This window comes from Pseudoalteromonas distincta (assembly GCF_005877035.1).
Taxonomy (GTDB): domain Bacteria; phylum Pseudomonadota; class Gammaproteobacteria; order Enterobacterales; family Alteromonadaceae; genus Pseudoalteromonas; species Pseudoalteromonas distincta.
On record NZ_CP040558.1, the window covers coordinates 865,074 to 1,095,759 of the forward strand.

Genomic DNA, 230,686 nt, shown 5'->3' on the forward strand with positions numbered 1-230,686 from the left:
GTTGAAGTACGTTCTACATCAGCTAAAACATTGGCTGAGAAAAAAGAAATTGTACGCCGCTTAGATACGCTTAAAGCACAAGTAAGCGATTGGCAAGATAAAGCCGAACTGGCTTTAAGTAAAGACCGAGACGATTTAGCGCGTTCAGCCCTACTTGAAAAGCAAAAGTCGGCAGATGCCGTTGCTTCAGTCGCTAGTGAACTTGAACATGTAGAGTCTCATATTGAGAAACTACAGCAAGAAGTAACGACACTACAAGAAAAGCTAGCAGATGCGAAATCTCGTCAAAAGGCAATTATACTTCGCCAACGTTCGGCTGAGTCGCGCCTTGAAGTGAAAAAGACACTTGATAGCTCAAAAGTAGAAGACGCACTTAATCGCTTTGAACGTTACGAAACTAAAATTGATGGACTAGAATCTCAAATTGAGTCTTACGATTTAGGTAAAAAGACGTTAGCGGACGAAATTGCTAATCTACAAAAAAATGAAAAGATAGATGATGAGCTAGCCGAACTTAAAAAGAAGTTAGCTGATAAATAATTTATAAAGGGGCACTTAAAGTGCCCCACTGCTTAAAAACATCAAAACGGATTGTCAGGAGAGGATTATGTTTGATTCAGACGTAATAATTGTACCATTTGTTATATTTATGATTTTTGTTGCCCCGCTGTGGTTAATTTTACATTACCGTAGCAAAAAACAAGTAAGCCAAGGTTTAAGTGAACACGAACATCGCCAGTTACTTGAGCTTGCACATAAAGCCGAAAAAATGGCAGACAGGGTTGAAACACTTGAAGCATTACTTGATCAAGAGTCACCACAATGGAGACGCAAAGTATGAGTGCCAAACGCGAATTATTAAGAGACCCACAACGCGGTAAAATAGCCGGAGTATGTGCGGGATTAAGTGACTACTTTAATATGGAGTTATGGTTAGTTCGCATTATATTTGTTAGTGCGGTACTGCTAACGGGTGGCCCATTATTTGTGGTAGCGTATATTGCAGCCTGGTTCATTTTAGATAAAAAAGAGCCCGCAACAGTGCAAACTAAAAGCTCAACTAAAACTGACGATCCGCTAGAAGTAAAATTTAAAGTATGGCAAAAGGGCGAGCCACCGCGCCGCGCATTGCAAGATTTAAAAGAGCGTTTAACGCGTGTAGATACTCGCCTTCAAGATATGGAGCGCCATGTAACTTCAAGCGAGTTTACGGTGAGCCGTGAAATTAACAAACTTTAAAGGATTTAATAGCACCTTATTTGCAGCGTGATAAATTACGGCAAATTAGGTGCAAGACACTTTATGAGCCAATCATTTGCAAAAAAGACCTTTAAAAGCATTAAAGGCAAAGCACAAAAAGCCCTTCATCGCAGTTTAGACCAACACGTAAAACTTGCCGTAACTGGCCTAAGTGGTAGTGGTAAAACTGCCTTTATTACCGCGCTTGTTAAACACTTAACAACCCAAGCGGACGATAAAAACTTACCTTTTTTTGATGTAATGCGCGAGCACCGCCATGTGGCCACTAAAGTTGTGCCGCAAGAGGCGTTAAAAGTCCCTACGTTTAATTATACGCGCGCACTCAATGCTTTATTACCCAGCGATGGGGTGCCTACATGGCCTGCATCTACCGAGCGTATTAATACGCTACGCTTAGCAATAAAGTATCAAAGTAATGCAGGGCTGCGTGGGCACTTTTCGCCGCAATCAACGCTTTATTTAGATATTATTGACTACCCGGGTGAATGGCTCCTTGATTTACCTATGCTTGAGCAAAGCTATTCTCAATGGTGCGAGCAGCAATATCCGTTATTAACTCAGCCTTCGCGCGTAAACACATCAAGTGATTTTTTAATGGCCGTTGAGCAACTTGACTTAAACGCTCCCGTTGATGAAAACGCACTTGCTCATATTGCTCAGCTTTATCAAAGCATGTTAGTCGGGCTTAAAAAAGACACCAAACTTGCCATGTTGCAACCTGGGCGCATGCTTATGCCAGGTGATTTACAAGGCGCGCCATTGTTATTGTTTTTTCCGGTATCGGGTGAAATAAACAGTGACGATGTCGTTGCGGGTTCTAATTTAGCGCATTTAATTAAGCGTTTTAACGCCTATATAAAAGAAGTCGTAAAACCATTTTATAATGAGCATTTTAGGCACTTCGATCGCCAAATTGTACTTGTAGATGTACTTAGTGCATTAAACGAAGGGCACGAAACACTCCAAGAGCAAAGCAGTGTAATAAACCAATTACTCGCACACTTTAACTATGGCGAGTCGGGCTTTTTTAAACGTTTATTTAAGCCCAACATAGACAAAATATTATTTGCAGCTAATAAATCAGATCACATAAGTGCAAAACACCATAAAGATTTAGCACTACTACTTGATTCGCTCGTGCATGAGCAAAGTAATCATTTAAAGTTTGATGGTGTAAAAATAGAAACCATGGCTATGTCGTCAATTACAGCAACGCAACCGCGCCAAATTACCGACAAAGGCCAAACGCTTGACTGTATTTATGGTAAACCGCTAAACGAGCCAGATTGGCTTACGTATTTACCGCCGCAGCCTCCCTCGCGGATGCTTAATAAAAATGAGTGGCCAGAACAGGGATTTGAGTTTTTATCGTTCTCTCCAATGCCGAGCCCCGATAAACAACTAAAACATATTCGATTAGATCATGTCATGCAGTACCTGCTAGGAGACAAATTAACATGAGTGAGTCAAACCAACCATTTCAAGCAGGGCGTCGTATAGATACGCAAAGCATTGAGCAAAACGAACCCGTTTTAGCACCTGCAAAAATTATTCAGCACGGGCAAAGTGATTACGAAGAACTTGAAGATGAAGCACTAGAGCCAGAAATAGATCTAGAACCTGTATACAAAAAGTCAAAGTGGCAAACACTTAAAGGTGTTTTTGCTATTAGTTTTATAGTACTAGTGCTTTTAGAGTTTGCATACTCGTTAGTATTTGCTTTCGAGCAGTCAATTATTTTAGGCAGTGTTTATTTAACTGCGGTTGTAAGTGGCGTACTGCTAATAGGGCGCTTATTGTGGCGAGAGTACCGAATGCTGCGCAGTTTAAAGCGTAACCAGCTGCACCGAGTTGAAGCCGACAGGCTTTTAAACAGCGAGCAAGTAGGCGGTGCATTACCTTGGCTCGAAAAGCTCAATAAACACCAGGAGCTTGATAACTTTGAAACCTTTAAAAACCAAGTAGCGACGCATCACAGCGACAAAGAAATAATGACGCTGTACGCCAACAGTTTATTAATAACCCAAGACACCAAAGCTAAAAAGCTTATAAATCGTTTTGCGACTGAATCTGCACTGCTAGTTGCCCTAAGCCCACTTGCGCTGGTGGATATGATGGCTGTGCTTTGGCGCGGTACTAAGTTAATAGAACAAATTGGTAAAATTTATGGCATTGGTTTTGGCTACGCGAGCCGTATAAAGCTGTACCGTATGCTGATAAAACAAGTAATGTTTGTAGGTAGTGCTGAGCTTGTATCTGACCTTGCTGCAACTGCATTGAGTGCTGAGCTTTTAGGTAAGCTTTCGGGGCGGGCAGCGCAAGGTGTCAGCGCCGGTATTTTTACAGCGCGTATTGGTTACAAAGCAATGGAGCTTAGTCGCCCATTACCACGGCTTGAAAACAAGCGCAGCTTACTAAAAGGCACTGTGCAAAGCATCGCAGGTAAAATTATGAGCCGTAAAAAGGCGGAACCAACGCAGTAAAATACGAGGGCGTGTTGATCTTTGATGGTTGAATTTGCAGCAGTGTGTTTGGTATTTAGGCAAGGCAGAGCCTATGAAGTGTGGTTATTCCCCATAAATAGGCGATAACGCAGCATAAATGCCAAACATGCGCTGCCCGTTGGGTTCTTTCTAGGGACGATAAACTCTTTGTTGCTCGGTTTTTACTTAGCCCACTAGGTTACAAACCTCGCGCCGCGATTTAATCTTCCTTGGATTGAACAAATTTCAATCCGCAAAGGTCAACACGCCCTGGTGGCAATATTTGTGTACAAACGTGCGCTGCACGGTTTTTGCACAAATAGCCATCTGAGCATCCGGCATGCTTGCTGTTTGTAAGTGCATACGTTTTGATTGTTGAATCGCAAAAACATAATAATCAAAAAATGAGCCTACAATGAGCAAGCATCATATAAACACCCAGTGTATTCACGGACCACAAAAAGCAAACGACCCGCACGGCGCACTCACTTCTCCTTTGTATCAAACCTCTACCTTTCATTTTGAAAATGCCGCACAAGGTGCTGCGCGTTTTGCAGGCGACGAACCTGGCTATATTTATACGCGTTTAGGAAACCCTACAACCACAGAGCTTGAGCAAAAAGTTGCTCAACTAGAGAGCTGTGAAGCAGCTGCTGCAACCGCAACAGGTATGGGGGCTGTATCAGCCTCAGTACTGAGCTTTTTATCGCAAGGAGATCACCTTGTTGCCTCAAGTGCTTTGTATGGTTGTACCTTTGCGTTTTTCTCGCATATGTTGCCGCGCTGGGGGATCGAAGTCACTTTTGTTGATATGACCAACGAGGACGAACTACGCGCTGCCATAAAACCTAATTCAAAAATGATATTTGTAGAAACGCCAATTAATCCCACTATGGCGGTTATTGATTTGGCACTGATTGGCGCAGTTGCTAAAGAACACAATTTAATTAGTGTGGTCGACAACACCTTTTTAACGCCGCTACTGCAATCGCCTAAAAAATACGGCATCGACATTATAATGCACAGTGCGACCAAGTACTTAAACGGCCACGGAGACGTAGTAGCGGGTATTGTATGTGGATCGCTTGAGCACATAACACACATTAAAATGACCGTATTAAAAGATATTGGTGCAACCATAAGCCCACACGATGCATGGCTAATTAATCGAGGCCTAAAAACACTCGCTATTAGAATAGAACGCCATTGTCAAAGCGCACAAACAATAGCGCAATATCTAGAAGCTCACCCACAAGTAAGCACCGTATATTACCCGGGGCTTAAATCGCACCCAGGTTATAAGTTTATTGGTAATCAAATGAAAGCCGCTGGTGGTGTTATTGCGTTTGAAATAAAAGGCACGCTACAAGATGGCGCTCAATTTATTGATAGTATGAAACTTTGTACACTTGCAGTAAGCCTCGGCGACGCTGAAACACTAATTCAGCATCCTGCATCTATGACTCACTCGCCTTATACGCCAGAGGAGCGGGCCGCCGCTGGAATAAGTGATGGGCTGATCAGGCTCTCGGTTGGGCTTGAAGATGTTAACGATATTATTAGTGATTTAGACCAAGCTTTTACTAAAATTGGTTAGGTGTATTTAATTGTATACACGTAAAATTGGGTTGTAGGCCTTTATTTAAAGGCTTGTATTTTTAATGTGCCATAAGTGTAATTTTAAATTTACAATCCAAGTGATCGCGCTAAATACTGATGTTAGCCTATCTATTAAACTTTTCTTCACTTTTGCATAGTATGGGGTCATTCGATATTCATTAGGTTTGAGTATCACACTGACACCGATTTAGGGCTCACACCCAAGAAGGTACTTATGGCTAAAGCAAGTAAATACACATCCAAAACACCAGACGAAAATGGTGTTATACATTGGAGTGATGAAGAAAATAAAATTTGGTCTGAGCTTGTAGCGCGCCAACTTGCGTGCATTGAAGGCAAAGCCTGCGATGAGTACATGCAAGGGTTAAAAAAGATTAACCTGCCGCACGACCGTATTCCGCAGTTAAGCGAACTAAACGAAGTGTTGCTGGCCACTACCGGTTGGCAAGTTGCGCCAGTACCTGCGCTTATCGACTTTGATGAGTTTTTTAGATTATTGGCAAACAAGCAGTTTCCGGTAGCTACATTTATTCGTAGCCGCGAAGAGTTTGATTACCTACAAGAGCCAGATATTTTTCATGAAATATTTGGCCATTGCGCCATGCTAACTAATCCTGACTTTGCCGAGTTTACGCATAAGTACGGGCAATTAGGTTACGCAGCGCAGAAAAAAGACCGTGTATACCTTGCGCGTATATACTGGTTTACAGTCGAATTTGGTTTAATGCAAACCGAAGACGGCCTGCGTATTTACGGCGGCGGTATTTTATCAAGCCCAGGGGAGACTCAGTATGTATACTCAAATACGCCAGAAATTAGCCCAATGAACGTGCTTGATGTACTGCGTACGCCGTACCGTATTGATATTATGCAACCACAGTACTACACCATAAATTCGATTCATGATCTGTTTGATATATCGCAAATGGATATTATGACTTTGGTTGAGCGAGCTAAAGAGCTTGGTTTGCACGACCCAAAATTTCCACCAAAAGAAAAATTAGCCAGTTAAACATTAATGCTAAAAAAGCTAAAAGTAAGGATTTAGAATGTCTTCATTAAGTGCACAAAAATGCGAAGCCTGTCATGTAGATGCGCCAAAAGTATCTGACGAAGAGTTAGCGCAATTAATTACTAAAATCCCAGACTGGGTACCAGAAGTACGAGACGGTATTATGCAGCTTGAACGTGTTTATAAATTTAAAAACTTTAAGCAAGCTATCGCGTTTACTAACAAAGTAGGCGACATGGCAGAAGACGAAGGCCATCACCCAGGTTTATTAACCGAGTGGGGCAAAGTAACGGTTACATGGTGGAGCCATTCAATTAAAGGCCTACACAAAAACGACTTTATTTGCGCAGCTAAAACAGACGACGTATTTAACGCGCTGTAATTAAAAATTAATTGAGCAAACTAAAAAGGCACTTTTCAGTGCCTTTTTTATTGCATTAATTGTGTATTAAATACGATGCTTATTTAAGATTTATCGCTATTTAACATGTCATCGTGCTCGGCCATATCCCAAGGTAGCTCACCTGGGCTGTTATCTAAAAAGTGTAAGTAACTCTCAAATTGATCAAGAATATCCTTCACAATATCATCTTCACTGTAACCATACACATCGTAAGATTGTCCACCACGACGTAAGAAAACATCAGCCTTGTAATGCATTTCGGTGTTATCAATATTGGGCTTTAGCTCTGAATAGGCAAAGCTTGGCATTGGGTGTTCGGTTAGACGAATGTCATATACAAAATCAACATGCTCATTGCGTAGCACAGTTAAATGAGCACGGCCTAAGTCGGTATCAAAATCAACCTCTGCATGCCATTGTCGAGCTTTTAATTCAGCCTGAACGGCTTGCATTGCTTGTACCACCACACTACTAATGAAGGTGTGTACTTTTTCTTTATTGGGGTAATTAACCATGGCGGCTAAACGGCGCTTCCAATGAGATAAGTTGATATTACGGCCATTGAGCGCATGTGCTTGTAAACTAGTATCGCGATGGCCTTCAATAATGAGTGCTCGCCAAAGCCCAGCGGTTGCAATAAGCATAATAATCGCAAAGGGTAAGGCACTGGCTATAGTCATAGTTTGTAGCGCACTTAACCCTCCTGCCACTAATAAAACAGCAGCCACAGCGCCCTCTAGCACAGCCCAAAACACGCGTTGCCATGCGGGCGTATTAATATTACCGCCGCCAGAGGCGAGGGAATCAATAACTAATGATCCTGAGTCAGACGAGGTTACAAAAAAGGTAATGATTAGAATAACGGTGAGTAGCGAAATAATAAATGATAGCGGTAGCACCTCAAATAACTGAAACAATGCAACAGCTTGGTTGGCTTGAACATCAGTAATTAAAGTATTGAACCCTTCATTCATTATTAGATTTAACGCGGTATCACCAAACACAGAAAACCACAAAAAGGTAAAAATAGTCGGAACTAACATCACTCCTACAACAAATTGCCTGATGGTTCTGCCGCGGCTAATTTTGGCGATAAACATGCCAACAAATGGCGCCCAAGCAATAGTCCAGCCAAATATAAATAGTGTCCAGTTACCAATCCAATCACTACGGCTATATGCTTGTAAATTAAAAGTACGCTCAACAATACCGCTTAGGTAGCTGCCGGTATTTTGTAAAAACGATTCAAGGATATGAATAGTAGGGCCAATAAAAAATACAAAGGCCATTAATGACACTGCAAGTGTCATGTTTACAATAGATAAGCGCTTTACACCTTTATCCATACCAGCCACTACAGAGAAAGTAGCCGCTGCGGTAATAATGGCAATAGCAGTAATTTGTACAGTGGTATTAATAGGAATACTTGGCCATAAATAATGCAGCCCTGCATTAATTTGGGTAACGGAAAGTCCTAGTGTTGTAGCAATACCAAAGAGCGTGCCTAATATGGCAAACACATCAACAGTGTGACCAATAGGGCCATATATTTTATCACCAATAAGTGGATACAACGCTGAGCGAATCGACAGTGGAAGGCCATGGCGAAATGCAAAATAAGCAAGGACTAAGCCGACAATCCCATAGATTGCCCATATGTGAAAACCCCAATGAAAAAATGCAATTTGCATAGCTTGCTTGGCAGCATCGACGGTTTCTGCTGCGCCCGCGGGCGGAGATGCATAATGGAGTACGGGCTCTGCTACACCAAAATATAGTAATGCGACTCCGTAGCCGGCCGAAAATAGCATGGCAAACCATTCGGCGAAGCTGTATTGTGGCTGCGCATGATCAGGGCCCAGCTTAATATTTCCCCAACTTGAGACTGCAACACAAACGATGAAAACTAAGAAAATCGCGACTGATAACATATAAAACCAGCCAAAGGTTTCTGTTATCCACTTGAGGGTGATACTAAATGCTTGCCCTGCAAGTTCAGGATTGCTACTTGTACCAATTACCAAGAGCAGAATAATAAACACTGCAGGCAAAAATACAGGTAGTAAAATAGTTGAGCGTAAAGCAGTTTTTGTCATATTAATCCTTAATATTGATTGCTAACTTTCAATTATGCTTTACTACCTTATTATATCTTGGGTGCGTTGGCTAATTCAGTCTCTTGTTTAAGATTATCAAATTTTATTGTTGCTACTTATCAAGGTTAAACTAAAGATTAACATTACTTGGGATTTTAAATATGGAATACGTTTATCACTACACTTCTGCAGATGGTTTAAAGGGGATTTTAGAGAGCAAAAGTTTATGGGCTACTAACGCAGAATATCTAAATGATTTTAGAGAAATAAAGCAAGGTATTGATAGAATAAAATCACTCAGAGGGAGTTTGTCTGAGTTTTCACAAATCAAACTCGAAGAAATTTATGCCAAACACAAAAATATACCTTTAGATGTTACCCAAAAAGAAATGCGAAGTAAGGACGTGCATCTCGCAAATCGTTTTTTAAATTTTCTATGGAATATAATTGATAATAATACCATTGATGAAATTTATACCACTTCATTTACAACTAAGCGTGATAGCCTAAACCACTGGCTAACTTACGGGTCAGAGCAAACTTCATATTGCATAAAGTTTAATAAAGAAAATCTATTTGATGATGAGTACTTTAGGCAAAGAAAACTTTTGAGTGGCTATGATGATGTTGATTACCAACCAACTGAGGAAATGCTTCATTCTTTAATTGAAGAACACTATCTGCCTGAGGTTTTAAGTTATGTGTTAGATCCAAATTTAAATGGAAATGATCTAAATGAAAAATGTGCTATTGCTGCAATTGAAATTTTTAATGAAGCGATTTTTAAGATTGCTAGCATAAAAGATCAAGCGTTCGAATATGAAGAAGAGTATCGTTTTACTCTTTTTTACCCTGGTTTAGTCTCATTAAATGAAAATACTGAAAAGGGTTATTTTGATTTTATAGACTCCTCTAATATTGATTTTATAAAGCTTGAAAATGGAGTGAAAGAGTTTTTTCCTTTATGCTACAGAACCCTAAAGTCTGGCATTATAGCCCCATATAGAGCGATACCTTTTCCTAAAAATTCAATTGAAGAAATTATAATAGGACCATCAGAAAATAATGAGTTAGCTGTTAAAGGCTTAAAGTCTTTTTTGAGTTCATTGAATTTTAATGTAGAGGTGTCCAGGACTCAAACTTCATTTAGAAGAATTTAAAAAGCTCTAGACCCAAAGGGCTTAGAGCTTTTCTATATACAATTAAAGTTTAACTAAAATACTTAACTTCAACGTATCGTTGGGTTTCGTTTCTCTCAACCCAACCTACGTATTACTCATCAATTGAGCGTAGTAGGGCGTTGATGCCTACTTTTTCACGTGTTTGCTTATCTACTTTCTTCACGATAATTGCAGCGTAAAGGCTGTGAGTACCATCTTTTGACGGTAGTGCGCCTGGTACAACTACTGCGCCTGCTGGTACGCGGCCGTAGTGAATTTCGCCGGTTTCACGGTCGTAAATACGGGTGCTTTGGCTGATGTAAACGCCCATTGAAATTACTGCGCCTTCTTCAACAATTACGCCTTCAACAATTTCAGAACGTGCGCCAATAAAACAGTTGTCTTCGATGATAGTTGGGTTAGCTTGTAGAGGCTCTAAAACGCCGCCTATGCCTACGCCACCTGATAAATGTACGTTCTTACCTATTTGTGCACACGAGCCTACAGTTGCCCATGTATCAACCATGGTGCCGTCGTCAACGTATGCGCCAATGTTTACGTACGATGGCATGAGTACGACGTTTTTACCTACAAAGCTGCCTTTACGCGCTACTGCGTTTGGTACTACGCGCATACCGCCTTGTTGAAATTGCTCTGGCGTGTAGTCGCTAAATTTAAGCGGTACTTTGTCATAAAACTGGTTTACGCCGTCGTTCATTGGCTGGTTGTCGCGAATACGAAACGACAGTAAAACGGCTTTTTTAAGCCACTGGTGTACAACCCATTCACCCGATATTTTTTCAGCAACGCGTGCTGCGCCGCTATCAAGTAAATCAAGTGCGTCAATAATGGCTTGCTTTACGTCGCTTGATACTGTGCTTGGGCTAATGCTATCGCGGTTGTCCCATGCGTTTTCGATCATCGTTTTTAAATCTGACATGTGTGTCCTCTATTCTGTTTCGGCGTTGAATTTTTTACGTAATGCCTGATGAATTTTTGCTTGCTCTTCATCAGTCAGCGCTTGGTATTCGTTATTAGATACGACAAAGAAATCCTCTGCACGTTCACCCACCGTGGTAATACGGGCAGCGTGAATGTGTAGTAAATGCGCTTGGAAAACTTCGGCTATTTTGGTTAGTAAACCTTGTATATCGACGGCTTGAATTTCTATTAAGCTACGGTCTTTGCGTGCATGTGGGCGCAACACAATTTTAGGTTTAATATTAAAATCTTTAAAGCGTTGAGAACGGCTCTTTTTAAAGCGAATTTTTTTACGCGGATCGCTAAGTGCTTGCTCAAGCCCGCGTTTAATTGATTGCGCTCGACCGCTCGCTATAGGGTCGCCACTTACTTCAAGTATTACAAAGCTAAACAGGACGTAACCGTCTTTGGTGGTCAGTACTTGCGCGTGCTGTATTTGTGCTTTTTTAGAGCCGATTACACTCACTAATCTCGCAAATAGTGCACCAGAGTAAGGGCTGTATACAAATACTTGTGTACCACCATGCATGGCTTTGTTAGATACAATTACACTGGGTTGGCTTAAATCGGTGCTAGTTAATAAATGCTCACTTTGCCACGATATTTGCTGTTCGCTAAAGGCGGTAAAGTAATTGGCTTTAAAGCGACTCCAAATTAAATCAATTTTATTCTCAGGGTAACCTAAGTTGAGTAGACGTTGTTTAGCTTGGTGCTTTTTATCGCGAATTTGGTCGCGCTGATCCATTGGGTTTTCAAGCCCTAAGCGTAATGCGCGTTGCGTGTGCAAGTACAACTCACGCAGTAGGGTGTTTTTCCAATCGTTCCATAAGTTATCGTTGGTTGCACGGATGTCAGCAACGGTTAAACAATATAAATAGTCGAGTTGGCGCTCTGTTTTAATACGTGTTGCAAAGTCTTTTATTACTGCAGGGTCGTTAATATCTTTACGCTGCGCGGTAACCGACATAAGTAAATGGTTACTTACAAGCCATGCTACTAATTTTGCATCAGAGGATGAAAAACCATGTAATTTAGCAAAGGCTATAGCATCAACAGCGCCAAGTTCTGAGTGATCTCCCCCTCGGCCTTTAGCAATGTCGTGAAATATACCGGCTAAATAAAGTAGCTCAGGTTTGTCCATTCGAGTGACTATTTCACTACAAATAGGAAACTCGCTAATGCCTGTTTTATCAAAGTATTCGTAAATATTTTTGATTAATTTGTGAGTATGCTCATCTACGGTGTAGGCGTGAAATAAATCGAACTGCATTTGCCCAAATATGTTACGCCACTGCGGTAAGTAGGCGGCAAGCATGCCGTGCTTGTGCATAAGCGTAAATGCGCGGCCCATACCATTAGGGTGTTTAACTAAGCGTAAAAAGGCTTCACGACAGGCTGCATAATCTTGTAAATCCCCCAATAAACGGCGGCGTACTTGGCGGATTGTACGAATAGTGCTTGGGTAAATATGCGTTATTGCAGGGTTGTCTGCTATGTGCTCAAACAATACAAAAAGTTGGTCACGTCTAAAAAATACGGATGGATCTTTTACGCGTATTTGATGGCCCACTTGCTCAAAGTTTCTGTCGAGTACTATCACCGTTTTTTCACTACTTTCGGGCATGATACTTTGCTCAAAGTATGAAAGTAGCATTTGGTTAAGTTCGCGAACGCGGCTCATTATTCTAAATAAGCGCTTCATCATACGCTCAACAGAGGCTTTACCGTCGCTACCAAAACCTAAAATTTCGGCGGCTTGTGGTTGATGATCAAACAATAAGCGGTTTTCAGCCCGACCTGCGGCTAGATGCAGTGCAAAGCGAATATTCCATAAGTTTTCTAGGCACTCTGAAAGCTCTTGAAACTCTTCATGGGTTAAGTAGCCGTGACTTATTAACTCTTGCAGGGTTTCGGTTCTAAAGTGCTTTTTTGCAACCCAAATAATGGTTTGCAAGTCGCGCAGGCCACCGGGGTTTTCTTTAATGTTTGGCTCAAGATTATACGCGGTGCCGTGGCACTTTTTGTGACGTAAGTTTTGTTCTTGAACTTTGGCAGTAAAAAACTCACCGGAGCGCCATACGGGTGTTTCTAGAATATGCGTTTTGAGTTTTTCAAACTCAATATGATTACCAAAAATAAGGCGGCTTTCGAGTAAACTGGTGGCAAAAGTAACGTCTTCACGTTTTTGCTCAATGGCTTGTTCTATCGTGCGCACGCTGTGGCCAATCTCTAAGTTGAGATCCCATAGCATGGTGACAAACTGGCCTATTTTTTCGCATATTTCTTCGCTTGGCGGTTTAGTTACAAGCAATAAAAAGTCGATGTCGGAGTAGGGATGTAGCTCGCCACGTCCGTATCCTCCTACTGCTATTAATGCTAAATCAGGTTCGCGCGCTAAGTCGTAAACATGAAAAAGCTTAATTAGTAGGCGGTCAATAAACTCAGCCCGGGCATTAATTAAATTCCCAACCGGTTGTTTAGAAAATTCGTTATGTAACCATTTATAAAAATAGCTAGAACAATCGCGATAATCACTAAGTTGCTCTGCATCGCTGAGCAACTTTTTTACTTTGTTGGGTAATGCCACGTGGGCTGGCTCCTAATTTCTTATTTATTATTAGTGTTCTATGATCCTGTCGATAGTATCATCTGATCGTAGCGTTAAAATTTCAACACCATTTTCAGTCACTAATAAAGTATGTTCCCACTGTGCAGACAAGCTGCGGTCGCGAGTTACTACAGTCCAATCATCTTTAAGTAGCTTACATTGGCGTTTACCCGCATTAACCATTGGTTCAATTGTTAAGCACATGCCCGCTTTTAAAGTTTCGCCAGTACCCGCTTTACCGTAGTGCATTACTTGTGGTTCTTCATGAAATCCTGCGCCAATACCGTGGCCACAATATTCACGAACAATAGAGTAATTAAAACTTTCTGCATATTTTTGAATAGCAGAACCAATATCACCTAAGCGCACACCAGGTTTTACCATTTTAATAGCAAGGTATAAGCTTTCTTGTGTTACTTCTGCAAGACGCTTAGCTTGGATGTTTGGTGTACCAACGTGGAACATTTTAGAAGTATCGCCGTGGTAGCCATCTTTAATGACAGTGACGTCAATATTTACGCTGTCGCCTTCTTTTAATGCTTTGTCATTTGGAATTCCGTGACAAATAACATGATTAACTGACGTACAAACTGATTTTGGAAAGCCATGATAATTTAACGGAGCAGGGATTGCTTGTTGCACATTAACAATATAATCATGACAAAGTGTATTTAGCTCATCGGTGGTAACTCCCGGCACTACATGAGGGCCGATCATTTCAAGTACATCGGCCGCTAAGCGCCCAGCTACGCGCATTTTCTCTATTTCTTCAGGGGTCTTGATAATAGCGCTCATTGAGGCTCCAAAGTTGAGTTTCTAACATTTATCGCCGAACAAATTTTGCACGCGACGTTGAGTATTTAATTTTAATATGGTATAAAGCGCGCCGTCTTTTTACAAATAAATTCTTAAATGATTTTTTGTATTTAAGGCAAACACAATTTTATTTTAACACACACACGTATCGTCACATACACTTGGGTGCATTTGAAGTTTAATTACTTCGGTGTTGGTGCTATGGGATATGTGGAGGCCTAACCCTAAACAACTATAGAGGATCTATAAAATGGCAAACGTTTCAATGCGCGATATGCTTCAAGCTGGTGTTCACTTTGGTCACCAAGCACGTTACTGGAACCCTAAGATGAAGCCTTTCATCTTCGGCACACGTAACCGTGTACATATCATCAACCTTGAGCAAACTGTACCAATGTTCAACGACGCACTTAAGTTTTTATCAAGTGCTGCAGCAAACAAAGGTAAAGTTCTTTTCGTTGGTACTAAGCGCGCAGCAAGCGACGCAGTTAAAGCAGCTGCTTTAGAAAGCGATCAGTTCTTCGTAAATCACCGTTGGTTAGGTGGTATGTTGACTAACTGGAAAACTGTACGTCAATCAATCAAGCGTCTTAAAGACCTTGAAGCACAAAGCCAAGACGGTACTTTCGAGAAATTAACTAAGAAAGAAACGTTAATGCTTAACCGCGAAATGGAAAAGCTTGAAAAGAGCCTTGGTGGTATCAAAAACATGGGCGGTCTTCCAGACGCGCTTTTCGTTATCGATGCTGACCACGAGCACATTGCTATCCGTGAAGCAAACAACCTAGGTATCCCTGTTGTTGCAATCGTTGATACTAACTCTAACCCAGACGGCGTTGATTACATCGTTCCTGGTAACGATGATGCTATCCGTGCTGTAAGCCTTTACACTAGCGCTGTTGCAGCTGCTATCACTGAAGGTCGCGAGAATAACATCGTTGCTCAAGCTGAGAAAGACGATTTCGTTGAAGCTGAGTAATTAGCTATCATCAAGTCTTCATCTTTTTAAGGTGAAGACTTGTTATTCTTGTAGAGCGGGTAACCCGCTTATCTAAACCAGATTTCAGATTTGAGGATTTACTAATGGCTGTAACTACTGCCCTAGTTAAAGAATTACGCGAGCGCACAGGCGCTGGCATGATGGATTGTAAAAAAGCGTTAACTGAGACTGATGGCGACATCGAGTTAGCGATTGAAAACATGCGTAAAAGTGGCGCTGCTAAAGCTGCTAAAAAAGCAGGTAACATTGCTGCTGAAGGTACTATCATCATCAAGCAAAACGCTGGTGTTGCAGTACTAGTAGAAGTTAACTGTCAAACAGACTTCGTTGCAAAAGACGTAAGCTTTTTAGCATTTGCTGATAAAGTTGCTGAAGCTGCAATTGCTGACACTCTTACTATCGAAGACTTACAAGCTAAGTTTGAAGAAGACCGTGTTGAGCTAGTAACTAAAATTGGCGAAAACATCAACGTACGTCGTCTGCAGTACATCGCTGGTGAAAACCTAGTTGAGTACCGTCATGGCGACCGTATCGGTGTTGTTGTTGCAGGTGTTGCTGATGAAGAAACACTTAAGCACGTTGCAATGCACGTTGCTGCTTCACGTCCAGAGTACTTAACTCCTTCAGACGTACCAGCTGACGTTGTAGAAAAAGAAAAGCAAGTACAAATCGAAATCGCGATGAATGAAGGCAAGCCTGCTGAAATCGCTGAGAAGATGGTTGTTGGTCGCATGAAAAAATTCACTGGTGAGGTTTCTCTTACTGGTCAAGCTTTCATCATGGAACCTAAAAAATCTGTTGGCGATATTCTTAAAGAGAAAAACGCAACAGTTACTGGCTTTGTACGTGTAGAAGTTGGTGAAGGTATCGAGAAGAAAGAAGAAGATTTTGCTGCTGAAGTTGCTGCTCAAATTGCAGCTGCTAAAGGTCAGTAAGATTAACTATTTGTGATGCAAAAGGAAATTAGATGCAATTAAAGTACTATTTGGTTTTGCTTCACAGCTAGAAATTCTTTAAAATAACCGCGCTTTTATGTTTAACATAAGCGCGGTTATTTTTTATCCATAATTCAATAAAAGTTGGCCCCTATACTATGACTATCAATCGCAAACCTATTTTTAGACGTGTTCTTCTCAAATTAAGTGGTGAAGCTTTAATGGGAGACGAAGGCTTCGGCATCGACCCTAAAGTTTTAGACCGTATGGCACAAGAAATTAAAGAGCTAGTAGAGCTTGACGTAGAAGTGGGTTTAGTTATTGGTGGAGGTAACTTTTTACGCGGTGGTTCACTTGCAGAAGCAGGTATGAACCGCGTAGTAGGCGACCACATGGGTATGCTTGCAACGGTTATGAATGGCCTTGCAATGCGTGATGCGCTACACCGTGCATTTGTAAACTGTCGTTTAATGTCGGCTATTCCGCTAAATGGTGTATGTGACGCTTATAACTGGGCTGAAGCAATTAGTTTATTGAAAACTGGCCGCGTTGTTATTTTTGCAGCGGGCACCGGTAACCCATTTTTTACTACCGATTCTGCAGCGTGTTTACGCGGTATCGAAATTGAAGCGGATACAGTAATTAAAGCAACTAAAGTGGATGGTGTGTACAGTGATGATCCTGTTAAAAACCCAGAAGCGACGCTTTACAGCCACTTAAGCTACAATGAAATCATTGAAAAAGAATTAAAAGTTATGGATTTAGCGGCATTTACTCTAGCCCGCGATCACAATATGCCATTGAGCGTATTTAATATGAATAAATCAGGCGCGCTAAAACGCGTAATTATGGGTGAAGAAGAAGGAACACTTATTTCTTCACAAGCCTCAGATGAAATAATCAAATAATTAGGATTAAACCGTGATTAACGATATTCAAAAAGACGCGCAAGCGCGCATGCAAAAAAGTGTAACTGCACTAGGTAGCCAATTATCTAAAATTCGTACTGGCCGTGCACATCCTGCAATCCTAGATGGCATTATGGTGTCGTACTACGGTGCACCAACGCCTTTAAACCAAGTTGCTAACGTAACAATTGAAGATTCTCGTACACTTGCTATTGGTGTATTTGATAAGTCTTTAGCGCAAGCTGTTGAAAAAGCGATTATGGCGTCTGACTTAGGTTTAAACCCTATGTCGGCAGGTACTGTTATTCGTGTACCACTTCCTCCACTTACAGAAGAGCGTCGTAAAGACCTAATCAAAATTGTACGTGGCGAAGTTGAAGGCGGTCGTGTTGCTATTCGTAACATTCGTCGTGATGCTAATGGCGATGTAAAAGGTTTATTAAAAGATAAAGAAATATCTGAAGATGAAGCGCGTCAATCAGATGATGCGATCCAAAAACTTACAGATAAGTTTATCAAAGAAATGGATACTCTATTAGCTGCTAAAGAAGCAGAGTTAATGGAAATCTAAGTAGGGCCTGTTTATCTTTTGAGGTTGAATTTGCAGTAGTGTGTTTGGTTTTAAGGCAAGGCAGAGCCTACGTAGTGTGGTTATTTCCCATTATTAGGCGATAGCAATGCATAAAATCTAAAAACGCGCTGCCCAAAGGGTTCTGCCTAGATTGAATAAATTACAATCCTGAAAGGTCGACAGGACCTATTAAAATTATTAGTTTTGAAACGCCGTCTAGGGTATACTAGGCGGCGTTTTTTTATGGAATACTCGATATTTATGGTTCTAGATGCTGACACAATTTCACAGCAATGTTTACCCAAACATGTTGCTATCATCATGGATGGGAACGGACGTTGGGCACAAGCTAGAAATAGACCTCGTGTGTATGGGCATAAAAAAGGCGTAGACGCAGTTCGTCAATCTGTTCAGTTTTGTACTAAATTAGGGATACAATCGTTAACCTTATTTGCTTTTAGTAGTGAAAACTGGCGCCGCCCTGAAGACGAAGTAAACACTTTAATGGAGCTTTTCTTATTTGTTTTAACAAAGGAAGTTAAAAAGCTTCATAAAAACAATGTAAAACTGACCATTATTGGAGACTTATCACGATTTTCTGAAGGATTACGTAGCAAGGTAGACGCTGCGCATAAGCTGACTGAAAATAATACCGGATTGCGCTTAAATGTTGCAGCTAATTACGGTGGTCGTTGGGATATGGCTAACGCGGCTAAACAACTTGCTTTGCAAGTTGCGCAAGGCACACTCAACGCAGAAGATATTACAGAAGAGCGCTTAGCACAGCATATGAGCATGGCAGATCAGGCTGAACCTGATTTACTTATTCGCACTGGTGGCGATGTTCGTATTAGTAATTTTTTACTATGGCAAGTTGCTTATGCAGAACTTTACTTTACCGAGACACTTTGGCCTGATTTTAATGAAGCAGCATTTGCTGAGGCTATAGCGTGTTACGTTGCCAGAGAGCGACGTTTTGGTTGTACGGGCGAACAAATAAAACAATTACTCGCTCAAACCTAAATAGAATAAGGGTCACATTTTGTTAAAACAACGAATTTTAACCTCACTTGTGCTTGCACCATCGGCATTAGCTTTGGTTTTTTATACACCGCTTACGTTATTTAGTTACTTTGCCGGTGCAATAGTATTATTAGGCGCATGGGAATGGTCTGCGTTTATGGGTTTATGCGATAAGCTCAAACGTGGTGCTTTTGTTGTATTGATTGCAGCCTTACTTGGCCTGCTTAATTTACATTGGCCTATTGAATCACTATGGGAAAATGGCAAGCTAGTAGGTGATGCAAATTACTTATTTACGCTTTCGTTTGCTTGGTGGATTGTTGCTAGTTATTTAATTTGGCGCTATCCAGAAATGGCTAAAGCGTGGAATGAAGGTTTAGTAATGCGCGGCATTGCAGGTTTATTAACACTTGTGCCGTTATGGCTTGCACTAAATACGCTGCGCAGTGCGCAATATGCTGAATCAACACATTTTGGCTCTGTACTTATTTTAGTCGTATTGGGTATTGTGTGGAGTGCAGACGTAGGCGCTTATTTTTCAGGTAAGAGCTTTGGTAAGCATAAACTTATGCCAAAAGTGAGTCCTAATAAAACAATTGAAGGGTTAGCAGGCGGTGTAGTCGCTTCTATCATTTTTGTTTTAGCATTTTGTCACTTTACCGATGTTGATTTAGGTGTTTGGCCTATCTACGCGATAATGACTGCATTTATTGCATTGTTCTCTGCGGTAGGTGATTTACTGGAAAGCATGTTTAAACGTGAAGCCGGTTTAAAAGATAGCGGCCGTTGTTTACCTGGGCACGGCGGTATTTTAGATCGCATTGACAGCTTAACGGCTGCAGCTCCAATGTTTGTAATGTGCTATGCGTGGACTCTTAGTTTATGAGCCAAAAGCAATTGCTGGTTATTTTAGGCGCAACAGGTTCAATTGGTTTAAGTACACTAGATGTTGTATCGCGCAATAAAGAGTTATTTGATGTTTTTGTTTTAGCTGCAGGGCAAAACGCAAAAAAAATGGCTGAGCTGTGTATTGAACACGAACCACTTTATGCGATTATGGCTACCCAGCAAGCCGCTGAGCAGCTATCTGCTTATTTAGCTAATACACAATGCCAAACGCTTGTTATGCACGGCGAGCAAGCAATGTGCGACTTATGTGCTCACCCAGATGTTGATGTCGTGATGTCGGCAATTGTAGGTGCAGCTGGTTTACTGCCAACATTAAGTGCAGTAGAAGCAGGTAAAAAAGTACTCCTTGCTAATAAAGAATCGTTAGTTATGTCAGGTCAGTTGTTTATTGATAAAGTTAAACAACATAAAGCGACCTTGCTGCCAATTGATAGCGAACATAATGCTATTTTTCAATGCCTACCTTCTTCGTTACAAAATGCCAAAGGCGATCAAAATTTACAGCAACATGGCGTAAGTAAAATTTTGCTTACCGGCTCTGGTGGCCCGTTTTTAACGCGCGATATAAACACACTAAAAGATGTAACTGTAAGTGAAGCCGTGGCGCATCCTAACTGGTCGATGGGTCAAAAAATATCAGTAGACTCGGCCACTATGATGAATAAAGGCTTAGAGTTTATTGAAGCTAAGTGGTTATTCAATTGCGACACCAGTGATATTGATGTGGTTATTCATCCACAAAGTATTATTCACTCAATGGTGCAATACCACGACGGTTCTATTTTAGCGCAAATGGGTAACCCCGATATGCGCACCCCAATTGCCCATGCACTTGCATACCCTGAGCGAATTAATGCAGGCGTTAAACCGTTAAACTTCTCTGATATATGTGATTTCTCATTCACCAAGCCTGACTTTTCTCGCTATCCAAATTTACAATTAGCGATTGATGCGTGTAGTGCAGGGCAGGGCGCGACCACAACGGTTAATGCTGCAAATGAGATAGCAGTAAGTGCATTTTTAAACAGTAAAATTGGTTTTACTGATATATACAAAATAAATGCACAAACGCTTGAAGCTGCAACGTATACCAATGTACAAAGCTTAGATGAAATTTTAGAGTGCGATAAATTAGCGCGTATTAGCGCTTCAGAATTTATAACAAAAGTGGCGCATTAATATGTTTGATTTTTTTTGGAATCTTGGCTCATTTATTTTAGCGCTTGGTATTTTAGTGGCCATACATGAATATGGCCATTTTTGGGTTGCACGAAAAATGGGCGTTAAAGTGCTGCGTTTTTCAATTGGTTTTGGTAAGCCACTGTTAAAATGGCACGATAAATATAATACCGAATACGTGATTGCGGCTATTCCATTAGGCGGTTATGTAAAAATGCTTGATGAGCGTGTTGATGACGTGCCGGCAAACCAACGTCATTTATCTTTTAACGCTAAATCTGTACAAGCACGTATTGCCATAGTTGCAGCGGGTCCAATGGCCAACTTTTTGTTTGCCATTTTTGCTCTTGCTGTAATGTATATGGTGGGTGTGCAGTCGGTAAAGCCTGTGGTAGGTAGCATTACCGAGGGTAGCCGGGCAGAGCAAGCGGGCATTATGCCTTCTCAACATATTATAAAAATTGGCGATGATGATATAACGACATGGCAAGATGCTACGTTTGCGCTTATGTCTAAATTAGGCGAAGAAAGCGTTGAAGTGATAGTGCGCGATAAAAACCTTCAACCACGTGTTAAAACCCTTAATTTAGAGGGATGGAAATTAGATCAGCAAGACGTACCACCACTAAGCTCGATAGGTATTGTGCCATTTAGACCTCAAGCCACTTTAACAATTGCGGCCGTGACTAAAAATTCAGCTGCAGAACACGCTAATTTACAAGTTAATGACACAATTTTGGCTGTAAACGGTGAAACAATAAGCAATTGGCAGCAATTAGTTAATCTTATTACGCAATCAGCTAACAAATCTTTACAATTTAGTGTAAAAAGACAAGATACTATAAAAGCCATTACAGTAACCCCTAAAGGGCGCATTGATAATAACGGTATTGAGCAAGGCTTTTTAGGTGTTGCTCCTGTTGTACAGCAATGGCCTGATGGTTATGTAGAGACTAGACATTACGGCCCGCTCGATAGTATCGTGCGAGGCACAAAAGAAACGTGGCGCTTAATTACACTCAGTTTTGATATGATTGGTAATTTAATTACAGGCCAGGTTTCGGTTAAGAATTTAAGTGGCCCCGTGGGCATTGCAGTAGGCGCTGGAACTAGCGTAAGCTATGGGTTAGTGGCCTTTTTAAGCTTTTTAGCCTTAATAAGCGTTAACTTGGGTGTATTTAATTTATTACCCTTACCAGTGCTTGATGGTGGACACTTAATGTATTACATAATTGAACTTTTTCGTAAAAAGCCGGTCTCTGAAAAGACACAAGAGTTTGGTTTTAAAGTGGGCGCCTTGTTGCTCATTTTTCTAACATGTTTCGCTTTGTTCAATGATGTATCGCGTTTGTAGTTTTACAGCGTGGCAAATTACTAATTAGAACACGATTGTAAAGCACCACTTTAGTAGGGTGTTATGCGGTAATACAGTTGTAAAGGATAAAGATAATAAAATGGCTATAAAAAAACATTTGGCAGTAACAAGTTTATTGGGTGCAAGTTTTGCAGCCCTAGGCCAAAACTCCTTTATTGTTGAAGACCTGAAAGTTGAAGGTTTACAGCGTGTAGCACTTGGTGCAGCGCTAACACATATTCCTATTAACGTAGGCGATAATGTTGATGACTATACGATTTCAAAAACAATAAAGTCACTTTATCGTTCTGGGCACTTTGATAACATAAAAGCACTTCGTGATGGCAACAACGTTATTTTTAAAGTAACGGAACGTCCTACCATCAGCTTCATTGAGTTTGAAGGCAATAAAGACATTAAAGACGAGCAGCTTAATGAGTCTCTTGATCAGCAAGATATTCGCCAAGGTGAGCCACTTGATAAAACCGTTATCGATAGTATCGAAAAAGGCTTAGTTGAGTTTTTCCACAGTATTGGTAAATACAACGCTAAAGTAGATATCAGTATTACTAAGTTGCCTCGTAACCGCGTTAAACTTAAATTAGAGTTTGATGAGGGTGATGCAGCTTCTATCCGCCAAATTAACTTAGTGGGTAATGAACTTTTTTCTAATGAAGAGCTTCTTAAACTTGCTGAATCACAGCAAGATTTACCTTGGTGGCAGTTTATGGGTAGCGATCGCTACCAAAAGCAAACCATTGAAGGCGATTTAGAAAAAATTCGTAGTTATTATTTAGACCGTGGTTACCTACGTTTTAATATCGATTCAACGCAAGTATCAGTGAGCCCTGAACGTGAATCAGTTTACGTTACAGCTAACTTAACTGAAGGCGTAAAATATACCGTTAAAGGCTTTGACTTTATTGGTGACTTGCTTGGCCGTGAAGACTTAATTAAAAGTGTTATCCCACTTAGAGCGGGTGAGCTTTATAACGGTTCTGTAGTTACTTCGTCAGAAGAATTTATTAAAAGCTACTTAGCACGTTTTGGTTACGCTAATGCTGAAGTACGTACAATTCCAGAAATTGACGACGAAAAGCAAGAAGTACAACTAACACTATCGGTTAATCCAGGTAAGCGTGTATATGTTCGTCGTATTATTGTTGGTGGTAACCAAAATACAGCTGATGAAGTACTTCGCCGTGAAATGACACAACTTGAAGGCGCCTGGTTATCTAATCAAAACCTTGAGCGTTCAAAACTACAAATTCAACGTTTGCCTTATATGGAAACTGTTGATTTTAACGTAGTGCCTGTACCAGGTGTGGATGACCAAGTAGATGTAGACTTTACTGTAAAAGAGCAATCAGCGGGTAGCTTTAATGCTGGCCTTGCTTATGGTTCTTACTTAGGTCTGCAGTTTAATATTGGTGTAACAGAATCTAACTTTTTAGGCACAGGTAACCAAATTGGTTTAAACCTTAATACGTCTACAGGTTCTGAAAGCTTAAGCTTATCGTACACAGACCCATACTTTACGCCAGATGGTGTATCGCAAGGCAGTAGCATCTTTTACAGAAACTACGATGCAAGTAAATTCAGTCTTGTTGAGTACAAATCAAAAAGTTATGGTTTAGGCACAAATATTGGTTTTCCAATTGATGCTGTAAATCGTGTTAACTTTGGCGCTCGTTGGATAAAAGAAGAGCTTTCGGATATTGCAGAGTACGAGCAAACGCGTGTACTTCGTGAAACATTCTTAGATCCAGATAACCCAGATGCAGGCTTTGACTTTACTAAGTATGAGCTGAGTGTTGGTTGGTCGCGTATTACAGTTAACCGTGGTTTATTCCCAACAGCGGGTTCGCGTCAAACTCTAAACTTAACAGCAACAACGCCTAACTCAGATCTTCAGTACTTTAAACTGAATTACGATTCGCGTTTTTACTGGCCTATATCAAATGACCACCGTTGGGTATTCTCAACCCGTGCAGCACTTGGTTATGGTAATGGTTATGGCTCTACAAACGGGTATGAGCAAACACTTCCATTCCAAGAATACTTCCGTATAACGGAAATGGAACTTCGTGGCTTTGACCGTAATACAATATTACCACGTGCTGTATCGCGTATACCGCAGTCTATTCCAGGTACGCCAGGTGCAGACGGTACTACAACCGGTAGCATTGGTGGCGCATCAGAATTTGATATTTTAGTGCCACAAGGCCGTATTGGTGGTAATGCTAAAGCAGTGGCAGGTATGGAGCTAATTGTTCCTACGCCATTCTTAGATGAAGAAAATACCAGCTCTGTACGTACTAGCTTCTTTGTTGATGCTGCAAACGTATGGGATACTGAGTTTAACGTAGACCGCTATCAAAACTTAGGCGTTGATGAACGTGCTAAATTAGATGACTATTCAGACCCAATGCGCTTTAGGGTTTCAACCGGTCTTTCATTACAATGGATCTCTCCAATGGGTCCAATGCTGATCAGTTTTGCGTATCCATTGCAAAAAGAAGAAGATGACGATACGAAAACCATCAGCTTTAACATTAGTAACACTTTCTAAAGGAGTTTTTTGTGAAAAAATTATTTAAATCAACAGCTGTAGCAGTTTTAGCAACTTTAATGATGGGTACTTCTGTGAATGCATTTGCACACAAAGTAGGTATTGTTGATATGCAGGAAATCTACAAGCAAATTCCTCAAATGGCTAAAATTGAACAGTCTTTACAAACTGAGTTTGCTGAACGTCGTCAAGAGCTTGAAAAGTTACAAGGCGATATCCGTTTTGAAGCTGAAAAATTTAAACGCGAAAGTACAACTATGAGCCAAGCTCAAAAAGATGCACTACGTGATAAAATCCAAGGCATGCAAAAAAATCTTGCTGAACAAGGTCGTCCTTTAGAGCAAGAAATCAAAGCGCGCCAAAACCAAGAGCTTGCTAAAGTTCAAGGTGTAATCATCAAAACAATTGAAGAAATTGCTAAAGACGGCGACTTCGATGAAGTTAAAGTAAAAGACACAACAATTTACTTTAATCCTAAAGAAGTAACTGATCTTTCGTCTAAAGTTGTAGCTGCAGTTAGTAAGAAATAATCACTCTATGCAAAATTATACGCTTTCGCAAATTGCGGAACTTCTAGGCGCCGAACTTCAGGGTGATGGCGCTTTAGAAATAAAAAAAATAGCGACACTTGCAAATGCCCATTCTGGGCATATTGCATTTTTAGCGAACTCAAAATATCGCTCGCAACTTGAAACTACTCAAGCTAGCGCTGTGATAGTAAGCCAAGCCGATGCTCAGTACTTTAGTGGTAGCAAAGTTATTGTTGCTAATCCGTACGTAAGTTACGCAAAATTAGCGCAATTTATGGATACAACACCACGCTCAGCCTCGACGGGTATACATCCAAGTGCCACTGTTCATTCAACAGCGATTGTTAGTGACAGCGCCGCCATAGGTGCTAATGCAGTCATTGAAGCTGATGCGGTGATAGGTGACAATGCGCAAATTGGTCCGAACAGTTTTATCGGAGAACGTGTTAAAATAGGCTCTGGCACTAAGCTTTGGTCTAGTGTGACTATTTATCACGATGTTGAAATTGGTTCAGATTGTTTGTTTCAAGCAAATAGTGTTGTAGGTAGTGATGGATTTGGCTATGCGAACGAACGCGGGCAATGGGTAAAAATACCTCAGCTTGGCTCTGTGATCATAGGTAACAAAGTTGAAATTGGTGCAAGTACGACAATTGATCGTGGCGCCCTGGACAATACCATTATCCATAGCAATGTTATTATCGATAATCAGTGTCAAATAGCGCACAACGTTGAAGTTAATTCAGGCACCGCAATCGCGGGCTGCACCGTACTTGCAGGAAGCGTTACCATTGGCAAAAACTGTCAAATTGGTGGCATGGTTGCAATTAATGGTCACATGTCTGTATGTGATGGTGTTATAATTACCGGCATGAGTATGGTGACAAAATCAATCACCGAACCAGGTATTTACTCATCTGGTATGCCCCATACAACAAACAAAGAATGGCGTAAATCAATAGCTCACTTGCGTAACCTTTCAGACATGAAATCACGTCTTAAAGCGCTGGAAGCATTGGCTAAGTCATAACGTTGAACACTAATAAGGATGCTATTTTGGCAAACGAATTAAATAGCCTTGATATTCAAGAAATTTTAAGTTTATTACCGCACCGTTACCCGATGCTATTAATTGATCGTGTTATTGATTTTACACCTGGCAAATCTTTACATGCTATTAAAAATGTTTCTATAAACGAACCTATATTTACTGGCCATTTCCCAAATCAGCCAATTTTTCCTGGTGTGCTAATATTAGAATCAATGGCGCAAGCCACGGGTTTATTAGGTTTTAAAACAGTAGAAAATCGTAGTGAAAACGAATTATATTTATTTGCTGCTGTTGATAACGCACGTTTTAAACAGCCAGTGATCCCAGGTGATACAATGCATCTTCATGTTGAGTTTTTAAAAGAACGTCGCAACATTTGGAAGTTTGCAGCAGAAGCTAGAGTCGACGGCAAAGTAGTGTGTAGTGCCGAAATTATGTGTGCGAGAAGAGAGTTTTAATAGTGATCCATTCTACAGCAATAATCGAACCTGGCGCTAAACTAGGCAACAATGTCTCAGTTGGTCCGTATAGTTATATTGGCAATGATGTTGTTATCGGTGATAACTGTATTATTGAGTCTCATGTTGTTGTTAAAGGGCCATCAACTATTGGCTCTGGCAATCATATTTTTCAGTTTGCGTCTGTGGGCGAAGCCTGCCAAGACAAAAAATACAACAACGAGCCAACCACATTAATCATGGGTGATAACAATGTTATCCGTGAATGTGCCACTATTCACCGTGGTACAATTCAAGACCAAGGCGTTACTAAAATTGGTAGTAATAACTTATTTATGGCTTATACACACGTTGCACATGACGCGGTAATTGGCGATAACGTAATTTTTGCTAACAATGCAAGTGTGGCCGGCCATGTACATGTAGGCGACTGGGTTATCTTAGGTGGTAATTCGGGAGTTCATCAGTTTTGTAAAATTGGTGCACATGCCTTTATTGGTATGTATTCAGGTGTTAACAAAGATGTACCACCTTTTGTTACTACCATTGGTATGCCAGCAGGTCCTGCCGCTATCAATAAAGAAGGCATGAAACGTCGTGGTTTCGAAAGTGATGAAATTATGGCTGTACGCCGTGCATACAAAGCGTTTTACCGTAAAAGCTTAGGTGCAGACGAAGCGATTGAATCGCTTAGTGAAGATGCTGCAAAGTACCCTGCTGTGAAATTGATGGTCGACTTTGTTAAAAGCTCAGAGCGCGGGATTGTAAGATAATTCGCGCGTTTTGCTTCAAGCATAAAAAAACCACCCTAGATGATAAATCGAAGGTGGTTTTTTATTGCCCACGGTTTAGACCTAATTCAGTTAATACTCAGCGAGCTCAAGTTAGTATGCATCTAATTTGTATAATAAAAGTCATCCTATGCGTTTACCTAAGTTAGTTGTCACTCTTTTTATTACTTCAGCTTTAGCCGCTTGTAGTAGCCAACCTATTGTTAAATCATCTATTGGAGAGGTTACTCAAGTTGGTAAAGCATCTTTTTATGCTGACAAATATCACGGGAGAACAACTGCCAACGGAGAGCGCTTTAGCCAACAAGCCGCCACAGCAGCCCATTTAAAGTTCGACTTTGGCACTAAGGTCGTTGTTACCAACCTCGCTAATAATAAATCAGTCACGGTAAGAATTAACGATAGAGGCCCGTATGTGCGAGGTCGTATTATTGATTTATCAAAGAGTATGTTTAAAAAGATAGCCGACCCTAAAGTCGGCGTTATTGATGTATCAGTAACGGTTTTAAAACCGTGTAGTTAGCGCAACATAGTCGGGATAAGTGCTACTGAGCTCTTTATGAGAGCCTTGTGCGACTACTTTACCGCCTTCTAACCATACAACATTATCCATTTGAGCAAGTAGAGCAGGATCATGCGTGATTGTCAGCACGCTGGCGTTATTCATAACATGCATTATTGCTTGCATTACCCCTTGCTTAGATTGATTATCAAGACCTTCTGTTGGTTCATCAAGAACTAAAATAGCAGGGTTTTTAAGTAATGCTTGGGCAATGGCTATACGCCTAGATTGGCCTTGCGACACGTTACGCCCGCCAGTGCCTAAACGTGTTTTTAATCCTTCTTTTAGCTCATTAAACCATGGGCTCAATTGAGCTAATGCGAGCGCTTCAATCATTTGCTCTTTAGTTGCATTTGGCGCGGCATAACGTAAGTTTTCACTTAATGTGCCATCAAAAATATGGTGCTGCTGGGCGAGTATATTTATAACATTTGCGCGTATATCATTATTTAACGAATGTAAGTCAACAACGCTATTTTGATTGTTTAGCGTTATGCTGCCTTGTTGCAAAGGCCATAAACCAGTAAGTAAATTTACAAGCGTCGTTTTACCGCTGCCGCTTCTACCTACAATCGCTACTTTTTGCTGAGGCATTAGTTCAAAACTGATATTAGTTAGCGCTGTTTGTTCACCATATTGGTAGCTAATATTGTTAAGTACTAACGTGTGATTTTGCGCGCTAAAGTTTTCATCAACGTCTACATGTTTACTTTCAATTTGCGAACTAGCTGCTTTATCTTCAAGTGTAAACAATCGCTCTGCTGCTTTTAAAACACTTGGAAGCTCTATAAACGCGTTGGGTAGTAGTAATACGCTTTCAAAGCTTGCCAGTACAAACAAACTCAGCATAGCAAGTTCTACATTTACCATACTGCTTGCGTAAACCAGTGGGACAATGGTTACTATGCTAGCAAGCATGGCTAATTGAACAACCAACAAGCTTAATCCATCTGAGTTTGCCAGTGCTTTGTGGCGAATAAATAATTGCTGATTGTACTGCTCGCTTAATTCGTCGCACTTATTAAGCTGCTGCGAACGGGCTTGATAAATACTAAGCTCTCTAAGGCCTGTAAGTGTATCTGAAAGCTCAGAGCGAAGTTGTGCACTCAGTTGTGTTTCTTTATGGCTGTTTTTAGTGAGCTTTGCGCTAAGTAGAGCAGGTATAACCACACCAATAAGTATAATGCCAGTAAAGCAAATAAGGGCGACGTTGCCATTATAGGCCGACATAAACAGCATGATGATTGGCACACTTAAAAGAGCGACCAGCATAGGCAGTAAAACGTTTAAATAAAATTTGTCGAGTGCGTCTACATCGTTTTGTAATCGGTTAACTAAATCAGCGCTGCGGCTCATTGCTAAATCAACATTGTTAAGCTTACTTAACGTTGCAAATACATTGGTACGTATTTCACTTAGTAATAAGAACGTGGCGTTATGAGTAACTAGGCGTTCGCCATAGCGCGATGCAGTTCGCACAATTGCTAAAAAACGAATCGTGCCGGCAGGGGTAAAGTAGTTCATTTGTACGCCCGCAATACCAGCAGCGGCCATTGATGCTAAAAACCAGCCAGATATAGCCAACAGGCCCACATTAGCTAATACCGTAATCGTCGCTAAAAATGTACCCAATAGCATAGCTTTGTAATGAGGAGCACAAAGCTTTAATAAGCGAATAAAATTACGCATGCGCCACCCCTTGTTCAGCCGTTTTTAGTAAGTCAGCAAATGCACCATTTTGCGCTGCAAGTGTTTCAAAGTCACCTTGCTCAGCTATTTTTCCATCATGCATCACAATGATATTGCTGGCATGTTTAACCGTATTTAATCTATGGGCAATAACTAACACTAAGTTGTTTTTAGCATATTCATTAATAGCATCTTGAATAAGCAGCTCTGTTTGGCTATCAAGGTGCGCTGTGGGCTCATCAAGCACTAAAACTGGTGCTTGTTTTATAAATGCGCGAGCCAGTGCAATACGTTGCTTTTGACCGCCAGAAAGCCCTTCGCCTTGCTCACCTATCAGCGTGTTAAAACCACCGGGTAGGGTATTAATAAATTCAAGCACACCAGCTTGCTTTGCCGCGTGTTCAAGCTCTTGCTGTGTGGCAGTGGGTTTGGCCAATTTAATGTTGGCAGCAATGGTGTCGTAAAATAGCGTCGCTTTTTGTGGTATCCATGCAATATTATTTTGCAAGTAAGTAATATCGGTTGTACTTAAACTCTGCCCATTAACAGATAGGTTGTTAATCACTTCAGGGTGAAACCCTAATAGACAATCAAACAACGTACTTTTACCTGAGCCACTACTGCCCACAACTGCAATTAAGCCTTTATTTGGCAATGTTAAATTTATATTTTTAATCCCTTCGTTACTACCAGGGTATATAAAATTAAGGTCGGTAATACTTATTGAATTAATTGTATTTAAAGTTAAATTGTTTTCAGGTGCGCTTGTAATTACTGGCGCATTTACGTCACTTGGCAGTGGTGCATTTAAAATCGCAACCATATCGGCCGCCGCACTAATACCTTGTAAACGTGCATGGTAATGGCTACCTAGCTGGCGCAGTGGTAAATAAAATTCAGGCGCTAAAAGTAGCACCACAAAGCCAGTAGCAAAATCAAGAGTGCCAAAAAATAGTCTAAAACCAATAATTACGGCAACGAGTGCCACGCTAATGGTAGCTAAAAACTCAAGTGCAAATGATGATAAAAACGCGATTTTTAAGACATCGAGTGTCGCGTGCCTAAAGTCGTCTGAAATTTTAGCTATTTGCTTAAGTTCGGTACGTGTTGCATTAAATAGTTTTAGTTGAGTTAAACCTTGCACGCGGTCAAAAAAGTAATTGCCCAGTACAGCAAGTTGCTTCCAGCGTTTTTGGTTTAAAGCTTCGGCTTTAGAGCCTACTAAAATCATGAAAAAAGGAATAAGTGGGGCGGTTAATAAAAATATCAGCCCAGCTTTATAATCTGTCGGAAAAATAACAACCAATATTGCCAGCGGAATAAGCGCGCTGTAAGCAACACCTGGCAAGTATTTAGCATAATAGTCGTGAAGTGCTTCAACGCCATTATGCAGGGTATTTAATGTAGCGCCTTGGCCGTGTTGTTCTATATAACTAGGCCCAAGTAAGCTGAGCTTATGAAGAAGTGTTTGGCGCATAGCCGATTTTATTTTAAGCGCAGCAAATGCACTTAAGCGTTCACTTAACACTAAAAACACCGCGCGCAATAAAATAATGCCTGCTAAGGGCCATAATAAATGAGTGACTTGAGCTAAGTTATTACCTTCAAACATTACATTATGAATAGCTTGAGCCAGTAAATAAGCACCTGCAATCATCAGTAATGCGTTAAAAGTACCCAGTGCAATGCTTAACTTTAACCACACTGCAGCGGGTTTACTTTGACGCTTTAAAAAAGCGCGCAGTGATTGCTGCTGCGCGCGATCTGGTCGGGGGTTAGTCGTCATCTTTTGTGTTGTTAGCATCATTTAATAAATCGTGCATGGCTTGTTCATCATCAGCAATGCTGTTTTTATTTTGATGAAATTCGTACCACATTACATTTATTACACCTAAGGTACAGGCCAAAAGTACACCTAAAATCCAAGCGAAATACCACATTGTTTAGTCTCCTTAGTAGCTACCATGAGTGTTGTTTTCAATTTCTTCTACCGTTACTCTGCGCCACATTTTTACGTAACACCAAGTGGTGTAAGTTAAAATTAGTGGTACAAAAATACACACTGCAACAAACATTATATTGAGCGTTTTATGGCTCGATACCGCATCCCAAATTGTTAAGCTAATATTAGGGTTGTTACTCGATGGCATAATAAATGGGAACAGAGAAACACCGGCCGTCATAATTACGCCAATTAACATTAAGCTTGTTGAAATAAGTCCAAGTGCAGGTTTATTTAATTTTGAAAACACAAGTGCACTTAATGCCATTGCAAAGGCTAAAATAGGGAAGGTCATTGTCCACGGACGGGTGCTGTAATTACTTAACCAAGCACCTTGCGCTGTAGTGACTACTTTAGCTAGAGGGTCTGCATGACTTTGTGTATCAGCCATAGATACAACTTGGTAACCCGTTAAGTTAGCCACCCAAAAACCAGCTGCAGCAAATAACACGATAAACACAATAAGAGAATAGCGACCATATTGACCCGAGCGCTCTGCGACCACACTTGCTGTACGAAGTTGTAACCACATACCCGCATGCGCAACTAACATGGTAATACTCACTAAACCTGCAAGTAATCCAAATGGGTTAAGTAAGCCAAAAAATGAACCTTGGTAGCTAACACGCATTAAGTTATCAATATTAAACGGTACGCCTAAAAATAAATTACCAAACGCAACACCAAATACTAATGCTGGAATTGCGCTGCCTGCAAGCAAGCCCCAATCCCAGTTATTGCGCCAGCGTTTTGAGTCAACTTTACTGCGGTAATCAAATCCAAGTGGTCTAAAAAACAAAGCAAAGAGTACTAGCATCATGGCAAAGTAAAAGCCCGAAAATGCAGCTGCATAAACCATAGGCCACGCCGCAAATAACGCGCCGCCTGCAGTTATAAACCATACTTGGTTACCATCCCAATGCGGGCCAATTGTGTTTATTACTGTGCGGCGCTCTGAATCTGTTTTACCAACGAGGCGAAGCAACATAGCAACGCCCATATCCATACCATCGGTAATAGCAAAACCAATAAGCAGCACACCAATGATCAACCACCAAAGCATTTTTAATGTTTCATAATCAAAAATCATGATTGCTCTCCTTCAGTTTTATCAGCTTTGTTTGGTAATTCAAAATGATACTTACCAGTATGTAGCGAGCTTGGCCCTTGCTTAACAAAGCGGATCATCAGCCAGCCTTCCACAATGGCTAAACCAGTATAGAAAACAATAAACCCAGTTAAGCTAATTAAAATATCGTTTACTGTTAGTGACGACGTGGCTAAAAAGGTCGGCAGTATTTCAGATATAGCCCAAGGTTGGCGACCATACTCGGCAACAATCCAGCCAAATTCAATCGCTATCCAAGGTAGTGGAATACTCAATACGGCAGCCCATAACAACCAGCGTTTTTGCTCAATAACGCGATGTGCGTTGTAGTAAAATGCCAATATAAATACACCTAGCATGGCCACACCACAGGCAACCATAATCCTAAATGACCAAAACATAGGGCCTACTTTAGGAAAAGAGTCTTTAACTGCTTTTTGAATTTGCTCTTCAGTAGCATCTACAACATCTGGTGTGTAGCGCTTAAGTAGCAAGCCATAACCTAAATCATCTTTTAGAGTATTAAATTTGGCAATATTATCTGGCGTATCTTCACCGTTTCTGAGTTTTGTAAGGTATTCATAAGCAATCATACCGTTGCGAATACGTACTTCATGTTGTTTTTCTAGGTCGTTAATACCCGTTACTTGCTCATCTAGTGAGCGCGTAGCAATTAACCCAAGTGCGTAAGGTATTTTAACCGCCGCATGTGTTACTTGCTCTTCTGAATCAGGAAAACCAAATGCGGTAAACGCAGCCGGAGCTTCTTCTGTGTGCCATTCGGCTTCAATTGTGGCAAGTTTTACTTTTTGGACTTCGCCTACTTCGTAGCCTGATTCGTCACCGAGTAAAATTACACATAAAATTGACGCTAAACCAAAGCCTGATGCGACTGAAAAAGAACGTTTAGCAAACGCAAGGTCACGGCCTTTTAATATGTACCAACTGCTTATGCCTAGAACGAACATAGATGCAGCTACATAACCTGCCGATACAGTATGAATAAACTTAACTTGGGCTACAGGGTTAAACACAAGCTCTGCAAAGCTGGTCATTTCCATGCGCATAGTTTGATAGTTAAATTCAGCGCCTACTGGGTTTTGCATCCAACCGTTGGCAATTAAAATCCACAGCGCCGACATGTTAGTACCAATGGCCATTAAAAAGGTTGCACCTAAATGTTGGCGTTTAGAGAGTCTATCCCAGCCCAAAAAGAACATACCTACAAAGGTCGATTCTAAAAAGAATGCCATTAAACCTTCAATAGCTAGGGGAGCCCCAAAAACATCACCTACGTAATGGGAGTAATAAGACCAGTTAGTACCAAACTCAAATTCCATGGTAAGGCCTGTCGCCACACCAATTGCAAAGTTAATACCAAACAATTTTCCCCAAAACTTAGTCATATCGCGATAAATTTCGCGACCGGTCATAACATAAACCGATTCCATAATAACTAAAATCCAGGTCATACCTATCGTTAACGGTACGAATAAGAAATGAAAGAGAGCGGTAACAGCAAACTGTAATCGCGATAGATCCACAAAGGTTTCATCTATCATTATTGGCTCCTTGAGAGTGACGGATTAACAGGGCAACATTTTATTGGCAAAGTTAAGTTTTAATGAACTTTCAGTAATTACTGAAAGTTTGTAATAGTATTTACGTTTGTGCAATCTTTGTCAACATACATATTAGTAAAGCGTAATATATATTTCCTATGCTACATCAGTATTAAAAACAAACAACATAAAGCCTTAACTTAGGTAATAAAAAACCAGTTATTTAAAGCGTTTAACCAAACAGTAAAACACGGTAAACTAACAAGCATGAACGCCTGGTTTACTTGTGAAATAAAATCAAATGAATAAAGATAAAAAACAACTACGTATTGGTATTGTGGCAGGTGAACTGTCGGGCGATATTTTAGGTGAAGGCTTAATTAAAGCCCTTAAAAAACACTTTCCGGACGCTATTTTTGAAGGAATAGCAGGACCTAAAATGCAAGCGCAGGGCTGTAAAACACTTTACGACATGGATGAGCTTTCGGTAATGGGGCTTGTTGAGGTGCTAGGGCGTTTACCGCGTTTGCTTAAAATACGTAAACAACTCGTGCAGCATTTTGTAGATAACCCACCTGATGTATTTATAGGTATTGATGCACCCGATTTTAATTTACGTGTAGAAAAACCACTTAAAGATGCGGGCATTAAAACCGTGCAGTATGTAAGTCCGTCTGTTTGGGCGTGGCGCGAAAAGCGCATTCATACAATAAGTGCAGCCACTAACTTAGTGTTGGCGTTATTACCATTTGAAAAAGAATTTTACGATAAACACCAAGTGCCATGTACATTTGTGGGGCATACCTTGGCTGACGACATAGCACTTGAGCACGACGATACTAAAGCACGTGCAGAACTCGGCTTAAGCCTTGATGACAAAGTACTGGCGCTGCTTCCTGGTAGTCGAGGCTCTGAAGTTGGTTTGCTAAGCGAGACTTACATTAAAACAGCTGCTGAGCTGCAAGCTAAAAACCCTAATCTTAAAGTTGTGGTGCCGTTAGTTAACGAAAAACGCAAAGCGCAGTTTAGTGATATATTAAACGCTACCGCGCCAAACCTTAATGTTAACCTGCTTGATGGGCAATCTAAATTAGCGATGCAAGCTGCTGATGCTATTTTATTAGCGTCGGGCACTGCAACACTCGAAGGCATGCTTTATAAAAAGCCAATGGTTGTGGGCTATAAAATAAAGCCTTTGAGCTATTGGATTTTTAAAACTTTATTTACGTTTAATATTAAGTACTTTTCGCTGCCTAATTTATTAGCCGACGAAGAGCTAGTGCCTGAGTTTTTACAAACCGAGTGTAATGTGACTAACTTAACAAACGCACTTACCCCTATGCTCAACACAGATAACAAAGAGCTAAAAGCACGCTTTTTAGCTATTCACGAAAAAATTAGATTAAATGCCAGTGAACAAGCAGCCAATGCTGTGGCGGAGTTAATAAATGCAAATTGATAGACCCAATGTATCCTTAATTGCTGGTGTAGATGAAGTAGGGCGCGGCCCGCTTGTTGGTGATGTAGTCACTGCCGCCGTTATTTTAGATCCCACTAAACCAATTGCAGGCTTAGCAGATTCTAAAAAGTTAACGGATAAAAAACGCCAAGCACTTGCAATTGAAATAAAAGAAAAAGCATTGTGCTACGCGTATGGACGCTGCAGTCCAACAGAAATTGATGAGTTAAATATTCTGCACGCAACGATGCTTGCCATGTCTCGCGCAGTAGAGGCATTAAGCACACAACCTGAATTTGTATTTATAGATGGTAATCGATTGCCAAAACTCACTATGCCAGCACAAGCTGTTGTTAAAGGTGATAGCTTAGTGGCCGAAATTTCAGCGGCGTCTATTTTAGCTAAAGTAGCGCGCGATGACGAAATGCTTGAACTTGATGCACGCCACCCAGAATATGGTTTTGCAGGGCACAAAGGGTATCCCACTAAAGCGCATTTTGCAGCGCTTGAACAGTACGGTGCGATTGACGAGCATCGTAAAAGCTTTAAACCTGTGCTGCGCGTTTTGGCGCAAGCCAATGGTGAGGGCTAAGCATGGCTGCTCCTGATTTTGTTCATTTAAGAGTTCATTCAGACTTTTCGATGGTTGATGGCCTTGCTAAAACAAAGCCAATAGTCGCAAAAGCGCAAGAGCTGCAAATGCCAGCCATTGCAATTACTGATCAAATGAACTTTTGTGGTTTAGTGCGTTTTTATGGCGCCACGCATAATGCAGGTATTAAACCTATAGTGGGTGCTGACTTTTGGGTTCGTAGCCCAGAGTTTCCTGATGAGCCAAGCCGCTTAACCATATTAGCCAAAGACAACGACGGCTATAAAAATATTACCTTGCTGATATCTAAAGCGTACCAACGAGGGCATGTATTTCATCGCCCTGTGATTGACCGCGAATGGTTAGTTGAGCTAAAAGCAGGCTTAATTATTCTCTCGGGCGCTAAAGACGGTGACTTAGGTAAAGCGTTATTAAAAAATAATCCGACTGTAATTGAATCGGTTGTTAGTTTTTATAAGCAGCATTTTAGCGATAACTACTACCTAGAGCTTGTTCGCACCAATCGTCCGCTTGAAGAAGATTACTTGCACATGGCGGTAGAGCTTGCTGCTAAAGAGCAACTACCGGTTGTAGCCACCAATGAAGTGGTGTTTTTAAAGCCAGAAAACTTTGAAGCGCACGAAATTCGTGTTGCTATTTTTGACGGTTACACGCTCGATGATAAGCGCCGCCCTAAACGATTCTCTGAAGAACAATATCTAAAAACACCTGAGCAAATGGCTGAGTTGTTTAGCGATATTCCAGAAGCCCTACAAAATACCGTAGAAATCGCTAAGCGTTGTAATGTAACTGTGCAATTAGGTACTTACTTTTTACCTGATTACCCAACCGGCTCGCTTAAAATTGAAGACTTTTTAGTTAAAGTGTCACAAGACGGCCTAGAAGAGCGACTACAGTTTTTATTCCCCGACGAAGAAGATAGAAAAGTAAAACGTGTTGAATACGATGAGCGTCTTGCAATTGAGCTCGGTGTAATCAACCAAATGGGATTCCCAGGTTACTTCTTAATCGTAATGGAATTTATTCAGTGGAGTAAAGATAATAATATTCCAGTTGGACCTGGTCGTGGTTCAGGTGCGGGTTCGTTAGTTGCGTACGCGCTTAAAATTACCGACCTTGATCCACTTGAGTTTGACTTACTCTTTGAGCGATTCTTAAACCCTGAACGTGTATCAATGCCGGATTTCGACGTCGATTTTTGTATGGATAGACGAGACGAAGTAATTGATCACGTGTCGGCTTTGTATGGTCGAGATGCGGTTTCGCAAATTATTACCTTTGGGACCATGGCTGCAAAAGCGGTAATACGCGATGTAGGGCGAGTGCTTGGCCATCCTTACGGGTTTGTTGATCGAATTTCAAAATTGATTCCGGGTGACCCCGGTATGACACTTGCCAAAGCGTTTGATGTAGAACCGCGCTTGCAAGAAGCCTACGATGGCGACAATGAAGTAAAAGATTTAATCGACATGTGTCGCATCCTTGAAGGGTGTACACGTAATGCCGGTAAACATGCGGGTGGCGTAGTAATATCGCCAACCACTATTACCGACTTCGCTGCGCTTTATTGCGATGATGAAGGTAAGTTTCCAGTAACACAGTTTGATAAAAACGATGTAGAAACAGCCGGCTTAGTTAAGTTCGATTTCTTGGGTTTACGTACACTGACTATATTGCAGTGGGCGGTCGATATGACCAATGTGCGCATGAAGCGCCAAGGTAAAGACCCCGTTGATATAAACACCATTCCACTGGATGATAAAAAAAGTATTGAGTTGCTACTTCGAGCCGAAACGACTGCTGTATTTCAGCTAGAGTCGCGTGGTATGAAAGACTTAGTACGCCGCCTTAAGCCCGACTGCTTTGAAGATATGATTGCACTTGTGGCCTTGTTCCGCCCAGGTCCGCTGCAATCAGGCATGGTAGATAACTTTATCGACCGAAAACTGGGCCGAGAAGAAATCTCATACCCAGATGCGCAGTATCAGCACGAAAGCTTAAAACCAATACTTGATCCAACCTACGGCATTATTTTGTATCAAGAACAAGTAATGCAAATTGCGCAAGTACTAGCAGGTTACACGCTAGGTGGCGCCGACATGCTGCGTCGTGCAATGGGTAAGAAAAAGCCCGAAGAAATGGCAAAGCAGCGTTCAACATTTGAAGATGGCGCAAGAAATAACGGCATTGACGGCGAGCTTGCGATAAAAATCTTCGACTTGGTAGAAAAGTTCGCAGGTTACGGTTTTAACAAATCTCACTCAGCAGCTTACGCACTCGTATCGTATCAAACATTGTGGATGAAAACTCATCATCCTGCAGAGTTTATGGCTGCGGTAATGTCGGCCGATATGGATAACACCGACAAAATAGTTATTTTGGTGGATGAATGTGAAAACATGAAGCTCACCTTATTACCACCAGACGTAAATGCAGGTGAGTTTAAGTTTACAGTAAACCTTGAAGGTGAAATTGTTTACGGCATTGGCGCGATAAAAGGCGTGGGTGAGGCACCGGTTGAAGCAATCCTAGAAGCGCGTGCAAAAGGCGGCCCATTTAAAGATTTATTTGATTTTTGTGCCCGCGTTGATTTAAAACGCTTAAATAAACGTGTTACTGAAAAATTAATTTACGCAGGTGCTTTGGATCAATTAGGACCAGAGAAAACCCAATCTGGGCGTGCTACATTACTAGCCAGTTTAAAAGATGCTATGCGTGCGGCCGATCAACACAACAAAGCTGAGCAATTAGGACAAAGTGACTTATTTGGTTTATTAGCCACTGAGCCTGATGAAGTTGAACAAGCTTTTATTAAAGCCACAGGGCTTACTGATAACGAGTGGTTAGATGGCGAAAAAGAGACGCTAGGCCTTTATTTAACTGGGCATCCAATAAATCAGTACCGCCGTGAGCTTAGGCATTACACTAGCGGAAAAATAGTTGATTTACAGCCAACGAACCGTGATGTGTTTGCAACGGCAGCTGGTTTAGTTATTGCTTCTAGGGTATTAATTAATAAAAAAGGAAATCGTTGGGCCTTAGTAACTTTAGATGACAAGAGTGCACGGATTGATGTACGCTTGTATTCAGACGAGTTTGAAAAGTACCAAGATATGCTCCAAGTTAACAATATCTTGGTAATATCTGGACAGGTCAGCTTTGATAACTTCTCCGGTGGTATTACAATGACCGCCAGAGAAATAAACACCATTGCTCAAGCGCGTGAAAAGCGTATTAAAGCGATTAAAATGACGCTGAACATGGTGCAAATCGAGGCAGGTTTCTTCGATAAATTACAAAAAGTACTCGAACCCTATAAAATGGGAACGTGTCCGATCAAGGTTTATTACCAACGTCCAGATGCGTTGGCGCAATTAACTCTTGGGATCGAATGGTGTGTTACGCCAAGTGACGACTTAATCCATAAGTTATCACTAATGGCTGCGCAAGATGTAGAACTAGAATTTAACTAATTAGGTAGTTTAGAGCATGAGCCTCAATTATCTTGATTTTGAGCTTCCAATTGCAGAATTAGAAGCAAAAATTGAAGAATTACAAAGTATCAGCCGCGCTGGCGAATTAGACCTTGAGTTAGAAGAGGAAGTCAGCAAATTAAAAGAAAAAAGTGCCAAACAAAAACAGGAGATTTTTTCTAATTTAGGCGCTTGGCAAGTATCACAGTTAGCACGTCATCCGTTGCGTCCTTACACTCGAGATTATATCGAGCGCATTTTCACGGAATTTGACGAGTTTGCTGGCGATCGTACTTTTGCTAACGATCCAGCTATTTTAGGTGGCATTGCGCGTTTAGATGGCGAACCAGTAATGGTTATTGGCCAACAAAAAGGTCGTGATACTGCTGAAAAAATTAAACGCAACTTTGGTATGCCAAAGCCAGAAGGTTACCGTAAAGCATTACGCTTAATGGAAATGGCTGAGCGTTTTAAAATGCCAATCATGACCTTTATTGATACACCAGGTGCATACCCAGGTGTTGGCGCTGAAGAACGTGGTCAATCTGAAGCAATCGCACGTAACTTAAAAGTAATGGCGTCACTTAAAGTGCCGACAATATGTACGGTTATTGGTGAAGGCGGTTCAGGTGGTGCATTAGCAATTGGTGTTGGCGACAGAGTTAACATGTTGCAATACAGCACTTACTCAGTAATTTCGCCTGAAGGTTGTGCGTCTATTCTTTGGAAAAGCGCTGACAAAGCACCGCTTGCAGCAGAAGCAATGGGTGTAACCGCAGAGCGCGTTAAAGAGCTAGACTTAATCAACAACTTAGTTGATGAGCCTCTAGGTGGTGCACATCGTAATTACGATGCTATGGCACGTAACTTAAAAGTACGCCTTAAGCGTGACCTAGCAGACTTACAAGCGCTTACGCTTGAAGAAATGCTTGATCAACGTTACAAACGTTTAATGTCGTTTGGTTATTGCTAAACACATTAATTGTTAAAAAAAAGCCGCTTATGCGGCTTTTTTGCTTTAAAATGTTCAGAGTTTTTATATAAAAGTGCGGCCATATGCATACAACAGCAATTTATCAGCAATTAAAAAAATCATTAAATAGCTATATTGAGCAAGGTAACACTGTTTTTACTGTGGCGCTTTCTGGTGGTGTTGATTCTGTGGTGTTGCTGCATTTAATGCGTGCTTTAAGAGCCGATAACCCTGCAATTGATGTATCGGCTATTTATGTTCACCATGGCTTGAGCCAGTATGCTGATGACTGGCAACGCTTTTGCAAAAGTGTGTGTATTGAGCTTGATGTGCCTTTTAAAGCCGCAAAAGTTGTAATTGAGCAGCAGTCGCGTACGAGCCTTGAAGCCCAAGCTCGCGATGCACGTTACAAAGCACTTGATGAGCTAAGCCCACAAGGCAGCATTGTTTTATTGGGGCAACATTTAAACGACCAAGTAGAAACGTTTTTACTGCGCTTAAAGCGTGGCTCGGGTTTAAAAGGGCTTGGCGCTATGCAGCAAGTGCGTTTGCTGCAAAGTGGCCGTGTATGTTTTAGGCCATTGTTAAACGTAAAGCGAAGCGATATAGAAGTGTTTGCGGCGCGCTTTAGTATTAACCACATAACTGATGACTCAAATACAGATGAAAGTTTTGACCGTAACTTTTTACGCTCAAAAATAGTACCTGTGTTAGCCGAGCGTTTTACTGGGTTTGAACAATGTACAGCACGAAGTATTGAGCTACTACAACAACAGCAAACATTACTTGATGAATATACTCAGCTTGATTTAAATAAGTGTATTAACGAGTACCAAGCACTGTGCATTAGCCAAATAAGCAAATACAGCTCAGCGCGTATTGCAAATATAGTACGTGCGTGGCTTACATTATTTACACAAGTCATGCCATCGCAAAAGCAGCTTGAGCAAATTATTAATCAAGCAATGTGCGCAAAAAACGACGCACAAATGCGTATTGATTTGCTCGATGGGCAAATACGTCGTCATCAAGGTTATTTGTATTTTGTAACACCAAGTGAAGTATTAATAGATATTGAGCTGAATCATTCACAGCTAAAACTTGCAGACGGGCGCTTATTAATTAAAAGCATTGGTTTTGGAGTAAGACCTCCACACTCAAATGAGCAAGTAATAGTGCGCTTTAATTGCAATAGCGCACGTATTAAACCACTTAAAAAGCCTGGTAGTAATACAGTTAAGCATTGGTTTAAAGATGCAAAAATAGCGCCGTGGCTACGCGCCAGTGTGCCGCTTATTTTTTATAATGATGAGTTAGTTCAAGTGGTTGGTTATTTTATAAGTGCTAAGCATGTTGATGAAAATGGTATTTTTTGGGAGTGTAAATAAATGAGTAAACAGCCGCATGTTGGCTTATCGTTAGTAACAAAAGCGCCAATGGGTATGCTAATAACAGCGCTTATTGCTGTTATCGCTAATGTTTTACTTGAGTTAAATATAGTTACGTTAGGTTATGCAGTCGCTGGTGGGATTGCATCTGCAGTACTTTTATTAGCTTATTGGTTAGGTAAAGGTGGATTGTTTTTTATTTTAGGCGTGAGCCTGCCACTGCTTTTAGTATTATTTACACCGCTTGCTACTATTACCGCATTACTTAATTTAATTAGCGGATTCTTTTTTGGTTTTTGTGCTGCGTTGTTTATTTATAAATTGGTAAATGCAAAGCCTAGCGGGGGAAGCTAGGCTTTTTATTTAATGCAGTTAAGTAAAGACTAATATGCTTTTGCGCAGTTTCTACCTGATGCCTTTGCTTTGTATAAACCTTTATCGGCTCGAGCAAATATCTCAGTTTCGCAATCTTGGCTGTTAGCTAAAGTAAAACCAATACTGGTTGTTACTTTATACTTAGACATTAATGGCGATTTTCTTACTAAGCACATTATACGCTCAGCAATTACTTTATTAGTTGTAAACTCAGGGTCTTCAATAAGTAAAGCAAACTCATCACCACCAAATCTAAATACCGAATCAGTGCCGCGTATACTACTACACAGTACTTTTGAAAATTCTTTAAGTGTATCGTCACCAATTTTATGGCCGAAGTTGTCGTTAACTTGTTTAAAGTTATCTAAATCAAGCAACATTAAACTAAATGGACGTTGATAACGGCGACAGTTTTCAAGCTTTTGAAGTAAGAAGTCATTAAATTGACTACGATTATTTAAACCGGTTAACGCATCCTTTGTGGCAAGCTTTAGTACGCGACTATACATCATCGCATTACGAAGTGGATAAACCAGCGCAGTATGTAATGTATGTAATTTTTTCTCAATTGCGTGACCAAGCGGGAATTTACTAAAATAAATTAGCTGCCCTAAGTGGTCTTTATTAATCGCTAAATCAAAAATATAGGGTGTACTATTTGTATCACTTTGTGATGTTTGAGCAGTACCTAAAGTTGATTGAAACTGCAATCCAGAAAAATTGAGCAATTGTTTTGCAAATTTAGCGTAAATAGCCAGAACATCCTCGATCACTAAGCTTGTTTGTAGCTCTGCGACGAGTTCATGCGTTTCAGTTATTTCATTTGTAGGTGAGTGTTCAGCCGAAAACGGCAAAAAATCACCGCGACCAGACACACGCTGCGTCAAAATATGGACGTTTTCCATTAAATTCTCCCCCGAGGGTGTTACTTTGCAATAACTAAGCTATTTTTGTGCCATATTTTAAAATTGCATGAAAAACATATGGTTGTTATATTTACTTACAAGCTACTAGTTTAATTTAAACGCGAGGCTGCATTTGCAAAGTATTAATGCTCAAATTTTTGGCTTATTAGTCGCGGCAGTTCTTTTTGTGTGGTTTTTTAAGCGCATTGGCTTGCCGCCTATTTTAGCGTACCTAGCAACGGGGGTTTTAGCCGGTAGTCATGGTATTGGCTGGCTTGCACAATCTCACGAAATAGAGTTTGTAGCTGAATTGGGTATTGTGTTTTTGTTATTTAGTTTAGGGCTAGAATTTTCTATTTCTCGATTAATGGCAATGCGAAACCTAGTATTTGGTTTGGGCTCATTACAAGTAGGTATAACCAGTTTACTCTTCATTATTATTCTATATTGCTTAAACTTTTCATTACTCACCAGTTTTACCATCGGCACAATTATGGCACTTTCTTCAACCGCTGTGGTTGTTAAGCTATTAAAGGAAACGGGTGAGCTTAATCAGCGCCGTGGGCAATTGGCCGTTGGTGTACTGCTTTTTCAAGATATTGCTGTCGTTCCTCTATTAATAATACTTCCTTTATTTGCATCAAGTGACTCTCAAAGTATTGGCTGGGCTTTAGCATTTGCCCTAAGTAAAGGCGCATTTGTATGTGTGCTTCTTTGGGCAATTGGTAAATGGGTATTGCCCATTGTGTTTAAAGAAATAGCGCAAGTACGAACCGATGAGTTATTTGTACTTACCACCATATTAGTTGCGTTGTTTGCAGGTTTTTTAACGTATATGTTTGGCTTGTCTATGGCATTGGGCGCTTTTTTAGCGGGAATGATGTTAGGTGAGAGCCATTACAGGCATCAGTTAGAGGCCGATATACGCCCATTTCGCGATATTTTAATGGGGCTATTTTTTGTTACTGTAGGTATGCAGCTAGATATTTTATTTGTACTGGGGCATATCGTAATAATTATTGGTGCCTTGCTGGGTTTACTGGTATTAAAAATTGCAGTGGTAGCCTTTAGCGCGCGGCTAATGCATGAGCGAAACCAAGATTCACTCGCCTGTGGCATTATGCTGTGGCAAATGGGGGAGTTTGGCTTTGTACTTATTGCACTTGCTGGCCAGCATCAATTATTAAATTCAGAGCAAGCTTCATTTTTAATTGCCCTTGGTGTGCTTTCAATGGCATTTACCCCATTTTTGATTGATAAAACGCCATTTATTTTAAAGCGTTTAGGCATACTCGATCGCCCAAGTTTGGCGCTCGAGAGTGAGCCACAAAGTAGTACGCTTTATAGCGACCATGTTGTTATTTGTGGTTTTTCACGAGTTGGGCAAACTATAGCGCGTTTTTTAAAGCCCGAAGCAATTGACTATGTTGCGATTGAAAGTAACCCAATTTTAGTACAAGAAGGCAAAGCGGCGGGTGAGCCTGTCATATTTGGCTATGTTAAACAAAAAGATATTTTAAAGTGCGCAGGAGTAGAGCGAGCTCGCTTGGTTATTATTACTTTTACAGAGTTTGATCATGCACAGGTTGTTATTGATGCCATAAAGCAAATAGCACCCAATGTTAAAATACTCATTCGTACCCGTGACGATAGCCAGCTAGATTATTTAAAAGAGCTAGGTGTCACCGAAGTAGTACCTGAGTCGTTAGAGGCAAGCTTAATGCTCGTGTCGCATGTGTTGTCTATGTCGGGCGTACCGATGACGCGTATTGTGAGAAGAGTAAGTAAAGAGCGTCGTAATCGTTATCCGTTAATGCAAAGCTTTTACACAGGCTATTTTAAAGATAACGAAGATACATCAAGTGACCGGTTAGAGTACTTACATGTGGTTGCTCTGCCTGATAGAGCCTATGCAGTTAATAAAACAATCGAAAATCTAAATTTAGAAAAGCGTCGAGTACTGGTAAAAGCACTGCGCAGAGAAGGGGCCGAAATAGACACGCCATCAGCACAAACAATCTTATTGGCTAATGACGTTTTAGTGTTACAAGGTAAACCAAGGCGTGTTGAGCGGGTAGAGCACTACCTGCTCGACGGAATAGAATAACGTTTCTGTTTGGGCTTAATCTAGTTCTAAAAACTTGCGTATCTCCGGTAATTTTTTCATACCGTCTTCATAACCAATTTGCATTAAATGCTGGGTGTAGCGTTTTTCAAACAATAGATAACTGGTTAAGCTCGATTGCGAATGTTTTTTAACACCTATGGTACGTAGCAATACTTTAATAGCCCAAGGCATATCGTCGTAATACTGCGCTGCAATAGCATTAAAGTTTTGCGATGGGTTAATTACAAAGGTATCTATTTGTTTAAGTTCTTGATGTTTGTCACGAGCGGGTAATAGCCCTAATGTTCGGTTAACACGAGCCAAACGCTCTAAATCCGATTGCATAGTGTCGGTAAATACACTGTCTAGCAAATGCCCTGCAACAGCTGAGAGTCCAGGATAATGTGGCGAATAACCCGGCGGGTGTAATTCTTTAGGTTGATCGACCCCAATAATAAATATTTTTTCAGCGCCTAAATGAATCGACGGACTCAACGGAGAAAGTTGATGTATAGAGCCATCCCCAAAGTAATGGTTATAAATATTTACACTTGGAAACACCATAGGAATGGCACTTGATGCCATTAAGTGCTCAACATTAATACGAGTTGCGCGGCCTTCGCGTTTAGCACGTTGCCAAGATGTTTGCGTATTAGATTGAAAAAATGCAACCGAGTCACCCGTTGTATAACTTGAGGCTGTAATAGACAGCGCATCTAAATAATTACGGTGTAAATTGCGCTCAATGCGGTGTAAATCTAAAATCTCGTTTAATAAACTACGCAGAGGGCGGTTATTTAGTAAGCTCGCTGGTGGGTGGTTAATATGCTCTGACTGAAAGCTCGTTAAGATATTGCGAGCAATATGACCAAACACGCTTAAAAAGTCACTTTTATAGACCATAGAGGTTGAAAAGTTTTTCCAAACTGATTCGAGCTTTCGTACAGCCAAATGCGCACAAGAAGCGTAACATGCCAACGCAGCTGAGTTAATAGCGCCAGCGGAGGTGCCATTTATTACTCTAAATGGCAATGGAGCAGTACGAGGCATACTATGAGCTAGCGCTTTTAGCACACCCACTTGATAAGCAGCTCGTGCGCCACCACCTGTAAGTAATAAGGCAGTTTTAGGTTTTTGTGGATCAACTTGCTTGATTTTCATATTGGTGGTTAAACTGTTCTACGTCTTTACTTTATTTATTAACTGTAAGTCTTTAAGCTAGAAGAATCAAAGGATAACTGCCCTAATGCTTATTACATTATTTAATCACCCAATTTAGTAGGTAACTTACTTTGCTATAATTGCCGTATTATAAAATGTCATAGTATTTGTGTAAGAATGAATTTAATCCACTTAGCGTACTCTAAGTGATATCGCATTTTAATTTTTATGGAGTTCGTATGTCAGATAAACCAGAAGCATCAGATGTTCAAAAACGTCCACCTAATAACAATATTCTTTTCGCCGTTATTATTTTAATAGTCGTAGCATGTGCGGCCGCCTTCGTATTGCTCACACCAAGTGACGAGCAAGAAACACGCACTGAGGTAGAGCCCGCAGTTAAAGAGCAACCTATGATGGAGCTTAAACCCGAGAATGACCCAGTGGTAGACGCGCCATCTGTAATGCCAGAAAAACCAGCCGAGCTTGAAGTACCAGCACAAAGCCCGAGTGAGCCGGAGCCTGAAGTAGAGCCACTACCAACACTTAACGAAAGTGATGCAGTTGTGGTTGCTAAAATGGATGAGTACCTAAGCGACTCAGTAATGAGCCTAATGGTGACCGACGATGTAATTCGCCGTGGTGTTGTATTTGTAGATAACCTAGCTAAAGGTAAGGTAGCTAAAAAGCACACGCCTGTTGTACAGCCAGAAGAGAAATTTAGCGTTAATGAAGGGGATATCCTCACAATTAACCCTAACAGCTACGAGCGTTATACCCCGTATGTGAAAATATTTACCAGTATGAGTGCAGCGCAAGCCGTTCGCATGTACGAAGAGTACAAGCCACTTATAAATAATGCATACAGTGAAATTGGTTATGGAGATGATGAGTTTAATCAAACGCTAACCGATGCAATCGATTTATTACTTGATACGCCAGAGCCTGAAGGTGACTTGCCGTTACTTCGCGATTCAGTGACGTATCAGTATGCGTTTTCGGAGTGGGAGCAATTACCTGCTGCGCAAAAACAGCTTTTACGTATGGGTCCAGAAAACATGAAAAAAGTAAAAGCAGCACTTCGTAATATAAAAGCGCAGTTAGAGAGCAATTAATACGCACTAAAACAGCTAAATACGTCGCGATTGTATATGAAGTATGCAATCGCACTTTCTTTTTAGATTATCCCTTGAATAACAGAGCAAAAGTAGAGATAATCCCTCCCGCGCCAACCAAGGCCCTCAATGGTAGTCTTATTGGTCCTCTCGCAACACTAGCAGGCGAACCTGGTCAGGCCCGGAAGGGAGCAGCCACAGTTTGTGACGTGTGTGCCGAGATGTGGCTGGTAAGACTGCCACCCAAATTCCTCATTTGGGTGTTTAAACTAATAAATTTATCTCCTCAAAAATAATTCCTCTTATTTAATAATACGATTTATTTATAGATTATTGTGTTGTTTTTGTAAAATATATTACTAATAACTACATGATAATATTAATTAAAAGTAAATTAACCTCCCTTTTAAACATGTTGCTCATCCTCGATTCGTAAATACGACTTAAGTCTAGATTGTGTAGTACGAAGTTAGGATTAGAATAATGACAAATTTAGAGAGGAGCTCAGTATGCACTTGGAACGTATTCGCAATAGTAACCTGCACGACAAGGTAATGCCGGCAGAGCAAGCAAGCCAATTTATTAAAGATGGAATGACTGTAGGGATGAGTGGTTTCACTCGTGCCGGAGAAGCTAAAGCAGTACCCAGAGCATTAATTGAGCAAGTCAAAAAAAATCCAATCAAAATAAATTTAATGACGGGTGCGTCATTAGGTAATGATCTCGACAAGCTATTAACAGAGGCGGGCATTTTAGCGCGTCGTATGCCTTTTCAAGTAGATAGCACCTTGCGTAAAGCGATTAATAACGGCGAAGTAATGTTTATTGATCAGCATTTATCTGAAACGGTTGAGCATCTACGCAATCATCAATTAACCATGCCTGATGTGGCTGTTATTGAAGCCGTCGCTATTACCGAAGAAGGGCATATTGTGCCTACTACATCGGTTGGTAACTCAGCCAGTTTTGCTATTTTTGCCAAACAAGTCATCGTTGAAATTAATATGCTGCATAATCCGAATCTTGAAGGTTTGCACGACATATATATTCCTTCGTATCGTCCTACTCGCCAACCAATGCCGTTAATCAAAGTAGATGATAGAATTGGTAGTACTGCAATTCCTATCGATCCTGCAAAAATTGTTGGAATTGTTTTTACTAACCAAAGCGATTCGTTTTCTACCGTTACCGACCCTGATGAAGATACCGCATCTATTGCGCGCCATTTAGTTAACTTTTTTAAAGAAGAAGTGGCTCAAAATAAATTGCCAGCTAATTTAGGACCGCTACAAGCAGGTATTGGTAACATTGCAAATGCTGTAATGATGGGACTACTCGACTCTGACTTTAAAGACCTAACAATGTACTCTGAAGTACTACAAGATTCGACGTTTGACCTAATTGATGCAGGTAAGATGAGCTTTGCATCGGGCAGCTCAATTGTGTTGTCTGAGCGTTGTAACGCGCAAGTATTTAATAACTTAGAGCAATACAAAGACAAGCTAGTGCTACGCCCTCAAGAAATTTCGAACCATCCTGAAATAGTGCGCCGTTTAGGTATTATTGCCATTAATACTGCGCTTGAGTTTGATATGTACGGCAATGTAAATTCAACGCATGTGTGTGGTACACGAATGATGAATGGTATTGGCGGCTCGGGTGATTTTGCTCGTAATGCTCATTTAGCAATATTTGTGACTAAATCGATTGCTAAAAATGGGGCTATTTCAAGCGTTGTGCCTATGGCGAGTCACGTTGATCATAACGAGCACGATGTTGATATTTTAGTAACTGAGCAAGGCTTAGCTGATTTACGTGGCTTAGCACCGCGTGAGCGTGCTGTACAAGTTATTAAGCATTGTGCACACCCAGAGTATCGCGAAGCAATGTTAGACTATTACAATCGCGCTTGTGAGCGTGGCGGGCATACTCCTCATTTACTTGAAGAAGCATTTAGTTGGCATATTCGCCTTGAACAACAAGGCAGCATGAAAAAAGTATCTGTAGCAGATGCTCCAGTGCAACTGTCTGCATAAGCATTTTGGTTTATTAAAATTGAATTAGTAAGTTTTATACTTACTTTTAAACCGCACTAGTGTCAGCTCAATCAGCTTTGATTAGTGCGGTTTGGTATAAACTGTAAGTCCAAAATAATTTTATACCTACTCTTTACATACCTTTCTTAATCACCTTCATTACTGTTATTTTATTCACTTAGGTTTAAGTGCTACTACCATTATTAGGTGTGTGATGTGCTTATTAAAAATACAGGTACTAAATGGCGTTTTATAGAGGATTACAAGAGCGACCTTACAGTAAAACCAGTTAAGGGCTTGGTTTATATTTTGCCTGAAGGTTTTGGGTCTGATTCTGATTTAGCATATTGAGTAAATACGCGCGTTAACTTTGTAGAACCTTTACTGCCCAAACCTTTTAAAAAACGACCCGCACTCAAGTAAATTAGCGAAGTATCACCTTAATTAAAATAAGCACTGCAATCAAATTACTGGCGCTATGAGTATGAATACCGCATAATTGAGCGACTGCTCACTTATGCGTTTTTTTACTTATGTATGATTCATACTGTTTCAAAAGACGCTTTAAATTTTTTAGTAAATAAAAGAGAGAATGTAATGATTAAAGTAAGCGTACTATACCCAAATAATGAAAGTGCTACTTTCGATATGGACTACTACTGTAAAACACATTTACCCCTAGTTGCAGAGTTAGTTGGTAAAGCGCTTATATCAAGTAGTGCCGATGCAGGTTTAGCAGGTGGCGCACCTGGCGAAGCGCCAACTTATATTGCTATGGGGCATTTAGTGTTTGAATCGGTAGAATCTTTTCAGCAAGCCTTTGCACCTCATCAAGAGGTAATAGCCGCTGATTTAGTTAACTTTACTAACGTGTCTCCAGTAATTCAAATTAGTAATATTGCGGGATAAATTACACGCTAAATACTAATTTAAGAACTACTTAATAACCCCTACCGCATTTAGTGCAGTAGGGGTTTTATTTTAACTGCAATAAAAGCGCTAGCGCTCTGTTTTAAGTAATATTAGTTCTAATATTTAGATGTATTAAAGGTGCTCCTGTGTTGATTATGAAAATGATAAGAGTTATCATTTAGCTTGTTGGCTATCTACACTTCTCCCAGGAATTATCATGTTTAACCCTAATTATTTGGCATTAAGTATTGCTGCGTCTTTTTCTGCTTTTTCTAATATGGCATTTGCAGAGCAAAATAACGATATTGAAAAAATAGAAGTAACTGGCCGTGCCCAGCAATTTTACCTAGAAACAGAAACTAAAATTGGTACCAAAACTAATTTAGATCTTATTAAGCTTCCGCAATCGGCTCAGGTATTAACCGAGCAACTTATTATTGACCAAGCCGCGCGCGACATTACCGATTTATACCGCTCAATTGCGGGAGTGAGTGAATACAGTTACTCAGGCGTTACTTTTCGTGGTTTTAGAGACGATGCCAATGTATTTTACGATGGCGTACGTGGCGACCCATATTCGGGCTTTGGTGTACCGCAGTTATTTAATGTTGAACGTGTTGAGGTTTTAAAAGGGCCTGCCTCTGCTTTGTATGGCGGTGGCGAACCTGGTGGGATGATTAATTACGTAACCAAAAAGCCAAGCTACACACAAAAACGCGAATTAAAGCTTACTTTGGGTAACTACAACACCCGTGGTGCATCACTCGATATGACGGGTGGTTTAAGCGATACAATGGCTTATAGATTGGGTGGTTATTATGAAGAGCAAGACAGCTTTCGTAACAATGCAGACTCAAAAAACACCGAGCTGACAGGTGGATTGTTATTTGATTTAAGTGATTCAACAACCCTAACCACAAGTGTTGACTACATTAAACAAGACCTAGGCGGAAACCGCTTACGTGGCGTACCGGTAGATGACAACGGTAACTTTTTAGTTGACCCAAGTTATAACGCGAATGAGTCGTTTGATTATCAAAATATGGAAGCTTTGGTGCTTCAAGCAGAACTTAGCCATTACTTTAATGATGATTTTTCGTTAAGTACTACGTTTCGTTACATGGATAACGAGCGAGACCAAGCCTACCATGAGTCGCAAAGCTGGGTAGATGTAAACGGTGATGGCGTTGCCAATATTGACGATGAAACGATTAAGCGTGAATACCGTAAGCAATTTCGTGCCAATAAAGAGGCAAGTGTAACCACCGACTTTGTTTATAACTTTGGACAAGGACAATTAACCCATCAGTTTTTATTTGGTGGTGATTACCACACCGTTGATACCGAATATGACTACTTACGTGCCCGATATGAGGCCGATGGCGTCGCTAATTTAAATATTTTTAATTTAAACTACGGTGAAACCGACCCAAGCACTTATAACCTCACCGACATGAACCGCGATGGCGTTGATACCGACCGATTTGGTGTGTATGCACAAGACGTAATTAGCATAGGCGAGCAGTGGACAATTATTGCAGGTTTGCGCTATGACCATTTTAAAGAGTTTAATCAAGAAACTGGTTTTAGTTACTCAGATAACGACATAACGCCGCGCGTTGCTGTTACTTATCAGCCAGTAGAAAACACATCGGTATATATTAACTACTCAGAGAGCTTTAACCCTACATCGTCAGCCGACCAAGAAGATGTAGAAGGCGAAGGTAATTTAGAACCAGAAACCGGCAAGCAAACCGAGCTGGGTATGAAAAACCAATGGCTCGACGGCAAAATAATGAGCACCTTTGCAATTTACCAAATTAATAAAGAAAACGTGGTAATGAGCAACCCAGACGATACTGGCGCGGGAGATGGCATTGCTGCACTTTTAAATATAGGTGAAGTAGAAAGCCGAGGGTTTGAAACAACTTTAGTCGGCGATTTATCAGCGCACTGGACCGTAACGGCTAACTACGCTTACAACGATACGCAAGTGGTAGACGGCGTAACGGGTGATACGCTTTCAAATACATTTGGAGATGGTTCGCGCTTTGCTAATGCACCACGCCACCAGGCAGGTTTATGGACTCGCTACGCACTGGATTCGATTGATTCATCAATTGCCTTTGGTGCAAATTACGTAAGTGAGCAACTTAGTACAAGTGGTCAAAAAGTAAAACCATTTACCGTATTTGATATGAGCTGGACGAGTCGCTTTGACGACGTATTACTGAGTGTAAATATTAATAACCTGTTTGATAAAGAATACGCGGTTAGTGGATTTAGTGAGCGAAACGGCCACTTTCCTGGCAGCCCTCGTGAAATTATTGGGCAAATAACCTACAAGTTTTAATACTTATTTAGCGCGAGAGTTACTCGCGCTTTTTTTAAGTGTCGCCTTGCACCTTTTTATCACTATTAAATTTAGCGGCTTCTTGAGTAGTGTTAATAGCCGTAATAGGGAAGGGGATTACAATACCTTCTTTTTTATAGCGTTTATGCAGGGCTTTTATAAAAGCAGATTTTACCCAAAAGCGATTAAAGTATTCTTTAGCTCTAAGCATCACCGTAAAGTTAATGCTTGATCTATCAAAGGTATGAAAAACCACAAAGGTATTGTAATCATCAACGCCCCATTCGTGTGAAATAAGTATTTCACGAGCCACCTCAAGTGTTACTTGTTCAACAAATTCTAAATCTGAATCGTAATGCACACTTATATCAACAGGCACGCTTAGCTCTTTTTCAGGGTAAAAGTAATTAATAATACGTGACTTAGATAATTGGCTATTAGGTATAATAATCATATTGTTAGGTAGCATTTTAACCCATGTAGATCGCCAGCCTATATGATCAACAAAGCCTTGCTCCTTAGATTCAAGCTCAATAAAATCACCCACTCTTATGGGTTTATCTATTACTAGCTGCATGCCAGAAAAAAAGTTTTCGAGGGTAGGTTGCAAAGCAAGGGCAACAGCCAGTGATGTAATACCTAACGAGGCAATAATAGGCGTAATAGAAATACCTAACGTGCCCATTAATACCAGCAATCCCACTGACGATAATGTAACGCGTATCACGCCTTTAATTATGCTTTTTGAATTAAAAACCACGGCAGATTGTTTACCATAGTAATTAATAGTGCCAATAATAAAGCGGTCTAAAAACATAATAAGTGCAAGCAGCGCTAATACAATATTAATGCTATTAAAAGGGATCTGCTGAGAAATAGAAGTACTAATAATGAAGGTGTCGTGCTCTAAAATGGTGAGTAGCACAATAATTGTGCACAGTGTAAGCGGCTTAGATATTGACTCTATTAGTAATGTATCGAATATAAACGTGGTTTTTGAAGTCCATTTTTTTAGCCAGTGCATTACAAAAAAACGAATTAAAAACAGTAGTATAGCTATAAGTAAAAGGGAGGACGCTGCGCCTAACCAAGGTGTGCTGTTAGAAAATTCCAGCGCTTTATTTAGCATAACTTAAACCTGTTCAATATAGTTTTATATATATTGCAGCAAGTTATGTACCTTTGTTTGGGTAAAAGTAGCTGCCGAGTTTAGTCGGCAGCAAATATTATACTTTTTTGGCTAACCACATACCGCCTAGCACGGCTGCAAAAAACAATAAAAACTCCATTTTAAGAGATACTAATTGAACCAAGCCCGGGCCTGGGCATATACCACTTAAACCCCAGCCTAAACCAAAAAGTACCGAGCCGATAATTAAGCGCGCATCAATATTTTTTAAATTACTTAAATTAAACGTTCCTGAAATAAGTGGCTTCTCTTTTTTTGCAACCCATAACCATGTAAGCATCATTATTAGCATGGCAACAGCCATCACTATAATTAAGCTTGCGTCCCATTGGTTTCCATAGGTAAGAAAGTTAATCACTTTAGCGGGGTTTGTCATCCCGCTAATAATAAGTCCTAAGCCAAATATAAAGCCTATAACAACCATCATAATTGCTTTCATTATTTATCCTACAAGGTTTGCTGTAATGAAGGCGACAAGCATAAATGTGCATGTTGCAACCCAAGAGCGAGTAGAAAATCGCGACATGCCGCACACACCATGGCCACTTGTGCACCCATTAGCTAAAGTTGTACCAGCGCCAACTAAAAGTCCTGCAACAACAATAAGCCAAGGCGGTAATTGCAATTCGCCTTCTAATAAAGATGGCGCAAATACCCTTACAGCGACTCCTGCCAACAACAACCCTAAAATAAAGTATAACTGCCAGCGAGAGTCTGAATTTGCTTTAGCGAATACAGATTTAACAATGCCTGATATACCCGCAATTTTTCCGTATAAAACCAGTAATAACGTACACGCTATACCTATTAATGCCCCGCCTATTGCAGCCGATACTGGGGTGAATTCTGTTATCATTTTTAAATTTCCCAAACAATAGAAACGCCTAAGCCGGTTTGTTTCATTTCGATTGATAATTGTTGATTAGGCGCTAAGTAGTTAGCACCCGTTACTTTTTTTGCTGGCGAATAAAAAGCCATAGCGTTTAATTGTACCTTGTTGGTAAAAGAATGGCTAAAGCCAGTAGTAAAATGCCACTCTTGAACGCCCGGGGCTAAAATATTAAGCAAAACGTTTGATGAAGGAATAGGTTGCTCGGTGTAAGACACCCCAAAACGAATTTTTTGTTGCGATGTACGCTGCCACTGATAGCCAAGCTTATAAATAGTCATATCGTTCCAGCCAAACCCAGCTCCTGCATCAGCCCCTAAAGGCGCTGACATCAAGTTATTGATTGGATTTGCAATACTTTTTACTTCGCTGTAATTTATTTTTTGCCAATCAAATACAACCTGATTACTTGGGGTAAGCTTATAAGCTGCACCAAGTTGAAACGAACTTGGCAGATCAAATCCGCCTTGCTCTGCAAACAAACCTTTATAGCTATCAAACTCTTGCATAGACACTGATGAGCGGTAACTTGCCCCCCAGCTTAATGACGAATTTATATCTTGGCTAATACCTAGTTGAATGCCTAAGCCTGTGCTTGTATCGGTGCCATTATTTGTAAGCGCTTGGGGTGATTGCGAAAAAGGAGCAAAGTTTCCAAGCCCTTGCGCTTCAAACTGTTGCACCACGTAAATAGGGGATACACCAAGGCGTGTTTGTTCATTCAACTCATAGCTTACTGTTGGGCTAATAAAGAGTTGTTTTAAATCAACGCCCGTCGTACCAGCGTAAAAAGTCCCCTCAGGAGAGGATTCTGCGCCGTACTCGGTATTCATACCGCCGTTGCCATACACTAATAAACCAATATTTACTTTTTCATTTAATTGATGGCCAATAGCAAACTCTGGAATTGCAAATACGGTGTTGTCGCTTTTTTGTGTTTTTGCTTCTAGATAAAATGCGCCAGGGTAAAAAGTATCTACTTTTGATGCAGTATATTTTCGTTCAGGTGAAAAAAGCTCTAAGCCCAGTGATAGCTCTGTTCCATTAGGTAAAAAGGTTGCTGGATTATTAGCGCCAGACATTAACTCTTCTGACAGCGCTACACCTGCGCCAGCCATGCCTTTGTGGGTCATGCCATAGCCGTGAGTAAAATAACCATTAGTAGCAAATGCACTGAACGAACCTAACGCACACGTTAAAGCTAAGCCTGAAATTAACTGTTTTTTCATTTTAGTAAATACATAAAGTTGGAATGGGCGGACAATAGCTAATTTTTGATATTCTAAAAAGGAATTTAAATAGATTAGTTATAATAAAAGGTAATACGGCAATGGTTATAAAGTTAAAATAAATGAGCGTAGATTGCTATTCAGCCTTAACTTAAGTTAAAAGCTTCGCTAACGTATTGAGCTGTAGTGATATTTAAGTATGCAATCGGTAGCTATAAACTTTGGTAGTAAAAGCTTGCTGGTAAAAAGAGTGTTTACGTATCAACAGCAGTTTAAAATATATTTATTAATTAACGTTTAGCTCATCTAAACAATCATTCTTAAATAACGCGAATGTATGTAAAAGCAAAGCGGCGATTAATATCACCGCTTTTAAAAATCACATAGATTCAAGCGTTTTACCGCGTGTTTCTTTTATGTATTTAACGACAAAAAATATGCTTATAAGTGCCGATAACGCATAAAAGCCATAAGCACCGGCAAGGCCAATGTTGGCAAGCATAATAGGGAAGGTCATGGTAATTGCAAAGTTAGCAATCCACTGCGCACTAGCCGCAACAGCAAGCGCTGCACCGCGAATACGGTTATTAAACATTTCGCCTAATAACACCCACACAACGGGGCCCCAACTTAATCCAAAAAATACCACAAATAAGTTAGCCATTATAAGCGCAAACGTACCCATGTTATCGCTAAGGGCAAGCTTGCCTGCTTCATCAAGGCCTGCGCTGCCAAATATATAAGTAAGCGCGCTTAAGCTAATAAACATACCAATACTGCCTACTAAGAGCAGTGGTTTACGGCCAATTTTGTCAACTAGGGCAATGGCAATAAAGGTTGATACAATATTAGTAGTACCTGCGAGTACATTTATAAATAGCGATTGCGACTCGTCAAACCCAGCGGCTTGCCAAAGCTCAGAGCCGTAATAAAACACCACGTTAATACCCACAAATTGCTGAAATACACTCAGCGCAACACCCACCCAAACAATTGGGTGTACTTTTTTACTGTTATCAATAAATAAATCGCGAATACTTGGCTTTGTGTCGCTATGCAATGAGCGTTTAACATCGCTTATTTGCGCATCAACATTGTCGTTCGATATTTTACTAAATACTGCTTTAGCATCGTCTACTTTACCTTGCGCCACTAAATAACGAGGCGACTCCGGAATAAACAAAACACCCACTAAAAATAACACAGCAGGCACAAGCTCTGCCCAAAACATCCAGCGCCAAGCGGCTATATCAAGCATTAAAATATTTTGCGCGCTGCCTGCTGCATCAGCAATTAAATAGTTACTTAAAAAAGCAGCAAATAAACCCAGTACAATAGCGAGTTGTTGTAATGTAGCTAAACGACCACGTAGTGCTGGTGGCGCAACTTCTGCAATATAAGCTGGCGCTAATACTGATGCAGCACCAATACCTAAACCACCAAATAAACGGTAAAAAATAAACTCCGCAGAGCTTTCGCTAATGCCCGAACCAAAAGCGCTAATAGCAAAAATAATCGCGGTGATGATCATAATTGCACGGCGACCAAACTTATCAGCCAGCGGCCCCGCAGCAAGCGCACCTAGGGCACAGCCAAGTAACACAGAGGCAACATTAAAGCCCGTAGCCACACTGCTTGAATTAAATGCATTACCGAGCGCCGACACCGTGCCGTTAATAACGCCCGAGTCAAAACCAAATAAAAAGCCACCAATAGCAGCCACAGCCGATATAAATATTACGTAAAAAAGAGAGGTGTGTTCAACTGTGTTGGCTGAGTGGGAAGGCGGTGTGTGCGTTGTCATTATATGCCCTGAAAGTTAATTTAAATTTAAAAGAGCATGATATCGTAAAGCGCTATGGCTGAATACGCTTGTGCGGGTGTAAATTGAGCCATTTTTAAAGGCTTTAAAATTAAGTAACCGCCTTTTTTGAATAACACCGATTGATTTTCAAAAAAATAATATGTTTTGTATGGGGAGTATTTGTTGGACCAATATTACTGTTCTCACCCATTTGGGTGTGTTTTTGCAATTGCGTAGCCTGTTCTGAAGTTAGGTAATTGTTTACAAGTGATTATTTGGTGGTTAAGGTAAATGCATTGAATATAGGAACATTGTCGGTTTATAAAACGACAAATATCGTCGATTAAGTTGTTATGTTTACTTCAAGCTCAGAGTGTTAATGGAATATTTATGCCAATAAAAAAATGGATTTTTCAATACGCTATAGCTCTACCAATTATTTTTTCTCTGTTGACAGGCGTTCAATACTTAAAAGGCAGAAGTCTAGAATACTCTATTGAATTCGGTATTTTGTGGGCCTTAGTATCGGTAACCATTTTTGCTATTAGGCGTTTCTACAATTATCGCAAAAATATTAATTGTACTGTATGTAATGATATACCTAATAACAATCAAGATTCTGGTGGTAGGTAAACATAATAAGTAACAGTTGGCTACGTTTCGCTTCGCTACACAGTTTAGCCAACCATTACTTAGCCTGTTATCTAAGCGTTAGTTTTCAAATAAACTTATGGAGTCAATTTTGAGGTTATTTTGTCTTATTTTAATCATGTTCGTATCTGGATGTGCAAGTATTTATGGGATTACTGGTGCTGATGAAGGAAAAAGAGTCGGCAACTCCTTTAAGTACAATATTATCCATCCGGGCTTGGGTGTAACAATCATTGAACCATATAGTGAAAAATTAACTCCTATAGAAACTATTGGTAAAAGTTCTCCCTCTCCCTTAAACCATACGATAAAATTTGGGACTTCCGAAAATATGCATACGCTAAAGATCGTTGGGAAGTATGAGAAGGACTTGTATCTTGATGATGCATACTATGGTTCTATCTGGAATGGAGATGTACTTGTAAAAAATGGAGTACTATTTATTAATGGTAAAATTGCCGAAAAAATTGAAAACTAACAAGGCAAGTCATCGGAAAAACACTTGCTGGCTGCGCCAGAGCGCTCGCGTTTCCAGCTGCGTGGGACGTTATAAGCACGGATGGATATGAGAGCACTTTATCTACTTTTAATTTTAGTTTCTATAAATATAAGTGCTGATGCTTACTTTCCCAGCTGCTTTGAGTCCTCTACTTTTGAGAGATATGGGAAAAAGCTATTTATTACACCAGATGATTTGTTAAACCGTCCTAATTGGGACTTAGGTGATGGCGAACCACCAATATCAATTGGTAATGCAACAGAAAAAGTTATGTCATTTCTTCGTGATAAATACAGTGTTGAAGACGTGATATTTGCATTTGTTCACCTAAAGAGCCAAGTTTGTTTAATAGACTAGCAAATGCAAATAGTTTGGTTTTACGTTTTCGCTGCTGACACACCAATTAGTCTTGTTGGTATCTCAATGACTGGACGATTGATTGAGGCCGTAGAATGACATTTAAAAGAATATTTTTAGCACTATTTATAGTGCTAAACCCTCCCCAATTCCTTACTTACACCTCAAAGCTCTCAAAGTACTCTTTTTGCAGATCTATAGTAAGCGCTTTAGGGCGAATGCCTTGTACTAGGCTGTATACTTCTTCTTTTGTGTAACCTGCCGAATTTAAAATAAGCGCAGCGACCAAACCTGTACGTCCTGTGCCGCCTTTACAGTGTATGGCAATGGTTTGTTTGTGTTGTATGGCTTGTAATATATCGGTTTTGTGGGTGTTCCAGCTTGATGTAAAAGGCTGCTTGGGTGCTTCGTCGTCATTTATAGGTAAATGAAACCAGGTTATATCGTGTTTTTTGCACTCGCTATTAATTGTTTGTACGTTGTTTTTTTCAAGTTCCTGTTGCGGCATAAGTGAAAGCAGCATGTGAGTGCCAGCGGCTTTTAATGTATTGATTGAATCCGCTAGGTTTTGTGTTTTTGTGCCAGGGCAGGGCGTAAAAATAATATTTGCGCCGTTATTGAGTGATAAAACATCGTACGGATGCGCGCTCATGGTAAGTCCTTTATTTTTAATGAATTTGCTTTAATAAGCCCACTATAGCGTGTTTTAGTTACAAGTTTAAGATTGAATAATAAGCACAAATGCTAGATACTGTTTTTATATACAGTTGTGGCGATATTATGAAAAAAGAATTACCAGCAAAATACTATTTAGCGCATTTTAGAGAGCTTATTGAGTTTGTAACAAGTAAATGTATGCATTTACTTGAGCCTAAACATAGTGAATTTATTAGTAAAATTAATCAGCTAGATGAGCAAAGCCAATGCATGTTGGCGCGTGTGTACTCGCGAAAGCCTTATTTAGTGCAGGCGCAATCGCTTAATTATGAAGAAATAACCTCGCCGCATCAGGCTATTTATACGCTAAAAAAAGCGGGTATTTTATTTGAGCCAAACGAGCAGCATTACCAGCAGCTTTTAGCGCACTTAACTAAACCTTCTTTGGTTGAGTTGCTAAGTAATTACAGTGAGCAAATAAGCTTTAAAAAAAGCGCCGCTAAAGGCGCGCTGGTGGATATTGCGCGTGAGTTTTTTAAAGCATGCCCACAAGAGCTTGCGCCACTTTATAGCCAGTATGTAATTAATAACCGCAGTGATTACTACGAGTATTTTGAGTTTTTATTTGCAGGTAAACTAAGCAGTGGTGATGTGAATCATCAAAACCGTTTTTTAATGCGAGACTTAGGCTTAACCGCTACGCGCGAAGGACATAGCGAGAGCTTGTCGCGTTTTGAAACACTTGACGAAGCGCAATCAAACTATTTATTAAACCGTTACCGGTTAGCATTTAAAAATATTACAGATGAGAGCGACTATGTTGCTTTAGCGTCGCAGGTTTTAGTGCAAGCTGCACATGGTGCAATTGCCGTTGTATTAAAAAACAAACTATTAGTTAGGCTTTATAGACAGCTAAAAACAGTTGATAGCGAACTTGCTTTTAGTTTACTTGAAGGGTGCGTGGATGATAGCGAAGCACAAGAAATTCAAATAAGAGAGCAATACAGGCTTGGCAATAAAGAGTGGGTAAAAGCTCGATTAGAAGCCATTATCGAAAACCCGCTCACTGATGATTTACTTTATTTTGCTGACGATTTTTTAATGCGTAAGTTTAATAAAAAAACACGTTCGCGTTTAAGTGCCATGCTTGCCGACACTCAGTGCGTGCTAGAAATTGATGAACTGTACCGAGGTGAAGTAGAGCAGGGCGTAAACGATTATTATACTCGCCAAGGTATGCAGGTATTTAATACCGAAAACACGCTTTGGCAAAGTTTGTTTGGTTTAGTATTTTGGCACGAGTTATTTGTGGAGTCGCCTTATCCGCCATGCAATGAGTTTGATATTTATCCGCAAGTATTAAGGCTTGGTAATTTTTATGAAGCGCAGCAAACACAGATAAATGAGCGCTTAGCACAGTGCCAAACGTCGCAAGCATTACTTAATTTAGTATGCAAACATGCAGCGCAATACTTTGATCAACCTAACGGTTTATTTAGATGGCGCAGTAATTTATTAGAGCCACTAGAAGCGCTTATTTTAAACAGCCCTATTAAGGTGCTAATTGCGCACTTAACAGCCATGAGCAAACATTATTTACAGCTAAAAGACGGCTACCCCGACTTAATGATCATTAATAATGGCCAAGTACATTTTGAAGAAGTAAAAGCCCCAGGCGATAAGCTTAGGCGCAACCAACTTACAACTATTGATAATTTAAAAAAAGTGGGCTTTACGGTACATATTGCTGCAGTTAAGTGGTTTGTAGACCCAAACCGTGTTTACAGCGTAGTTGATATAGAAACCACGGGCGGCTTAAAAGGCGGCAACCGAATTACCGAAATTGGCATAGTTAAAGTACAGCACGGTAAAGTAATTGATACTTGGACAAGCTTAGTTAACCCCGAGCGCCATATACCTGGCTTTATTACGTCATTAACCGGCATAAGCGATAGTATGGTTTACAACGCGCCTGTATTTGCCGATATAGTTAAGCCGCTAATAGATAAACTCGCAGGCAGTATTTTTGTAGCCCATAACGTTAATTTTGACTACGGCTTTATTAAAAAAGAGTGCGAGATGGCAGGGCACTTTTTTAAAATGCCAAAAATGTGCACCGTGGTTGAATCACGCAAAGCGTTTAAAGGCTTAAAGTCGTATTCGCTTGGTAACCTTAGTGCGCATTTTAATTTAAATTTAACCAGCCATCACCGCGCATTGGCCGATGCAACGGCTACTGCTGAGCTGTTATTGCTGATACAAAATAGTGGAACGCTAACGCAGTAGGGTATTAACTTACCTTTAAGTAACTGAAATTTAAATAATAAGTAGTTTTATTATAAATTTTTAATTTATTTTGGAATAAAGTGTTTTTGAAAATCGTCTTCTTTATGTCAATCCGACAAACTAGAGGACAAAACAATGATTAAATTAAATAAAATTGTAAGCGTAATGATGTTAAGCGGTGTGTGTACTTTTACAGGTGCAGTGCACGCCGCTGATATTGAAATATCTCAGTCAACGTCGGCGCAGCAACAAACATCTACATCTATTGCGCTTTCACAAAACGGTTTAACAGCCAGTGGTAGCATCGAGTCAAACGCATCTAGCGATACACAAGTAACGGCTGACGATTCGCAAAATACAGATTCAACGGCAAATAACACGCAAACTTCAGCGCAAGAAAGTAGCGAGGCCGCAGAGCCTGCAAATTCATTAGTTGCATCTGCCAGCTCATCTTTAAATAATGCATTAAACGCATCGTCTTTAAATGCCACAGGCAATACCACAGTCAATACAGCACTTGATGCAACCGCGCATTTAACCTCATCGGCGGGTAATTTAACGACTGCAGTGAGCCAATTGTCATTACTTGGACTTACCTTTGAGCAAGCCGCTCAGCCTGATACTACTGATACACCAACAAGTGCCTCTTTACTGTCAAATGTGAGTAGCGCAACCGATTCAGTAACACAAGCTGATGCAACAAATGCGCTTAATGCGGGTGAGCTTAAAAACCAATTAGCAATTACTAATACGGCTGCAAACTCAGTAAGTTCTGCACTGCAAGTAGGTGATGCAATTAATACCAGTAATGAAGTAGTAAGCAGTGTTCAGCAATCTTTAATTGCCAATGTGCAAGACAGTACGGTTAGTAGTTTACAAAGCACGGTACAGCAAAGTGTTAGCGGGCAGGTGAGTGCAGCGGTTACGGATCAAATTAGTAACGATGTAGCACTTAGCACTGCAAGTGAAGTAGTAACCAACATTACTAACGACTTAGACCTAGGCCTTTAATACGCCGCGTGTTTGCACAAATGCCGAATGGGGAAACCTATTCGGCCTGTTGGAGAATAAATATGAAAGCAGTTATAACCGCCACATTGTGTGTTTTTAGTGCCCAAGCGGTGCTTGCACAAACCAACCACGTTAAAACACCTGAGCAAAATAAACCCTTTAAAAGTAGCCTTGAAGTAAATGCAGATGCAGAAGTTGGGGTTTTAAGTAATTCGGCGCTCTCTGTTCAGGAGCTTGACGATATTTCGTCACAAAGCGACAGCGGCATAAAAACCGCAGCAGGTGTTAATGCAAAATGGCAATTAACCAAAGGCGCTAAATTAGCCTCAAGCTATAAGTTTGAGCAACAAGACTACGATGAATTTGATCAATACGATTTAGACCTTCATCAATATGGTTTAGATGGCAGTTATAGCTTTAATAGCCATGAGGTAGGAGTTCGTTACGATGGTGCAAAAGCAAATGTAGATGGCGAACCATTTTTACATTTTAATCAAGCTAGTGCTTACTATGGCCACTTTTTAAACCCGCATACGTATTTGCGTATGAGCATAAAAACCAAAGCTAAACGTTTTGCTACTGCAAAAGCACGTAATGCCGATGGCGTAGGCGGCGATGTAGCGCTTTATCATTTTATAAATAATGGCCAAACCATGCTAATGGCAGCGCTAAGTGCCGATAAAGAAAACGCCGACGACAACCAATACGACTTTAACGGTTACGGTTTTACTACTAAAGTTACGCACAAATTTACGGCCTTTAATGTGGCTAACAAAGTGGGGGCTGGCTGGCGTTATCAAAATAAAGATTACGATGAGCAAACAACGGATGATTTTTTTGAGCAAATACCGTCGCGAGATGAGCACCGAAATGTAGTCAATGCGTTTTATAACCTAGCTGTGTTTGAGCACGTAACGCTAATAGCCGAGGCTGAATATGGCGATTATCAATCAAAGCTTAGTAGTAATACCTATACGCAATCGGTTTTATCGGCGTCAGTTAAAGTGCACTTTTAGGTGGGTAAATGGCGCCATAACCAAAGGTGGTGTCTTTGCCTTGCTCGCCTAAATCGACGGCCAGCGATGTAAGCTCGTTAAGTGCTTTGGTTTTATTATTACCATGCTTTAACAATAAACAACTTAATGCCGCGCTTACATGCGGCGCCGCCATTGACGTACCCGACTCCCTCCCAAATTTTCCATTGCCTTGGCTTGTAACAACATTTACACCAAGGGCTGCAAAGTCTATGTAATCGCCTTTATTTGACCATCTATAAATGTGGTTTTTTGAATCAATAGCACTTACCGCTATCACGCTTTTATACGCGCCTGGGTATAACGGCTGCGACGCTGGCCCTTGGTTACCTGCAGCAGCTACAATTAACACGTTTTGTTTTATTGCAGCAGTAATACTTGCTTCTAAAACTGCGTTATTTGGCCCCGTTAGGCTCATATTTATTACGGGTATTTTATTGCTGACTAGCCAGTTAAGTGCCTCTACTATGGCAAATAATGTAGCCCCATGTGCATATTCAGATTGCCTATAAAACACCTCGGCACTGTAAAGCTTGGCACTGCTTAAAAGCGGGCTGAGCGTTGCTCCTTTACCTGTAATTAACCCCGCTATGGCGGTGCCGTGTAAATTTGGCGAGCTTAACCCTTTAGGTAAAAAGCTTTGCGTGGTGATATTTGCGCCTTTAAAAGCGCTGTGTTTGGTATTAATGGCGCTGTCGATCATGCCAATTTTTACGCTTTGTGTGCAGTAAGGCGCAACAGGCTTATTTTGTGTTACTTTTGCGGTAGGCTCGCCTGTTTGCGCTTGGTATATGTGGTTTCGGTCAAGTATTGCAGACTCATCTAAGTTAAGCGCTTTTAATAACTCACTTTTAGAATTAACACCTTGGGGCACGTTAAAGCGCACTAAGCTCATGTTAAGTGCGTTGTAATTTTTTACCGATACAATGGTTACATTTTGCTGCTTTAGGGTATTAAGCTGTTGGCTATTTGCCATTAATAACCACTGGCGCTCTATTGCTCTAAAGCCGTTTTCTAGCTCTACTTCAACAAATGCGGTGTTTTGGCTATTTATATTAATGTTAAGCACATTGGGTAAGCTGCTAATTGGCTCACTAATTTGCGCTTTGAGTTCATCAATCGATATTTGTGGAACAGGCACCGGAAGCGGCAGGCGTTGTGCTCGCTCTATAGTTTGTTCAATACGCTGCTCTATTGGGTTTAGCTGCCCAAGCACCTGATCGACTTTTACTATATTGGCTGAACTCGTTGCGCTAAATATACAAAGCGAAGCGGCTATTATGTCTTTAACGCGTGTGTTTTTAATATTCATAGTGGGTTACTTCTATTAAATTTATCATGCTGGTTAGTTAACGTTTAACACATAGAAATATTTCATTATTTAAATTATTTTGATTATTTGGGAATAAATGTTTTTTTGAATCGTCTTCTTTATAAAAGGGGTAAAAATCAATGAACGAAACTCTAAAAACCTTATTGCCCATGCTTAGGCGTTTTGCCTATTCGCTAACGGGTAGTAAAGCAGATGCAGACGATGTAGTGCAAATAACAATTGAAAAACTATTAGTAAAAGGCATTCCGGATGACGTTGAGCCTGCTAAATGGGCATTTAAAATTTGCCGTAATGTGTGGATAGACGAATACCGCTCACGCAAGGTAAGGCAAAATAAGGCTCAGGCCGATATTTTACCAGAGCCAATATCAAGTAATGAGCACCAAACACTCGAAAACAAACAAATGCTTAAAAATGTAAATACAGCACTTGGGCAATTACCCGAAGAGCAACGCGCCATAGTATCGCTGGTGGCAGTGCAGGGCATGGCCTATAAAGAGGTAGCACATACGCTAGATATACCTATAGGTAGTGTAATGAGTAAATTATCGCGTGCACGCAGTACACTTTATAACTTAATAAAACCCGACTTTAAAAAGGAGCAAGTATGAACATTAACGACGAAACACTTAGCGCCTTTTTAGACTCAGAACTAAGCGAGCACGAAATGGAGCAAGTGCGCAAAGCCCTTGAAACCGATGATGAGCTAGTAATGCGACTTGCAGAGCTAAGCGAAGTAGACATGCGAGTAAAAGAGCACGCAACAAGTATTGACGACGCACCACTTAGTGACTCATTAGCTAAAACGGTTGCAAAGCTTGATATGGCAACGACAAAAAACACGCAAAACAGTAATGTAGTAACGTTAACGCCTTGGCAAAAGGTTAAGCAATCGGCTAATAAAAGTTTAGCAATAGCAGCAAGCGTTGCTGTGGTATTTGGTATTGCAATGACGAGCTATTTACAACCCAATGAGTCGCAAAATTTAGTAGCCAGTAATATAGCCACAGCACTTAATACGCAGCTAAGTAGTGGTGTGTTTGAGCAAAGTGATGGCTCAGTATTTAGCGCACAGCTTAGTTTTAAGAATCAGCAAGGTGAGCTTTGTAGGCAGTATGCACTAAGCTCAAATAATACAACGCAAACGAGCATTGCTTGTAAAACGCAAAGCGGTTGGCAAATTAAAGCGCAATCAGCCACGCAGCAAAGTAACAATGGCGCGCAATATCAAACGGCGTCTAATAACAGTGACTTAGATGCTGTTATAGATAACATGATCAGCGGCGCACCACTAGATAGAGCGCAAGAGCAGCAAGCAATTAGCGCAAAGTGGCAGTTAAACAAATAATAATGTGTATAAAACGAGGTGAACTATGAAAACATCTATTTTAATTATCAGTATTTTACTTATGGCGGGCTGTGCATCTAAACCTGATTACCGCGCCGCAAATAATGGCTCACAAGGTTACAGCGAGCAAAAAATTAGCGACGATCAATACCGCGTCGAGTTTAAAAGCGTATCAAACAACGTCGCAGATGCCGGTGACTATGCATTATTACGCGCGGCTGAGCTTACACAAGCACAAGGCTACGACTGGTTTTTTGTAACTAATAAAGAAACCTTTGTTGAGTCTAAATCGCAAGCCCCCACGTCATCTATTAGTGCATCACAAAGCCAGCAATATGAGCGAAGCTGCGGTTTATTAACCTGCGAAACACGCGTACGTCCGACAAGCAGCGTAGGCGTACAAGTGAGCAACAATGATAAACGCAAAGAAGTGCACACCTTAATTGATATTAAAATGGGTAAAGGGATAAAACCAAGCGACAACAGCTTTAGCGCCCAAGACTTAATTGAAAATTTAAGCAAAAAGGCGCAAAAGTAAGCGTTTGGTAAAAGCGCTTGATATAAGCACTTAGCTTGTTTTAGCTAAGTGCTTTTTTCGTGGTAAAAAACCAGTAACCAACATAGTACCCACAATAACAAATAATGCGCCGAGTAACGTATTTGGCCCAATTTGCTCATCTAAAATTAAATGCCCCCAAAAAATGCCAAATAGTGGAATTAAAAACGTGACTGTTAACGCTGAGGTAGGGCCTATATCTTCGATTAATTTAAAAAATAAAATATAAGCAAGTGCAGTACACATTACTCCTAATACAAGTACACCTAGCATAACGTTGGTGCTTGGTATTTCACGCATTGGCATAAATAAGATAAGCGGCAATACCATAAAGCTTGAAGCCCACATTGAGCCATGGGCGTTATCGAATGGGGCCAGTTTAGGCGCGTTTTTAGTGTAATGCGATGCAATGGCATAGCAAAGTGATGCGCTTAATGCTGCGACTAAGGCCCAAATTGATTGGCTATTTAACACAAAATGATTTTGCCCAACCAAAATAACTACGCCAATTAAACCCAGCAGTAAACCAATCACCATACTTTTATTGGGCTTTGTTTTTGTCCATAAAATTCCAACAACAACACCCCATATTGGTGTTGTAGAATTTAAAATTGAGAGTGTGGATGCGCTGATAGTTTGGGCTGCGTAAGCAAAAAATAAAAACGGCAGAGCAGAATTAAACGCGCCTATAATAAAAAAGTGTTTTTTATGTTGGACAAACGCTAAGCTGCGCTTTAAGTAAAGCGCCACAATAAAGAGGGTGAGTGCGGCAAAGCCAACTCTAAATTCTATTAACACCGCTGGGCCTAAGCTGTTAGCTGCCATTCGCATAAATAAAAATGACGCGCCCCAAATTGCAGCCAGAAAAAATAACCGAAGTAAACTTGCTAAGCTCATGATAGTATTTTAATTATACAAACAGGATTACACAATAGCAGGCTTTGCAAAGAGTGTAAGCCAGATTCGGTACTCGCATATAAAAAATAATAAAGGACTAGTTATGGCTAAATGTATATCGGTTGCAGCAATTTTGGCTGTAGGTTTATTAGGTGGGTGTGGGTCGACCCCTGTTAGCCTATACAGCGACAATACAATGAAGAAAAAAGAATACAATGGTATTAAAGCGTATAAAAAGGGGCTGTACGAGCAAGCTTTTTATGATTTAAAAGAGCCGGCAGCACTTGGCTATAAAAGTGCACAATATACGTTGGCATTCATGTTTTTAAAAGGCCAATACTTGGAGCAATCTACTAAACTCGGAATGGGCTGGCTAGGTGTTGCAAAAGAAGCGGGGGTCGAAAATTGGTCTGCGCAATACGATGCATTTTACAGTGCAGCGACTACGCAGCAAAAACAACAAATAGACGAAACAGTTGCGTTGTATATAACGCAATTTGGCGTTAAAGCACAAAATATGACCTGTCGGCGTTCAGCTTCGCCTAGGCGTACATTTGGTGAAGTTAAAATTGATTGCACTAAGCACGAAGGTAGCGTTACCGAGCACGACATACAAATAATAGAATAGAGTTATGACTTTTCTAGCTTCTTTTCAAAGTCGCTTTTAACTATTTCAAGTGCTTTAAGTACTTCTTCTGGAGCAACATCGTGTTGCTCTAGTATCATAATTAAATCTACTGCAAGTTTAATATGTGTAGGGGCTTGATCAAGTGGACTTGTCATTTAACTCTTTCTTTTTTGATATTTGGCTAATGGCAACGTTTATTGCGGTTTGTACACGTTGTTCCATATGTATGCGTTCTGATTGCGGTAAATAAAACGCCATATCTACATCGTAGCGAATATATCGTGGCGGGAGCTGATTTAGTACCGTACAACAAAAGTCAGCCATTACATCTTCATCATATTTTTCATCAAGTTTAAGTTTGATAACTTCCTCGACTACAATCTTTTCGTAATAGTTGTGTATGTCTTCGTGTAATCGCATATTCCCACCGCTTTAAAATAATCCGTTTAATTGAGTCTATACTATGGCTTGCTATAAATCGATAGCGGCTTTAAATAGTTGTTTATGAACATTAATTAGTGAGCTCAAATTACGCTGATAACCTCCGCCTAGGCCGCACATTAGTGGGATTTGGTGTTGCTTACAAAAGTTGAGAGTAAAAAAGTCGCGTTTATATACGCCATCTATTGATACATCAAACAAGCCTAACTCGTCTTTTGTGTAAATATCAGCACCTGCATTATACAAAATAATATCGGGGTTATGAATACGCACGCAAAAATCGAGTGCTTGCTCTAATGTAGCAAGGTACTCAGCGTCGGTTGTTTTAGCGGGCAATGCAAAATCGTAGGTGGACTCTTGCTTATTACGAGGGAAATTTTGCTCACAATGAATTGAGCAGGTAATAATTTGGTCATGATTTTGAGTGATTTGTGCTGTGCCATCGCCTTGGTGTACGTCGCAATCAAAAATTAAAACAGTGTCGGCTTGCTCTGTATTTATTAAATGTGCTGCTGCAATAGCTAGATCGTTAAAAATACAAAAACCGCTACCGTAATCACTGTATGCATGATGATAGCCACCACTTAAATTAGCCGAAAAACCATGTTTTAGCGCGTGTTCACTACTTTGGATGCTTGCCCCAACTGATAGTAATGTGCGCTCTACCAATTCATTTGAATAAGGAAAGCCCATTTTTTTTATGGCTTTATTGCTAAGCGTGCCGTTTAAAAAGTTATTTATATAAGTTTGATTATGACATAGTGAAAGTTGAGATTTGGTTGCTTTTTTAGGCTCTTGAAAGTGAATAGCCGAAACACCTAGGTTTTCTATTTCGGTTTTAAGTAACTTGTACTTTTGAATAGGGAATCGATGACGTTCTGGGAGTATAAGGTCTGAATACAATGGATGATAATAAAGCTGCATAGTAAAGTGCGCCTTAACGCAGCTGCTGTTTTTCTACTTGTTGAATTTTATCTTCGGTGGCAGAAATTGCTTTTCTGCAGCGGCCTAATCGAGCGTGTGTGCTTAATATTTCAAGGTTAAGCTTTTGTGCTTTAGCAGGCGAGGCTTTATCCATTTGCATTTTTCGCTCTTCAATCATGAGCACTAAACGGCGTTCAAACTCATGGTTTTGTTTTAACTCGTCGTAAAGCTCATGGGATGATTGCATTATTTTTTGCACAGCTTGCTTATAAACGGTTTGCTTAGGGCGTGGTTTATAATGGCTTTTGTTTTCTTTAACCCAAATAGGGGTAGATTTAATAACATTGAATACAGCTTGTATTTGAGCTGCAATACGTTCAAGCGCGTAGGTATAAGCATGGCGATGCTCGCTTGGCGGTAACCTTGAAACTTCATCTTCTATTTCTATCACGTAATCGACTAGGTTCATGCTTTTGGTACTAAAAACTGCGCGGTCAAACAAGCTAGGTTGTGCTTGCATGTAACGATTTTTAGAAAAAAGTTTAGCTTTATCAAATTGCTCAGCTTGTTGTTTTAGCGTTGCAACTTGTTGACGTAGTTTATCTAAAGCCATTGAATGCATATTAAAAGTAAGCCTCGTAAATTAGTTTTAATGCTAAAAGTATAACCATAGTATTAAATACTGGGCGAATAAATTTGCTACCAAAGCGTATTGCTGAATGCGCCCCAAACCATGCGCCTAGCATAATAAAAAAGCCCATTGTTATGCCAAGTAAAAAGTTTACATGGCCGAGTGCAACAAAGGTAATTAAAGATATAAAGTTAGACACAAAGTTCATTGAACGCGCTAAACCACAGTTGAGTAGCAGGTTCATTTTGTAAAGCATGCCATTAGAAGCAGTCCAAAATGTACCCGTACCTGGGCCTGCTAAACCATCAAAAAAGCCTAATGCTAAACCTTGTAGCCATTGTTTTATTTTCATCGCTTTGTTTAGTTTAGGAAGTTCATCGCCTTCGGTAGTACTTAAATTACCAAATAAGCTATAGCCAGCAACTAAAATAATAATAATCGGGAGTAGTTTGTTTAAAAAATCGATACTTAAATGATCAACAATAACAGTACCTATCAATGCACCTATTGCGGTAGCAATAATAGAGGCTGCCCAAAACTTAGGACTAAATAAGTTCTTTTTATAGTATGTATAGCTTGCCGTTAACGAGCCAAAACTAGCAGCTAGTTTGTTGGTGCCTAATGTTAAATGTGGAGGTAAGCCAGCAGTTAATAAAGCGGGTACAGTTAACATGCCACCGCCACCGGCGATAGCGTCTATAAAACCTGCGGCAAGTGCAACAGCACATAAAACAGCCCAGGTTGTTGGATCGAGTGCGAGTTCAAACATTAATAATCTATTTGTCTTTTAAAAGGTGGTAGGGTGTCGAGCATGGCTTTACCGTATCGCTTAGTAACTAAGCGCCTATCGAGAATAGTAATACAGCCTTCATCACTCTCTTTTCGCAGCAGTCTACCACAGCTTTGTACCAATTTCTTTGCGGCGTCTGGCACGGTAATCGTTAAAAACGGGTTACCACCTTTGCTTTGTACAAATTCTGCTTGCGCTTCTTCTATCGGCGAAGTAGGTACAGCAAACGGAATTTTAGTAATTATTAAGTTCTCTAAATATTTACCAGGTAAATCAAGACCTTCCGAAAGGCTCTGGGTTCCAAATAAAATACTGCCTTTGCCTTCGTCTACATTTTTAGTGTGTAATTTAAGCAACGCTTCTCGCGACATCTCACCTTGTACTAATAAGTTAAAACCTTTTGTTCTAAGAAACTTTGTTACGTGGTCCATTTGCCAGTAAGAAGCGAATAGTACAAGGTTCGCTTTTTTATCATTTAGGTACTCTGGTAAAGTTTTAGCTAGGTGATCACTAAAGTCTTTATCGGTAGGTTCTACTTTAGATACCGGAATACGTAAAGTGGCTTGTTTTGGGTAATCAAAAGGAGAAGGTACTTTAATAAATTTAACGCCTTCTTCTTTAGCAAGCCCTGTTTCGTAAGCAAAGTGATCAAACGAGCCCAGTGCACTTAATGTAGCAGAGCACAAAACAGCGCCCGCGCATTCTCGCCACAATTTATCTTTTAAGTAATAACCGACCTCGATAGGGCAGTCGCTTAATAAGTGATCGTGATGGCTTTTATATTCAAGACGTTTTATCCACCGTGCATGGGGAGCACCTTCGCCTTTTTTTGCGTAACTAAACCATAGTTTGTTTAGTTGCTCTAAGCGGTTTATGTATTGACCGCTTTCGCCTAGTAATGGGTCGGCAACGTAAGGTTTTATATCGCCGTCGCTTACATCTTGGGTAAGGGTGTCGTGCATTTTGTTTAAACAGCGCAGCGCATCTTGTGTGGCTTCGCTTATGTCTTTTGCTTTACTGTGCAGCGATTCTGGAATTTCACCGTGCTCAAAGCGATAAGTATCGTCTTTTGAGTATTCAAAGTCGGCATTATCAAGAATATCGCGAACTACTTTTAAGTCTTTATTTGCGTCGTTAATACTGTCGCAAAGTTTAAAGTTTTGCCCAATGGCTCTTTGCCCTACTAAAACCTTCGCCATTTTCCCGCTAAACTTAGTGAGCTTATCAAGCCATTCTATTGTGCCTTTAATTGTGGCAGCAGCTGATGAAAAGTCGCGTGTTATATGTGCTAAATGGTGCGCTTCATCAATTACATAAATGGTATTGTCGGGCTCTGGTAAAATTTTACCGCCGCCTAAATCTAAATCAGCAAGTAGTAATGAGTGATTAATTACCAGTACGTCCATTTGCATCAATTGATTACGAGCAAGCTGAAACGGACACGTTTGATGGGCTTTCATTTGGCGCTGGCATGAGTGTTTATCGCACGCTATTAAGTTCCACACTCTATCGGGTACAGTATCGGCCCAGCTGTCTCTATCGCCTTGCCATTTTTTATTCACATAGGCGTTATATAGCTCATTCAAACACTTGGTTTCCATTGCGCTCAATGGTGAAGTAAGTGTTGGCATAAAGTCCATTTGTGTTTGGCTATCGCCGTTTACAGCATTATGTAATTTGTGAGCGCAAATATAACGATGGCGACCTTTTACCAAATCAAATTTAAAGTCGAGGCCTGAATGCTTTTTAAAAAATGGGAGCTCTTTTGCTATTAATTGTTCTTGCAGTGCAACGGTTGCGGTAGAAATAACTAGCTTCTTTTTTTGTGCTAAGGCAAGAGGCAACGCGCCTAAACAATAGGCAAGAGACTTACCGGTACCAGTGCCTGCTTCAATTACGCAAATGCGCTGCTTTTTATGGTATTCGCCAGCAAGTGTTTTTGCTATTTCGGCTACAAGATAATTTTGACTGCTACGAGGGCGATAATCTTTTAGGTTACTAGCCACATGCTGGTGTACTTGCCTAATTGTTTTTTTTAGTGAGTCAGAAAGCATGGGATGATTTACCTAAAGTATGTATATAATTACAGTGCTATGGATTTTAGAGTTATAAGAGTGTAACTACAAGAAGTGATGAGATTAATTTAGCAAATAAAGTATCTGAGTGTTTATTTAGGTTGGATGTATGGCTTTAAAGCATTTTGAATTAAGTAAAAACTTACATATATATGTATAAGGTTTAGTAATAGTGTACTTAACAGACGGTTTTATTGTTTCTTCTCATGCGTATGATACTGCAAGCGGCATATGCTACGAAGCATGGTTTTGCAGTGACAAAGGGCCTATAAAAACAGTATCAGCTAACGAGAATGCGCTATTTTTTATTAAGAGCAAAGATGCTGAAATAGTGAATGAAATATTAGCCGCTGAATCACTTACCTTTAATGTTAAAAGTCTTGGACTAAAAAACTTTCAGCAAGAAGAAATGTCGGCTTGTTATTTCAACTCACTAAAACATTTTTATTCTGCTGCTAAAGCTTTAAAGCAACGTGGAGTTGTATTATTTGAAGAAGATATTCGACCAATAGAGCGTTATTTAATGGAGCGCTTTATAAAAGGAGGAGCTTGGATAACGGGTAATGTTTTTTATCAAAATGGTTATACATTAGTAACAGAGGCAAAATTAAAAGCAAATGACGAGTATTCCCCAACCCTTAATAAGCTCTCTTTAGACATTGAATGTAACGAAAGTGGCGTTTTGTTTTCTGTTGGACTTGTGGGCTGCAATCTAGACTGTGTTTTAATGATTGGCGAGCCAGATAGGGAAACTGAAAACCTTGAGTTTGATATTATTTGGTGTGTAGATGAGGCTGAGCTGTTAAGGGGGGTAGAGCATTTTATTAAGCTTAGCGATCCTGATGCCATAATTGGGTGGAATGTAATTGAGTTCGATTTTTCGGTTATTCATGAAAGAGCTGAAGCACTAGGCATTAAGTTATTACTGGGTAGGGGAGATCAACCTTTATATGTTCGCAAAGGACACTTTACTCGAGTATCGATTCCTGGGCGATGTGTGGTTGATGGGATAGACACTTTAAAAAATGCTACATATAGCTTTGAGAGTTTTTCTTTAGCTAATGTTTCAAATCAAGTGTTGGGTGAGTCCAAATTAATCGACACGGCTAATAGTCTGCAGGAAATTATTAGGCAATTTAATGAAGATAAGCTTTCTTTAGCAAAATATAATCGACAAGACTGTATTTTGGTAAATAAAATTTTTGATAAATTAAAGCTACTCGATTTTTCTATTATAAGAACAAAGCTCACAGGATTAGAGCTTGAAAAAAAGGGCGGCTCTGTCGCTGCTTTTATCAATATGTATTTACCAATGCTGCATCGCAGCGGTTATGTTGCTCCTAATATGGGCGATCATGGGCTTACATTCGAAAGTCCTGGCGGTTATGTAATGGAGTCTATTCCTGGGCTTTATAAAAATGTCATTGTTTTAGACTTTAAAAGCTTGTATCCCAGTATTATGCAAACTTTCTATATTGATCCACTCGGACTGATAGAAGGTTTAAAAAATCCGAACCAGAGTGTGCAGGGTTTTAATGAAGCCCTATTCTCGCGCGATAAACATCACTTACCTTTATTAATTAAAAGCTTAGCCTCACAAAGACAGCTCGCCAAAGACAATCAAGATCAAATGCTTTCTCAAGCAATTAAAATAATAATGAATAGCTTATATGGTGTTTTAGGCTCAAAAGGATGCAGGTTCTACGATCCCAGGTTATCTAGCTCTATTACATTAAGAGGGCACGAAATAATGCTACAAACTAAAAAATGGATAGAAGAGCTTGGCTATAGCGTTATTTATGGTGATACCGATTCTACATTTATTAAGCTGGACGATGATTTAACTCACGACGAGTGTAATGAGATTGGCGTGTTTTTAGCTAAAAAGATAACTACAGATTGGGTTAACGAGATTAAACAAACGCACAACTTAACAAGTCATTTAGAAATAGAATTTGAATCTCTTTATAGCCCATTCTTTTTGCCAACCATAAGGGGGAAGCTAGTTGGCTCTAAAAAGCGCTATGTCGGTAAATTAATTAAACCAAACGAGTCAAAATTAGTATTTAAAGGATTAGAAACAGTAAGAAGTGATTGGACTAAACTTGCTCAACAGTTCCAGTTCGAACTATTTACTAGTCTTTTTAATGGAAACTTGAGCATAAATGACCTTGTTAAAGACTATACAACAAAGTTATACCAAGGCGATTTTGATCATTTACTCATTTTCAAAAAGAGATTAGGTCAAAACTTAATCGATTATAAGAAAAATATCCCCCCTCATGTTCAAGCAGTTAAAAAACACCAGAAAAAAAATAGCGAATTTACGGTCAATAGAGGTGAATTTGTTACATTTGTTTACACAACTGCTGGAGTTGAGCTGTATCAAGGCTTTCATAGCTATGACTATGCCATTTATATAGAGAAGCAGATTGTACCGTTAATTAAAATGGTGGAGCCTGTAATATATTCAGATGTAAAGAAATATAACTTAAATCAATTAAAACTATTTTAATTTCTGCTTTAATTAAGGTATTTCGCTTACCACGACTAGCTTTTAGCTCTTTAATTGTACAACCCTCCCTTTGAAATTAAAAACATAGCTAATAAATCTTTGTTTGGTTAATATTTACTTAACAAAGGTTGGCTTTTAAGTTTTTTTTGTTTATTATTTGTTTCAGTCACTGTTAAATCAATGTGACAATTAAAAATAATTAAATAATAGTTATGGCTATAAAGCTATAACACCAGGGAGAATCAAATGTTAAATAATAAAGTTTCAAAGGCAGTTCGCTTAGCGATTGCATTTGGTGCAGTATCTACTGCTGCATTTTCGGCAAACTCGTTTGCTGCAGAAGAAGATAGCGTAGAAAAAGTAGAACGAATTGAAGTTACTGGTTCACGTATTAAACGTGTTGATATGGCTGGTGACTTACCTGTTACTGTTATCGACCGTGCAGCAATTGAGCTTAGTGGCGAAACTTCAGTAGCTGATTTGCTTCGTAATACGACATTTAACAGTCTGGGTTCGTTCCGCCCTCAATCAGGTAGCTCTGCTCAAGGCGCTACAACTGTTAGTTTACGTGGTCTAGGCTCTGACCGCTCTTTAGTATTAGTTGATGGTCGCCGTTTACCTAAGTCTACGCTTACCGGTTCAAGCCAAGATCTAAACTTCATTCCAATGGCTGCTGTTGAACGTGTTGAAATATTAACAGATGGTGCATCAGCACTTTATGGTTCAGACGCAATTGGTGGTGTAATTAATGTTATTTTACGTAAAGATTTTAATGGTGCAGAGGTAACATTAGGTTCTGGACGCATTGAGCATGAAGGCGGGGATCGTGAAAACGGTTCAGTACTTTTCGGTGCATCTTCTGATAATGCTTCAGTACTTGCAGGTGCATCTTGGAGCGGTCGTGACATTGTTTACGCTCGTGACTTCCCTTGGTACAGCCCAGGTGGTTCAGTTTACTCTAACAATTTCACTACATTCACAACAGATGACGAAGGAAACAGAGCTAGTAATTTTGACTTCTTTTCTCCAGAATCAACATGTGAAGGTGTAGGCAATGAAAACTTTTACCGTATAGGTGCTCGTTGTGGTTTTAACTTCGCAGCTGTTTCTGCTGATGAAGCTTCTATTAAAAACCGCTCTGCTTTTGTTAAAGCCACTTATGAAGTGAACGAAGATTGGAGCATCTTTACAAACATTAATATTGCCCAAACTAAGTCGTTTGGTCGCTACGCACCAGGTCTAGATACAACAGCATATGATGCAGCATCTTCAACTGTTTATATTAGTGAAGATAGCCCTAATAACCCAACTAATCCAAACAGCCCGATATATGACGCATCTCTAGGTTTAGAGCAACAAGGTCTAGATTATTGGCATCGTTTTGCTGCACTAGGCAATCGTGATAATAACCTTTCATCAGAGCTTAAAGATATTAGCTTTGGTACGACAGGTATGATTGGTAACGTGTCTGTTGAAGCGGGTGTTCGTAAAACATTAAATGAAAGTAACAATATTGGTAGTGGTTACATACTAAGGAGTACTGCACGTCAATATATTGATGACGGTACTTACATGCTTAACGACCCATTTGGTGCTTCAGATGAAGTTAAAAGTGCAATGACAGTAACTACTTCTCGTGTAGGTAAATTTAACCAAGAAGAGTTCTATGCTAATGCTGCATTCGATATTATGGAAACAGACGCGGGTGCAATTCAAGCTTTCGTAGGTTTTGAATATCGCTCAGAAGATTACGCTGATAAATATGATTCACTTTCTGAAGCTGGTCAAGTAGGTGGCTCTTCTGGTAGTAGTGCTGGCGGTGATCGCTCTGTACGTGGCTTATTCTTTGAAGCATTAGTTCCTGTTTCTGAAGAGTTTGAACTTAACTTTGCTGGTCGTTACGATGATTATTCTGATTACGGCTCAGACTTCTCACCTAAAGTATCAGCTCGCTATAACCCAATTGATGATTTAGTACTTCGTGCGTCATGGGGTAAAGGTTTCCGTGCTCCGTCGTTACCTGATTTAACTCAGCAACCAGCTGAATCAGCTGACTCAGTTTCTGATGAAGCTACATGTTTAGCAATTGGTGAAGCTGCAGATTGTTCTTCACAAATTAATGCATTAGTTATTGCTAATCCAGGCCTTCAATCTGAGCAATCAGATCAGTATTCACTAGGTGCGGTTTATCAATTAACTGACGCGATTTCGTTTGAAGTAGATTATTACAACATTGAAATCACAAACAGAATCCGTGCATTTAGCTCGCAATCTATTATTGATGCTCGACTACGAGGTGATTCAGTTCCTGAAGCATTTACAGTATCTCGCTCACCAAATGGTGCTGTGACCCAAGTCGTGCGCGGTTTTGGTAATGATGGTAGCTTAGAAACATCTGGTATCGATTTCAAAGCTAATTCAATGTTTGAATTTGGTGACATGGGTTCTTTAAGAACTAACCTTAATGTTTCGCACATTGTTGATTACAGCACTGACGGCGGTCGTAACTTTGTTGATGATCCAGGTGTTCCACAAATGCGTGTTAGCCTATCAAATGTCTACTCATTCTCTGATTTTGATTTTACTTGGAATCTAAGCCTGATTGACAGCCAATGTGAAGATATTACAGCAGACGGTGAATGTGAAGGTCATATCCCTTCATGGGTAACGCATGATTTACAAGTTGCATACAGCACCCCTTGGAACGGTAAAGTTAGCTTCGGTGCACAAAATGCATTCGGTAAAGAGCCACCACTTTTTGCATATGATGGTCGTGACTACAACTTTAACTTGTACTCAGGTTTTGGACGTACAATGTACTTAAACTTTAAACAATCTTTTTAAGATAGAAGTTTAGTGATATTAAAGAGTGACTCTTAAGTCACTCTTTTTTTTGGAGAAAATAAATGCATTGGGATCATTACTGGGACATAACTAAGGCTTTATCTAGTTTTGGTGATTCAAACAGTCCATTAGGATACCCTGAAGAGGTATTAATATTTTGGGAAAGTGTAGTCAAAGATAAAAAAGAAAATAAGAGCTATCTTGACTTAGGGACAGGGAAAGGTGCTTTAGCATTGTGGATACAAAGCATTTTAACTCGCAATAATATTAAGGGAAAAGTCAGCGGATGTGATTTAGCAAATATTAAAAAAGCTAAAATTATTAGTAGTGCCGATGAAATAAATGAAGCAATAAATAAAGTTGAATTTAAATTTAATACTCCACTAGAGTTGCTGCCGTATCCAAGTAATTCATTTGATTTACTTGTTAGTCAATTTGGTTTTGAGTATTCAAAGTGGAGCGAATCTTTACCAGAGGCAATGCGAGTACTAAAGGATAATGGGGAAATCATTTTAATGATGCATCACCCTGATTCAGTTATTACTAATGACTGTCGAGGAGGTAAAAAGATTTTAAGTTGGTTTTTAACTGAGAAAATATTTGATGACTTAGCTACGATTATCAGTTTAAAACTTAGTGGAGAAGATTTATCTTTTAATAAACGTAATAAACAAATTATACAAAAAATACAGTCTCTTGAGGTACATAATGACGGGGAGCAAGTCTGGTTTATGGACATAATGTCACAAATTTCTAAACTAATGATTAGCTTAACGAAGGAGAGTGAAATTGCTCTGATTGAGTTAAAAAATGCAGTCAATAAACAAATTGATAGACTAGAAGATCAGCTATCAGTTGCATTTGAAGAACAAGAGATAAAAAATAAAATACAAGCTACTCAAATCAAAAGTAAGGGTATTAAAACTGAGAGGTTTTATGTAGATAAGGCGTTATTTTCTTGGAAAGTAACAATAAATAAGTAATGGTTTATTTTCCCCACTTCTATACATCTTTTAAGGCAATGCATTGAACGATACCAACTTTGGTATCGTGACATTGTAATCAACCAATATCTACTTCTTTATTTGGTAAATTAAGTTGAATGTAACTTATACCATACCATACCGCAATCGTATTTAATCAATCTGAGCAGTTAAATACGCGCTAGCTGCGTTAAAGTTTTCAAAATAGACGACCTAATTGAGCAGATTGATACTACTTTATCTGGCACGTTATTAACATTTACCTATCTATGACTGTTGGTGTTTTATTTCGTTTTTGAGCACTACCCGTTAATTATCCCGATTTTAAAAATTATAGTTTAATGCAGAAATGGCAATAATTCCTAATTTTGTTAACGCAACATGTTGTAAATAAAGATGTTTATTTGGTTAGCCAAGTGTTGACCTTTTGGTTGAGTTAGGACTACTATTCAAATCGAAATAGTTACTGCGATTAATTGCAGAACATTTTGAAATAAATAAAATAATTAGAAATAGTATTCTAGGGAGAATCATATGTTAAATAATAAAGTTTCAAAGGCAGTTCGCTTAGCGATTGCTTTCGGTGCAGTATCAACAGCTGCATTTTCGGCTAGTTCATTCGCAGCTGAAGAAAGCGCAGATAAAGTAGAACGTATTCAAGTAACTGGTTCTCGTATTAAACAGGTTGATCTTGAAAATAGCTCTCCAGTAACAGTTATTACTGCAGCAGATATTAACTTGTCAGGTGAGCCATCTGTAGGAGATGTACTTAACAACTTATCTTCAAACTCATTCGGTTCTTGGACTGGTGTTTCTGGCTACGGCGCAGGTTCTTCTGCAACTTCAAGCATTAACTTACGTGGTTTAGGTTCTGATGCGACTCTAGTACTATTAGATGGCCGTCGTATGCCTGGAACAAGTACTTCTTCTGGTGCATCTGCAGATACTTCTCTAATTCCAATGGCTATCGTTGAGCGTATCGAAATCTTACGTGATGGTGCTTCTGCAGTATATGGTTCTGCAGCGGTTGCTGGTGTAATTAACATCATCACTAAAAAAGATTTCGACGGTTTAAATCTTAAATATGAATTTAATCAACCAAGTGTTGACGGCGGTGATAGCAGTACTTTCTCTGTATCGTCAGGTTTTACTGCTGAAAAAGGTAATATTGTTTTCACTTTCGAACACTCTGAAAGCGATGCTATTTACGATAGAGATATATGGGCACTAGATGATGAAACTTACGGTGCATACAGCTCGTACAGCCCAGTATCTAACTATTTAGATAGCACAGGCTACCATGCAAATTCAGATCTATGTGATGCAGAACCTAATACTGTAAATACTATTGATGCTGATGGTAATGGCCGTTGTACATATAGCTACGGTGAAGTAACTAAGTTTTACCCTGATACAAACAAAAACTCATTTTTGTCTAACTTCACTTATGAACTAACAGACAATATTCGTTTCATTGGTCGTGCGATGGCTAGCTTCAATGAAACAGATGCACGTTATGCTGGTACACCAGTATCTACTACGCCTATTTACATGAGTGCAGATAACCAATATAGCCCATCAGATGAAGATGTACGCATTTTTACTCGAGCTGTGCCAATTGGTAACCGTGATACAACAACTGAAGTTACAACAACAGATATTTTAGTTGGCCTTGAAGGTTTTACCGATCTTGGTAATGGTCTTGATTGGGAAGTAAACTTCCAAAACAGTGTTTCAAAAACTAACTCATTTGGTAAAAACCTAGTTAATGACGTTGCCTTCCAAGCGGCAATTGATACTGGTGAGTACGATGTATTTAACGTATCAGGCATGAGTTACGATGACTGGAGCACAAGTATGGGTGAGCTTTATCAAGAAGCAAATCATACAGGTACTTATGAAGGTCGTTACGAAAGTAAACAAATCGATGGTCTAATTTCAACGACATTACTAGATGACGGTGAATTTATAGTTGCCGGTGTTGTTGGTGGTGAATTTGAGCAAATTGATTTTACCCAAATCAGTGATCCAGAATCAGCGAATGGATTTATTTCTGGTGGTTCAGGTGGTGATGATGTTTATGTTTATGCAGATCGTGACCGTACAGCTGCTTACTTTGAAGTACAAGCTTCTTTCCCACATGATGTTGATTTGACAGTTGCTGGTCGATACGAAAAGTATGAGCAAAGTGGTACAACAAATCTTGGTAAAAAAAGTACTACGTTTGACAAATTTGTACCAAAAGTTGGTTTAACTTGGCGTCCAACAGATACTTTATTACTTCGTGGTTCTTGGGGTGAGTCATTCCGTGCTCCAAACATGGGTGAGATGTTCCAATCTTACGCATTAAGCTTCCCAACTGTTCGTGATACAGCTTGGTGTTCTGCTAACCCAGGACAAGAAACTGATGGTTATTGTGCTGATGCAGGTGAGCAAGTTGCAACGTGGTTTGGTGGTAATACTGAACTTCAAGCTGAAACAGGTGATTCTACAACGGTAGGTTTCGTTTGGGATGCAGTTGAAAACCTTTCGCTTGAATTAACATATTACTCAATCAATTACGATGATAAAATTGATAGTGTAGATAATTCAGAACTTCTTCGCCTTGAAATTGAACAAGGTGGTTTAAACTCTACTCCAAATGCAATTGAGCGTAGTGCTGATACAGGTAAAATTGATTACATGTACACTGGTTACGTGAACAAGAGCTCGCTATCTACTGACGGTATAGACTTTACAGCTAGATACCGTTTTGATACTGACTTTGGTAACTTTACGAGCACATTAAATGTATCTCGAGTTTTATCATTTGAAGAAGTAGCTGATTCAGAATCTGATGCATTTGATTACGCTGGCTTACAAGATTATCCAGAATGGAAATCAGATTTAGCGGTTAACTACGCTTATGAAGACTTCTCAGCTACGTGGACTATGTTCTATGTTGGTACTCAAGATTCAGGTAATGAAGAGTACGGCGTAGATTACTATGCTGATATTCCTAGCTATTTCAAACATAACGTTCAAGTAAGCTATGTTGCACCTACAAATACCAAAATTGCTTTAGGTGTAAATAACTTATTTGATAAAGCTGCACCTAGCTTCTACGATGGCTTCCGTGATTACCGAGACTCTAACTGGTCTCTATATGATCAAACAGGTCGTTCATTGTACTTACGTTTAGAGCAGTCGTTCTAAGCATTATCTAATTTAGTTACAAAGAATAAAGCCCTGCTATTTAGTAGGGCTTTTTTATTTACTAATAAGTGAAGTCTCTCTCAGCATGCTGTTGTTAGTAAGCACTTAATTTATTTGGAAGTATTATGTCAGCAATATTTAAGTTAATAGTAATTTCTTACTTGTGTATTATTTCTTTTGAAATCAATGCTCAGAAGGCACAACCAAAAATTGAAGATTTTTTTAAAAATCCTAAATTCTCTAATCTTCAGCTTTCCCCAAATGGTAAGTATTTAGCAGTACTATCTCCAATAAATGAGAGAAAAAATATTGTTATACTTGAAACTGACGGGTTAAAAAATGCAAAGGCGGTAACAAAGTTTGATGATCAAGATATTAATGATTTTTCATGGGCTAATGATGATGAAATTGTTTTTAAGCTTGATAGTGATGGAAATGAAGCTTTTAGCCTTTATAAAATCAATGTAAACGCTAAAAAAGCGAGAGTTATTGAGTTAGTTGGCTCTAAAGTAGGAGCCTCAGGTATCCGTTCTGCAAGCATTGTCCATATGCTACCTAATGATCCAGAGCATATTGTTATTCAATATAATGGAAGAAATATTAGAGCTCCGGATCTTTATAAATTACCTCTTAATAGTAAATGGGATAGAAAGCGAGAAAGAAATTTTAAAATGAAGATTCTGGCTAAGAATCCAGGTGATTTTCAGGGTTGGCTTTTAGATCATGATGGTGAAGTGAGAGGTGCTGTTGCTATCAATGGCTTAAAAGGTAAGTTTTATTATAAGAATAAAGGTGAAAAAGAGTTTCGTATATTACGTGACTATAACGTTGAAGAAGAAAATATTACACCTCTGGCTTTCGATTTTGATAATAAAACACTATTTGTAGCTTCAAATATTAATAGAGATACGTCAGCTATTTATTATTTTCATCCTGATAAAAACGAGTTAGGTGAATTAATCTTTGGAATGCCAGAAGTTGATGTCTCTAATTTAATGTTATCGACTAAACGTAAAAAGCTAATCGGAGTCAGGTATTTAGATGAATACCCTGAAGTAGCTTATTTTGATAAAGAAACCGCCGAGATGATGGCCTCATTGAAGAGCGCTTTTAAAGATAAAGTTGTTAATGTAGTTAGCAGCTCAAAAAATGAAGCACTGAACGTTGTATATGTTGGTAGTGATACAGATCCTGGTCATTATTATTTGTTCAATAAATCAAAAAATACGCTCAAATCATTAGTTTCACCTATGGGCTGGATTGATAAAAGTCAGTTATCACCTATGAAACCAATTAAGTTTAATAGCCGTGATGGTTTAACTATTCGTGGCTATTTAACAATACCAAAAGATAGCAACGGTAAAAATTTACCTTTGATTGTTAATCCACATGGCGGCCCTTATGGTATTAGAGACGCATGGGGTTTTAATTCTGAGACGCAATTTTTTGCGAGTCGGGGCTATGCAACAGTTCAAGTCAACTTTCGTGGTTCAGGTGGTTATGGGAGAAAATTTCAACAAGCAGGCTATGGCGGTAAATGGGGCGCCGAGATGCAAAATGACTTAACCGACGCTATTGAGTACTTGGTAGGTGAGGGGGTTATAGATCCAAAAAGAGTATGTATTTATGGTTCTAGTTACGGCGGTTATGCAACTATGGCCGGTCTTACTTTTACTCCAGAGCTTTATAAATGTGGTATTAATTATGTAGGTATAACTGACGTTGAGTTACTTTTTGACTCGCTTCCTAAGCATTGGGAACCACAAAGAGAGCTTCTAGAAAAGCAAATTGGTAACCCTGATGATAAAGCTTTAATGAAAAAAATGTCTCCACTTCATCATGTAGATAAAATAGTAGCGCCATTAATGATTGTGCAAGGAGCCAAGGATCCTCGTGTTGTAAAAAAACATGCACTCGATTTAAGAGATTCTTTAGAAGAGCGCGGAATTATATTATCTGACGATGAGTGGATTATGAAAGATAACGAAGGACATGGATTCCAAAAAGAAGAGAATAAAATAGAGCTATATACTAAAATTGAAAAGTTTTTAGCTAAACATCTATAGTTATTTACCATTTTATTAATACATGTATATAAAGTTAAATGATTTTAATATTGTGATTTTTATATGCATGTACTATTTAATAAATAGGCTAAATATGAACTTAGTGTTTTTAGCCACGGTAAAAAAGGGTAATCTCTAGTTATTGAGTCTACTCGGTTAAAAGTATTGCATTGTCATTTTATAGCCTCTAGATTTGATAATTATACTATTGTAAAAGTATTTTTTTTATAAAGCTTAAAAGCAGCAGGTGTCTTTGAATGGTAAAAATAACTACTTGGCATTATACTAAGTAGGAATAATTAAATAATTCCAATCACACAATTTAGCGAGATATAGATGAAAGAAGTCCGATCTTTTATTAAAACAGCATCATTAACAGAGCTTGAAAAAGCTCAACAGCTTATCAATGATGCAATTTCAAAATATACCCAGCAGCAAAAAGCGAAACAGGAAGTTTTGGATCTTTTAAAAGAAAAAGGACTTACGCTAGAAGATTTACAAGATGGAGCATCAGACAAGCGCACTAAAGTTAAGCCTAAGTACCGTATGGAACTCAATGGTGAGACTATTGAATGGACTGGCCGTGGCCGTCGTCCTAAAGCGTTTGAAGGTGTTGAGCTTGAAAAGTTTTTAGCTTAAAGCTAAATATAAGAGAAGCTTCGGCTTCTCTTTTTTGTTTACCCCTCAATAAAATATAATTAAAGTCTAAATGTCATAGCAGTAATTTGCTAAAATCCCCTTATTAAAATCTATTTGTTTTCCCATGAGCTATAAACTAAGACCTTACCAGCAAGAAGCCGTAGAACGCACTGTTTTACACTTTAGAAAGAGTAATGATCCTGCCGTTATTGTACTACCAACCGGCGCAGGTAAGAGTTTGGTTATTGCTGAACTTGCGCTTATAGCTAAGCAAAAAATATTAGTGCTTGCTCATGTAAAAGAGCTGGTAGAGCAAAATTCGCAAAAATATAAAAGTTTTGGTTTAGAAGCGAGTATATTTTCAGCAGGCTTAAAAGAAAAATCATTAAACCATCAAGTAACCTTTGCCAGTGTGCAATCACTTTCTCGTAATTTAAATAAATTAAATGAGCATTATTCATTACTTATTATTGATGAATGCCACAGGGTAAATGGGGATAAAAAAAGTCAGTACGGTAAAGTAATAAACAGTTTAAAAGAGTATAACCCTCAGTTAAAAGTATTGGGTTTAACAGCAACACCTTATCGGTTAGGAATGGGGTGGATATACCACCACCATTATCATGGTTTTGTTAAGGGTACTCAAGAAAGTCCGTTTAAAAGTTGTATTTTTGAATTGCCGCTCAGGTATATGATCAAACATAATTATTTAACGCCGCCTAACGAAGTTGATGCAGCAATTAGCCATTATGATTTTTCGTCCTTAGATAGCAATGCATTTGGGCAATATACGACTGATGATATGAATGCGCTTTTAAAAAACAGTGAGCGCGCAACGCAGGCTATATTACAGCAAGTAATTCAATACAGTGAAGAGCGCGAAGGTGTTATGGTTTTTGCCGCTACGGTAATGCATGCTCAGGAAATATTAAGCTACCTACCAGCTCATCAAAGTGCACTTATAACAGGTGATACGCCAAACACTGAGCGCGATAAAATCATTAAGCAATTTAAAGCTAAGCAATTAAAGTATCTAGTTAATATATCGGTACTAACAACCGGCTTTGATGCGCCACATGTCGACTTTATAGCTATTTTAAGACCTACAGAATCGGTTAGTTTATATCAACAAATTGTGGGGCGAGGTTTAAGGTTATCTGAATCGAAAACGGATTGCTTAGTAATAGATTATGCTGGCAATGGTTTTAATTTATTTCACCCAGAGGTAGGTGATAAAAAAGGCGATAGTGATAATGAACCTGTGCAGGTACTTTGCCCAGGTTGTGGGTTTGCGAATATATTTTGGGGTAAAACAGACTCCACTGGCAAAGTAATAGAGCACTTTGGCAGGCGTTGCCAAGGGCTGTTAGAAGATGATGAAGGTAGAAAAGAGCAGTGCGATTATCGTTTTAGGTTTAAAGAATGTGAGCAGTGCGGCGCCCAAAATGACATTGCGGCACGTAAATGCCATGATTGCGGCGCGGTAATGGCCGACCCTGATGATAAGTTACGCAATGCATTAAACTTAAAAGACGCACTTGTGCTTCGATGTAGTGGGTTATCGGTAACTCTAATTAAAGATGAACTTATTAAAGTAACGTATTTTGATGAAGATGGCGCAAGTTGCGATGAGGTGTATAACCTCGCAAATAAAGGCGGGCAATTTATATTTAATAAGCAATTTGGTCTACGAGTAGGATTTGGACAAACACCTATTAATTTTAAAACTGCAGCGCAAGTATTAAGCGCACAATTTGAATTAGTACCACCAGATTTTGTTATTGCACGAAAAAGCAAAAAGTATGGTTGGAAAGTGGCTGATAAGCTATTTGACTATAAAGGCAATTTTAGGAAGGCAAATCAGTTAAGCCGTTAAGCTTAACTGATAGAGTGCATTGAACTAAAAGGCAATTAAGCTTCGTCACCGTCCATTAATCCCCAGCCGTCACCATATCCATTAAAGCTATTAGCAATGCTTTCAATGTATTGCTCAGCTTGGCCTAAAAGGGTGTGCTCTGGCACCATTTGTACTTGAGTGATTACTTCCCAAACGCCAGTGTCTTTACATTTTTCAAGCTCAGCATTTTGAACTAATGCATCAGAGACTATTTCTTTAGCAAATTTTTCAGCATCGGCTTCTTGTTCAAATAAAATAAAAAAATCGACTTGGTGCATTTTATTTAAATCAATGCCAGCAGCGGCTATTTCGGCTAAAAGTTGGCCGTTATCATCATCAGGGAATTGCATTAAAAACTCATTTAAAATTAATTTTTTATTCGTAGGCACTATTGTAACTAAAATATTGTCTTAACGCGTACTAATTTTAATTATGCTGATGCTTATTCAAAGTTAAATTTACGCGTTAGATTGTCATTAAGTTAATGTGTTGCTCATTATGGCTATGCTAATATGCGCGTAATCAGCCAGTTTTATGTAAGATATTAAAAGTAAGGATATTTACTTGTTTATTAAGTTTTTACGTTGCATATGTGTTGTGAGCGCTTTAATTGCGACAAATAGCTATGCGGCAGAAAAAGTCATAGAAGATTACGAAATTAAAGGGTTAAGTGGCGATTTAGAAAATAACGTAGCCCTTTATCTCAAGCAATTAATTGGTGAAAAACCAACCCGTACACTTCGCCGTTATGCTCAAAAACAAGTACAAAATAGCATCAAAGCTCTTGGCTATTATAGCCCGACCGTCGAGGTTATTTATGATAAAGACGACAGCGAGCTAATTGTTAAAGTTGAGCGAGGTCCTGCAACTCGCATAGAAGCAATTAATATTACGCTAAACGGCGATGGCCAAAATGATACTCAATTACAGGCATTAATTAAAAATACCAACTTAAAACAAGGTGATGTTTTAAATCATGGTAGATACGACTCTGCTCATAAAAAACTAGAATCTATGCTATTGGAGCTTGGCTATTTTGATGCAAAGTGGCCAGCGCGCAAATTAGAAGTGTCACTTAAGAAAAATAGTGCTGTTATTACTTTTGTAATTGATACTGGGGTTAGATATCAGTTTGGTGATATAAAAATTGCCAGTAATACGCCTGCTGAAAAATACATACGCTCGCTTGCGCCTTTTACTCAAGGTCAACCTTATAAATCAACACATATTGCTGACTATAATTTGGATTTATCAAGCACCCCTTATTTTGCAAGCGTGCGCGTTTACGCCGATATTGCTGCGCGTAAAAATAGCCAAGTACCTATTAAGGTAGATGTGTTGCACAAGCCTGCAAATAGCTATGAAATTGGCGGCGGTTTTAGTACTGACTTAGGGCCCAAAGTGCGTTTTAAATGGAGTAAACCGTGGATCACAGAAGACGGTCATTATCTCGAAACTAATTTAAATGTGGCGCAAAAGCAGCAAGATATTTCCATGGCTTATACCATTCCAGTTGATGATCCGAATGATGATTTATGGCGTTTTTCTGCTGGATATAAATTAGAGGATGAACTAACAAACGATACCTACAGTGAAATACTCACGGGGCAAATTCAGCGCCAATGGTTAACCGAAAATAAGTGGGTGCGTACTGCATTTTTACGCCGCGACCAAGAAACCTACCGCATCGGTGATGAAGAGGAAGAAAGTACCGAAATGTTAATGCCGGGCATTAGCTACGCCCGCAAAAAATCAAAAGGCGGCACGACTCCATACTGGGGAGAGCAGTGGCTTATATCTGCTGAGTTTGGCTTAGATGATGTGCTTTCGAGTACTAATCTGATTAGGGTACAAATGCAACATGCGTGGTTACGTACTTACTTAGAGAAGCATTTAGTGTTTTTAAAAGCAAATGTTGGTGCAATGCTTGTTGATGATATTGAAAACGTACCTTACTCACTGCGCTTTTATGCAGGTGGCGATCAAAGTGTTCGTGGTTTTGCGTACCAATCAATATCGCCGGAAAATGATGATGGCGACCTCATCGGTGGTAAATACTTACTAACCAGTACAATAGAGTACAACTATCAGTTTGCTCAAAACTGGCGCGCAGCTTTATTTGTTGACGGTGGTACTGCAACGAATGATTTTTCTGATGACTTTGAAGTAGGCGCTGGTTTTGGTTTTCGCTATTTAACACCCGTTGGCCCAGTGCGTATAGACCACGCTTGGGGATTAACAAAAGAAAGTAAAAGCACACGTTTAAGTATTACCATAGGGCCAGAAATTTAATGTCAGTATTAAAAAAGATAACAGCCGCCGTAAGTGCTATTTTTGTCACGTTAGTTGTCGCACTATTTTGTTTGTTATTTACCGCAGCCGGTAATCAATTTATTGCTTATAGTGCAAACAAAGCGGTAGATGGACTACATATCGAAATTAAAGATGGCCGTTTTATTTATAATGATGCCTTTAATGTGCGCTTTACTAGCAACGGATTGGACTTTAATGCACAACAATTGAAAATTGATTTGTTTTGGTGGCAGTGCGATGGAATTTGTATAGATAACTTGAGTGCTAAATCTATAAATTTAACATTACCAAAAACTGCAGAGTCAGAAGAAGAAGCCGCTGCAGAGACGCTTGAAAAAATCAGCTTACCTTTTAATATTGCTGTAAAAAACATTGCGATCAATAAATTTACGCTAGAGCATCCAAGTGCAAATGTAAGCGTTAATAGCTTTAAACTCTCAGCAAAAGCAGAGGGTTCAAAGTTGACGGTTAAAAGCCTGAATATTCCCACCATACTTGTTGCTTTAAAAGAGCAAGAACAAGGTGCGAAAACACAAACGGCGCAAAATACTCAAGCGCCTTTAACGCACCTACCCGCACTGCCTAATATAGAATTTACTTCACCACTTGATTTAGTTGTTGAAGACTTTGAAATAGCTAACATTACGATTGAGCAAAACGAAGCCCAACATGTTATTGAAAACATCTCGCTGCAATTAAGTGTGGAAGATGCGGTTATTAATTTAGAGTCATTCTCAGCAAAGTATGAGCAGTGGCAGCTTAATACGCATCTTAACGCTGAGCTTGCAGGAAATTTGCCCATAAAAGGGGATGTTGTTTTACAAAGTGATGAGCACCAAGCCAACTTGCAGTTGAATGGCGACTTATCAAACCTAAACTTAAATTTAGAAACGCAGGGGCAATATCCGCTTAGCTTAACGGCAACGGCAAATTTAAAGCAAAAAAACTATCCGTTTGAGTTAAATGGCAAAATTAAACAGTGGCTTATTGATGCACAAAGTAATGAGCTTAAAGTGCGAAATGTAAGCCTTAACGCACAAGGTAATGCTGACGATTATCAGCTTAGCCTGCAGGGGAATAGCCAATTGGGCGCGTACCCAGCTGTTGACTTAAATACCCAATTAAAAGGCAGTCTCACTAAAGCAACTTTACAAGCGCTAAGCATTAAAGCGAACGAAAGCAGTGCAACTATAAAAGCCAATGTTGATTGGCAAAAAGGCATACAGGCTAACTTTAATGGCACGCTTGCTAACTTAAAAGCGCAGTACTTAACTGATGCCGCAACCAGTGATATTTCGGGACAGTTTAAAGGCTCGTTTAATGCTGCTGACGACAAGTGGCAGCTACAAATGAATAATACAAAGTTAAACGGATTACTTAACGACGTGCCACTAGAATTTGCCTCGAACTTTAAGCTCGACAACACGTTAAAAGCTAATATTGATAGTTTTTATTTAAGTAGCGGCACCAATAAATTAGCACTAAGCGGGCAAGTTGATGACACTTGGCAGGTTGACGGCAAAGTAACACTAAAAAGTGATGAAAAAGCTAATATTCCATTTACTGCCGACGGCAACGCAAATTTAAAAGTGAGAGGGGAGAGGTTAACGCCTTCTGTTGATTTAGCGCTAATACTCGATCGCTTTATTTTTGATGAAATAAACATTAATAAATTATCAGTAAAAGGGCAGTTAGATACCGCAGCCGATTGGCAAACCGATGTTTCGGTAAGTGTTGGTTCGGCGCTTGTAGCCGAACAGCAAATTAATAGCGTTAAAATTGATATTAGCGGGGATAAAACAGATCATCAACTTACGGCATCTGTAGATGCCGAGCAAGGCAGTGTAGAGCTTGAAGTTAATGGCAAAATTAATAATACCACTTGGAATGGCGAGCTTAGTAATGTAACGCTCAGCGATAAAAAGCTTAGTTTTAGTAATACTAAAAATATTGCCATTATGGTTAATACGCAAAGTGGCGACTTTGATGTAAGTGCACATTGTTGGGCATCTGAGCAAAGTAAATTGTGCATAGACACCTTAGCGCAGTCAAAAAACCTCGGTCAGCTAAATGCTAAACTAAGCAATTTAGCTCTTGAGGAGCTTAAGCACTTTTTACCTAATAGCATTCGTACTCGCGGTAATATAGCTGGCGATGTTGCACTTAATTGGCAAAGCGGTGCGCTTAAAACATTACGCGCAAATATCGATTCTAGCGACTTAGAAGCGGTGCTTACCTCGGAAGAAGATCGTTTTAAATTACCAATCGAAACTCTAACTGTTAGTGCATTTTCTGACTCTCAAGTTGGCAAGCTTGAAGCTAATTTAGAATCAAGTGTGCTTGGTAAAATAAACACACAAATTGATATTGACGACATACAAAATACGCAAGCGCTTAACGGCACTATTAATATTGATAAAATACTCCTTTCAGACTTACAACCATTTCTTGAAACCCTCGAGCAGTTAAAAGGTGATATTAGCGGAAAAGTCGCGTTAGCTGGTACGTTAAAAGATCCTTTATTAAATGGCGAGCTTAATGTGAGCGATATTAGTTTAGAGGGCGAGCAATTACCTATAGCGCTGCAAAAATCAAATATAAACGTATTGTTTGATAAAACAACAGCCACAATAAAAGGCAACTTAAACGACAATCAGGGCGGTAAAATAAATCTCACCGGTGACGTTGATTGGCAAGGTGCGCAACCTGCTGTAAATGTTGCGGTAGTTGGCGAGCAGTTTTATGTACGCGCGCAGCAAGGGGTTACTTTTAAAGTATCGCCGGATTTAAAAATAGGCTTGGCTAATAATGCACTCAAGCTTGCTGGTGAGGTAATTGTGCCTTACGGTCGTATAATGATTGAAGAGCTTCCTGAGGGCGCGGTGCAAGTTAGCGATGATGAAATTATTGTTGATCAAAAAACTGAGGCCACCGAGACAGTCCCGTTTGATTACGACATAGATTTAAAAGTGATTGTTAAAAACGATGTAAAAGTAGAGTCGTTTGGCTTGGAATCAAAAGTTGCGGGTGATTTAGCGATAAAAATGAGTCAAGGTGCACCAATTATAGCCACAGGTGAGCTTAACTTGATTGAAGGTACTTACTTAGCCTTTGGGCAAGATTTAATAATCAGCACCGGGCAAGTAGGTTTTAGCGGTTCAATTGAACAACCATTTTTAAATATTAAAGCAATACGTAACCCAGATACGACTGCAAACGGTGTGATTGCAGGGGTTACGCTCACGGGTAATGTTGAACAACCAACGCTTAAAATATTTTCTGAGCCTGCGATGGATCAAGCACAAGCACTCGCATATTTACTTAATGGCCAACCTTTAGGTGATGGAGAAAGTTCGTCAAGCGATGCTATGCTTACGCAGTTATTGCTCTCTCAAGGTGTTAGCCGCAGCGAAGGGGTTGTTTCTAAGGTAGGTGAAACCTTTGGGTTATCAGATGTAAGTTTAAGCTCATCAGGTAGTGGCGATAGCACCAAAGTAGAAATATCAGGTTACGTAGCACCCAGCTTACAAGTTAAATATAGCGTGGGTGTATTTGATTCGCTCAGTGAAGTGGCTGTGCGATATCAGTTACTTTCACAGTTATACATAGAAATAACGAGCGGGCTATACCAAAATGTTGATGTGCTATATAAGTTTGACTGGGAATAACCAAAACTATAATAATTATAAGGATATGAGTGATGAAAAAAATTATATTGCCAGCTCTGCTTAGTGTTTTATTAAGCGGTTGTGCCCAACAACTCGGTGATGATGTTGCTAATCAAGAGCTACCTTTATTGAGCGCGAGTGAGGTAATTGCGAGTGCAACAGACAATGACTGGCAAGTAGTGAACGCTCAAAATATTTTAAAGATAACGCTGCCAACGGGCGATGCGTACATTGAGCTTAATGAACAGCTTGCCCCAAAGCACGTTCAAAATATTAAAAAGTTAGCGCGAGAAGGGTTTTATAAAAACACCAGCGTTTATCGGTTTGTTGAGGGTTTTGTAGCGCAAGGTGGCGACAGCTCGGGTAAAAAGTTAATTAAAACGGCAGATAAAACAGTCCCTGCTGAGTTTTATTTAACAACAAACAAACCACTTTTAATTACTGAGCTAAATGGCGACGGATATGCACCAGTTACCGGCTTTTTAAACGGCTTTGCAGTAGCTCAAAACTCAGCACATACGCAAACATGGCAAGTGCATTGTAGTGGCGTGTTTGCAATGGCGCGCGATAACGATATAAATAGTGCGAGCACGGAGTTTTTTGTAACAATAGGGCAAGGCCCGCGCTACCTTGATAAAAATATTACGGTGTTTGGTCGAGTGCTAGAAGGTATAGAGCATTTTAACCGTTTAGCGCGCGCACCAACTGAAGGAAAAGCATTTAACCCAATTACTAATATACAAGTCCTTGGCGATGTACAAAGTGATAAAAGTATATTTAAAGTGATGAAAACAAACTCATCGGTGTTTAAAAACTTAATCAGTGCTCGTAAAAACCGTGTTGAACCATGGTTTGTTAAAGCACACAACTACGTTGATGTGTGTGGTATGCCCATACCCACTAAGCGCGAAGTTAATTAAAGAATGTAAAAAGGAGCCTAGGCTCCTTTTTTAATACTCATATCCCAGTTTAAAATAACCTACTGACGATTAATTTTAACCGCAAATGGCGTATCGTTATAATGCGTAGAGCGATACGGGTTTATATCAAGCCCACCGCGACGAGTGTAACGTGCGTAAACCTCTAACTCTTTAATATTAAGTTGTGTTGTTAAATCGCTATAAATACGTTCAACACACTGCTCATGAAATTCGTTATGTGTTCTGAATGAAATTAAATAACGCAATAACGACTCACGGCATATTTGCTCGCCTGTGTATCGTATAATTACACTTGCCCAGTCAGGCTGGGAGGTAATTAAACAGTTCGATTTAAGTAAATGGCTGTAGAGCGTTTCAGTAACTACTTCATCACTTTTTGCTTTAAGTGAATTAGCATCAATATCGTAATTATTAATTTCAATATCTAAATCATCAATACATTCACCTGGCAGCGCTGTACAGGGTAAGCAATTGTAATCATCAGGATTATATAAAGTCACTTTGACAGGGCTGTTAACTGCGTTTGATAAATCATCAATTAAATGCTGTTTTACTACATCAATGCTTTCAAATCGGGTTTGGTTAAAGCTATTTAAATAAAGTTTAAACGACTTTGACTCGATAATATGGCTGCTTTGGCATTCAAAGGTAAATAAGGCCACGGCAACTTGCGGTTTACCTTTATTGTTTAGCCATGAAAGCTCGTAACCTGTCCAAATGTCTTGGCCTTTAAATGGAAGCTCTGCTTCGTCAATATTTAAAGCATCACGATTTAGTTTGCGCGCAATAGGGAAAAGCAAGCTTGGCGTGTACACATCTACATACTCAGTAGATTGGCCTAATACGCTACCTTTAAGGTCTGGAGAATTGCTGTAATCTGTCATGTTTGCTCTTAAATAGTTACAATAGGGACATTATATCTAATTTAAATGAGTTTCACAGTATGTCTGTTGCATTGCTTATAGAACAACTTCATCAAACATTTAGCGAAAATACCCTTAAAAACACTACAAAGTACCCACTTATTGCGCACGACGAGCAATGGCCAAGCCCATGTGAAGTTGGTGAGGTTGACGAGCAAGGAAACATTCAATGGCAGGGGGCGCGTCAGCAACCTGCAGGTTCGCTTAATGATTTAGCCAGTGCACTAGAACTTGAGTTTCCAAAAGCGCTTAGCGAGCTATACGGACATATGTACGGTGGAAGTATTTTAGCAAGTATTGATGGGCATCAGGTTGAATTACTACAAGCATGGAACGAAGAAGACTTTAATTTGTTACAACAAAATATAACGGGCCACGTTTTAATGAAACGCAAGCTCAAGCAACCAGAAACAGTATTTATTGGTTTAACAGATCAAGATGATTTACTAGTAAGTGTATTGGTGCACACTGGTGAAGTATGTTTAGAGTTTGTCGGCAAAAAAACACACCATGTACTTGCACCTAACATTAATGCTTTTTTAAAGGCATTAGAGGTTTAAAACGTATTTAATAAATCAGCTTAGCGTCATCACTAAGCTGATTTTAAGCACTCATTAAAGTGGTTATTGAAAATCCCACGATATATTAGACACTAAGCCACATGGCTCACACCTAAAGTCGAATAACCCAAACCACGATTCAGGTAATTTCCAGTCGCCATTACAACTAGGGCATTTTCGTTCAAGTTCAGACGCTTTATCTACGCCGCCTACACGGTATAAATAATAATAGGTTGGCTTTTTAGTTAAAAAACTAATTCGCTTTGTTATGTCTTTTCCACGTCTATACAGGTCGCTTTGAATACTCGATATTTCTTCAAGCGCCGGAAACTCACAACGGGTTGCGCCATTAATTTGAATTTGATCGCATGCTTGCCAATCTTCTTGCCATTTTATAAGCGTTTTATAGTCACCATTAGCAATTGCCGGAATACGAAATAGCGGCACAGGCAAAAAGTCATCACCACAATAAAGCGGGCTGCACGTATGCACATAGGTTGTATATAAAATATAACTTGATGGTTCTTTGCAGCAATCAGCGCCGTTGGAGTGAATATCTTGTCCGATCACTTTTACTTTTGGCGCAAGTAGCCCAGCACTATGTAACTTTTCGATACTGTGCTTAACAAACGGGCTGTTATTTAGCGGGTGCATTGCATCTTCAGTAGGGCACATTACGCGGGTAATAAAAAATCCATCTTTTAAAACGGTTGGAAATTCTTCCCCCATTATTTGACCATTAAAACGCAGTGCATTTACTAAGCGATTTATTGCTTGTTCGGCTTGTTCTAGGGTGGTGTCTTGGTAGCAATCAAAAGTTAAATCAACAACGAACATTTATAGTCTCAAATTATTTTTGTTCTAGCAGCGCAAGAAGTTTATCGAGTTTTTGCTCAATTCTATCTAATTGACTTGTTTTAAGCTCAGTATTATCTGACTGCTGTGGGTTTCTCATGAAGTTATTAATTGAATCAGGATTGTTTTTATATTGGCTTACTGCTGCAATAATCATCGGCATTGGAACCGGTTGCGCCAAACGGCTTTTAGTTAGTGCTACAGTAGGGGTTTTGCCTTCATCGAGAAGGGCTTTGATTGCATCAAATACAACTGAATTCATTAGATATATAACTCTTTAATAAAATAAATACGCAGCATATAAATGCTGCGCAGATGCTATGTTAGCAATAAATAAGGGAGGGTACATTAAATAAAATTACTTACTTTGACGAATGCGCACATCTAACTCGTCAATTACTTCACTCCAATCTCCGTCTTGTGCAAGGGATTCAGCTAAAAAGTGCTGTTGTGCCTCATCCCAAAAAGAAGCTTCTTGGAGTAATGTTGTGTCTTCTAATTCATGTGAGGCAATAAATGCATCTATTTGCTCATCACTATTTGGTAATCCAAGCTGTGCAAAAAGTGTGTTAATGTCGTGTTTTGTCGTATCCATGATATTGCTCCTTTAAATGAATGAAAATTCATACTAGTACCTAACTGTACCTCCTGCTAGTTAAACTCTCGCTGAATTTACGGTTAATAATTTTAGGTATATAGTTAGATTTAAAGTTAAACAGCCTATAGCTAAAATAATAAAGGAAATACAATGAGTGTAACCACACCAGCTGATACGTTCAGCGTACAGTATTTAGCTGCAGAAGATATTAGTACTGCAGCGAGCCTAATTTATCAGGCTTATCATGACGATCCTGTATTACTAAACATGCTTAGCTACAATGACGAAAATAAATCAGTTTACGAAAAAAAATTACGATCAGTAATTCGCGAAGAGCTCAGTAGTTTTTGGCAAGAAAAACAGCCATTAATTGGTTTATACCGCAACGATAAATTAAAAGCAGTAGCGTGTGTATTTGAATCTAATAGCCAATTACAAGCACAGCGTTATTGGCACTGGCGTTTAAAATTAATGCTGAGTGCGGGCTACTTACAAACAAATCAATTAATAGATAAAGAACAAACAATTAGAGACGCCCTTAAACAAAAAGGCAATTACTATTTTTTAGCTTTTATTGCCGTAGATCCGCATTTTCATGGACAAAGCTTTGGTCGTTACTTACTACGCGGGCTTGACGACTTAGTTAAATGCAACGCTGAGTCAACAGGGATGGCTGTATTTGTAACACGTAAGGAGCACATTGAATTTTTTAAAACTGAAAAGTTTGAAGCATTTAAACACCTTACTTTTAACCAAGTAGAGGGCGAGTTACTGTTTAAATCAATAATTGAGCCAACTATTTAAAATTATAATGTAAGCCAATGCGCCCAAACGGACATAAGACCGTGAGATATATCTCACATCATCGTAAGCATTGTCACTTAAAGGCTGCTAATAAGTAGCCTTTTTTGTTCTAAGTTATTGTTCTGCATCGTTTATTTTGTTTTTTCATTTTTGTGACGTTTATTTATTTAATGTTAAGTCCTATTTCTCCCCCCTGATTGCTTTAAACTTCTCTTTGTCAAGACGACATAGCTCAATGATTGAGTTACTGCCAAGGATACGGAATAGGCAACATAGCAGACGCTAGCAGGAAGCATAAAGGACAAGCTAAAACGGATACAAGGAAGAATAAGGAAGTGCATGAAGCACTTAGTAGCTAGGAGTTACTTTAGGATAATCACGGATGACGCTACAGGAAGTAGCAGGAGCGTTAGTTTACGCAGGACTGCCAAGATGGCAAGTGGACATTGCAGGATGCAAAAAGTGGCAGGAGCTACTTTAAAGGATTACCAGGGATGATGCTACGGGACGTAGCCAAACGATAGATTTCGTGGGTTTGCCAAGATAGCTATGGATATTGCAGGATGCAAAAGTGGCAGGAGCTACTTAAAAGGATTGCCAAGGATGATGCTACGGATGTAGCCAAACGATAGATTTCGTGGGTTTGCCAAGGTGGCCATGGATATTGCAGGATGCAATGTGAGGGTAAACAAGGTTGTTTACTCGTTCAGGGGATGATAATACGGATTTAAGATAATGGATATCTAGCAGGATGCAGTCCAATTGGGGCGTAACTTTAGTTACGCCTTAGTTTTTTGTGTTGAATTAAATTTATTAATTTAAGACACATACTCTTAAAGTATATTAAGTTTTATATTTTATGCGGTGGAACAACCACACTTTTCAAAAACTCATTTTCCATAATTAACACACCTTGATAAGCATTTTCACCATCGCTTGAAAATTCAAATATAAATTCACTTTTAATGCCTGGCTTGCCGTTCTTTAAAAAACCAAAGCGGCGTTTTGTGCATGCAACACTCATCAACTGCACCTGCAGTTGCTCACTTTGACGTTTAGCATGAACGTTCGCCGCTTCAGCAACCTTTCGGTTAAGCCAAAATAAGTAAATTACACTACCAATAAGTATGAACGTCCATAAACTTGCCATTTAAGAGAATAACCTTCCAATTGCACGCGCGAGGGTTTCGCTACGATTTTCTTTACGTAATAAGCCTAATAAATGCGGGCGAATAGTTGGTATTGCAACTAAGTCTGCAAAAATACTTGGAAACAACTCTTCAATTTTTTGATGATGCGCGCAATTATCCATAAATACATGTAAGCGTTCAGGGTTTTCTAATTGCTTAAAACACCGCCCAGCTATTGTTAGTAACACGTCAGAGTCGTGCCTCACTGGTGAGCTTAGTACAGTATCAACTAATTGAGCGCATAACCCTTGAGCTTGACCTTTTGAAATTGATCTTAGTGCTGCGGTTATAGCCACTGTGTCGTTGTTACTAATTGCACCCTGCGTGTAATCAACAAGTAACTCACTCATTGATGTTGGTATTTCAACGTGTTCAAGCATGGCACTGAGTGGTTGTAGTACTTCAATAGGTAAATGCGCCCATGCTTTTTGCAGATTACTTAAGTTTGTATCGCTGTTTAAGCGTAGTGCAAAATCGGCAATACCCTGTAGTGCAACACTTTGCCAATTATCAAAACCAATTTTACCGCTAAAGTACAGTTGTGCATGCTCGTAATACTGCGATGCAGGCTGTTTTAATAGTACTTTTACTTGGGCGTTAAATGCCGCTAATTTATTTGCGTTTGGTGTAAAAACATAAGGGTTATTATCAAGTTTTCCATCGGCTTGCTCACCTGTAATTTCAGTGCCTAGCGCTTGAATAACCATATCAGCAAAGTGATCGCGACTAGCACTTACCAGCATACTTTGCTCATCAAGTGGAAATTTTAAAAACCATACATACGGTTCTTTACTGGCTTTAGTATCCCAAAATTGAATAGCGAGCCATGCATGACCAGCAAGTGGATAAGGGTAAGGCACTTGAGCTTGTTCAATAGCTAAAAATTGTTTTTTATCAAGCTTAGTAATGTGCCTGCCAATATCAAAAGCACGCCACTGAGTACCCGCACCATCTAAAAGCTGACCTAATGTAGCTATTTGATCACTCATTGTTTTCTCAACTGTTTTTACTGCAAAATTACATTAATTATACGTCATAGCCGCTTATGAGGGAACAGGGTATAATTGCATTACATATATAAAAGAGGGTGGTTATGTACCAGCAAACCCAAACTTATTTAGTGCAGCTAACGGCACTTTTACAAAAACACGCGCTTTGGCAAAGTGAGCCAATAGACGCTGAGGCACTGCTTTCAAATACTCCTTTTTGTCACGATACAATGGCGTTTGAGCAGTGGTTACAGTTTGTATTTATTGAAAAAATACAGCAATTAATAACACATAGGCAACCACTGCCGCGTAACTTTGCTATTGCCCCTATGGCGCAAATGACACTTGTGAATAAAGCCGGAAGCGATGAAATAATTGAATTACTAACAGCCCTTGATATCTTTTTAGGAGAACCAAATGAGTGAGCGTCCAGCGCCTATTGAATATGGCGAGCTGACTATTTTGTATCAAGATGAAAACTATGTGGCTATAAATAAGCCTTCAGGTTTATTAGTGCATCGCTCGTTTTTAGATAAACACGAAACCCAGTTTGCTATGCAAATGTTGCGCGACCAGCTAGGGCAACATGTATTTCCAGTACATAGGCTCGATAGACCTACGTCGGGCGTATTACTGTTTGCATTGAGCTCGGAAGCTGCTCGCGATATGAACCAGCTATTTATTGAAGGTACCATTGCTAAGCGCTATTTAGCCTTAGTGCGCGGTTTTGCACCAGAGTCAGTATTTTTAGATAAACCGCTTAAAGAAGAACTTGATAAAATAGCCGATAAGTTTGCAGATCAAGATAAAGCACCGCAAGAAGCGCAAACCCAGTTTAATTGCTTGCACCAAGCTGCATTGCCTATTCCTATTGGTAAGTATCCAACAGTGCGTTACTCGTTAGTTGAGTGTTTTCCAAAAACCGGGCGCAAGCATCAAATTCGCAGACACTTAAAACATTTATCACTGCCTATCATTGGTGATGTAAATCACGGTGATAACCAGCATAATCAATTTTTTAGGGATCATTTTGAGCTAAGACGCTTAATGTTATTTGCAACAGAGCTTAGTTTTGTGCACCCTTATAGTAATGAATCAATAACAATTAAAGCGCCACTAGGTGAAGACATGCTTGAAATATGTAAGCAGCTAGGTTGGCCAGAGCAAGAAAAGGATTATTAATGGCACATATTAGTATTTTTGTAGGCAGCGTTAATGGCGGTGCAGAGCGTTTAAGCGATGAAGTTGCAGCCACAATAGAGCAAGCGGGTCATACTGCTACAGTAATTACTGAAGCATCACTTGATGATATAAAAAATGCATCGCACATTTTAATTGTTACCTCCACAACAGGCCAAGGTGATGTACCGAGTAATTTGGCCGGATTGTACTTTGCAATGAATAGCACTTTCCCAATGCTTACCGATAAACCATTTGGTGTAATTGCAATGGGTGACAGATGTTACGGCGATACATTTTGTGGCGCAGGGCGAAGCTTTGACGAGCTACTTCGTGATTTACAAGCAAAGCCTGTGGGCAACCGCCTAGAAATAGATGCATGCGAAGACTTTGAACCATGGCCGGTAACCGAGCCTTGGTTAAAAGTATGGCTAGAAAAACTACCTGCTTAATCCTTAACTTTAAGGTATTAAAAAAGGAGCGCATGCGCTCCTTTTTACTTTTAATATAGTTTTATAAATTAACTACTTCTGACATCTACTTTAAGTTTTAGCTTTTGGCCAGGTTGTAAGTATTTTTGACCGGCTAAATTATTCCACTTAATAATTTCGTTAACGCTTAGATTAAACTTAGACGCAATACGTGCAAGTGAGTCACCACGGCGTACTTTGTATGTAATAGTACGGTTGGTGCTTGCCGTTGCTTGTGGTTTATTAGCTGACTTATACACAGTTAGTTTTTGATTTAGGCGCAGTACAGAGTTTTTCTTTAGCTTATTCCATTTAGCCAATTCATCCATAGTTACGTCATATTCGCGGCTAATGTCCCATAACGTGTCGCCACTTTTAACTGTGTGCGAAAGCTTTGTGCGAGTTGCTTTATTAGCAGCTAAACGCATCTGCTTTGGTAAATGCTCGCTATTTATAGCGCCATCAGTAAGCGGGACTAATAACTCTTGGCCTACTTTAATCGTATTTGATTTGAGTTTATTAAGCGATCGGATTGCACTTGAGCTTGTTGTAAACTTTTTGGCAATTACTGATAAGCTGTCGCCTCGAGCCACAATATAACGCTGCCAGCGTAATCTGTTTTTAACATCAGTGTTTGCTAGTTTTTGGCTAAATTGCTCTGCTTTATCTACTGGCAGTAATAAAGAATGTGGGCCATTAGGGTCAGTTGCCCAGCGGTTAAAACCTGGGTTTAATCTGTATAGCTCAGTAAGCGTCATATCGGCCATATCAGCAGCAAGTGCTAAATCTATTTGCGAGCCAACATCAACCACTTCAACCACTTGTGCATTAATTACTGGTTGCCATGTAACGTTAAAATCATCTGAGCGTTTTAATAAATCGGCAAGTGCTAATAACTTTGGTACATAGGCTGTTGTTTCGCTAGGTAAATCAAGAGACCAAAAATCGGTAGGTAAATGCTTTTTACGATTCTTTTTAATAGCGCGCATCAAGCGCCCTTCACCTGAGTTGTAAGCAGCAATCGCATTTAGCCAATCGCCTTCAAGTGTTTTATGTAAATACGATAAGTAGTCAAGTGCTGCGCGAGTCGACTGCACTATGTCGCGACGACCGTCGTACCACCAGTTTTGTTTTAAATCGAATCGCTCACCGGTTGCAGGCATAAACTGCCAAATGCCCGATGCGCTGCGATTAGAATAACCAAACGGGTCAAATGCGCTTTCTACAATAGGCAGTAGTGCAATTTCGATTGGCATTTCGCGCTTTTCTACTTCTTCAACAATAAAGTGTAAGTAAGGTTCTGCACGTTTAGAAATACGATCTAAATAGGCTTGGTGGCGAGCGTAATAATTACGTTCAGTAACAACAGGGCGGTTTTGCGGTATTTCGATAGAAAGTTGGTAGCGAATTCGCTCCCACACATCATCAAACACGGGAGCTTCTTGCTCATCAGAGTCAACTTGCTGATATTGTGCGTTTACCATCAATGCATTGTTAATGTCGTTAGGACTTGCGCCTTCGAGTTGTTGGTTTGCTTGCGTGGCAACTTGCGAGTCTGACTCTAATGTTGTCAGTGTTTGACAACCACTTAGCGCTAACGCCAAGGCTACTAATAGGGGAGATTTATTCATAAATACCAATACATCGGGTAAAAAACTCGGCGAATACTACCTGTTATGAGTTAACATTGCCACTTAATGACTTTTTAAAACGCAGAAATAGAATCATCACTATATCTTAAGTTAATGATTCTAATAAAATAAATATTAAAGTATTAGTTTTTGCATTAAAAATTGTCTTTGAACTGTCTCAGACTCGCAAAGTTTCCCCAAGGTTCATTGTTTTTTGTAACCGAGATAAATTTCTCGGGCACTAACTCTATAATGGTTGGCAAATCGCTACGCATAAATGGATTTATTTTTAGCTCCTGTCCAATAGAGGTAGGTAGAGAAATTTGATTATTACTGCGTAATTCATCTACTTTTTTACTGTACGCAAGGAGTTCTGGATTGCGTGGTTCAACTGCTTTGGCAAAGGCAAGATTAGCTTGCGTGTATTCGTGCGTGCAATACACAACACAGCTTGCAGGCAGCTCTCTTAGTTTATTAAAAGATATCCACATTTGCTCTGGCGTGCCTTCAAATAAGCGCCCACATCCGCCGCTAAATAATGTATCGCCTGTAAAAGCAAGTTCATCATTTGTGTAACAAATATGATCAAGCGTGTGCCCAGGAGTTGCTAAAATAGTAAAGTTAATATTAAGTACACTGATGCTTTGTCCATCAGTGAGTGCGTGAGTGACGCCTTTAAATGGACTATTTGCAGGGCCATAAACCGATATATCTGGATAGGCGTCAACTAATTCAGCTACGCCATCAGTGTGGTCGTAGTGATGATGCGTAATTAAAATGCCACCAAGCGTTAGTTTGTGCTCAGCTAAGTACGTTAATACGGGATGTGCTTGGCCTGGATCGACTACCCATGCTTGGTTACTGTTATCGGTAGTTAAACACCAAATGTAATTATCAGAAAAGGCTTTAATTGCTTTGACTTGCACCATGGTAAATTGCTCTATAAAGTGACACTTATCGCATAGTATAACGAGCTCAAAAAATGAAACCAGCCCTTAGTTTTCAAGAAGGACCCAAACCACTGTCGTGGCAGCAGTTTCCTCATGGGGATTATTTACGCACAGATATTGAACGTAAAATGGAGCAATGGCTACCGCGTATGTTTGGTTATCATATGCTTAAGTTGGGTAACTTAAGTGGCGAATTAAACACAAGTATAAGTACGATTAAACACCAAGTGTGTGTTGCAGAGCCTGGGCCTTACACCGGGGTCGTTGCTGACATATATGAACTGCCATTTTACGAGCACAGTATTGATGCCTGCATACTAAGCCACTGCTTAGAGTATCATTCAGACCCACATCACATTTTACGAGAAGCACATCGCACGCTTATTCCGGGCGGTTATATACTCGTGACTGGTTTTAATCCGTTTAGTTTGTGCGGGCTTGCACAAATGCTGCCTTTTAGTGGTCAGAAATTACCATGGACAGGGCGCTTTTTTACCCCTGCGAGGGTTAAAGATTGGCTAAATTTATTGGGTTTTGAAATTGTAAGTGACGAACGTTTTATTTATTCATCACTGGCAAGAGGTAACAGGTTATCAAGATTTGAGTTTTGGCGGACTTTTGCAAAACAGTATTTAAAACCAATGGGCAGTGTTTATATGCTGGTGGCACGAAAAAGAGTTGCGCCACTTACGCCAATAAAACCTAAGTGGCATGCTAGGCCGCAATTTGCACCAGTAAAAGGGGCAGGGCTTAGACAAACGTCAAAGCAACACTTTAAATCGTGCAAGCAAAAAAATAACACCAATTGCATTAAGTAAGTGATCTATTATAGCGCTAAGAAAATAGCACATTAACAAGGCGAAAATTGTGACATATAGTTGTTCTATATGAATAATTTTTAACGCAGTTAGTGAGTTATTTAATGCGATAGAATGAACATGTTTTTAATAAGATTGGTATAACAACTAGCTTAGAATAAATTTAAGGCTGGTAGCCTACATCTTCTAGTAAATCTTTACTGCCAGCGGCATCGCGGGCTAAATCGTCAACTATTTCGTTGTATTTATTGCCGCTATGCCCTTTAACCCACTTCCAAGTTACATTGTGCTCGCTACAGGCTTTATCTAAGCGTTTCCATAAATCGACGTTTTTAACCGGCTTTTTAGCTGATGTTAACCAGCCACGTTTTTTCCAGTTAGTGATCCACGATTCAATGCCTTGCTTAACATATTGGCTATCGGTTGTTAGGTTTACTTCGCATTCTCGAGTGAGTGATTCTAGGGCTACAATAGCCGCGAGCATTTCCATTCGGTTATTTGTTGTGAGTTTATAACCTTGGCTCATTTCTTTTTCGTGGCCGTTATAAATCATAAAAATACCATAACCGCCGGGGCCTGGATTACCTAAACATGAGCCGTCGGTGTAAATCTCTACGGTTTTTTGCACTGTTTTACCTTGATCTTATGTACAATAAAGTGATTATAGAAAGATACCAGAATCAGGCTAAATTCGATATGGCACGTAGACAAATAGTTTTAGATACAGAAACCACCGGCATCGACCCTAAACAAGGGCACCGTATTATAGAAATTGGTTGTGTGGAGTTAGTAAATCGCCGCTTAACAGGCAATAACTTTCACGTTTATATAAACCCACAACGCCCAAGTGAAGAAGAAGCAATCGACGTTCACGGTATCACTAACGAATTTTTACGTGATAAACCGTTATTTCATCAAATTGCCCAAGAGTTTTTCGACTATATTGAAGGGGCAGAGTTAGTTATTCATAACGCACCGTTCGATGTTGGTCATATGGATAATGAATTTGCACTACTTAATCAGGGCTATCCTAAAACAGAGACTTTTTGTCAAGTTCTCGACACGCTTAAAATGGCGCGTGACTTGCATCCAGGTCAAAAGAACAATCTTGATGCATTATGTCGTCGTTACGATGTAGATAACGCAAAGCGAACACTTCACGGCGCGCTACTGGATTCTGAAATTTTAGCCGATGTTTACCTTGCCATGACGGGTGGTCAAACAAAGCTGAATTTGAATCAAAACAAAGATGACGGCAGCGAGCAACAGAAAGGCGGTATAAAGCGTTTAAATAGCGATAGAGCCCCATTAGTTGTATTGCGAGCAAGCGACGCTGAGCAAAGCGCACACGAAGCACGATTAGATCTTGTAAACAAAGAAGGCGGCCAATGTATATGGCGCGCTGAATAAGGCGATTTAATGAAAACGATGTATTTTGTAACAGCGTTATGTGCCGCTAGTTTATTTACTGGCAATGCATATGGCGTAAAACAAGTAGAAGTGCTCAAGCGCGATGGGCATCAAAATGAGATCCCTTTACTTGATAATCGTTTTCGCATAGATAGCAAAATAGATGAAATAACACTGCTGTTTTTTAGAAAATCAGGTGCACCTGCTGTTATTTTAGTGCGGCCCGATGGCAGTAAGTACTTTGCTACTGACTCAGTTAAAAACCCTAACTTAGATTGGTTTGACGAACTCAGCTACGATTTAGTTACCATAAAAAAACCTATGGCAGGTCCTTGGCAAGTAATAGGCAGTATTTTGCCCGATAGCAGAATAGTTGTATTAGGCGAAATATCTCTTGAGGCAGAGCCTCTTCCTTCAATGTTGTTTAGGGGGGAGACAATAAAAATCACCGGGAAAATACTAAACGACGGTGAGCCAATTAACACAAACCTATTTAGGGATGTTGTGAGCCTTAATGTTGACTTTGTAAGTACCAACAATGAAAACTTTGCTAACTTTGGTGCAGGCATTCAAGAAGTAGCGGAATTTAAAGACGATGGACGTGGATTTGATGAGCGTCCTAAAGATGGTGTGTTTACCGGCGAGTTTACTTTAGATTTCCCTGCGGGTGAATGGACACCAGAGCTTTACGTGGCAACACCTCTGCTGCAGCGTCGCATTGTGCAAAATACAATAGAAGTGCACGAGCCTCCTTTTGTAACCGAAGTCGCTTTAGCAGAGCAAGACACAGACGAGCATCTGTTAACTATAAATATAGACCCAAGTATCGTTAAGCCCGAAACAGTCATCATCCAGGGAAAAATCTACTATCCCAATAACGAAGAGCAAATGTTTACCATAGATGCCGCTGCTAAAGACTCACGTCAGCTCAGTGTTAAAAATTATGATTGGGGTAGATATAGTGTTGAGCTGTCTGTTTTTGGCACTAATATTAATGGCCGTGAATTTATGGCAACGCTGCCAACGTATAAATTTGAGATAGAACGACCCATAGAAGCGGTGCCCGAAATTGATCCGGCAACGATTATTACACCAGATAAAATGATTGAGAGTGAACCTGCTGAAGAAAAAATGGCCACATCAACAATTATTAGTTTAATTGTAGGCTGCAATACGCTCATTTTATTACTCGGATGGTTGTTAATTCGTATATTCGTTCAGAAAAAACCGATTAAATTTAAAGTTAAGCTGCCTTTTTTAAAGAAAAAGAAAACAAGTGAAGGTGGTGTTGCCGACACTGAAAAAAATCAAGTCGGTAAAAATGGCTCAAAAAATGACAGATCAGGTGAAATTTTAAACCTTTCGATGACAGATGACTAAAAAACCTATAAAAAAACAAAAAAGCCCTTGACGAAATAGGGGTTGGTTCGTATTATTCACGCCGCTGTCAGGGAGACCTAAACAGCAACGAAAATATGGAGTGGTAGTTCAGTTGGTTAGAATACCGGCCTGTCACGCCGGGGGTCGCGGGTTCGAGTCCCGTCCACTCCGCCATTTTCGTAAAACTTGTAAGTAAAAGCTGGAGTGGTAGTTCAGTTGGTTAGAATACCGGCCTGTCACGCCGGGGGTCGCGGGTTCGAGTCCCGTCCACTCCGCCAACACTTACACAACGTATGGTTGTAAAACATATTCTTATTATGGAGTGGTAGTTCAGTTGGTTAGAATACCGGCCTGTCACGCCGGGGGTCGCGGGTTCGAGTCCCGTCCACTCCGCCAATAAGAAAAAATAACAGTTTAAATATGCGCTGGAGTGGTAGTTCAGTTGGTTAGAATACCGGCCTGTCACGCCGGGGGTCGCGGGTTCGAGTCCCGTCCACTCCGCCAACTATTTAAACAACGTTATATTACAAAATTTGTATGCTGGAGTGGTAGTTCAGTTGGTTAGAATACCGGCCTGTCACGCCGGGGGTCGCGGGTTCGAGTCCCGTCCACTCCGCCAACAAATTAAGTAATAACAAGTATAATGATATCTCTGCGGAGTGGTAGTTCAGTTGGTTAGAATACCGGCCTGTCACGCCGGGGGTCGCGGGTTCGAGTCCCGTCCACTCCGCCATTTGATATCATGATTAAAATTAGTAAGTGCATTACCCCATGCACATACCACTGCGGAGTGGTAGTTCAGTTGGTTAGAATACCGGCCTGTCACGCCGGGGGTCGCGGGTTCGAGTCCCGTCCACTCCGCCACTTGTTATTTCCTCAATAACAAGCTTATAAAATCCTTGATTAAATAATTTAGTAAAACATTCTTTGGCTATCAGCTATCAGCTATCAGCTATCAAATACATTCCTTGCACGAACCTGCTTATATTCCTTATTGTATCAATACCTATATCAATCTACCGATGCTCTGGTTAAGTGCTTGTGCATTGCGCTGTATCCCTTCTTTCGTAACTTTGAAACTTTTACCGCAGTTAACTTAACGCCAGGTTTAACCCCAATTCGCTTAATTAAGTAATCTATTTTGATGTAAGAAAAGCATGTCGATAATAAGGAATAATTCGTTATTTAGTTGTTTTCGGCAAATGATCCTGCATTGCTCTATCTCCTGCATCCATGCAGTCGTATATCAGAGACTTTTAACACTGCTAGGCAGGCTCTAAGTATTATTGCTAATTGGTATAGTCATTAACTTTATAGTGTTGTACTTGTAGAGCTCTTGAGAGGGTTTAAGTTTTTACAGGAGTATAGAGATGAATTAAGGGTATTTAATCAATACAGAGCTTTTAGGGTTGGTTAGATGTCAGAGCTGCCTGTTATACCAAGCTGTATAATTATTTAAACAATCTAACGAATTAAACTATTCCATCACGTTGTTAAAACTTTTTTATTGTGCACAAAAAAGCCAGCACGTTATATGCTGGCTTTTGGTCTGTAAATGCTTAGTTAGGCAGCATCAGCTTCTTTTTTAACGCTATTACGCGCGGCTTTGCCTGCAAGTAAGTCAGCAGGGTCGAAGTCATCAACGTTAATAACATCTAAACGAGATTGCTCAACAGCAGCTAGTTTATCAGCCTCTGCTTGGCTTAATATGCCTGCTTCAAGTCCCATTTGCGCTACCTTATCAAGCTGGAAGAATGGCAGTTTAAGGCCTTTCTCTTTACATACTCTTTCAAATAATGGCTCAACGTCTAGGATGTCTTTAAGCGTTTGCTCTTGACGACCTACAAGGTTAAGCGGCTCATTTTTTAAGTATACGTAGCTTGCTAAACGGTTACGCGTTTCACTAGGTACTTGTAGTAGTTGCGCAAGTTTATGCTCAAGTTGGTCAGTTGGTTTACGAACAGGGCGACCAAACGGGAATAACAATACTTTTAACACGGCACGTAGTGGAGCCGAAGGCATGTTATTAATTAAATCAGCAAGTGCACGTTGGCAATGGTAAAGGTGATCTTGGCAACTCCATTTTACTAGAGCAAAATCTTCTTTTTTACGGCCTTCGTCGTTGTAACGCTTAAGCGTTGCAGACACTAAATATAAGTAACTAAGTAAGTCACCTAAACGTGCTGAAATACGTTCTTTACGTTTTAGTGAACCACCAAATACTGCCATGCTAATGTCAGACATAAGAGCAAGTGATGCACTAAAGCGTGACGCTATACGGTAAAATTCAGCAGTTTCGTCGTTGTACGGCACACTTGTAAAACGAGCGCCGGTAAGTGCAAGCCATTTAGTACGTACAAGGTTCGACATAGTAAAACCAATGTGACCCATTAGCGCTTTATCAAATACGTTAAGCGCTTCTTCGCGGTCTTCAATTTCGCACGCACCTAGCTCGGTAAGTACAAATGGATGACAGCGAATTGCACCTTGACCATAAATAATCATATTACGGGTCAAGATGTTTGCACCTTCAACGGTAATGGCAATAGGTGCCCCTTGATAGCCACGACCTAAATAGTTATTTGGCCCAAGCATGATGCCCTTACCGCCAAGTACATCCATTGCATGAATAGTTGCATCACGCATTTGCTCTGTAAGGTGGTATTTAATAATGGCAGAAACTACCGATGGCTTTTCGCCTAAATCAACCGCACCCGTAGACATACTAACCGCAGCATCAGAGCTGTAAGCGTAACCAGCAAGTTTTGCTAGTGACTCTTCAACACCTTCCATTTTACCAATAGGTAAACGGAACTGACGACGAATACGGCTATACGCACCCGTTGCAACGGCAATCATTTTAATGCCACCGGCAGAGTTTGACGGCAATGTAATTGCACGACCAACCGATAAACATTCAACCAACATGCGCCAGCCTTGACCAGCCATATCTGGACCACCAATAATATAATCAAGTGGTACGAAAATGTCTTTACCGCGAGTAGGACCATTTTGAAATGGTACGTTAAGCGGGAAATGTCGACGACCAATTTCAACTCCAGGAGTATCCGTTGGAATAAGTGCACAGGTGATGCCTGGCTCTTTATTGTCGCCAATTAGCCCATCTGGATCTTGTAATTTAAACGCAAGTCCAAGCACGGTAGCCACTGGGGCAAGTGTAATGTAACGCTTATTCCACGTTAAACTAACACCCACAACCTCTTCACCATTCCATTGCCCTTTACATACCACACCGTAGTCTGGAATTGAGCTTGCATCAGAACCCGCTTCTGGCGAAGTTAATGCAAAACATGGAATTTCTTGACCGCTCGCTAGGCGCGGTAAGTAATGATCTTTTTGCTCTTTTGTACCATAGTGTTGTAATAATTCACCTGGGCCTAAAGAGTTTGGTACACCAACAATTGACGAAAGTAATGTTGATTTACTTGTTAGTTTTTGAAGTACACAAGACTGTGCAAATGCAGAAAACTCTAAACCGCCGTATTCTTTTTTGATGATCATGGCAAAAAATTTATTATCTTTTAGATATTGCCATACATCTTGAGGAAGGTCGGTTAGTTCGTGCGTTGCTTCCCAATCGTCCAACATGCTACATACTACTTCAACAGGGCCATCAACAAAGGCTTGCTCTTCAATAGTAAGTTTAGGAACTGGGTATTGGTGAAGTTTTTTCCAATCTGGGTTACCGCAAAATAAGTCAGCTTCCCACCACGTCGTACCGGCATCAATAGCTGATTTTTCAGTATCAGACATGCTTGGCGTTACTTTTTTAAACGTAGCAAAAATAGGCTTGATGATATATTGCTGACGAAGGCCAGTAACAGAAAGAGGAACCGCGATGATCAAAAAGATCAACCAGCTAATTAAACCAAAAGCACCCGCAAAGGTACCAATTAATAAAGTTATAGCCGAAACACCAAGTGCTGTGTTCCAACTTGCTCTGTGGTAAACCGCAGTGCAAAGCAACGCGATTAGAACCAGTGTAAATATGAGTGTCATTTTTATTCCTTAATAGAGGTCAGACCACCTCACTTAGAGTAGCGCTAGTAACAGTAATTTTCAAGTACATAACGATGTTAAATTGTAGTAGAAAGTAACTTAAATACGATATTTAATTACCCGACAGAGGAACGCTCAATAACTATCGTATAGTCAAAGCATTAGCCGTAAGTAGTGTTAACGTAAAAATAAATAAATCTAATAGCAAAATGACACTTTTTAAGTAAGTATAGCCGTTATAGCGGGCTGCAAATTAGTGTACGCTTAATACACAAATATAACGCTATTTATTTTAATGTATGGTTTTTAAGGGTTATTTTATTAATGTGTGAATTACTTGGCATGTCAGCCAATGTGCCTACCGATATTTGTTTTAGTTTTTCAGGCCTTTTAGAGCGTGGTGGTAATACAGGTCCACATAAAGATGGTTGGGGTATTACATTTTACGAAGGTAAAGGCTGTAGAACCTTTAAAGATCCTGAGCCGAGTTATCAATCTGAAATTGCAAAGCTCGTTAAAGCATACCCCATTAAAAGTGTCTCGGTTATTAGCCATATTCGCCAAGGTAATCGCGGGCGAGTATGCCTTGAAAATACTCATCCTTTTACGCGAGAGTTATGGGGGCGTGAAATTACTTACGCTCATAACGGGCAGCTATCTAATTATCATGATTTAAAACCGCAGTACTATCGCCCAGTAGGTAACACCGATAGCGAACTCGCTTTTTGTTGGTTGCTTGATAAAATTCGCGAAAAATACCCAAAGCGTCCAAGTAATATGGCATCGGTTTTTAGATACGCGGCTAAGCTTTCGCAAACTCTGCGTGAAAAAGGGGTGTTTAATATGTTATTGACCGATGGGGTGTTTGTTTTAGCGTATTGCACTAATAACTTACATTACATAACGCGCCGTGCGCCATTTGGTAAAGCAACGTTGATTGATGCCGACATGGTGGTTGATTTTCAACAAGAGACCACACCAAACGATGTAGTAACAGTTATAGCTACAAGGCCTTTGACGAATGATGAGCGCTGGCAAAAAATGGAGCCTGGGGAATTTGCATTGTTTAAAATGGGTGAGCTAATTTAGCCCACCTATTTTAAATATTAGTTTAACTTAACTTAACTTTGGTTTAATTAAATTTAGTTAGCTTCTTGAGGTTGCTCTGCTGTTGCAGGCGCAACAGTTGTAGGTGCAGTAACAGTAAATGAATTCATTTGAACTTCAAACTGCTCCATACCTTTTTCACCTTTCCACATACGTACTAGCATGTAATCCATTTCTGGCGCAAACCATGCAATTGCTTGGCGTTTATCGTTATCGTATAAACGCTTCACTTTAATGGCTTCTACATTACCGATAGGTAGGGAGATCATCTCTTTTTCAACAACTTCAAAGTTGTAGTCGCGGCGGTTACCTTTTTTGTCTATGAGCGGGAATGAAAAGCTTGTTTCGCCTTTTTTCAATCCTTCGCGCACTTGCACTTGGTATGAAATAGCATCCTGAAATTCATCAGTCCATTCGCATTTAAGTGGGTATTCGCTAGCGCTGCTAGTCACTACTTTGTTTGTTGTATCAAAATCAATTTTATAATCTTTATCTGGGCCTGTACCGGTGCGGATCATATTGTAATGATGCGGGGTAACCTTGCCATCTTTAAAGGTAAACTTTGATGTTTCTTCACGAGAGTCAGAGAAAATCATCCACTCAATATTGCTGTGGTATGTAAGTTCATAAGTATCGTCGCCCGTTTTTTTGAGCTCACGAACAGCCTCACCATGATTTTTACCTTTGCGTAAAATATCGTAATTAGCTTGATACTGGGTCAATTCGCCTGCAATTAGGCTAGTTGGAAGTAAAGCGCCCGCACATAACAACAGGGCACTTATTTTTTTATTGTGGGTAGTGCGCGCCGTGTGCAGGAAGTTGTTTTTTGTCAAGAACTGCATAATCTGCTTCCATAGTAAGTCTGTGTTCACTGAACCACTTGACCACCAAAGGATAAATTATATGCTCTTGCTCATGCACGCGTTTTGCTAATGTTTCTGCTGTATCATCCTTGAGTACAGGTATTTGCGCTTGGAGAATAACGGGACCGCCGTCTAATTCTTCAGTAACAAAGTGAACACTTACGCCATGAACATCGTCTTTTGCATCAATTGCTCTTTGGTGGGTATTCAGCCCCTGATACTTAGGCAACAAAGATGGATGAATGTTCAACATTTTTCCAACATATTTTTGCACTAAGCCAGGAGTAAGAATACGCATAAACCCAGCTAATACAACTAGATTTGGCATAAAAGAGTCGATAACGTTCATTAATTGCGCATCGTACGCTTCGCGCGAGTCAAAATCTTTATGACTGAGCACTTTTGTAGCAATACCTGCTTGTTTTGCACGCTCTAGGCCATAAGCGTCTGCTTTATTACTAATAACAGCCGCTATATGCCCGTTTATCTCGCCACGTTCGCAGGCATCTATGATGGCTTGTAAATTAGAGCCACTACCTGAGATTAAAACTACCAGACGAGTCGGTGCCATTACTTAGCACCACCTACAATTTCAACTTGCTCTTCGCCAGCTGCTGCATCTTGAATTTCACCAAGGTGCCATGCATTTTCGCCCAAGTCTTTTAGCATTGTTAAGCTTTGCTCAAGTTTGTCTGCAGGGACTACTAAAACCATGCCTACACCACAGTTAAATGTACGGTACATTTCATGTGTAGTAATGTTACCGTTTTCTTGTAACCAATTAAAAATTGGTGGCCACTGCCAGCTATCACCTTTAACTACAGCTTTTGCCGAAGCGGGTAATACGCGTGGAATGTTTTCCCAAAAACCGCCGCCAGTAATATGCGAAAGCGCATGTACGTCAACGTTTTTGAATAACTCAAGTAAAGGTTTTACGTAAATACGCGTAGGCTCAAGTAGAGTTTCGCCTAATGTTTTACCTTCAAAGTCAGCGCTGGTATCAGCTTTTGACACTTCAAGTACTTTACGAATTAAAGAGAAGCCATTTGAATGAGGGCCGCTTGATGCAAGTGCAATAAGCTGATCGCCTGCTGCTACTTTTGTGCCATCAATAATTTTTGATTTTTCTACAACGCCTGTACAAAAGCCTGCCATGTCGTAGTCTTCACCATCATACATACCTGGCATTTCAGCTGTTTCGCCACCAATTAGGGCACAACCTGAAATTTCACAACCTTTGCCAATACCTGTAACTACGTCAGCTGCTGTGTCTACATCTAGTTTACCAGTTGCATAGTAATCTAGAAAAAACAGGGGTTCAGCACCTTGAACAATTAAGTCGTTTACACACATTGCAACTAAATCAATACCAACCGTATCGTGTTTTTTTAAGTCGATTGCTAAACGTAGTTTAGTACCAACGCCATCTGTGCCTGCAACTAATACTGGTTGCTTGTAGCCTTCAGGAATTTCGCAAAGTGCGCCAAAACCACCAATTCCGCCCATTACTTCAGGACGACGAGTTTTTTTAACTACGCCTTTAATACGCTCAACAAGTGCATTACCAGCGTCGATATCTACGCCCGCGTCTTTATAGCTTAGAGACTGTTTTTGTTCGCTCACAGGTTTTCCTCAAAATAGTTGTTTTGGGTTGCTTAGAAACGCGCGTATTTTACAACAATTGCAAGGTCGCGGCTAGCGTAAATGTAATTTTGAAATAATTAACAAGGACACTTGTCCGCTGTTTGTTGTTTAAATAAACAAAAAAACGCCCGTAGGCGCTTTTTTAGTATTAAAGGCGTTAAATTAACAGCTATGCTTTTGCGGTTAATATGGCTCGAAGTGGAGCGGGGTAGCCTTCAATTGTTTTACTTGTATCGTTTGGATCTAAAAAGTCGATTAACGATTCGTTTTCCATCCAGTCGGTTTTGCGTTGCTCTTCAAGCGTGGTAATAGCGCAATCTTTTATTTGCACATCTTTAAAGCCAACGCGTTCCATCCATAGTTTTAATGCTGCAGTACTTGGAATAAACCAAACGTTGCGCATTTTAGCGTAGCGGTCGGTTGGGACTAATACCGTGTTTTCGTCGCCTTCAATTACTAGGGTTTCAAGTACGAGTTCGCCGCCTGGGCGAAGCTGCGCTTTTAACTGCGCTAAAAAGTCGATAGGTGAGCGACGATGATAAAGTACGCCCATCGAAAAAACCGTATCAAACGCTTTAAGCTCGGGTAATGCTTCAACGCCTAGTGGCAGTAAATGTACGTTTTCGTCTGGATTATAGTGTTTAATTGCCTGAAACTGACATAAAAATAAATCAGACGGATCAATACCCACTACAAACTCTGCGCCTTCACCGCGCATACGCCATAAATGATACCCTGAGCCACAACCAATATCTAAAACAGTGCGGCCTTTTAGTGGCTCAATATGAGGAAGCAGGCGGTCCCACTTCCAATCACTGCGCCACTCTGTATCTATTTCAATACCGTGCACACTAAATGGGCCTTTGCGCCAAGGCATCATGCGTTTTAATAAATGCATGGCTTGCTTTTGCTCGCCATCACTCATCTCTCCTGGGGCGCCAATTTCTACCTTAGTAGAAATATCAACATGGGAAGTTGCCACCTCAGGCAAGTTTTTAAGTACTTTTTGCCATTTAGGCAAATCACCATGGCTAGCCTCGTTTTGCCAATGTTTTAATTGAGCAGGGAGGGTTTCTAGCCAGTGACTAAGTGGGCTTTGTGCGATAGATGCGTAAAATTGGTTAAACCATTGAGACATGGATGACTCTCTTTATTTAATTGCTACCATTGAGCAAAAATTAAAACATTGATACCACACTTGAGTTTGGCTAAAACCAATATCTTGTAAGCGAGTAAAGTGAGCGCTTAGTGTATCTGGGCGCATAACGTTTTCGATGGCGGTACGTTTTTGGCTTATTTCAAGCTCAGAGTAGCCATTGTGACGTTTAAAGTCGTGGTGCAAATCAATTAATAGGTTATCGCATTGCTCGTTTTCGGCTTTAATTTTTTCGCTTAGCAGCAATACACCACCAGGTTTTAAATTAGCGTATATTTTCTCAAGTACGGCTTGGCGCTGTGCGTGTGGAATAAACTGCAGTGTAAAGTTCATTGCCACCACAGAGGCGTTTTGAATTTCAAGCTCGTTAATATCGCCTAAGGTAACAGTAACAGGCACATCTGATTTGAAACCCTGTAAATGTACCTTACAACGCTCAACCATAGCTTGAGAATTATCTACCGCTATTATATGGCAGTTATCGGTGCGAATATTTCGTCGCATGCTAAGTGTTACTGCGCCAAGTGAGCAGCCTAAATCATAAAGATTTGAGTTACTTTGTGCGTATTCACCCGCTAGCTTACCCATTGTACTTACAATAGTTGCGTAGCCCGGTACCGAGCGCTGAATCATATCTGGAAAAACTTCGACTACATTTTGGTCAAAGCTAAAATCTTTTACTTGTTGCTCAGAGGCATAAATACTGTCTTTTATGGTCACGAAGGCAGTCTCTTTGTAAATAATGGCGCTATTTTAACATTTTATACTGGATAGTCAGTGATAAATTCAGTAGCTTGACTAGAATTATGAATAATAAGTATAAAAGAGAAGATTAAATGAGCAAAAGTAAGGTCATCAACACAGACGATATATTAGCAACCCTTTGTCATTCAGTGACAGGCGTACTCACATCAGCCAGCGGTAATGGTATTAGCTACTCAGCCATGGTGCAAAAAATAACACGTACATGTATGCGACCAGATATTGGTTGCTTTGTTTTATTTGACGGCGGTTTTACAGGGCTCGTAATTACCAACTTTACTTCGCAAGCGGCGATGGAAATTTATGGCGATTACATGCGCAATATGGGAATGCCAGAAGATGAAATAGCGCATAGCCACTTATCAGACGACGTATCAAACGTACTAGGCGAGTTGATGAATCAAATTGTTGGCGACTTTACGTCTAAAGTGCGTGAGCAATTGCATACGTCTATTACGCAAAACCAGCCAAAAATGATGGCAATAAATAAGCAAGTGCAAATATCGGTAGATACCACAATGGATCGCCCGCAAGCCCGACGCGTAACATTCACCACAAGTAAGCAAAATATTTTTTACTTGGAATTAGCGATGGATAAAACAGAGTTTATTAAATTACACGACTTTGATATTGCAGAAGCACTAGACCCAGATGACATAATTGAAAACGAAGCACGAAAAAAAGCGGACAAAGAAAAATCATCTAAAGCAGTAGAACAAGATGATGGCGATGATGATTTTATGGCAGGCCTAGGGCTTTAAGTCTATTTACGTAGGTTGGGCTGAGTGAAACGAAACCCAACGACTGCTCAGCTATTAATCTTTAGTTATGAGTATTCAGGTTAGTGATTAAAATAAAAGCGCGATTTATATCGCGCTTTTGCGTCATGTTAGCTTTATTTGAATAAGTAAACCTACTCTTTAAACTTATATCCCACACTATAAACCGCTGCTATTGGGTTTAGTCCTGCTTGGATGTCGTTAATCTTTTTTCGTATATTTTTAATATGTGTATCTATGTTGCGATCGGATATGTCGGTTGTGTCGCTGTATACGTTATTAATAATATCTTCGCGGGTAAAAACACGCCCTACGTGGCTTATAAATAATAAAAATATTTTAAACTCGACGGCGGTAAAGCCAATACTTTTGTCGTTTAGGCGTGCTTCGTAATCGTCTTTGTGTAATTGGAAATTATTATGATTGATGATGTTGGTTTTAGGCTGGCTGGTCCTTCTTAGTACGGCTTTTATGCGTGCTATAACTTCTTTGGGGCTGAAGGGTTTGCATATGTAGTCATCGGCGCCGAGCTCTAAACCCTGCAAGCGGTCTATTTCTTCACTTTTTGCGGTAAGCATAATAATAGGCACACTTGAAAAGGCTCTAATTTGCTTACATAGCTCTGTGCCATCAACATCTGGCAGCATTAAATCAAGAAGTATTAAATCTACAGCGTTTTGTTTTACAAAACTAACTACACCTTTGCCGCTATTAAAGTGCTCAGTTTCGTAATTTTGTTGCTTAGCATAGGCAATAAGTACCTCTGCAATGTTTTCTTCGTCTTCAACGATAAGTATTTTTTGTGATGCCATTATTTTAACCTAAAAGTGTCAGCGTTATTTTAACTTCTAGCCCACCAAGTGGTGAGTTGTGCAACGATATTTGACCACCATGTGCCTCTACTATTTGTTTGCAAAGTGCAAGTCCTAAGCCCGAGCCGCCATGCACTCGGCTTCGAGATTTTTCAACGCGATAAAAACGCTCAAACAATTTTTGTAAGTCGTTTGGTAAAACACTTGGGGCTGAGTCTTGTAAAATAAGCTCAATGTTATTGTGCGTTTTGTTGGCAAGTATTATTACTTGTCCACCTTTATGCGTGTATCTGCAGGTATTTTCTAACAGGTTTGAAAATAGTTGCACAAGGCGTTCTTTATCGCCATTTATTATACATTTACCGGCTTTGGCTAAGCTTTTGCTGTCTACATTTAATTCACGCTCTTTAAAGCGAGCGGTGTAGTTTTCAATTGATTGCTCAAAAATGCTTATTAAATCAGTGCGCGCATTGTTATAGGTTAAATTAACACTATCTGTTTGTGCTAGTTGGGCTAGGTCGTCAACAATGTGACTTAAGTTATCTACTTGGTTTATGAGTAAATTAATGCGCTTTGTGTCGGCTGTAAATACACCATCTTGCACAGCTAACAAGTGCGATCGTAGTACGGTAAGTGGGGTTCTTAATTCGTGGGATGTGTCTGACACCCATTGAAACCGCATTTGTTGGTTTTGCTCAAGCGTGTGGGCTAAGGCGTTAAAATTGTTGGATAGGGTACCTAGCTCATCTTTACTAGAGGGCATTATTCTGCTGGCAAAATTTCCGTTTGTTAACTCATCGGTGCCAGTTACTATTTGCTTTATTGGTTTTATTAAATGGCGAGATAACACAATAGCCATAATAAATGCGAGCGCAATAACGAGTAACGTGATCATAAAATAGTTATGAAATTGCGCTGCTAAAAAGGCTTTTGCTGGGCTACTTTGCACAAGCTTTGAAGGTACTAAACCTATCCAGCCTATAACGTTATTGTTTAATAAAATAGGCTCTATATGTGGGTTGTCGTTTAAATTCGCTCTACCAACAACAACTTTTTTATTTTGATCATATAAACTTATACGTTGCCCTGTTTTAAGGGAACCCGCAGGTAAGTGTACCCACAATAAAGAGGGCGTTGCATTGCTGCTATTTGGTTTGGGTGGGGTGCTTGTGTGTTTATTCGTTTTAGGCTCGCCTGGCTTTTTTTGTGGCTCTACAATAGAGCGCCATAATTGCGTGTTTTGCGTAATGGGTTGCCAACTGCCTAATTCGCTATAAAGCTCAATAAGTTGATGCTTAACCATTGCGACATGCTTTGTTTCTTCTTGTTCAACAAAGTCGTTAAACCCTGACGAAAAGGTCATGTATATAAACACAAACATAAGCCCAACTAGGGCGATATTAGTGATAAAAAAAGCTAAAAAGAATTTATGTATTAATTTCACTGATTGGCAAATAGTAAAAATCATGTGTTAACGTACCAAGCAGTATTGCATATTGATTATGTGCCTACAATTAGCGTATTTAGGGAGTTGCTTACTAAAATCCTTTTTAAGTAAGCTTTTTAGATATGTTGATATTTGGACTAGAACTTTATTTTTGCGGTATCGCCAGCACCCAGTAACTTATATTGTGGTTTAACAAAGCTTGCGTGTACTGCACCTAAACTTTTAGGGAACGATATGGCAAGCTCATCTACTGTTGTAAATGTGTGCTTCGCTTGAAAAACAATTTCTAGGTCGTGCGCTTCGTTGTTGCTGGTGGTAAAAGTGACGCGTTCAAACACGATAACTTGCTGATTTACACGTAAGCTCGTTTTTTGTTTAAATGCATTTTTTGCAAACTCTTCTTGTTGCTCTGCACTTAAGTTTGTAGGCATAAGCTTATCAATATCGCCCATAAGCCATGCTTGCTCGCTTTGCAGCGCTGAAATTAAGTGCTCAGCATTAGTTAATACTTTAACCTCAACTTGCCCGTCTCTTAAAATTACTTGGGCTGTTGTGTTTTTTAATACATGGGCGCTCACTTGAGCGCTCATACTTGTTAAAATACACGCTAGCATTAGCCATTTTAATTTTTTTAAAAAATACATAATTACTACCTTTTATTGAGGCGGTTGACCTTTTTGTTTATTGAGGTTGCTCAATAATTGCTTTACAAATAAGGGTGTTGTCGGTTTCTAAGTCTTCGCCCCATATGAATTTTGCGTTTTCATCCCAGTTAATATCGTCGTAACCGTCTTTTGGTCCTACATCGGCAAAGTTGTGCTCTACTGCATTAGCCCAATTGGTATCGTCAAAGTTACTTTGCAGCCAGTTAGTTGGTGCTTCTTTTGACATAAACGTACAAACGCCTTCGCCCGCAACTGGGTTTGATTCGCTTTCGCATAATTTGTTGAGCGGCGCTTTGTGAAGTATTTCGCATTTAAAGCTTTTATCGCTTACGGCAACTACTTTATTTGTATCGGTGTCGGTAAGCTGCATAATAAAACCGCCATCACCCATTTGCTGATTTTTAGCGCCGATGTATTCAAGCCCAGTGTCGTTTTGCTTAAAGTCTTTAATTATTAAATTAAGCTCAATAGGGTAGTTTGCAGAAAACGTAATACTTTCGGCATTAAATGAACGCTCTGTGGTTATAGGCACAGAATCTTCAACAAGTAACTGCTCGCCTATGTAGGCTGTAAACCAGTTATCAGCCCATGCTTCTAGCTTTAAGTTATGCTTGCCCGTAATGGCAGGATTTGTATTTTGCTTAGTGACTGTTGGAGTAAGGTGATTTGGTTGCGGACCTCTACAAAATGTACCTGTTTGAACTTTGCCACCATTACTGATGGTTTTTTGTTTAAAGCTATAGCAGTCTTTTCCCTGTGATGCAGGGCTGTAGGTAGTAAAGTAGTTCTCGCCTTTGTATGAGTAGCTCATTGTACGGCTGCCGTTTTCAGAGATTGTGTGCGTTAGGTTTTCAACGCCTCCTTGTGGCGGGCGCAAGTCGGCTCTTATACCTTGAGTATCGCCACTAAGTGGTGACACTCTTGGTAATTTTGCGATATCTACTTCACCTACTAAGCACTGAATAATATACGGCGGCGTAGCTGATGTTTGGTAGCGATAGCCAAATGTGTCGTCGGTTTGTCCGTTACATACATCAAGGTCACCTTTGGCAATTAAACTGCCGTCTGGGTTTTTACTGCCATAAAGCGGATAACCATCGTAAGCCCAACCAATAATGGCATCGCTTGATTGGTTTTTCATTGTGTCAATCATACACGTTGGCGATACATGATAATGGTAGTCATCACCTCGTCCTGCGTGTCCGCCACATATATCTAACTGTCCGAGTGCTAACGTGTCGTGTTTTTCATCGTAGCTATTTACGTCCAGTTCACCTTGCGAAGAATAGTCGTATATTGGTACGCCATTAACGGCAACACCTACGGCTGCATCAATTGTTGTTATTGTTTTTGCTTTTTTCGGGTTTAGCTTTATAGGTGCTACGTAGTCTTTAGCTGGAACGGGTATTTGCTCGTTAGTACCTGTAATACCAGTCATTACGTCATGATCAGGGTAAGTAGATGAGGCAATATAAGCATATTGTTCATCGCACGTAACAGATACGCTTTGATCAAACCCTGCATTACTTACTGATTGTGTAATAGCATCGCAACGAGGTGATTTTACGTTAGCGGTTAAATATGATTTATCAGGCTTTGGTTGCTCATTTGGTTTTGGTCTTGTATTAGGTTTGTGTTCGGCGCTACTGGCGCTTCGCGAGTATTTAACCGTCATACTTGCAGTATCGAGCGTAATATCTTTTACAGCAGCGAGTAATGCTGAGCGATCTACTTTTGTATCGCTATTAAAGGTAACCGGTGCAGATAACGCATACACAGTATAAGTATAGCTTTTTTCACCTGGGCCTTTAGAGCAAGGCGGCGCGTATTGGTTTAAATCGTTTACGCTATTAGAGCCTACCTCACCGAGGGTTTCGCCCGCTTTAATTTGTGTTTTATCGGCGGCAATATTGTACATGGTCCAATACCAATGCATTCCCTCTGGCGCTTTATGATCCATAATTAACGCATAATATTTGGTTGCCTGAGGTGCTCCACTCCAGTTAAGTGGGGGGCTAATACTTTGCCCATCGCATGTATAAGTAATAGGCAAATTACCACCATCACTTACTTTTGAGCTGGTTAGAGTAAAATCATTGAGGTTTGATTGTTCAAGTGATTGGCTGTTTTGCTCGTTGCAGGCACTTAAGGTTAAGCAGCACAGGGCACTGAGTAAAATGGCATGGGTATTTTTCATCATTTAAAAACTCCAAAGATTAAATTAACTTTTAAGAGTGTAGTTCTCAAATGTAGGGCAATTATGTAGTTTTAAACTTTTTTATTTTATTAAGGACGAGGCGTTAAGTTGTGAGTTGCTTACAGGGATAAAAGACTGGGTATGAGCGTTTGGTTATGAAAGGAAATATTAACTTAAGCATGGCGTTATTTTCACTCAGTTAAATAACGCTAAAATCCTTATTTTAAATAAGGATTTTCTCCCATTGCGACGACCACACAAAATATCCTTAAATCTAACTCTAGCTGGTGGTAACTCGGTTCCATATGGCAACAAAGTTGATAAAAGCCTTTGTTGTGGTCTTTTTCTTTAAAGTGGGCGAGCTCATGTACCACTAACGCTTTTAATAACGGCTCGGGAGCGCGGAGCAAGTCGCTGTTTATCGCTAAATCGTGTTTACGGGTTTTACCTTGCATTCGATACGTATGTGTACCGAGTGCATTGGTCACCATGTCGCCTTGTTTTTTAAACGCCGCACGACCAAATGGTGGCGCATTTTTTAAATATTGTTTTTTAAGTTCGGTTGCGTAGTTATAAAGTAGTTTATCGCTGGTAATAGTGTGTGCTTGCGGATACTTTTTAAGTAAGTAGTCACATACCTTTTTGTTATTTATAAGGTTTAATACTTGCTCAACAATGTTAGCTGGATAGCCGGTAAAGTAACGTGCGTATTCACTCATTATTAATTCTCTGTCGTTTTACTTTTAAAAAAGTGCTTGCTGGTGGGCTTCTTTTTCGCCAGTAAATGGGGTTAATGCTTTGTGATTATAACCAAGGTCCTTACAAAACTGCCTTGCTAATAATGGCGCTTCTCGGTTATCTGCCGTATGAAAAAACACATAAGGCGTTTTTCCTTCATCAAGCCATTGTTTTACTTTACTCAGCCACGGTTTATAAAAGGGTTTATAGTCGTTTTGTAAATCGGCGATAACAAAGCGCGCCATGGGCTCTGAGCCAGTAGCTATTGCATGTACCGGTAAATGCGGCTTTTTTTGCTGTGCATCTATTAGCGCTTCGGTTGTTGGTTTTACCGCAAATAGGGCGCGAGTATCCATCGATATGCGATTTATGTTATTTGCCATTAATAACTGATTAAGCGCTATTTCGGCTTCGCCCTTTTGAAAAAACGCAGTATGACGTACCTCTACACCGTAATTAACCTCTTTTGGTAATAGGCTAATAAATTGGGCGAGTTTGGGTAAGTCACCAGGGCCAAATGCTTTAGGTAATTGCAGCATTATTTGCCCGGTTTTTTCTAAAATAGGGGAGAACAATTTAAGCCAATCAGTAAGCTCGGTTTGAACATTAGTTAGGTGCAGCTCGTGGCTAAAGCGACGATTAAACTTAAAAGTAAATTTAAAATCGTCAGGTACGCTGTTTGCCCATCGCAATACGGTGCTTGGCGCAGGATCAGCGTAAAAGCTGGTATTGCCTTCAACAGAATTAAAATGTTGTGCGTATTGGCTAAGCATATCGGCATTTTTACATTGGCTTGAAAATAAATTGCCTTTCCATGCATTACTCGACCACTGCGGGCATCCAATATATAACATACAAACTAGCGCCTTATTATAAAGTGGCGATAGTGTAGCAAATAACAAAACGAGCTGCTGTAAATTCAAGGGCAAAAGCGGCACACGCCCTAGCATCTTAATGTTAGTTGAGTATAATGCAGGGCTTAATTTGATTATTTTTAGATTGCTAGCGGCTTTATTTGTATTGTGGTGACCTGTTTTTTAAATCACACGCCTTAAAACAAATAAATATAACCGTTTAAGCCTTTTATCTGACAGGAAAACTATGCGCTCTATATATTGCGGACAGCTAAATAAAACTCACGTAGATCAAGAAGTTGAACTATGTGGCTGGATCAACAAACGACGTGACCTTGGTGGACTTATCTTTGTCGATTTACGCGATAGAGAAGGTTTAGTACAAGTTGTATTCGACTCTGACATTGAAGAGTTAATGAGTTCAGCTAACACACTTCGCCAAGAATTTTGTGTTCAGCTAAAAGGTACTGTACGTGCACGCCCTGATAGCCAAGTAAATAAAGATATGGCAACAGGTGAAATTGAAGTTTTAGGTACTGAGCTTACAATTATTAACCGCTCTGAACCGCTTCCACTTGATTTTAACCAAGTAAACTCAGAAGAGCGTCGTTTAAAATACCGCTACTTAGACCTACGTCGTCTAGAAATGAGTGACCGTATTAAATTACGTGCTAAAGCAAGCAGCTTTGTTCGTCGCTTTTTAGATGAAAACGGCTTTTTAGACATCGAAACACCTGTACTTACTAAAGCAACGCCAGAAGGCGCACGCGATTACTTAGTGCCAAGCCGCGTTCATAAAGGTAGTTTTTACGCTTTACCACAGTCTCCACAGTTATTTAAGCAATTGTTAATGATGTCGGGTTTTGACCGTTACTACCAAATTGTTAAATGTTTCCGTGATGAAGATTTACGTGCCGATCGTCAACCAGAATTTACCCAAATAGATATAGAAACCTCGTTCATGAGCTCTGATCAAGTACGTGGTATGACTGAAAAAATGATCCGCGAGATGTGGCAAACTTTGTTAAACGTTGATTTAGGCGACTTTCCAATCATGCCTTACAGCGAGGCAATGAGTCTTTACGGTTCTGATAAGCCAGATTTACGTAACCCAATGAAATTAGTTGATGTTGCAGATTTAGTTAAAGACGTAGAGTTTAATGTTTTCTCAGGTCCAGCTAACGACGAAAAAGGTCGTGTTGCTGTATTAACTGTACCGGGTGGCGCTAAGCTTTCTCGTAAACAGCTTGACGATTACACTAAGTTTATTGGTATTTACGGCGCTAAAGGCATGGCGTGGATGAAAGTAAACGACCACACTGCAGGCGCTGAAGGCGTTCAATCACCAGTGGCTAAGTTTTTAAGCGAAGACGTAATTACTAAATTACTTGAGCGTACTAATGCTCAGTCTGGCGATATCATTTTATTTGGTGCCGATAAGCGCAACACAGTAAATGAAGCAATGGGCGCACTGCGCGTTAAGATTGGTGTTGACTTAGAAATCACTAACCTTGATAGCTGGGCACCACTTTGGGTTGTAGACTTCCCAATGTTTGAAGAAGATGACGAGGGCACATTACATGCTGTGCATCATCCATTCACTGCACCAAAAGATATTACTGCAAGTGAGCTTGAAGCAAACCCTGCTGCGGCTATTTCAGATGCCTACGATATGGTATTAAACGGCTACGAAGTGGGTGGCGGTTCGGTACGTATTCATAATGCAGATATGCAAGAAACTGCATTTAGAATTTTAGGTATTAACGAGCAAGAGCAACAAGACAAGTTTGGCTTTTTACTTGACGCACTTAAATACGGTACACCACCACATGCTGGTTTAGCATTTGGTCTTGACCGTTTAGCAATGCTTTTATGTGGTACCGATAACATTCGTGACGTTATTGCTTTCCCTAAAACAACACAAGCGTCGTGTTTATTAACTAACGCGCCTAGTAAGCCTAATATGGATTCGTTAGCTGAGCTTGCAATTAGTGTTGTTGAAAAAGCGATACCTAGCGAAGAGTAATTTTTATTTAGCTTATTGAGCTAAATTTAAAAACCCTTAAGTTATATGCTTAAGGGTTTTTTTGTGGTTAAATTTACAGCAGAGTGTATTTTAACCGAACAGACGAAAAAGGAATTATTATGTCGATCAATGCAACCTTATTTGGTGAGTTCTTAGTTTTTTTTATTGTGCTGAGTATTCCTATTTTTGCTGTAATTAGCTACAAAATAGGTAAGCGTAAAAGTACTATGCCGGGGGTTTTAGCTTTTGTGGGTGGCTGTTTAGCGCTATTTCCACTATTTGCTTTGATTTTTATTGCAGTGCTTGCGCTTAAAAAAGATTTACCTAAAAATAGCGTCTATGCCCATTAAAAACTAGGTTAATAGTGTCAATTTCAAATAATAATCACTACTTCGACGAGCAATTTAATGCTTTGCTGCACGAAGAGCAACTAACTGAAAATTCTGAGTTTGAAGAGTGCACATTTACCGATTGCGACTTTTCAGGCGGGCAGTTTAAAAATTGCCGATTTATACAGTGCAACTTTAAAAACTGTAATTTATCGTCACTTAAATGGAACTACAGCTCGCTTGAAGATGTAAGTTTTAGCCACTGTAAATTAAATAGTCTGCAATGGACTGACGTAGATTGGCCAGCGCTTAGTATTAACGCACCGGTGAGTTTTAATTATTGCGAGCTCAGTAATAGTTCTTTTTTTGAATTAACCCTCAAAGCCCTCAAACTAACACACTGCTTTGCCAAAAATGTTGATTTTAGGCATGCTGATTTAAGCGGTAGTGAATTTACAGGAACAGATTTTCGCGATAGTGAGTTTTTTCAAACTAACTTAACAAAATGTGATTTTGTAGGTGCGACAGCGTTTAATATAGATTTGAATAATAATATTTTAGCGAATGCTAAGTTTGATCGCTTCGAAGCACTAAACTTGCTTACCAGCCTTAATATAGAACTATGTGATTAATTTAGTTTAATATGATTACATATCTAGAAGCGGCAGCTTGGCTGGGCTTCTAGATACTGCGTGACTGCGTAATTAACGGCTTGGGCCATTTTTATTACGTGCACTGGCAAGCTGTCTTGCGATTTCTAATAACGCAGGTGAAATATCTTCAGCGCCATCTTTAATTAGTTTTGTAACGTCACCTGACGAAAACAAACCGTCACGTGGTGATTTAATACCTAACTCACGAACAAAATCCTTCGTTTTACCTGTGCTGCCTGTTTCAATAAACTTAAAAATAATACGTTCATTGTTGTTTTTAGCAGGGGTTTTTAGTGTTTCGATTTCGTCATGTATTGCAGTTAGTTTGTCTTCTAAAATTTCTATACGTTCTTGAATGCTATTGTATGATTTCATTTATTGGATCTTTTACTAAATATATTTAAACAATGGCAGCTATTATCGCATAGTTTGACAATAGAGAATGCAAACCTATAAAGTAAAAGTTATTTTTAATTAAAAACAATAATTTATATAAATTTAAATATGCAAAAAACACTTAAAAAGCTTTTTATATTAAGCGCACTAGCTCTAAGTGCATCAGTTATAAGCACATCAGCAATAAGCGCAACAAGCTATGCAAACGATGGCGTTATAACTGATGAAAGCCGTAATCGCACTATTCCTATCAATATTGCATTGCCAAGTAACAATGCTAAGTGCACTGAACAAGTAAAATGCCCTGTAGCGTTCATTAACGCAGGTTATGGGATTAGCCATAACAAGTATACGTTTGCCAGTAATGCGTTTAATCAGCGTGGGTATTTAACAGTAGCAGTTGCACATGAACTAAAAAGCGACCCTTACTTAAACCGTGAGCAGCCTTACTTAACAACTCGCATGGAAAACTGGCATCGTGGCGTAGTAACGCTTAAGTTTTTAGTTAATGAGCTATCGAGTAAATACCCAGCATACGACTTTACAAAACTAACCTTATTTGGGCACTCAAACGGCGGGGATATTTCCGCATTATATGGCTCTATTTATCCAAACGAAGTTAGCACTATTATTACGCTCGATCATCGCCGCATGTTGATCCCGCGCAATAAAAACATTCGCGTACTTACTCTACGCGGTAGTGATTACCCAGCTGATGCGGATGTGCTGTTAAACGATTCAGAGCTGAATAAGTTTCCTGTTACGCAAATAATAATAGAAAAATCGCGTCATAACGATATGTACGATGGCGGGCCAAAATGGCTGGTGGATAGAATGAGTAAAGAAGTAGAGAGATTTTTAGATAGTAAAAGTTAGCTTTATAAAAGTTAAATCATAGCGCAGTGTTACCTGCGCTATATTAATTTCACGGCAGTTATTCTACCAGTTCACTTACAATAACTGGGTTATTGTGTAGTGTTTTATGCACTGGGCATTTGTCGGCTATTTCGAGTAAACGCTGACGCTCTGGCTCTGTTAAGTCGCCACGTAAGGTGATTTTACGGGTAATGGCTTCAAGGTTACCTGTTTGCTCACAATCGTCGCAATCTTTGTTGTAATCGCGAGTGTGATCAAGCTCTACTTTTACATGCTCCAGTGGTAAGTTTTTACGTGTAGCGTACATACGCAATGTCATTGCTGTACAGGCACCAAGCCCCGCTAATAAGTGATGATACGGATCGGGGCCTAAGTTTTTACCGCCTACTTTAATTGGCTCATCTGCAAGCCAAGTATGATCTTTTGTACTTACGTGCTGAGTAAATACATGGTCTTTTTCTTCAACAAGTACATTACCACCCGTTAAACTTGCCGTGTATTTAGTTTTGTCGTACTTAACATAACGGTTTGCCCACGTTGCAATTATTTGTGCAGCGTAGTCGGCATCGTTTTTATTTGTTAAAAGGTGATCGGCATTATCTAGGCTAATAAAGCTTTTAGGATGCTTAGCTGATGCATAAATTTTTTCAGCTTCACTAATATTTACAGTCGCATCAATAGGGGAGTGCATTACTAATAATGCGCGCTTAAGTTTACTTATGTGGCTTTTATCGTACTTGGCTATATCGTCAATAAATTGCTTTTTAATGGTAAATTCACGACCAGCTAAGTTAACTTTAGCTTCACCTGCTGCGTTAATTTCATCAAGATGTGCTTCAAAGTTATGCGCTACGTGCTGCGCATCTGACGGTGCGCCAATGGTTGTAATAGCCGATACTTCAGGAATATGCTCAGCAGCAGCAAGTACCGCAGCGCCGCCTAAACTGTGGCCAATGAGTAGTTGCGGCGGAGCAAAATGTTCACGTAAATGATTTGCCGCAGATACTAAATCTTGAATGTTTGATGAAAAGTTACTGTTAGCAAAATCACCATCACTATTACCTAAACCGGTAAAGTCGAAACGTAGTACGGCGATACCTTGTTGTGTGAGTGCACGGCTAATCCGTGTAGCTGCTGCAATGTCTTTACCGCATGTAAAGCAGTGTGCGAATAGCGCGTAAAACTTAACGTCACCAGAGGGAAGTTCAAGTTGGCCGGCAAGTTCTAAATCGCCGCTTTTAAAAGATACTTTTTGTCGCATGGGGAGCCTTATTTACACAAATAAAATATATTCTAATAGTAGACCAGAGATAGTTACTAAACCTTGCAAATTCAACGTTTTTTTATAAGTTGATCTTGATCAAGCAAAGTGACGGTGACCATGTCTTGAGGACATATGTCCTTATGTTTTTGAGGTCATTTGTCTATCCTCACACAGCGCTATAATGAAGGCTTTGCTACTTTATATAAGTAATTTAGCACTATTAAAAGCAACTCACTTCACACAACCTATTCACTGGAACGTACAATGCAATTACCTACTGTTGATTATAAAGCTCCCGATGCGGCTGCACAATTTGTTGAATCGTTAAGAAATACTGGATTTGGCGTTTTAAAAAACCACCCAATCCCACAGTCTTTAGTTGAGTCTATTTACAAAAATTGGCAAGACTTTTTTAACTCAGAGCAAAAGCACGACTTTTTATTCTCTAAAGAAACTCAAGACGGTTACTTTCCGCCTTCAGTATCTGAAGTAGCGAAAGGCTTTACAATAAAAGACATTAAAGAGTACTTTCATGTGTACCCTAAAGGTCGCGTTCCTGCCCAGCTTGAAGCTGATGTACGTGAATACTACCGTTTAGCAAGTGAATTTGCTGGCACATTGTTAAGCTGGGTTCAGGCTGAAGCACCAGCTGATGTACGTGCTAAGTTTTCAATTGATTTAAAAGACATGATTGCCGATTCTGAGCAAACATTGTTACGTATCCTACATTATCCACCAATGACGGGTGATGAAGAGCCTGGTGCTATTCGCGCAGCAGCCCATGGCGATATTAATTTATTGACTGTATTACCAGCTTCTAATGAGCCTGGTTTACAAGTTCAAAAAACAGATGGCGGTTGGTTAGACGTGCCATGTGATTTTGGCAGCTTAATTATTAATATCGGCGACATGCTACAAGAAGCGTCGGGCGGGTATTTCCCATCGACAATTCACCGTGTAATTAACCCAACGGGTAAAGCATCTACTAAATCGCGTATTTCATTACCGTTATTTTTACACCCGCATCCAGATGTTGTGCTTTCAGAGCGCTACACGGCAGATAGCTATTTGCAAGAACGTTTGCGTGAGTTAGGTGTTAAGTAACTCTAATACTTAGAGTAATTAAGTATAAACAAAAAACGGCCTATGGCCGTTTTTTGCATTTTTAAGCAACTTGATCACAGGTTTAATTTTAATAAACTATGCTCAATTGCCTGCAACGTAAATAATGGCATGCATTCTTAGCTACTACAGGTATAATGCGCGCAACTGGCTAATGTAGCCTTATTTAAAAGAGAGTTTATATGAGTTTTGAAGGTTTAGGTTTATCACAGTCTTTGGTTAATGCGGTTTTAGAAAAGGGCTATGAAACGCCAACGCCGATTCAGGCTCAAGCAATTCCTGCAATTATTGAACGCCGTGACGTTATGGCAGCAGCACAAACAGGTACAGGTAAAACAGCGGGTTTTACATTACCACTTATTGAGCGCTTGTCGTCGGGCCCTAAAGCTAAAAGTAATCACGTACGTGCACTTATTTTAACGCCTACACGTGAACTTGCTTTGCAAGTAAGCGAAAACGTTGAAGAGTACGCTAAGCATTCGGATGTGAGCTCATTTGTAGTTTACGGTGGCGTTAAAATTAACCCACAAATGCAGCGTCTTCGTAAAGGTGTTGATATTTTAGTAGCAACGCCGGGTCGTTTAATCGACTTACATAATCAAAATGCAGTTAAATTTGATAGCGTTGAAGTGCTTGTACTCGATGAAGCTGACCGCATGTTAGACATGGGCTTTATTCACGACATTAAACGCTTAATTGCTAAAATGCCTGCTAAACGTCAAAACTTGATGTTTTCGGCTACATTTTCAGATGAAATTCGAGCATTAGCAAAAGGGTTAATTAATGACCCAGTTGAAATTTCAGTTGCAGCAAAAAATACCACTGCAAAAAGTGTTACTCAGTGCGTTTACGCGGTAGATAAAACACGTAAAACAGCATTGCTAAGCCACTTAATTCGCACTAACGATTGGCAACAAGTATTAGTGTTTAGCCGTACAAAGCACGGTGCTAACCGCTTAGTTAAACAACTTGAACGCGATGACATTGTAGGCGCGGCTATCCATGGTAATAAATCACAAGGCGCACGTGTTAAAGCACTTGATGGTTTTAAAAGTGGTGAAGTACGCGTATTAGTAGCAACAGACATTGTTGCACGTGGTTTAGACATTGTTGAATTACCGCATGTTGTTAACTACGACTTACCCAACGTATATGAAGATTATGTTCATCGTATTGGCCGTACAGGCCGTGCAGGTGCAACAGGTCATGCGATTTCGTTTGTAACGGTTGATGATGCTGTTGATTTATACGGTATTGAACGCTTTATTGGTGAGCTTATACCACGTGCTGAAGAAGACGGTTTTGAGCCTATTAATCCAGTAGCAGAGCGCGCATTAGATGCTCGCCCACTGCCGGCTAAAAAGCCTAAGAAAAAGCAGCCTTTTAATAAGCCTAAATCTGATAGCAGCAAGCCTAACAGTAAAAAACCGAACAATGGTGGTAATGGTACCGGCCCACGCCGTGGTGGTTCTAAAAAGCCAGCTGCTAAAACAGATGACAGCGCGCAAAACCCATGGGCAAAGCGTGAATCTGTTGGCGGTAATGGCCAACGCCGTCGTCGCACAAATAACGATTAATCATTATTAATGATTATATTGGCGTTTAATTAATTTAGTTAAATGCTGATACAAAAAACGCGCTACTTCTTTTGAATAAATAGAAGTAGCGCGTTTTTTATTGTCTGTAATTTGTACTTACTGTATTGCCTGCCTGATTAAATAGTTAATACCCAAGCCGACAAATAAAGTCACACTTACGCTAAGTAATGTGCCGAGCATGACGTACTCGGTAAGTTTTTTATCTTTGCTTGCACTTAAATCACCAAACCTAAATACCGACTTTGCCGCAAGTAAAAAACCCAGCCCTGCAAATTGGTCAAGCAATATAAAGCTCAGCATAAGTACGCGTTCCAACATACCTATGCTTTGCCCTGCAAGTGGTAAGCTACCAGTACTTGAAAAGTTACTTGTTAAACGCTCTAACATCATTCTTATAAATACGGCGCAGGGGCTTAAAATAATTAAATAACCGCATACCACCCACAGTATGTTGGGATCAGTGAGCATATTATTAATTGCAGCCATAAAGCTACTGTTATCAGTTAGCCAAATACTGAGCGCAATAATAACGAGTATGTGCGCTATTTGATCTAGTAAAAAAGGCACCACGCCTTTATTAGAATACGATTTAGCTATATCAATAAAGTAATGGCTCAGCATAATGCTCGCCGTGGCAATTAAAACACTGCTTAGTTGCTGCCACCCGAATGTGTATTCCCACAGGGTAATAATGAGTGCACTTGTTACACCATGCACTAGTACATGAAAATAAAGCTTACTGGCTTTAAAGTGACGGGTATTTCTGTCGTTTACCCAACTCATAGGTTGCCAGTAAAAATCAGCGAGTAAGTGGCCAATAATAAGCGCGACCAGTAAAAGTGAAAACGCCATTATTCACCTCCTTTAATTATATTTTTTATAACGTGTTGTGTGTGCTTAATAAAGCGCTCTATAAGTTGGTAGTGCGCTAAATTTAGTAGTTTGGTTACGTTTTCGCGACTTGTTTTAAGCTCTTTAGCCAGTGCCGCGTGGCTGTTGTCTGGTGATGTTAAATAGACGTACAGGGCATTTGCTTGTTTTTGTGTGATTTTAGTGAGCAATACGTCGGCAAAGGCTAAATTAAGATTTAAGCTTTCATCGAGCTGCTGCTCGTTAATATTAAAAACAAAGCGTTGATTGCCTATTTTATCAAGGCCTTGCCCCGAAAGAGTAAAAGCAGAACCGGTTGCTGTTTTTATATCGCTGCGTGGGTTATCTATTTGCCCAAGTGCCAAGCTTTGTCGTAGTTCATAACCTGACGATTTAAGGTGTAAATATACAAGTAAGGCATTTTTAAAAAGGAGCTGAGGATTATTAACTTGTAACTGAAAGGCATCGCCTCGGTATATATTCCAAAGTGTTTGCTCCCCCGAAATGTTTCGCAAACTTTGCTCTAGTTGATAAAGCATGGCATCGTATTGCTGCTTAGGGATTGTTTGCGATTTAATAATATCGCCGCTGATCACACCAATCATAAAAATCTCAAAATGGTTACTTTTTAATATGTAACCAATATTGGTTACATAAGGGTATGTAACTAATTTAGGTTACTTAAATATAAATTGCAAGGTACACTTATTTTATAACGTTACTTTTATTGCTATTAATCCTCACTAGGACACTAAATGACTTTACAAAACGAGCAGCAAAGCACGAAACCACGGGTCGGTATTTTTGTTGATGTGCAAAATATTTATTACACGTGCCGCGAGAGTTACGGGAAAAATTTTGACTACAATGCGTTTTGGCGAATGATGGAGGCGCAATACAATATTGAGTGTGCTTTTGCGTATGCTATTTATCGAGGAGATGAAAAGCAAAATCAGTTTCAAAATATTTTGCGTGCGATTGGTTTTGAGGTAAAGCTAAAGCCATTTATTCAACGCCGTGATGGAAGTGCCAAAGGCGATTGGGATGTAGGCATAACAATAGACATGTTAGAGCAGGGTAAAAATCTTGATAAAGTTATTTTGCTCTCTGGCGATGGTGACTTTGCTTTGTTACTTGGGCATTTAAAAAATCAATATAATGTACCGTGCGATGTATACGGTGCTGACAGGTTAACTGCTGAGGTATTAAAACAAAGCGCAGAGCAATTTCATTTAATTGATAATACTTTGCTACTTTAACAGCAAAAAATAGTTAAAAAAGTGCAAGCTAAGTGCCTGCAACATGAGAGATTTTAATACAAAGCCGTAATAGATGAATTAAGCCTTATATAGGCTTTTTTTATTACTGTAATCAATTGGGTTTGCTAAATGATTATGGTAATTTTAAAGCATAACGAGTTACCAAGGACTTACATGCTTCATTACAGCAACATGCCACTAGATAGAGGCTCAAATTTTCGTAAAGACCCATCGTGGCTTAAAGCGCAAATGTCGGCGCAAAGTAAATGGGTTTTAGTTAAAAATAATCAAACCCTATTTATTAAAGATACCCCTAAAGTAAGCTATTTAACGTATCAACAAGTGGCACATTTAGATTTAACGAGTGCTATTTTTGTTGGTTTAAACAATGCTAAACATGGTGTGTTTGCATTGGATGTTTCTGATCTGGATGAAAGCGTACTTTCGCCTTTAATAGAGGGCGCTCAGTTTTTTGATATTCGCCAATATGGGCCTCAAGTAACCATTAAATATGCCTCAATAGCCGCCCTTGCGAGAGGGCTATGTTATTGGCATGCCACGCACCGTTTTTGTGGGCGCTGCGGTAGTAAAAACCGTTCAGTGGAAGCCGGGCATTCTCGTGTATGTGAAAACGAAAACTGTAAGCATCCTACATTCCCGCGCACCGATCCTGCGGTAATTATGGTCGTTACTAAAGTCTTTGCTGACGGAGTAGAGCGATGCCTGTTAGGTCGCCAAGCTGCGTGGCCCACTGGTATGTATTCGTCGCTTGCTGGATTTGTAGACCCAGGGGAGACACTGGAACAAGCTGTTGCGCGTGAAGTTAAAGAAGAGGCAGGCATAGAGGTTGATAACGTACGTTATGTTGCATCTCAGCCATGGCCGTTCCCATCGTCAATTATGCTTGGCTTTTTTGCAGAGGCGACATCTGAGCAAATTAACGTAGATAAAGAAGAGCTAGACGATGCAAAATGGTTTAGTCGTGAAGACTTAGAGCAATTTGGTAATTGGCACGAAGAAGGGGAGCATTTAAAGCTGCCTAGAACCGATTCTATCTCTCGTTATTTAATTGAGCATTGGCGCACAAACCCTTAAGGATTAACAATGTCGAGTAAAAGTAATAAAAACACTCAGCTAGTATCATCAGGGCGAAAAAAAGCCTATACACATGGCGTAGTAAATCCCGTTGTACAGCGTGCATCTACCATTGTATTTGATACTGTAGCCGATTTAAAAGAAGCAGCTAAAACCCGTGGCGATAAAACGTTATTTTATGGGCGCCGAGGAACAACAACACACTTTGCGCTACAAGAAGCGATTACAGAACTTGAAGGCGGCGAAGGGTGTGCATTGTACCCTTGTGGCGCTGCGGCGATCAGCCAAGTATTTTTATCGTTTTTAAAAACCGGTGATCATATTTTAATGGTTGATAACGTGTACGAACCAACTCGCGATTTTTGCGATAAAATTTTAGTGGGGCTGGGCATTACAACAACCTATTACCCGCCAACCATTGGCGCAGGTATTAAAGATTACATTCAGCCAAATACTAAAGTGTTGTTTTTAGAATCTCCAGGTTCTATTACGATGGAAGTGCAAGATGTGCCCGCTATGGTAAAAGTAGCTAATGAGCACAACGTAATGACCATGCTTGATAATACCTACGGTAACGGTCTGCATTATCGCCCGTTAGAGCACGGTGTTGGTATTAGTATTCAAGCTGCAACAAAGTATATTGTTGGCCATTCAGACGTGATGATGGGGGTGGCTGTTGCTAATAAAAAGTATTGGCCAACCTTGCGCGAAAACTCATACTTACTAGGGCAATGTACCAGTGCCGATGATGCGTATTTAGCACTTAGAGGCCTGCGTACAATGGGTGTGCGTTTAAATCAACATGAAAAAGCAGCAATAGAAGTAGCTAAATGGCTTGAACAACATGAGCTTGTTGATCATATTCGCCACCCTGCATTTGAAACCTGCCCAGGGCATGAGTTCTTTAAACGTGATTTTGATGGCAGTAATGGGTTGTTTTCATTTGTGATGAAAACCGGGAATCAAAAAGCGATTGATGCATTTTTAGATAGCCTTGAGCATATCAAAATGGGCTTTTCGTGGGGCGGTTTTGAAAGTTTGGTAACGGCTAATTTAACCATGAAAGGGTTGCGCTCAAATACAGGTTGGGATTTAGGGCCGGTTATTCGCTTGCATATAGGCCTTGAAGATGTTGAAGATTTAATTAGCGATTTAAGCCAAGCACTTGAGGTTTATAAGCGGCATTTATAATTTATATCGCAATTTATGCTGTTACATTTAAATGTATTCTTATAAAGCTCACCACAGGTGAGCTTTTTTTTGCTGGTAATTCAAGGTGTTTACACTTAGTGTGGATAAATACACAGAAAATAAAAAGTCATTAAGGATAGTCAATGGCAACATCATTACCGATAAACGTAGGGCGATTAACGCAAATAGCGGGATTTGAGCTTGTACGTATGTTTTTAACTAAACGTGGACTTATTGCATTAGCTGCCTTTGCATTGGTGTGGCTAATAATACTGCGCTACCCAATAGGGCAGGCAGTAGGCATTGTAAGTGCCCCCGATTTTGAGCAAATAGCCCGTGATATATCAGGTTCTATTGGTTTAAGTAAATTATTGGATTGGCCTGAGGCCGAATTTGCTATGTACTGGTTAATAGCCCTTTATAGCTTTCCCGTTTTTGGTTTATTTATTTGTAGCGACCAAACGGTAGGCGATAGAGAGCGCGGCACACTAAGGTTTTTATCACTGCGCTCCACTCGCTTTGAAATACTGTTTGGCCGTTTTTTAGGGCAGCTAGGAGTATTAGCATGTTTGGTGGGTATAACGCTTGTAGCTACACTCGCGGTATTGGGTTTTAGAGAGCCAAGTTTACTGGCTGGTGGTTTTGCTCGTGCGCTTTCTATATTTTTAATATTAGTGATTACTCTGTGCCCATTTGTAGCACTAATGACGTTAATTAATACCTTTGCTCGCTCATCACGTTTATCTATTGTATTGGCAATTCTATATTTTGCAGCAGGCGGTATTGTTGTGGGAATACTACAATGGCAAATACCCGCATTAGGCTTGCTTGATTATTTATTTCCGGGTGTGCAAATAGAGCTATTAGCGGGGCAAAATTTACCATTATTGAGCGCTGTGGCTATTCCCCTTGTGCAAACTGCGGTGTTACTAAGCGTTGCTCAACGTATTTTTGCAAGGAGCTCACTATGAGACCATTAATTACAGCTAGCGGTTTGAGTAAATCGTATGGTGCAAAACTTGCGCTTAATAACGTGGACTTTGAAATTAACAAAGGCGCGCCAGTGGCACTTGTTGGGCCAAATGGTGCGGGTAAAACTACCTTATTTAGTTTGTTGTGCGGCTATATTGCGCCAAGTAAAGGCAGCCTTGAAATATTAGGGCACAAACCTGGTAGCGCTGCTTTATTTAATAAAGTAAGTGCATTACCGCAAGATGCACAACTTGACCCCCGTTTTAATATAGATAAGCAACTCGCCTTTTATGCAAAGCTACAAGGTATGGGGGCAAAGCAAAGCCAAACTGAGGCGCTACGTGTACTTGATTTAGTTGGCTTAAAAGAAATTGCAAAGCAGCGTGCGGGGGACTTATCGCACGGTATGCGCAAGCGCGTTACGATAGCGCAAGCACTTATTGGCGCACCACAAATTGTAATGCTTGATGAGGCAACCGCAGGCCTTGATCCGATTCATGCCAGAGAAGTACGTGAGCTGGTATCAGAATTAAGTGAACAGGCTACATTTATTTTAAGCTCTCACGACTTAACTGAGCTTGAGCGACTATGCTCACAGGTACTTCATTTAGATAAAGGCGTACTAAGCGAGCATCAAACAAAAACTAATAATACAGATAAACACTTTTATACATTAATGCTAAGCGAGGCTTATCAAAATGTTGAGCAACAGCTTCAAGCAATTGCAGGTGTGAGTCGTGTGTATATGAGCCAACATAAAGAATATGTAGTTGAGTATCAGCCAACGAGCGATCCACTTGATATTGCACTACTGAGCTTTTGTCATCAACAACACTGGCAGTACCGGCAGTTAGTTAATGGTCATACGTTAGAGAATCAAATATTTAAACAGGAGAAAGTATAATGGGTTTACTTAGCGGACTTATGGGTAATGCAAGCGAAGTTGACGATTCTGATTTAGAAAAAATCCTTGCCAATACATTAATTGACGGCGAGCAAGTAGAAAAAGCATATAAAGTAGTACGTGATATGTTTATTTTTACTAATAAGCGCTTAATCTTAATTGATAAGCAAGGTATGACCGGTTCTAAAATGGAAATGGTGAGTATTGCTTACTCTAAAATCACCAAGTTTAGTAAAGAAAGTGCAGGCCATTTTGACTTAGATGCCGAGCTAAAAATATGGGTTGGCTCAGATCCAACACCAATTAGTAAAGAGTTTAAGTCTGGCGATAATATTAACGATGTTTACCGAATTATTAGCCAACACGCGCTTTAATACGGTACATGTTTTAAGTAGTTGTTGACTAGATGTTGCAACTACTTTAATTTTACAGTTTACAACACTTCCTTACAATTAACTTAATAAATACAACTGGTTAGTTAAGTTTTCATTCAGTTTCCTAACGTTAGCATGTGCCTCGACTTTAGCAATACAGCTAGAGCATAAAAAGCAATGTACATAGGGAAGTCTTACAATGAAAAAATTAGCAGTTATTATTTCGAGCATTTTATTATCTAGCACTGCGGCTGCTGCAGACAGCTATAATTCAATTAGTAACCTAAGCTACAAAAATAGCGATAACAACGACACCGTTGCTGTAGATTCTATTTACTACCTATCTCCTAAAAAAACTTTAGGTCCGTACGATCAGTTTGAATACATCAATAAACAAACTAACGTATATGGTGGCTATGCTGATGACGACTTTGGCGATTTAACATCGGTTGGTGGTGAATACTTCATTAATGAATTTGTTGTTGGCGCATCTTACGAAAACCTAGACCCAGATTCAGGTTCTAACAGTGAGCTTTATAAACTGACGGGTGGTTACTTTTTCAACCCTGATTTACTTGCAAAAGTAACACTAGTTGAAAACAAAGACGGCGACGATTACGCATTATTTGATTTAGCTTACAACTACATGCTAAACAGCACCGATTACGTAGGTGTTACACTTACATCAGACGACGATTTTGATTACCGTGCAGTTGCTGCTAAATACTTTATTGATTTACAGCAAGGTAACTACCTAACTTTTGAAGGTAAATACGAAAGCATTGATGACGCAGAAAACCAATGGGTAGCAGAAACTAACTACTACTTCTCAAAAGCAACATCTGTATTTGCTAACTACAACAAGCAAGACACTTACAGCTTTGGTGCTCAGCACTTCATCAATAAAAATATTGGTGTAAAGGTGGGTTACGAAAACAACGCTGATGATTCTGACAACGATGCGTACTTTGCTAACATGCGTTTTCAGTTTTAATTAAGTCCCGTACTTAGTTAATACAAAAGTAATATCAAAAGCCCGCTAAATTTAGCGGGCTTTGTTGTTTTATATAAATGCATTATTACCAGCCGCAGTTGCGGCTTTCGTTTTGTTTATCTAAATATGTTTGTAATGGTGCAAAGTAATCGAGCATTGCTGTCGCATCCATTTGCGGCTTACCTGTTACAGTTTCAAGCGCTTCTTGCCAAGGGCGAGATGAACCCATTTCAAGCATAGCGTTTAGCCTATCCCCTGCTTCTTTTGAATTATAAATAGAGCAGCGATGAATGGCTTTATCGTTACCGGCAATTTCACATAAGCTGCGATGAAACTCAAATTGTAAAATATGCGCTAAAAAGTAACGTGTATAAGGCGTGTTACCCGGAACGTGGTACTTAGCACCCGGATCAAAGTCGTTTTCGCTACGTGCGATAGGAGCTTGCACTCCTTGGTATTTTTCACGTAGTTCCCACCATGCTTTATTGTAATTTTCTGGTGCTACTTCCCCTGAAAATACCTGCCAACGCCACTGATCAACCATTAAGCTAAACGGCACAAAGGCTACTTTATCAAGTGCCATTTTCATCAACAAACCGATATCTTTAGATTCGTCAGGTACTTGTTCAAGTAAGCCGATTTCTTTTAAGTAACCCGGTGTAACCGATAAGGCAATGGTGTCTCCAATGGCTTCATGAAAACCATCGTTTGCACTTTCTTGATAAAATAAAGGTTGTTTACTATAAGCGCGTTGATAAAAGTTATGACCTAATTCATGGTGAATAACTGAAAACTCTTCGCCTGTGCGCTGAATACACATTTTAATGCGTAAATCGTCTTTGCTATCGATATTCCATGCTGATGCATGACACTGCACATCTCTGTCTTTTGGTTTTACAAACAATGAACGCTCGTAAAATGTCTCTGGTAGTGCATCAAAACCCATTGAGGTAAAAAAGTTTTCAGCCCCTTTGACCATTTTAAGTTCGTCGTAATTATTTTGAGCTAATAACTCGGTTACGTCGTAACCCGGATCGGCGTTTTCTGGTGCAACTACATCGTAAATATTACCCCATGCTTGCGCCCACATATTACCAAGTAAGTGCGCTGGTATTGGCTGATCTTGAGGTACTTTGTCGGTGCCGTACTTTTCACCTAACTTTGCGCGAACATGGCAATGTAGCGAGTTATAAAGTGGTTTAACTTGGCCCCAAATACGGTCAAGCTCAGTGGTAAAGTCATCAGCAGGCATATCGTATTTACTGCGCCACATAGCGCCCGTATCGGCATAACCAAGCTCCTTTGCACCTTCGTTGGTAAGTGCTACTTGTTGCTCGTAAAGTGGGCGCATGGGTTTTGATATTTCACGCCAGCCTTGCCATAAATCAAGTAGTTCGTTGTAATCTCGGCTGGTGGCCATTTTTGAGGTCATGTCGCCAAGGCTCAAACAGCTGCCATCTTCTTTACAGTATTTACCTTTACCATATAGCCCGCCAAGCTCTGCGACAATTTGTGAAAGCTTCGCTGTTTTATCAGCGTCTTGTGGGGCAGGAAGTGTAAGTGCTAGTTTTAGTTTATCAAGCTTACGGCGAGCATCGTAATCAAGCTCTAGTTCGTCGTATTTTGCAGCTTCATTTGCTAAACGCACGACTGTTTCGGTCATTTTACGGTTAACTTCAGCCGATAGAGCAGATGTATCGTGAGTAATAAAGTTTGCGTAAATCCACTCTGCACGGCTCGATTCTAAATAAAGTGCACTCAGTTCTTTTTCTGTGTTTGTTATAAATGTATTTGCATCTTTAGCTGTTACAGCTTTTTTAGTGTGTGGTGAATCGGTAGTGTCGATAGATACTTGCGCATCGCAGGCCGTTAAAGCAAGAGTACTTGCTACCATTAAGGCGCTCATACTTAGTTTAAATCGAAAGGGGGTCATGCTATTCCTTTAATTTATTGTTATTAAAACGTTGATAATAGCAGTGATGTTTAAAACAATAAAATGAATGCGTTAAGGCTCACGACTCGTCGTGCAATGATTGTATTTAAATTAAGATGGGTCATAATTAAGTTACTATTTTCATTCAATGTGTAAGGAATGTGCGCATGTTAATATTTATAATATTGCTGGTCGTGGTGGTGGTTATTTTTGCGGTTAAAGATATTCGCCTAAACTTGATTAGTCGTCCTACGTTTAAAATGTTCAAAAAGGTGCTTCCGCCATTATCGCAAACAGAGCGAGAGGCGATGGAAGCAGGTGATGTTTGGTGGGATGGTGAGTTATTTAGTGGTAACCCAGACTGGCAAAAACTGCACCACTTTCCAAAACCAGAGCTTAGCGATAAAGAAAACGCATTTATGGCTAACCAAGTAGAAACCTTATTGGCGATGCTTGATGATTATCAAATTGTACAAAAAGACAAAGACTTACCAAAAGAAGTGTGGGATTACCTAAAAACAGAAGGTTTTTTTGCACTGATCATTCCTGAAAAATTTGGCGGTCGTGAGTTCTCAGCAATTGCTAATTCAACGATAGTGTCAAAAATTTCGACTAAAAGCTTAACAGCCGCAGTCACTGTTATGGTGCCTAATAGCTTAGGTCCGGGCGAGTTACTTCTTCACTATGGTACTAAAGAGCAGCAAGATCGTTGGCTGCCAAGTTTAGCTAATGGTACAGATGTTCCTTGTTTTGCACTAACGGGACCAGAGGCGGGCTCTGATGCTGGCAGCATTCCTGATTCTGGCGTTGTGTGTATGGGTGAGCACAATGGCGAGCAAGTAATGGGCCTGCGTTTAAATTGGTCAAAACGTTACATTACGCTTGCACCAGTGGCTACTGTACTCGGCTTAGCATTTAAAATGTATGACCCTGATGCTTTATTAGGTGATAAAAAAGAGCTAGGTATAACGTGTGCGCTTATACCAACCGATCATCCGGGTGTTGAAACGGGTGAGCGTCATTATCCGCTTAATATGGCCTTTATGAATGGTACCACTTACGGTAAAGATGTATTTATACCACTGGACTGGATCATTGGTGGTCAAGAGTGTGCAGGGCGTGGCTGGAGAATGCTTGTTGAGTGTTTAAGTGCAGGGCGTGGAATATCACTACCAGCATTAAGTGCAGCAACTGGGCATTTAGCTTCAAAAATGACATCGGCATATGCAATGGTACGCCAGCAGTTTGGTGTATCTATAGGGCAATTTGAAGGCGTGCAAGAGGCACTTGCGCGTATTGGTGGTTTAACTTACACACTTGAGTCGTGCAGATTAATGACCGCAGGTGCGATTGATTTAAAATTAAGCCCATCGGTTGTAACAGCGATTGCTAAATACCATATGACTGAAATGGGTCGTACGGTAATGAATGATGCAATGGATATTCATTCAGGTAAAGGAATTCAAGTAGGGCCTAATAATTATTTGGCGCATGGCTATATGGGGATTCCAGTATCAATTACAGTAGAAGGCGCGAATATTCTAACGCGTAATTTAATGATATTTGGTCAAGGTGCAACACGCTGCCACCCATTTGTTTTAAAAGAAATGGAAGCCGCTGCAATGGAAGATGACGACGCAGCACTTGAACAATTTGATGGTTTATTAATGAACCATATATTATTTGCAGCAAGTAACGCAGGCATGGCATTTGTGCATGGCTTAACACGTAGCTACTTTGCGAAAGCGCCTGTAGGTGGTGAAACGGCTATTTATTATAAACAACTGAGTAGAATGAGCCGAGGCTTAGCTATTTGTACAGACGTTGCAATGTTAATGCTTGGCGGTGAACTTAAACGTAAAGAAATGATATCAGCGCGTTTGGGTGATGTATTAAGTCATTTGTACTTAGCATCAACTGTTTTAAAACGTTATGAAGATGAAGGACGCCAACAAGCTGATTTACCATTTGTAAAATATGCAATTGAGAACTCATTATTTGAAATTGGCCAAGCGTTTAATGGCTTCTTTAAAAACTTTTCAAATCCGGTTGTTAATTTTATCCTTAAACGTATCGTGTTCCCGCTTGGAAACCATTACCACAGACCAAGTGATGAAATAGCACAAAGTATTTGCGAGCGTATGACTCAACCTGGTGTATTTAGAAACCGCTTAACGCATTTATGTTATGTAGATGAAAATGCAGGTACAGGGGTCATGGAAAGCGCATTTTTAGCTATGCATGATATGCAAGCGCAGTTTAAAGACTTAAAACAATGGCAGCGTAAGGGCAGTGTGCCTGCAACGCTTGATATTGAAGGTGCTATAAATTATGCGCTTGAAAATAAGTTGTTAGAGCAAACGGATGCTGATGCAATGCATCATGCTAATAAGCTACGTAAGAAAGCCATTGCAGTTGATAACTTTCAACCTGGTGAGCTGTAGCGCAGTACTTTAAATACTAGGGCGTGTTGACCCTTCGTGGTTGAATTTGCAGCAGGCTGTTTGGTTTTTAGGCAAGGCAGAGCCTATGTAGTGTGGTTATTCCCCATAAATCGGCGATAACGCAGCATAAATGCCAAACATGCGCTGCCCTTTGGGTTCTTTCTAGGGACGATTAACTCTTTGTTGCTCGGTTTTTACTTAGCCCACTAGGTTACAAACCCCGCGCCGCGATTAAATCGCCCCTAGATTGAACAAACTTCAATCCACAAAGATCAACACGCCCTAGCTAAAGCGAAAAAGGCCTTACGAATGTAAGGCCTTTTTATGTTTAATTCATTTATTTTTAACGAGCGTAAGGGTCGGCAACAATTTTATCTATGTACCATTTTCCCTTTTTACGAAGCATTTTTACACTGCGCATTTCATCAATTTTATCACCATTTAAATAGCCGGTAAAAATAAGGTTTATTTTAGCGTTATCGCCGTATTGTTCACGGACGCTCATGTTGGTCATATCAACTTCAATGGTGACTTCATCGTATTGCATATTTACTAAGTTACGGGAAAACTGTTTAGCGGTGCCGTAGGATTTCATTATACGCGTAAGGTTGGGGGTTGCCATGGTGCTGGCTTTTTGAAGGTCTTGCTGGTTATAAAGCGCATCAAAATAAGCGGTTGCTGTATCGCCAGGAGTGTCGCCAAGTGTTTTGGTATCGTCACCACAGGCTGATAAAAATAAACAGATGACCAAACTTAATAAACTCGTGATTTTTTTCATATTAATTATTATTAATTAGTTTTTTTAAAGTGTGTGGTTTATCTATGCAGATGTAAAGGTATGGCAGGCAATAAATAGAAAATTGGATAATAAATAATAAAAAAGGATGCCTAAAGCATCCTTCTAAAAATCTTAAAATTACTTATTGTACTAGTTCTTGTTCACTAAACTCTTCATCAAACATTGGGCTTGATAAGTAACGCTCAGTTGCACTAGGTAGGATAACAACAATATTTTTATCTGCGTTTTCAGGTTTTTCAGCAATTCGCTTAGCTGCAACAACCGCTGCACCTGACGAAATACCTACTAAAATACCTTCTTTTTTCATTAACTGATGCGCCATTGCAATTGCGTCTTCGTTAGATACAAGCTCTGCGCCATCAATTAAGTCCATATCTAAGTTGCCAGGAATGAAGCCAGCACCAATACCTTGGATTTTATGAGGACCTGGTTTAATTTCTTCACCGGCTAGCGTTTGGCTAATAACTGGAGAGTTAGTTGGCTCAACAGCAATAGACTTAACGTTTAGACCTTTTTCTGTTTTGAGGTAACGGCTAACACCTGTAATAGTACCACCAGTACCTACACCGGCTACAAAAAAGTCTACTTTGCCGTCAAGCGCATCATAAATTTCAGGGCCTGTTGTTTCAAAGTGAATTTTTGGGTTTGCAGGGTTTTCGAATTGTTGTAATAAAATATACTTATCAGGTGCTGTTGCTTGAATTTCTTTTGCTTTTTCAATTGCGCCATTCATACCTTTTGCACCGTCGGTAAGTACTAGATTTGCACCTAATGCTTTTAATAGCTTGCGACGTTCTAGGCTCATGGTGTTTGGCATAGTAAGCGTTAACTTGTAACCACGTGCTGCTGCAACAAATGCAAGTGCAATACCGGTGTTCCCAGATGTTGGTTCAATAAGTTCTTTACCTTCAACAAGCTGACCTGACTTTTCAGCTTCCCAAATCATCGATGCACCAATGCGGCATTTGATACTAAAGCTTGGATTACGAGATTCAACTTTAGCGTATACATTCCCACCTGTAACACGGTTAAGTTTTACCAGCGGTGTATTACCGATGCTTAGTGAGTTATCTTCAAAAATAGTAGACATAATGTTCCTTTGGATGCAATCTGATCAACGTGTTAATAGCTTTTGCTACTAACTATATAAATACACTTTACTGTGAGTTTAAAAAAACTAAAGTAAAGTTTGGCTATAACATATATCTATTGGGCTTATAACCAGTCGAAATAAAAATCAATTATTAGCGGTGCTTTAGTTATTATAGGTGCGGGCTTAATTTAAAATTTAAAGAGTAAAACTTCGTTTAGTCAAAAAATGTTCAAAAGAGTATTGAATTAAGCTGTGTTTGTTCAATATTTGTGCATGTGAATGTAACTTGAATAGTTTTATCACACAATGCGTCTAAAACATGATAAAAACACGTATCTAAATTCAATTAAGCAATCACAATGAAATTAATCTTAAAATTAATTGCCGGTATTGTGGCCGGTATCCTAGTTGGACTATATGTACCTATAACTGGTGTTGAACTTTTATTCACAGTAAAAGAGCTGATTGGTCAAATTATCTCCTTTACCATTCCACTTATTATATTATTTTTTATTGCATCAGGTATTGCAGGCCTACCAAAAGGGTCTGGTCACTTACTTGGTAAAACAGTCGGGTTTGCTTATAGCTCTACAATTATTGCAGGTACGCTTGCATTTTTATTAGTAAGTGCTGTTATCCCTTTTTTAAGCGGTGGTATTACATTCGAGGCAGAAGTTGCTACAGAAATTGGCAGCTTTATTGATTTAGAAATTCCACCTCTGATGGGGGTAATGACCGCATTAGTAACTGCTTTTGTATTTGGTATAGGCATGAGCCAATTAGAGCTTGATACGCTTAAAAAGGTGTCTGATCAGGGCCGTGATGTGATTGACGGTTTATTATCAAAAGTGATTATCCCTGCTTTACCATTTTACATTGCAGGTGTATTTGCCGAAATGACGGTAGCGGGTACTGTGGTAGATACACTGCAAACATTTGGCGTAGTACTAATTGCAGCGCTTGTTATGCACTGGTTATGGTTAAGCGTTTTATATATAGCGACAGGTGTACTATTAAAACGTAATCCAATCGAATTAGTTAAAAATATGCTACCAGCTTACTTTACAGCGTTAGGTACTATGTCAAGTGCAGCAACGATTCCAGTATCGCTTCAATCAAGTAAAGCAAATAACGTTAAAGAAGATGTAGCAAACTTTACCGTACCACTGTGTGCAACCATTCATTTATCTGGCTCAACTATCACTATAGTAACCTGTGCAATGGCTGTTATGTTTTTATCGCCAAGCATGGAAGTCCCTTCATTAATGGGTATGCTACCGTTTATTATGATGTTAGGTGTAGTAATGATTGCAGCACCAGGTGCTCCAGGTGGCGCAGTTATGTCGGCGCTTGGTCTATTAACAAGCATGCTTGGGTTTAATGAAGGCGCGGTTGCATTAATGATTGCACTTTATTTGGCACAAGATAGCTTTGGTACTGCGTGTAATGTAACGGGTGATGGTATCATTGCGTTATGGGTTGACAGATTTAGCGAAAAATCGTCATCTTAAACTATTAGGGCGAGGCAATAATATTAGTTATTGTTTCGCTTTATGTATGTTACTGTGGCAAATTAATTTAATTAAATTGCATGTTGTTAGGTAAGTGAGGATGTTCCATTGATTAATGTACTTTTAGTTGATGACCATGAACTTGTACGAACAGGAATAAAGCGTATTCTTGATGATGTACGAGGGTTTAAAGTAATTGGTGAAGCTAAAACTGGCGAAGAGGCTGTACAGTTTTGTCGTCAGCATGCGCCAAACATAGTATTAATGGATATGAATATGCCAGGCATGGGCGGATTAGAAGCGACTAAAAAGATTTGTCGTTACTGCCCTGATGTAAAAATTATTGTGCTTACCGTTAACTGTGAAGACCCGTTTCCGAGTAAAGTAATGCAAATTGGTGCACATGGCTTTTTAACTAAAGGTGCAGGTTCTGACGAAATGGTGCGTGCCATTCGTTGTGTTCATGCCGGTCAGCGTTATATTGCCCCTGAAATTGCACAGCAGATAGCACTTGCGCAAGTGACAGGTCGCACAGACGAAAATCCTTTTCAGAGCTTATCTGAACGCGAACTGCAAATTATGCTTATGATCACTAAAGGTGAAAAAGCACAAAATATAGCTGAGCGTTTAAACCTAAGTTCAAAAACAGTAAATAGCTATCGCTACCGTATGTTTGAAAAGCTAAATGTAGGTGGTGATGTTGAGCTTACCCATTTAGCAATTCGTCATAAAATGATTGATATAGACGTTTCGTACTAACTATAATTTATGTCTGAATTCGATCACGTACATTTTCTCAAAACGCTATCAAGTGAGCCGGGTGTATACCGCATGCTTGATAGTGACAACCAAGTTATTTATGTTGGTAAAGCTAAGCATTTAAAAAAGCGTGTGAGCAGTTACTTTAGAAGTAACATTACCGATAGCAAAACACGCGTTTTAGTGAGTAATATTTGTGACATCGAAGTCACACTCACTAATACTGAAACAGAAGCGCTGCTGCTTGAAAATAATCTAATAAAAAAATACCAGCCTCGCTACAACATATTATTACGCGACGATAAGTCGTATCCCTATATTTTATTAACTAGCCATAAACACCCTCGTTTAGCGTTTCATCGTGGCAGCCGTAAAATTAAAGGTGAGTACTTTGGACCTTTTCCGAGCGCGGGAGCGGTATCTGAGAGCTTGCGGTTAATGCAAAAAATATTTCCTGTTCGTCAATGTGAAGATGCTTATTACCGCGCAAGAAGTCGCCCGTGTCTGCAATATCAGCTTAAGCGTTGCTCAGCTCCGTGTGTGAATAAAGTTACGGATGATGATTACAGCGAGCAAGTTGACTATGTCCGTAAGTTTTTAACGGGTAAATCTCACGAAGTTATTGCTGATTTAATAAAAAAAATGGAAGCAGCCAGCCTACAATTAAATTTTGAACTGGCGGCAAAAGTTCGCGACCAAATAATGCTACTTCGTAAGATGCAAGAGCAACAGTCTATATCAGGTAATTTTGCTGAAATGGACGTAGTTGGTTTTGCCCATTTAAATGGTTTAAATGGTATTCATTTATTAATGATCCGCGATCACAAAGTATTGGGTAGTAAAACGTATTTTCCAAAAGTACCTAAAGATTCGAGTGAGCAAGAAATATTGACCTCATTTTTAGGACAGTACTATTTAGCGCCTGGAGCAACAGGGCGTATTGCAAAAGAAATCATATTACCTTTTGAAATAGAAGAGAGCGGGGCACTCGGTGAAGCACTCACACAAATAAGTGAGCGCAAAGTAACACTCAAAGTAGTTACCCGTGGTGAGCGTGCTCAATACTTACAACTGGCCAATAAAAATGCATTAAACAGTATTGCAGTTAAGCAAAGTACCCAAGACTCTATTAATAAACGTTATGCACAATTAAAAGCAACACTGCGACTTGATGATATTACCCGAATGGAGTGTTTTGATATAAGCCACACTATGGGGGAGAACACTGTTGCAAGTTGTGTTGTATTTGACTCACAAGGCCCAAATACAAAAGAGTATAGGCGCTATAATGTAACGGGTATAACCGGTGGTGATGATTATGCTGCAATGGAGTTTGCACTTAATAAGCGTTACAACAAATTAGTAGATGAAGACAAAATTCCAGACGTTATCTTTATTGATGGTGGTAAGGGGCAACTGGGGCGCGCGGAGCAGTACTTTTCTAACTGGCCACATACAAAAATGCCTTTATTAGTAGGTGTCGCTAAAGGTACTAGCCGTAAGCCTGGCCTTGAAACACTACTAATTGACGGTGGTCGAAAAACCATTCCTATGGATTCAGATGCGCCTGCGCTACATTTAATACAGCATATACGTGATGAATCTCATCGTTTTGCAATTGCAGGGCATCGTAATAAACGCCAAAAACAACGTACGCAATCACTACTAGAAGAAATAAATGGAGTCGGTTCTAAGCGTCGGCAAACATTATTAAAATATTTAGGGGGCATGCAGGGAGTAAAAGCTGCTAATATAGAACAGTTAAAGAAAGTTCCTGGGATCAGCCCTGACATGGCTGAGAAGATATTTAACCATTTGCATGACAAGGGCTAGCCCTACATGCGAATATAGCAAAAAAGACATATCCAAGTAGTTATGTGGAATATTCCAAACACACTCACAACATTTAGACTTTTTCTTATCCCCGTTTTTTTGGTGATATTTTATTTGCCTTATAGCTGGGCTTTTTTTGCTGCCGCCTTTATTTTTTGGCTTGCATCAATCACCGATATACTAGACGGTTATTTAGCAAGAAAGCTTGAGCAATCAACCCCTTTTGGTGCTTTTTTAGATCCCGTTGCTGATAAAGTAATGGTATGTGCCGCACTTGTAGCGTTATCTGATCAGTACCAGTCAATGTACATGACCATACCTGCTCTTATTATAATAAGCCGTGAAATTATCATATCTGCACTTCGTGAATGGATGGCAGAGCAGGGTAAGCGTGGTAATGTCGCTGTATCAAACATGGGTAAAATTAAGACGGCTGCACAAATGTTGGCCATTATCGGTTTGATTTGGCAATATGATACATGGATGAACTATTTAAGTTTTGGACTACTGTACATTGCGACCTTTTTAACCTTGAGTTCTATGATGCAATATTTACGTGCAGCATGGGGTGAATTGACTAAAAATTAACTCTAAATGTATAATAACGCACCGTTTTAGATAAAAAACAAGCAAACAGTTCAAAACTAGCATTTTTTGTATTGACGCGTTTAATAATCTCTGTAGAATGCGTCCGTGTTGAGAGGGCATAGCCCCCGAGATAAACGAAACGGTAATTAATCAGTTACCTGAATGTTCACATAAATCATCATGTGCTAATTCAAATAACTGATAAATAAAATGCGGTACTAGCTCAGTTGGTAGAGCGCGACCTTGCCAAGGTCGAGGTCACGAGTTCGAGCCTCGTGTACCGCTCCAAGTTTATCTTAAGGTTAATACCCCGTACTGGGGCGGAATGGCAGAGTGGCCATGCACCGGATTGCAAATCCGTCTACCTCGGTTCGACTCCGGGTTCCGCCTCCATTTCAACACTCCACACGCTTTAATTAGCAAACTCGATGCCCGAGTGGTGGAATTGGTAGACACAAGGGATTTAAAATCCCTCGACTAACAAGTCGTGCCGGTTCAAGTCCGGCCTCGGGCACCACTTTGTGGTTTAATTGCATTACCAAGTGTAATTTATAAAATGGTTAATTTAGAATTAATATGATGCGGTACTAGCTCAGTTGGTAGAGCGCGACCTTGCCAAGGTCGAGGTCACGAGTTCGAGCCTCGTGTACCGCTCCATATTAGTTTTATCCACTTGCTTTAAATAGCAAACTCGATGCCCGAGTGGTGGAATTGGTAGACACAAGGGATTTAAAATCCCTCGACTAACAAGTCGTGCCGGTTCAAGTCCGGCCTCGGGCACCACTTTAAATTGTTTAACCAAGATAATTTAAAGTTGATAAAATAGTATTTTGCGGTACTAGCTCAGTTGGTAGAGCGCGACCTTGCCAAGGTCGAGGTCACGAGTTCGAGCCTCGTGTACCGCTCCAAATTATTTGGAAATATTTAGGCGGAATGGCAGAGTGGCCATGCACCGGATTGCAAATCCGTTTACCCCGGTTCGACTCCGGGTTCCGCCTCCATATAATTTACTCCACACGCTTTAATTAGCAAACTCGATGCCCGAGTGGTGGAATTGGTAGACACAAGGGATTTAAAATCCCTCGACTAACAAGTCGTGCCGGTTCAAGTCCGGCCTCGGGCACCATCTTTACTAAAATCCTCAGATAAAATTAACTTAAATTCTAAATTGCTTCTAATTTTAAAACATTCAAAAATTATTCTTACTTAAATACTCTAATCTTATTTTTAATACCTACTTACCTTTAAAATCTATTTCTTTTTAATATCTTAGAGTTTCACCATCCTCAAAATAGATCACTTAATTAAGCGAATTGGTATAAGAGCACCTGTTTATAACAAAGCAAAAAATCAGAACGCTGGTTATTTAATTTTCTTGGCAATTACTCCTGTACCTAAGTTTTAACGAGGGGTGGCATTAATGAATGTAATAGAAGTGCGGTGTCTAAAATAAATTTAAGGTGAGAGTATAGGGAATGCGTTAAGCACTTAGTTATATGAATTGCGAAGATTTTATAAGCGATCCTTGAGGATCGCTTATAAAAGATAAATTGTTATTGCAGTTTACTCTGAGCTTTGTAAATTGGATACTCGCTCAACAAGCCTTGAATAAGCGCAACACACATTAAAATAAGTACTATTGAAAACGGCAAAGCTGTAGCAACTACGCCCGACTGAAGCGCTTGCAATGCTTGCGAGCCACCAACCCAGAGTAATACTGCTGCAATCACGCCTTCGACTGTAGCCCAAAATATACGTTGTGGCACTGGTGCATCTATTTTACCGCCCGCAGTTATACCATCTATTACAAGCGATCCTGAATCAGACGACGTTATAAAAAACACCAAAACGAGTGCTATAGAAATAATAGAAATAAAACTAGAAAGAGGTAACTGCTCGTATACTTGAAATAAAGTCACTGAGATATCAGTTAAACCATTTTGTCCAAGTGGGCCAACTTTATCTATAACTTGTGTAATTGCCATATTTCCGAACACGCCCATCCAAACTAAACTAAGAAGCGTTGGTAGGCCAATGACGACGAGTAAAAACTCGCGTACAGTGCGTCCCTTTGAAACTCGAGCAATAAACATCCCAACAAACGGCGACCATGATATCCACCATGCCCAATAAAACACAGTCCAAGAGTGCATCCAATCTTCATCGGGTCTATTGAATGGATTGCTCAAAGGTACAAAGTGCTCTACGTACGCCCCAAGGGTAAACCAAACAGCAGTAATTGCATCTGAGAAAGTAAGGGCAATAACAGCTAATAATAAAATAAATGCACAAATTAAATTAACATTGCTCAGTACTTTAACACCGCCCTCAATACCTCTAATAACTGAAAATATTGCAATACACGTTACTAAACCTATAACAGATATTTGAAAAGCAGTCCCGTAATCAGTGCCTAACAGATAATTTATCCCGCTGGTAGCTTGTTGAGCGCCAAGGCCTAGCGATGTAGCTAAACCAAATAAAGTAGACAGTACAGCGAGTATATCTATGATATGACCGAGCCATCCCCAGGCGCGATCACCAAATAATGGATAAAAAACAGAACGTATAGATAAAGGAAGGCCTTTATTAAATGTAAAAAAAGCCAAGCTTAATCCAACAACAGCGTAAATCGCCCATCCATGTAAACCCCAGTGGTACATGGTTGCACCCAAAGCTAAAGAGTGTGCTTGCGGTGAGTTTGGCTCAACGCCCATAGGCATATGATACCAACCAGTATAATATGCAGTTGGCTCAGCAACTCCCCAAAACAGTAAGCCAATCCCCATTCCTGCTGCAAAGAGCATTGAAAGCCATGACATGTAACCATGTTCAGGACGAGCTTTTACGCCACCCAACCGAATTTTACCTAAAGGAGAAAATGCTAAAATAACGCAAAAGATCACAAAGGCATTGGCTAGTAACATAAAGTAACTATCAAATTGATTAATTATTGCGTCTTTAGTCGAGGTTAGTGCATCACGGGTAACGGTAGGGTCAAAAACTAGGGTAAGTATTACAAATAAAACAACTAAGAAGGCGCTTATACCAAATACTGGGTTATGGATATCAAATCCCCACTTTTGTACATTATCTTGCCCAACTTGGTAATCAGTAGTGTCTATACTGTATTTTTTTGTCATGTCATCCATCGGCTCTCCTTTTTATAGATAACTTAATTCATATGTCCTACGTAATTAAATATAAAATAGTTTTAAAATTAATATAACTTTTTATTTATAAGTAATGAGATGATTAAGCGTAGTATTTGTTATTCTTAGAACTAAAAAAGCGAGCCGTAGCTCGCTGATTATTTTCTATTCCCAGGCCGCTGGGTCAACCTCTTTAGCAAGTTTAGGATGCTTACTTTTGTCAAAGGTGGGTATTAAGCCCTTTTTGCGTTGTTCGTTGTAATCCTTAGAGAGCCATACAACAACACCTGAAAGCATAAATAGCGCTATAACGTTTACAATGGCCATTAGACCCATTGATATATCTGCCAGCGTCCAAATTAAACCAAGCTCACCAACAGCACCAAACATCACCATGCCTAAAACAACAAGTCTAAAGATAAACATCCCTTTATTAGAGTTGTGTTCTAAAAACATTAAATTTGTTTCAGCGTAAGAGTAATTAGCCACAATAGAAGTAAAAGCAAAAAACAATATAGCAATGGCAATAAAGTAAGTACCCCAGTCACCGACATGTTCTTGTAATGCTGCTTGTGTAAGTTCAATCCCCATAACACCAGATTCAGGTACTAATTGCTGCGATAGTAAAATAAGAGAAGCAGTCGCTGTACAAATAACAATAGTATCAATAAATACGCCTAACATTTGCACATAACCTTGTGATGCTGGGTGAGGAGGGTAAGGCGTTGCAGTAGCTGCGGCGTTAGCTGCACTACCCATACCGGCTTCGTTTGAGAATAAACCACGCTTTATGCCTTGGATCATCGCTTGTGTGACACCGTATCCAATAGCACCAGCACCAGCTTGTTCAATACCAAAAGCACTTTTTATAATAAGCACTAGCACATCAGGTAGTGCAGTAAAGTTAATGGCGCATACATAAAGTGCAACCAGCAGGTAAGCTAATGCCATAAATGGCACAACCATTTCAGCAAAGCGAGAAATTGTTTTTAGGCCACCAAAAATAATGATGCCAGAGCCAATAACCAAGCAAATGCCTACTATATACTTAGGTACATCAAACGCTACTTCAAATGCTGCAGCAATAGAGTTTGACTGTACTGCGTTAAATACTAAACCAAAGGCTAAAATTAAACATAACGAGAATAAAGTTCCCATCCAACGTTTGCCTAAACCGTTTTGCATATAATAAGCAGGGCCACCTCTAAAATTACCATCTGCATCTTTTGTTTTATAAGCCTGAGCTAAAGTACTCTCGGCAAAACTTGTAGCCATACCTATTAATGCAATAAGCCACATCCAGAAAATAGCACCTGGCCCACCTAGGTATAAAGCAACAGCAACACCTGCCATATTACCAGTACCGACACGAGCTGCTAATGAAGTACAAAAAGCCTGAAAGGATGAAATTTCGTTATCGGCACATTTACGAGAACCAAACATAACTTTGAACATATGTGGGAATTGCACAAATTGAATAAAGCCTAGTCGAAAAGTAAAGAAGAGGCCCGCTGCTATTAATAAGTAGACGAGAACTTGCCCCCATAGAAGGGCACTTATACTATTTATTATGTCTGTCATGGATACTGCCTAAATACATGAGTTAAAAAAAGTGACCGCAACTTATCACATCAGGATAAAAGTGTTTAGTTTTAAAGTTCAAAAACAGAGTTATCAACAGGGTTTTGTGGGTAACTTGTGTTTATCGTGTGTGCTTGCTTGGGGCTTAATTTTAATTACTATTTTATGCAAATAACGCTTGCGTAAAATCCGCCGCTCCCTATAATGCGACCCCACTGAGACGGGGTATGGCGACGCGCAGCGGACAACGCATAGCGAGGCACGAACTACTCAGAGAGTTAAATAAAACTTCGGTTTTAAATTGTCGAAAGAAAGTTTAAAACAAAGTGTTGACTCGAAAAATAAAGGGTGTATTATTCGCATCCCTTGAGACGCTAAAGCGACTCAAAACGTTCTTTAACAATATAAAGCAATCATCTGTGTGGGCACTCGTACAGATTGAGTTCTAACAGCCAAGCTACTTAGGTAGCGAGGCAAACAAATTAGAGTCTCAATTGAAACTGAGTGACCATATGTTATTAAAAGATTCAGCCTTGAGCTGTTTTGATTTTACTTTTTTAAAAGTGAAAATAATAACGCACAGTCAATTCGTTTTTGGCAACAAAAACAAAAATTCAGAATTCATTGAGCTGTCGAAAGACATAAAACTTTTTAATTGAAGAGTTTGATCATGGCTCAGATTGAACGCTGGCGGCAGGCCTAACACATGCAAGTCGAGCGGTAACAGAAAGTAGCTTGCTACTTTGCTGACGAGCGGCGGACGGGTGAGTAATGCTTGGGAACATGCCTTGAGGTGGGGGACAACAGTTGGAAACGACTGCTAATACCGCATAATGTCTACGGACCAAAGGGGGCTTCGGCTCTCGCCTTTAGATTGGCCCAAGTGGGATTAGCTAGTTGGTGAGGTAATGGCTCACCAAGGCGACGATCCCTAGCTGGTTTGAGAGGATGATCAGCCACACTGGGACTGAGACACGGCCCAGACTCCTACGGGAGGCAGCAGTGGGGAATATTGCACAATGGGCGCAAGCCTGATGCAGCCATGCCGCGTGTGTGAAGAAGGCCTTCGGGTTGTAAAGCACTTTCAGTCAGGAGGAAAGGTTAGTAGTTAATACCTGCTAGCTGTGACGTTACTGACAGAAGAAGCACCGGCTAACTCCGTGCCAGCAGCCGCGGTAATACGGAGGGTGCGAGCGTTAATCGGAATTACTGGGCGTAAAGCGTACGCAGGCGGTTTGTTAAGCGAGATGTGAAAGCCCCGGGCTCAACCTGGGAACTGCATTTCGAACTGGCAAACTAGAGTGTGATAGAGGGTGGTAGAATTTCAGGTGTAGCGGTGAAATGCGTAGAGATCTGAAGGAATACCGATGGCGAAGGCAGCCACCTGGGTCAACACTGACGCTCATGTACGAAAGCGTGGGGAGCAAACGGGATTAGATACCCCGGTAGTCCACGCCGTAAACGATGTCTACTAGAAGCTCGGAGCCTCGGTTCTGTTTTTCAAAGCTAACGCATTAAGTAGACCGCCTGGGGAGTACGGCCGCAAGGTTAAAACTCAAATGAATTGACGGGGGCCCGCACAAGCGGTGGAGCATGTGGTTTAATTCGATGCAACGCGAAGAACCTTACCTACACTTGACATACAGAGAACTTACCAGAGATGGTTTGGTGCCTTCGGGAACTCTGATACAGGTGCTGCATGGCTGTCGTCAGCTCGTGTTGTGAGATGTTGGGTTAAGTCCCGCAACGAGCGCAACCCCTATCCTTAGTTGCTAGCAGGTAATGCTGAGAACTCTAAGGAGACTGCCGGTGATAAACCGGAGGAAGGTGGGGACGACGTCAAGTCATCATGGCCCTTACGTGTAGGGCTACACACGTGCTACAATGGCGCATACAGAGTGCTGCGAACTCGCGAGAGTAAGCGAATCACTTAAAGTGCGTCGTAGTCCGGATTGGAGTCTGCAACTCGACTCCATGAAGTCGGAATCGCTAGTAATCGCGTATCAGAATGACGCGGTGAATACGTTCCCGGGCCTTGTACACACCGCCCGTCACACCATGGGAGTGGGTTGCTCCAGAAGTAGATAGTCTAACCCTCGGGAGGACGTTTACCACGGAGTGATTCATGACTGGGGTGAAGTCGTAACAAGGTAGCCCTAGGGGAACCTGGGGCTGGATCACCTCCTTATACGATTTAGAACTTATTTGTTCGTAGTGTCCACACAGATGATTGTTAATTAGTGCGTGTCCTTCGGGATAACTAATTAATATGCTCTTTAAAAATTTGGAAAAGCTGATAATAAAATTCTGATGAATAACATTGTTATTTATCAAGAGTTTTCAAAAGTAAAAAAGAATGGTAGCAGTACCATTCAGTGCCATTTAGTTAACTCTTATGAGTTGATTGATTGGTATCTACTTTAGTATTCAATATTAACTTCTGGCGAAGTTAAACTGTCACAAAACAAAGACCCGTTTGGGTTGTATGGTTAAGTGACTAAGCGTACACGGTGGATGCCTTGGCAGTTGGAGGCGATGAAGGACGTATTAACTTGCGATAAGCCTAGTCAAGCTAGTAAAAAGCGCTTGAGACTAGGATTTCCGAATGGGGAAACCCACCTGCTTGCAGGTATCGTTAACTGAATACATAGGTTAACGAGGCGAACGCGGAGAACTGAAACATCTAAGTACCCGTAGGAAAAGAAATCAACCGAGATTCCGAAAGTAGCGGCGAGCGAAATCGGAACAGCCCTTAAGCTTATTATGTGTTAATGGAAGGCTCTGGAAAGTGCCACGATACAGGGTGATAGTCCCGTACATGAAAAGACATTTTAAGTGAAATCGAGTAGGTCGGAGCACGTGAAACTTTGACTGAATATAGGTGGACCATCATCTAAGGCTAAATACTCCCAACTGACCGATAGTGAACCAGTACCGTGAGGGAAAGGCGAAAAGAACCCCTGTGAGGGGAGTGAAATAGAACCTGAAACCGTGTACGTACAAGCAGTAGGAGCCCACTTGTTGGGTGACTGCGTACCTTTTGTATAATGGGTCAGCGACTTATATTTTGTAGCGAGGTTAACCGAATAGGGTAGCCGTAGGGAAACCGAGTCTTAACTGGGCGACTAGTTGCAAGGTATAGACCCGAAACCCGGTGATCTAGCCATGGGCAGGTTGAAGGTTGAGTAACATCAACTGGAGGACCGAACCCACTAACGTTGAAAAGTTAGGGGATGACCTGTGGCTAGGAGTGAAAGGCTAATCAAACCGGGAGATAGCTGGTTCTCCCCGAAATCTATTTAGGTAGAGCCTCGGACGAATACTTACGGGGGTAGAGCACTGTTAAGGCTAGGGGGTCATCCCGACTTACCAACCCTTTGCAAACTCCGAATACCGTAAAGTAATATCCGGGAGACACACGGCGGGTGCTAACGTCCGTCGTGAAGAGGGAAACAACCCAGACCGCCAGCTAAGGTCCCAAAGTCATAGTTAAGTGGGAAACGATGTGGAAAGGCCCAGACAGCCAGGAGGTTGGCTTAGAAGCAGCCATCCTTTAAAGAAAGCGTAATAGCTCACTGGTCGAGTCGGTCTGCGCGGAAGATGTAACGGGGCTAAACTATGCACCGAAGCTGCGGATTCAGAATTTATTCTGAGTGGTAGGGGAGCGTTCTGTAAGCGGTTGAAGGTGTACCGGGAGGTATGCTGGACGTATCAGAAGTGCGAATGCTGACATGAGTAACGATAATGGGAGTGAAAAACTCCCACGCCGGAAGACCAAGGGTTCCTATCCCATGTTAATCAGGGTAGGGTAAGTCGACCCCTAAGGCGAGGCCGAAAGGCGTAGTCGATGGGAAACAGATTAATATTTCTGTACTCGATATAATTGCGATGGGGGGACGGAGCAGGCTAAACAAGCATGGCGTTGGTAGTCCATGTGAAAGTGAGTAGGTTGGTGACTTAGGTAAATCCGGGTTGCTGTTAAGACTGAGACACGAGACGAGTCACTACGGTGATGAAGTTGTTGATGCCATACTTCCAGGAAAAGCCTCTAAGCTTCAGATTATATGGAATCGTACCCCAAACCGACACAGGTGGTCAGGTAGAGAATACTAAGGCGCTTGAGAGAACTCGGGTGAAGGAACTAGGCAAAATCGTACCGTAACTTCGGGAGAAGGTACGCTCCTATCTGTGATGAGACTTGCTCTCTAAGCGGACGGGAGCCGCAGTGACCAGGTGGCTGGGACTGTTTATTAAAAACACAGCACTGTGCAAAATCGCAAGATGACGTATACGGTGTGACACCTGCCCGGTGCCGGAAGGTTAATTGATGGGGTTATCCTTAGGGAGAAGCTCTTGATCGAAGCCCCGGTAAACGGCGGCCGTAACTATAACGGTCCTAAGGTAGCGAAATTCCTTGTCGGGTAAGTTCCGACCTGCACGAATGGTGTAACCATGGCCACGCTGTCTCCACCCGAGACTCAGTGAAATTGAAATCGCAGTGAAGATGCTGTGTACCCGCGGCTAGACGGAAAGACCCCGTGAACCTTTACTACAGCTTGGCACTGAACATTGAACCTACATGTGTAGGATAGGTGGGAGACTTTGAAGCAGCGACGCTAGTTGTTGTGGAGTCAACCTTGAAATACCACCCTTGTAGTTTTGATGTTCTAACGTTGGCCCCTGAATCGGGGTTACGGACAGTGCCTGGTGGGTAGTTTGACTGGGGCGGTCTCCTCCTAAAGAGTAACGGAGGAGCACGAAGGTTGGCTAAGTACGGTCGGACATCGTACGGTTAGTGTAATGGTAGAAGCCAGCTTAACTGCGAGACAGACACGTCGAGCAGGTACGAAAGTAGGTCATAGTGATCCGGTGGTTCTGAATGGAAGGGCCATCGCTCAACGGATAAAAGGTACTCCGGGGATAACAGGCTGATACCGCCCAAGAGTTCATATCGACGGCGGTGTTTGGCACCTCGATGTCGGCTCATCACATCCTGGGGCTGAAGTCGGTCCCAAGGGTATGGCTGTTCGCCATTTAAAGTGGTACGCGAGCTGGGTTTAGAACGTCGTGAGACAGTTCGGTCCCTATCTGCCGTGGGCGTTTGAGAATTGAGAGGGGTTGCTCCTAGTACGAGAGGACCGGAGTGAACGAACCGCTGGTGTTCGGGTTGTCATGCCAATGGCATTGCCCGGTAGCTACGTTCGGAACTGATAAGCGCTGAAAGCATCTAAGCGCGAAGCAGGCCTCGAGATGAGTTCTCACTAGACTTTTAAAGTCTCTGAAGGGCCGTTGAAGACTACAACGTTGATAGGCAAGATGTGGAAGTGGTGTGAGCCATTAAGCTAACTTGTACTAATTACCCGTGAGGCTTAACCATACAACGCCAAACGCGTTTTATGTGACAGTTTAGACAGAAGTTAATATAACTAAAGTAGACATTACTTAGAAAGACTTAAAAAATATTATCAGATATTTTCCAAATTCAAGAGGTGACTCTTAGCGCGTAGCGTTAACATTGAGGCACCTTGCGCAAAGAAAATGGTAGCACTACGTGCTTGTCATTGATTCTTTGCACCTAATTTGCTTGGTGACAATAGCGTTTTGGACCCACCTGATTCCATGCCGAACTCAGTAGTGAAACGAAACAGCGCCGATGATAGTGTAGCATTTGCTATGTGAAAGTAGGACATTACCAGGCTTCAAATTGTAGAGAGCCCGACTAGAAATAGTCGGGCTTTTTTACGTCTGCAGAAAAGTAAAATGTGCACAATTAACACCCACCCATATCGCGACACAAAGATAGTGTAGCATTTCACTGTGGCTCTCTACCGCTGTGGGCACTACGACATTACCAGGCTTCAAATTAAAGAAACCCGTTACTGCAATGTGACGGGTTTCTGCTTTCTGGGGTTTAGAAAAAACCTATAGCCTATATAGAACTTACATGCCGAACTCAGTAGTGAAACAAAACAGCTCCAAGGCGAGACCCACTGAAGGCAGCCCTGACACAAAGATAGTGTAGCATTTTACTGTGGCTCTCCACCGCTGTAGGCACTACGAAATCCTACTGCGTAGCGCACCGACTTCAAATTGTAGAGAGCCCGAGTAAAAATAGTCGGGCTTTTTTACGCCTGCAGAAAAGAGAAATACGCGCAATTAACACACATTCACATCAACACCCATTACGTAGGTCGGGCGAGCGCAGCGACTCCTGACGTTAATTTAATCTTTTTTATTTTATATAAAAGCTAATTACTCTCATTTCCTTAGATAACAAATTTAATTTTGCTTTGTTACTGTCTTTGATTTAGGATCAAATCAGTTTAAAACCAAGAACTAACAGCCTGTGTATAGATTATTAATTAGCGCCATATCCATTTTATTTTGTTTTTCTGTGTCGGCAGTTGAAGTAACTGATCTATATCAAGATATTTTAAAAGTGGATGACAAAACACGAGATACTCGATTAGCTGCGAGTCGTAAAGCTTTGCTTAATGTTTTAGTGAAAGTAAGCGGTGATGAAACTGCGGATCAAAATAAATTAGCGCAGCAACGGACTAAAGATATTTCTGATTATATGCTTAAGTTTGAATATGACGAGAGAGCAAATGGACAATTGAAACTCGTTGTTAAATTTGAAGCTCGAAAGATCAACGCGCTAATCAAAGAGTTAAACTTACCTTTATGGGGAGTACAACGTCCATTAGTCGCAATATGGTTAGGTATTGAAGACAATTGGCGCAGAGAATTGGTAACACAAGAAAGTTACCCGCAGTTAGAGCAGTTAATTTATGACAAAGCAGGGCGTCGTGGTTTACCTGTCGTTGTTCCATTACTTGATTTACAAGATCGACGTCTAGTAGGTATTCCTGAGGTGTGGGGTAACTTTTCAGAACCAGTAGAAGAGGCCTCTAGACGCTACAGCGCTGAGCGAAGTATTACAGCAAGAATGTATAAAGAAGCAGATAGCGAAAATTGGATTTTAGACTGGCGTTTTACTAATGATGATCAATTTGATTCAAATCGATTAACCGGTGATAAACAGCAAATAGTTAGCCAGATGATTGACACCTTAGCACGAGGCCTTGCAAGCGAGTATGCAATTGATCCAAATGCTTATTATGAACAAGCAACTGCTACGCTCACGCTAAAGGGTACACAAAGTTTTGTTGATATAGAATTAGCGAAACGAAGATTATTGAGCCTAAGTGTTGTTACGCAAGTCAAAATTGTTCGTAAAACACCGGAATTTGTTGAATTTAAACTAAACCATACTGGTAACTTGAGTGATCTTAAAAAAGGGTTAGGGCTAGACTCTTCATTTAAAGATTATGAGGATCCACGCGCATTTTATCATGTTGTTGATAAAAATAGCTTAGAGTATCAATGGGTAACACCATAATGCTAATGTCTGAGCCGATGCAAATGGCACTACCGGTTACTTTACCGGATGACGAAACCTTTGCATCATATTTTGGGGGAGAAGACTCTTTGGAGGTTAATCACCTAAAAGATAGCTTTTCCAAATTAGCAAAAACGTTTCAGTATACATACCTATGTGGTTTAGGTGATTCGGGCAAGTCTCACCTTTTATATGCAACCTGCATAAAAGCACAAGAGCGTGGCTTATCTAATATGCTGCTGTCTATGCGCGAAGTAATTGACTTTGGACCTATGGTATTAGACGGTTTAGAAGCGCTTGATGTTCTATGTATTGATGACGTGCATTTAGTTGCAGGGAATGATGCGTGGGAAAAAGCACTATTTAACTTTTTTAACCGGTTTAACGAACCCGGTAAAATGTTAGTAGTAACTGCTGATTTACTTCCTAGCATGCTCAATATATCTCTGCCTGACTTAGAGTCTCGTCTAACGTGGGGAACAACCTTTCAAATTCGTTCTATGAGTGATGACGATAAAGCACAAGCACTTGTTAAGCGCGCTCACATGCGCGGCCTTGAATTAAGTGATGAGTGTGCACGCTTTTTATTAACCCGTTTAAGCCGTGATATGCGAGCTTTATTAGATGTACTCGACAAATTAGATCATGCATCTATGGCTGCACAGCGAAAATTAACTATTCCTTTTATAAAATCAACGTTAAAGCTGTAGTAGGTCTAGAATCTAGACCCTGCTTTCAGTTATCATAAGCTATTATCAGAGCGTGTTTACCTTTCCTGATTGGAATTTGTTTAACTTAAGTGGGCTTTAATCGCGTCGTGAGGACATTAGCATAGTTTTTATATGCAAAACCCGAACAACAAAGAGAGTAGCCTTCAAGATAAACACTTCGAACAACACGTGTTTGGTCTTTATTTAGCGTTATTGCATGACTTATGTAGAAACTACAGCCCAATGCTTAACCTTATTTAATAGCCAACCACACTGTTGTAAAGCAATCTTGAAAGGCCAACACGCTCTTAAGCAATCACCTTCTGTGAAAGATCAGGTATCGAATGAACTTAGAAAACATATTAGCGCAAGCACTTGAGGCGGTAGCCAGTGCCAGTGAAATAGCGCAGTTAGAAGATATCAGGGTTAATTACCTTGGTAAAAAAGGCGAAATCACTAGCTTACTTAAAACGTTAGGTAAAATAGCACCTGAAGAACGTAAAGAAGCAGGCCAAGTTATCAACCAAGCTAAACAAGATGTGCAAGTTGCTATTAACGAAAAACGTGAATTGCTTGCAAGTAAAGCACTTGAAGAAAAGCTAGCTGCTGAAACTATAGATGTAACTCTGCCAGGACGTGTTATGCCTACCGGCGGTTTACACCCAGTTACGCGCACTATTGAGCGTATAGAAAGCTTTTTTGGTGAGTTAGGTTTTGAAGTTAAATCTGGTCCAGAAATCGAAGACGATTTTCATAACTTTGATGCGCTAAATATTCCAGAGCATCATCCAGCACGTGCTGATCACGATACCTTTTATTTCAATCCTAAATTAGTACTACGCACACAAACCAGTGGCGTGCAAATTCGTACTATGGAAACTGAGCAGCCACCACTGCGCATTATTTCACCTGGACGTGTATACCGTAACGATTACGACCAAACACATACACCTATGTTCCACCAGGTTGAAGGTTTAATGGTTGATACCGATGTTAGCTTTACTGAGTTAAAAGGTATTTTGCATGATTTTTTACGTAACTTCTTTGAAGAAGATATGGAAATTCGTTTCCGTCCTTCATTCTTCCCGTTTACAGAACCTTCAGCTGAAGTAGATGTTATGGGTAAAGACGGTAAGTGGTTAGAAGTACTAGGCTGCGGCATGGTACATCCAAATGTACTTAAGTCTGTGGGTATTGACCCAGAAAAATACACCGGCTTTGCCTTTGGCATGGGTGTAGAGCGTTTAACAATGTTGCGCTATGGCGTAAACGATTTGCGTGCATTTTTCGAAAATGACTTAAAATTCCTGAACCAGTTCCGTTAAGAGTGAAACAATAAAATGAAATTTAGTGAAAAGTGGTTAAGAGAGTGGGTTAATCCTGCTATTGATACGCAAGCTCTTTCGGAACAGCTTTCAATGGCTGGTCTAGAAGTTGATGGTGTTGAGCCTGCTGCTGCCAAATTTAATGGCGTAGTTGTTGGTGAAGTTGTTGAATGTGGACAACACCCTGATGCAGATAAACTTCGTGTTACCAAAATTAACGTAGGTGGTGATGAGCTACTTGATATCGTGTGTGGTGCACCAAATTGTCGTTTAGGTATTAAAGTTGCTGTTGCAACTGTGGGCGCTGTACTTCCTGGTGACTTTAAAATTAAAAAAGCCAAACTACGCGGCCAACCTTCAAACGGAATGCTATGTGCTTTTGTTGAGCTAGGTATTAGCGAAGAAGGCGACGGCATTATGGAATTGCCAATCGATGCACCAGTAGGCACTGATTTACGTGACTATCTAGGTCTTGATGACAATATTATTGATGTTGACTTAACACCAAATCGTGGTGATTGTTTAGGCATTAAAGGCCTTGCTCGTGAAGTAGGTGTTTTAAATAGCATTGACGTAAATGTATTAGATATCCCAGCGGTTACGCCAACAATTGATGACAAAGTATCAATTGAGCTAGTTAATGAAGATGCATGTCCTCGTTACCTTGGCCGTGTGATAAAAGGCATTAACCTTGATGCTGAAACACCACTTTGGATGGTTGAAAAATTACGTCGTAGTGGCGTACGTTCAATCGACCCAGTAGTTGATGTTACTAACTATGTATTACTTGAACTTGGTCACCCAATGCACGCGTTTGATTTAAATGCGATTGAAGGTGGTATTAAAGTTCGTAGTGCAAACGCAGGCGAAGAACTTGTTTTATTAGACGGTAATACCGCTAAATTAAACGACACAACACTTGTGATAGCCGATCATAATAAAGCACTTGCAATTGCAGGTATTTTTGGTGGTGAGCAATCAGGTGTTACAGATAAAACATCTGATATATTACTTGAAAGCGCATTTTTTAATCCTGTTGCAATCGCAGGGCAAGCACGTAGCTACGGTTTGCACACTGATGCTTCACACCGTTATGAACGCGGTGTTGATTTTGCTCTACAACACGATGCAATGGAACGTGCAACAGCACTTCTTCTCGAGATTGTAGGTGGTCAAGCAGGCCCTGTAGTTGAAGCTGTTGCGGCTGATAAACTACCAAAAGTGACTGAAGTACGTCTTCGTCGTGCACGTTTAGACCGTGTTATTGGTCATCATATTGAAGATGCTAAAGTAACAGATATTCTTACGCGTTTAGGTCTTGATGTTAAAGTAGAAAATGAAAGCTGGAGTGCGGACGTACCAAGCTACCGTTTTGATATTCGCATCGAAGAAGATTTAATTGAAGAAGTAGCACGTGTTTACGGTTACAACAGCATTCCAAATGTTGCACCAACTGCAAAACTTAAAATGACGACACATAACGAAGCAACTATTGCGCTTAGCAAGTTCCGCAATACGTTAGTGACTCGTGGTTACCAAGAAGCAATTACATACAGCTTTGTAGACCCTAAAGCACAAGCTATTTTACACCCAGAGTGTAAAGCAATGGTATTACCGCATCCTATTTCAATTGAAATGTCAGCAATGCGTGTAAGTTTAATGCCCGGTTTATTAGCGTCTGTAGCTTATAACCAAAATCGCCAACAGCCTCGTATTCGTTTATTCGAACATGGTCTTAAATTTATAAGCGACGAAAGTGCAGAAAACGGTGTTTACCAAGTGCCGGTTATTGGCGGTGTTATAACAGGCCTTGTAAATGGCGAGCATTGGGTTGAAGAAAAACGTAATGTTGATTTTTACGATTTAAAAGGTGATGTTGAAGCCTTACTTGCAATTACCAATGACATTACTCGCTTTGAAATTAAAGCCGAGCAGTCAGATGGACTTCACCCTGGTCAATCAGCAGTAATATATGTTGATGGTAAAAAGGTTGGTTTTTTTGGTGCTTTACATCCTCAAGCTCAAAAGTCGTTAGATATCAACAACGCAACTTTTGTTTTTGAAATTGAAATGTCAGCAATAGAAAAAAGAAATTTACCGCAAGCAGAAGGGGTGTCTAAATTCCCTTCAAATCGCCGCGACATCGCGATTTTAGTGGCAGACAGCGTTAAATCTGGCGACATTTTAAGCGTGATCGAAAAAGTTGGCGGAAATCAATTGGTTGACCTAAACTTATTCGATGTGTATAAGGGCAAAGGTATTGAGCCAAATTATAAGAGTTTGGCGATTGCTCTAACACTGCAAGCGGTTGATAGAACACTCGAAGAGAAAGATATCAATCTAGTAGTTGATAACGTGGTGGCCGAATTGGCCGAACAGTTTAATGCATCGTTGAGGGACTAGATATGGCGCTTACTAAAGCCGACATAGCTGAACACCTATTTGAAAAGCTCGGGATCAATAAAAAAGATGCCAAAGATTTAGTTGAAGCGTTTTTTGAAGAAATCCGCTCAGCGCTAGAAAAAGGCGAGCAGGTTAAGCTCTCTGGATTTGGTAACTTTGATCTTCGAGACAAAAAAGAAAGACCAGGCCGCAACCCGAAAACAGGCGAAGATATTCCTATTTCGGCACGTCGCGTGGTGACTTTTCGACCAGGTCAAAAGCTTAAAACCCGCGTAGAAGTGGGCACAAGCAAAGCAAAATAAAAAAAGGCAGCGTAAGCTGCCTTTTTATTTGCCTGAATAACCTAGTTATTAAATTATACCAACCTGCATGAATCTTTGATCAATTTAACGAATTAAATAGCACTATAACGTCGTTAAAATATTTTTATTTAGAACAACTAGATACAAAAATTTTTGCCTAGTTCTAGCGTAATTTTCTTAACGTTAAATAGACCCCATACATAAGCAGATTGGTATTAGGTTATTTTTGCGATTATAAATTAAAACTCTCGAGGAGATACAAAATCACCTGCCATTATTTGCTGAAATGTTTGCTCTGCAAGTACATCTAGGCTATCTAAGCTTTTACCATTTGCGACTAATTTCTGCTCAATTTCAAATACATCAATATTTTCAATCCCCGACATTTGCGCTACTTTAGAAAATATATATGCGTGCTTAAACTTATCATGTTTATAAAAAAGACTAATAAGTGATGTATACACTTCCGGATTCGGTATGTTGTCTTTTTTATTGAGCTCTAGAGTTTTATAAAGTAAATCAATGGTTTTTTCATCATCAAATTTAATATAGTACGATGCTAAAAAAAATTGCATTTCGGCACTTTGCGTTACACTTTTATCATTTTCTATAGCCAATAATTTAGTCAACGCACTTTGGTTGTTATTTCGTGACCATTGGTAGTAGAGCAAACCTGGATGGTTTGTATTTTGGGTATCTTGATATAACCGAGTCATTTCTTTAATACTCGTTAATTGACCATCAATACGTGACGTTTTTTTAGCTTTTAACTTAATATGTTCAATTTTAGCGGCCAAAGTTATGCATTGGTTATAAGATTCAAAGTCCTTGAGTAATTGGTATTTATTTTCATCAGTAGGGTCTTTGTATTCTATGTAGCGTTTGATAATTACATCAGAACGCTCATCCTTGCAGTGACTGTCTTTGTTTAAGTCGCTACAAAAGCCAGGTGTTTCTTTGCACACTTGTGCGAGTGTTAACGGCTCTTCACACCCTGCCAATGTTAGCAAACCCAATAGTACACTTGCTTTTTTAAGCATTCCTTAACCCCAAATGAATATTTACTTTGTTATTCTAACGCAATCATTTAACGCCTAACAGTAGAGAATAACTTCAGTTTAAATTAGAATAGCCCTGCCTGAAGTGCATTACTCTCAAAATATAGTGCATTTTTAAAGGCTATCCGTTCAAAATGATAAACTTAGGTAAATAAAATGACCTCATCTCACGAGTTAGAATACACAAATAGTTGGCAAGAGCGCCAAGATTACGCAGAAAGCATGCAACCAATTATTGGTAAGCTTTACCGTAATCGTGGTATCGAAATCGCTGTATATGGCCGTCCTCTCGTAAATGCCAGTACTATCGATATTATCAAATCTCACAAAACCGTTGCTCAGTTTGAAGGCACTAAATTACGTTTGCGCGAAAGCTTCCCATTTTTAGAAGCTATCAGCAAAATGGAATTAAACTCAGCACGTATTGATATTGGTAAGCTTGCATATAGTTATTTGTTCACTGAAGCCGCAAAAGGTCGTTCAGTAGAAGAGTTTGTAAAAGATGAACTTGCAGAAATAACAGACTCACCAGCGAAAGAGCCACGCGATGTAGTATTGTATGGTTTTGGTCGTATCGGTCGTTTATTAGCGCGTTTATTAATTGAAAAATCAGGTCCATATTCAGATTTACGTTTGCGCGCTATTGTTGTGCGTGGTGGTAAAGATGGGGATCTTGAAAAGCGTGCAAGCTTACTGCGTCGTGATTCAATTCACGGTCCATTCAATGGCTCAATCACGATTGATAAAGAACGCAATGCAATTAAAGCTAACGGTAGCTACATTCAAGTTATTTACGCTAACTCTCCTAGCGAAATTGATTACACTCAATACGGTATCGACAATGCATTAATTGCTGATAACACAGGTATTTGGAAAGACGAAGCGGGCCTTGGCCAGCATCTAGAGTGTAAGGGCGCTGCAAAAGTATTATTAACAGCTCCTGCAAAAGGCAATATCAAAAACATCGTATATGGTGTTAATAACAAAGATATTTTACCTGAAGATAAAATTGTTTGTGCAGCAAGCTGTACAACCAATGCAATTACACCAACGCTTAAAGCACTAAACGATAAGTTTGGTATCAATAATGGCCATGTTGAAACTGTACACTCGTACACGAACGATCAAAACCTTATTGATAACTACCACAAAGCAGAGCGCCGTGGCCGTGCCGCAGCACTTAATATGGTAATTACTGAAACAGGTGCTGCAAAAGCGGTTTCAAAAGCATTACCAGAGCTTGAAGGCAAGTTAACAGGTAACGCAATCCGCGTACCTACACCTAATGTGTCGCTAGCTATTTTAAATCTTAACTTAGCAACAAGCACATCAGTTGAAGAGCTAAACGCATTTTTACGCGATACAGCACTTCATTCAGACTTACGTGATCAAATTGATTACACTGCATCAACGGAAATTGTATCTACCGATTTAGTAGGTAGCCGTTACGCAGGTGTTGTTGATTCACAAGCAACAATTGTTGAAGATAACCGTATTGTTTTATATGTATGGTACGACAATGAGTTTGGTTACAGCTGCCAAGTAGTACGTTGTATGCGCGATATGGCCGAAGTGTCATTCCCAAGCTTACCTCGCTAATTTATTTGCAGTGACTTAAAAGCCAGCATGTTGCTGGCTTTTTTGGTCGTGTATTATTTTTAAAGCGTATGCCTTGTGATAGGCTTTAATTAAGAAAATGCACATTCGTTTTACTATTTATAAAATAATGTCAGTTCTGTGAATTAATAAGCAGATAAACTTATTCAACCTAAAGGTTTTTTCATGAAAATCAGCAGCAATTTCGACAGTGGTAATATCAAAGTTATTGAAGCCACCGATCCTTTAAATATTCAATTAGAAATTAATAAAGATCACCAGTCTGAATTTTATCAGTGGTTTCACTTTCGCCTTGAAACAACACCTTACCAATTGCATAAGTTAAATATTAATGAGCTTGATAAATCAGCTTACCCAGATGGTTGGGAAGGGTATCAAGCCGTTGCATCATATGACCGCCAAACATGGTTTCGTGTACCATCAAGCTATGAAAATGGCACATTAAGCTTTGAAATTGAACCAGAGTGCGGCAGCGTATATTTTGCTTACTTTGCACCATACAGTTACGACCGCCATTTAGATTTATTATCTTGGGCACAAAGCCAAGGCGCTTGCCAATTAATAACGCTTGGTGAAACACTCGATGGCCGTGATATGAGTGTGCTTAAAATTGGTGAGCCAAGTGAAGACAAGAAAACCATTTGGATCACAGCACGTCAACATCCAGGTGAAACAATGGCGCAGTGGTATGTTGAAGGTCTACTGCACAAACTTCTTGATGACGAAGACCCACATGCCGCAGCGCTCTTATCAAAAGCAGTATTTTACGTTGTGCCTAATATGAATCCAGACGGCAGCGCACGTGGACACCTTCGTACTAACGCTAAAGGTGTTAACTTAAACCGTGAATGGCAAACACCAAGCATGGAAAATAGCCCTGAGGTTTACTTAGTGCTTAATAAAATGCGCGAAGCTGGCTTAGATATGCACCTAGACATACACGGCGATGAAGCTATCCCATATAACTTTGTGGCAGGCAGTGAAGGTATTCCAAGTTACAATGAACGCTTAAAAGGCTTAGAAGATAGCTTTAAAGCTGCGCTTTTAACTATTACACCAGAATTTCAAGATGAGCATGGCTATCCAAAAGATGAGCCAGGTCAAGCTAATCTTACGGTAGGTTCATCAGCTACGGCTGAAGAATTCAAAGCATTAACGTACACAATTGAAATGCCATTTAAAGACAACAACGATTTACCTGATCCAGATTATGGCTGGTCAGATCGTCGTTCGTATCAATTTGGTCAAGATACATTAGCGGCTATTGTTAATGTTGTTGATGATTTAAGATAAAACGCTTATCTAAAAGGGTATCAATAGTTTTGATACCCTTTTTGCTTTTAATAAAACCCTTTGTATAAAAAAAATAATCATATAGCAGCTTTATTCTTAAAACGTTTTCAACGCTTCTTCGCTGCGTATCATCACCGTATCGGTACAAATCAATCTACTTTCATTTAAATACTACAGATGTAGTGCCTTTCGCCAAGTGTGTAATTATATATTTTGAAAATTAAGTGTTAACAAAGTTAGGTTACTTAAGTTAAGATTAATTAAATCATGAGTCGGGACGGGAGAGGTAAAACCTTATTTCGTAAAGCTTATGTAGCGTAGTAGCTAAAGCAGAGTCTCGTAATTAAAAATAATAAATATAACTATAGAGGATATCCATGGAAGCTTTTGTAAGTGCTGTTAATGATGTTGTTTGGAGTGATGCACTCATCTATTTATGCCTAGGCGCAGGCTTGTTTTATTCAGTATTAACTCGATTTGCTCAAGTTAGACATTTTAAAGAAATGTGTAAGTTATTATTTAGTCCTAACACGTCTGATAAAGGTATCTCATCTTTTCAAGCCCTTGCAGTATCGTTATCTGGACGAGTAGGCGTTGGTAATATTGCTGGTGTTGCTGCCGCTATCGGCTTTGGTGGACCAGGCGCAATTTTTTGGATGTGGGTTGTTGCATTTTTAGGTGCAAGTACTGCATACGCAGAGTCTACTTTAGGCCAAATTTATAAAACAGAAGAAGATGGGCAATACCGTGGTGGCCCAGCGTACTATTTTGACCGTTGTTTAGGGCAAAAGTGGCTAGCTGTTTTATTTGCTGTTTCGGCGATTATTGCCTGTGGTGTTTTTCTACCTGGCGTGCAAGCAAATGCAGTAGGTAATGCGTTTACCCAAGTGTTTGGCAATGGCAACATGGTTACTACTAGCTTTGGTGACGTAGGTAGCTTTAAGTTAGTCGCTTTAGCAATCATCCTTATTGTTTTAGCGTTTATTATTTTTGGCGGTATAAAGCGTATTGCAAACTTTACGCAAGTAGTAGTGCCATTTATGGCGCTTGGTTACATAGTACTGGCATTAATCGTAGTATTTTTAAATTTAGATAAAGTAGCTGATATATTCTATTTAATTATTAGTGATGCATTTACTGCGCAAGCAGGTTTTGGTGCTGCTATTGGTTGGGGGGTAAAGCGTGGTATATATTCTAATGAAGCTGGCCAAGGTAGTGGGCCGCATGCTGCAGCCGCTGCAGAGGTTGATCACCCAGCTCAACAGGGTTTAGTACAAGCTTTTTCGGTTTATGTTGATACCATTTTTGTATGTACTGCAACAGCATTAATGATTTTAATAACGCAGCAATATAATGTTGTAGGTGATTTACCAGCAGGACAGTTTATTGTACAAAATGTCGATGCAGCCACTGAAGTAGGCTCAGCAGCCTTTACTCAAATGGCTTTATTTAGTGTATTTGGCAGCTTTGGACAAGCATTTGTCGGTATTGCATTATTCTTCTTTGCCTTTACCACAATACTTGCTTATTACTTCATTGCAGAGACAAATATTGCTTACTTAAATCGTTACTTTAAAGGCAATATCCCGCTTGTCCTTGTGAAATTTGTGATTATGTTCATGGTTGCATACGGTATGGTTAATAATTCAGGTTATATCTGGACTATTGGAGATATTGGCGTTGGCTTAATGGCTTGGATTAACATATTGGGTATTTTAGCTATTTTCTTTGTAGCTAAGCCAGCTTTGTTATGTTTGAGCGATTATGAGGATCAGAAGAAAAAAGGCGGAAAAATCACATTTGATCCAGTTAAATTAGGGATTAAAAATGCCTCGTTTTGGGAAAAGCGTCTAGAGAAACAGTCAAAAGACGCTGAGTAATTAAACTTAGTGGGCAACTTAGAAAATTATAGCCCCTAAATCAGTTGTTGGTTTGAATTCAAAAAAGACAACGAGAAATAAAACAAGTACAATAAAGGCGCCGAAAGGCGCTTTTTTTATGCGTAGTATGGAGAGAAGTATGGCGATTATTCGTTGCCCAAAATGTGCAAAATCAATTTCAGATAAACATAAGCAATGTCCGCATTGCGAAAGCAACATTGCAGAGCTAAACGACGAGCAAGTTTTACAACTTCAGCGCGAACAGCGAATTAAAAAAAAGCAGATGTTTATAAATCACTCCTTTTTGGCGCTTATCTTATTTTTAGGTGGTTTTTTCTGCTTGTACTTTTTACAACCGCAAGAAGAAACACTTCAGTGGTATGCTTACACTGCCGCGATAGGCATAGGCTGTATTTGGTACCTTGTAAATCGTATTATTTTAGTGACTCTAAAAAAGAAAAAATGACATGAACATCGACAATCTTGTACAAAATATTACTCCCGAATTATTCGAACGCTTACAATACGGTGCTTCTACTGGCAAGTGGCCAGACGGTACCGTTTTATCAGATGAACAAAAGCAACAAACAGTGCAGTTGGTTATGTTGTATCAAGCAAAGGTGGCTCAATCAAACGAGCAATTTACGATTGGTGCTAATGGTGAAATGATCCAAAAGACAAAAGCTCAACTACAAAAAGAATTCAAATCAGACAACGAAATAGCTAGGTTTAGTGAACATGATCTTTAAGCACCTTTTTACACCTAAGTGGAAACACCCAAAGCAACAAGTACGTCTTGATGCTATCGAAAAATTAGACATTGAACGTGATGCAACCATATTAAACACGTTAGCACTTGAAGATAGCTCAGCTGAAATTCGCCGTAAAGCGCTGCAAAAGGTAAACAATTTGCCGCTATGGTGGAAAGCGTACAAACAAGATCAAGCATTAAAAGATATAGCAGAGCTGCAAATATCTAATGCTGTTTTAAATAGCGAAAGTACACTAACAGCGCAAATCAAAAGTGAATACATAGAGCGTTTTGCACCTGTTAAAACACTCGAAAAGTTAGCATTTGCAGAAAAAGAACTGCAAGTACGCGTTAAATTATTAAAACGTTTAGCAAATCCAAAATTAGTAGAAAAAGCATTTAAAGAAGGTAGCGAAGAGCTACAAACTCAGTTAGTTGAACTTGTTATTACCCATCAATTAATTAAGCCATTAGTAAAACATGCAAAAGGTGATGCAAAAGCAGCACTTGAAACGCATATTGAAAATGAGCGTTTAGCAATTGAAATGCCACTTCAGGTTGAAAGTGCAACACGTGTTATTTTAGCTAAGTTAAATGCTTTACGTGAAAAAACAGATTTTGGTGTTGTAAATTCACAAGCCGGCGAATTAATGGCCCAGTGGCAAGCACTTGAGCTTAAATGGTTAAGTGATGAGCGTGTTAAGCTGCTTGATGAAAAATACATTTCTATTACTACTAAGTTAGATGCACACATTGAACAGCTAAAAGCGGTACATGACAAAGAGCAGCAGCAATTAGCGCAACAACAGCGTCAATTATTAGCACTTGCAACACTTGAAGCTTTGGGTGAAGAAATTGAAAATGCCTTACAGCTTGGTCTTGAAACTCCAGAGCAAATTCAACAAGATTGGCTTGATGCAAAAGTAGCGCAAGCTAAGCAAGCTATTAGCGAAACAGAACTTGCTAATAATGCACAATCAAAACTCGCTGTAAGCAAGTTAGAAAAACTATTTACTCAAGTTGCTAAGTTACCTGAGCTAACAACGGCTATTAAAGAGTACAAACTCGCTTTTGCAGCATTATGCGAAATTAAGCCAGCAGAAGATTTAGCACAATACGATGCAACTCTAACTGAATTTAATAATGGCTTTAAAGCAGCGCGTAATCATTTGAATATTTTAGATGGCGCACTGCAAAGTACCTTTAAAACACAGTTAAATGGGCATAAAAAGCAATTTTTAGCACCAATGAATGAGCTAGTTAAGCCACTTGAAAAAAACCAAAGCCAAGCAAAGCGCAAAGCTCGTGATGTTAAGCGCCTAATTGAAGAAGGTCGTTTTAATGTTGCTTTTGGCGTGTTTAAAGGCTTTGAAGAGTTATTTAATACACTTACTGAGCAATATCAGCAGCCACTTGTGAATATAAAAGCAGACCTTGAAGCGCAACTTGCAGATGCGAAAGATTGGCAAAAATACGCTGCAGCACCAAAGCGTAAAGCTTTATTAGAAGAAGTAAGTGCATTAGTAAGCGAAGAGTGTACAGACCCACAACAACGCGCAGAGCAAGTAAAAGCGCTACGTAAACGCTGGAATGAGTTAGGTCGTTTAGATACAGATGAAGAAAAGCAACAAGGCGTGCAGTTTGATGAACAAATCGAGTTGTTATTTGCGCCTTGCCGTAGTTACTTCGCAGAGCAAGAAGTGCAACGCGAAGCATCAAAAGCACAACGTGAAAATATTATTAACGACATGCATGCGCTCCATTTACAGCCAACTGCTGAGGATGACTTTGATTGGAAACAATATGAAAGCCAATACAATCGTTTAAATAAAGCGTGGCGTAGTGTGGGTAAAGTTGACCCTAAAACATACCGTACACTAAACGATCGTTATAAAAATGAGCAACAACAAGTACTGGCTTTATTAAACGCATTTCATAAAAGTAATGCAGCACTTAAAAATGAGTTAGTAGAAAAAGCGCAGCAATTATCACAAAGCGATGATTTAGCCGCTGCGTGCCAAGAGTTGAAGCAAATGCAGCAGCAATGGCAAACCATTGGCTTTGCTGGTTTAAAAGCTGAAAATGCGTTATGGCAAAAGTTTCGTCAGTATAACGATGAAACATTTACCAAGCGTAGTAGTGAGTTTGAGCAGCAAAAACTCGAGCAAAACGAGTCAGATAAGCAAGCAGTTGCAGAACTTGCTGAGCTTGAAGCAGCACTTAGTGATGTTAATCAAAGAGCGCAGTTGCACGACCTCGAAACAAAAGTGAAAGGGTACACGCAATTTAGATCGTTAGCGCCAAAGGTTACTAAGCTACTAGCTGCTATTGAAGATAAGCTTGCATTGCTTACAAGCAAATCTGAGCAAGCTAATTTAGATGCATTAATTACTGCACTTGAAAACAATGAAACGTTACCAAGTCAGTATCAAGCACCGCTTAAAACAGCATTAAGTAAAGAGCAACTTATTACTCGCATGGAAATACTAGCGAACGTAAGTTCAACCGATAAGTCACTTAGAATGGCAGAACAAGTAGCCATGCTAGATGACAAACATCGTGGCGATCATGCTGATTTAAACTATTATTTAAAACAGTTATTAGCGCTCAGTGACGGTTCAGTTGAACCTGACACACTAACGCGACTTAAAGCGACACTTGCAGCTTAATAAAACCAGCATCATATGTGCTGGTTACTATTTTACTAAGCCGCTTTAATAGCGGCTTTTTTATGTATCACTAATTCATAAACAAAAGGGTTCTCATGAGAATTTTAGTTATTATTGCAGCGTTATTTTTAACTGCCTGTAATACCACGCAAGGCATATCAGTATATTCATTTACCAACTCTGAGGTTGAATCTGTACTGGGTAAGCAATTACCAAAGTTAAGTGAAAAAGTAAGCTTAATGGGTTTACCCGTTCAGTTTGATGTAAACGACTTAAGTGTCAATATTGGACCTGATAACCGCGATGTTGTTGTGCTTGGTGCCGATTCTAGCGCTGAAATTAATGCATTCGCACTTAAATACCCTGTGCGTTTAAAGCTGCAAATTGAAGGTAGCCCATTTTACGACAGTGAGAAAAAAGCAGTGTTTTTACGTAATATTAAATTACTTGATTCGAGTGTAGATGCCGGTGGTTTTAAAGGTAATTTAGGTGCGCTTGATAGCCAAGCAATGGATGTTATTAATGCTTTTTTAGCGGTTAACCCAGTTTATACATTAAACATGGATGACCCTAAAATGATGCTACTTAGTAAACTTCCACTTGATATGAAGGTGGTTGAAGGCGCAATTAAGCTAGTACCTCGTCTATAAGTAGATCTACCTACTTACAATATACGTATTGATTAGCCTGACTTTCAGGCTAATTAGGTTTTAATATTATGGCGGCTCCTCGTACTGTTCCCACTTCTCGGCTTTCCCGTTTTGCAAAATTAGGCTCACTTGCCACAGGTGTTGCTACCAACATGTTAGTTGATGGTGCTAAGAGCGCGCTAACTGGTAAAGGTTGGGACAATAAAAGCTTACTACTACAACCTAAAAATATTGAAAAACTAGCCACACAGCTATCACATTTACGTGGTGCAGCAATGAAGCTCGGGCAATTACTTTCAATGGATGCCGGTGACTTACTCAGTCCTGAATTAGCTCAATTACTTGCTTTACTTCGCTCAGACGCGAACCCAATGCCTCATAAGCAGCTTGTTGAAGTGTTAAAAGAGCAATGGGGGGATGAGTGGCTAGCGCGTTTTTCTCACATTGAGCTAAGACCTTTTGCAGCGGCTTCTATAGGGCAAGTTCATTTGGCTTATAAAGAAAATGGCGAGCAGCTTGCTGTTAAAATTCAATACCCTGGTATTGCTAAAAGTGTAGTAAGTGATGTCGATAACGTTATTTCTTTATTAACGATTTCTCGATTATTGCCAAAAGATCTTAATATTAAACCACTTATTGGTGAGGCTAAGGCACAGTTATTAGCTGAGGCTGATTATAAACGTGAGGCTCAGTACTTAATACGTTATAAAAATGCATTAGCAACTAATCCCCACTTTAAAGTACCCAAAGTATATCCAGAGCACAGCACACAACAAGTGCTAACTATGGAATATATAAAAGCAGAACCTATTGAGAGCATTACAGAGCTACCAGATAGTCAAAAAAGCTTTGTTGCAAAGCAACTTATTGATTTGTTTTTCAAAGAAATGTTTGAATTTAAATTGATTCAAACCGACCCTAATTTTGCCAACTTTCATTATCAGCTTGAGACCCAAAAAATTGTTTTATTTGATTTTGGTGCAACGCGAGAAATATCAACCGAGCTTAGCTTAGCGTACTTAGCCTTATTTAAAGTGGGTAGCGAAAACAACCGAGAAGGTGTACTTAAAGCGGCATCACACATAGGTTATTTTAAAAATGACTTAGTTGATGAGTATAAAAACAACGTCATTGATTTATTTTTAATGGCGTGCGAGCCGCTAAGAGCAGAAGGGGAATTTGATTTTAAAAATAGCGAACTCGCGCTCAAAATTAAAAATGCAGGGCTTGCCCTTAGTGCGCAATCTCAACAATGGCATACACCGCCGGTTGATGCGCTATTTATCCACCGAAAACTTGCAGGACTTTATTTAATAGCCGCAAGGCTAGGTGCAAAAATAGATGTAAAAACGTTATTTAAGCACTATTTATAGCTTTTTAACTTACGCGTAAGTGCACTTTAAGTAATGAGTGCACTTAGCGTATAAAATTGCCATAATGCTCGCGATATTTCGCGAGGTGTATTTATGATAAAACAATTTTTAAACGATCCTAAATTATTGCTAAACGCAGTAGGTGAGGGCATATACGGTTTTGACCTATCGGGTAATGCGGTGTTTGTTAATCCTGCCGCTGAGCGCATGACAGGTTGGTGCGCTGAGGAACTATTAGGTAAAAAAATACACCAATATCATCACCATACTCATGCTGATGGCACACCTTATCCCGCAGATGAATGCCAAATTTACTGCACCATGTTTGATGGAAAACGTCGTGAAGTTAAAAATGAAGTTTTTTGGCGTAAAGACGGTAGCTCATTTGCAGTGGAATACACTTCAACACCTGTTTATAAAAATGATAAGTTAATTGGTGCTGTAGCGGTATTTCGCGATATATCACTGCAACAGCAAACACAAAATGCACTGCAAGAGGCACTTACTCAAGTAAAGCACTTAAGTGAGCAGCTAAAAGATGAAAACAACTACTTAATTGCAGAGCTCAACGAAGATTGGCAAGACTCAGGGCTAGTTGGACAAAGCCATATATTTCAAACTATGTTAGATCAAATAAAACTGGTAAGTGAAACCGACAGCACAGTGCTTATACTTGGCGAAAATGGCACAGGTAAAGAGTTGGTAGCCCGTAACTTGTATAGGCTAAGCAAACGTAGCGAACAAGCCTTTATAAAAGTAAATTGCGCTGCATTTACCCCGAGCTTGCTAGAGTCGGAATTGTTTGGCCATGAAAAGGGCGCGTTTACAGGTGCCAATGAACGTCGTAAAGGGCGCTTTGAACTTGCTGATAAAGGCACCTTGTTTTTAGATGAGATAGCAGAGCTTCCACTTGAGGCGCAAAGTAAATTACTGAGAGTCCTGCAAGAACAAGAGTTTGAACGTGTGGGTGGCAGCAACACGCTAAAAGTAAACATTAGAGTAATTGCAGCGACTAATCGCGACTTGTGGGAAATGGTACAAAAAGGCACGTTTAGAATTGATTTGTATTATCGGCTCAATGTATTTCCTATAAAAGTACCCGCCCTTAAAGATCGAAAAGAAGATATTCCTTATTTATGCGCTAATTTAATTGCGCAACTAAATAAACGGCTCGGGAAAAATTTAAAAGGGCTAAGTAAAAAAGCAATTACGCAGCTGCAGGCTTACGATTGGCCAGGCAATATTAGAGAGCTGCAAAATGTACTTGAACGCGAAGCTATTTTATCTAATCAAGCTGTACTTCAGCTAAGTCAGCCTTTGCAAGCGGGTGGTGAAGTCGTTATTAATCCTTCACTTACGCTCGATGAAGCGCAAAAGCAGCATATAACCTCTGTTCTTGTGTTATCGGACTGGCAAATATCCGGTGATAAAGGAGCGGCAGTTAAATTGGGCTTACCTGAGAGTACACTACGCTCAAAAATGCGAAAGTTAGGAATTGCTAAAAATTCGTGATATATCGCGAAGTTCGCTTTATATCGCGAGGTTGCTTTTTGTTTTTTAAAATAATTTCTTTAATATCAATGAAGTAGTTAAGGTTTCAGCTTGGTCTGAAAGTTGCAAATACTTGCTTAACACCCGTCATTATGAAGCAAGTACTATGAAGTTTGATATTAAAGAAGAAGACATGATTATTAAGCCCTATAATACAGAAGGGCCAATTTATATCCGCGAGCAAAAAGGATTTTTTCAGCGCATACGCCGTAATTTAGGCTGGCTGTTAATGCTAACTTTTATTGCAATACCGTGGATTCAATATAACGGACAACAAGCTGTGCTGCTTGATGTGGCAACGCAAACCTTTACTATTTTTGGTTTAACACTCCTTCCTCAAGATTTTATGATTTTAGCCCTGCTATTTATGGTGGGGGCTTTTGCATTATTTTTTGTAACTAACTGGCTTGGTCGGGTTTGGTGTGGTTATACGTGCCCGCAAACAATATGGATGCTTATGTTTTCGTGGGTAGAGCAGCGCATTGAAGGCACGCGAAATCAGCGAATTAAATTAGATAAATCTCAGTGGACGCTAAGTACTTGGCGCAAAAAAATAACTAAGCACAGCGCGTGGATAGTTATTTCAGTTTTAACCGCCACCTCGTTTATGGCGTATTTTATTCCCGCAAAAAGTTTGTATATGGAAATGCTTACATTTGAATGGTCAGGTATTACGAGCTTTTGGGTGTTTTTATTCGCTTTTTGCACTTACGGTAATGCAGGGTTTTTACGCGAAAAAATGTGCACTATTGCTTGCCCTTATTCTCGTTTTCAGGCTGTTATGTTTGATAAAGATACGTTGCTTGTTACATATGATAACGAGCGAGGTGAAAGTCGTGGACCGCGTAAACGCAAAGCCGATCCAAAAGAGCTTAACTTAGGTGACTGTGTAGACTGTAACTTATGTGTAGAGGTTTGCCCGGCAGGTATAGACATTCGAAATGGCTTACAATATGAATGTATAAACTGTGGCTTATGTATTGATGCTTGCGACGATACTATGGAGAAATTTGGTTATCAAAAAGGCTTAATTAAATACGCCAGTGAAAAACAAATGGAAGGTAAAAAAACCAATCCATTTAGATTAAAACTAATAGGATACGGCGCATTAACGGCTTTGTTAATAATTTCTATGTTTGCATGGATGCTGCAACGCACACCAATAGAAGCCTCAGTACTACGCGATAGGAATGCGCTTTATAGAGTGAACTACGAGGGCCTGGTAGAAAACCCTTATACACTTACTATTATTAATAAAACGCAGCAAGCTCTGCATTACAGTATTGCCATAGAGGGCTTGCCAGAAGCAACACTCTCAAGTCCAAGTTCTACACTTATACAGCCAGGTGCAATGAAAAGAGTCCCCGTTACTGTAACAGCCGATGGTTACAATATTGCGCACAAAGTGAGTAAGTTACAATTTGTAGTAACAGCGCAAGAAGATGCCAGCATTACTATAACCAAAGACAGTCAATTTTATAAAAATTAGTACAGTATATAAGCTCTATATAAACAATGGCTTGAGCTTTACCTAGCTCAAGTCGTTGTTTAATTCATTTAAAATAAAATGCTTTGCCGATTCTAGGTTATCAAAAAGACAATCTTTGAAAGAAACGTCTCTTTTGGCGTTTTGCATTATTCGTTGCATTTGGCTTATAGCAATAGGTGATGTAAGCACAAACGCGCTAATTAAACAGTTGTTTTGCTGCATGTTGTGGCTTATGGCTACCATTTCTTGCTCGGCCTGCGGGGTTGCAGCTACAACGTTTGATGAGTCACTTATATAACCCCATTTCTCGCCTTTAAATGATTGAATGGTTTCAAAAAGCGCTATTTTAAAATTACTTAAAAGCTCAAGTTCTAGGTTTCCGCTAAATTGTGCAATAGCTATATTATTTTCAAGCGATAAATTAACGTGTCCGTTTTTATTTTTGTATTCCATTAATACCTCCTAAATTAGCTTTTTATCTAAATTTAGTTTAGCAGCCAAGAGGGTACAAGCGGCTGCAAACTTATTAAAGTGCTTTAATATAGTTAAGGGCGCTTTTAATAACCGCTACTTGCGCCAAAATACATTCTTCATCTGTGGCTGTTGGGCTATCAGGGTATACCTCTGTTGTGGTTACATAGGGTGCATCTGTAAAGCCCATACACAAACCTAAATCGCGTGCTGCGTAATTAATAACGCCAAATTGCTCTTGAGGGACGCCTATTAACTGGTTATTTTCATCACTCGGTGCAATGTGCGTGACCTTTGCTACATCTTCGATAATTACTTTTTGAAATTCAGGCTCAGGCTTATTGGTATCGGCCACTAAATAAAACCCATCAGGTATGTTCCAATTAGTGTTTGTTGTGCCTTCACGGGCAGCAAGTGCGGGTCTAAATTCACTGTTATCGCTGTCGGTTGTTTCGTGTAAATCAATATGAGCAACTAAGTCTACATCGAGTGATTTTACAAACGCCATAATAGCTGCTGACTCTTGTGCTGGGCTGCCTTCGTAAAATGAGCGGTTAGGATCAATAGCATCAGGGTTCCAGCGATTTATTGTTTCATATCCCCAAGGGCTAATGCAGGGCGCAACAACAATATTAAACTGCTCAGAGTGTTGCATAGCAGATGTTTTAGCAAATCTAAGTGCGCCATGTACGCCACTGGTTTCGTAGCCATGTACACCACCGGTGATTAAAACAGTTGGTTTATTGCCATTAAAGTTAGGCGTTTTTAATATATATAATGGGTAAGTACCAGCGGCGTAATTAAGCTCGCCGTATTGCTCTATATCTAAGGTGCTTTTAAGGTCATTAATTAGCGTTACGACTTCGTTTTGGTAACTGCGTTTAATGTTTTGGCGTGCTAACCACTGGGCTTTATCGTTGTTATTCCATTTTTTGCCTGGTGTGCCAATAGGGTATGTGCTGTTAGTCATAATAAACCTTTATATCAACTGTTATTTGTTCTCCTATAAATAAGGAGGGCAATTACAATTGGTAAAATTACTTAATAAAGGCGTAGCTTAACGCTGAGTAAATTAGCGTGCAAATTAAAACGTTAAAGTCATATTTTTAATAGCGCGTGATTGCTGGGCTTTAATATAACTTTGGTTTGCGAACTCACCCGAAATACTACCTAGTCGTTCACGCTTTACACTAACGGTTAAACTACACGTTTTACTTTGATCTACTTGCGAGCTGCTAAACATATCTAAGCTTTGCAAATCTATTTCAAGGCGCGAAGTGCCAAGCGCAAAAAGCATTGATTGTAAAAGTGTTTCATTATTATTGTTAGTGCAGCTACTGCTAAGTTCTACTTGACTAGTACTATTGGGATCAGTGCCATCTAACTGAACTGTAAGGGGACTATTAATACTAAAAGTTTGGTTGTTACTCGGGGTTAAAATAATAAAATTTAAAGGTAGTTCCACACCTGAATTCGCATTTATGCCATCGTCTCGTTTAAATTTAATATCAAACTGTTGGTTATCGTCAGTGGCATTTATATACGCTTGGTAATCAACGTCTAAAAAGTCGGTATCTTTTGTAAGTACAATAGCAGTGTTATTCACAAGAGCTTGTAATGAGTCGCTATCGCTTAAAACAATGTTTGAGCCATTAGCATCTCCCGCATTTAGTTCTGCGTTAACACGCGTGCGGTTACCGTCAGAAACCAGCTCAAAGCCTGCCCAAATTCCTTTTGTTTTTATTAAATTCGACTCTGTTTCTGATGTACATGCGCATAATAATAAAATTAAAGCAATTGTGGTAATGCACTTTTTAAGCATGTTAGCTCCTTTTAACCACTGAATTAGCTATAAGTAATTGTTTAATTGCGGATATACCTAGTAAATATATTAAGTGTATTTGTGCATTGTTACACAACACGCTATTTGTAAATGTTTAAAATTGTTAATGGTTGTGAGTAAAATGCTAATATTAAGTTTTAAAAGTCAGCCTGCTAAGAGGTTGCTCGATAAATGACTACTATTTAGCGTTAAATGTAATATAAAAGAGTATGTTACAATCAAGTCAAAGCATATCTTCATATTGAGTATTATGGCGCAGTATATTGCTACTCCAAGTTGGCTAGGCCGTTTTTTTACCCGTATTAAACACGTAACTATTGAACAAGAGCGCCTTGTTGTGCATTTTAGAAGTGCTCCCGCACGGACATTTTTAATTAAAGACTTTTATAATTACTCAATACTTAAAAATCGTTTATTTAGCGCCAAAATTAATTTGTGCGATAGTAGCAATACATCAATTAGCTTTTTAAACAAAGCGCAAGCTAAGTCTTTAAATACCGCCCTTAACACGCAATTTTCAGCCATGCTTGAGCAAAAAGTAAATAACGCCAAGGCTTTGCTAAAGCGTTATGCTTTAGATGAGTTTTTACGTGATAGTTCCATAAAAATACTTAATAACGAGGTATTTTTACTTGCTAAACAATACGCTCAAAGTACAAACACATGGCAACAACACTTATCGCCAAGCAGTATTAAATTTTTAAATATACTGAGCTCCACACCCAATACTCACGATGCAATCACACAGCTGCGCCATAAATATGAAAAAAAACAGCTAACTCTTAAAAATGACTTTTTTAATCAAGTAGAGTCAAATCCATTAACAACAGAGCAGCGCTTAGCGGTTATACGCGATAACGATAAAAACCTAGTATTAGCGGCAGCAGGCACAGGTAAAACATCTGTGATGGTAGCAAAATCGTTAGATTTAATAGCGTGTGATATTGCCAAGCCTGAGCAAATTTTGGTGCTGGCCTATAATAAAACAGCAGCAAATGAGCTTAAAGAGCGCTTTATTAAACGCGCCACGCATGCAAAATTGCATACCAAAGCACCCACTATTTTAACGTTTCATGCGCTTGGGCTTAAATTATTACAAAGTGCTAAAAAACCAATCGAATTGTCAAAATTTGCAACCGACCCAGTTCAATTAAATAGTTGGTTAACTGGGTGGGTAAGTAAAAAAATACAAACCGAGCCACAGTTTTTAAAAGCATTTGTAGATTTACTCCATGAGCCGATTGATATATTTAGCTTTAAAGATAATGCACAGTACGAGCGGTATGTACGCGATAACGAATACCGTAGCCTTGCGGGTCATAAAGTAAAAAGTTATCAGGAAGTGCTTATTTCAAACTGGCTACATTTGAATTGCGTGGCGCACAGTTATGAGGTGAATTATCACTTTAATCAAGGCGCAGAGCTAAGTGGGCAATACCAACCAGACTTTTATATACCCCAATACGATATTTACTTAGAGCACTTTGGCATTGATAGGCAAGGGAATACTCGTGCCGATATAGATAAAGAACACTATAACGAGCAAATTGCATTTAAGCGTAAGTTACATAAAAAAAATGGCACCACTTTACTCGAAACCTTTCATTACAACTGGGTAGAAGGAAAGCTTGAGCAAACTCTCGCAAAGCAATTAAAGCAGCATAATGTTGAATTAACACCTTTAAGTAGCGACGAAATATTTCATACTTTAAATAACTCAGGGCAGTTACAGCAAGGCATTGATAAGTACATAAAATGCTTACAAGCTATTCGAGTGGAGCAACTAAGTAATAAGCAAATAGCGCAGCGCATCAAGCAAAGTGGTATTAAAAACTATCAACAATATGCAAACTTGTTAGTGCAAATTCATGACGCCTATATAAATGAACTAAGCACGCAAAATGCCATTGATTTTGACGACATGATTATTCAAGCGACAAAGGCGATAGTAAGCGGAGATTTTAATGTTCCGTGGAGCCACATTTTAGTTGATGAGTTTCAAGATATATCAAGTTCGCGTATGGGCTTTTTAAATGCGATATTAAAACATGGTAACGGAATACGCTTTACTGCGGTTGGTGATGACTGGCAAGCAATTTATCGGTTCTCGGGTGGTAATTTAGCGCTTACTACACGCTTTAATGAATTAGTGGGCAGCCACTCACTTACTATGTTGCAAAAAACATTTAGATATAACAATAGTATTAGTGATGTAGCAGGGCGTTTTGTAATGCAAAACCCTGAGCAATATAAAAAGCAGATCAGCACACATACGCAAGTAACCACACCACACGTTATTTTGTTAGACGATTTATACCAAGGCACTAAATCGATAGAAATAAAAGTACAGCAGAGCATAAGCACTATTCAAAAAAATGATGCATCAGCGAGCATTGCCATACTTAGTCGATACCGATACATGTTAAATAGCGTGCAGCAGCATTTAAAAGATAAAAAGCATACAAACCCTCTTTATTTTTGGACATTGCATAGCGCTAAGGGGCTTGAAGCCGATTACTGTATTATTATTGGTTTTGAACAAGGTAAATTAGGGTTTCCTAGCGATAATCAAAATAACGTGCTGGTGGAGTCGTTATTACCAGAGCAAGATGAATTCACTCACTCAGAAGAAAGGCGTTTGCTTTATGTAGGTATTACGCGCGCAAAACATAAAGCGTATTTAATTGCAGACCCTTATGCATGCTCAGCGTTTGTAAAAGAACTAGTAAATGACGATTATCCTATTCAAATCGGCTCCACGTTGTTTAACAAGTCGCAACTAAAGCAAAGAGAGTGTAATACGTGCAGCGACGGATTAATTGTGCCAAAAACGGGTCAGTATGGTGATTATTATAGCTGTACTAATACGCAGATTTGCGAAACTAAACTACGAGTGTGTAAAAGCTGTAGTAGCCCATCGGTTGATAAAAGCACGTATTCACAATGTGTGAATACAGAGTGTAAAACGCAGCATCCAATTTGTGAAAAGTGTGGTCGCGAAATGCGTAAACGTAAATCTAAGCACGGTGAATTTTTAGGATGCAGTGGTTTCGCGCTTAAAGAGGATAACTGTAAAAACACTCGAAAAATGAATGTTTAACGGCTAACGAGCAGGTTTACACCTGTCTATTTTATAGAACAATGTAAATAGAAATTATATTCATTTGATTGATTTTAACAAGTTATCAATGTCTAATAGAAGAATGAGCTTTAACTGTTGTTTATTATGCATTTTTTCAATAGGTTCTTTTTATTAAACGATCACTATTCAGCCCCTGATCAGGTTGCTAATTGGCGAATAAGTGCACTGCGCATTATTCTATCATTAGTAATGGTGTTATGTTTTGCTGTGGTGTGCCACACGTACGCAAGCGCTATTGAGTTTAACTTAATTTATATTGTTGTATTAACAAGCAGTTTTTTTGCGACTGTATGCGGTTTGCTTATAGCAAGTAAGCGTTTTTACCACTTCAGCGCTCATGTACTTTTAATAGCCATTGTAGCTGCTAGCGTGTCGATGAACTTATTTTTAACAGACCTAGAGCTTGCTAAAGTGGGCTCTATGTATATGTATTCCTGCCCAATAATCGCACTTATGCTACTTGGTTATAGAACAGCCCTTGCTTATGGCGTATTAAATATTGTACCGTTTTATATGATCATCAATAACGTTGATGTATCGGGCTTAACTGGCATTGCTCAACAACTTCCCGATGCCAGCTTATACATTACAGGGCTAATATTCTTATTTTTTAACATTTGTATTCCCCTTGCTGTGGCACGCACAATTGTGGCTGCTAAGCGTTTAAACAAAACAATGATAAGCGCTAATACACACCTTAAAGATAAAAATGAGCTTTATCGAAGCCTGTTCACCGAATCAAATAAAGCCAAAATTATTGTTGACGAAAACCTTGTCATTACTGATTTTAATCAACACGCTATTGATATGTTTGGTATAAAAAAAGAATTAAAAGAAGAATGCGTTAACCTTTCTCATTTATTTCCTACTTTAGTTTTTGACGCCCCTAATGCTCAAAATAAAATTGTGAAGTACAAAAAAAGCTATTTTAAAGCCTGCTACCAGCAAATAACAATGAATACAAACTACCGTGTATACGACTTTTACGATTGCACGCAAGAGCAGCTAATTAAACAAAATTTATCGATGATGGAACAAGAAAATAAACGTTTACGCTTTAGAGACTCGCAAACAAAACTACCTAATAGAGAATGGTTTGAGCTGCAATGCGACAGATTAACAAGCAAATACCAAAAAGGTTTTTTTATCGTTGTTACCCAAAGTGCAAATAGTGAATACTTAAATTTAAAGCTCACTAAAGCCGACTCTCAAGCATTACTTATTAACGCGTATAAGCGTTTAAAGGCGATGGCAGATGGGCCGTTGTTGTGTGCCCATATAGGAGTAGGAAAGCTTGCTTTTATAATTGGCGCAAACTCGCAAAACGAGCTTGAAGATAAGCTATTAATGCAAATAAAAAATACATTAGATAAAACTTATAATGTGTTTGGCACTAAGTGTCAGCAATCATTTTTATTTGGTTTTGCAAAGTATCCTGATCACGGAAAAAGCAGCACAACAGTACTTAGCAATGCGTGCGAAGCACTTAAAGTTGCAAACTGTAATATGCCTCTAAGTGGTTATAACGAAAAACAATCACAAGCTTTTATCGAAAAATACGAAATTTCGATGTTATTAGATGAAGCGCTTCAGCAGGGCGATTTGTCGGTACACTATCAACCTAAAGTAGATGCAACGGGTCAATGTATAGGGCTTGAAGCTTTAGCGCGTTGGAACAGTCCCATACTAGGTAATGTGTCGCCAGTGGTATTTATTCCTATTGCTGAAGAATACAGAATGGTCAGTAGATTAACCGATCTGATTATTCAAAAAGTCTGCGCACAAATTGCCAATTGGACTAAGGCGGGTTTACCGAGTGTGCCGGTGGCAATAAATATATCTCTAATTGATTTTAGCCAAACCGATTTCATGTCAAAACTGGTTAAATACCTTGCCGACTTTAACGTAAAGCCACCTCAAATAGAGTTAGAACTGACTGAAACCTCTCTTGAGGCAAACCAAGCGCATTCGCTAAAGCTTATGCAAACACTGCAATCGTGGGGTTTTACTATTTCGGTTGATGATTTTGGAGTGGGGTATTCTAATATTGCACGCCTTGCCGATTATCCTATTAACAAGCTTAAGTTAGATCGCTCATTAATCAGCCAAGTAACGAGCTCTACGCGTCAAAAAAGTTTAGTTAAAGCGGTGCACGTTATGTGTGAAGAGCTTGATATTAAGTGTGTAGCCGAAGGAGTAGAAACCCAAGAGCAAGTAGCAATAATGACGCAAATGGGGTGTAAAGAATTTCAGGGCTTTTACTTTGCGAAACCAATGCCAGCCGAAAATTTTGCAGAGCATGTTAGCCGCCATGGCTTAGTGTTTAACCCCAAAGAGATGACGGCTCAACTTTAAATGTATAGCAGGTATTTTATTACCTAGTTACAGAGCTGTTGGGCGTTTATAGTTATTTTGCACTGATGAATAACTCCTGCTCCCCAATGCTGTATATCTGATTGAGCAGTACAGCCTGCATCTTCAATTAAAGCAGTATTGGCATCACATAAAAGTAGCACTGCGTTATCATCTTGTACGTTCACGATAAGCGTGTATTCCCCAAAAGGTGCAAGTTTGCTTAAATCGTTATTAACAGCAGCTTTTAACAATTCATCAGTTGTTGAATAGGGTGTTTCACTAAATTTTAATGTGCCATCAACGGCTGTAGCAATATCTTTTAATTGTGAGGCTAAGTCGGCCATCACTTCTGGATTGTTGTTTTTAGGAGTGTAGCAACCGCTAAGTAATACCATGAGGCTTATACAAAGTAAGTGTTTCATTTTATTTGCTCCATACCGTCATCGTGTTGTGTTCATCGTAGCCTGTATCTAGGTTCCAATTTTTAATTGCACTGTAATCAGTATCTAAAAATACGGCATTGGCAATAATGGTTATGTAGTGCTGAATGTTACTAACGGCAAAGTCAAAAATATCGTTGTAATGCATAGGCTCGTGCGGCGTTTTTAGTTGTTCAATAAAAGTGGGGTCTACTTCGTTTGGGCGAGGATAAAACAAGCCTAAATCAGCAGCAACATGGCGTGCACAGGCAAATAATCGATAACTTTCTTCAACATTATTTACCACAAGCTGAAAACCGTTATGCCATGAATTAAAGTTAGGAGCGTGTTGTGCTGCGTAGCTTGGGTGAACCGTTAATAAAGCATGTTGCCAAATTTTTGCAATATCGGTATCAAAATTATCGTCTTTGTTAGTACAAGATCCAATATTTTGTTGCACGCGGTCAGCATAACCTAACTCACCTAAGTTTAAACGTTGCCAAATAAACGCGTCTTGATTCATTTCGCAGGTACGGTGCGCCGTTTGGTTTTGCTCATACGGGCCTACTTTTAATTCAACAACCGGATGCACCGTTATATCCGCAGCAACATGGGCCATATAACCGCATAACCAAGCAAAACATTTCTCAAATGCTTCACCTTTAAGTGTTTTACAGTGTTCAATCATGGCTTTAAGTAAATCGCCTGTGTGCTCATAGTGCATTAGGTCGGCCCACGCATTTTGGCCAGGCTGCGCTACAGCTAAGTAAGGATAATCGGGGGCTACACAGCCTAGTTCAAGGTATGCTTGGCGTTGGCTTAAAATAAGCTTTGCTTTTTTAGGCATATCCATTTTAGCGAGTGACTTGGTTTGCGTTGCAATATTAACAGCAGTGATGTGCGCAAAAGCACCTGGCATTGTCATATCCTTATGATTTATTAATAAGGGTACAGATTAACATTGAGAGGGGGTTAAATAAAGCCAACTAAATGCAAGTATAGCGGGGTAAACACCTATTAAATTAGCTGCTCAACTAATTGGCCATTCTCGTATAATTTAGCATGTTGACGTTTATGTTCTTCAAATAGGTAAGCTCTTAGTTGCTCTTGACCGCTATGGATTTGCGTTATTTTAGCGGCTATACCTTGCGTGCTTTGCCTTACGGGTTCTATTTCCATCGAAATACTTTGTTTGTTAGGCAAAATAAATTCCATGTGCTGCGATTTATTTAAATGGTTACCTTTTCTGAGGGGTTTTAAAAACATCCCCGTGTTTGATATTGATTCAATTTTAAACCCTTGGCTTTTAATATTTAGCTCACTCCAGCGCCAACTACGCAGTGTGCCTTGTGTGTCTATTACTTCGGGGGCGTTTAAAATAGGTTTGATTATACCGGCGCTATCAATTTTTAAGTCCAGCGGAAACCATAACTGATAGTGTGCAACTTCTGCGAGCAGGGTTAAATTAGCGCTACTAAGTAAGTGAGCAATATTGGCTGGTACTGAACTTTGTAACGTTAAAACGTGACTGTTGTGGGCATGTGACTTTTTATTAGGCTTGAATAACTCAGCAAAAAAATTTATCTCTTCATTAGAAAAGTCCATATTTCACCCCAGTTACATAAAATAATTCACCACCGTAATTTAAACAATGAAATTGGTCAATAAATGCTCCGTTTAAATTTGTTTAGATAATATTTACAAAGACAGAGGGGCAAACTAAACAATGTATTTAAATGCAGTGCTTAACCCTATCGTTTTTCAGAGACTTGAATTATTTAACATTTACAAAAATATATTTAGGCGCCAGTGGCTAGCTGTTAAACTACAGCACATTAGTTTTATTATTTATATTAGAGTTTACATTATGATATGTGCATTTTTACGTGATCAACAGCCGAAGTTACTGGGTATGGTAGTGGCATTGGTCGGTGCAGGATTTTCAATAAATGCAGTGGCTCAAGAGCAAAGCCAAACTTTAATTTTAGTGGGGTCAGAGCTTACTACCTGTACTAGCGCCAAGCTCAATAATTGCCAAAAAGAGGCTGTTATTGATGGTAAGTCACATAATTTATATACACTTAGCAGCTCTCAAATAAAAAACATCGCGCAGCATTGGCCTAATAATAATGTTGAGGCAAAAACGGCTGTATTAAAAACACTTAAAACCATACAAAGTAAATCGTCAAATAGCTTATCAAAAACAGATTTACTCTGGCAGTGGCGCGATATAAATAATCAGCAATTAGAAAGTCTAACTCAGCAAGAGTACAACTTTGTATTTGATATGCTAGAAGTACCGCTACTTGATAAAAACGGTGAGCGTTTAAAAGAGCAAGTAAATACCGATTTTAATAATGAGGTTGCGACTAATAATATTTTACAATTTGTGTCGGGCAGCTTAAAAGTTAATAACGCAAAACCAACCATGCTTGCTATTACGGCTTCGAGCCGCGACCCTTATGAGTCGGCAGATGTAGCGCAAAGTCTTTTGGCACAATCAAATATAAACACTCAATGGTTAGCACTAACGCCAGCGCTTGCTAAAGCGATTACGAGTAACTCGTGCGATGAATTACCAGCGCTTAGAAATACATTAATGAATGTGTATAACCGTGAAGTGATTTATCCCGATCGCACAAAGGCCGAATACGCTTTATGTAAAAGTGGCACTAATGCACTTGTATCACTTATTAAAAGCAGTACCGGCGTTATGTTTAATAGCGGTAATGCAGCATTAACTCACAAGGTATTATTTGATCAAAACAATAACCCATACCCGTGGACGCAAGCATTGCAAACTCGCCCAGTAATTGTAGGTGAAGGAGCGGGCGCAGCAATCCAAAGTAAAGTGACGGGTATGCTTACAAATACGACAAGCCTTGAGGCACTTCGTAAAGGTGAAAATAACACTAATGCTGGTGGACTTGGCAGCTTTAATTTTGGTGTACTAGATACTCAATTTAGCGAACAAAACCGTACATTTAGGCTTGCAGCAGCGCTAAATAAAAACGAAGTCAAAAATATTAAAACAGAGATTCAACATGGTTTTGGTATTGATGAAAATACGGCTTTGGTTGTTATTAAATCACCAGAAGGTAGTTTAATAACCGTAATAGGCAAAAGTGGTGTAGTGCATTTGGCTAACCAAGGTAAAGCCCAACCTGAGAGTAAGAGCTATAGCTATTCGTACTGGCCTACAAGCAGTGTAATTGAAATTACCAATAATACGTTTACCTTAAGCGCACGCACAATAGATGAAGCGTTACCCGCTATAAAAATACCTCCATTGCCAGTGCAGCGTTTTGGCTCAATTTTAACAAATTCAAAACTGCGTTCACTTACTCAAGCTATGTGTTTAAGCCAAGAGCAAAGTGCGGTAGCCCAACAAGACGAGTTTATAATTAGCCTTACAGCAACGAGTGACACACAGTATCATCGCATCAATGCAAAAGAGTTTGGTTGTGCGCTAAGCAATTTAGAGTTAGCTATAAAGTCGATTTAGTGACTAACCTGAGCCAAGGGTTTAAGTTTTTGGCTCTTCTCTATAAAATAGCCACCATAATGATTTAAAAGCCTTACTAAAAGAGTGTTAAAATGAATAAAGAAAATGATGTAATTTCTAGTTTAGCCGAATTAGAAAGCTTTTTATTAAATGTAGAAAACGGCGGTCTTGGCCTTAAGGGTGTTTCGGGCGTTGGTATGGCAACAAACAATAGTGATGGTAGTCGTTTTGTAGCCGTGTTTGACGATAATCAAAAATTACTTTTAGCGCGCAGTATTACAGAAGATGTATTCCAAACAGGGCAAGATATGGTACGTAATGGTGTAGGGCGCAAGCACTAGTACTTTAATAAAAAAGCGCTTAGAGCGCTTTTTTATTTTAATTTCAATAAATTGAAATCAAATGCCTTCATATAGATTCCACAAAGGCCACTTCAAGTTAATAACAATTAAATACAACCCCCCTCAAAAACCACAAAACTAGCCAGCTAAACTCAGTTTTATTAAGTGCGCTTAGATAAATAAGTAGTGCTACGGATAAATTGTAGAATCAAAACAGATGGATTTTGGCTATATTTTGAAGAGAAGTTTAATTTATTGATATAGAAGGAGTTTATACCAATTCGCTTAATTAAGTGATCTATTTTTAGGATGGAAAAACGTGTTGATAGCTAGGCAAAAAATTCGCTATTTAGTTGTTCTAAATGAGAATTTTTTAACACAGGTAGCGACACGTTTAGCCCCGCAAAATGATTAAGTATTATTGCGGATTGGTATTAATGGTCGGTATGGAGAGATTCGAACTCTCGACCCCTGCCACCCCATGACAGTGCGCTACCAAGCTGCGCTACATACCGACGTTGTTTGCAATAGTACGTGTATTTTTTTAAAAATCAATAAGCGATTGTTTGTTTGGGTGTTTATTACGCAAGAGGCCTAAAAAGGCGCCCTTGCGGTGTATTAATTAGCTAGTCTTTATTTAACCACTTTTTGATCGAGTCATACATCTCATCTCGTATTAATGGCTGAGCTTTTTTGTTAGGGTGTAAACTATCGTTTTGCATTAGATCAGATTGGCTGGCAATATCTAGCATAAAAAAGTTCATTAAATGCGCATTTGTTTCTTCGCTAACGCGCGAAAAAGTGTCAGTAAACATTTTGCTATAACGCGGACCATAATTAGGGGGAATGTAAATCTCCATTAAGGCGGTCATCGCATTAGCTGCTTGGCTTTTTTGAATAAGAGACGTTAAGTTAGTTTGCATTTTTTTAACTGGAAAACCACGTAAACCGTCATTAGCACCTAGCTCAATAAGTACATGAGTGGGTTCGTATTGCTCAAGCAATGCATCTAAACGGCGTAGGGCTCCACCAGATGTTTCGCCACTAATACTGGCGTTGATAAGTTCAATGTCGGCTTGTTCGTCATCGTATTTATCTTGTAACAATTTTACCCAGCCTTCTTCTTGTTGAAGTCCGTAGGCTGCGCTTAAACTGTCACCGAGTATTAAAATCGTGTTGTCGGCTGCTGCGCTCAGCGGTTTGATAACTAAAAATAAAATGAATACTAAACGAAGGATTGAATGAGTCATATGTCAGCGCTTTCTCAATTAAATATAATTCAGGTTAATGGTTTGTCTAAAATAGTCTCTACCTTTGAAGGTGAGCTGCCCATCCTCAGCGACATCAGCTTTAATGTCAAGCATGGCGAGTCTGTTGCTATTGTTGGCACGTCGGGCTCTGGTAAATCAACGTTACTCAGTTTATTAGCGGGGCTGGATACCGCAAGCAGCGGCGAAATATTTTTAGATAGCGAGCCATTACACAATTTAGATGAAGAAGAGCGTGCTGCACTGCGCGCGGCTAAAATTGGATTTGTGTTTCAATCGTTTATGTTAGTACAAAGCTTAACGGCACTAGAAAACGTTATGCTACCAGCAGAGCTCGCTGGCGAGAGTGATGCGAAAGAGCAAGCAATTGCTTTGCTTGAAAAAGTAGGCTTGAGCCATCGTATTGATCATTACCCGTCGCAACTCTCTGGCGGTGAACAGCAGCGTGTTGCTATTGCGCGAGCATTTATTGGTACACCTAAAATACTATTTGCTGATGAGCCTTCGGCTAATTTAGACAGCAAAAACGGTAAAATGATTGAATCCTTATTATTTGATTTAAATACTCAGCACGGTACTACGCTTATTTTGGTAACTCACGATGAAGGGCTTGCACAAAAATGTGAGCACATTATTCAAATAGAAGCGGGTTTACTGGTAAAAAGCCAAGTAGAGGACGTTGCTAATGTGGGTTAAGTTAGCGCTTAAGTTATTTTCGCGAGAATTTCGCCGTGGTGAGCTCACGGTTATAAGCGCAGCTATCGCCCTTGCTGTTTTAACCGTGCTTACACTGTCGATGGTTACTGAGCGAATAGGGCAAAGTATTGCGCAAAAAAGCAGTGCTTTTATTGCTGCAGACCGTGTACTTGCAAGCGATCATGTTCTCGATACTGCTTTTATTACTAAAGCACAGAGCCAAAATTTAAAAACGGCGCAAATGGTGTACTTCGACACTATGTTGTTTGCCGATGATGAAATGCAGTTTAGCTCAGTAAAAGCGGCATCTAATGCGTACCCGTTAAAAGGGCAGTTAAAAGTTAAAGATACCCTAACCGGTGAAACTAAAGTTGCTAATAGCGGACCAACGCCGGGTAATGTGTGGCTAAGTGAATCGGTATTTTACAGTTTAAATATTGATATAGGCGCGCAAGTAGAGCTTGGCGCTGCATTATTTAATGTTTCAAAAGTTATTGTAGAAGAGCCCGATGCGCCATTTAATGTATTTTCGAGCAGCCGCCGCGTGCTTATCAATATTGACGATGTGGCAAAAACCGAAGTTGTGCAGCCGGGTAGTCGTGTTTATTACCGCCAACTTTATGCAGGCAGTGAGGCCGACATAAATAGCTTTTACGAGTGGCTTAAACCACAAATGAAAGAAAACCAACAATGGTACGGCGTTAAAGACCGCCAATCACCTATTTCAAATAGTTTAAACCGCGCAGAGAGCTTTTTATTACTTGCTGGTTTACTGGGCATTATTTTGGCAGCAGTGGCTATAGCTGTTTCAGCAAAACGTTATTGTGAACGCCAATACGACCCAGTAGCGATGATGAAAACGCTCGGCGGTAGCCGCTCAATGATCCGCAAAATATACATGCTTCATTTATTGCTTGTATGTGCAATGGCGGTAAGTATAGGGCTGTTAATTGGTTATGGCTTGCAAGAAATAGCAACAAGTTACTTATCAAAAAGTATGGGCACAGAGTTACCTTTAGGTGGCTTTAAACCTTGGCTGGTGGCTATAAGCACTGGCGTAATTTGTGCTGTTATGTTTTCTATCAAACCGTTATTTGATTTATTTGATATTCCGCCGCTTAGAGTTCTGCGCCGTAACTTAGGTGACAAGTTGGCAGTAAGTCGTGTGCATTTAGGTATGAGTGCGCTAACCGTGTTTTTATTAATGTGGTTATTTAGCAACAACATAAAAATAACGCTTATTTTGTTTATATCAACACTTGCGCTAATTGGTGTGCTGTTTTTAGTATCTAAATTAATATTTGGTGGTGGTCGAAAACTAGGATTAAAGCCAGGTAATAGTTGGTCGCTTGCAATTGCATCTATCCAAAAGCGTGCAAATGTGAACGCGGTACAGTTAATTAGTTTTTCGTTAGCGATTAAATTACTGCTGTTTTTAGTGGTACTTAAAAACGACATGATATCTGATTGGCAGTCGCAACTTCCAAGCGACGCGCCTAATGCGTTTCTAGTCAATATTACACAAAATGAGCTTGAGCCAATTAATGAGTATTTGGCACAAAAAGATATTCAGGTATCAGAGTTTTATCCAACTATTCGTGGGCGCGTAAATGCTGTGAACGGCGAGTTGGTAGCGCGTTCTGTATCGCTGCAAGACAACGAGAAAAAAGACGAAGAAGCACGTGCAGGTATTGGTCGTGAGCTAAATCTTACATGGCTTAAAGATGTGCCTGATCAAAATGAAGTAACACAAGGCACGTGGTTTGGTGAGAATGCGATGGCTGAGGCTTCAGTAGAGGAGTCGATGCTTGAGCGTTTAGATGTTGAGATAGGCGATACGCTTACATTTTTAATTGGTTCGCAGTCGTTCGACGCTAAAATCACCAGTGTGCGCAAAGTAAATTGGGCCACGCTTAAACCTAACTTTTTTATTATTTTAAGCCCGGATGTACTTGCAGATTTTCCGGCGACGTATATTTCGTCGGTACGTATAAACCCAGATCAAAAACGTGACTTTAGCCAGTTATTACGTACTTACCCTACTATTACAGCGATTGATATTGATAACTTTGTTAAGCAAATACAAACAACTATTTCGCAAGTATCGCTCGCCATTGGCTTCGTACTTGCAATTGTAGTGCTGTGTGGCGCGCTTGTACTTATATCGCAAGTGCAAGCTAGTTTAGGTGAGCGTATGCAAGAAATTGTAATACTGCGAACGCTTGGGGCTAAAAGCCGATTAATTAAAAACGCGACCCTGTATGAGTTTTTATTACTAGGCGGTTTAGCTGGTTTAGTGGCTGCATTTTTTAGTGATATAGCGCTTTTGATTGTGCAGCAACAAATGTTTGATTTAGCAGGTAAGTTACACCCACATATATGGATTATTGGTCCGGTAGCTGGCGGCGTATTTGTGGCAGGTTTAGGTTATTTAATGATTGCCCGAACACTTAAACAAAACACCCAAGGATTAGTGCGTGCCCTAGGGTAAGCTTAAACTAACATACTCCTGTAAATGCCCACCTAGTACGTGGGCATTTTTGTTTTTCTTTGTACTGGTAATTTATACAGTGCTCTGGCATTATTAGCGTAATTTAAAAATAATAACAATGGAGCGCTGTTTGGCCATCATTTTAGGGATCGATCCTGGTTCACGTTTGACCGGATATGGTGTTGTTGCCCATCAAGGTTCTAAATTTACATACTTAGGCAGTGGCTGTATTAAGTTAGCCGATCATCCTTTTCCGGTTAGGCTTAAAATGATCTACCAAGGCATTACACAGCTTATTGAGCAGTTTTCGCCAGAAACCTTTGCCATTGAAAAAGTATTTATGGCGCACAACCCCGATTCAGCTTTAAAACTAGGCCAAGCTAGAGGCGCTGCGATTGTTGGCGCTGCAATGGCCGACTTACCCGTATTTGAATACTCAGCTAGGCAAATTAAGCAAGCAGTAGTAGGCAACGGTGGCGCAGATAAAACACAAGTGCAACACATGGTAAAAAATATTTTAAAATTACCCGGTACGCCACAGGCCGATGCAGCTGATGCACTCGCTATTGCGATTTGCCACGCCCACTCAGAACAAAATTTAATTAAACTAGCGGGCAGCGCAAGCAAAACCGTTAGAGGACGTTTAAGGAAATAATTATGATAGGCCGCTTAAATGGTATTTTAGTCGAAAAACAGCCACCAGAAATATTACTCGAAGTAAGTGGTGTAGGTTACGAAGTACAAATGCCAATGACCTGTTTTTACGACTTACCAAAAATTGGTGAAAATGCGATTGTTTACACTCACTTTGTAGTGCGTGAAGATGCTCAACTATTATTTGGTTTTAATAATAAAGTTGAACGTGCTTTGTTTAGAGAGCTATTAAAAGCAAATGGCGTAGGGCCAAAACTTGGCTTAGCTATTTTATCGGGCATGTCGGCAAAACAATTTGTAAGTTGTGTAAATAACGAAGACTCAACATCGCTTGTTAAATTACCCGGTGTAGGTAAAAAAACAGCCGAGCGTTTAGTACTCGAAATGAAAGACAGGCTAAAAGATTGGGGTAATGATTTATTTACGCCATTCAGTGACAGCGCAGTAATAGAGCCAATGAGCGATGCGACAATTGCTAATAATGCAGCGGATGATGCTGTATCGGCACTGCTTGCATTAGGTTATAAATTGCCACAAGCTCAAAAAGCAGTAAAATCGATAAGTAAACCCGATATGTCTACTGAGGTTCTTATTAGAGAATCTTTAAAATCAATGTTGTGAGTAACCCATGATTGAAGCGGATCGCTTAATTGATGCGACTGAAAAAACAAATGAAGACTCTATAGATCGTGCAATAAGACCAAAACTTTTAGCCGACTACAGAGGCCAGCCTCATGTTAAGCAGCAAATGGAAATTTTTATTGAAGCTGCCCGAACCCGTGGTGAAGCGCTCGATCATTTATTAATATTTGGCCCACCAGGGCTTGGTAAAACCACGCTTGCAAATATTGTAGCCAACGAATTACACGTAAGTATTAAAACAACATCCGGCCCTGTACTTGAAAAAGCAGGTGATTTAGCTGCGTTACTTACTAATTTAGAAGAAGGCGATGTACTGTTTATCGATGAAATACACAGGCTAAGCCCGCAAGTTGAAGAAATACTGTATCCCGCAATGGAAGACTACCAGCTTGATATAATGATTGGTGAAGGCCCAGCTGCGCGTTCTATTAAATTAGACTTACCTGCATTTACACTTATTGGTGCAACCACACGAGCAGGCTCGCTTACATCGCCACTGCGTGACCGTTTTGGAATTGTGCAGCGATTAGAGTTTTATTCTGTAGAAGATTTATCGCACATAGTAGGGCGCTCTGCACATTATCTTGGTTTAGAAATGTGTGACGATGGCGCTACCGAAATCGCGCAGCGCTCGCGCGGCACACCACGTATTGCAAACCGCTTATTGCGCCGTGTACGCGATTACACTCAAGTAAAATCTGACGGCACAGTAAATGCCGATGTAGCTAAGCAAGCCCTTGATATGATTGACGTAGATAAAAGTGGTTTTGATTATATGGACCGCAAATATTTACTCGCCATAATCGAAAAATTTATGGGCGGCCCAGTAGGGCTCGACAATGTAGCGGCTGCTATTGGTGAAGAGCGCGAAACAATAGAAGATGTAATAGAGCCATTTTTAATCCAGCAAGGATTTATTCAGCGTACACCACGCGGGCGCATAGTGTCTGACAGTGCATACCATCACTTTGGTTTACTTCCTAAAAAAGACTAGCCTATATACTTTACTTGCTGTGTTTTATTGCGCAGCAGGTAATTGTCTCAGTATCCCTTTGTTTCAAATTATTATACTCAAAACCTCAACACTCTGTTGCAAATGTTATTTCAAAATACTAATACGCTTTATAGTTAACTGTTAATTCACAGGGCGTTAAGACTCGCGAAGCTATCCTGCGTACCATTCAAACTAGTAAGCGAATTACTTATTGTAAATTAGGTAGGGCAATTATTAGTTTATAAATAAAATGTGTAGCGCACTAAATTGCAGGCAAAAAAAAAGCCCGCAAAAAATGCGGGCAAACAACAAGTTGAAGGAAGTAATCCAGGGGAACTACGTTTTACTAAATTTGGTTTTATCCAGAAAGAGTAAAACAATGTAATACGATAAAATATCCTATTACTAAGAACTTGGCTTAATGAAACTATCTCATTCAGTGCGCTAGCTCGGTATGGGAGAATAATACGTAAGTTTACTTTTTTGTTCAAACTAGAAAATTTGTATTTTCAGATTAGAAAAACTAATTTAGTGAATTTTATTGTTGTTTGAATCTTGTGCGTTAATTAATCGTTAAATTTATAAGTTTATGAAATTTATAACTTAAGTAATTTATTTCGTTATAGCTCGGTATTAGTTTTACTATTACGTACAGTTGAGGCTTATAGGTTTTGAGTGTTTATGCTCTTATTTTGAATAAACGGCGGATTTTATGACGTTTCATGTATATATTTACGCATATTTATAGTTAGCGAGTTTGTTTAAAAGTTTAAATAAAATACTGAGGTAAAGGGAAATGCCAACTAAAGCTGTTTTTTTAACGTTTTTTGTTGCCTATTCATAGCAATACCGTTGTCAGCTTGAAATGGACTAGATACACTAGATGCAACTTTTGGCCGTGTAAGCGGTCATATTTACACAAATTAACCAATTTGCCGTATTTTGAAATTATTTAGGAGTTTAACGTGGGATCAGGGCTTAATTTTTTAGATCTAATTTTAGAAGCAAGTTTGCTTGTTCAATTAGTAATGTTAGGGCTAGTTGCCATGTCTGTAATGTCGTGGACAATTATATTTCAACGTAAAAAAGCAATATCGGATGCGCTAATAAATGCTAAGAAATTTGAGCAAAAGTTTTGGTCGGGTATTGATTTAAGCAAATTATATAACGAAATATCGTCACGCAGCGGTCAGTCTCAAGGCATTGAAGCTTTGTTTACTTCGGGCTTTAAAGAGTTTGCTCGTCATAAAAAGAATACATTTCAAAGTGCGAGTATTGTTATGGAAGGAACGCACCGCTCTATGCGTGTTGCGCTTTCTCGTGAAATTGAAAAAATGGAATCTAGTCTATCGTTTTTAGCAACAGTAGGTTCTATAAGTCCGTACATCGGTTTGTTTGGTACAGTGTGGGGTATAATGAATGCCTTTATTGCACTAGGTGAAGTTAAGCAAGCTACATTACAAATGGTAGCACCTGGTATTGCAGAGGCACTTATTGCCACTGCTATGGGTTTATTTGCCGCGATCCCTGCTGTTATTGCTTATAACCGTTTTTCAAACAGTGTTGAAAAGCTTGAGTCTCACTATATTAACTTTATGGAAGAGTTTGCTAATATTTTACACCGTCAAGCAGCTACACAAATAGAGGCACAAGCGAATGTATCAGCGTAAAAAGCGCCGTCCGGTCGCAGAGATTAATGTAGTACCTTACATTGATGTAATGTTGGTACTACTTATAATATTTATGGCTACAGCACCGCTTATAACGCATGGTGTAAAAGTTGATTTACCTAAAATGGAAGAGTCTGATTTAGTTGATACTAAAGATACTCCGCCTATTATTGCCTCAATAGACGCACAAGGTAAATATTACGTGAGTGTAGGTACTGATCCTGAAGAGCCTATGGAAGCACTTGATGTAGCGGCGGTTATAAAATTACAGCTAATGAAAAATCCTGACGTGCCGGTAATGATTAAAGGCTCGGGTAAGGTGTCGTATCAAGAAGTATTATTACTAATGGATTTTTTGAAAAATGCAGGCGTACCATCAGTAGGATTAATGACTGAATCCTTTGAGGGGAAGTAGCTGTATGAATAGTTCAGTAGTAAAATCAATAGTACTTCATTTAGGGATTGGTGGGTTTTTGTATGCTTCTGCAAATATTCATCCGCCAACACCTAAAGTAATGGAAGTAACACTTAATTCGGCTATACCTACGCCAGATAAAGCGGTATCAGCCGTTACAGTTGATCAAAAACAAGTTGAGCAAAAAATTGCTGAACTTCAAAAGAAAGAAAAAGATAAAAAAAGTGCTGAAGATAAACGTATCCGTGATTTAGAACGCAGAGCGGCCAATGCACGCAAGCAACGCGAATCAGAAGCACGTAATATTAAAAAGCTAGAGCAAGAGCGTAAAGCTAAAGAGAAAGAAAAAGCGCAAGCCGAGGCAGAAGCTAAAAAAGCACGTGCCATTGAGCAAAAAGAGCGTGCTAAAGCTAAGCAAGCCGAAAAGCAAAAGCAAGAAGCTGAAAACGCAGCAAAAGCAGCAGCTGACAAACGCAAAGCTGAAGAAGAAGCGCTTAAAAAAGCAGAAGCTGAGCGCAAAAAGCGTGAAGAGGAAGCAAAAGAGCGTGCTGCAGAGGCCGAACGTAAACGCCAGCAAGCAATGCAAGAGCAAATGTTACAAGAGCAACTTGCCAAAGAGCAGGCTGCCCGTAGTAAAATACGTCAGCAACAAGTGGTGAGCGAAGTTGATAAGTACCGTGCATTAATTATGGCGCGTATTCAGCAAAACTTACTGATTGATGAAAAAATGAAAAACCAACAGTGCCGAGTTAATATTCGTTTGGGCTTTAATGGTTTAGTAACGCAAGTTAAATCATTAGGTGGCGACAAGTTAGTATGTGAAGCTGCATTAAGAGCAGTGCGCATGGCTGACACATTACCGGTATCTAAAGATAAAGACGTATTCGAAAAACTTAAGAATATTAATTTAACAATCAAGCCAGAATTTTAAAGGAATGATATGTTCAACAAAATAAAAATAGCCTGTTTAGTTTTACTGTTTGGGTTTACGGGTGTTGCTAATGCAGCGCTTGAAATTGTAATAACAGAAGGTGTAGACGGTGCAAGGCCTATTGCCATTGTACCTTTTAAATACCAAGGTGTTGGTCCAATTCCTGAAAAGCTAAGTGGTGTTATTGCTGCCGATTTAATGCGCAGTGGTAAGTTTAAACCTGTTGATGTGGCGCAAATGCCGCAACAGCCAAGTAAAGATGGCGAAATTGATTATGCGTCTTGGGTTAATAAAGGTGTTGAAGCTGTTCTTGTTGGTGAGGTTGAACAACAAACTGATGGGCGTTATTTAGTTCGTTATGAATTAGTTGATGTGATTCGCGGCCAAATTACCGGTGGCAATACGCAAATGATGAGTAACGGTAAGTTAGTTAAAAGCCAAGATCATATTTTAGAAGCGCGTGAAAGTGTTATTGGCGAGAGTGGTTTTCGTCGTTATTCACACCGCATTAGTGATGTTATTTATGAAAAACTAACGGGTGAAAAGGGCGCGTTTTTAACTAAAATTGCATATGTAATAGTACGTGATAACGAGCCTAAACCTTATCAGCTAGTCGTTGCTGATTACGATGGTTTTAACGAACAGGTATTACTTCGTTCAAAAGAACCATTAATGTCGCCAGCATGGTCACCAAATGGTACTAAACTAGCGTATGTAACGTTTGAAAACCGTCAAAGCCAAATTTACATTCAAGATATATACACAGGTAAGCGTGAAATAATAGCAAGCTACCGTGGTATTAATGGTGCACCGCAGTTTTCGCCAGATGGTAAAAAGCTATTATTAGTGCTTTCTAAGGATAAGACGGGTGCGACAGAAGTTTACATGCTTGACCTTGCTACACGTAAAGAAACACGCTTAACAAATCATCGTAGCATAGATACTGAGCCATCTTGGTACCCTAATGGCCAAGATATTGTGTTTACATCTGAAAGGGGTGGTAATGCTCAGATTTATAAGTTAAATTTAAAAACAGGTAGGTCACAACGACTCACCTTTGATGGTGATATGAACCTTGCTGGTTCTATAACACCAGATGGAAAAGAATTAGTGATGGTTAACCGTACCAACGGGCAGTACCATCTTGCTAAGAAAGAGCTGGCTACAGGTGCGTTTCAAGTATTAACGAGAACACGCCTAGATGAATCACCGAGCATAGCGCCAAATGGTTCGATGATTATATACAGCACGCTCCATAATAATAAACAGGTACTTGCGCTAGTATCGATGGACGGCCGCTTTAAAGCACGGTTACCTGTGCTAGACGGACAAGTAAAGGCACCAGCTTGGTCGCCATACTTACAGTAATATTACTGGTTTACTCAAAATAGGAATCTACTCAATGCAACTTAACAAAATACTTAAAGGCCTGCTAATTGCTGTGCCAGTAATGACATTAGCAGCTTGTAGCTCATCTTCTGATATTGATGAAGGTGCTGCAAACCAATCAAATCAAGGCGTTGTTGAGCAATCAACTAACACTGATACAGTTGAAGTAGCTACAATCTCTCCTGAGCAACAAGCAGAAGAGCAACTTCGTCAAAAGTACGAAGCACTTCGTCAAGAGCAAGTAATTTACTTTGACTTTGATAAAGCAACTGTTGAAGGTAAGTACGCTGATTTACTTCGTGCACATGCTGAGTTTTTAGTTCAAAACCCATCAGTTAAAGTACTAATTGAAGGCCACGCAGATGAGCGCGGTACTCCAGAGTACAACATTGCACTAGGTGAGCACCGTGGCCAAGCAGTTGAAAAATACCTATTAAGCTTAGGTGTTTCAGCTAGCCAAATGTCAGTGGTAAGCTACGGTGAAGAGAAGCCAATGGTTAAATCTCGCACTGAATCAGCTTTCGCTAAAAACCGCCGTGCGGTACTAGTTTACTAAGATAAGAGATATTATGAAGCCGAAAATTATTTTGGCAGCCATGATATTGAGCGGGAGCACCCAGTTAATGGCTGCTCCCGCTCCTGTTTCAGAAGCTGCAAGTTCACAATCAAGTATTGAGAAGCGATTAGCGTCGCTTGAGAATATGATGCAGTCGCGTAACTTTTTACAAGTAGAGTTACAGCAACAACTTAACTTGTTACAAGACGAAGTAAGTCAAATTCGCGGTGTAACTGAAGAGCAAAGCTACAAACTTGAAAAAGTACTGCAGCGTCAGCGTGAGTTGTATCAAGAGATTGAAAACCGCGTGAGCCAGGCTTATACGCAGCCAACAGCAGCTCCAGTAGTCGATCAGGCGCAGCCCAACGATGCACAGAGCTACAGCAGTGACTTATCTGAAAATGAAGCGTACGAGCGTGCTGTTGCGTTAATAATGAAAGATAAACGTTATGATCAAGCGATTCCTGAATTTCAAACGTTTTTAACTACCTATCCAAACTCTGTATATGCGTCTAACGCGCATTATTGGTTAGGGCAGTTGCTTACTATTAAAAATGATGGCGTAAAAGCGGTGGAGCATTTTAAAGTGGTTGTTAACGAATTTCCAAATTCTAATAAACGCCCTGATGCAATGCTAAAGTTAGGCACACTTTTACAAGATCAAGGTTCAGCGGCGCAAGCACAAAAAATATTGAGCGATCTTATCAATCAATACCCAAGTACTACCGCTGCAAAACTAGCAACTGATCGTTTAGGAAACTAAAGTTCACCAGCGATTAAATTTCTAGTTAAGGCGAGCAAACTACATGGAAACTCTCGAAGAATCTTGGATTTGCATGTAGTTTGAGCACAAACGGTTTAATTTTGTGCATCTAGACATAAAAACTTAAAAAAAGAGACAATTTCGGTTGCACTCATTTTATAAATAAGTATTATAAGCGCCCGCAGCAAACGAATGGTTACCCCACTCGAAATGCGACAAAAAGAGCGGGTTATTAGCTCAGTTGGTAGAGCAGTTGACTTTTAATCAATTGGTCGATGGTTCAAATCCATCATAACCCACCATTCTTTGAATGGTCTTTTATCGGCGGATTTACGTAAAATACTAAGTTGTTATAAAACGCAACGTCAGAGCGGGTCATTAGCTCAGTTGGTAGAGCAGTTGACTTTTAATCAATTGGTCGATGGTTCAAATCCATCATGACCCACCATTCTTTATTCCTTGTGAATACGGTTTGGCATCAATCGGCGGATTTACGCAGGCTTAACTTAGTAATAAGTTAGCAACTGGAATGGGTTATTAGCTCAGTTGGTAGAGCAGTTGACTTTTAATCAATTGGTCGATGGTTCAAATCCATCATAACCCACCATTCTTTATTCCTTGTGAATAATGACTGGTTCCAATCGGCGGATTTACGCAAAGTAGTAAGTTGCATTTAAACGTAACAATAGAGCGGGTCATTAGCTCAGTTGGTAGAGCAGTTGACTTTTAATCAATTGGTCGATGGTTCAAATCCATCATGACCCACCATTCTTTATTCCTTGTGAATAGTGTTTGGCATCAATCGGCGGATTTACGTAAGCTTCATTCATAATTGAATAAGTGCATAGAGCGGGTTATTAGCTCAGTTGGTAGAGCAGTTGACTTTTAATCAATTGGTCGATGGTTCAAATCCATCATAACCCACCATTCTATGAAAATTTATATAAGAGCGGGTCATTAGCTCAGTTGGTAGAGCAGTTGACTTTTAATCAATTGGTCGATGGTTCAAATCCATCATGACCCACCATTCTTTATTCCTTGTGAATAGGGTTTGGCATTAGTCGGCGGATATACGTAAGCTTCATTCTTAATTGAATAAGTGCATAGAGCGGGTTATTAGCTCAGTTGGTAGAGCAGTTGACTTTTAATCAATTGGTCGATGGTTCAAATCCATCATAACCCACCATTCTATGACAGTTTAATCGGCGGATTTACGCAAGCTTTTTACAAAGCAGATTTATATTAGAGCGGGTCATTAGCTCAGTTGGTAGAGCAGTTGACTTTTAATCAATTGGTCGATGGTTCAAATCCATCATGACCCACCACTCTCTAATACTTTCCTTTATATTCTTTTTTAATTTCCCACTTTATTTTTTATAAACAGCCTTACTAGTTTGCTGTTATTTGCTTTCATATTCTCGTATAATTCGCCCTAATTAATGCACTGTAGATAAGTGGTCGAGAACATGAGTCTAGCTCAAACTATTATGCCTGAAGGTTATATTTTTCCCCCTAAGCCAGCACCGTTAACACAAGACGAGCAAGGCGAATATAAAGCGCGTATAAAACAATTACTAAAAGATAAAAATGCAGTACTTGTTGCCCATTATTATACCGATCCTGAAATTCAAGCACTTGCTGAAGAAACCGGCGGCTGCGTTGCCGACTCGCTAGAAATGGCGCGTTTTGGCGCACGTCACGATGCAGATATGATTATTGTTGCTGGCGTAAAATTTATGGGCGAAACAGCCAAAATTTTAACGCCAAATAAAACGGTTGTTATGCCAACGCTTGAAGCAACATGTTCGTTAGATATTGGTTGCCCGATAGACGAGTTCTCTGCGTTTTGCGATCAGCACCCAGATCGTAAAGTCGTTGTATATGCAAACACGTCTACGGCTGTTAAAGCACGTGCAGATTGGATTGTAACTTCATCATGTGCACTTGAAATAGTAGAGCACCTCGATGAGCAAGGCGAAAAAATAATTTGGGGCCCAGATAAGCACCTTGGAAGTTATATTCAAAAAAATACCGGTGCTGATATGCTTATGTGGAATGGCGCATGTATTGTACATGACGAGTTTAAAACAAAAGCACTTAAAGACATGAAAGCGCTACACCCAGATGCAGGCGTTTTAGTTCATCCTGAGTCACCAGCAGAAATAGTTGCTCTTGCCGATTCGGTTGGATCTACGAGCCAATTAATCAAAGCAGCGCAAACAATGGACAATAAAAAGTTTATTGTAGCAACTGATCGCGGCATCTTTTATAAAATGCAGCAACTATGTCCAGATAAAGAGTTTTTTGCGGCTCCTACGGCAGGTGAGGGCGCTTCATGTAAAAGTTGCGCACATTGCCCTTGGATGGCAATGAATGGCTTAAAAGCGATTGAAGAAGCCCTCATAAGCCCTAAAGGCAAAGAAGTATTCGTTGATATGGATTTACGCGAAGGTGCTCTTAAATCCTTAAATCGCATGCTTGAGTTTACTGCGAGCATGGCTAAGTAACTTTTAAAGTATAAATTAAAAACGGTTAAGTCTTAGATTTAGCCGTTTTTTTGTGCCTATAGGTAAGTGTTGCTTGATTAGTAAGCATTTAAAGGCCCAAATTTAAAAATGCCTTGCACCTTAAGGGTCTATTTCATACTATAGCGCGCTGTTGCATTACACAATTGCAGCACCGTGGAGGGATGGCTGAGTGGCTGAAGGCGCACGCCTGGAAAGTGTGTTTAGGTTTATCCCTAACGAGGGTTCGAATCCCTCTCCCTCCACCATTATTCAATATCAGGACGTCTCAGGACGTCCTTTTTTGTGCCTGTAACAAAATAAAATCAATGACTTAGCGCGTTGCCTCGTCCCATCCTGTTTCACCCAAGCTCAAAGCTTTAGTATCTAATATGGTATTCCCTTAATAAGCTGCCATAATAAAGGATACTAAATTGGAGTAGGGTTCATTTTTTATGGCAAGATCAGCGAAGCAGCTTACCGATACAGCGTTAAAGAAAGCAAAAGCAGAGGATAAAGATATAATTTTATCTGATGGGAAAGGCCTACAAGTAAAAGTTAGAAAGAGTGGTTCTAAGCTCTGGAACTTTAATTACTACCATCCAATTACAAAAAAGCGTATCAACATGGGGTTAGGTAAGTATCCCGATATATCAATTGTTAATGCTAGAAAGCTAGCGCAAGAAGCCAGGGAGTTGGTTGCTCTAGGGACTGACCCTAAAGAACATAGAGACGAAACTTTAGCTTTTAAAAGAGCACAAGAAGAGTTAACGCTAAATAAAATCGCTTTAGAGTGGTTTGAGGTTAAAAAACAAAGTTTAACCAAAGACTATGGTGAAGATATTTGGCGATCGTTAAACAAGCATGTTTTATCGGTTATTGGCAAATACCCCATTGGTAAAATTAATGCACCACAAGTGATTAAGATTTTAAAACCTATAGAAGCAAAAGGAACTTTAGAGACGGTTAAGCGGCTATGCCTGTATTTAAGAAAGATCATGATACACGCAGTTAATAGTGGCTACATTAATGCCAATTCACTTGCAGGGATTAGTGAGGTTTTCAAAAAGCCGCAAAAACAAAATATGCCTTCGTTAAAACCAGAAGAGCTGCCTGAATTAATGCAAACACTTGCTATAGCATCAATTAAGCGCGTAACTCGTTTTTTAATTGAATGGCAGTTACATACACTTACGCGCCCAGGTGAAGCTGCCGGTACTCGATGGGATGAAATCGATTTTGGTAATAAACTTTGGACTATACCCCCTGAACGCATGAAAAAACGCAGAGAGCATGTCATTCCTTTATCAAAACAGGCTTTAGAGTTATTGGAGGCAATAAAACCAATTTCAGGGCACAGAGAGTTTGTTTTTCCGTCAGACAGAAACCCCAGAAATCATATCAACAATGAAACAGCTAATATGGCTCTAAAACGTATGGGGTTTGAAGGTAGGTTAGTAAGTCATGGCTTACGTTCGCTTGGAAGTACAACATTAAATGAGCATGAGTTTAACCCAGATGTGATAGAAGCCGCACTTGCGCATGTAGATAAAAACCAAGTTCGTTCTGCTTATAATAGAGCTGAATACATAGAAAAACGCAGAGAGCTAATGAATTGGTGGAGCGACCATATAAGCAAAGCATCTCAGGGTACACTGTCGGTAACAGGGCATAAGCACCTTTTAAAAGTTGGTTAGAAGAGAATAAAAATAAGGATATAAAATGGCTTTAACACAAATGCAAATCATTCAATCACTTGGTGAGGCAATGAGCTGGCTAGAAAGGGAGTTAAGCTGGGATGTGCCTGCAACAGAGCTAAGACATTTAACCGGTAGAATAGGGGAGCTCTACGCTGCACTTATAACGAATGGACGTATGGCAACAGAGGTTAACCAAGCGGGGTATGATGTAGTATCAAGCACAGGCGAGCGTATATCAGTTAAAACAACAGGTAGGATGCATACAGGCGGCCATATTAGCTTTAACACTAATACCTTAGGCTTGGTCGATCGCATAATTATTTTAAGAATCAATACAGATGAAATGCAAGTTGAAACTTTGTTAGACCTGCCAGTTGAGCAAGCTAGATTACTAATGAGTGATGTAGCAACGGGTAAAAGCTGTATTACAATGAGCAAGTTAATAAATCCACCATTTAAACCACGTATATTACTAAACGTAAAAGAAGCAACATGGAATAACTACAAATTGGTAGAGCTTGAAAACGGGACCATAGAGGTGTTTTTAAATGACGAGCTTGTAACACCAAGTAAGCCTTACTTACGTGATATTGCTAAAGAGTTAGGGGTTTCAATATTAAATGGCAACGGAAATCCATTTAATACACGGCAATTAGGTTCTGTGTTGATTAAAGAGTTATTAAATTAAAGCTATCGTTGTTTATACACAGTAGTTTAAAGCTAAGTAATTAGGCCTCTAATTCACTGAGCTTAAACAAGTTTCATTAACTATGTAATTTATGTATTATGCAGACTCCTCATACAAAAGGATCGTTGATGAAGAATGTACTACTAATAGTTACTGGTGCAAGCCCACAAGTATTAACCGAAACTCTTTTTGCACTTTATCAGCAGGGTAAGCCTATTCCCGAAGAGATTTTTGTTATTACTACAAAAAGCACAAAGCCAATGCTTACTAATGGATTATTTGAGCAAGGTCATTTAGCTAAACTAATAGCAGATTATAAACTTCCCAACATTAAACTTCCCGATGAAAACATATGGCTAATAGAAGATGACAAAGGCCAACCTATTAATGATGCTAAATCTGAAATAGAACAAACCTACATGGCCGACTTTATTACGCGTAAAGTGTTTGAACTTACCAATAAAAACGATATTAGTATTCATGCATCGATTGCTGGTGGGCGTAAAACAATGGCGTTTTATTTAGGCTATGCCATGTCATTATTAGGCCGTGAGCAAGATTCGCTCAGTCATGTATTTGTGAATAACGAATTTGAATTTGTTAGAGATTTTTACTACCCAACACCTTACGACCATATTATTGATGGCAAAAATGGCACGCAGGTCAATTGTATTAATGCAAAGGTAACCCTTGCCGAAATACCCTTTGTACGAATGCGCCAATCTATCGACGAAACCCTCATTGCAAATATGCAAAGTGCATCGTTTAGCCAAACAGTAGCAAGCTTAAACTCAGCTCATAAAAAAGATTTAACCCTTGAAGTAAACGCAAAAGCAAAAACGCTCACCTTTGCAGGTATCGAAATTAAACTTACCGCAAAAGAAACCGCTTTTTATTTATGGTTAAACCAATACAGCCAAAGTGAACATAAAAAGCTAGTTGTGGGTCGTGATTTTGAAGAGTCTTTGCGTTACAGCAAAGAATATCTCATGCTTTTACAGCAAAATAGTAGTGATTTACGTATATTCCGCGATACGTTTGGCATAGAGCCCGAAGATTTTAGAGATGGTTTACACAGTAATTTAAAGGTAATGGAAAAAACCTTTGTGCAGCAAACTTGCAGCCGGATAAAGAGTAAAATAAATAAGGTGTTACCCAACGAGCTTGCTAAAAAAATAGCGATTGACTCCAATAACCAAAGCTTTGAAACAAGCTACTGGTTAAGTGCAGTAACACACAATATAAAAATAAATATAACGGCTTAATATTCGCAAGCTTGCAAACGCATAAAAATAATAACGCATGGTAAATTAGTTGATAAGGAAGTAATCAGGAATGAAGCAATCAATGAACTTTGAACACATTCAATCTAAGTGGCCAGAGCTACACCAGTTAGCCGCTTTTGCAGAAGAATATGCGATTACCGATCCACAAAGCTCACTGGTTAAGCTGCGTTGCTTTGCCGAAAAAGTAGTAGGCTACTTATACAAAGAACTTCGCTTACCTGTTTTACCAACGTCTAATATTTTCGATAAGCTCACCGCTGACGACTTTACCAGTGCAGTCCCGCGTTTAATTACCGATAAGCTCCATGCCATTCGTAAAAGCGGCAACCAAGCCGCGCATGAAGGCAAAGTAGATCAACAACAAGCTATTTGGATATTAAAAGAAAGCTACTTTGTAGCCTCTTATTTGTTTATGGCTTATGCCAATGGCACGCAACAAGAATGCCCAGAGTTTAAAGCGCCTGAGCAAACACAGCCAACTAATCAAAGTGATGCCCAGTTTGCTAAAAAGAACAAGCAACTCACTCAACAATTAGCCGAAAATCAAGCCCGTTTAAAACGCGCACTTGACGAACTAGAAGCCGCAGAGCTTGCACAAAAACAAGCGCAGCAGCAAACAGCAAAACTAAAACAAACTATTGATGCAGAAAAGCTCACTCAGGTTAAAACCCGAAATGAGCAAATTATTAACTCAAGTTTTAACTTTAACGAAGACGAAACCCGTAAACGCATTATCGACTTAGATTTACGCAATGCAGGTTGGAATGTAGCACTTGACGACAAATCAACAGAAGACGTTGGCAAAGAAGTAAAAGTAACAGATCAACCTACAACAACAGGTATAGGCTATGTTGATTACGTATTATGGGATGACGACGGAAAGCCACTTGCTGTAATAGAAGCCAAACGCACCCGCGAAAATATCGAAAAAGGCCGTCAGCAAGCAGCGCTTTATGCCAACGCGCTCGAAAAGCAATATGGCCAACGGCCCGTTATTTTTTACTCGAACGGTTGGGATATAAAAATTCTCGACGACGCGCAAGGTTATAACAGCCGTGGTTTATACGGTTACTACTCAAAAGATTCCCTGCAATACTTAATAAAGCAACGCACGCTTAAAAAAGAGCTAAACACCACGCCAATAGATACCGCAGTAGCAGGGCGTTTGTATCAAATGGAAACCATAACCCGTGTGTGTGAGCGTTTTAGTGATAAACACCGCAAAGCGCTTATTGTGCAAGCAACCGGCACGGGTAAAACACGCGTATCTATTGCCCTTGCCAAACGGCTGCTCGATGCAGGTTGGGCTAAGCGCGTACTGTTTTTATGTGACCGAAAAGAGCTACGTAAACAAGCAGGTAATGCCTTTACCGAGCATACCAAAGAGCCAGTACACATTGTAGGCAAAAGCGCTAAAAACACCGCAGCCAGTGCGCGTGTATTTATAGCAACCTACCCAGGCATGCTGCGTATAATGAACAAGTACGACGTAGGTCACTTTGACCTAATAGTGGCTGATGAATCGCACCGTTCAATTTACAATATTTATGGCGATATTTTTAAATACTTTGACGCGCTAGAAGTGGGCTTAACCGCCACGCCGGTAGAAATGGTATCGCGCTCAACCTGTGATTTATTTAGCTGTGATTACAAAATGCCAACAGCCAATTACCCGCTTGAAGACGCCATAGAACAAGGCAACTTAGTCCCCTACAAAATTGTAAGTTACACCACACAGTTTTTGCGCGAAGGCATTAAAAAAGACAACCTAACCGATGAGCAAATAGCCCAATTAGAAGAGCAAGGCATTGATCCGAACGAGCTCGACTTTGATGCAAAACAAATAGACGAAGCCATTAAAAATAAAGACACCAACAGGCTAATACTACGTAACCTAATGGAAAAAGGCCTGCGGGACAAAGACGGCCAGCTACCTGGTAAAACAATAGTATTTGCCCGTAACATAGCCCACGCCGAATTAATGGCGCAGCTGTTTAGCGAGCTTTACCCGCAGCATGGTGCTAATTTTTGCCGCGTTATTCACTCAAAGTACGAACGCGCTGAAGAGCTAATAGACGACTTTAAATCAAGCGACGAAAACAGCGTACGCATAGCCGTATCGGTCGATATGCTCGACACCGGCATAGACGTACCAGAATGTGTAAACCTTGTATTTGCCAAACCCATAAAATCAAAAGTAAAATTTTGGCAAATGATTGGCCGTGGCACACGCTTATGCGAAAACCTATATGGCCCAGGTAAGCACAAAACTCACTTTTTAATATTCGACCACTGGGCAAATTTTGAATACTTTGATGAAAACCCAGAAGAAGAAGACGTAAAACAAGCTAAATCGTTACTGCAAAAGCTATTTGAAGCGCGGGTAACCCTTGCACAAACCGCCCTCAAAAAAGCCAATATGGATGTGTTTGACCAAACAATAAAATTAATTCACGACGATATTTGCTTACTGCCAATGGAATCAATATCGGTGCGCGACAACTGGCAAGTGGTCGAAACCTTTAAAGACCTAAAACGCCTTAATCAGTTTATCCCTGATGATGTACAAACGTTGCTAGAAGAAGTAGCGCCGCTTATGCAATGGCGTAACATTATGGGGCAAAGTGAAGCCTATAAATTTGATTCTGAGCTAACCACCATTCAAACGCTGTTACTTACTGATGAAAGCCAAATTGATTTAGCTAAACAAAATGTAATGAACAAAGTTGAATCGCTACAAATGCACTTAAACGAAGTACGTAGCAAAGCACCTGCAATAGCAGAAATACAAACCGAGCAATATTGGCAGTATTTAACCCATGCAGCGCTTGAGCAAAGCCGCATTAATTTACGCAGTATTATACACCTGCGTAATAAAGACATAACACCGCCAAAAAGTGACTTTATACTCGATATAAAAGAAGACGCAAACCAAATACACGAAGCTGATAGGCTTACAAAAATAGTCTCTATTGATTATCAAATATATCGCCAAGAGGTTGAAAAAACACTCACCCCGTTATTTGAAACCGACAACGTGCTTAAAAAAATACGCAACGGCGAACAAGTAACCGAAGCCGACTTAGCGCAATTAAGCTCGTTAGTGCATACGCAAAACCCAAGTGTTGATTTAAATACATTAAAAGAGTTTTTTCCCGAATCAACCGCGACGCTCGACAAAATTTTGCGTACCATAGTCGGCATGAACAAAAACGCCATAGAACAGAGCTTTACTACCTTTGTGCAGCAAATACACACTCATATAAATGCCAAACAACAGCGCTTTATTGGTATGTTAAAAAACCACCTAATACGACACGGCTCTATTGAAATAGCCCAGCTTTACGATGCGCCTTTTACACAAATACACGACATGGGGCTCGATGGCGTATTTAGCCAGCAACAAGCCGACGTAATAGAACAATTTATTAAGCAGTTTGACGTAAAACTAGGCGACAAAGCCCAAAGCGTTGAAAAGCAAATACACCTTTAATTTTATAAGCGCGTAATTTACACCGCGCTTAAACAGCACTAACTAGGATACACATTAATGATAACCGGACCTTTAAAAAGTAAAATAGACAAACTATGGGAAGAATTTTGGACAGGCGGCATTACTAACCCGCTTACCGTAGTAGAGCAAATTACTTTTTTAATGTACGCCCGTATGCTCGACATGAACGAGCAAGCCGACGAAAAACGAAGCGCCCGCACAAACAAACCATTTAACCGCCGCTTTACCGACGCCGAGCAACATATTCGTTGGCAAAACCTGCGCCATTTGGGGTCAGAAGAGTTATACAAACTGGTTAAAGATGAGCTATTCCCGTTTTTTTCAAAAACTTCAGACGACGTATCGCCAGAAGGCGCGGTATTTAACGAGTTTATGAAAGACGCGCAATTAATGATTCAAAAGCAAAGCTTATTGGTAAAAGCCGTTGAAATGGTAAACGACCTACCGCTTGAAAATTCAGACACCAAAGGCGATTTGTACGAATACCTATTAAGTAAACTCACCACCGCAGGCATTAACGGCCAGTTTAGAACGCCGCGCCACATTATACGCGCCATGGTCGAAATGATGGACCCAAGCACCACCAGCCAAATATGCGACCCATCAACCGGCACCGGTGGCTTTTTATCGGTAAGTTACGAATACCTATTACAAAAATACACCTCAGCTGAGGGCATAGAGCGCGAGCCAGTGCTTGATGTAAATGGTAATATACAGCTTGATGACAGCGGTAAACCGCTTGAAAACTTACTCTACTCAGGCGACTTAATAACCCCAGAGCAGCGCTGCCACATAGATGCTCACATGTTCAACGGCTTTGACTTTGACGCCACCATGCTTCGCGTAGCCGCCATGAACTTAGTAATGCACGGCATTAAACAACCGGGCATTCATTATCAAGATACCCTAAGCCAAAATTTTAAAGAGCACTACCCGCAAAAGGCCAAAGAAGGCTTTGACATAATACTCGCCAACCCGCCATTTAAAGGCAGCCTAGACGAAGAAGACGTATGCCCTGAGTTATTACGTAAAGTAAAAACTAAAAAAACCGAGCTGCTATTTGTTGCCCTTATTGAGCGCATGTTAAAAGTAGGCGGGCAATCTGCGACTATCGTGCCCGACGGCGTATTATTTGGCTCATCAAAAGCGCACGTACAACTGCGCCAAATGCTGGTGGATAACAACCAGCTAGAAGCCGTAATTTCACTACCAAGTGGCGTGTTTAAACCCTACGCCGGTGTATCAACCGCTATATTAATTTTTACCAAAGGTGGCAGCACCGACCATGTATGGTTTTACGACGTACAAGCCGACGGTTTTAGCTTGGATGACAAACGCACGCCAATAAAAGCAAACGATTTACCAAGCTTAATCAGCGAATTTAAAGCGCGCGATAAAGCCATAGCGACAAGTGATAAAAATGATAAAACCCAGAAAGCCTTTTGGGTAAGTAAAGATGACATAGCCAGCAATAAATACGACCTTTCAATCAACCGTTACAAAGAAGTGGTCTACGAAGAAGAAACATACGATCCGCCAAAAGAGATTTTAGGTAAACTAGTGAGCTTAGAAAATGAAATACTCGATGATCTGAAAGAGCTGGAGGGTATGTTGTGAGTTGGTCTTTAGTTAAGTTAACTGAAGTAGCTGAGGTTAATCCCAGGTTACCTAAAAATATTGATGAGGCTCAAGAAGTCACATTTTTACCAATGGCATCTATTTCAGAGCAAGGTCAGGTTTTAGAGCAGGAAAAACGAATTTTAGGTGAAACTCGAAAAGGTTTTACCTATTTTGAAAAGAATGATGTTGTAGTAGCAAAAATCACACCTTGCTTTGAAAATGGTAAAGCAGCGTACTTAGACTGCTTAGAGACTCAAATAGGCTTTGGGACAACAGAGTTTCATGTAATTAGAGCTGATATAGAAAAGCTAGATGGTAAGTATTTATTTTATCTAGTTTGGAATAAATGGTTTCGTCATTTAGGTGAGCGAAATATGTCAGGTAGTGCTGGTCAAAAAAGGGTCCCTTCAGATTTTTTAAAGGATTTAAAAATCCCACTACCACCACTGGACGAGCAAAAGCGAATAGCCGCGATTTTAGATAAAGCCGACACCATACGCCGCAAACGCCAACAAGCCATCCAACTCGCCGACGACTTCCTACGCAGCGTATTCCTAGACATGTTCGGCGACCCAGTCACCAATTCAAAGGGGTGGGAGGTTAAAACTATATCTCAATATATATCTGATGGCGTTATTATGGGAATTCAGGATGGGAACCATGGAAATGATCATCCAAAAGTATCTGATTTTGTTTCTAATGGGGTTCCGTTTATTGCAGCAAATGTCGTACGAAAAGGGAAGATACTTTTCGATAAGTGTTACTATTTAGCCCCGTACTGGTTAGACAAGTTAAGAATTGGTTTTGCAAAACCACGTGATGTTTTATTAACACATAAAGGGACATTAGGTTTAACTGCTGTGTTGGATGATTCGTTTGATACTTATATTTTTAGCCCTCAAACTACATATTACCGCTTAGATAAATCAAGAATTTTACCGGAATACTTAAAAGCTTATTTTGATACTACTTGTTTTCAGCGTTTAATGGTGAAAGAGGGTAAACAGTCAACCAGGGCTTATATTGGTATAACTAGACAAAAAGATTTACCTCTAATGTTGCCTCCAATAGCTGAGCAGAAAAAATTCCTAAAAGCATATGGACTAGCTATATCGGCAGAAAATAAATCTATTGGTTCGAAGTTAGCTAATGAATACTTATTCAACTCACTAAGCCAAAAAGCCTTTGCTGGCGAGCTATAACAAAAATTAAGTAATACTCAATAAACTAAGGGAGTAGTAAATATGTTGGATTTTATGCCATCGGAGCATTGGTTGATACCGCAATCTGTATTGGGGGTATCGTTTTGGCTTGCATTAATAGCCGTGTTTGTTGTTGCCTTTATTTGGATTGTTGTACTTACCGTTAAGAGTAATAGTCGAGTAAAGCAAGTTAGGCACATTATTAATGGTGAATCTATTACCACGCTTTATGATAATAGCTTGGCTATTAGCGAGCGTGCTAAAGCGTCAAAATCTAAAATAGTGCACAGCCTGTGGCATGAATTTGGTGAAAGCTTAGTAAAAGATGATCGCTTACAACGTATTTATAATACGCTGGACGCGGAGCACTTTTTTAACCATAAAACCCTTTCTGCTGGGCTTACATCTAACCGGTTATTAGCGGCTACCCCCTCATTTTTAACTGCAATTGGTGTGTTAGGTACCTTTATGGGCTTAACCATGGGCCTGCGCGACATTAATATTGGCAGTGAGGACATAGAAGTATTAAAAGTTGGCATAAACAGCATGATGAGTGGTGCTGCTTTTGCTTTTGTTACTTCTGTATGGGGGGTAGGTTTAAGCTTACTGCTCAACTTTATTGAAAAAATAGCAGAGCGTTTAATCATACGAAATATTACTGCTGTACAGCACCGCATTGATTTTTTATACCCGCGTTTGCCTGCTGAAAAATCACTTGTTGATATTTCTAAAAACACCAGTGATAGCAGTGAGGCTTTAAAGGAATTGCATGAGCGAATTGGTAATAAATTACAGGAGACGATTTCGGGTGTGAGTGACAGCATGCAAGATGCTTTTACTAACGCACTTAACAATGTAATGGCACCTGCTATGCAGTCGTTAGTCAGTAATGCCAGCCAACAAACCAGCGGCGTGCTGGAGCATTTAATTAGTAACTTTACCGAAAGCATGCAAGCGGCAGGCAGAGGCCAAGGCGAGCTTATACAAAAGTCGACTGAACAAATGCATGAGGCAGTAAGTAGCTTGAGCGGGAAAATGAGTGCTGTACTTGAACAAAGCAGTAAACAAGCTGAGTTAATGGCCCAGCAACAAGCGGGTGCGTCATCGCAATTTAATCACCAACTAGAATCTATGCTGAGCAAAAGCGAAGAGCGCCAGCAGCTTATGGAACAAAAGTTATTTACGGCTATTGAATCGCAACAGCAATCGCAAGCAACACGTGAAGCAAACCATGTAGATAATTTACAGTCGGTATTAGGTGGTTGGTTAACCGAGCAATCGCAAACACTTAATAAGCTTTCTGACTCTATGGCCGAAGTACAAAGCGCGATGGGCGAATCGAACCGTGGATTTGTTAATGAGCTTTCTAGCCAAAACGAAAAAACAACGGCGCAGCAACAGGCGTTTACTAGTGGCCTTGAAACAAGTTTACAAAGCTTTATGCAAAGCTCAGAGCAGCGCCAAAAGACGCTTGAAGAAACGTTTGGCTCATTAATTAACAGCCAGCAACTTGAAGCCTCTAAGCGTGACTCAGAATATCGTGAGCAATTACAATCGCAGTTAGGTCAGTGGCTAGCACAACAAGACCAAATGCTTACCTCGATGACTGATGCTGTAAAACGTACGCAAACACATATGGACTCGGTTATTGCACAGCATAAAGAGGTTATAGGGGAGCTTAAAACGGTTGCGGAGTCATCTGCTACAAGTAGCCAAAACCTGAGTAATAGCGCAAACCAAATTGGGGTGTTATCGGGCAATTTATTAAAAGCAACGGAGCTGTTTGATACGCGCTTAGGTGATATGACCGACACAATTAAAGGTATTTCTGCTCAAAACGATGCATTAGCAAGCCACGTAATTGAGCAAGCTAAAGTGCTAAGAGGACTTGAAACGTCGCTTGTTGCTACAACAGAGCAGTTTGGCAGTACGGCAAAATTAGCTCAAAGCGGCTTTAGCGAAATGAAAACACATCAAATTGAGTTTATAAGTGGTGTTGAGGCATCTTTTGAAGGGCTAAGTAATACCTTAGCTAAGCAAGTGTCTGATATTGAAAAGCAAACGAATGAGTGGCTACGCAGCTATTCATCAGAAGTAAATACCCAAGTTAAAGAGCGTATGGAAACCTGGAATACCACAACTCGTAAATTTAGCGATCAAATGCTTAGAACAGTGAGCTCTATTTCTGATTTAGTGGATGAATTGGAGCGTAGCTAATGCGAGTATTTAGAAGCAACCAAGTAAGTGTTGACGAAGAAAACCCTTATTGGATGTCGTTTTCGGATATTTTGTCGGGCTTACTTATTTTATTTGTTTTAGCATCTGTTGTGTTGATGGTTGAGCTGATAGAAGCCAAACAAGAACTTGAAAATAAACAACAAGCATTTACCCAAGAGCTAGAAATGCTGCACAAAGCCGAAGAAGTACGTAAAACAATTTTAGATGAAGCGGCTGATTTACTGCGAAAACGAGGCATACAAGTCACGGTTAGTGAAAATAAAACAGTGTTAAGTATTCCTAACGATATTTTAGGGTTTGATAGCGCAGCGTTTAATATAAGCCCAGAGTTTGAAGGCACTGCACTAGAAATTGGTGAGGTGCTAGCTGAGGTTATAAATAAAGAAAACCGTGAGCAATTTCTTGATACTATTTTTATTGAAGGGCACACCGACAGTAAAAACTTTAACGGTATGCTGGGTAAAGGTAATTGGGGCTTATCGACCTTTAGGGCGATTTCGCTGTGGGAGCTTTGGAGTAAGTTACTACCAGACCAACATAATTTAGCGGCTATTAAAAATAAAGATGGCAACAAGCTTTTTTCAGTGAGTGGCTATGCGGCAACACGAAGGATGGTGGCTAAAGAGCTAACAGAAAGTGATTTCAGGTCTAACAGGCGAATAGATATTCGCTTTACTATTCGCAGGCCCACCAGCGCTGAATACGAAACGGTAAGAAGCCGTTTGGAGATGCCTTAATTATGTTGCTTTTACCTCCTATTCCTCAGCTTGCTCAGTTTAACTGGGAGCGTATTACACAGCAGTGGAATAGCCTGACTTTACAAACAAAGAAAATTGCCGACGGTGCAGGACAAGGCGAAGAATTTAAAGCGCTTGAGCAACAGGTAAGGCAATGTGTATTAAGCAGAGATATTACACAATTAAAAAACACACTACTTAAACGCAAAGGTGTGCGTGTTTTAACTCAGTTATGGATTGATAAAGAAGAGGTAAGAAAAGGCTCATTAAACGAAGAAACAATAGATTATATTCAAGCTAAACATCCCAAACTTGGTATGTCGTCGTTAATGAATTTAATTTCGTTAGTTTATCGTTATTTTGATGCACTGGTTGATGGCAATATTTTTAACAGATTAACGCAGTGGCTTAAACAGCAAATAGAGCAACGTTTAAAAGATCGCAAAAACTCAAGTGACACAATATTGTCGGTGCTTAATCAAGCCAAATGGCTGTTTGATTTAACAGCTCCTAAGGCTTTGGTTAACCTTGCCAAACAAAACCACTTAGACTTAAACGAACAATTAAAAAAACTACGCTTAAACGAGCTGCCGCAAGGGCGCTTTTTAGATATTTGCCATGCACAATATTACTTAGATACACTGAAAGAAATTCCTGTTGGTGAGCAACATGATGTTCTGCATGAGCTACTAAAACATGATGTTGCCACAATGCCTTTTGAAGAAGATAAACGAATAGGGCACATAGCGCTTGAAATTATTATTGACCGCTCTGCTGGTGCACCAAGTGAAATATGGCAAAACTTTGTACTTAATTTAGCTGGCGATCCGCGTATTGCTAATACAGCTACAAATTACCGCCAGTGGTGGAAGCCCATTGGTGAAAGTAGAGTAAAAGCAGTAACAAGCTGGCTTGCCAAAGAAGACTTGCGGTTATTTTTAGGCGCTATTGAAGAGTACGCAAATTACACCGGCGATGAAGCGTTAAACAGAATGTTCCCCGCACGTAAGCGCTTTTTAGAAGGGCTTTATGAACATGGGTTTGTTCGTAATGCACGGCTAATGCTTGGAAACCAAGCAGAGCATACAGTTAAGCGAGTGCTAGGAAAGAGTTTAACAACCAGTTATATAAAGCTTAGAGGAATGGCCCAAACTTCCATTATTTATTTAGATTGCGGTGATTTTCATATCATTGAAGGATCGCATAACTTTAAGCTATGGATTTATATGGGTTTACCTAGTGAGAAGCTTAACGATTACTCTTTGAGTGAGTTAAACCATTCTTCTTTAACACACAGCTTTCCACAGGAATTTAAAAAGAACTATCCAAAAGGCGAGTTAATGCCTATTCAACACTCGCCGACTTCTTGGCAAAAAAATGCTATTGATTTTTTAACTCAAAATGGCATTGAACTCGATTTAGAGAAACTATTTTATAAAGACGAATACAGAAGATATATAAGTCGGTATGGATTACCTGTTGTTAAAAGAACGGTTCAAGAAAACAGCATCTTGGAAGACAGTATAATTAAAACTTTAGAGACCTATGAGCCAGTAACCTCTAAAGAGGTAGTGGAGATATTAAGTATAGAATTTAACTTAATCTTAGATCTGTCTACGGTAGATACTAAATTAAATGAGATGCGCTCAGAATACAGATTAATCCGAGATGAGAGTTTTAATTGGAAGCTCGTTTAGGTTAAATAGTTTGATAGCTGAAGTTTTAAAAAGGAATTGAAAAATACATGTCACTTGTTAGTTTGATAAAAGGGCTTTTGCCTAAAAATAAAAACGGTCATTCATCAGGTGAGAGATACTCCTTAGTATATGACTCGTATGGCGTTAATTTTGCCACTGATGAAGCATCATTTCATTGCCTAAACAAAGGTGAGGGTGGAAGTAGTCAGCTTATTCAGCATGTAGTACTTAAAATGCTTGAAGAAAGACATATTGCTGAAACACTGCCTAATGGCTTTAGGCTTGATAGTGAGCAAGCATGTTTATTAGACCCCGAAGATGCAGACGTTTTAGGGCTACCGCCTTTTTTTAATAACGACTTTGACGTTGATATTCAAGGTAGAACAACTAAAAGTAGCTTTACGCTGCAGTTATTTGCAAAATTTGAGCAGCAAAAATATCCAGTAAAAAGAAAAGGACCTATACTTTTTTTTAGTGAGCAGACTCAGTATTTAATGACGCCTGAGCAGCTTAATGCAGTTATAGCCGTAGAAGAACATTCGTCGCTTACGCCTGATGACCACACTGAGCTAAATAATGTGTTGGCAGTTGCTAAGTTACAGCAAGCAGCTAAAGATGGGTTAAAACTAGATTTAAAACATTTTGATAAATTTGATTTAGTACAACCACAACAAATTACAGTAACAGCAAATCAACAGGTTGATGGTAGCCTAGAGCTTAGCCCAAGCTTTGGTGATGGATCATCATCTGAAGACTTACAAAATCGCTTAGCTCAGTTACAGGGCGACGGGCAAGTAATGCGAATAAAAGACCGCATTGTTTTACTTACTGACGATAAAAAGCAAGCTGTTAAAGAGGTACTGCAAAATAGAACAATTCCCGCACACAAAGTCGCAGAATTTATTAAAACCCCTTCAGCTTTTTTAGATGCGTCTATTCTTAACCTCGATCTTGGATTTTCTCTGAGAGTTGCTGGTATTGGCAAAATGGTACACATTCCTTTTGGTCAAGACAGCGATGGCAGTAATGGCTGGTTTTCGACAAATACAGACAGTGAGCCACCAGAGCGCTTAGTTAAGTTGCTTGAATGCGAGGAAGATGTTGTATCGTTTGAGCAAAGTTACCAGCAAGCTAAAGGGCAAAATGCAGATAGTGTTGTTGTTGCTGATGAGTTAATTGACATACGCGATGAGCAGCGAGTTAGTGAAACACTCGCAGAGGTAAGAGAAAATTTAGCAAACCCTTCTAATGACTCAGATACGCCTGAAGTTGAAGATACTCTGGTTCGTAAAGAGCAAGTTTCTTTGTTACTAAAAGATGCGGAAGAACATAATCAAGACATTGTAAATAAAGTTGCGCAGTTAGACCGAGCTATTAGTTTTGATAGAACTAATTTAGCGCGAACACCTTTCCCTCATCAAGAGTCCGGCATTAGCTGGATGATGTCGTTACTTAAGTCAGCGCAATTAGATAACCATGATGATATGTATAGAGTACAAGGGGCTTTACTAGCCGATGATATGGGGCTTGGTAAAACCTATATGACGTTAGTTATGCTGGCTGAGTACTTGTCGATGCAGCAGCAAAGCAATAAATCCGAAAAGCCTATATTAATAGTCGCTCCACTTAGTTTACTGGAAAACTGGGAACAAGAGGTTGAAGCTACTTTTAAAAATTCCCCATTTAGAGATATTAAAGTCCTGCAGTCATCAAGGGATTTGAAAGAGTTTAAAGTTCAAGGGGCTGAACGAGAGTCTATGCAGCTTACGACGGTAATGAATGATTCGCATGCTGATCATAAATCTATTCGTTACGCTTTGCATGTTGGGGCTGATGCAGCAACAAAGCGTTTAGATATGGATAGACGTGTTGTTATTACGACTTATCAAACGCTACGGGATTACCAATTTTCTTTATGTGTTATTGACTGGGGAATTGTAATATTTGATGAAGCTCAAAATATTAAAAACCCAAATACTCAAGCAACACGTGCAGCTAAAGCACTAAAAGCTGATTTTAAATTACTAGCTACAGGTACTCCTGTTGAAAATAGCTTAAGCGAGTTTTGGTGTTTAATGGATACAGCGCAACCAGGGCTATTAGGCGATTGGGGGTATTTTAGAGAGCGCTGGATTAAGCCAATAAGTAGTGCTAATGAGGAAGAAAAAGCAGAGGTGCGTTTAGAAGTTGGTAACGATTTACGTAATGCTGCTGGGCAGTTTATGTTACGCCGAACCAAGGAAGACGAGCTAACCGGAATGCCTACTAAAACAATAAAAACAGGTATTCATAAAGACTTGGCTGACAATATGGCATTTGCTCCAGAGTTAGCTCGTAATATGACCGGAGGTCAGTTGCTTGGCTACAACCAAATTGTTGAAGATTATAGAAAGGAGAAAGCAAAAGAGCAGGGCGGCGGCCATGCTTTAACAGTATTACAGCAATTAAGGGCTGTTAGCTTGCATCCAAGGCTTGATGAGGTTTTTAAACAGCCACCTAATAATGCCAAAGAGGCACAGCGTAATTTACAAGAGTCTGAAAAGTTACGTATGTTGTTAGATATATTGTCAGATATAAAAAACAAACAAGAGAAGGTAATTATTTTTGCGACAACTAAAAAGCTCCAGGCTGTTCTTAAAATATGCTTAGATAAAATTTATGAGCTAAACATTCATGTTATTAACGGAGACAGCAAAGCGATTGCTACAAAAAAAGATCAGCTGTCTCGTAAAGGGATGATCACTGACTTTGAAGCAGAAGAAGGCTTTAACGTTATAATTATGTCGCCTGTAGCGGCAGGCGTTGGCTTAACGGTTGTTGGTGCAAACCATGTAGTTCATTTAGAACGCCACTGGAACCCCGCAAAAGAAGCGCAAGCTACAGACCGTGTTTATCGTATTGGTCAAAAAAAGCCTGTGTTTATTCACTTACCCTGCCTTTTACACCCAGAATATGATTCGTTTGATGTGAATCTAGACAAACTACTCGCAAAGAAAACCATGCTAAGAGATGCGGTAGTAACGCCTGAAGTGGTGAGTGAGCATGAGCTAATGTCGTCAATGGGGTTATGAGGTTAAGTGGCATTAAGGATGAGCTTACTACTTTGCAAGCTTGTGAAATTAATTTCGAAAGATAAGAGCATAATATTGAGAGCCGCTACCATCTTCGCGGTCTCAAATACAAAAATAAGTTATTATTAATTGATTATAAAAGTAAATATATTTAGACAATTAGGATAGTGGAATATGGAATCACCAGAGATTTTTTTAAAAGAGCTTAACAGTACTTTACGCAGATTAAGGGGGGCATCCAATGTACTTGCTAATGAAGAAATAGATAAAAAATTATTAGCTGTGATGCGTCGGTTACTGTTAGCTGAAATATTAGGGAATGAGTGGATAATTGCAGTAGGTGGCTCGCAAGGGGCAGGCAAAACAACTTTAATGTCTAAAATTTATGACTGTGGAGATTGGCTACAAGGCAACGAAGGGCGCGGTGAAAAATTACCCGTTATGATTATTGAAACTAATGAAGTAACTGCACCGCAGGGTTATGTAAGACGTTTACAAAAAAGTGATATTGGAGATCAGCTATTAATAAAAGATGTACTTATAAATGTCGAAAACTTTAATCAAATTATAACAGACCCTTCAGCAGAAGATTTACTCCCAGTCTTAAAAGTACCAAAACGTTATTTTAAGAGGGAGAATCAGTCTTGGCTACTTTTACCAGGCTATGAAAAACAAGATCGAGATAATAAAGATTGGCAAGAGTTAATGCGTCAGGCAATGATAGCTGCAGGTGGTTGTATAGTTGTTACAGACGAAACAAGAATGGCAAATCAACAACAGCTTGATATTACAAAGGATATGCTTGCAAATGAGTTAAAGCATTGCGAACCCTGTGTTGTTATTTCTAAAACTGAATCATACAAAGGAAACTCAGATCGCCAAAGTCAACTCAAAAATAGTGCAATGAACACTTTCAAAATAGATGAGAGCCGAATTGATAAGCAGATAATATTGACTGGAACGGATGATTCTGATTACTGTGAAGAGTGGATGCCAAAATTAGTTAACATGATTGATGAACTAAATTATACAGGGCAATCGAATCGTGTTTTTCAAATTAATAATCTAGCACAGTTAATTGGCCGAGATTTAACTAAAGTTTTAAATAGTATTAGATCTAAGGCTAGGCTTATCTTTAATAGTTCTGAAGCAACAGAGAGTGCATTAATGTGTAAAGAGCTTCTAGGTGAA

At 39.8% G+C, this 230,686-nt stretch carries 188 protein-coding genes, 25 tRNA genes, 3 rRNA genes and 1 other RNA gene (2 of these 217 only partly in view); 152 read left to right on the forward strand and 65 right to left on the reverse strand.

The window, feature by feature from the left end; translation table 11 throughout:
* The 8 genes from pspA to FFU37_RS03850 form a co-directional block, all read left to right on the forward strand.
* Positions 1–540 carry the 3' portion of a phage shock protein PspA gene (pspA, locus tag FFU37_RS03815; protein ID WP_002958333.1) on the forward strand. 120 nt of this gene lie to the left of the window's left edge, so the window shows 540 of its 660 coding nt (coding positions 121–660); its start codon lies beyond the left edge, outside the window; the stop codon is at positions 538–540.
* A 67-nt stretch (positions 541–607) separates the two neighbouring features.
* Positions 608–841 carry an envelope stress response membrane protein PspB gene (pspB, locus tag FFU37_RS03820; protein WP_002958332.1) on the forward strand — a complete coding sequence of 78 codons (234 nt, stop codon included), beginning with the start codon at positions 608–610 and terminating at the stop codon, positions 839–841.
* Positions 838–1,239 carry an envelope stress response membrane protein PspC gene (gene pspC / locus FFU37_RS03825; protein ID WP_007580963.1) on the forward strand — a complete coding sequence of 134 codons (402 nt, stop codon included), beginning with the start codon at positions 838–840 and terminating at the stop codon, positions 1,237–1,239. The genes pspB and pspC overlap by 4 nt, the downstream gene beginning before the upstream one ends.
* Before the next feature lie 63 nt (positions 1,240–1,302).
* Complete coding sequence (locus FFU37_RS03830) at positions 1,303–2,721, forward strand: YcjX family GTP-binding protein (protein WP_138488752.1); 1,419 nt, start codon at positions 1,303–1,305, stop codon at positions 2,719–2,721.
* The gene (locus FFU37_RS03835) at positions 2,718–3,743 is read left to right on the forward strand and encodes a TIGR01620 family protein (RefSeq protein ID WP_010553752.1); all 1,026 of its coding nucleotides are present in this window, start codon (positions 2,718–2,720) and stop codon (positions 3,741–3,743) included. The genes FFU37_RS03830 and FFU37_RS03835 overlap by 4 nt, the downstream gene beginning before the upstream one ends.
* A gap of 415 nt (positions 3,744–4,158) precedes the next feature.
* Complete coding sequence (gene megL, locus FFU37_RS03840) at positions 4,159–5,340, forward strand: methionine gamma-lyase (protein ID WP_138488753.1); 1,182 nt, start codon at positions 4,159–4,161, stop codon at positions 5,338–5,340.
* Between the two features lie 237 nt (positions 5,341–5,577).
* The gene (phhA, locus tag FFU37_RS03845) at positions 5,578–6,375 is read left to right on the forward strand and encodes a phenylalanine 4-monooxygenase (protein WP_010553750.1); all 798 of its coding nucleotides are present in this window, start codon (positions 5,578–5,580) and stop codon (positions 6,373–6,375) included.
* Between the two features lie 37 nt (positions 6,376–6,412).
* On the forward strand, positions 6,413–6,757 hold the full coding sequence (locus FFU37_RS03850) for a 4a-hydroxytetrahydrobiopterin dehydratase (RefSeq protein ID WP_002958326.1): 345 nt from the start codon (positions 6,413–6,415) through the stop codon (positions 6,755–6,757).
* An 83-nt stretch (positions 6,758–6,840) separates the two neighbouring features.
* On the opposite strand, the gene FFU37_RS03855 is transcribed toward FFU37_RS03850, so the two are convergent.
* Entirely contained in the window at positions 6,841–8,874 is a 2,034-nt protein-coding gene (locus FFU37_RS03855) for a BCCT family transporter (RefSeq protein ID WP_138488754.1), read from the reverse strand.
* Positions 8,875–9,035: 161 nt separating this feature from the next.
* Here FFU37_RS03855 and FFU37_RS03860 point away from each other — a divergent pair, with 161 nt between their 5' ends.
* Positions 9,036–10,034: a DUF2971 domain-containing protein gene (locus tag FFU37_RS03860; protein ID WP_138488755.1), complete on the forward strand. Its 999-nt coding sequence runs from the start codon at positions 9,036–9,038 to the stop codon at positions 10,032–10,034.
* A 112-nt stretch (positions 10,035–10,146) separates the two neighbouring features.
* On the opposite strand, the gene dapD is transcribed toward FFU37_RS03860, so the two are convergent.
* From dapD to map, 3 genes are read right to left on the reverse strand one after another with little or no spacing between them, the layout of a single operon-like run.
* Positions 10,147–10,974 (reverse strand): 2,3,4,5-tetrahydropyridine-2,6-dicarboxylate N-succinyltransferase, encoded by an 828-nt coding sequence (gene dapD / locus FFU37_RS03865; RefSeq protein ID WP_002958324.1) that lies wholly within the window; start codon positions 10,972–10,974, stop codon positions 10,147–10,149.
* 9 nt (positions 10,975–10,983) lie between these two features.
* Positions 10,984–13,602: a [protein-PII] uridylyltransferase gene (glnD, locus tag FFU37_RS03870; protein ID WP_002958323.1), complete on the reverse strand. Its 2,619-nt coding sequence runs from the start codon at positions 13,600–13,602 to the stop codon at positions 10,984–10,986.
* A gap of 30 nt (positions 13,603–13,632) precedes the next feature.
* Positions 13,633–14,418 carry a type I methionyl aminopeptidase gene (gene map, locus FFU37_RS03875; RefSeq protein WP_002958322.1) on the reverse strand — a complete coding sequence of 262 codons (786 nt, stop codon included), beginning with the start codon at positions 14,416–14,418 and terminating at the stop codon, positions 13,633–13,635.
* A 271-nt stretch (positions 14,419–14,689) separates the two neighbouring features.
* Here map and rpsB point away from each other — a divergent pair, with 271 nt between their 5' ends.
* The 14 genes from rpsB (at position 14,690) to FFU37_RS03945 (ending at position 28,243) form a co-directional block, all read left to right on the forward strand.
* Positions 14,690–15,418, forward strand: a complete 729-nt coding sequence (rpsB, locus tag FFU37_RS03880; RefSeq protein ID WP_002958321.1) for a 30S ribosomal protein S2 — start codon at positions 14,690–14,692, stop codon at positions 15,416–15,418.
* A 104-nt stretch (positions 15,419–15,522) separates the two neighbouring features.
* The gene (gene tsf / locus FFU37_RS03885) at positions 15,523–16,374 is read left to right on the forward strand and encodes a translation elongation factor Ts (protein WP_002958320.1); all 852 of its coding nucleotides are present in this window, start codon (positions 15,523–15,525) and stop codon (positions 16,372–16,374) included.
* Positions 16,375–16,532: 158 nt separating this feature from the next.
* Entirely contained in the window at positions 16,533–17,282 is a 750-nt protein-coding gene (gene pyrH, locus FFU37_RS03890) for a UMP kinase (RefSeq protein ID WP_024596498.1), read from the forward strand.
* A 49-nt stretch (positions 17,283–17,331) separates the two neighbouring features.
* Entirely contained in the window at positions 17,332–17,853 is a 522-nt protein-coding gene (gene frr / locus FFU37_RS03895; protein WP_206013162.1) for a ribosome recycling factor, read from the forward strand.
* Between the two features lie 243 nt (positions 17,854–18,096).
* Positions 18,097–18,876, forward strand: coding sequence for an undecaprenyl pyrophosphate synthase (gene uppS, locus FFU37_RS03900; protein ID WP_024596497.1), 780 nt, complete (start codon positions 18,097–18,099; stop codon positions 18,874–18,876).
* A gap of 19 nt (positions 18,877–18,895) precedes the next feature.
* On the forward strand, positions 18,896–19,762 hold the full coding sequence (locus FFU37_RS03905) for a phosphatidate cytidylyltransferase (RefSeq protein WP_039484373.1): 867 nt from the start codon (positions 18,896–18,898) through the stop codon (positions 19,760–19,762).
* Positions 19,759–20,964, forward strand: a complete 1,206-nt coding sequence (gene ispC / locus FFU37_RS03910; RefSeq protein ID WP_138488756.1) for a 1-deoxy-D-xylulose-5-phosphate reductoisomerase — start codon at positions 19,759–19,761, stop codon at positions 20,962–20,964. The genes FFU37_RS03905 and ispC overlap by 4 nt, the downstream gene beginning before the upstream one ends.
* A gap of 1 nt (position 20,965) precedes the next feature.
* Entirely contained in the window at positions 20,966–22,318 is a 1,353-nt protein-coding gene (gene rseP, locus FFU37_RS03915) for a sigma E protease regulator RseP (protein ID WP_138488757.1), read from the forward strand.
* Positions 22,319–22,418: 100 nt separating this feature from the next.
* The gene (gene bamA / locus FFU37_RS03920; protein WP_024596248.1) at positions 22,419–24,890 is read left to right on the forward strand and encodes an outer membrane protein assembly factor BamA; all 2,472 of its coding nucleotides are present in this window, start codon (positions 22,419–22,421) and stop codon (positions 24,888–24,890) included.
* A gap of 11 nt (positions 24,891–24,901) precedes the next feature.
* Positions 24,902–25,420, forward strand: coding sequence for an OmpH/Skp family outer membrane protein (locus FFU37_RS03925; protein ID WP_002958312.1), 519 nt, complete (start codon positions 24,902–24,904; stop codon positions 25,418–25,420).
* A 7-nt stretch (positions 25,421–25,427) separates the two neighbouring features.
* A complete protein-coding gene (gene lpxD / locus FFU37_RS03930; RefSeq protein WP_024596249.1) occupies positions 25,428–26,450 on the forward strand; it encodes a UDP-3-O-(3-hydroxymyristoyl)glucosamine N-acyltransferase in 1,023 nt (340 codons plus the stop codon).
* 26 nt (positions 26,451–26,476) lie between these two features.
* Positions 26,477–26,929, forward strand: coding sequence for a 3-hydroxyacyl-ACP dehydratase FabZ (gene fabZ / locus FFU37_RS03935; RefSeq protein ID WP_002958310.1), 453 nt, complete (start codon positions 26,477–26,479; stop codon positions 26,927–26,929).
* A 2-nt stretch (positions 26,930–26,931) separates the two neighbouring features.
* On the forward strand, positions 26,932–27,702 hold the full coding sequence (lpxA, locus tag FFU37_RS03940; RefSeq protein ID WP_039484358.1) for an acyl-ACP--UDP-N-acetylglucosamine O-acyltransferase: 771 nt from the start codon (positions 26,932–26,934) through the stop codon (positions 27,700–27,702).
* 148 nt (positions 27,703–27,850) lie between these two features.
* Positions 27,851–28,243, forward strand: coding sequence for a septal ring lytic transglycosylase RlpA family protein (locus tag FFU37_RS03945; protein WP_138488758.1), 393 nt, complete (start codon positions 27,851–27,853; stop codon positions 28,241–28,243).
* Here FFU37_RS03945 and cydC read toward each other — a convergent pair.
* From cydC to FFU37_RS03970, 5 genes are read right to left on the reverse strand one after another with little or no spacing between them, the layout of a single operon-like run.
* The gene (gene cydC, locus FFU37_RS03950) at positions 28,226–29,971 is read right to left on the reverse strand and encodes a thiol reductant ABC exporter subunit CydC (protein WP_138488759.1); all 1,746 of its coding nucleotides are present in this window, start codon (positions 29,969–29,971) and stop codon (positions 28,226–28,228) included. The genes FFU37_RS03945 and cydC overlap by 18 nt on opposite strands.
* Positions 29,964–31,757, reverse strand: coding sequence for a thiol reductant ABC exporter subunit CydD (cydD, locus tag FFU37_RS03955; protein WP_138490000.1), 1,794 nt, complete (start codon positions 31,755–31,757; stop codon positions 29,964–29,966). Before cydD ends, cydC begins: the two co-directional genes overlap by 8 nt.
* Positions 31,747–31,911 carry a cytochrome bd-I oxidase subunit CydX gene (gene cydX, locus FFU37_RS03960; RefSeq protein ID WP_002958303.1) on the reverse strand — a complete coding sequence of 55 codons (165 nt, stop codon included), beginning with the start codon at positions 31,909–31,911 and terminating at the stop codon, positions 31,747–31,749. Before cydX ends, cydD begins: the two co-directional genes overlap by 11 nt.
* Positions 31,912–31,923: 12 nt before the next feature.
* The gene (cydB, locus tag FFU37_RS03965) at positions 31,924–33,063 is read right to left on the reverse strand and encodes a cytochrome d ubiquinol oxidase subunit II (protein ID WP_138488760.1); all 1,140 of its coding nucleotides are present in this window, start codon (positions 33,061–33,063) and stop codon (positions 31,924–31,926) included.
* Positions 33,060–34,643 (reverse strand): cytochrome ubiquinol oxidase subunit I, encoded by a 1,584-nt coding sequence (locus FFU37_RS03970; RefSeq protein ID WP_002958301.1) that lies wholly within the window; start codon positions 34,641–34,643, stop codon positions 33,060–33,062. Before FFU37_RS03970 ends, cydB begins: the two co-directional genes overlap by 4 nt.
* Before the next feature lie 301 nt (positions 34,644–34,944).
* Here FFU37_RS03970 and lpxB point away from each other — a divergent pair, with 301 nt between their 5' ends.
* The 6 genes from lpxB (at position 34,945) to FFU37_RS04000 (ending at position 42,903) form a co-directional block, all read left to right on the forward strand.
* Positions 34,945–36,102: a lipid-A-disaccharide synthase gene (gene lpxB / locus FFU37_RS03975; RefSeq protein WP_138488761.1), complete on the forward strand. Its 1,158-nt coding sequence runs from the start codon at positions 34,945–34,947 to the stop codon at positions 36,100–36,102.
* Positions 36,092–36,694, forward strand: coding sequence for a ribonuclease HII (gene rnhB, locus FFU37_RS03980; protein ID WP_138488762.1), 603 nt, complete (start codon positions 36,092–36,094; stop codon positions 36,692–36,694). Before lpxB ends, rnhB begins: the two co-directional genes overlap by 11 nt.
* Before the next feature lie 2 nt (positions 36,695–36,696).
* The gene (dnaE, locus tag FFU37_RS03985) at positions 36,697–40,188 is read left to right on the forward strand and encodes a DNA polymerase III subunit alpha (protein WP_138488763.1); all 3,492 of its coding nucleotides are present in this window, start codon (positions 36,697–36,699) and stop codon (positions 40,186–40,188) included.
* A 16-nt stretch (positions 40,189–40,204) separates the two neighbouring features.
* Positions 40,205–41,161, forward strand: a complete 957-nt coding sequence (gene accA, locus FFU37_RS03990; RefSeq protein WP_002958297.1) for an acetyl-CoA carboxylase carboxyl transferase subunit alpha — start codon at positions 40,205–40,207, stop codon at positions 41,159–41,161.
* Positions 41,162–41,244: 83 nt separating this feature from the next.
* Positions 41,245–42,549, forward strand: a complete 1,305-nt coding sequence (gene tilS / locus FFU37_RS03995) for a tRNA lysidine(34) synthetase TilS (RefSeq protein ID WP_138488764.1) — start codon at positions 41,245–41,247, stop codon at positions 42,547–42,549.
* Entirely contained in the window at positions 42,550–42,903 is a 354-nt protein-coding gene (locus FFU37_RS04000) for a hypothetical protein (protein WP_138488765.1), read from the forward strand.
* 29 nt (positions 42,904–42,932) lie between these two features.
* On the opposite strand, the gene FFU37_RS04005 is transcribed toward FFU37_RS04000, so the two are convergent.
* Complete coding sequence (locus FFU37_RS04005) at positions 42,933–43,829, reverse strand: GGDEF domain-containing protein (protein ID WP_024596260.1); 897 nt, start codon at positions 43,827–43,829, stop codon at positions 42,933–42,935.
* Positions 43,830–43,962: 133 nt separating this feature from the next.
* On the opposite strand from FFU37_RS04005, the gene FFU37_RS04010 reads away from it, so the two are divergent.
* The gene (locus FFU37_RS04010; protein ID WP_138488766.1) at positions 43,963–45,936 is read left to right on the forward strand and encodes a monovalent cation:proton antiporter family protein; all 1,974 of its coding nucleotides are present in this window, start codon (positions 43,963–43,965) and stop codon (positions 45,934–45,936) included.
* A gap of 15 nt (positions 45,937–45,951) precedes the next feature.
* On the opposite strand, the gene FFU37_RS04015 is transcribed toward FFU37_RS04010, so the two are convergent.
* Positions 45,952–47,097 (reverse strand): patatin-like phospholipase family protein, encoded by a 1,146-nt coding sequence (locus FFU37_RS04015; protein WP_002958292.1) that lies wholly within the window; start codon positions 47,095–47,097, stop codon positions 45,952–45,954.
* A 239-nt stretch (positions 47,098–47,336) separates the two neighbouring features.
* Between FFU37_RS04015 and FFU37_RS04020 the strand changes: the two genes are divergently transcribed.
* The 5 genes from FFU37_RS04020 to FFU37_RS04045 all read left to right on the forward strand — a co-directional run bounded on the left by FFU37_RS04020 (position 47,337) and on the right by FFU37_RS04045 (position 53,513).
* Positions 47,337–48,212: a DUF3014 domain-containing protein gene (locus FFU37_RS04020; protein WP_138488767.1), complete on the forward strand. Its 876-nt coding sequence runs from the start codon at positions 47,337–47,339 to the stop codon at positions 48,210–48,212.
* A gap of 139 nt (positions 48,213–48,351) precedes the next feature.
* An RNA gene (gene ffs, locus FFU37_RS04025) (signal recognition particle sRNA small type) lies at positions 48,352–48,448 on the forward strand.
* A gap of 273 nt (positions 48,449–48,721) precedes the next feature.
* Positions 48,722–50,248: a succinyl-CoA:acetate CoA-transferase ScpC gene (gene scpC / locus FFU37_RS04030; RefSeq protein ID WP_138488768.1), complete on the forward strand. Its 1,527-nt coding sequence runs from the start codon at positions 48,722–48,724 to the stop codon at positions 50,246–50,248.
* Between the two features lie 597 nt (positions 50,249–50,845).
* On the forward strand, positions 50,846–51,157 hold the full coding sequence (locus tag FFU37_RS04040) for an EthD family reductase (protein WP_002958288.1): 312 nt from the start codon (positions 50,846–50,848) through the stop codon (positions 51,155–51,157).
* A gap of 220 nt (positions 51,158–51,377) precedes the next feature.
* Complete coding sequence (locus tag FFU37_RS04045) at positions 51,378–53,513, forward strand: TonB-dependent siderophore receptor (protein ID WP_138488769.1); 2,136 nt, start codon at positions 51,378–51,380, stop codon at positions 53,511–53,513.
* A 34-nt stretch (positions 53,514–53,547) separates the two neighbouring features.
* On the opposite strand, the gene FFU37_RS04050 is transcribed toward FFU37_RS04045, so the two are convergent.
* From FFU37_RS04050 to FFU37_RS04070, 5 genes are all read right to left on the reverse strand, one after another.
* Complete coding sequence (locus FFU37_RS04050; protein ID WP_138488770.1) at positions 53,548–54,642, reverse strand: mechanosensitive ion channel family protein; 1,095 nt, start codon at positions 54,640–54,642, stop codon at positions 53,548–53,550.
* Between the two features lie 97 nt (positions 54,643–54,739).
* Complete coding sequence (locus tag FFU37_RS04055; protein WP_007584057.1) at positions 54,740–55,141, reverse strand: DUF6691 family protein; 402 nt, start codon at positions 55,139–55,141, stop codon at positions 54,740–54,742.
* A gap of 3 nt (positions 55,142–55,144) precedes the next feature.
* Entirely contained in the window at positions 55,145–55,558 is a 414-nt protein-coding gene (locus FFU37_RS04060) for a YeeE/YedE family protein (RefSeq protein ID WP_021032090.1), read from the reverse strand.
* Between the two features lie 2 nt (positions 55,559–55,560).
* Positions 55,561–56,820, reverse strand: a complete 1,260-nt coding sequence (locus tag FFU37_RS04065; RefSeq protein ID WP_138488771.1) for an OmpP1/FadL family transporter — start codon at positions 56,818–56,820, stop codon at positions 55,561–55,563.
* 379 nt (positions 56,821–57,199) lie between these two features.
* Complete coding sequence (locus tag FFU37_RS04070; RefSeq protein WP_138488772.1) at positions 57,200–58,624, reverse strand: sugar porter family MFS transporter; 1,425 nt, start codon at positions 58,622–58,624, stop codon at positions 57,200–57,202.
* A gap of 390 nt (positions 58,625–59,014) precedes the next feature.
* Between FFU37_RS04070 and FFU37_RS04075 the strand changes: the two genes are divergently transcribed.
* The 3 genes from FFU37_RS04075 to FFU37_RS04085 all read left to right on the forward strand — a co-directional run bounded on the left by FFU37_RS04075 (position 59,015) and on the right by FFU37_RS04085 (position 60,131).
* Positions 59,015–59,257, forward strand: coding sequence for a hypothetical protein (locus tag FFU37_RS04075; RefSeq protein ID WP_138488773.1), 243 nt, complete (start codon positions 59,015–59,017; stop codon positions 59,255–59,257).
* A 109-nt stretch (positions 59,258–59,366) separates the two neighbouring features.
* Positions 59,367–59,753: a hypothetical protein gene (locus tag FFU37_RS04080; RefSeq protein WP_239022712.1), complete on the forward strand. Its 387-nt coding sequence runs from the start codon at positions 59,367–59,369 to the stop codon at positions 59,751–59,753.
* Between the two features lie 87 nt (positions 59,754–59,840).
* A complete protein-coding gene (locus tag FFU37_RS04085; RefSeq protein ID WP_138488775.1) occupies positions 59,841–60,131 on the forward strand; it encodes a hypothetical protein in 291 nt (96 codons plus the stop codon).
* A 157-nt stretch (positions 60,132–60,288) separates the two neighbouring features.
* Here FFU37_RS04085 and FFU37_RS04090 read toward each other — a convergent pair whose 3' ends face one another.
* Positions 60,289–60,783 (reverse strand): phosphatase domain-containing protein, encoded by a 495-nt coding sequence (locus tag FFU37_RS04090; protein WP_138488776.1) that lies wholly within the window; start codon positions 60,781–60,783, stop codon positions 60,289–60,291.
* A gap of 89 nt (positions 60,784–60,872) precedes the next feature.
* On the opposite strand from FFU37_RS04090, the gene FFU37_RS04095 reads away from it, so the two are divergent.
* The 3 genes from FFU37_RS04095 to FFU37_RS04105 all read left to right on the forward strand — a co-directional run bounded on the left by FFU37_RS04095 (position 60,873) and on the right by FFU37_RS04105 (position 65,101).
* Positions 60,873–63,074 carry an exonuclease domain-containing protein gene (locus FFU37_RS04095; protein ID WP_138488777.1) on the forward strand — a complete coding sequence of 734 codons (2,202 nt, stop codon included), beginning with the start codon at positions 60,873–60,875 and terminating at the stop codon, positions 63,072–63,074.
* 135 nt (positions 63,075–63,209) lie between these two features.
* On the forward strand, positions 63,210–64,085 hold the full coding sequence (locus FFU37_RS04100) for a RodZ family helix-turn-helix domain-containing protein (RefSeq protein ID WP_138488778.1): 876 nt from the start codon (positions 63,210–63,212) through the stop codon (positions 64,083–64,085).
* A gap of 62 nt (positions 64,086–64,147) precedes the next feature.
* Positions 64,148–65,101: a surface lipoprotein assembly modifier gene (locus FFU37_RS04105; RefSeq protein ID WP_138488779.1), complete on the forward strand. Its 954-nt coding sequence runs from the start codon at positions 64,148–64,150 to the stop codon at positions 65,099–65,101.
* Here the strand turns inward: FFU37_RS04105 and FFU37_RS04110 are convergent.
* Positions 65,085–66,431 (reverse strand): S8 family serine peptidase, encoded by a 1,347-nt coding sequence (locus FFU37_RS04110; RefSeq protein ID WP_138488780.1) that lies wholly within the window; start codon positions 66,429–66,431, stop codon positions 65,085–65,087. The two genes, FFU37_RS04105 and FFU37_RS04110, sit on opposite strands and share 17 nt — an antisense overlap.
* 140 nt (positions 66,432–66,571) lie before the next feature.
* Between FFU37_RS04110 and FFU37_RS04115 the strand changes: the two genes are divergently transcribed.
* Genes FFU37_RS04115 through FFU37_RS04125 form a run of 3 tightly spaced genes read left to right on the forward strand, consistent with a single transcriptional unit; the run spans position 66,572 to position 68,338 of the window.
* Positions 66,572–67,063 (forward strand): RNA polymerase sigma factor, encoded by a 492-nt coding sequence (locus tag FFU37_RS04115; protein ID WP_138488781.1) that lies wholly within the window; start codon positions 66,572–66,574, stop codon positions 67,061–67,063.
* Positions 67,060–67,800: an anti-sigma factor family protein gene (locus tag FFU37_RS04120; protein WP_138488782.1), complete on the forward strand. Its 741-nt coding sequence runs from the start codon at positions 67,060–67,062 to the stop codon at positions 67,798–67,800. The genes FFU37_RS04115 and FFU37_RS04120 overlap by 4 nt, the downstream gene beginning before the upstream one ends.
* A 25-nt stretch (positions 67,801–67,825) precedes the next feature.
* The gene (locus tag FFU37_RS04125; protein WP_138488783.1) at positions 67,826–68,338 is read left to right on the forward strand and encodes a CC0125/CC1285 family lipoprotein; all 513 of its coding nucleotides are present in this window, start codon (positions 67,826–67,828) and stop codon (positions 68,336–68,338) included.
* A 30-nt stretch (positions 68,339–68,368) separates the two neighbouring features.
* Here FFU37_RS04125 and FFU37_RS04130 read toward each other — a convergent pair whose 3' ends face one another.
* Positions 68,369–69,253: a DMT family transporter gene (locus tag FFU37_RS04130; protein WP_138488784.1), complete on the reverse strand. Its 885-nt coding sequence runs from the start codon at positions 69,251–69,253 to the stop codon at positions 68,369–68,371.
* Positions 69,254–69,356: 103 nt separating this feature from the next.
* On the opposite strand from FFU37_RS04130, the gene FFU37_RS04135 reads away from it, so the two are divergent.
* The gene (locus tag FFU37_RS04135; RefSeq protein ID WP_138488785.1) at positions 69,357–69,881 is read left to right on the forward strand and encodes an SEL1-like repeat protein; all 525 of its coding nucleotides are present in this window, start codon (positions 69,357–69,359) and stop codon (positions 69,879–69,881) included.
* A 2-nt stretch (positions 69,882–69,883) separates the two neighbouring features.
* Here FFU37_RS04135 and FFU37_RS04140 read toward each other — a convergent pair whose 3' ends face one another.
* From FFU37_RS04140 to dinG, 6 genes are read right to left on the reverse strand one after another with little or no spacing between them, the layout of a single operon-like run.
* The gene (locus FFU37_RS04140; RefSeq protein WP_076915489.1) at positions 69,884–70,036 is read right to left on the reverse strand and encodes a DUF2496 domain-containing protein; all 153 of its coding nucleotides are present in this window, start codon (positions 70,034–70,036) and stop codon (positions 69,884–69,886) included.
* Complete coding sequence (locus FFU37_RS04145) at positions 70,020–70,301, reverse strand: late competence development ComFB family protein (RefSeq protein ID WP_002958257.1); 282 nt, start codon at positions 70,299–70,301, stop codon at positions 70,020–70,022. Before FFU37_RS04145 ends, FFU37_RS04140 begins: the two co-directional genes overlap by 17 nt.
* A gap of 51 nt (positions 70,302–70,352) precedes the next feature.
* Positions 70,353–71,246: a histone deacetylase family protein gene (locus FFU37_RS04150; RefSeq protein WP_002958256.1), complete on the reverse strand. Its 894-nt coding sequence runs from the start codon at positions 71,244–71,246 to the stop codon at positions 70,353–70,355.
* Positions 71,247–71,259: 13 nt separating this feature from the next.
* Positions 71,260–71,868 carry a primosomal replication protein gene (locus FFU37_RS04155; protein ID WP_002958255.1) on the reverse strand — a complete coding sequence of 203 codons (609 nt, stop codon included), beginning with the start codon at positions 71,866–71,868 and terminating at the stop codon, positions 71,260–71,262.
* A 1-nt stretch (position 71,869) separates the two neighbouring features.
* Complete coding sequence (locus FFU37_RS04160) at positions 71,870–72,646, reverse strand: sulfite exporter TauE/SafE family protein (protein ID WP_002958254.1); 777 nt, start codon at positions 72,644–72,646, stop codon at positions 71,870–71,872.
* Positions 72,646–74,721: an ATP-dependent DNA helicase DinG gene (gene dinG, locus FFU37_RS04165; protein WP_138488786.1), complete on the reverse strand. Its 2,076-nt coding sequence runs from the start codon at positions 74,719–74,721 to the stop codon at positions 72,646–72,648. The genes FFU37_RS04160 and dinG overlap by 1 nt, the downstream gene beginning before the upstream one ends.
* 193 nt (positions 74,722–74,914) lie before the next feature.
* On the opposite strand from dinG, the gene FFU37_RS04170 reads away from it, so the two are divergent.
* The 7 genes from FFU37_RS04170 to radD all read left to right on the forward strand — a co-directional run bounded on the left by FFU37_RS04170 (position 74,915) and on the right by radD (position 88,860).
* Entirely contained in the window at positions 74,915–77,257 is a 2,343-nt protein-coding gene (locus FFU37_RS04170) for a DNA polymerase II (RefSeq protein WP_138488787.1), read from the forward strand.
* Between the two features lie 246 nt (positions 77,258–77,503).
* Entirely contained in the window at positions 77,504–80,101 is a 2,598-nt protein-coding gene (locus FFU37_RS04175; protein WP_138488788.1) for a TonB-dependent receptor, read from the forward strand.
* A gap of 62 nt (positions 80,102–80,163) precedes the next feature.
* On the forward strand, positions 80,164–81,084 hold the full coding sequence (locus tag FFU37_RS04180; RefSeq protein WP_138488789.1) for a class I SAM-dependent methyltransferase: 921 nt from the start codon (positions 80,164–80,166) through the stop codon (positions 81,082–81,084).
* A 534-nt stretch (positions 81,085–81,618) separates the two neighbouring features.
* Positions 81,619–84,279, forward strand: coding sequence for a TonB-dependent receptor (locus FFU37_RS04185; protein ID WP_138488790.1), 2,661 nt, complete (start codon positions 81,619–81,621; stop codon positions 84,277–84,279).
* 125 nt (positions 84,280–84,404) lie between these two features.
* Positions 84,405–86,345, forward strand: a complete 1,941-nt coding sequence (locus FFU37_RS04190) for an alpha/beta hydrolase family protein (protein ID WP_138488791.1) — start codon at positions 84,405–84,407, stop codon at positions 86,343–86,345.
* A gap of 336 nt (positions 86,346–86,681) precedes the next feature.
* Positions 86,682–86,984, forward strand: coding sequence for an H-NS histone family protein (locus FFU37_RS04195; protein WP_002958250.1), 303 nt, complete (start codon positions 86,682–86,684; stop codon positions 86,982–86,984).
* 124 nt (positions 86,985–87,108) lie between these two features.
* Positions 87,109–88,860 carry a DNA repair helicase RadD gene (gene radD, locus FFU37_RS04200; protein WP_138488792.1) on the forward strand — a complete coding sequence of 584 codons (1,752 nt, stop codon included), beginning with the start codon at positions 87,109–87,111 and terminating at the stop codon, positions 88,858–88,860.
* A gap of 35 nt (positions 88,861–88,895) precedes the next feature.
* Here the strand turns inward: radD and FFU37_RS04205 are convergent, their stop codons facing one another.
* On the reverse strand, positions 88,896–89,231 hold the full coding sequence (locus FFU37_RS04205; protein WP_007378192.1) for a ribonuclease E inhibitor RraB: 336 nt from the start codon (positions 89,229–89,231) through the stop codon (positions 88,896–88,898).
* A gap of 214 nt (positions 89,232–89,445) precedes the next feature.
* Between FFU37_RS04205 and FFU37_RS04210 the strand changes: the two genes are divergently transcribed.
* The 3 genes from FFU37_RS04210 to FFU37_RS04220 are packed head-to-tail and all read left to right on the forward strand — an operon-like array spanning position 89,446 to position 95,782.
* Positions 89,446–91,173, forward strand: a complete 1,728-nt coding sequence (locus FFU37_RS04210) for an autotransporter assembly complex protein TamA (RefSeq protein ID WP_138488793.1) — start codon at positions 89,446–89,448, stop codon at positions 91,171–91,173.
* A complete protein-coding gene (tamB, locus tag FFU37_RS04215; protein ID WP_138488794.1) occupies positions 91,173–94,862 on the forward strand; it encodes an autotransporter assembly complex protein TamB in 3,690 nt (1,229 codons plus the stop codon). Before FFU37_RS04210 ends, tamB begins: the two co-directional genes overlap by 1 nt.
* Before the next feature lie 32 nt (positions 94,863–94,894).
* On the forward strand, positions 94,895–95,782 hold the full coding sequence (locus FFU37_RS04220) for a peptidylprolyl isomerase (protein WP_138488795.1): 888 nt from the start codon (positions 94,895–94,897) through the stop codon (positions 95,780–95,782).
* 59 nt (positions 95,783–95,841) lie between these two features.
* Here FFU37_RS04220 and queF read toward each other — a convergent pair whose 3' ends face one another.
* Positions 95,842–96,687, reverse strand: a complete 846-nt coding sequence (gene queF, locus FFU37_RS04225) for an NADPH-dependent 7-cyano-7-deazaguanine reductase QueF (protein ID WP_039488544.1) — start codon at positions 96,685–96,687, stop codon at positions 95,842–95,844.
* A 59-nt stretch (positions 96,688–96,746) separates the two neighbouring features.
* Here queF and syd point away from each other — a divergent pair, with 59 nt between their 5' ends.
* Positions 96,747–97,286, forward strand: a complete 540-nt coding sequence (gene syd, locus FFU37_RS04230) for a SecY-interacting protein (RefSeq protein WP_138488796.1) — start codon at positions 96,747–96,749, stop codon at positions 97,284–97,286.
* A 63-nt stretch (positions 97,287–97,349) separates the two neighbouring features.
* Here the strand turns inward: syd and FFU37_RS04235 are convergent, their stop codons facing one another.
* The 3 genes from FFU37_RS04235 to FFU37_RS04245 form a co-directional block, all read right to left on the reverse strand.
* Entirely contained in the window at positions 97,350–98,123 is a 774-nt protein-coding gene (locus FFU37_RS04235; protein ID WP_002958242.1) for a Zn-ribbon-containing protein, read from the reverse strand.
* 13 nt (positions 98,124–98,136) lie between these two features.
* The gene (locus tag FFU37_RS04240) at positions 98,137–98,403 is read right to left on the reverse strand and encodes a hypothetical protein (protein WP_007378199.1); all 267 of its coding nucleotides are present in this window, start codon (positions 98,401–98,403) and stop codon (positions 98,137–98,139) included.
* A gap of 96 nt (positions 98,404–98,499) precedes the next feature.
* Entirely contained in the window at positions 98,500–98,736 is a 237-nt protein-coding gene (locus FFU37_RS04245; protein WP_002958240.1) for a DUF2789 domain-containing protein, read from the reverse strand.
* Positions 98,737–98,889: 153 nt separating this feature from the next.
* Here FFU37_RS04245 and FFU37_RS04250 point away from each other — a divergent pair, with 153 nt between their 5' ends.
* Positions 98,890–99,543, forward strand: a complete 654-nt coding sequence (locus FFU37_RS04250; RefSeq protein WP_138488797.1) for a GNAT family N-acetyltransferase — start codon at positions 98,890–98,892, stop codon at positions 99,541–99,543.
* Positions 99,544–100,393: 850 nt separating this feature from the next.
* On the opposite strand, the gene FFU37_RS04255 is transcribed toward FFU37_RS04250, so the two are convergent.
* A complete protein-coding gene (locus FFU37_RS04255) occupies positions 100,394–100,693 on the reverse strand; it encodes a DUF3301 domain-containing protein (protein WP_002963032.1) in 300 nt (99 codons plus the stop codon).
* Positions 100,694–101,722: a DUF3549 family protein gene (locus FFU37_RS04260; protein WP_138488798.1), complete on the reverse strand. Its 1,029-nt coding sequence runs from the start codon at positions 101,720–101,722 to the stop codon at positions 100,694–100,696. It abuts the gene before it with no gap.
* Positions 101,723–101,826: 104 nt separating this feature from the next.
* On the opposite strand from FFU37_RS04260, the gene FFU37_RS04265 reads away from it, so the two are divergent.
* From FFU37_RS04265 to FFU37_RS04275, 3 genes are read left to right on the forward strand one after another with little or no spacing between them, the layout of a single operon-like run.
* The gene (locus FFU37_RS04265; RefSeq protein ID WP_138488799.1) at positions 101,827–102,147 is read left to right on the forward strand and encodes a YqcC family protein; all 321 of its coding nucleotides are present in this window, start codon (positions 101,827–101,829) and stop codon (positions 102,145–102,147) included.
* Positions 102,140–102,904 (forward strand): tRNA pseudouridine(65) synthase TruC, encoded by a 765-nt coding sequence (truC, locus tag FFU37_RS04270; RefSeq protein ID WP_039488539.1) that lies wholly within the window; start codon positions 102,140–102,142, stop codon positions 102,902–102,904. The genes FFU37_RS04265 and truC overlap by 8 nt, the downstream gene beginning before the upstream one ends.
* Positions 102,904–103,353: a flavodoxin gene (locus FFU37_RS04275; protein WP_010553680.1), complete on the forward strand. Its 450-nt coding sequence runs from the start codon at positions 102,904–102,906 to the stop codon at positions 103,351–103,353. Before truC ends, FFU37_RS04275 begins: the two co-directional genes overlap by 1 nt.
* A 68-nt stretch (positions 103,354–103,421) precedes the next feature.
* Here the strand turns inward: FFU37_RS04275 and FFU37_RS04280 are convergent, their stop codons facing one another.
* On the reverse strand, positions 103,422–105,002 hold the full coding sequence (locus tag FFU37_RS04280; protein WP_138488800.1) for a LysM peptidoglycan-binding domain-containing protein: 1,581 nt from the start codon (positions 105,000–105,002) through the stop codon (positions 103,422–103,424).
* A gap of 155 nt (positions 105,003–105,157) precedes the next feature.
* Entirely contained in the window at positions 105,158–105,931 is a 774-nt protein-coding gene (gene gloB / locus FFU37_RS04285; protein ID WP_138488801.1) for a hydroxyacylglutathione hydrolase, read from the reverse strand.
* Positions 105,932–105,984: 53 nt separating this feature from the next.
* Here gloB and FFU37_RS04290 point away from each other — a divergent pair, with 53 nt between their 5' ends.
* Complete coding sequence (locus FFU37_RS04290; protein WP_138488802.1) at positions 105,985–106,770, forward strand: class I SAM-dependent methyltransferase; 786 nt, start codon at positions 105,985–105,987, stop codon at positions 106,768–106,770.
* Positions 106,771–106,933: 163 nt separating this feature from the next.
* Here the strand turns inward: FFU37_RS04290 and rnhA are convergent, their stop codons facing one another.
* Entirely contained in the window at positions 106,934–107,398 is a 465-nt protein-coding gene (rnhA, locus tag FFU37_RS04295; protein WP_024606536.1) for a ribonuclease HI, read from the reverse strand.
* Between the two features lie 68 nt (positions 107,399–107,466).
* Here rnhA and dnaQ point away from each other — a divergent pair, with 68 nt between their 5' ends.
* From dnaQ to FFU37_RS04340, 9 genes are all read left to right on the forward strand, one after another.
* Positions 107,467–108,180, forward strand: a complete 714-nt coding sequence (gene dnaQ, locus FFU37_RS04300) for a DNA polymerase III subunit epsilon (RefSeq protein WP_024606537.1) — start codon at positions 107,467–107,469, stop codon at positions 108,178–108,180.
* A 9-nt stretch (positions 108,181–108,189) separates the two neighbouring features.
* Positions 108,190–109,560 (forward strand): TIGR03503 family protein, encoded by a 1,371-nt coding sequence (locus FFU37_RS04305; protein ID WP_138488803.1) that lies wholly within the window; start codon positions 108,190–108,192, stop codon positions 109,558–109,560.
* A 97-nt stretch (positions 109,561–109,657) separates the two neighbouring features.
* A tRNA-Asp gene (locus FFU37_RS04310) sits at positions 109,658–109,734 on the forward strand.
* Between the two features lie 27 nt (positions 109,735–109,761).
* A tRNA-Asp gene (locus FFU37_RS04315) sits at positions 109,762–109,838 on the forward strand.
* 41 nt (positions 109,839–109,879) lie between these two features.
* Positions 109,880–109,956: transfer RNA gene (locus FFU37_RS04320), tRNA-Asp, on the forward strand.
* 31 nt (positions 109,957–109,987) lie between these two features.
* Positions 109,988–110,064, forward strand: a tRNA-Asp gene (locus FFU37_RS04325).
* Between the two features lie 38 nt (positions 110,065–110,102).
* A tRNA-Asp gene (locus FFU37_RS04330) sits at positions 110,103–110,179 on the forward strand.
* 37 nt (positions 110,180–110,216) lie between these two features.
* Positions 110,217–110,293, forward strand: a tRNA-Asp gene (locus FFU37_RS04335).
* Between the two features lie 54 nt (positions 110,294–110,347).
* Positions 110,348–110,424, forward strand: a tRNA-Asp gene (locus FFU37_RS04340).
* A 699-nt stretch (positions 110,425–111,123) separates the two neighbouring features.
* On the opposite strand, the gene fadE is transcribed toward FFU37_RS04340, so the two are convergent.
* Entirely contained in the window at positions 111,124–113,580 is a 2,457-nt protein-coding gene (fadE, locus tag FFU37_RS04345; protein WP_002960075.1) for an acyl-CoA dehydrogenase FadE, read from the reverse strand.
* A gap of 324 nt (positions 113,581–113,904) precedes the next feature.
* On the opposite strand from fadE, the gene FFU37_RS04350 reads away from it, so the two are divergent.
* A complete protein-coding gene (locus FFU37_RS04350; RefSeq protein ID WP_002959998.1) occupies positions 113,905–114,669 on the forward strand; it encodes a class II glutamine amidotransferase in 765 nt (254 codons plus the stop codon).
* Between the two features lie 53 nt (positions 114,670–114,722).
* On the opposite strand, the gene FFU37_RS04355 is transcribed toward FFU37_RS04350, so the two are convergent.
* The 5 genes from FFU37_RS04355 to cmoA all read right to left on the reverse strand — a co-directional run bounded on the left by FFU37_RS04355 (position 114,723) and on the right by cmoA (position 119,070).
* Complete coding sequence (locus tag FFU37_RS04355; protein ID WP_138490001.1) at positions 114,723–115,457, reverse strand: DUF3108 domain-containing protein; 735 nt, start codon at positions 115,455–115,457, stop codon at positions 114,723–114,725.
* Positions 115,458–115,473: 16 nt separating this feature from the next.
* On the reverse strand, positions 115,474–116,121 hold the full coding sequence (gene purN, locus FFU37_RS04360; protein WP_002959994.1) for a phosphoribosylglycinamide formyltransferase: 648 nt from the start codon (positions 116,119–116,121) through the stop codon (positions 115,474–115,476).
* Positions 116,121–117,173 (reverse strand): phosphoribosylformylglycinamidine cyclo-ligase, encoded by a 1,053-nt coding sequence (gene purM / locus FFU37_RS04365; RefSeq protein WP_002959993.1) that lies wholly within the window; start codon positions 117,171–117,173, stop codon positions 116,121–116,123. Before purM ends, purN begins: the two co-directional genes overlap by 1 nt.
* A gap of 190 nt (positions 117,174–117,363) precedes the next feature.
* Positions 117,364–118,332, reverse strand: coding sequence for a tRNA 5-methoxyuridine(34)/uridine 5-oxyacetic acid(34) synthase CmoB (gene cmoB / locus FFU37_RS04370; RefSeq protein WP_138488804.1), 969 nt, complete (start codon positions 118,330–118,332; stop codon positions 117,364–117,366).
* Positions 118,333–118,344: 12 nt separating this feature from the next.
* On the reverse strand, positions 118,345–119,070 hold the full coding sequence (cmoA, locus tag FFU37_RS04375) for a carboxy-S-adenosyl-L-methionine synthase CmoA (RefSeq protein WP_007378000.1): 726 nt from the start codon (positions 119,068–119,070) through the stop codon (positions 118,345–118,347).
* Between the two features lie 116 nt (positions 119,071–119,186).
* Between cmoA and FFU37_RS04380 the strand changes: the two genes are divergently transcribed.
* Positions 119,187–119,873: a DUF3334 family protein gene (locus FFU37_RS04380; protein ID WP_138488805.1), complete on the forward strand. Its 687-nt coding sequence runs from the start codon at positions 119,187–119,189 to the stop codon at positions 119,871–119,873.
* A gap of 152 nt (positions 119,874–120,025) precedes the next feature.
* On the opposite strand, the gene FFU37_RS04385 is transcribed toward FFU37_RS04380, so the two are convergent.
* From FFU37_RS04385 to FFU37_RS04410, 6 genes are all read right to left on the reverse strand, one after another.
* Complete coding sequence (locus FFU37_RS04385) at positions 120,026–120,703, reverse strand: response regulator (protein WP_138488806.1); 678 nt, start codon at positions 120,701–120,703, stop codon at positions 120,026–120,028.
* Positions 120,704–120,707: 4 nt separating this feature from the next.
* On the reverse strand, positions 120,708–122,084 hold the full coding sequence (locus tag FFU37_RS04390; protein ID WP_239022713.1) for an ATP-binding protein: 1,377 nt from the start codon (positions 122,082–122,084) through the stop codon (positions 120,708–120,710).
* Between the two features lie 203 nt (positions 122,085–122,287).
* Positions 122,288–122,794, reverse strand: coding sequence for a hypothetical protein (locus tag FFU37_RS04395; RefSeq protein WP_138488808.1), 507 nt, complete (start codon positions 122,792–122,794; stop codon positions 122,288–122,290).
* A gap of 37 nt (positions 122,795–122,831) precedes the next feature.
* On the reverse strand, positions 122,832–125,015 hold the full coding sequence (locus tag FFU37_RS04400) for a YbhB/YbcL family Raf kinase inhibitor-like protein (RefSeq protein WP_175413888.1): 2,184 nt from the start codon (positions 125,013–125,015) through the stop codon (positions 122,832–122,834).
* Positions 125,016–125,230: 215 nt separating this feature from the next.
* Positions 125,231–125,731, reverse strand: a complete 501-nt coding sequence (locus FFU37_RS04405; protein WP_138488809.1) for a M48 metallopeptidase family protein — start codon at positions 125,729–125,731, stop codon at positions 125,231–125,233.
* A 24-nt stretch (positions 125,732–125,755) separates the two neighbouring features.
* The gene (locus FFU37_RS04410) at positions 125,756–126,604 is read right to left on the reverse strand and encodes a DUF72 domain-containing protein (RefSeq protein WP_138488810.1); all 849 of its coding nucleotides are present in this window, start codon (positions 126,602–126,604) and stop codon (positions 125,756–125,758) included.
* Between the two features lie 247 nt (positions 126,605–126,851).
* Here FFU37_RS04410 and aspS point away from each other — a divergent pair, with 247 nt between their 5' ends.
* The 3 genes from aspS to FFU37_RS04425 all read left to right on the forward strand — a co-directional run bounded on the left by aspS (position 126,852) and on the right by FFU37_RS04425 (position 129,591).
* Complete coding sequence (gene aspS / locus FFU37_RS04415; protein ID WP_002959974.1) at positions 126,852–128,630, forward strand: aspartate--tRNA ligase; 1,779 nt, start codon at positions 126,852–126,854, stop codon at positions 128,628–128,630.
* A 119-nt stretch (positions 128,631–128,749) separates the two neighbouring features.
* Positions 128,750–128,980 carry a hypothetical protein gene (locus FFU37_RS04420; protein ID WP_002959972.1) on the forward strand — a complete coding sequence of 77 codons (231 nt, stop codon included), beginning with the start codon at positions 128,750–128,752 and terminating at the stop codon, positions 128,978–128,980.
* Between the two features lie 14 nt (positions 128,981–128,994).
* Entirely contained in the window at positions 128,995–129,591 is a 597-nt protein-coding gene (locus FFU37_RS04425) for a pentapeptide repeat-containing protein (RefSeq protein ID WP_138488811.1), read from the forward strand.
* A gap of 72 nt (positions 129,592–129,663) precedes the next feature.
* Here the strand turns inward: FFU37_RS04425 and FFU37_RS04430 are convergent, their stop codons facing one another.
* The gene (locus FFU37_RS04430) at positions 129,664–129,987 is read right to left on the reverse strand and encodes a hypothetical protein (protein ID WP_002959968.1); all 324 of its coding nucleotides are present in this window, start codon (positions 129,985–129,987) and stop codon (positions 129,664–129,666) included.
* Between the two features lie 129 nt (positions 129,988–130,116).
* Between FFU37_RS04430 and FFU37_RS04435 the strand changes: the two genes are divergently transcribed.
* Positions 130,117–130,884 carry an alpha/beta hydrolase family protein gene (locus FFU37_RS04435; protein ID WP_138488812.1) on the forward strand — a complete coding sequence of 256 codons (768 nt, stop codon included), beginning with the start codon at positions 130,117–130,119 and terminating at the stop codon, positions 130,882–130,884.
* Positions 130,885–130,942: 58 nt separating this feature from the next.
* Here FFU37_RS04435 and FFU37_RS04440 read toward each other — a convergent pair whose 3' ends face one another.
* On the reverse strand, positions 130,943–132,145 hold the full coding sequence (locus FFU37_RS04440; RefSeq protein ID WP_033040721.1) for a bifunctional alpha/beta hydrolase/OsmC family protein: 1,203 nt from the start codon (positions 132,143–132,145) through the stop codon (positions 130,943–130,945).
* 267 nt (positions 132,146–132,412) lie between these two features.
* Here FFU37_RS04440 and FFU37_RS04445 point away from each other — a divergent pair, with 267 nt between their 5' ends.
* Complete coding sequence (locus tag FFU37_RS04445; RefSeq protein WP_008172584.1) at positions 132,413–133,252, forward strand: isopenicillin N synthase family dioxygenase; 840 nt, start codon at positions 132,413–132,415, stop codon at positions 133,250–133,252.
* Between the two features lie 200 nt (positions 133,253–133,452).
* Positions 133,453–134,847, forward strand: coding sequence for a DEAD/DEAH box helicase (locus tag FFU37_RS04450; protein WP_138488813.1), 1,395 nt, complete (start codon positions 133,453–133,455; stop codon positions 134,845–134,847).
* Positions 134,848–134,964: 117 nt separating this feature from the next.
* On the opposite strand, the gene FFU37_RS04455 is transcribed toward FFU37_RS04450, so the two are convergent.
* Both FFU37_RS04455 and FFU37_RS04460 read right to left on the reverse strand, forming a co-directional pair.
* On the reverse strand, positions 134,965–135,720 hold the full coding sequence (locus tag FFU37_RS04455) for a DUF3307 domain-containing protein (protein WP_138488814.1): 756 nt from the start codon (positions 135,718–135,720) through the stop codon (positions 134,965–134,967).
* Positions 135,720–136,343: a hypothetical protein gene (locus FFU37_RS04460; protein ID WP_002962846.1), complete on the reverse strand. Its 624-nt coding sequence runs from the start codon at positions 136,341–136,343 to the stop codon at positions 135,720–135,722. The genes FFU37_RS04455 and FFU37_RS04460 overlap by 1 nt, the downstream gene beginning before the upstream one ends.
* Positions 136,344–136,493: 150 nt before the next feature.
* Here FFU37_RS04460 and FFU37_RS04465 point away from each other — a divergent pair, with 150 nt between their 5' ends.
* The 7 genes from FFU37_RS04465 to FFU37_RS04495 all read left to right on the forward strand — a co-directional run bounded on the left by FFU37_RS04465 (position 136,494) and on the right by FFU37_RS04495 (position 142,527).
* On the forward strand, positions 136,494–136,997 hold the full coding sequence (locus tag FFU37_RS04465; RefSeq protein ID WP_002962844.1) for a LabA-like NYN domain-containing protein: 504 nt from the start codon (positions 136,494–136,496) through the stop codon (positions 136,995–136,997).
* Between the two features lie 174 nt (positions 136,998–137,171).
* Complete coding sequence (nudC, locus tag FFU37_RS04470) at positions 137,172–138,092, forward strand: NAD(+) diphosphatase (RefSeq protein ID WP_138490003.1); 921 nt, start codon at positions 137,172–137,174, stop codon at positions 138,090–138,092.
* Positions 138,093–138,101: 9 nt separating this feature from the next.
* Positions 138,102–139,283 carry a cystathionine beta-lyase gene (locus FFU37_RS04475; protein WP_138488815.1) on the forward strand — a complete coding sequence of 394 codons (1,182 nt, stop codon included), beginning with the start codon at positions 138,102–138,104 and terminating at the stop codon, positions 139,281–139,283.
* A gap of 143 nt (positions 139,284–139,426) precedes the next feature.
* A complete protein-coding gene (locus tag FFU37_RS04480; protein WP_138488816.1) occupies positions 139,427–140,254 on the forward strand; it encodes an ABC transporter permease in 828 nt (275 codons plus the stop codon).
* On the forward strand, positions 140,251–141,159 hold the full coding sequence (locus FFU37_RS04485) for an ABC transporter ATP-binding protein (protein ID WP_039488523.1): 909 nt from the start codon (positions 140,251–140,253) through the stop codon (positions 141,157–141,159). Before FFU37_RS04480 ends, FFU37_RS04485 begins: the two co-directional genes overlap by 4 nt.
* Positions 141,159–141,533 carry a PH domain-containing protein gene (locus FFU37_RS04490; protein ID WP_007377979.1) on the forward strand — a complete coding sequence of 125 codons (375 nt, stop codon included), beginning with the start codon at positions 141,159–141,161 and terminating at the stop codon, positions 141,531–141,533. Before FFU37_RS04485 ends, FFU37_RS04490 begins: the two co-directional genes overlap by 1 nt.
* Positions 141,534–141,732: 199 nt before the next feature.
* On the forward strand, positions 141,733–142,527 hold the full coding sequence (locus FFU37_RS04495; RefSeq protein ID WP_002962833.1) for a putative porin: 795 nt from the start codon (positions 141,733–141,735) through the stop codon (positions 142,525–142,527).
* A gap of 85 nt (positions 142,528–142,612) precedes the next feature.
* Here the strand turns inward: FFU37_RS04495 and FFU37_RS04500 are convergent, their stop codons facing one another.
* The gene (locus FFU37_RS04500; RefSeq protein ID WP_138488817.1) at positions 142,613–144,460 is read right to left on the reverse strand and encodes a M2 family metallopeptidase; all 1,848 of its coding nucleotides are present in this window, start codon (positions 144,458–144,460) and stop codon (positions 142,613–142,615) included.
* A gap of 167 nt (positions 144,461–144,627) precedes the next feature.
* Here FFU37_RS04500 and FFU37_RS04505 point away from each other — a divergent pair, with 167 nt between their 5' ends.
* The gene (locus FFU37_RS04505) at positions 144,628–146,904 is read left to right on the forward strand and encodes an acyl-CoA dehydrogenase (RefSeq protein WP_138488818.1); all 2,277 of its coding nucleotides are present in this window, start codon (positions 144,628–144,630) and stop codon (positions 146,902–146,904) included.
* 343 nt (positions 146,905–147,247) lie between these two features.
* On the opposite strand, the gene FFU37_RS04510 is transcribed toward FFU37_RS04505, so the two are convergent.
* Both FFU37_RS04510 and cysK read right to left on the reverse strand, forming a co-directional pair.
* Positions 147,248–147,682 (reverse strand): hypothetical protein, encoded by a 435-nt coding sequence (locus FFU37_RS04510; RefSeq protein WP_002963139.1) that lies wholly within the window; start codon positions 147,680–147,682, stop codon positions 147,248–147,250.
* A gap of 142 nt (positions 147,683–147,824) precedes the next feature.
* On the reverse strand, positions 147,825–148,793 hold the full coding sequence (gene cysK, locus FFU37_RS04515) for a cysteine synthase A (protein WP_002963138.1): 969 nt from the start codon (positions 148,791–148,793) through the stop codon (positions 147,825–147,827).
* A 362-nt stretch (positions 148,794–149,155) separates the two neighbouring features.
* Between cysK and FFU37_RS04520 the strand changes: the two genes are divergently transcribed.
* The 12 genes from FFU37_RS04520 to FFU37_RS04575 all read left to right on the forward strand — a co-directional run bounded on the left by FFU37_RS04520 (position 149,156) and on the right by FFU37_RS04575 (position 154,613).
* On the forward strand, positions 149,156–150,307 hold the full coding sequence (locus tag FFU37_RS04520; RefSeq protein ID WP_002963137.1) for a dicarboxylate/amino acid:cation symporter: 1,152 nt from the start codon (positions 149,156–149,158) through the stop codon (positions 150,305–150,307).
* Positions 150,308–150,415: 108 nt separating this feature from the next.
* Positions 150,416–151,066, forward strand: coding sequence for a UvrY/SirA/GacA family response regulator transcription factor (uvrY, locus tag FFU37_RS04525; RefSeq protein ID WP_002963136.1), 651 nt, complete (start codon positions 150,416–150,418; stop codon positions 151,064–151,066).
* Positions 151,067–151,075: 9 nt separating this feature from the next.
* Positions 151,076–152,899, forward strand: a complete 1,824-nt coding sequence (gene uvrC, locus FFU37_RS04530; protein WP_039488521.1) for an excinuclease ABC subunit UvrC — start codon at positions 151,076–151,078, stop codon at positions 152,897–152,899.
* A gap of 42 nt (positions 152,900–152,941) precedes the next feature.
* Positions 152,942–153,487: a CDP-diacylglycerol--glycerol-3-phosphate 3-phosphatidyltransferase gene (gene pgsA / locus FFU37_RS04535; protein WP_032827134.1), complete on the forward strand. Its 546-nt coding sequence runs from the start codon at positions 152,942–152,944 to the stop codon at positions 153,485–153,487.
* Positions 153,488–153,699: 212 nt separating this feature from the next.
* Positions 153,700–153,775, forward strand: a tRNA-Gly gene (locus FFU37_RS04540).
* Positions 153,776–153,806: 31 nt separating this feature from the next.
* Positions 153,807–153,880 (forward strand) — tRNA-Cys (locus FFU37_RS04545).
* Between the two features lie 37 nt (positions 153,881–153,917).
* Positions 153,918–154,004: transfer RNA gene (locus tag FFU37_RS04550), tRNA-Leu, on the forward strand.
* A 64-nt stretch (positions 154,005–154,068) separates the two neighbouring features.
* A tRNA-Gly gene (locus tag FFU37_RS04555) sits at positions 154,069–154,144 on the forward strand.
* Between the two features lie 39 nt (positions 154,145–154,183).
* A tRNA-Leu gene (locus FFU37_RS04560) sits at positions 154,184–154,270 on the forward strand.
* A 49-nt stretch (positions 154,271–154,319) separates the two neighbouring features.
* Positions 154,320–154,395: transfer RNA gene (locus FFU37_RS04565), tRNA-Gly, on the forward strand.
* Between the two features lie 19 nt (positions 154,396–154,414).
* Positions 154,415–154,488: transfer RNA gene (locus FFU37_RS04570), tRNA-Cys, on the forward strand.
* Between the two features lie 38 nt (positions 154,489–154,526).
* Positions 154,527–154,613, forward strand: a tRNA-Leu gene (locus FFU37_RS04575).
* Positions 154,614–155,040: 427 nt separating this feature from the next.
* Here FFU37_RS04575 and FFU37_RS04580 read toward each other — a convergent pair.
* Together FFU37_RS04580 and FFU37_RS04585 are read right to left on the reverse strand one after the other, a co-directional pair.
* Positions 155,041–156,639, reverse strand: a complete 1,599-nt coding sequence (locus tag FFU37_RS04580; RefSeq protein ID WP_138488819.1) for a BCCT family transporter — start codon at positions 156,637–156,639, stop codon at positions 155,041–155,043.
* 165 nt (positions 156,640–156,804) lie between these two features.
* The gene (locus tag FFU37_RS04585; RefSeq protein ID WP_039488519.1) at positions 156,805–158,220 is read right to left on the reverse strand and encodes an alanine/glycine:cation symporter family protein; all 1,416 of its coding nucleotides are present in this window, start codon (positions 158,218–158,220) and stop codon (positions 156,805–156,807) included.
* A 652-nt stretch (positions 158,221–158,872) separates the two neighbouring features.
* Between FFU37_RS04585 and FFU37_RS04590 the strand changes: the two genes are divergently transcribed.
* The 8 genes from FFU37_RS04590 (at position 158,873) to ihfA (ending at position 170,362) form a co-directional block, all read left to right on the forward strand.
* A 16S ribosomal RNA gene (locus tag FFU37_RS04590) occupies positions 158,873–160,408 on the forward strand.
* Positions 160,409–160,707: 299 nt separating this feature from the next.
* Positions 160,708–163,597: ribosomal RNA gene (locus FFU37_RS04595) — 23S ribosomal RNA — on the forward strand.
* A 206-nt stretch (positions 163,598–163,803) separates the two neighbouring features.
* A 5S ribosomal RNA gene (rrf, locus tag FFU37_RS04600) occupies positions 163,804–163,918 on the forward strand.
* Together the 16S, 23S and 5S rRNA genes form the textbook arrangement of a ribosomal RNA operon.
* A gap of 648 nt (positions 163,919–164,566) precedes the next feature.
* Positions 164,567–165,622 carry a DUF2066 domain-containing protein gene (locus FFU37_RS04605; protein ID WP_024596168.1) on the forward strand — a complete coding sequence of 352 codons (1,056 nt, stop codon included), beginning with the start codon at positions 164,567–164,569 and terminating at the stop codon, positions 165,620–165,622.
* Positions 165,622–166,332, forward strand: coding sequence for a DnaA regulatory inactivator Hda (hda, locus tag FFU37_RS04610; protein WP_002960693.1), 711 nt, complete (start codon positions 165,622–165,624; stop codon positions 166,330–166,332). The genes FFU37_RS04605 and hda overlap by 1 nt, the downstream gene beginning before the upstream one ends.
* Before the next feature lie 344 nt (positions 166,333–166,676).
* Complete coding sequence (pheS, locus tag FFU37_RS04615; RefSeq protein WP_039486289.1) at positions 166,677–167,657, forward strand: phenylalanine--tRNA ligase subunit alpha; 981 nt, start codon at positions 166,677–166,679, stop codon at positions 167,655–167,657.
* Between the two features lie 15 nt (positions 167,658–167,672).
* Positions 167,673–170,060, forward strand: a complete 2,388-nt coding sequence (gene pheT, locus FFU37_RS04620; protein WP_138488820.1) for a phenylalanine--tRNA ligase subunit beta — start codon at positions 167,673–167,675, stop codon at positions 170,058–170,060.
* Between the two features lie 2 nt (positions 170,061–170,062).
* On the forward strand, positions 170,063–170,362 hold the full coding sequence (gene ihfA / locus FFU37_RS04625) for an integration host factor subunit alpha (protein WP_002960690.1): 300 nt from the start codon (positions 170,063–170,065) through the stop codon (positions 170,360–170,362).
* A gap of 239 nt (positions 170,363–170,601) precedes the next feature.
* Here ihfA and FFU37_RS04630 read toward each other — a convergent pair whose 3' ends face one another.
* Positions 170,602–171,402 carry a DUF2989 domain-containing protein gene (locus tag FFU37_RS04630; RefSeq protein ID WP_024596170.1) on the reverse strand — a complete coding sequence of 267 codons (801 nt, stop codon included), beginning with the start codon at positions 171,400–171,402 and terminating at the stop codon, positions 170,602–170,604.
* Between the two features lie 174 nt (positions 171,403–171,576).
* Here FFU37_RS04630 and FFU37_RS04635 point away from each other — a divergent pair, with 174 nt between their 5' ends.
* From FFU37_RS04635 to ccoG, 10 genes are all read left to right on the forward strand, one after another.
* Positions 171,577–173,019, forward strand: a complete 1,443-nt coding sequence (locus tag FFU37_RS04635) for a glyceraldehyde-3-phosphate dehydrogenase (protein WP_138488821.1) — start codon at positions 171,577–171,579, stop codon at positions 173,017–173,019.
* A gap of 183 nt (positions 173,020–173,202) precedes the next feature.
* The gene (locus FFU37_RS04640) at positions 173,203–174,330 is read left to right on the forward strand and encodes a M14 family metallopeptidase (RefSeq protein ID WP_138488822.1); all 1,128 of its coding nucleotides are present in this window, start codon (positions 173,203–173,205) and stop codon (positions 174,328–174,330) included.
* Positions 174,331–174,707: 377 nt separating this feature from the next.
* A complete protein-coding gene (locus FFU37_RS04645) occupies positions 174,708–176,210 on the forward strand; it encodes an alanine/glycine:cation symporter family protein (RefSeq protein WP_039486316.1) in 1,503 nt (500 codons plus the stop codon).
* A 139-nt stretch (positions 176,211–176,349) separates the two neighbouring features.
* Positions 176,350–176,676 carry a hypothetical protein gene (locus FFU37_RS04650; RefSeq protein ID WP_024605018.1) on the forward strand — a complete coding sequence of 109 codons (327 nt, stop codon included), beginning with the start codon at positions 176,350–176,352 and terminating at the stop codon, positions 176,674–176,676.
* A gap of 1 nt (position 176,677) precedes the next feature.
* Complete coding sequence (locus FFU37_RS04655) at positions 176,678–176,959, forward strand: YeaC family protein (protein WP_007378333.1); 282 nt, start codon at positions 176,678–176,680, stop codon at positions 176,957–176,959.
* Positions 176,949–179,630 (forward strand): DUF349 domain-containing protein, encoded by a 2,682-nt coding sequence (locus tag FFU37_RS04660; RefSeq protein WP_138488823.1) that lies wholly within the window; start codon positions 176,949–176,951, stop codon positions 179,628–179,630. The genes FFU37_RS04655 and FFU37_RS04660 overlap by 11 nt, the downstream gene beginning before the upstream one ends.
* 95 nt (positions 179,631–179,725) lie before the next feature.
* Positions 179,726–180,280, forward strand: coding sequence for a YceB family lipoprotein (locus FFU37_RS04665; RefSeq protein WP_002960677.1), 555 nt, complete (start codon positions 179,726–179,728; stop codon positions 180,278–180,280).
* Between the two features lie 68 nt (positions 180,281–180,348).
* Positions 180,349–181,653, forward strand: a complete 1,305-nt coding sequence (locus tag FFU37_RS04670) for an ABC1 kinase family protein (RefSeq protein WP_138488824.1) — start codon at positions 180,349–180,351, stop codon at positions 181,651–181,653.
* Between the two features lie 93 nt (positions 181,654–181,746).
* Positions 181,747–183,165, forward strand: a complete 1,419-nt coding sequence (locus FFU37_RS04675) for a sigma-54 interaction domain-containing protein (RefSeq protein WP_138488825.1) — start codon at positions 181,747–181,749, stop codon at positions 183,163–183,165.
* Between the two features lie 145 nt (positions 183,166–183,310).
* Positions 183,311–184,693, forward strand: coding sequence for a cytochrome c oxidase accessory protein CcoG (gene ccoG, locus FFU37_RS04680; protein ID WP_138488826.1), 1,383 nt, complete (start codon positions 183,311–183,313; stop codon positions 184,691–184,693).
* Positions 184,694–184,735: 42 nt separating this feature from the next.
* Here the strand turns inward: ccoG and FFU37_RS04685 are convergent, their stop codons facing one another.
* The 3 genes from FFU37_RS04685 to FFU37_RS04695 form a co-directional block, all read right to left on the reverse strand.
* Positions 184,736–185,146: a hypothetical protein gene (locus tag FFU37_RS04685; RefSeq protein ID WP_138488827.1), complete on the reverse strand. Its 411-nt coding sequence runs from the start codon at positions 185,144–185,146 to the stop codon at positions 184,736–184,738.
* A 73-nt stretch (positions 185,147–185,219) separates the two neighbouring features.
* A complete protein-coding gene (locus tag FFU37_RS04690; protein ID WP_138488828.1) occupies positions 185,220–186,134 on the reverse strand; it encodes a M14 family metallopeptidase in 915 nt (304 codons plus the stop codon).
* 114 nt (positions 186,135–186,248) lie between these two features.
* A complete protein-coding gene (locus FFU37_RS04695) occupies positions 186,249–186,986 on the reverse strand; it encodes a hypothetical protein (RefSeq protein ID WP_138488829.1) in 738 nt (245 codons plus the stop codon).
* Positions 186,987–187,257: 271 nt separating this feature from the next.
* Between FFU37_RS04695 and FFU37_RS04700 the strand changes: the two genes are divergently transcribed.
* A complete protein-coding gene (locus tag FFU37_RS04700) occupies positions 187,258–190,107 on the forward strand; it encodes a UvrD-helicase domain-containing protein (RefSeq protein WP_138488830.1) in 2,850 nt (949 codons plus the stop codon).
* A 126-nt stretch (positions 190,108–190,233) separates the two neighbouring features.
* Entirely contained in the window at positions 190,234–192,504 is a 2,271-nt protein-coding gene (locus FFU37_RS04705; RefSeq protein ID WP_138488831.1) for a sensor domain-containing protein, read from the forward strand.
* Between the two features lie 23 nt (positions 192,505–192,527).
* Here FFU37_RS04705 and FFU37_RS04710 read toward each other — a convergent pair whose 3' ends face one another.
* From FFU37_RS04710 to FFU37_RS04720, 3 genes are all read right to left on the reverse strand, one after another.
* Complete coding sequence (locus FFU37_RS04710) at positions 192,528–192,926, reverse strand: hypothetical protein (protein WP_138488832.1); 399 nt, start codon at positions 192,924–192,926, stop codon at positions 192,528–192,530.
* A gap of 1 nt (position 192,927) precedes the next feature.
* The gene (locus FFU37_RS04715) at positions 192,928–193,842 is read right to left on the reverse strand and encodes a zinc dependent phospholipase C family protein (RefSeq protein ID WP_138488833.1); all 915 of its coding nucleotides are present in this window, start codon (positions 193,840–193,842) and stop codon (positions 192,928–192,930) included.
* Between the two features lie 98 nt (positions 193,843–193,940).
* A complete protein-coding gene (locus FFU37_RS04720) occupies positions 193,941–194,528 on the reverse strand; it encodes a hypothetical protein (protein WP_024590532.1) in 588 nt (195 codons plus the stop codon).
* Between the two features lie 262 nt (positions 194,529–194,790).
* Here FFU37_RS04720 and FFU37_RS04725 point away from each other — a divergent pair, with 262 nt between their 5' ends.
* Positions 194,791–196,428 (forward strand): cyanophycinase, encoded by a 1,638-nt coding sequence (locus FFU37_RS04725; protein ID WP_138488834.1) that lies wholly within the window; start codon positions 194,791–194,793, stop codon positions 196,426–196,428.
* A gap of 92 nt (positions 196,429–196,520) precedes the next feature.
* Positions 196,521–196,769: a hypothetical protein gene (locus tag FFU37_RS04730; RefSeq protein ID WP_138488835.1), complete on the forward strand. Its 249-nt coding sequence runs from the start codon at positions 196,521–196,523 to the stop codon at positions 196,767–196,769.
* Between the two features lie 438 nt (positions 196,770–197,207).
* Here the strand turns inward: FFU37_RS04730 and FFU37_RS04735 are convergent.
* Together FFU37_RS04735 and FFU37_RS04740 are read right to left on the reverse strand one after the other, a co-directional pair.
* A tRNA-Pro gene (locus FFU37_RS04735) sits at positions 197,208–197,284 on the reverse strand.
* A gap of 111 nt (positions 197,285–197,395) precedes the next feature.
* Entirely contained in the window at positions 197,396–198,019 is a 624-nt protein-coding gene (locus FFU37_RS04740) for an arylesterase (protein WP_002960656.1), read from the reverse strand.
* Here FFU37_RS04740 and FFU37_RS04745 point away from each other — a divergent pair, their 5' ends adjacent.
* The 32 genes from FFU37_RS04745 to FFU37_RS04900 all read left to right on the forward strand — a co-directional run.
* Positions 198,020–198,733 carry an ABC transporter ATP-binding protein gene (locus tag FFU37_RS04745; protein ID WP_138490004.1) on the forward strand — a complete coding sequence of 238 codons (714 nt, stop codon included), beginning with the start codon at positions 198,020–198,022 and terminating at the stop codon, positions 198,731–198,733.
* Complete coding sequence (locus tag FFU37_RS04750; RefSeq protein ID WP_138488836.1) at positions 198,723–201,224, forward strand: ABC transporter permease; 2,502 nt, start codon at positions 198,723–198,725, stop codon at positions 201,222–201,224. The genes FFU37_RS04745 and FFU37_RS04750 overlap by 11 nt, the downstream gene beginning before the upstream one ends.
* A gap of 130 nt (positions 201,225–201,354) precedes the next feature.
* Positions 201,355–201,879, forward strand: a complete 525-nt coding sequence (gene ruvC, locus FFU37_RS04755; RefSeq protein WP_002960649.1) for a crossover junction endodeoxyribonuclease RuvC — start codon at positions 201,355–201,357, stop codon at positions 201,877–201,879.
* Between the two features lie 2 nt (positions 201,880–201,881).
* Positions 201,882–202,499, forward strand: a complete 618-nt coding sequence (gene ruvA, locus FFU37_RS04760) for a Holliday junction branch migration protein RuvA (protein ID WP_002960647.1) — start codon at positions 201,882–201,884, stop codon at positions 202,497–202,499.
* 7 nt (positions 202,500–202,506) lie between these two features.
* On the forward strand, positions 202,507–203,514 hold the full coding sequence (gene ruvB / locus FFU37_RS04765) for a Holliday junction branch migration DNA helicase RuvB (RefSeq protein WP_002960645.1): 1,008 nt from the start codon (positions 202,507–202,509) through the stop codon (positions 203,512–203,514).
* Between the two features lie 965 nt (positions 203,515–204,479).
* Positions 204,480–205,184 (forward strand): protein TolQ, encoded by a 705-nt coding sequence (gene tolQ, locus FFU37_RS04770; RefSeq protein WP_002960643.1) that lies wholly within the window; start codon positions 204,480–204,482, stop codon positions 205,182–205,184.
* Positions 205,171–205,599, forward strand: coding sequence for a protein TolR (gene tolR / locus FFU37_RS04775; protein ID WP_002960641.1), 429 nt, complete (start codon positions 205,171–205,173; stop codon positions 205,597–205,599). Before tolQ ends, tolR begins: the two co-directional genes overlap by 14 nt.
* Before the next feature lie 4 nt (positions 205,600–205,603).
* Positions 205,604–206,530, forward strand: coding sequence for a cell envelope integrity protein TolA (gene tolA, locus FFU37_RS04780; RefSeq protein ID WP_002960639.1), 927 nt, complete (start codon positions 205,604–205,606; stop codon positions 206,528–206,530).
* Positions 206,531–206,539: 9 nt separating this feature from the next.
* Entirely contained in the window at positions 206,540–207,898 is a 1,359-nt protein-coding gene (gene tolB, locus FFU37_RS04785) for a Tol-Pal system beta propeller repeat protein TolB (RefSeq protein ID WP_138488837.1), read from the forward strand.
* 34 nt (positions 207,899–207,932) lie between these two features.
* Positions 207,933–208,475: a peptidoglycan-associated lipoprotein Pal gene (gene pal / locus FFU37_RS04790; RefSeq protein WP_002960636.1), complete on the forward strand. Its 543-nt coding sequence runs from the start codon at positions 207,933–207,935 to the stop codon at positions 208,473–208,475.
* 13 nt (positions 208,476–208,488) lie between these two features.
* A complete protein-coding gene (gene ybgF / locus FFU37_RS04795) occupies positions 208,489–209,238 on the forward strand; it encodes a tol-pal system protein YbgF (protein ID WP_033021320.1) in 750 nt (249 codons plus the stop codon).
* A gap of 226 nt (positions 209,239–209,464) precedes the next feature.
* Positions 209,465–209,540, forward strand: a tRNA-Lys gene (locus FFU37_RS04800).
* Positions 209,541–209,610: 70 nt separating this feature from the next.
* Positions 209,611–209,686, forward strand: a tRNA-Lys gene (locus tag FFU37_RS04805).
* A gap of 83 nt (positions 209,687–209,769) precedes the next feature.
* Positions 209,770–209,845 (forward strand) — tRNA-Lys (locus tag FFU37_RS04810).
* Between the two features lie 85 nt (positions 209,846–209,930).
* A tRNA-Lys gene (locus FFU37_RS04815) sits at positions 209,931–210,006 on the forward strand.
* An 83-nt stretch (positions 210,007–210,089) separates the two neighbouring features.
* A tRNA-Lys gene (locus tag FFU37_RS04820) sits at positions 210,090–210,165 on the forward strand.
* Positions 210,166–210,189: 24 nt separating this feature from the next.
* Positions 210,190–210,265, forward strand: a tRNA-Lys gene (locus FFU37_RS04825).
* A gap of 83 nt (positions 210,266–210,348) precedes the next feature.
* Positions 210,349–210,424, forward strand: a tRNA-Lys gene (locus FFU37_RS04830).
* A 63-nt stretch (positions 210,425–210,487) separates the two neighbouring features.
* A tRNA-Lys gene (locus tag FFU37_RS04835) sits at positions 210,488–210,563 on the forward strand.
* A 141-nt stretch (positions 210,564–210,704) separates the two neighbouring features.
* Positions 210,705–211,745, forward strand: a complete 1,041-nt coding sequence (gene nadA / locus FFU37_RS04840) for a quinolinate synthase NadA (protein WP_002962419.1) — start codon at positions 210,705–210,707, stop codon at positions 211,743–211,745.
* 176 nt (positions 211,746–211,921) lie between these two features.
* Positions 211,922–212,011 (forward strand) — tRNA-Ser (locus FFU37_RS04845).
* A gap of 186 nt (positions 212,012–212,197) precedes the next feature.
* The gene (locus tag FFU37_RS04850; protein ID WP_138488838.1) at positions 212,198–213,439 is read left to right on the forward strand and encodes an integrase domain-containing protein; all 1,242 of its coding nucleotides are present in this window, start codon (positions 212,198–212,200) and stop codon (positions 213,437–213,439) included.
* A gap of 25 nt (positions 213,440–213,464) precedes the next feature.
* Entirely contained in the window at positions 213,465–214,130 is a 666-nt protein-coding gene (locus FFU37_RS04855; protein ID WP_138488839.1) for a DUF6998 domain-containing protein, read from the forward strand.
* A gap of 128 nt (positions 214,131–214,258) precedes the next feature.
* The gene (csm6, locus tag FFU37_RS04860) at positions 214,259–215,395 is read left to right on the forward strand and encodes a CRISPR-associated ring nuclease Csm6 (protein ID WP_138488840.1); all 1,137 of its coding nucleotides are present in this window, start codon (positions 214,259–214,261) and stop codon (positions 215,393–215,395) included.
* Between the two features lie 70 nt (positions 215,396–215,465).
* Positions 215,466–218,909, forward strand: coding sequence for a type I restriction endonuclease subunit R (locus FFU37_RS04865; RefSeq protein WP_138488841.1), 3,444 nt, complete (start codon positions 215,466–215,468; stop codon positions 218,907–218,909).
* Between the two features lie 57 nt (positions 218,910–218,966).
* Positions 218,967–220,547, forward strand: a complete 1,581-nt coding sequence (locus FFU37_RS04870; RefSeq protein ID WP_138488842.1) for a type I restriction-modification system subunit M — start codon at positions 218,967–218,969, stop codon at positions 220,545–220,547.
* Positions 220,544–221,752 carry a restriction endonuclease subunit S gene (locus tag FFU37_RS04875; protein ID WP_138488843.1) on the forward strand — a complete coding sequence of 403 codons (1,209 nt, stop codon included), beginning with the start codon at positions 220,544–220,546 and terminating at the stop codon, positions 221,750–221,752. The genes FFU37_RS04870 and FFU37_RS04875 overlap by 4 nt, the downstream gene beginning before the upstream one ends.
* A gap of 42 nt (positions 221,753–221,794) precedes the next feature.
* Complete coding sequence (gene zorA / locus FFU37_RS04880; RefSeq protein ID WP_138488844.1) at positions 221,795–223,969, forward strand: anti-phage ZorAB system protein ZorA; 2,175 nt, start codon at positions 221,795–221,797, stop codon at positions 223,967–223,969.
* A complete protein-coding gene (locus tag FFU37_RS04885; RefSeq protein ID WP_138488845.1) occupies positions 223,969–224,727 on the forward strand; it encodes an OmpA/MotB family protein in 759 nt (252 codons plus the stop codon). The genes zorA and FFU37_RS04885 overlap by 1 nt, the downstream gene beginning before the upstream one ends.
* Before the next feature lie 2 nt (positions 224,728–224,729).
* On the forward strand, positions 224,730–226,424 hold the full coding sequence (locus FFU37_RS04890) for an EH signature domain-containing protein (RefSeq protein ID WP_138488846.1): 1,695 nt from the start codon (positions 224,730–224,732) through the stop codon (positions 226,422–226,424).
* Positions 226,425–226,471: 47 nt separating this feature from the next.
* Positions 226,472–229,495: a DEAD/DEAH box helicase gene (locus tag FFU37_RS04895; RefSeq protein ID WP_138488847.1), complete on the forward strand. Its 3,024-nt coding sequence runs from the start codon at positions 226,472–226,474 to the stop codon at positions 229,493–229,495.
* A 174-nt stretch (positions 229,496–229,669) separates the two neighbouring features.
* Positions 229,670–230,686, forward strand: the 5' end (the start) of a protein-coding gene (locus tag FFU37_RS04900) for a sugar kinase (protein WP_138488848.1). 1,194 nt of this gene lie beyond the right edge of the window; 1,017 of the gene's 2,211 nt are visible here — the first part of the coding sequence; its start codon is at positions 229,670–229,672; the stop codon falls past the right edge of the window.

Coding starts and splice junctions, on each gene's coding strand:
- FFU37_RS04150 (WP_002958256.1), bottom strand. CDS start 71,246: ATGCAGCTTTATTATCATCCATTGTATTCAGACCTTATACTCCCAGAA.
- nudC (WP_138490003.1), top strand. CDS start 137,172: ATGCTTCATTACAGCAACATGCCACTAGATAGAGGCTCAAATTTTCGT.
- FFU37_RS04655 (WP_007378333.1), top strand. CDS start 176,678: ATGAACATCGACAATCTTGTACAAAATATTACTCCCGAATTATTCGAA.
- FFU37_RS04455 (WP_138488814.1), bottom strand. CDS start 135,720: ATGGCGTTTTCACTTTTACTGGTCGCGCTTATTATTGGCCACTTACTC.
- uppS (WP_024596497.1), top strand. CDS start 18,097: ATGGAATACTCGATATTTATGGTTCTAGATGCTGACACAATTTCACAG.
- ruvB (WP_002960645.1), top strand. CDS start 202,507: ATGATTGAAGCGGATCGCTTAATTGATGCGACTGAAAAAACAAATGAA.
- bamA (WP_024596248.1), top strand. CDS start 22,419: ATGGCTATAAAAAAACATTTGGCAGTAACAAGTTTATTGGGTGCAAGT.
- FFU37_RS04435 (WP_138488812.1), top strand. CDS start 130,117: ATGCAAAAAACACTTAAAAAGCTTTTTATATTAAGCGCACTAGCTCTA.
- FFU37_RS04195 (WP_002958250.1), top strand. CDS start 86,682: ATGAAAGAAGTCCGATCTTTTATTAAAACAGCATCATTAACAGAGCTT.
- FFU37_RS04670 (WP_138488824.1), top strand. CDS start 180,349: ATGGCGGCTCCTCGTACTGTTCCCACTTCTCGGCTTTCCCGTTTTGCA.
- pheS (WP_039486289.1), top strand. CDS start 166,677: ATGAACTTAGAAAACATATTAGCGCAAGCACTTGAGGCGGTAGCCAGT.
- FFU37_RS04895 (WP_138488847.1), top strand. CDS start 226,472: ATGTCACTTGTTAGTTTGATAAAAGGGCTTTTGCCTAAAAATAAAAAC.
- FFU37_RS04665 (WP_002960677.1), top strand. CDS start 179,726: ATGAGAATTTTAGTTATTATTGCAGCGTTATTTTTAACTGCCTGTAAT.
- FFU37_RS04160 (WP_002958254.1), bottom strand. CDS start 72,646: ATGTTTGAACTCGCACTCGATCCAACAACCTGGGCTGTTTTATGTGCT.
- rseP (WP_138488757.1), top strand. CDS start 20,966: ATGTTTGATTTTTTTTGGAATCTTGGCTCATTTATTTTAGCGCTTGGT.
- FFU37_RS04700 (WP_138488830.1), top strand. CDS start 187,258: ATGGCGCAGTATATTGCTACTCCAAGTTGGCTAGGCCGTTTTTTTACC.
- FFU37_RS04085 (WP_138488775.1), top strand. CDS start 59,841: ATGAGAGCACTTTATCTACTTTTAATTTTAGTTTCTATAAATATAAGT.
- lpxD (WP_024596249.1), top strand. CDS start 25,428: ATGCAAAATTATACGCTTTCGCAAATTGCGGAACTTCTAGGCGCCGAA.
- scpC (WP_138488768.1), top strand. CDS start 48,722: ATGCACTTGGAACGTATTCGCAATAGTAACCTGCACGACAAGGTAATG.
- FFU37_RS04245 (WP_002958240.1), bottom strand. CDS start 98,736: ATGGATACGACAAAACACGACATTAACACACTTTTTGCACAGCTTGGA.
- FFU37_RS04660 (WP_138488823.1), top strand. CDS start 176,949: ATGATCTTTAAGCACCTTTTTACACCTAAGTGGAAACACCCAAAGCAA.
- FFU37_RS04100 (WP_138488778.1), top strand. CDS start 63,210: ATGATTAAATTAAATAAAATTGTAAGCGTAATGATGTTAAGCGGTGTG.
- tsf (WP_002958320.1), top strand. CDS start 15,523: ATGGCTGTAACTACTGCCCTAGTTAAAGAATTACGCGAGCGCACAGGC.
- FFU37_RS04390 (WP_239022713.1), bottom strand. CDS start 122,084: ATGTTTGTGTTTATATACATGACCTTTTCGTCAGGGTTTAACGACTTT.
- tolA (WP_002960639.1), top strand. CDS start 205,604: ATGAATAGTTCAGTAGTAAAATCAATAGTACTTCATTTAGGGATTGGT.
- FFU37_RS04715 (WP_138488833.1), bottom strand. CDS start 193,842: ATGCCAGGTGCTTTTGCGCACATCACTGCTGTTAATATTGCAACGCAA.
- dnaE (WP_138488763.1), top strand. CDS start 36,697: ATGGCTGCTCCTGATTTTGTTCATTTAAGAGTTCATTCAGACTTTTCG.
- FFU37_RS04580 (WP_138488819.1), bottom strand. CDS start 156,639: ATGGATGACATGACAAAAAAATACAGTATAGACACTACTGATTACCAA.
- FFU37_RS04255 (WP_002963032.1), bottom strand. CDS start 100,693: ATGGCAAGTTTATGGACGTTCATACTTATTGGTAGTGTAATTTACTTA.
- FFU37_RS04500 (WP_138488817.1), bottom strand. CDS start 144,460: ATGACCCCCTTTCGATTTAAACTAAGTATGAGCGCCTTAATGGTAGCA.
- FFU37_RS04685 (WP_138488827.1), bottom strand. CDS start 185,146: ATGGAATACAAAAATAAAAACGGACACGTTAATTTATCGCTTGAAAAT.
- FFU37_RS04490 (WP_007377979.1), top strand. CDS start 141,159: ATGGGTTTACTTAGCGGACTTATGGGTAATGCAAGCGAAGTTGACGAT.
- FFU37_RS04250 (WP_138488797.1), top strand. CDS start 98,890: ATGAGTGTAACCACACCAGCTGATACGTTCAGCGTACAGTATTTAGCT.
- FFU37_RS04495 (WP_002962833.1), top strand. CDS start 141,733: ATGAAAAAATTAGCAGTTATTATTTCGAGCATTTTATTATCTAGCACT.
- FFU37_RS04705 (WP_138488831.1), top strand. CDS start 190,234: ATGCATTTTTTCAATAGGTTCTTTTTATTAAACGATCACTATTCAGCC.
- pyrH (WP_024596498.1), top strand. CDS start 16,533: ATGACTATCAATCGCAAACCTATTTTTAGACGTGTTCTTCTCAAATTA.
- phhA (WP_010553750.1), top strand. CDS start 5,578: ATGGCTAAAGCAAGTAAATACACATCCAAAACACCAGACGAAAATGGT.
- FFU37_RS04855 (WP_138488839.1), top strand. CDS start 213,465: ATGGCTTTAACACAAATGCAAATCATTCAATCACTTGGTGAGGCAATG.
- FFU37_RS04385 (WP_138488806.1), bottom strand. CDS start 120,703: ATGGCATCACAAAAAATACTTATCGTTGAAGACGAAGAAAACATTGCA.
- gloB (WP_138488801.1), bottom strand. CDS start 105,931: ATGGTGCAAGTCAAAGCAATTAAAGCCTTTTCTGATAATTACATTTGG.
- zorA (WP_138488844.1), top strand. CDS start 221,795: ATGTTGGATTTTATGCCATCGGAGCATTGGTTGATACCGCAATCTGTA.
- FFU37_RS04865 (WP_138488841.1), top strand. CDS start 215,466: ATGAAGCAATCAATGAACTTTGAACACATTCAATCTAAGTGGCCAGAG.
- FFU37_RS04740 (WP_002960656.1), bottom strand. CDS start 198,019: ATGACTCATTCAATCCTTCGTTTAGTATTCATTTTATTTTTAGTTATC.
- map (WP_002958322.1), bottom strand. CDS start 14,418: ATGAGCGCTATTATCAAGACCCCTGAAGAAATAGAGAAAATGCGCGTA.
- megL (WP_138488753.1), top strand. CDS start 4,159: ATGAGCAAGCATCATATAAACACCCAGTGTATTCACGGACCACAAAAA.
- FFU37_RS04110 (WP_138488780.1), bottom strand. CDS start 66,431: ATGAATATTAAAAACACACGCGTTAAAGACATAATAGCCGCTTCGCTT.
- FFU37_RS04725 (WP_138488834.1), top strand. CDS start 194,791: ATGATATGTGCATTTTTACGTGATCAACAGCCGAAGTTACTGGGTATG.
- FFU37_RS04120 (WP_138488782.1), top strand. CDS start 67,060: ATGAACATTAACGACGAAACACTTAGCGCCTTTTTAGACTCAGAACTA.
- FFU37_RS04645 (WP_039486316.1), top strand. CDS start 174,708: ATGGAAGCTTTTGTAAGTGCTGTTAATGATGTTGTTTGGAGTGATGCA.
- FFU37_RS04205 (WP_007378192.1), bottom strand. CDS start 89,231: ATGCAATTCCCTGATGATGATAACGGCCAACTTTTAGCCGAAATAGCC.
- cydD (WP_138490000.1), bottom strand. CDS start 31,757: ATGACGACTAACCCCCGACCAGATCGCGCGCAGCAGCAATCACTGCGC.
- uvrC (WP_039488521.1), top strand. CDS start 151,076: ATGTCTGAATTCGATCACGTACATTTTCTCAAAACGCTATCAAGTGAG.
- tilS (WP_138488764.1), top strand. CDS start 41,245: ATGCATACAACAGCAATTTATCAGCAATTAAAAAAATCATTAAATAGC.
- FFU37_RS04155 (WP_002958255.1), bottom strand. CDS start 71,868: ATGCATTCAATGGCTTTAGATAAACTACGTCAACAAGTTGCAACGCTA.
- FFU37_RS04460 (WP_002962846.1), bottom strand. CDS start 136,343: ATGATTGGTGTGATCAGCGGCGATATTATTAAATCGCAAACAATCCCT.
- FFU37_RS04130 (WP_138488784.1), bottom strand. CDS start 69,253: ATGAGCTTAGCAAGTTTACTTCGGTTATTTTTTCTGGCTGCAATTTGG.
- FFU37_RS04055 (WP_007584057.1), bottom strand. CDS start 55,141: ATGAAAGCAATTATGATGGTTGTTATAGGCTTTATATTTGGCTTAGGA.
- FFU37_RS04380 (WP_138488805.1), top strand. CDS start 119,187: ATGAGCAAAAGTAAGGTCATCAACACAGACGATATATTAGCAACCCTT.
- FFU37_RS04265 (WP_138488799.1), top strand. CDS start 101,827: ATGTACCAGCAAACCCAAACTTATTTAGTGCAGCTAACGGCACTTTTA.
- FFU37_RS04745 (WP_138490004.1), top strand. CDS start 198,020: ATGTCAGCGCTTTCTCAATTAAATATAATTCAGGTTAATGGTTTGTCT.
- dapD (WP_002958324.1), bottom strand. CDS start 10,974: ATGTCAGATTTAAAAACGATGATCGAAAACGCATGGGACAACCGCGAT.
- FFU37_RS04125 (WP_138488783.1), top strand. CDS start 67,826: ATGAAAACATCTATTTTAATTATCAGTATTTTACTTATGGCGGGCTGT.
- FFU37_RS04185 (WP_138488790.1), top strand. CDS start 81,619: ATGTTAAATAATAAAGTTTCAAAGGCAGTTCGCTTAGCGATTGCTTTC.
- FFU37_RS03835 (WP_010553752.1), top strand. CDS start 2,718: ATGAGTGAGTCAAACCAACCATTTCAAGCAGGGCGTCGTATAGATACG.
- queF (WP_039488544.1), bottom strand. CDS start 96,687: ATGACAGATTACAGCAATTCTCCAGACCTTAAAGGTAGCGTATTAGGC.
- FFU37_RS04140 (WP_076915489.1), bottom strand. CDS start 70,036: ATGACAAGTCCACTTGATCAAGCCCCTACACATATTAAACTTGCAGTA.
- FFU37_RS04710 (WP_138488832.1), bottom strand. CDS start 192,926: ATGAAACACTTACTTTGTATAAGCCTCATGGTATTACTTAGCGGTTGC.
- FFU37_RS04585 (WP_039488519.1), bottom strand. CDS start 158,220: ATGACAGACATAATAAATAGTATAAGTGCCCTTCTATGGGGGCAAGTT.
- FFU37_RS04750 (WP_138488836.1), top strand. CDS start 198,723: ATGTGGGTTAAGTTAGCGCTTAAGTTATTTTCGCGAGAATTTCGCCGT.
- FFU37_RS04190 (WP_138488791.1), top strand. CDS start 84,405: ATGTCAGCAATATTTAAGTTAATAGTAATTTCTTACTTGTGTATTATT.
- cmoB (WP_138488804.1), bottom strand. CDS start 118,332: ATGTCTCAATGGTTTAACCAATTTTACGCATCTATCGCACAAAGCCCA.
- FFU37_RS04280 (WP_138488800.1), bottom strand. CDS start 105,002: ATGAATAAATCTCCCCTATTAGTAGCCTTGGCGTTAGCGCTAAGTGGT.
- FFU37_RS04505 (WP_138488818.1), top strand. CDS start 144,628: ATGTTAATATTTATAATATTGCTGGTCGTGGTGGTGGTTATTTTTGCG.
- FFU37_RS04290 (WP_138488802.1), top strand. CDS start 105,985: ATGAAACCAGCCCTTAGTTTTCAAGAAGGACCCAAACCACTGTCGTGG.
- FFU37_RS04060 (WP_021032090.1), bottom strand. CDS start 55,558: ATGATAACAGAATTCACCCCAGTATCGGCTGCAATAGGCGGGGCATTA.
- FFU37_RS04040 (WP_002958288.1), top strand. CDS start 50,846: ATGATTAAAGTAAGCGTACTATACCCAAATAATGAAAGTGCTACTTTC.
- FFU37_RS04045 (WP_138488769.1), top strand. CDS start 51,378: ATGTTTAACCCTAATTATTTGGCATTAAGTATTGCTGCGTCTTTTTCT.
- FFU37_RS04275 (WP_010553680.1), top strand. CDS start 102,904: ATGGCACATATTAGTATTTTTGTAGGCAGCGTTAATGGCGGTGCAGAG.
- FFU37_RS04635 (WP_138488821.1), top strand. CDS start 171,577: ATGACCTCATCTCACGAGTTAGAATACACAAATAGTTGGCAAGAGCGC.
- FFU37_RS04890 (WP_138488846.1), top strand. CDS start 224,730: ATGTTGCTTTTACCTCCTATTCCTCAGCTTGCTCAGTTTAACTGGGAG.
- FFU37_RS04135 (WP_138488785.1), top strand. CDS start 69,357: ATGGCTAAATGTATATCGGTTGCAGCAATTTTGGCTGTAGGTTTATTA.
- fadE (WP_002960075.1), bottom strand. CDS start 113,580: ATGACACTCATATTTACACTGGTTCTAATCGCGTTGCTTTGCACTGCG.
- FFU37_RS04650 (WP_024605018.1), top strand. CDS start 176,350: ATGGCGATTATTCGTTGCCCAAAATGTGCAAAATCAATTTCAGATAAA.
- FFU37_RS04480 (WP_138488816.1), top strand. CDS start 139,427: ATGGCAACATCATTACCGATAAACGTAGGGCGATTAACGCAAATAGCG.
- ccoG (WP_138488826.1), top strand. CDS start 183,311: ATGAAGTTTGATATTAAAGAAGAAGACATGATTATTAAGCCCTATAAT.
- pspB (WP_002958332.1), top strand. CDS start 608: ATGTTTGATTCAGACGTAATAATTGTACCATTTGTTATATTTATGATT.
- csm6 (WP_138488840.1), top strand. CDS start 214,259: ATGAAGAATGTACTACTAATAGTTACTGGTGCAAGCCCACAAGTATTA.
- rnhB (WP_138488762.1), top strand. CDS start 36,092: ATGCAAATTGATAGACCCAATGTATCCTTAATTGCTGGTGTAGATGAA.
- hda (WP_002960693.1), top strand. CDS start 165,622: ATGCTAATGTCTGAGCCGATGCAAATGGCACTACCGGTTACTTTACCG.
- FFU37_RS04260 (WP_138488798.1), bottom strand. CDS start 101,722: ATGAGTGATCAAATAGCTACATTAGGTCAGCTTTTAGATGGTGCGGGT.
- FFU37_RS04145 (WP_002958257.1), bottom strand. CDS start 70,301: ATGCGATTACACGAAGACATACACAACTATTACGAAAAGATTGTAGTC.
- rpsB (WP_002958321.1), top strand. CDS start 14,690: ATGGCAAACGTTTCAATGCGCGATATGCTTCAAGCTGGTGTTCACTTT.
- FFU37_RS04870 (WP_138488842.1), top strand. CDS start 218,967: ATGATAACCGGACCTTTAAAAAGTAAAATAGACAAACTATGGGAAGAA.
- FFU37_RS03855 (WP_138488754.1), bottom strand. CDS start 8,874: ATGACAAAAACTGCTTTACGCTCAACTATTTTACTACCTGTATTTTTG.
- cydX (WP_002958303.1), bottom strand. CDS start 31,911: ATGTGGTATTTCGCTTGGATTTTAGGTGTACTTTTGGCCTGTACCTTA.
- FFU37_RS04115 (WP_138488781.1), top strand. CDS start 66,572: ATGAACGAAACTCTAAAAACCTTATTGCCCATGCTTAGGCGTTTTGCC.
- FFU37_RS04175 (WP_138488788.1), top strand. CDS start 77,504: ATGTTAAATAATAAAGTTTCAAAGGCAGTTCGCTTAGCGATTGCATTT.
- FFU37_RS04400 (WP_175413888.1), bottom strand. CDS start 125,015: ATGATGAAAAATACCCATGCCATTTTACTCAGTGCCCTGTGCTGCTTA.
- FFU37_RS04630 (WP_024596170.1), bottom strand. CDS start 171,402: ATGCTTAAAAAAGCAAGTGTACTATTGGGTTTGCTAACATTGGCAGGG.
- FFU37_RS04240 (WP_007378199.1), bottom strand. CDS start 98,403: ATGAATTCAGTTGTATTTGATGCAATCAAAGCCCTTCTCGATGAAGGC.
- tolR (WP_002960641.1), top strand. CDS start 205,171: ATGTATCAGCGTAAAAAGCGCCGTCCGGTCGCAGAGATTAATGTAGTA.
- tamB (WP_138488794.1), top strand. CDS start 91,173: ATGTCAGTATTAAAAAAGATAACAGCCGCCGTAAGTGCTATTTTTGTC.
- cydB (WP_138488760.1), bottom strand. CDS start 33,063: ATGATTTTTGATTATGAAACATTAAAAATGCTTTGGTGGTTGATCATT.
- FFU37_RS04450 (WP_138488813.1), top strand. CDS start 133,453: ATGAGTTTTGAAGGTTTAGGTTTATCACAGTCTTTGGTTAATGCGGTT.
- FFU37_RS04405 (WP_138488809.1), bottom strand. CDS start 125,731: ATGAGTGAATACGCACGTTACTTTACCGGCTATCCAGCTAACATTGTT.
- pspC (WP_007580963.1), top strand. CDS start 838: ATGAGTGCCAAACGCGAATTATTAAGAGACCCACAACGCGGTAAAATA.
- FFU37_RS04105 (WP_138488779.1), top strand. CDS start 64,148: ATGAAAGCAGTTATAACCGCCACATTGTGTGTTTTTAGTGCCCAAGCG.
- nadA (WP_002962419.1), top strand. CDS start 210,705: ATGAGTCTAGCTCAAACTATTATGCCTGAAGGTTATATTTTTCCCCCT.
- cysK (WP_002963138.1), bottom strand. CDS start 148,793: ATGTCTACTATTTTTGAAGATAACTCACTAAGCATCGGTAATACACCG.
- FFU37_RS04410 (WP_138488810.1), bottom strand. CDS start 126,604: ATGTTATATATTGGATGCCCGCAGTGGTCGAGTAATGCATGGAAAGGC.
- FFU37_RS04445 (WP_008172584.1), top strand. CDS start 132,413: ATGCAATTACCTACTGTTGATTATAAAGCTCCCGATGCGGCTGCACAA.
- FFU37_RS04640 (WP_138488822.1), top strand. CDS start 173,203: ATGAAAATCAGCAGCAATTTCGACAGTGGTAATATCAAAGTTATTGAA.
- FFU37_RS04075 (WP_138488773.1), top strand. CDS start 59,015: ATGCCAATAAAAAAATGGATTTTTCAATACGCTATAGCTCTACCAATT.
- tolB (WP_138488837.1), top strand. CDS start 206,540: ATGTTCAACAAAATAAAAATAGCCTGTTTAGTTTTACTGTTTGGGTTT.
- FFU37_RS04070 (WP_138488772.1), bottom strand. CDS start 58,624: ATGACAACGCACACACCGCCTTCCCACTCAGCCAACACAGTTGAACAC.
- radD (WP_138488792.1), top strand. CDS start 87,109: ATGAGCTATAAACTAAGACCTTACCAGCAAGAAGCCGTAGAACGCACT.
- FFU37_RS04730 (WP_138488835.1), top strand. CDS start 196,521: ATGAATAAAGAAAATGATGTAATTTCTAGTTTAGCCGAATTAGAAAGC.
- FFU37_RS04050 (WP_138488770.1), bottom strand. CDS start 54,642: ATGCTAAATAAAGCGCTGGAATTTTCTAACAGCACACCTTGGTTAGGC.
- dinG (WP_138488786.1), bottom strand. CDS start 74,721: ATGCTTTCTGACTCACTAAAAAAAACAATTAGGCAAGTACACCAGCAT.
- FFU37_RS04065 (WP_138488771.1), bottom strand. CDS start 56,820: ATGAAAAAACAGTTAATTTCAGGCTTAGCTTTAACGTGTGCGTTAGGT.
- FFU37_RS04020 (WP_138488767.1), top strand. CDS start 47,337: ATGTCAGATAAACCAGAAGCATCAGATGTTCAAAAACGTCCACCTAAT.
- ybgF (WP_033021320.1), top strand. CDS start 208,489: ATGAAGCCGAAAATTATTTTGGCAGCCATGATATTGAGCGGGAGCACC.
- FFU37_RS03850 (WP_002958326.1), top strand. CDS start 6,413: ATGTCTTCATTAAGTGCACAAAAATGCGAAGCCTGTCATGTAGATGCG.
- pgsA (WP_032827134.1), top strand. CDS start 152,942: ATGTGGAATATTCCAAACACACTCACAACATTTAGACTTTTTCTTATC.
- ihfA (WP_002960690.1), top strand. CDS start 170,063: ATGGCGCTTACTAAAGCCGACATAGCTGAACACCTATTTGAAAAGCTC.
- truC (WP_039488539.1), top strand. CDS start 102,140: ATGAGTGAGCGTCCAGCGCCTATTGAATATGGCGAGCTGACTATTTTG.
- FFU37_RS04885 (WP_138488845.1), top strand. CDS start 223,969: ATGCGAGTATTTAGAAGCAACCAAGTAAGTGTTGACGAAGAAAACCCT.
- pal (WP_002960636.1), top strand. CDS start 207,933: ATGCAACTTAACAAAATACTTAAAGGCCTGCTAATTGCTGTGCCAGTA.
- FFU37_RS04465 (WP_002962844.1), top strand. CDS start 136,494: ATGACTTTACAAAACGAGCAGCAAAGCACGAAACCACGGGTCGGTATT.
- FFU37_RS04720 (WP_024590532.1), bottom strand. CDS start 194,528: ATGGACTTTTCTAATGAAGAGATAAATTTTTTTGCTGAGTTATTCAAG.
- cydC (WP_138488759.1), bottom strand. CDS start 29,971: ATGCGTAATTTTATTCGCTTATTAAAGCTTTGTGCTCCTCATTACAAA.
- FFU37_RS03830 (WP_138488752.1), top strand. CDS start 1,303: ATGAGCCAATCATTTGCAAAAAAGACCTTTAAAAGCATTAAAGGCAAA.
- FFU37_RS04350 (WP_002959998.1), top strand. CDS start 113,905: ATGTGTGAATTACTTGGCATGTCAGCCAATGTGCCTACCGATATTTGT.
- pheT (WP_138488820.1), top strand. CDS start 167,673: ATGAAATTTAGTGAAAAGTGGTTAAGAGAGTGGGTTAATCCTGCTATT.
- FFU37_RS04485 (WP_039488523.1), top strand. CDS start 140,251: ATGAGACCATTAATTACAGCTAGCGGTTTGAGTAAATCGTATGGTGCA.
- FFU37_RS04090 (WP_138488776.1), bottom strand. CDS start 60,783: ATGAGCGCGCATCCGTACGATGTTTTATCACTCAATAACGGCGCAAAT.
- FFU37_RS03970 (WP_002958301.1), bottom strand. CDS start 34,643: ATGATAGATGAAACCTTTGTGGATCTATCGCGATTACAGTTTGCTGTT.
- FFU37_RS04520 (WP_002963137.1), top strand. CDS start 149,156: ATGAAATTAATCTTAAAATTAATTGCCGGTATTGTGGCCGGTATCCTA.
- FFU37_RS04220 (WP_138488795.1), top strand. CDS start 94,895: ATGAAAAAAATTATATTGCCAGCTCTGCTTAGTGTTTTATTAAGCGGT.
- syd (WP_138488796.1), top strand. CDS start 96,747: ATGTCTGTTGCATTGCTTATAGAACAACTTCATCAAACATTTAGCGAA.
- ruvA (WP_002960647.1), top strand. CDS start 201,882: ATGATAGGCCGCTTAAATGGTATTTTAGTCGAAAAACAGCCACCAGAA.
- dnaQ (WP_024606537.1), top strand. CDS start 107,467: ATGGCACGTAGACAAATAGTTTTAGATACAGAAACCACCGGCATCGAC.
- FFU37_RS03860 (WP_138488755.1), top strand. CDS start 9,036: ATGGAATACGTTTATCACTACACTTCTGCAGATGGTTTAAAGGGGATT.
- aspS (WP_002959974.1), top strand. CDS start 126,852: ATGCGCTCTATATATTGCGGACAGCTAAATAAAACTCACGTAGATCAA.
- FFU37_RS04005 (WP_024596260.1), bottom strand. CDS start 43,829: ATGGAAAACGTCCATATTTTGACGCAGCGTGTGTCTGGTCGCGGTGAT.
- accA (WP_002958297.1), top strand. CDS start 40,205: ATGAGCCTCAATTATCTTGATTTTGAGCTTCCAATTGCAGAATTAGAA.
- frr (WP_206013162.1), top strand. CDS start 17,332: ATGCAAAAAAGTGTAACTGCACTAGGTAGCCAATTATCTAAAATTCGT.
- FFU37_RS04015 (WP_002958292.1), bottom strand. CDS start 47,097: ATGAAAATCAAGCAAGTTGATCCACAAAAACCTAAAACTGCCTTATTA.
- FFU37_RS04475 (WP_138488815.1), top strand. CDS start 138,102: ATGTCGAGTAAAAGTAATAAAAACACTCAGCTAGTATCATCAGGGCGA.
- ispC (WP_138488756.1), top strand. CDS start 19,759: ATGAGCCAAAAGCAATTGCTGGTTATTTTAGGCGCAACAGGTTCAATT.
- FFU37_RS04675 (WP_138488825.1), top strand. CDS start 181,747: ATGATAAAACAATTTTTAAACGATCCTAAATTATTGCTAAACGCAGTA.
- FFU37_RS04180 (WP_138488789.1), top strand. CDS start 80,164: ATGCATTGGGATCATTACTGGGACATAACTAAGGCTTTATCTAGTTTT.
- FFU37_RS04095 (WP_138488777.1), top strand. CDS start 60,873: ATGCTAGATACTGTTTTTATATACAGTTGTGGCGATATTATGAAAAAA.
- FFU37_RS04430 (WP_002959968.1), bottom strand. CDS start 129,987: ATGAAATCATACAATAGCATTCAAGAACGTATAGAAATTTTAGAAGAC.
- purN (WP_002959994.1), bottom strand. CDS start 116,121: ATGGCACCGACTCGTCTGGTAGTTTTAATCTCAGGTAGTGGCTCTAAT.
- FFU37_RS04305 (WP_138488803.1), top strand. CDS start 108,190: ATGAAAACGATGTATTTTGTAACAGCGTTATGTGCCGCTAGTTTATTT.
- FFU37_RS04850 (WP_138488838.1), top strand. CDS start 212,198: ATGGCAAGATCAGCGAAGCAGCTTACCGATACAGCGTTAAAGAAAGCA.
- FFU37_RS04395 (WP_138488808.1), bottom strand. CDS start 122,794: ATGTATTTTTTAAAAAAATTAAAATGGCTAATGCTAGCGTGTATTTTA.
- FFU37_RS04690 (WP_138488828.1), bottom strand. CDS start 186,134: ATGACTAACAGCACATACCCTATTGGCACACCAGGCAAAAAATGGAAT.
- FFU37_RS04000 (WP_138488765.1), top strand. CDS start 42,550: ATGAGTAAACAGCCGCATGTTGGCTTATCGTTAGTAACAAAAGCGCCA.
- FFU37_RS04695 (WP_138488829.1), bottom strand. CDS start 186,986: ATGCTTAAAAAGTGCATTACCACAATTGCTTTAATTTTATTATTATGC.
- lpxB (WP_138488761.1), top strand. CDS start 34,945: ATGAATAAAGATAAAAAACAACTACGTATTGGTATTGTGGCAGGTGAA.
- FFU37_RS04420 (WP_002959972.1), top strand. CDS start 128,750: ATGTCGATCAATGCAACCTTATTTGGTGAGTTCTTAGTTTTTTTTATT.
- FFU37_RS04235 (WP_002958242.1), bottom strand. CDS start 98,123: ATGTTCGTTGTTGATTTAACTTTTGATTGCTACCAAGACACCACCCTA.
- FFU37_RS03945 (WP_138488758.1), top strand. CDS start 27,851: ATGCGTTTACCTAAGTTAGTTGTCACTCTTTTTATTACTTCAGCTTTA.
- FFU37_RS04440 (WP_033040721.1), bottom strand. CDS start 132,145: ATGCGACAAAAAGTATCTTTTAAAAGCGGCGATTTAGAACTTGCCGGC.
- FFU37_RS04510 (WP_002963139.1), bottom strand. CDS start 147,682: ATGAAAAAAATCACGAGTTTATTAAGTTTGGTCATCTGTTTATTTTTA.